This is a genomic window from Enterovirga rhinocerotis (assembly GCF_004363955.1).
Lineage (GTDB): Bacteria > Pseudomonadota > Alphaproteobacteria > Rhizobiales > Beijerinckiaceae > Enterovirga > Enterovirga rhinocerotis.
In genome coordinates, this window is sequence record NZ_SNZR01000011.1 from 621,584 (window position 1) to 848,210 (window position 226,627).

210 protein-coding genes, 2 tRNA genes and 1 riboswitch are annotated in these 226,627 nt (G+C 68.0%); of the genes, 118 read left to right on the forward strand and 94 right to left on the reverse strand.

Features of this window, described 5'->3' with window-relative positions; all coding sequences use genetic code 11:
• Positions 1-192: 192 nt before the first annotated feature.
• The 5 genes from glpX to coaA are packed head-to-tail and all read left to right on the forward strand — an operon-like array spanning position 193 to position 5,576.
• On the forward strand, positions 193-1,149 hold the full coding sequence (gene glpX / locus EV668_RS03490) for a class II fructose-bisphosphatase (protein WP_245513040.1): 957 nt from the start codon (positions 193-195) through the stop codon (positions 1,147-1,149).
• 33 nt (positions 1,150-1,182) lie between these two features.
• Positions 1,183-3,444 carry an SLC26A/SulP transporter family protein gene (locus tag EV668_RS03495; protein WP_133768447.1) on the forward strand — a complete coding sequence of 754 codons (2,262 nt, stop codon included), beginning with the start codon at positions 1,183-1,185 and terminating at the stop codon, positions 3,442-3,444.
• 13 nt (positions 3,445-3,457) lie between these two features.
• Positions 3,458-4,234 carry an imidazole glycerol phosphate synthase subunit HisF gene (gene hisF / locus EV668_RS03500; protein WP_133768448.1) on the forward strand — a complete coding sequence of 259 codons (777 nt, stop codon included), beginning with the start codon at positions 3,458-3,460 and terminating at the stop codon, positions 4,232-4,234.
• Between the two features lie 16 nt (positions 4,235-4,250).
• Positions 4,251-4,571, forward strand: coding sequence for a phosphoribosyl-ATP diphosphatase (locus tag EV668_RS03505; RefSeq protein ID WP_133768449.1), 321 nt, complete (start codon positions 4,251-4,253; stop codon positions 4,569-4,571).
• A 12-nt stretch (positions 4,572-4,583) separates the two neighbouring features.
• Positions 4,584-5,576: a type I pantothenate kinase gene (gene coaA, locus EV668_RS03510; protein ID WP_133768450.1), complete on the forward strand. Its 993-nt coding sequence runs from the start codon at positions 4,584-4,586 to the stop codon at positions 5,574-5,576.
• A 24-nt stretch (positions 5,577-5,600) separates the two neighbouring features.
• Here the strand turns inward: coaA and EV668_RS03515 are convergent, their stop codons facing one another.
• Together EV668_RS03515 and EV668_RS03520 are read right to left on the reverse strand one after the other, a co-directional pair.
• On the reverse strand, positions 5,601-6,041 hold the full coding sequence (locus EV668_RS03515) for a CsbD family protein (protein ID WP_133768451.1): 441 nt from the start codon (positions 6,039-6,041) through the stop codon (positions 5,601-5,603).
• Positions 6,042-6,095: 54 nt separating this feature from the next.
• Positions 6,096-7,067, reverse strand: coding sequence for a S1C family serine protease (locus tag EV668_RS03520; RefSeq protein ID WP_133768452.1), 972 nt, complete (start codon positions 7,065-7,067; stop codon positions 6,096-6,098).
• 274 nt (positions 7,068-7,341) lie between these two features.
• On the opposite strand from EV668_RS03520, the gene glgX reads away from it, so the two are divergent.
• Positions 7,342-9,582 (forward strand): glycogen debranching protein GlgX, encoded by a 2,241-nt coding sequence (glgX, locus tag EV668_RS03525; protein ID WP_425359610.1) that lies wholly within the window; start codon positions 7,342-7,344, stop codon positions 9,580-9,582.
• Between the two features lie 28 nt (positions 9,583-9,610).
• Here glgX and EV668_RS03530 read toward each other — a convergent pair whose 3' ends face one another.
• Positions 9,611-9,826, reverse strand: a complete 216-nt coding sequence (locus EV668_RS03530) for a hypothetical protein (RefSeq protein ID WP_133768453.1) — start codon at positions 9,824-9,826, stop codon at positions 9,611-9,613.
• Positions 9,827-10,060: 234 nt separating this feature from the next.
• On the opposite strand from EV668_RS03530, the gene EV668_RS03535 reads away from it, so the two are divergent.
• Together EV668_RS03535 and EV668_RS03540 are read left to right on the forward strand one after the other, a co-directional pair.
• The gene (locus EV668_RS03535) at positions 10,061-10,657 is read left to right on the forward strand and encodes a DUF6778 family protein (RefSeq protein ID WP_166652320.1); all 597 of its coding nucleotides are present in this window, start codon (positions 10,061-10,063) and stop codon (positions 10,655-10,657) included.
• A gap of 61 nt (positions 10,658-10,718) precedes the next feature.
• Positions 10,719-10,795: transfer RNA gene (locus EV668_RS03540), tRNA-Trp, on the forward strand.
• 304 nt (positions 10,796-11,099) lie between these two features.
• On the opposite strand, the gene EV668_RS03545 is transcribed toward EV668_RS03540, so the two are convergent.
• From EV668_RS03545 to EV668_RS03555, 3 genes are all read right to left on the reverse strand, one after another.
• Positions 11,100-11,840 (reverse strand): haloacid dehalogenase type II, encoded by a 741-nt coding sequence (locus EV668_RS03545; protein ID WP_133768455.1) that lies wholly within the window; start codon positions 11,838-11,840, stop codon positions 11,100-11,102.
• Positions 11,837-13,213: an ABC transporter substrate-binding protein gene (locus tag EV668_RS03550; RefSeq protein WP_245512815.1), complete on the reverse strand. Its 1,377-nt coding sequence runs from the start codon at positions 13,211-13,213 to the stop codon at positions 11,837-11,839. The genes EV668_RS03545 and EV668_RS03550 overlap by 4 nt, the downstream gene beginning before the upstream one ends.
• A gap of 79 nt (positions 13,214-13,292) precedes the next feature.
• A complete protein-coding gene (locus tag EV668_RS03555) occupies positions 13,293-14,336 on the reverse strand; it encodes a LysR family transcriptional regulator (RefSeq protein WP_133768457.1) in 1,044 nt (347 codons plus the stop codon).
• Between the two features lie 112 nt (positions 14,337-14,448).
• Between EV668_RS03555 and EV668_RS03560 the strand changes: the two genes are divergently transcribed.
• The 6 genes from EV668_RS03560 to EV668_RS03585 all read left to right on the forward strand — a co-directional run bounded on the left by EV668_RS03560 (position 14,449) and on the right by EV668_RS03585 (position 21,070).
• Entirely contained in the window at positions 14,449-15,486 is a 1,038-nt protein-coding gene (locus EV668_RS03560; RefSeq protein WP_133769961.1) for a carbon-nitrogen hydrolase family protein, read from the forward strand.
• Positions 15,483-16,202 (forward strand): DJ-1/PfpI family protein, encoded by a 720-nt coding sequence (locus EV668_RS03565; protein WP_133768458.1) that lies wholly within the window; start codon positions 15,483-15,485, stop codon positions 16,200-16,202. Before EV668_RS03560 ends, EV668_RS03565 begins: the two co-directional genes overlap by 4 nt.
• A 78-nt stretch (positions 16,203-16,280) precedes the next feature.
• The gene (locus EV668_RS03570) at positions 16,281-17,594 is read left to right on the forward strand and encodes an ABC transporter substrate-binding protein (RefSeq protein ID WP_133768459.1); all 1,314 of its coding nucleotides are present in this window, start codon (positions 16,281-16,283) and stop codon (positions 17,592-17,594) included.
• Between the two features lie 10 nt (positions 17,595-17,604).
• Positions 17,605-18,480, forward strand: a complete 876-nt coding sequence (locus tag EV668_RS03575) for a branched-chain amino acid ABC transporter permease (RefSeq protein ID WP_133768460.1) — start codon at positions 17,605-17,607, stop codon at positions 18,478-18,480.
• Positions 18,477-20,363 (forward strand): branched-chain amino acid ABC transporter ATP-binding protein/permease, encoded by a 1,887-nt coding sequence (locus tag EV668_RS03580; RefSeq protein WP_133768461.1) that lies wholly within the window; start codon positions 18,477-18,479, stop codon positions 20,361-20,363. Before EV668_RS03575 ends, EV668_RS03580 begins: the two co-directional genes overlap by 4 nt.
• Positions 20,360-21,070: an ABC transporter ATP-binding protein gene (locus EV668_RS03585; protein ID WP_133768462.1), complete on the forward strand. Its 711-nt coding sequence runs from the start codon at positions 20,360-20,362 to the stop codon at positions 21,068-21,070. The genes EV668_RS03580 and EV668_RS03585 overlap by 4 nt, the downstream gene beginning before the upstream one ends.
• Positions 21,071-21,183: 113 nt before the next feature.
• Here the strand turns inward: EV668_RS03585 and EV668_RS03590 are convergent, their stop codons facing one another.
• A complete protein-coding gene (locus EV668_RS03590; RefSeq protein ID WP_133768463.1) occupies positions 21,184-21,609 on the reverse strand; it encodes a low affinity iron permease family protein in 426 nt (141 codons plus the stop codon).
• A 289-nt stretch (positions 21,610-21,898) separates the two neighbouring features.
• On the opposite strand from EV668_RS03590, the gene EV668_RS03595 reads away from it, so the two are divergent.
• The 5 genes from EV668_RS03595 to rplA all read left to right on the forward strand — a co-directional run bounded on the left by EV668_RS03595 (position 21,899) and on the right by rplA (position 25,988).
• On the forward strand, positions 21,899-23,626 hold the full coding sequence (locus EV668_RS03595; protein WP_133768464.1) for a GGDEF domain-containing protein: 1,728 nt from the start codon (positions 21,899-21,901) through the stop codon (positions 23,624-23,626).
• 162 nt (positions 23,627-23,788) lie between these two features.
• A complete protein-coding gene (gene secE / locus EV668_RS03600) occupies positions 23,789-24,031 on the forward strand; it encodes a preprotein translocase subunit SecE (protein ID WP_133768465.1) in 243 nt (80 codons plus the stop codon).
• Positions 24,032-24,035: 4 nt separating this feature from the next.
• Positions 24,036-24,569 carry a transcription termination/antitermination protein NusG gene (gene nusG / locus EV668_RS03605; RefSeq protein WP_133768466.1) on the forward strand — a complete coding sequence of 178 codons (534 nt, stop codon included), beginning with the start codon at positions 24,036-24,038 and terminating at the stop codon, positions 24,567-24,569.
• Between the two features lie 263 nt (positions 24,570-24,832).
• Entirely contained in the window at positions 24,833-25,282 is a 450-nt protein-coding gene (rplK, locus tag EV668_RS03610; RefSeq protein ID WP_133768467.1) for a 50S ribosomal protein L11, read from the forward strand.
• Between the two features lie 10 nt (positions 25,283-25,292).
• Positions 25,293-25,988, forward strand: coding sequence for a 50S ribosomal protein L1 (gene rplA, locus EV668_RS03615; protein ID WP_133768468.1), 696 nt, complete (start codon positions 25,293-25,295; stop codon positions 25,986-25,988).
• Positions 25,989-26,183: 195 nt separating this feature from the next.
• Here rplA and EV668_RS03620 read toward each other — a convergent pair whose 3' ends face one another.
• From EV668_RS03620 to EV668_RS03630, 3 genes are read right to left on the reverse strand one after another with little or no spacing between them, the layout of a single operon-like run.
• Positions 26,184-26,756, reverse strand: a complete 573-nt coding sequence (locus tag EV668_RS03620; protein WP_133768469.1) for a YceI family protein — start codon at positions 26,754-26,756, stop codon at positions 26,184-26,186.
• An 18-nt stretch (positions 26,757-26,774) separates the two neighbouring features.
• Positions 26,775-27,395 (reverse strand): cytochrome b, encoded by a 621-nt coding sequence (locus EV668_RS03625; protein WP_133768470.1) that lies wholly within the window; start codon positions 27,393-27,395, stop codon positions 26,775-26,777.
• Entirely contained in the window at positions 27,392-27,991 is a 600-nt protein-coding gene (locus tag EV668_RS03630; protein ID WP_245512817.1) for a YceI family protein, read from the reverse strand. Before EV668_RS03630 ends, EV668_RS03625 begins: the two co-directional genes overlap by 4 nt.
• 589 nt (positions 27,992-28,580) lie before the next feature.
• Here EV668_RS03630 and rplJ point away from each other — a divergent pair.
• The 7 genes from rplJ (at position 28,581) to EV668_RS03665 (ending at position 40,906) form a co-directional block, all read left to right on the forward strand.
• Positions 28,581-29,099 (forward strand): 50S ribosomal protein L10, encoded by a 519-nt coding sequence (gene rplJ, locus EV668_RS03635; protein WP_133768472.1) that lies wholly within the window; start codon positions 28,581-28,583, stop codon positions 29,097-29,099.
• Positions 29,100-29,168: 69 nt separating this feature from the next.
• A complete protein-coding gene (gene rplL / locus EV668_RS03640; protein ID WP_133768473.1) occupies positions 29,169-29,546 on the forward strand; it encodes a 50S ribosomal protein L7/L12 in 378 nt (125 codons plus the stop codon).
• Between the two features lie 300 nt (positions 29,547-29,846).
• Entirely contained in the window at positions 29,847-33,968 is a 4,122-nt protein-coding gene (rpoB, locus tag EV668_RS03645; protein WP_133768474.1) for a DNA-directed RNA polymerase subunit beta, read from the forward strand.
• A 184-nt stretch (positions 33,969-34,152) separates the two neighbouring features.
• Positions 34,153-38,352 (forward strand): DNA-directed RNA polymerase subunit beta', encoded by a 4,200-nt coding sequence (gene rpoC / locus EV668_RS03650; protein WP_133768475.1) that lies wholly within the window; start codon positions 34,153-34,155, stop codon positions 38,350-38,352.
• Between the two features lie 252 nt (positions 38,353-38,604).
• The gene (locus tag EV668_RS03655) at positions 38,605-39,633 is read left to right on the forward strand and encodes a glycosyltransferase family 4 protein (protein WP_133768476.1); all 1,029 of its coding nucleotides are present in this window, start codon (positions 38,605-38,607) and stop codon (positions 39,631-39,633) included.
• A gap of 23 nt (positions 39,634-39,656) precedes the next feature.
• On the forward strand, positions 39,657-40,301 hold the full coding sequence (locus EV668_RS03660) for a class I SAM-dependent methyltransferase (RefSeq protein WP_133769962.1): 645 nt from the start codon (positions 39,657-39,659) through the stop codon (positions 40,299-40,301).
• Entirely contained in the window at positions 40,298-40,906 is a 609-nt protein-coding gene (locus tag EV668_RS03665) for a hypothetical protein (RefSeq protein WP_133768477.1), read from the forward strand. Before EV668_RS03660 ends, EV668_RS03665 begins: the two co-directional genes overlap by 4 nt.
• 256 nt (positions 40,907-41,162) lie before the next feature.
• Here the strand turns inward: EV668_RS03665 and EV668_RS03670 are convergent, their stop codons facing one another.
• Entirely contained in the window at positions 41,163-42,881 is a 1,719-nt protein-coding gene (locus tag EV668_RS03670) for an aminotransferase class III-fold pyridoxal phosphate-dependent enzyme (protein ID WP_133768478.1), read from the reverse strand.
• Between the two features lie 36 nt (positions 42,882-42,917).
• On the opposite strand from EV668_RS03670, the gene asd reads away from it, so the two are divergent.
• From asd to EV668_RS03690, 4 genes are all read left to right on the forward strand, one after another.
• A complete protein-coding gene (gene asd, locus EV668_RS03675; protein ID WP_133769963.1) occupies positions 42,918-43,820 on the forward strand; it encodes an archaetidylserine decarboxylase in 903 nt (300 codons plus the stop codon).
• A gap of 191 nt (positions 43,821-44,011) precedes the next feature.
• On the forward strand, positions 44,012-45,040 hold the full coding sequence (locus tag EV668_RS03680) for a putative FMN-dependent luciferase-like monooxygenase (RefSeq protein WP_133768479.1): 1,029 nt from the start codon (positions 44,012-44,014) through the stop codon (positions 45,038-45,040).
• 10 nt (positions 45,041-45,050) lie between these two features.
• A complete protein-coding gene (locus EV668_RS03685; RefSeq protein WP_133768480.1) occupies positions 45,051-45,662 on the forward strand; it encodes a CMD domain protein in 612 nt (203 codons plus the stop codon).
• Between the two features lie 13 nt (positions 45,663-45,675).
• Positions 45,676-46,260 (forward strand): alkylhydroperoxidase domain protein, encoded by a 585-nt coding sequence (locus EV668_RS03690; RefSeq protein WP_133768481.1) that lies wholly within the window; start codon positions 45,676-45,678, stop codon positions 46,258-46,260.
• Positions 46,261-46,273: 13 nt separating this feature from the next.
• On the opposite strand, the gene EV668_RS03695 is transcribed toward EV668_RS03690, so the two are convergent.
• The 13 genes from EV668_RS03695 to EV668_RS03755 all read right to left on the reverse strand — a co-directional run bounded on the left by EV668_RS03695 (position 46,274) and on the right by EV668_RS03755 (position 61,478).
• Positions 46,274-47,140, reverse strand: coding sequence for an alpha/beta fold hydrolase (locus EV668_RS03695; RefSeq protein WP_133768482.1), 867 nt, complete (start codon positions 47,138-47,140; stop codon positions 46,274-46,276).
• A 48-nt stretch (positions 47,141-47,188) separates the two neighbouring features.
• The gene (locus EV668_RS03700) at positions 47,189-48,049 is read right to left on the reverse strand and encodes a 3-hydroxyacyl-CoA dehydrogenase family protein (protein ID WP_133768483.1); all 861 of its coding nucleotides are present in this window, start codon (positions 48,047-48,049) and stop codon (positions 47,189-47,191) included.
• A 131-nt stretch (positions 48,050-48,180) separates the two neighbouring features.
• A complete protein-coding gene (locus tag EV668_RS03705) occupies positions 48,181-48,834 on the reverse strand; it encodes a 3-oxoacid CoA-transferase subunit B (protein WP_133768484.1) in 654 nt (217 codons plus the stop codon).
• A 10-nt stretch (positions 48,835-48,844) separates the two neighbouring features.
• Positions 48,845-49,498 carry a CoA transferase subunit A gene (locus tag EV668_RS03710; RefSeq protein ID WP_133768485.1) on the reverse strand — a complete coding sequence of 218 codons (654 nt, stop codon included), beginning with the start codon at positions 49,496-49,498 and terminating at the stop codon, positions 48,845-48,847.
• Positions 49,495-50,715, reverse strand: a complete 1,221-nt coding sequence (locus EV668_RS03715) for an acetate/propionate family kinase (RefSeq protein WP_133768486.1) — start codon at positions 50,713-50,715, stop codon at positions 49,495-49,497. The genes EV668_RS03710 and EV668_RS03715 overlap by 4 nt, the downstream gene beginning before the upstream one ends.
• Complete coding sequence (locus EV668_RS03720) at positions 50,712-52,094, reverse strand: bifunctional enoyl-CoA hydratase/phosphate acetyltransferase (protein WP_133768487.1); 1,383 nt, start codon at positions 52,092-52,094, stop codon at positions 50,712-50,714. The genes EV668_RS03715 and EV668_RS03720 overlap by 4 nt, the downstream gene beginning before the upstream one ends.
• Position 52,095: 1 nt before the next feature.
• Positions 52,096-54,597, reverse strand: coding sequence for a DUF3141 domain-containing protein (locus EV668_RS03725; protein WP_133768488.1), 2,502 nt, complete (start codon positions 54,595-54,597; stop codon positions 52,096-52,098).
• A 14-nt stretch (positions 54,598-54,611) separates the two neighbouring features.
• Positions 54,612-55,376: an enoyl-ACP reductase FabI gene (fabI, locus tag EV668_RS03730; RefSeq protein WP_133768489.1), complete on the reverse strand. Its 765-nt coding sequence runs from the start codon at positions 55,374-55,376 to the stop codon at positions 54,612-54,614.
• A 223-nt stretch (positions 55,377-55,599) separates the two neighbouring features.
• Entirely contained in the window at positions 55,600-56,355 is a 756-nt protein-coding gene (locus EV668_RS03735; protein WP_133768490.1) for a (2Fe-2S) ferredoxin domain-containing protein, read from the reverse strand.
• Positions 56,356-56,360: 5 nt separating this feature from the next.
• Positions 56,361-57,410: a FecCD family ABC transporter permease gene (locus tag EV668_RS03740; protein WP_133768491.1), complete on the reverse strand. Its 1,050-nt coding sequence runs from the start codon at positions 57,408-57,410 to the stop codon at positions 56,361-56,363.
• Positions 57,407-58,375, reverse strand: a complete 969-nt coding sequence (locus tag EV668_RS03745; RefSeq protein ID WP_133768492.1) for an ABC transporter substrate-binding protein — start codon at positions 58,373-58,375, stop codon at positions 57,407-57,409. The genes EV668_RS03740 and EV668_RS03745 overlap by 4 nt, the downstream gene beginning before the upstream one ends.
• Entirely contained in the window at positions 58,372-59,166 is a 795-nt protein-coding gene (locus EV668_RS03750; RefSeq protein WP_208111476.1) for an ABC transporter ATP-binding protein, read from the reverse strand. The genes EV668_RS03745 and EV668_RS03750 overlap by 4 nt, the downstream gene beginning before the upstream one ends.
• 8 nt (positions 59,167-59,174) lie before the next feature.
• Entirely contained in the window at positions 59,175-61,478 is a 2,304-nt protein-coding gene (locus EV668_RS03755) for a TonB-dependent receptor (protein ID WP_133768494.1), read from the reverse strand.
• Between the two features lie 331 nt (positions 61,479-61,809).
• A riboswitch (cobalamin riboswitch) is annotated at positions 61,810-62,001 on the reverse strand.
• A gap of 314 nt (positions 62,002-62,315) precedes the next feature.
• On the opposite strand from EV668_RS03755, the gene EV668_RS03760 reads away from it, so the two are divergent.
• From EV668_RS03760 to EV668_RS03780, 5 genes are read left to right on the forward strand one after another with little or no spacing between them, the layout of a single operon-like run.
• Positions 62,316-63,626, forward strand: coding sequence for an ABC transporter substrate-binding protein (locus tag EV668_RS03760; RefSeq protein ID WP_166652321.1), 1,311 nt, complete (start codon positions 62,316-62,318; stop codon positions 63,624-63,626).
• A 60-nt stretch (positions 63,627-63,686) separates the two neighbouring features.
• A complete protein-coding gene (locus EV668_RS03765; RefSeq protein ID WP_133768496.1) occupies positions 63,687-64,589 on the forward strand; it encodes a carbohydrate ABC transporter permease in 903 nt (300 codons plus the stop codon).
• Positions 64,590-64,591: 2 nt separating this feature from the next.
• Positions 64,592-65,449, forward strand: a complete 858-nt coding sequence (locus EV668_RS03770) for a carbohydrate ABC transporter permease (RefSeq protein WP_133768497.1) — start codon at positions 64,592-64,594, stop codon at positions 65,447-65,449.
• 11 nt (positions 65,450-65,460) lie between these two features.
• Entirely contained in the window at positions 65,461-66,534 is a 1,074-nt protein-coding gene (locus tag EV668_RS03775) for an ABC transporter ATP-binding protein (RefSeq protein ID WP_133768498.1), read from the forward strand.
• 11 nt (positions 66,535-66,545) lie between these two features.
• Positions 66,546-67,307, forward strand: a complete 762-nt coding sequence (locus EV668_RS03780) for a DeoR/GlpR family DNA-binding transcription regulator (protein WP_133768499.1) — start codon at positions 66,546-66,548, stop codon at positions 67,305-67,307.
• Positions 67,308-67,369: 62 nt separating this feature from the next.
• Here EV668_RS03780 and EV668_RS03785 read toward each other — a convergent pair whose 3' ends face one another.
• Positions 67,370-68,059 (reverse strand): cyclase family protein, encoded by a 690-nt coding sequence (locus EV668_RS03785; protein WP_133768500.1) that lies wholly within the window; start codon positions 68,057-68,059, stop codon positions 67,370-67,372.
• A 41-nt stretch (positions 68,060-68,100) separates the two neighbouring features.
• Positions 68,101-69,024 (reverse strand): Bug family tripartite tricarboxylate transporter substrate binding protein, encoded by a 924-nt coding sequence (locus EV668_RS03790; RefSeq protein ID WP_166652322.1) that lies wholly within the window; start codon positions 69,022-69,024, stop codon positions 68,101-68,103.
• 276 nt (positions 69,025-69,300) lie between these two features.
• Between EV668_RS03790 and EV668_RS03795 the strand changes: the two genes are divergently transcribed.
• Together EV668_RS03795 and EV668_RS03800 are read left to right on the forward strand one after the other, a co-directional pair.
• Complete coding sequence (locus EV668_RS03795) at positions 69,301-70,104, forward strand: IclR family transcriptional regulator (protein WP_166652323.1); 804 nt, start codon at positions 69,301-69,303, stop codon at positions 70,102-70,104.
• Positions 70,101-71,504, forward strand: coding sequence for an amidase (locus EV668_RS03800; RefSeq protein WP_133768503.1), 1,404 nt, complete (start codon positions 70,101-70,103; stop codon positions 71,502-71,504). Before EV668_RS03795 ends, EV668_RS03800 begins: the two co-directional genes overlap by 4 nt.
• A gap of 8 nt (positions 71,505-71,512) precedes the next feature.
• On the opposite strand, the gene EV668_RS03805 is transcribed toward EV668_RS03800, so the two are convergent.
• Both EV668_RS03805 and EV668_RS03810 read right to left on the reverse strand, forming a co-directional pair.
• Positions 71,513-72,784, reverse strand: coding sequence for an NAD(P)/FAD-dependent oxidoreductase (locus EV668_RS03805; protein WP_133768504.1), 1,272 nt, complete (start codon positions 72,782-72,784; stop codon positions 71,513-71,515).
• Positions 72,781-73,536 carry an SDR family NAD(P)-dependent oxidoreductase gene (locus EV668_RS03810; RefSeq protein WP_133769964.1) on the reverse strand — a complete coding sequence of 252 codons (756 nt, stop codon included), beginning with the start codon at positions 73,534-73,536 and terminating at the stop codon, positions 72,781-72,783. Before EV668_RS03810 ends, EV668_RS03805 begins: the two co-directional genes overlap by 4 nt.
• Before the next feature lie 71 nt (positions 73,537-73,607).
• Here EV668_RS03810 and EV668_RS24640 point away from each other — a divergent pair, with 71 nt between their 5' ends.
• Positions 73,608-73,751, forward strand: coding sequence for a hypothetical protein (locus EV668_RS24640; protein WP_166652324.1), 144 nt, complete (start codon positions 73,608-73,610; stop codon positions 73,749-73,751).
• Positions 73,752-73,817: 66 nt separating this feature from the next.
• Here the strand turns inward: EV668_RS24640 and EV668_RS03815 are convergent, their stop codons facing one another.
• A complete protein-coding gene (locus tag EV668_RS03815) occupies positions 73,818-74,174 on the reverse strand; it encodes a hypothetical protein (protein WP_133768505.1) in 357 nt (118 codons plus the stop codon).
• A gap of 339 nt (positions 74,175-74,513) precedes the next feature.
• Between EV668_RS03815 and EV668_RS03820 the strand changes: the two genes are divergently transcribed.
• The 3 genes from EV668_RS03820 (at position 74,514) to EV668_RS03830 (ending at position 77,491) form a co-directional block, all read left to right on the forward strand.
• The gene (locus tag EV668_RS03820) at positions 74,514-75,248 is read left to right on the forward strand and encodes an SOS response-associated peptidase (protein ID WP_133768506.1); all 735 of its coding nucleotides are present in this window, start codon (positions 74,514-74,516) and stop codon (positions 75,246-75,248) included.
• Positions 75,249-75,610: 362 nt separating this feature from the next.
• Positions 75,611-76,879, forward strand: a complete 1,269-nt coding sequence (locus EV668_RS03825; RefSeq protein WP_133768507.1) for a tyrosine-type recombinase/integrase — start codon at positions 75,611-75,613, stop codon at positions 76,877-76,879.
• Positions 76,880-77,029: 150 nt separating this feature from the next.
• Positions 77,030-77,491 carry a hypothetical protein gene (locus EV668_RS03830; protein ID WP_133768508.1) on the forward strand — a complete coding sequence of 154 codons (462 nt, stop codon included), beginning with the start codon at positions 77,030-77,032 and terminating at the stop codon, positions 77,489-77,491.
• A 470-nt stretch (positions 77,492-77,961) separates the two neighbouring features.
• Here EV668_RS03830 and EV668_RS03835 read toward each other — a convergent pair whose 3' ends face one another.
• Positions 77,962-78,222 (reverse strand): hypothetical protein, encoded by a 261-nt coding sequence (locus tag EV668_RS03835; RefSeq protein ID WP_133768509.1) that lies wholly within the window; start codon positions 78,220-78,222, stop codon positions 77,962-77,964.
• Between the two features lie 108 nt (positions 78,223-78,330).
• On the opposite strand from EV668_RS03835, the gene EV668_RS24645 reads away from it, so the two are divergent.
• Positions 78,331-78,498 (forward strand): hypothetical protein, encoded by a 168-nt coding sequence (locus tag EV668_RS24645; RefSeq protein ID WP_166652325.1) that lies wholly within the window; start codon positions 78,331-78,333, stop codon positions 78,496-78,498.
• Positions 78,495-78,857 carry a hypothetical protein gene (locus EV668_RS03840; RefSeq protein WP_133768510.1) on the forward strand — a complete coding sequence of 121 codons (363 nt, stop codon included), beginning with the start codon at positions 78,495-78,497 and terminating at the stop codon, positions 78,855-78,857. The genes EV668_RS24645 and EV668_RS03840 overlap by 4 nt, the downstream gene beginning before the upstream one ends.
• On the opposite strand, the gene EV668_RS03845 is transcribed toward EV668_RS03840, so the two are convergent.
• The 4 genes from EV668_RS03845 to EV668_RS03860 all read right to left on the reverse strand — a co-directional run bounded on the left by EV668_RS03845 (position 78,836) and on the right by EV668_RS03860 (position 82,035).
• A complete protein-coding gene (locus EV668_RS03845; RefSeq protein WP_133768511.1) occupies positions 78,836-80,833 on the reverse strand; it encodes an AAA family ATPase in 1,998 nt (665 codons plus the stop codon). The genes EV668_RS03840 and EV668_RS03845 overlap by 22 nt on opposite strands.
• Before the next feature lie 114 nt (positions 80,834-80,947).
• Complete coding sequence (locus tag EV668_RS03850) at positions 80,948-81,136, reverse strand: helix-turn-helix domain-containing protein (protein WP_133768512.1); 189 nt, start codon at positions 81,134-81,136, stop codon at positions 80,948-80,950.
• 61 nt (positions 81,137-81,197) lie between these two features.
• Positions 81,198-81,905, reverse strand: a complete 708-nt coding sequence (locus tag EV668_RS03855; protein WP_133768513.1) for a hypothetical protein — start codon at positions 81,903-81,905, stop codon at positions 81,198-81,200.
• Between the two features lie 54 nt (positions 81,906-81,959).
• A tRNA-Glu gene (locus tag EV668_RS03860) sits at positions 81,960-82,035 on the reverse strand.
• Positions 82,036-82,157: 122 nt separating this feature from the next.
• Between EV668_RS03860 and EV668_RS03865 the strand changes: the two genes are divergently transcribed.
• Positions 82,158-83,156: an RluA family pseudouridine synthase gene (locus EV668_RS03865; protein WP_133768514.1), complete on the forward strand. Its 999-nt coding sequence runs from the start codon at positions 82,158-82,160 to the stop codon at positions 83,154-83,156.
• A 180-nt stretch (positions 83,157-83,336) separates the two neighbouring features.
• Positions 83,337-84,221 carry an RNA polymerase sigma factor RpoH gene (gene rpoH, locus EV668_RS03870; protein ID WP_133768515.1) on the forward strand — a complete coding sequence of 295 codons (885 nt, stop codon included), beginning with the start codon at positions 83,337-83,339 and terminating at the stop codon, positions 84,219-84,221.
• A gap of 281 nt (positions 84,222-84,502) precedes the next feature.
• Here the strand turns inward: rpoH and EV668_RS03875 are convergent, their stop codons facing one another.
• Both EV668_RS03875 and EV668_RS03880 read right to left on the reverse strand, forming a co-directional pair.
• Positions 84,503-85,963 (reverse strand): UdgX family uracil-DNA binding protein, encoded by a 1,461-nt coding sequence (locus EV668_RS03875; protein WP_133768516.1) that lies wholly within the window; start codon positions 85,961-85,963, stop codon positions 84,503-84,505.
• A gap of 1 nt (position 85,964) precedes the next feature.
• Positions 85,965-87,176: a putative DNA modification/repair radical SAM protein gene (locus EV668_RS03880; protein WP_133768517.1), complete on the reverse strand. Its 1,212-nt coding sequence runs from the start codon at positions 87,174-87,176 to the stop codon at positions 85,965-85,967.
• 325 nt (positions 87,177-87,501) lie between these two features.
• Here EV668_RS03880 and EV668_RS03885 point away from each other — a divergent pair, with 325 nt between their 5' ends.
• From EV668_RS03885 to EV668_RS03905, 5 genes are read left to right on the forward strand one after another with little or no spacing between them, the layout of a single operon-like run.
• The gene (locus EV668_RS03885) at positions 87,502-87,783 is read left to right on the forward strand and encodes an acyl carrier protein (RefSeq protein WP_133768518.1); all 282 of its coding nucleotides are present in this window, start codon (positions 87,502-87,504) and stop codon (positions 87,781-87,783) included.
• 41 nt (positions 87,784-87,824) lie between these two features.
• Positions 87,825-88,277, forward strand: a complete 453-nt coding sequence (locus EV668_RS03890; RefSeq protein ID WP_133768519.1) for a 3-hydroxyacyl-ACP dehydratase FabZ family protein — start codon at positions 87,825-87,827, stop codon at positions 88,275-88,277.
• Positions 88,278-88,279: 2 nt separating this feature from the next.
• The gene (locus tag EV668_RS03895) at positions 88,280-89,419 is read left to right on the forward strand and encodes a beta-ketoacyl-ACP synthase (protein ID WP_133768520.1); all 1,140 of its coding nucleotides are present in this window, start codon (positions 88,280-88,282) and stop codon (positions 89,417-89,419) included.
• Positions 89,420-89,431: 12 nt separating this feature from the next.
• The gene (locus EV668_RS03900) at positions 89,432-90,715 is read left to right on the forward strand and encodes a beta-ketoacyl-ACP synthase (protein ID WP_133768521.1); all 1,284 of its coding nucleotides are present in this window, start codon (positions 89,432-89,434) and stop codon (positions 90,713-90,715) included.
• The gene (locus tag EV668_RS03905; protein ID WP_133768522.1) at positions 90,712-91,461 is read left to right on the forward strand and encodes an SDR family NAD(P)-dependent oxidoreductase; all 750 of its coding nucleotides are present in this window, start codon (positions 90,712-90,714) and stop codon (positions 91,459-91,461) included. Before EV668_RS03900 ends, EV668_RS03905 begins: the two co-directional genes overlap by 4 nt.
• A 54-nt stretch (positions 91,462-91,515) precedes the next feature.
• Here EV668_RS03905 and EV668_RS03910 read toward each other — a convergent pair whose 3' ends face one another.
• A complete protein-coding gene (locus EV668_RS03910) occupies positions 91,516-92,427 on the reverse strand; it encodes a Bug family tripartite tricarboxylate transporter substrate binding protein (RefSeq protein ID WP_166652326.1) in 912 nt (303 codons plus the stop codon).
• 186 nt (positions 92,428-92,613) lie between these two features.
• Here EV668_RS03910 and EV668_RS03915 point away from each other — a divergent pair, with 186 nt between their 5' ends.
• Positions 92,614-93,525 carry an MBL fold metallo-hydrolase gene (locus tag EV668_RS03915; RefSeq protein ID WP_166652327.1) on the forward strand — a complete coding sequence of 304 codons (912 nt, stop codon included), beginning with the start codon at positions 92,614-92,616 and terminating at the stop codon, positions 93,523-93,525.
• 206 nt (positions 93,526-93,731) lie between these two features.
• On the opposite strand, the gene EV668_RS03920 is transcribed toward EV668_RS03915, so the two are convergent.
• From EV668_RS03920 to EV668_RS03930, 3 genes are read right to left on the reverse strand one after another with little or no spacing between them, the layout of a single operon-like run.
• A complete protein-coding gene (locus EV668_RS03920) occupies positions 93,732-94,778 on the reverse strand; it encodes an ABC transporter substrate-binding protein (RefSeq protein WP_133768525.1) in 1,047 nt (348 codons plus the stop codon).
• Positions 94,775-95,605, reverse strand: a complete 831-nt coding sequence (locus EV668_RS03925) for an ABC transporter ATP-binding protein (RefSeq protein WP_133768526.1) — start codon at positions 95,603-95,605, stop codon at positions 94,775-94,777. Before EV668_RS03925 ends, EV668_RS03920 begins: the two co-directional genes overlap by 4 nt.
• 13 nt (positions 95,606-95,618) lie before the next feature.
• On the reverse strand, positions 95,619-96,443 hold the full coding sequence (locus EV668_RS03930) for an ABC transporter permease (RefSeq protein WP_245512821.1): 825 nt from the start codon (positions 96,441-96,443) through the stop codon (positions 95,619-95,621).
• A gap of 242 nt (positions 96,444-96,685) precedes the next feature.
• On the opposite strand from EV668_RS03930, the gene EV668_RS03935 reads away from it, so the two are divergent.
• Together EV668_RS03935 and EV668_RS03940 are read left to right on the forward strand one after the other, a co-directional pair.
• Complete coding sequence (locus tag EV668_RS03935) at positions 96,686-97,441, forward strand: TrmB family transcriptional regulator (protein ID WP_133768528.1); 756 nt, start codon at positions 96,686-96,688, stop codon at positions 97,439-97,441.
• A gap of 55 nt (positions 97,442-97,496) precedes the next feature.
• The gene (locus tag EV668_RS03940; protein WP_133768529.1) at positions 97,497-98,519 is read left to right on the forward strand and encodes a zinc-binding dehydrogenase; all 1,023 of its coding nucleotides are present in this window, start codon (positions 97,497-97,499) and stop codon (positions 98,517-98,519) included.
• A 130-nt stretch (positions 98,520-98,649) separates the two neighbouring features.
• Here the strand turns inward: EV668_RS03940 and EV668_RS03945 are convergent, their stop codons facing one another.
• Complete coding sequence (locus EV668_RS03945) at positions 98,650-99,225, reverse strand: hypothetical protein (protein ID WP_133768530.1); 576 nt, start codon at positions 99,223-99,225, stop codon at positions 98,650-98,652.
• 829 nt (positions 99,226-100,054) lie between these two features.
• On the opposite strand from EV668_RS03945, the gene EV668_RS03950 reads away from it, so the two are divergent.
• The 3 genes from EV668_RS03950 (at position 100,055) to EV668_RS03960 (ending at position 102,572) form a co-directional block, all read left to right on the forward strand.
• Positions 100,055-100,873, forward strand: a complete 819-nt coding sequence (locus EV668_RS03950) for a DNA adenine methylase (RefSeq protein WP_133768531.1) — start codon at positions 100,055-100,057, stop codon at positions 100,871-100,873.
• Positions 100,874-100,935: 62 nt separating this feature from the next.
• Positions 100,936-101,400 carry a hypothetical protein gene (locus EV668_RS03955; protein WP_133768532.1) on the forward strand — a complete coding sequence of 155 codons (465 nt, stop codon included), beginning with the start codon at positions 100,936-100,938 and terminating at the stop codon, positions 101,398-101,400.
• Entirely contained in the window at positions 101,397-102,572 is a 1,176-nt protein-coding gene (locus tag EV668_RS03960) for a DGQHR domain-containing protein (RefSeq protein WP_133768533.1), read from the forward strand. The genes EV668_RS03955 and EV668_RS03960 overlap by 4 nt, the downstream gene beginning before the upstream one ends.
• 378 nt (positions 102,573-102,950) lie before the next feature.
• Here EV668_RS03960 and EV668_RS03965 read toward each other — a convergent pair whose 3' ends face one another.
• Both EV668_RS03965 and EV668_RS03970 read right to left on the reverse strand, forming a co-directional pair.
• Positions 102,951-103,532 carry an endonuclease domain-containing protein gene (locus EV668_RS03965; protein ID WP_245512823.1) on the reverse strand — a complete coding sequence of 194 codons (582 nt, stop codon included), beginning with the start codon at positions 103,530-103,532 and terminating at the stop codon, positions 102,951-102,953.
• Between the two features lie 54 nt (positions 103,533-103,586).
• Complete coding sequence (locus tag EV668_RS03970; RefSeq protein WP_133768534.1) at positions 103,587-105,185, reverse strand: peptide chain release factor 3; 1,599 nt, start codon at positions 105,183-105,185, stop codon at positions 103,587-103,589.
• Positions 105,186-105,637: 452 nt separating this feature from the next.
• Here EV668_RS03970 and EV668_RS03975 point away from each other — a divergent pair, with 452 nt between their 5' ends.
• Both EV668_RS03975 and EV668_RS03980 read left to right on the forward strand, forming a co-directional pair.
• Positions 105,638-106,843 carry a sensor domain-containing diguanylate cyclase gene (locus EV668_RS03975; protein WP_133768535.1) on the forward strand — a complete coding sequence of 402 codons (1,206 nt, stop codon included), beginning with the start codon at positions 105,638-105,640 and terminating at the stop codon, positions 106,841-106,843.
• 48 nt (positions 106,844-106,891) lie between these two features.
• Entirely contained in the window at positions 106,892-107,836 is a 945-nt protein-coding gene (locus tag EV668_RS03980) for an acetamidase/formamidase family protein (RefSeq protein ID WP_133768536.1), read from the forward strand.
• Between the two features lie 577 nt (positions 107,837-108,413).
• Here the strand turns inward: EV668_RS03980 and EV668_RS03985 are convergent.
• Both EV668_RS03985 and EV668_RS03990 read right to left on the reverse strand, forming a co-directional pair.
• Positions 108,414-109,616 carry an ABC transporter substrate-binding protein gene (locus tag EV668_RS03985; RefSeq protein WP_133768537.1) on the reverse strand — a complete coding sequence of 401 codons (1,203 nt, stop codon included), beginning with the start codon at positions 109,614-109,616 and terminating at the stop codon, positions 108,414-108,416.
• 114 nt (positions 109,617-109,730) lie between these two features.
• The gene (locus tag EV668_RS03990) at positions 109,731-110,891 is read right to left on the reverse strand and encodes a COG3904 family protein (protein ID WP_133768538.1); all 1,161 of its coding nucleotides are present in this window, start codon (positions 110,889-110,891) and stop codon (positions 109,731-109,733) included.
• Positions 110,892-111,175: 284 nt separating this feature from the next.
• Between EV668_RS03990 and EV668_RS03995 the strand changes: the two genes are divergently transcribed.
• The 3 genes from EV668_RS03995 (at position 111,176) to EV668_RS04005 (ending at position 113,871) form a co-directional block, all read left to right on the forward strand.
• Positions 111,176-112,162: an ABC transporter substrate-binding protein gene (locus tag EV668_RS03995; RefSeq protein ID WP_133768539.1), complete on the forward strand. Its 987-nt coding sequence runs from the start codon at positions 111,176-111,178 to the stop codon at positions 112,160-112,162.
• Between the two features lie 81 nt (positions 112,163-112,243).
• Entirely contained in the window at positions 112,244-113,569 is a 1,326-nt protein-coding gene (locus EV668_RS04000) for an acyclic terpene utilization AtuA family protein (RefSeq protein ID WP_133768540.1), read from the forward strand.
• Positions 113,569-113,871, forward strand: a complete 303-nt coding sequence (locus EV668_RS04005; RefSeq protein ID WP_133768541.1) for an AtuA-related protein — start codon at positions 113,569-113,571, stop codon at positions 113,869-113,871. The genes EV668_RS04000 and EV668_RS04005 overlap by 1 nt, the downstream gene beginning before the upstream one ends.
• A gap of 69 nt (positions 113,872-113,940) precedes the next feature.
• Here EV668_RS04005 and ppa read toward each other — a convergent pair whose 3' ends face one another.
• Together ppa and EV668_RS04015 are read right to left on the reverse strand one after the other, a co-directional pair.
• Positions 113,941-114,483, reverse strand: a complete 543-nt coding sequence (gene ppa, locus EV668_RS04010) for an inorganic diphosphatase (protein WP_133768542.1) — start codon at positions 114,481-114,483, stop codon at positions 113,941-113,943.
• A 122-nt stretch (positions 114,484-114,605) separates the two neighbouring features.
• The gene (locus EV668_RS04015; RefSeq protein WP_133768543.1) at positions 114,606-115,112 is read right to left on the reverse strand and encodes a GNAT family N-acetyltransferase; all 507 of its coding nucleotides are present in this window, start codon (positions 115,110-115,112) and stop codon (positions 114,606-114,608) included.
• 219 nt (positions 115,113-115,331) lie between these two features.
• On the opposite strand from EV668_RS04015, the gene EV668_RS04020 reads away from it, so the two are divergent.
• The 3 genes from EV668_RS04020 to EV668_RS04030 all read left to right on the forward strand — a co-directional run bounded on the left by EV668_RS04020 (position 115,332) and on the right by EV668_RS04030 (position 117,456).
• Positions 115,332-116,054 carry a protein tyrosine phosphatase family protein gene (locus EV668_RS04020; protein ID WP_133768544.1) on the forward strand — a complete coding sequence of 241 codons (723 nt, stop codon included), beginning with the start codon at positions 115,332-115,334 and terminating at the stop codon, positions 116,052-116,054.
• Positions 116,055-116,065: 11 nt separating this feature from the next.
• A complete protein-coding gene (locus tag EV668_RS04025; RefSeq protein WP_133768545.1) occupies positions 116,066-116,602 on the forward strand; it encodes an isochorismatase family protein in 537 nt (178 codons plus the stop codon).
• A 533-nt stretch (positions 116,603-117,135) separates the two neighbouring features.
• Positions 117,136-117,456, forward strand: a complete 321-nt coding sequence (locus tag EV668_RS04030; RefSeq protein WP_133768546.1) for a hypothetical protein — start codon at positions 117,136-117,138, stop codon at positions 117,454-117,456.
• Between the two features lie 18 nt (positions 117,457-117,474).
• Here the strand turns inward: EV668_RS04030 and EV668_RS04035 are convergent, their stop codons facing one another.
• The 6 genes from EV668_RS04035 to EV668_RS04060 all read right to left on the reverse strand — a co-directional run bounded on the left by EV668_RS04035 (position 117,475) and on the right by EV668_RS04060 (position 122,571).
• Positions 117,475-117,657 carry a hypothetical protein gene (locus tag EV668_RS04035; RefSeq protein WP_133768547.1) on the reverse strand — a complete coding sequence of 61 codons (183 nt, stop codon included), beginning with the start codon at positions 117,655-117,657 and terminating at the stop codon, positions 117,475-117,477.
• Positions 117,658-117,720: 63 nt separating this feature from the next.
• Positions 117,721-118,365, reverse strand: a complete 645-nt coding sequence (locus EV668_RS04040) for a hypothetical protein (protein ID WP_133768548.1) — start codon at positions 118,363-118,365, stop codon at positions 117,721-117,723.
• Between the two features lie 79 nt (positions 118,366-118,444).
• Positions 118,445-119,404, reverse strand: a complete 960-nt coding sequence (locus EV668_RS04045; RefSeq protein ID WP_133768549.1) for a formylglycine-generating enzyme family protein — start codon at positions 119,402-119,404, stop codon at positions 118,445-118,447.
• 109 nt (positions 119,405-119,513) lie between these two features.
• On the reverse strand, positions 119,514-120,530 hold the full coding sequence (locus EV668_RS04050) for an HAD family hydrolase (protein WP_425359580.1): 1,017 nt from the start codon (positions 120,528-120,530) through the stop codon (positions 119,514-119,516).
• A gap of 24 nt (positions 120,531-120,554) precedes the next feature.
• A complete protein-coding gene (locus EV668_RS04055; protein WP_245512827.1) occupies positions 120,555-121,502 on the reverse strand; it encodes a SphA family protein in 948 nt (315 codons plus the stop codon).
• A 268-nt stretch (positions 121,503-121,770) separates the two neighbouring features.
• On the reverse strand, positions 121,771-122,571 hold the full coding sequence (locus EV668_RS04060) for a chorismate mutase (protein WP_133768551.1): 801 nt from the start codon (positions 122,569-122,571) through the stop codon (positions 121,771-121,773).
• 137 nt (positions 122,572-122,708) lie between these two features.
• Here EV668_RS04060 and metX point away from each other — a divergent pair, with 137 nt between their 5' ends.
• Together metX and metW are read left to right on the forward strand one after the other, a co-directional pair.
• Complete coding sequence (gene metX, locus EV668_RS04065) at positions 122,709-123,887, forward strand: homoserine O-acetyltransferase MetX (RefSeq protein ID WP_133768552.1); 1,179 nt, start codon at positions 122,709-122,711, stop codon at positions 123,885-123,887.
• A complete protein-coding gene (metW, locus tag EV668_RS04070) occupies positions 123,884-124,591 on the forward strand; it encodes a methionine biosynthesis protein MetW (RefSeq protein ID WP_133768553.1) in 708 nt (235 codons plus the stop codon). Before metX ends, metW begins: the two co-directional genes overlap by 4 nt.
• A 33-nt stretch (positions 124,592-124,624) precedes the next feature.
• Here metW and EV668_RS04075 read toward each other — a convergent pair whose 3' ends face one another.
• Entirely contained in the window at positions 124,625-125,548 is a 924-nt protein-coding gene (locus EV668_RS04075; protein ID WP_133768554.1) for a site-specific tyrosine recombinase XerD, read from the reverse strand.
• Between the two features lie 61 nt (positions 125,549-125,609).
• On the opposite strand from EV668_RS04075, the gene EV668_RS24650 reads away from it, so the two are divergent.
• The 3 genes from EV668_RS24650 to EV668_RS04085 are packed head-to-tail and all read left to right on the forward strand — an operon-like array spanning position 125,610 to position 128,606.
• On the forward strand, positions 125,610-126,224 hold the full coding sequence (locus EV668_RS24650) for a shikimate kinase (protein ID WP_166652328.1): 615 nt from the start codon (positions 125,610-125,612) through the stop codon (positions 126,222-126,224).
• Positions 126,211-127,362 carry a 3-dehydroquinate synthase gene (gene aroB, locus EV668_RS04080; protein WP_245512829.1) on the forward strand — a complete coding sequence of 384 codons (1,152 nt, stop codon included), beginning with the start codon at positions 126,211-126,213 and terminating at the stop codon, positions 127,360-127,362. The genes EV668_RS24650 and aroB overlap by 14 nt, the downstream gene beginning before the upstream one ends.
• Positions 127,362-128,606, forward strand: a complete 1,245-nt coding sequence (locus EV668_RS04085) for an HlyC/CorC family transporter (RefSeq protein ID WP_133768555.1) — start codon at positions 127,362-127,364, stop codon at positions 128,604-128,606. The genes aroB and EV668_RS04085 overlap by 1 nt, the downstream gene beginning before the upstream one ends.
• On the opposite strand, the gene EV668_RS24655 is transcribed toward EV668_RS04085, so the two are convergent.
• The 3 genes from EV668_RS24655 to EV668_RS04095 form a co-directional block, all read right to left on the reverse strand.
• Positions 128,584-128,751 carry a Thivi_2564 family membrane protein gene (locus EV668_RS24655; RefSeq protein ID WP_166652329.1) on the reverse strand — a complete coding sequence of 56 codons (168 nt, stop codon included), beginning with the start codon at positions 128,749-128,751 and terminating at the stop codon, positions 128,584-128,586. The two genes, EV668_RS04085 and EV668_RS24655, sit on opposite strands and share 23 nt — an antisense overlap.
• A 98-nt stretch (positions 128,752-128,849) precedes the next feature.
• Positions 128,850-130,061 carry an ABC transporter substrate-binding protein gene (locus EV668_RS04090; protein WP_133768556.1) on the reverse strand — a complete coding sequence of 404 codons (1,212 nt, stop codon included), beginning with the start codon at positions 130,059-130,061 and terminating at the stop codon, positions 128,850-128,852.
• Between the two features lie 221 nt (positions 130,062-130,282).
• Complete coding sequence (locus EV668_RS04095; RefSeq protein ID WP_133768557.1) at positions 130,283-132,052, reverse strand: glucan ABC transporter ATP-binding protein/ permease; 1,770 nt, start codon at positions 132,050-132,052, stop codon at positions 130,283-130,285.
• A gap of 187 nt (positions 132,053-132,239) precedes the next feature.
• On the opposite strand from EV668_RS04095, the gene EV668_RS04100 reads away from it, so the two are divergent.
• From EV668_RS04100 to EV668_RS04110, 3 genes are all read left to right on the forward strand, one after another.
• Positions 132,240-133,328 carry a phosphotransferase family protein gene (locus EV668_RS04100; protein ID WP_166652330.1) on the forward strand — a complete coding sequence of 363 codons (1,089 nt, stop codon included), beginning with the start codon at positions 132,240-132,242 and terminating at the stop codon, positions 133,326-133,328.
• A gap of 1 nt (position 133,329) precedes the next feature.
• Positions 133,330-134,532 (forward strand): acyl-CoA dehydrogenase family protein, encoded by a 1,203-nt coding sequence (locus EV668_RS04105; protein ID WP_245512831.1) that lies wholly within the window; start codon positions 133,330-133,332, stop codon positions 134,530-134,532.
• A 152-nt stretch (positions 134,533-134,684) separates the two neighbouring features.
• Complete coding sequence (locus tag EV668_RS04110) at positions 134,685-135,530, forward strand: AAA family ATPase (protein ID WP_133768559.1); 846 nt, start codon at positions 134,685-134,687, stop codon at positions 135,528-135,530.
• Positions 135,531-135,593: 63 nt separating this feature from the next.
• On the opposite strand, the gene EV668_RS04115 is transcribed toward EV668_RS04110, so the two are convergent.
• Both EV668_RS04115 and EV668_RS04120 read right to left on the reverse strand, forming a co-directional pair.
• Complete coding sequence (locus EV668_RS04115; RefSeq protein ID WP_133768560.1) at positions 135,594-135,845, reverse strand: hypothetical protein; 252 nt, start codon at positions 135,843-135,845, stop codon at positions 135,594-135,596.
• Between the two features lie 227 nt (positions 135,846-136,072).
• Complete coding sequence (locus EV668_RS04120) at positions 136,073-136,420, reverse strand: hypothetical protein (protein ID WP_133768561.1); 348 nt, start codon at positions 136,418-136,420, stop codon at positions 136,073-136,075.
• 206 nt (positions 136,421-136,626) lie between these two features.
• Between EV668_RS04120 and EV668_RS04125 the strand changes: the two genes are divergently transcribed.
• The 4 genes from EV668_RS04125 (at position 136,627) to EV668_RS04140 (ending at position 138,976) form a co-directional block, all read left to right on the forward strand.
• On the forward strand, positions 136,627-136,887 hold the full coding sequence (locus EV668_RS04125; RefSeq protein ID WP_133768562.1) for a twin-arginine translocase TatA/TatE family subunit: 261 nt from the start codon (positions 136,627-136,629) through the stop codon (positions 136,885-136,887).
• A gap of 65 nt (positions 136,888-136,952) precedes the next feature.
• Positions 136,953-137,582, forward strand: a complete 630-nt coding sequence (gene tatB, locus EV668_RS04130; protein WP_133768563.1) for a Sec-independent protein translocase protein TatB — start codon at positions 136,953-136,955, stop codon at positions 137,580-137,582.
• A complete protein-coding gene (tatC, locus tag EV668_RS04135) occupies positions 137,579-138,382 on the forward strand; it encodes a twin-arginine translocase subunit TatC (protein WP_133768564.1) in 804 nt (267 codons plus the stop codon). The genes tatB and tatC overlap by 4 nt, the downstream gene beginning before the upstream one ends.
• Before the next feature lie 72 nt (positions 138,383-138,454).
• Positions 138,455-138,976 (forward strand): CreA family protein, encoded by a 522-nt coding sequence (locus tag EV668_RS04140; protein WP_133768565.1) that lies wholly within the window; start codon positions 138,455-138,457, stop codon positions 138,974-138,976.
• 18 nt (positions 138,977-138,994) lie between these two features.
• Here the strand turns inward: EV668_RS04140 and EV668_RS04145 are convergent, their stop codons facing one another.
• Complete coding sequence (locus EV668_RS04145; RefSeq protein ID WP_133768566.1) at positions 138,995-139,306, reverse strand: hypothetical protein; 312 nt, start codon at positions 139,304-139,306, stop codon at positions 138,995-138,997.
• Positions 139,307-139,562: 256 nt separating this feature from the next.
• Between EV668_RS04145 and cysS the strand changes: the two genes are divergently transcribed.
• From cysS to lpxB, 15 genes are all read left to right on the forward strand, one after another.
• Positions 139,563-140,945 carry a cysteine--tRNA ligase gene (gene cysS, locus EV668_RS04150; protein WP_133768567.1) on the forward strand — a complete coding sequence of 461 codons (1,383 nt, stop codon included), beginning with the start codon at positions 139,563-139,565 and terminating at the stop codon, positions 140,943-140,945.
• A 161-nt stretch (positions 140,946-141,106) separates the two neighbouring features.
• Positions 141,107-142,162, forward strand: a complete 1,056-nt coding sequence (locus tag EV668_RS04155) for a 30S ribosomal protein S2 (RefSeq protein WP_133768568.1) — start codon at positions 141,107-141,109, stop codon at positions 142,160-142,162.
• Positions 142,163-142,240: 78 nt separating this feature from the next.
• A complete protein-coding gene (tsf, locus tag EV668_RS04160) occupies positions 142,241-143,182 on the forward strand; it encodes a translation elongation factor Ts (protein WP_133768569.1) in 942 nt (313 codons plus the stop codon).
• Positions 143,183-143,267: 85 nt separating this feature from the next.
• Positions 143,268-143,984, forward strand: coding sequence for a UMP kinase (gene pyrH / locus EV668_RS04165; RefSeq protein ID WP_133768570.1), 717 nt, complete (start codon positions 143,268-143,270; stop codon positions 143,982-143,984).
• Positions 143,985-144,061: 77 nt separating this feature from the next.
• Entirely contained in the window at positions 144,062-144,625 is a 564-nt protein-coding gene (gene frr / locus EV668_RS04170; protein WP_133768571.1) for a ribosome recycling factor, read from the forward strand.
• A 31-nt stretch (positions 144,626-144,656) separates the two neighbouring features.
• On the forward strand, positions 144,657-145,439 hold the full coding sequence (locus EV668_RS04175) for an isoprenyl transferase (protein ID WP_133768572.1): 783 nt from the start codon (positions 144,657-144,659) through the stop codon (positions 145,437-145,439).
• A 4-nt stretch (positions 145,440-145,443) separates the two neighbouring features.
• On the forward strand, positions 145,444-146,307 hold the full coding sequence (locus tag EV668_RS04180; protein WP_133768573.1) for a phosphatidate cytidylyltransferase: 864 nt from the start codon (positions 145,444-145,446) through the stop codon (positions 146,305-146,307).
• An 8-nt stretch (positions 146,308-146,315) separates the two neighbouring features.
• Entirely contained in the window at positions 146,316-147,527 is a 1,212-nt protein-coding gene (gene dxr, locus EV668_RS04185) for a 1-deoxy-D-xylulose-5-phosphate reductoisomerase (RefSeq protein ID WP_133768574.1), read from the forward strand.
• Positions 147,527-148,693, forward strand: coding sequence for an RIP metalloprotease RseP (rseP, locus tag EV668_RS04190; RefSeq protein ID WP_133768575.1), 1,167 nt, complete (start codon positions 147,527-147,529; stop codon positions 148,691-148,693). The genes dxr and rseP overlap by 1 nt, the downstream gene beginning before the upstream one ends.
• Positions 148,694-148,859: 166 nt before the next feature.
• Positions 148,860-151,472 (forward strand): outer membrane protein assembly factor BamA, encoded by a 2,613-nt coding sequence (bamA, locus tag EV668_RS04195; protein ID WP_425359581.1) that lies wholly within the window; start codon positions 148,860-148,862, stop codon positions 151,470-151,472.
• Between the two features lie 43 nt (positions 151,473-151,515).
• Positions 151,516-152,571 (forward strand): UDP-3-O-(3-hydroxymyristoyl)glucosamine N-acyltransferase, encoded by a 1,056-nt coding sequence (lpxD, locus tag EV668_RS04200; protein WP_133768577.1) that lies wholly within the window; start codon positions 151,516-151,518, stop codon positions 152,569-152,571.
• A gap of 87 nt (positions 152,572-152,658) precedes the next feature.
• Complete coding sequence (fabZ, locus tag EV668_RS04205) at positions 152,659-153,126, forward strand: 3-hydroxyacyl-ACP dehydratase FabZ (RefSeq protein WP_133768578.1); 468 nt, start codon at positions 152,659-152,661, stop codon at positions 153,124-153,126.
• Positions 153,123-153,956, forward strand: coding sequence for an acyl-ACP--UDP-N-acetylglucosamine O-acyltransferase (lpxA, locus tag EV668_RS04210; protein ID WP_133768579.1), 834 nt, complete (start codon positions 153,123-153,125; stop codon positions 153,954-153,956). Before fabZ ends, lpxA begins: the two co-directional genes overlap by 4 nt.
• Entirely contained in the window at positions 153,953-154,840 is an 888-nt protein-coding gene (locus EV668_RS04215; RefSeq protein ID WP_133768580.1) for an LpxI family protein, read from the forward strand. The genes lpxA and EV668_RS04215 overlap by 4 nt, the downstream gene beginning before the upstream one ends.
• Before the next feature lie 4 nt (positions 154,841-154,844).
• Positions 154,845-156,032, forward strand: coding sequence for a lipid-A-disaccharide synthase (gene lpxB, locus EV668_RS04220; RefSeq protein ID WP_245512833.1), 1,188 nt, complete (start codon positions 154,845-154,847; stop codon positions 156,030-156,032).
• A gap of 37 nt (positions 156,033-156,069) precedes the next feature.
• Here the strand turns inward: lpxB and EV668_RS04225 are convergent, their stop codons facing one another.
• Positions 156,070-156,249 carry an MFS transporter gene (locus EV668_RS04225; RefSeq protein ID WP_133768582.1) on the reverse strand — a complete coding sequence of 60 codons (180 nt, stop codon included), beginning with the start codon at positions 156,247-156,249 and terminating at the stop codon, positions 156,070-156,072.
• Between the two features lie 64 nt (positions 156,250-156,313).
• Here EV668_RS04225 and EV668_RS04230 point away from each other — a divergent pair, with 64 nt between their 5' ends.
• The gene (locus tag EV668_RS04230) at positions 156,314-158,659 is read left to right on the forward strand and encodes a penicillin acylase family protein (RefSeq protein WP_245512834.1); all 2,346 of its coding nucleotides are present in this window, start codon (positions 156,314-156,316) and stop codon (positions 158,657-158,659) included.
• A 21-nt stretch (positions 158,660-158,680) separates the two neighbouring features.
• On the opposite strand, the gene EV668_RS04235 is transcribed toward EV668_RS04230, so the two are convergent.
• Positions 158,681-159,151, reverse strand: a complete 471-nt coding sequence (locus tag EV668_RS04235; protein ID WP_133768583.1) for a hypothetical protein — start codon at positions 159,149-159,151, stop codon at positions 158,681-158,683.
• A gap of 176 nt (positions 159,152-159,327) precedes the next feature.
• Complete coding sequence (locus tag EV668_RS04240) at positions 159,328-160,488, reverse strand: hypothetical protein (protein WP_133768584.1); 1,161 nt, start codon at positions 160,486-160,488, stop codon at positions 159,328-159,330.
• 128 nt (positions 160,489-160,616) lie between these two features.
• Between EV668_RS04240 and ppdK the strand changes: the two genes are divergently transcribed.
• The 3 genes from ppdK (at position 160,617) to EV668_RS04255 (ending at position 165,866) form a co-directional block, all read left to right on the forward strand.
• The gene (gene ppdK / locus EV668_RS04245; RefSeq protein WP_133768585.1) at positions 160,617-163,292 is read left to right on the forward strand and encodes a pyruvate, phosphate dikinase; all 2,676 of its coding nucleotides are present in this window, start codon (positions 160,617-160,619) and stop codon (positions 163,290-163,292) included.
• Positions 163,293-163,421: 129 nt separating this feature from the next.
• Positions 163,422-164,033 carry a 2-hydroxychromene-2-carboxylate isomerase gene (locus EV668_RS04250; protein ID WP_245512835.1) on the forward strand — a complete coding sequence of 204 codons (612 nt, stop codon included), beginning with the start codon at positions 163,422-163,424 and terminating at the stop codon, positions 164,031-164,033.
• 225 nt (positions 164,034-164,258) lie between these two features.
• Complete coding sequence (locus EV668_RS04255) at positions 164,259-165,866, forward strand: carboxyl transferase domain-containing protein (protein ID WP_133768587.1); 1,608 nt, start codon at positions 164,259-164,261, stop codon at positions 165,864-165,866.
• A gap of 58 nt (positions 165,867-165,924) precedes the next feature.
• On the opposite strand, the gene EV668_RS04260 is transcribed toward EV668_RS04255, so the two are convergent.
• A complete protein-coding gene (locus tag EV668_RS04260) occupies positions 165,925-166,809 on the reverse strand; it encodes an alpha/beta fold hydrolase (RefSeq protein ID WP_133768588.1) in 885 nt (294 codons plus the stop codon).
• 261 nt (positions 166,810-167,070) lie between these two features.
• On the opposite strand from EV668_RS04260, the gene EV668_RS04265 reads away from it, so the two are divergent.
• Positions 167,071-167,979: a DMT family transporter gene (locus EV668_RS04265; RefSeq protein WP_133768589.1), complete on the forward strand. Its 909-nt coding sequence runs from the start codon at positions 167,071-167,073 to the stop codon at positions 167,977-167,979.
• A 4-nt stretch (positions 167,980-167,983) separates the two neighbouring features.
• On the opposite strand, the gene EV668_RS04270 is transcribed toward EV668_RS04265, so the two are convergent.
• Positions 167,984-169,192 (reverse strand): deoxyguanosinetriphosphate triphosphohydrolase, encoded by a 1,209-nt coding sequence (locus tag EV668_RS04270; RefSeq protein ID WP_133768590.1) that lies wholly within the window; start codon positions 169,190-169,192, stop codon positions 167,984-167,986.
• A gap of 115 nt (positions 169,193-169,307) precedes the next feature.
• Between EV668_RS04270 and erpA the strand changes: the two genes are divergently transcribed.
• From erpA to EV668_RS04300, 6 genes are all read left to right on the forward strand, one after another.
• The gene (gene erpA / locus EV668_RS04275; protein WP_133769969.1) at positions 169,308-169,637 is read left to right on the forward strand and encodes an iron-sulfur cluster insertion protein ErpA; all 330 of its coding nucleotides are present in this window, start codon (positions 169,308-169,310) and stop codon (positions 169,635-169,637) included.
• 47 nt (positions 169,638-169,684) lie between these two features.
• Entirely contained in the window at positions 169,685-171,505 is a 1,821-nt protein-coding gene (locus tag EV668_RS24660) for a hypothetical protein (protein WP_166652331.1), read from the forward strand.
• A gap of 100 nt (positions 171,506-171,605) precedes the next feature.
• The gene (locus EV668_RS04285) at positions 171,606-172,253 is read left to right on the forward strand and encodes an exopolysaccharide biosynthesis protein (protein WP_245512836.1); all 648 of its coding nucleotides are present in this window, start codon (positions 171,606-171,608) and stop codon (positions 172,251-172,253) included.
• 256 nt (positions 172,254-172,509) lie between these two features.
• The gene (locus tag EV668_RS04290) at positions 172,510-173,199 is read left to right on the forward strand and encodes a response regulator transcription factor (RefSeq protein WP_133769970.1); all 690 of its coding nucleotides are present in this window, start codon (positions 172,510-172,512) and stop codon (positions 173,197-173,199) included.
• A gap of 151 nt (positions 173,200-173,350) precedes the next feature.
• On the forward strand, positions 173,351-174,748 hold the full coding sequence (locus EV668_RS04295) for a sensor histidine kinase (RefSeq protein WP_245513046.1): 1,398 nt from the start codon (positions 173,351-173,353) through the stop codon (positions 174,746-174,748).
• A complete protein-coding gene (locus EV668_RS04300; protein ID WP_133768592.1) occupies positions 174,745-177,672 on the forward strand; it encodes a bifunctional [glutamine synthetase] adenylyltransferase/[glutamine synthetase]-adenylyl-L-tyrosine phosphorylase in 2,928 nt (975 codons plus the stop codon). Before EV668_RS04295 ends, EV668_RS04300 begins: the two co-directional genes overlap by 4 nt.
• On the opposite strand, the gene EV668_RS04305 is transcribed toward EV668_RS04300, so the two are convergent.
• From EV668_RS04305 to pdxR, 4 genes are all read right to left on the reverse strand, one after another.
• On the reverse strand, positions 177,644-179,824 hold the full coding sequence (locus tag EV668_RS04305; RefSeq protein WP_166652332.1) for a sensor histidine kinase: 2,181 nt from the start codon (positions 179,822-179,824) through the stop codon (positions 177,644-177,646). The genes EV668_RS04300 and EV668_RS04305 overlap by 29 nt on opposite strands.
• A gap of 287 nt (positions 179,825-180,111) precedes the next feature.
• The gene (pepN, locus tag EV668_RS04310; RefSeq protein ID WP_133768594.1) at positions 180,112-182,760 is read right to left on the reverse strand and encodes an aminopeptidase N; all 2,649 of its coding nucleotides are present in this window, start codon (positions 182,758-182,760) and stop codon (positions 180,112-180,114) included.
• Between the two features lie 151 nt (positions 182,761-182,911).
• The gene (locus EV668_RS04315; RefSeq protein ID WP_133768595.1) at positions 182,912-183,229 is read right to left on the reverse strand and encodes a hypothetical protein; all 318 of its coding nucleotides are present in this window, start codon (positions 183,227-183,229) and stop codon (positions 182,912-182,914) included.
• A gap of 77 nt (positions 183,230-183,306) precedes the next feature.
• Positions 183,307-184,758 carry a MocR-like pyridoxine biosynthesis transcription factor PdxR gene (pdxR, locus tag EV668_RS04320; RefSeq protein WP_133768596.1) on the reverse strand — a complete coding sequence of 484 codons (1,452 nt, stop codon included), beginning with the start codon at positions 184,756-184,758 and terminating at the stop codon, positions 183,307-183,309.
• A 72-nt stretch (positions 184,759-184,830) separates the two neighbouring features.
• Here pdxR and EV668_RS04325 point away from each other — a divergent pair, with 72 nt between their 5' ends.
• Positions 184,831-185,571, forward strand: coding sequence for a pyridoxamine 5'-phosphate oxidase family protein (locus EV668_RS04325; protein WP_133768597.1), 741 nt, complete (start codon positions 184,831-184,833; stop codon positions 185,569-185,571).
• Positions 185,572-185,575: 4 nt separating this feature from the next.
• Here EV668_RS04325 and EV668_RS04330 read toward each other — a convergent pair whose 3' ends face one another.
• Positions 185,576-186,103 carry a gamma-glutamylcyclotransferase gene (locus EV668_RS04330; protein WP_133768598.1) on the reverse strand — a complete coding sequence of 176 codons (528 nt, stop codon included), beginning with the start codon at positions 186,101-186,103 and terminating at the stop codon, positions 185,576-185,578.
• A 94-nt stretch (positions 186,104-186,197) separates the two neighbouring features.
• Here EV668_RS04330 and EV668_RS04335 point away from each other — a divergent pair, with 94 nt between their 5' ends.
• Positions 186,198-187,223: a DUF2125 domain-containing protein gene (locus EV668_RS04335; RefSeq protein ID WP_166652333.1), complete on the forward strand. Its 1,026-nt coding sequence runs from the start codon at positions 186,198-186,200 to the stop codon at positions 187,221-187,223.
• Here the strand turns inward: EV668_RS04335 and EV668_RS04340 are convergent.
• Positions 187,132-189,399, reverse strand: a complete 2,268-nt coding sequence (locus tag EV668_RS04340) for an anthranilate synthase component I (RefSeq protein ID WP_133768600.1) — start codon at positions 189,397-189,399, stop codon at positions 187,132-187,134. The two genes, EV668_RS04335 and EV668_RS04340, sit on opposite strands and share 92 nt — an antisense overlap.
• 478 nt (positions 189,400-189,877) lie before the next feature.
• Here EV668_RS04340 and EV668_RS04345 point away from each other — a divergent pair, with 478 nt between their 5' ends.
• Positions 189,878-191,467, forward strand: coding sequence for an ABC transporter substrate-binding protein (locus EV668_RS04345; RefSeq protein WP_133768601.1), 1,590 nt, complete (start codon positions 189,878-189,880; stop codon positions 191,465-191,467).
• A 953-nt stretch (positions 191,468-192,420) separates the two neighbouring features.
• On the opposite strand, the gene abc-f is transcribed toward EV668_RS04345, so the two are convergent.
• From abc-f to hisC, 3 genes are all read right to left on the reverse strand, one after another.
• Positions 192,421-194,043, reverse strand: coding sequence for a ribosomal protection-like ABC-F family protein (abc-f, locus tag EV668_RS04350; RefSeq protein ID WP_133768602.1), 1,623 nt, complete (start codon positions 194,041-194,043; stop codon positions 192,421-192,423).
• 86 nt (positions 194,044-194,129) lie between these two features.
• Entirely contained in the window at positions 194,130-195,128 is a 999-nt protein-coding gene (locus EV668_RS04355) for a prephenate/arogenate dehydrogenase family protein (protein WP_133768603.1), read from the reverse strand.
• A 171-nt stretch (positions 195,129-195,299) separates the two neighbouring features.
• Positions 195,300-196,409 (reverse strand): histidinol-phosphate transaminase, encoded by a 1,110-nt coding sequence (gene hisC / locus EV668_RS04360; protein WP_425359582.1) that lies wholly within the window; start codon positions 196,407-196,409, stop codon positions 195,300-195,302.
• 252 nt (positions 196,410-196,661) lie between these two features.
• Between hisC and EV668_RS04365 the strand changes: the two genes are divergently transcribed.
• The 6 genes from EV668_RS04365 (at position 196,662) to EV668_RS04390 (ending at position 202,061) form a co-directional block, all read left to right on the forward strand.
• Positions 196,662-197,879: an MFS transporter gene (locus tag EV668_RS04365; RefSeq protein ID WP_166652334.1), complete on the forward strand. Its 1,218-nt coding sequence runs from the start codon at positions 196,662-196,664 to the stop codon at positions 197,877-197,879.
• Positions 197,880-197,952: 73 nt separating this feature from the next.
• On the forward strand, positions 197,953-198,708 hold the full coding sequence (locus tag EV668_RS04370) for an alpha/beta hydrolase family protein (RefSeq protein ID WP_245512838.1): 756 nt from the start codon (positions 197,953-197,955) through the stop codon (positions 198,706-198,708).
• 161 nt (positions 198,709-198,869) lie between these two features.
• A complete protein-coding gene (locus EV668_RS04375) occupies positions 198,870-199,772 on the forward strand; it encodes an amino acid ABC transporter substrate-binding protein (protein WP_133768605.1) in 903 nt (300 codons plus the stop codon).
• A gap of 106 nt (positions 199,773-199,878) precedes the next feature.
• The gene (locus tag EV668_RS04380; protein WP_133768606.1) at positions 199,879-200,613 is read left to right on the forward strand and encodes an amino acid ABC transporter permease; all 735 of its coding nucleotides are present in this window, start codon (positions 199,879-199,881) and stop codon (positions 200,611-200,613) included.
• A gap of 11 nt (positions 200,614-200,624) precedes the next feature.
• Complete coding sequence (locus EV668_RS04385; RefSeq protein WP_133768607.1) at positions 200,625-201,317, forward strand: amino acid ABC transporter permease; 693 nt, start codon at positions 200,625-200,627, stop codon at positions 201,315-201,317.
• A gap of 15 nt (positions 201,318-201,332) precedes the next feature.
• A complete protein-coding gene (locus EV668_RS04390; RefSeq protein ID WP_133768608.1) occupies positions 201,333-202,061 on the forward strand; it encodes an amino acid ABC transporter ATP-binding protein in 729 nt (242 codons plus the stop codon).
• Between the two features lie 30 nt (positions 202,062-202,091).
• On the opposite strand, the gene fahA is transcribed toward EV668_RS04390, so the two are convergent.
• From fahA to queC, 8 genes are all read right to left on the reverse strand, one after another.
• The gene (gene fahA / locus EV668_RS04395; protein ID WP_133768609.1) at positions 202,092-203,402 is read right to left on the reverse strand and encodes a fumarylacetoacetase; all 1,311 of its coding nucleotides are present in this window, start codon (positions 203,400-203,402) and stop codon (positions 202,092-202,094) included.
• A gap of 123 nt (positions 203,403-203,525) precedes the next feature.
• Positions 203,526-203,732, reverse strand: a complete 207-nt coding sequence (locus EV668_RS24665; protein ID WP_166652335.1) for a DUF1902 domain-containing protein — start codon at positions 203,730-203,732, stop codon at positions 203,526-203,528.
• On the reverse strand, positions 203,729-204,076 hold the full coding sequence (locus EV668_RS04405) for an acyl-CoA thioesterase (RefSeq protein WP_133769974.1): 348 nt from the start codon (positions 204,074-204,076) through the stop codon (positions 203,729-203,731). The genes EV668_RS24665 and EV668_RS04405 overlap by 4 nt, the downstream gene beginning before the upstream one ends.
• 65 nt (positions 204,077-204,141) lie before the next feature.
• The gene (locus EV668_RS04410; RefSeq protein WP_133768611.1) at positions 204,142-204,387 is read right to left on the reverse strand and encodes a DUF3297 family protein; all 246 of its coding nucleotides are present in this window, start codon (positions 204,385-204,387) and stop codon (positions 204,142-204,144) included.
• 85 nt (positions 204,388-204,472) lie between these two features.
• Positions 204,473-205,096 (reverse strand): ParA family protein, encoded by a 624-nt coding sequence (locus EV668_RS04415; protein ID WP_133768612.1) that lies wholly within the window; start codon positions 205,094-205,096, stop codon positions 204,473-204,475.
• A gap of 81 nt (positions 205,097-205,177) precedes the next feature.
• Positions 205,178-205,897, reverse strand: a complete 720-nt coding sequence (locus EV668_RS04420) for a M15 family metallopeptidase (RefSeq protein WP_245512839.1) — start codon at positions 205,895-205,897, stop codon at positions 205,178-205,180.
• On the reverse strand, positions 205,894-206,454 hold the full coding sequence (locus tag EV668_RS04425) for a VUT family protein (protein WP_133768613.1): 561 nt from the start codon (positions 206,452-206,454) through the stop codon (positions 205,894-205,896). The genes EV668_RS04420 and EV668_RS04425 overlap by 4 nt, the downstream gene beginning before the upstream one ends.
• A gap of 31 nt (positions 206,455-206,485) precedes the next feature.
• Positions 206,486-207,193, reverse strand: coding sequence for a 7-cyano-7-deazaguanine synthase QueC (queC, locus tag EV668_RS04430; protein WP_133768614.1), 708 nt, complete (start codon positions 207,191-207,193; stop codon positions 206,486-206,488).
• A 62-nt stretch (positions 207,194-207,255) separates the two neighbouring features.
• On the opposite strand from queC, the gene EV668_RS04435 reads away from it, so the two are divergent.
• Both EV668_RS04435 and EV668_RS04440 read left to right on the forward strand, forming a co-directional pair.
• Positions 207,256-207,504: an AbrB/MazE/SpoVT family DNA-binding domain-containing protein gene (locus tag EV668_RS04435; RefSeq protein WP_133768615.1), complete on the forward strand. Its 249-nt coding sequence runs from the start codon at positions 207,256-207,258 to the stop codon at positions 207,502-207,504.
• Positions 207,501-207,893, forward strand: coding sequence for a type II toxin-antitoxin system VapC family toxin (locus tag EV668_RS04440; RefSeq protein ID WP_166652337.1), 393 nt, complete (start codon positions 207,501-207,503; stop codon positions 207,891-207,893). The genes EV668_RS04435 and EV668_RS04440 overlap by 4 nt, the downstream gene beginning before the upstream one ends.
• A gap of 3 nt (positions 207,894-207,896) precedes the next feature.
• Here EV668_RS04440 and EV668_RS04445 read toward each other — a convergent pair whose 3' ends face one another.
• Complete coding sequence (locus tag EV668_RS04445) at positions 207,897-208,829, reverse strand: ribose-phosphate pyrophosphokinase (protein ID WP_133768617.1); 933 nt, start codon at positions 208,827-208,829, stop codon at positions 207,897-207,899.
• A gap of 153 nt (positions 208,830-208,982) precedes the next feature.
• On the opposite strand from EV668_RS04445, the gene uvrC reads away from it, so the two are divergent.
• From uvrC to EV668_RS04465, 4 genes are all read left to right on the forward strand, one after another.
• Complete coding sequence (uvrC, locus tag EV668_RS04450; protein ID WP_133769976.1) at positions 208,983-211,151, forward strand: excinuclease ABC subunit UvrC; 2,169 nt, start codon at positions 208,983-208,985, stop codon at positions 211,149-211,151.
• Between the two features lie 40 nt (positions 211,152-211,191).
• Positions 211,192-211,794 (forward strand): CDP-diacylglycerol--glycerol-3-phosphate 3-phosphatidyltransferase, encoded by a 603-nt coding sequence (gene pgsA, locus EV668_RS04455; protein ID WP_133769977.1) that lies wholly within the window; start codon positions 211,192-211,194, stop codon positions 211,792-211,794.
• The gene (moaD, locus tag EV668_RS04460) at positions 211,794-212,045 is read left to right on the forward strand and encodes a molybdopterin converting factor subunit 1 (RefSeq protein ID WP_133768618.1); all 252 of its coding nucleotides are present in this window, start codon (positions 211,794-211,796) and stop codon (positions 212,043-212,045) included. The genes pgsA and moaD overlap by 1 nt, the downstream gene beginning before the upstream one ends.
• A 161-nt stretch (positions 212,046-212,206) precedes the next feature.
• Positions 212,207-214,957 (forward strand): HAD-IC family P-type ATPase, encoded by a 2,751-nt coding sequence (locus EV668_RS04465; protein WP_133768619.1) that lies wholly within the window; start codon positions 212,207-212,209, stop codon positions 214,955-214,957.
• A gap of 6 nt (positions 214,958-214,963) precedes the next feature.
• Here the strand turns inward: EV668_RS04465 and EV668_RS04470 are convergent, their stop codons facing one another.
• The 4 genes from EV668_RS04470 to EV668_RS04485 form a co-directional block, all read right to left on the reverse strand.
• A complete protein-coding gene (locus EV668_RS04470) occupies positions 214,964-216,268 on the reverse strand; it encodes an NAD(P)/FAD-dependent oxidoreductase (protein ID WP_133768620.1) in 1,305 nt (434 codons plus the stop codon).
• 63 nt (positions 216,269-216,331) lie between these two features.
• Positions 216,332-216,628, reverse strand: coding sequence for a chaperone modulator CbpM (locus EV668_RS04475; protein WP_342636818.1), 297 nt, complete (start codon positions 216,626-216,628; stop codon positions 216,332-216,334).
• Positions 216,625-217,530 carry a DnaJ C-terminal domain-containing protein gene (locus EV668_RS04480; protein WP_133768621.1) on the reverse strand — a complete coding sequence of 302 codons (906 nt, stop codon included), beginning with the start codon at positions 217,528-217,530 and terminating at the stop codon, positions 216,625-216,627. Before EV668_RS04480 ends, EV668_RS04475 begins: the two co-directional genes overlap by 4 nt.
• Positions 217,531-217,718: 188 nt before the next feature.
• Positions 217,719-218,951 carry an ABC transporter substrate-binding protein gene (locus EV668_RS04485; protein ID WP_133768622.1) on the reverse strand — a complete coding sequence of 411 codons (1,233 nt, stop codon included), beginning with the start codon at positions 218,949-218,951 and terminating at the stop codon, positions 217,719-217,721.
• 147 nt (positions 218,952-219,098) lie between these two features.
• Here EV668_RS04485 and EV668_RS04490 point away from each other — a divergent pair, with 147 nt between their 5' ends.
• Positions 219,099-220,736 (forward strand): GMC family oxidoreductase, encoded by a 1,638-nt coding sequence (locus EV668_RS04490; protein ID WP_133768623.1) that lies wholly within the window; start codon positions 219,099-219,101, stop codon positions 220,734-220,736.
• An 18-nt stretch (positions 220,737-220,754) separates the two neighbouring features.
• On the opposite strand, the gene EV668_RS04495 is transcribed toward EV668_RS04490, so the two are convergent.
• From EV668_RS04495 to EV668_RS04525, 7 genes are all read right to left on the reverse strand, one after another.
• Positions 220,755-221,591: an endonuclease/exonuclease/phosphatase family protein gene (locus EV668_RS04495; protein ID WP_133768624.1), complete on the reverse strand. Its 837-nt coding sequence runs from the start codon at positions 221,589-221,591 to the stop codon at positions 220,755-220,757.
• 10 nt (positions 221,592-221,601) lie between these two features.
• A complete protein-coding gene (locus tag EV668_RS04500; protein ID WP_133768625.1) occupies positions 221,602-222,510 on the reverse strand; it encodes a carbohydrate ABC transporter permease in 909 nt (302 codons plus the stop codon).
• On the reverse strand, positions 222,507-223,385 hold the full coding sequence (locus EV668_RS04505) for a carbohydrate ABC transporter permease (RefSeq protein ID WP_133768626.1): 879 nt from the start codon (positions 223,383-223,385) through the stop codon (positions 222,507-222,509). Before EV668_RS04505 ends, EV668_RS04500 begins: the two co-directional genes overlap by 4 nt.
• On the reverse strand, positions 223,382-223,783 hold the full coding sequence (locus EV668_RS04510; protein WP_133768627.1) for a type II toxin-antitoxin system VapC family toxin: 402 nt from the start codon (positions 223,781-223,783) through the stop codon (positions 223,382-223,384). Before EV668_RS04510 ends, EV668_RS04505 begins: the two co-directional genes overlap by 4 nt.
• Positions 223,784-224,032 (reverse strand): type II toxin-antitoxin system VapB family antitoxin, encoded by a 249-nt coding sequence (locus tag EV668_RS04515; protein ID WP_133768628.1) that lies wholly within the window; start codon positions 224,030-224,032, stop codon positions 223,784-223,786. It abuts the gene before it with no gap.
• A gap of 65 nt (positions 224,033-224,097) precedes the next feature.
• Entirely contained in the window at positions 224,098-225,384 is a 1,287-nt protein-coding gene (locus tag EV668_RS04520) for an ABC transporter substrate-binding protein (RefSeq protein ID WP_133768629.1), read from the reverse strand.
• Between the two features lie 99 nt (positions 225,385-225,483).
• Entirely contained in the window at positions 225,484-226,503 is a 1,020-nt protein-coding gene (locus EV668_RS04525) for an ABC transporter ATP-binding protein (protein WP_133768630.1), read from the reverse strand.
• Positions 226,504-226,627: the final 124 nt, after the last annotated feature.

The window sequence follows — 226,627 nt, forward strand, 5'->3', positions numbered from 1 at the left end:
GTGCTGCCGGCCGCCGTGCCCGCCAAGTCCAAGGACCCCGTCCAGGCTGCTCCGAAGGCTGCGTCCAAGGCTGCGGTGAAATCGGCCCTGCAGGCCGTCGCCCGCACGGTCGTGAAGCCCGCGAAGCCGAAGGACCTCGCCCAGGCCGCGAAGAGCGCGCCGAAGGCGGAGCCGAGCCAGCTTCTCGAACGCATCCTGACGCTCGAACTCGTCCGCGTGACGGAGCGGGCCGCGGTGGCCTCCTCGCTGCTGCGCGGACGCGGCCAGGAGAAGGCCGCCGACCAGGCCGCGGTCGACGCGATGCGCCGCGAGCTCAACAACCTGCCGATCGACGGCACGGTCGTGATCGGCGAGGGCGAACGCGACGAGGCGCCGATGCTGTTCATCGGCGAGCGGGTCGGCACCGGCAAGGGTCCCAAGGTCGACATCGCCGTCGATCCGCTCGAAGGAACGACGCTCTGCGCCAAGGACATGCCGGGCTCGATCGCCGTCATGGCGATGGCCGAGGGCGGCACGCTGCTCGCGGCCCCCGACGTCTATATGGAGAAGATCGCGGTCGGACCGGGCTATCCGCCGGGCATCGTCGATCTCGACCGCTCCCCCGAGGAGAACATCAAGGCCCTGGCCAAGGCCAAGGGCGTCGAGCCGAAGGACGTCACGGTCCTCATCCTCGAGCGCCCGCGCCACGAGGATCTGATCCGGCGCGTGCGCAGCCTCGGCTGCGGCATCCGCCTCATCACCGACGGCGACATCATGGGCGTGATCTTCACGAGCATGCCGGGCGAGACCGGGATCGACCTCTATATGGGCATCGGTGCGGCCCCCGAGGGCGTGATCGCGGCGGGCGCCCTTCGCTGCATCGGCGGCCAGATGCAGGGGCGGCTGATCCTCGACACGCCCGAGAAGCGCGAGCGCGCCAAGAAGATGGGCGTGACCGATCCCAATCGGAAATACGAGCTCACCGATCTCGCGCGCGGCGACGTCGTGGTCGCGGCGACGGGCGTCACGGACGGAGCGCTGCTCGACGGCGTGCGGTTCAAGGACGGCCATGTCGAGACGGACACGATCGTCTACCGCTCGAGCACCGGCACCGTGCGGCGCATCAAGGCCGAGCACCGCAACATCGAGAAGTTCCATCTCGAGCCATGACGGGTGAGCCGGCGATGGTGACTGTGAAGGACCATGGCTGACGTCTCCATCGGCGCGGCGGCGCGGCCTGTCCCGCCGCCGGTACCGACCGCGCCGGCGGACTCGGTTCTACCCGGTCCGGCGGCGCCGAGCATGCTGCGCGAGATCGGCGCCGGGGCGACCGTAGCGCTGCTGACGCTTCCCTTCGCGGTGTCGGCCGGCGTCCTCGCCTATGCGCCGCTCGGGCGGGACTACATCGCCGCCGGGGCGGCGACCGGCATCCTCTGCGCCGTCTCGGGCGGGATCGTCGGAGCGCTGACGCGCTCCTCCTCCTTCATCGGCAACGTGCCCTCCGCGCCCCTGGCGCTGATCCAGGCGAGCTTCGTCTCGGCGCTGCTCGCCGGTTTCGGAGGCGACCCCGCGATCGCGCTCGCGCTGATGCCGCTGTCGGTGATCCTGGCCGGCTTCTGGCAGGCCCTGTTCGGCTGGTCCGGCTTCGTGCGGATCGTCAAGTTCACGCCCTATCCGGTCCTCGCTGGCTTCGTGACGGGGCTGTCCGTCCGGACCTTCGTCCAGCAATTTCCCCGCCTTTTCGAATTGCCGACGCCTTCGGCCTTCTGGGACGCGGTCGTGGCCGGCACCGTGCCGCACCTGCCCATGGCCGCCTTCGGGCTCGTCGTTGTGGCCGTGATCCGGCTCTCTGATCACTTCGCGCCGCGCTTTCCGGCGATGCTGGTCGGGCTCGTGACCGGCTCGCTTGCCTGGCATGCGCTGATGGCGCTCTGGCCGAGCCTGGAGATCGGCCGGACGGTGGGCGCCATGTCGCTCGCCGAGGCGACGATCGGCTTCTCGCTGCGCTGGGACCTTTTCGCGCGGATCTTCGAGGATGCGGCGCTCGTCCAGAACGTCGTTCTGACGTCGCTGACGCTCGCGGCCGTCAGCATGCTGGACTTCACCTTCAGCGTGCGCACCGCGCAAAGCGTGTCCGACGTCCGGCTTTCGCCGCCGAGGGACCTCGCCGGGCAGGGCCTGGCCAATGTCGCCTCGGCCCTCACGGGCGGGATCGCGGTGACGTCCTCGCTCGGCACGACGCTGGCGGTCTTCGAGGCGGGCGGGCGGACGCGCATCGCGACGCTCAGCCTCGCCGTCTTCCTGCTCATCGCCGCGATCGTCGGTCCGCATCTGATCGGGGCGATGCCGATCATCGTCCTGACCGCCATGCTGATCTCGATCGCCTGGAAGATGTGGGACCGCTGGTGCTTCGCCGTCTCGCGCGACGCGCTCGTCGCCGCCAACCCGGAAGTGCGCACGCGGGCGCGGCGGAACCTCGCCATCGTCGTCGCCGTGATGGCGGCGACCGTGCTCGGCCAGCCGATCCTCGGCGCCGTCGTCGGCGTGATCCTGTCCTGCCTCGTCTTCATCATGGAGATGGGCCGCCCCATCGTGCGCCGGCAGCTCGATTGCAGCCGGATCTCGTCGAAGCGCATCCGCTCGCAGCAGGACAGGGCAGTTCTCGCCGCCCAGGGCGGGCGCACCGTGGTCTTCGACCTCCAGGGCGTGCTGTTCTTCGGCAATGCCGACGATCTCGCGACCGCGATCCAGAACCTGCACGGGCGCGTCCGCACGCTGATCCTCGATTTCCACCGCGTCACCGATCTCGACACCTCGGGCGCCACGGTGCTTCGGCAGATCGCGCGCCGCACCGCCGAGAACGGGGTGCAGCTGGTTCTGGCGGGGCCGGCGCCGAAGTACCGGCCCCTTCTCGAGGAGGCGCTGTCGGAGGCACCGGGGGTCCGCCTCTTCCCCGATCTTGATGCCGCGCTCGAGGAGGCGGAGGATCGCGTGCTGGCGGCGCATGGTCCAGGCCCCGGCTGGGCCGGCCTTGCGATCCACGAGACCGATCTCGGCGGCGGCCTCTCCGAGGCCGAACTCAAGGCCCTCGTCGGGCGGCTCGAACACGCCTCCTATGCGGCGGGCGAGGCGCTCTGCCGTGCCGGCGAGCCGGCCGACCGGCTTTGGATCATTACGCGGGGCAGCGTGAGCATCCGCGTCGCGGGGGCGCATCACGCGCGCCGCATCGCCGCGCTCGGGCCGGGGACGGCGGTCGGCGAGATGGGCCTCCTCGATCGCCGGCCGCGCTCGGCCGACGTCGTGGCGGACGAGGATGTCGAATCCTATGTACTGACGGCCGAGCATTTCGATGCGCTCTTGCGCGACGAGGCCCGTCTCGGCCAATCGCTTCTGGCGACCATCGCGCGGCTGACGGCGCAGAGGTTGCGTGACACCTCCGAGGAGCTTCGGCTCGCGGACGTGTGAGGGAAAGACGAAGATGCTGAAGGTTCGGGTGATCCCCTGTCTCGACGTGAAGGACGGGCGCGTCGTGAAAGGCGTCCAGTTCGTCGATCTGCGCGATGCCGGCGATCCGGTGGAGGCCGCGCGCGCCTACGATGCGGCGGGGGCGGACGAACTCTGCTTCCTCGACATCACGGCGAGCCACGAGGATCGCGGCATCCTCCTCGACATCGTCCGGCGGACGGCCGCGGAATGCTTCATGCCGCTGACGGTGGGGGGCGGCATCCGGACGGTCGAGGACATCCGCAATCTGCTCCTCGCCGGCGCGGACAAGGTGTCGATCAACACCGCGGCCGTGAACAATCCCGATTTCGTGCGCGAAGCCTCGCAGAAATTCGGCGACCAATGCATCGTCGTGGCGATCGACGCCAAGCGCGTCTCGCAGCCCGGCGAGCGCCTCGCCTGGGAGATCTTCACCCATGGCGGCCGGCGCGAGACGGGGATCGACGCGATCGCCTTCGCCAAGGACATGGCCCAGCGCGGGGCGGGCGAGCTGCTCGTGACCTCCATGGATCGCGACGGCACGCGCTCGGGCTACGATCTCGAGCTCATCCGCGCGATCTCGGACGCGGTGCCGATCCCGGTCGTGGCGTCCGGAGGGGTCGGGGGGCTGGACGACCTCGTCGCGGGCGTGAAACAGGGCCATGCCAGCGCCGTGCTGGCGGCGTCGATCTTCCATTTCGGCGAGCATTCGGTCGGCGAAGCGAAGACGTACATGGCCCAGGCCGGCATTCCCATGCGGCTCACGGCGTAAAGCGGGACGACGCGCGATGACCTTCACCCTCGCCGATCTCGAACGGGTGGTCGCCACGCGCGGCTCCTCGCCCACCGACACCTCCTACACCGCCAAATTGATCAAGGGCGGCCCCCCGCTCGCGGCCAAGAAGCTCGGCGAGGAGGCGGTCGAGGTCGTGATCGCAAGCGTCGCGCAGGATCGCAGGGCACTGATCGCCGAGAGCGCCGACCTCCTCTACCATCTCCTCGTGGTGCTGCGGCTCGGGGACGTGCCGCTCCGCGAGGTGGAGGAGGAACTCGGCCGCCGCACCGGCCAGTCCGGCCTCGCCGAGAAAGCCTCGCGAGATGGGCGCTGAAAGGGCCTCGCCATGAGTGATGCCGAGGGCGCTGCGGACAGGCCGGGCTCTCCCGCTCCGGCGAAGAACGGCCTGTCGCCCTATTGGCATTTCGCGCGGGACGACTGGGCGCAGTTGCGCGCCGACACGCCCCTCACGCTGACGGCCGAGGAGGTCAATCAGCTCCAATCCCTGAACGACCCCGTCTCGCTCGACGAGGTGGTCGCGATCTACCTGCCGCTGTCCCGGCTTCTGTCGATGTATGTCGAGGCGGCGCAGAACCTGTTCCGGGCGACGCAGAGCTTCCTTCATGCCGAAGAGGGGGACAAGGTCCCCTACATCATCGGCGTCGCTGGCTCGGTCGCCGTCGGCAAATCCACCACCGCCCGCATCCTCAAGGCGCTCCTGGCGCGCTGGCCCAATACGCCGAAGGTCGACCTCGTCACGACGGACGGCTTCCTGCGCCCCAATGCCGAACTCGAGCGGCTGGGGCTGATGCAGAAGAAGGGCTTTCCGGAGAGCTACGACACCCAGCGTCTCCTGCGCTTCCTGCACGACATCAAGGCGGGACGCCGCAAGGTTACGGCGCCGCTCTATTCGCACCTCGTCTACGACGTCGTGCCCGGCGAGATGACGATGGTCGACCAGCCCGACATCCTGATCGTCGAGGGGCTGAACGTGCTCCAGCCCGCGCGCCTGCCGCGCGACGGCGCCGCCATCCCCTACGTCTCAGATTATTTCGACTTCTCGGTCTATCTCGACGCCGACGAGGAGGACCTGCATCGCTGGTACCTGCACCGCTTCATGCGGCTGCGGAACACGGCCTTCCGCGATCCGCTCTCGTATTTCCGCCGGTACGCGACGCTGTCGGAGCGCGAGGCCCTCGATTTCGCCGAGGGCCTCTGGGAACGGATCAATCTCAGCAACCTGCGCGAGAACATCGTGCCGACCCGGCAGCGTGCCAGCCTCATCCTGCGCAAAGGGGCGAGCCACCGCATCGAACAGGTGTCGTTGCGGCGGCTCTGACCGGGGCCGAGGCCCGCCGGCGGCTCAGCGCCGGCTGTGGATCAGGAGCGCCAGCGCGTAGCCCACGGCGCCCGCGATCAGCATCGCGGCGAGGGGGCTCTGCTCGACCTGGCGGCTCACCGCCTCGCGGCCCTCGCGCAGGCTGCGGCCCGCCGCATCCTGGTAGCGTTCGAGACCGTCATCGACGTAGCGGCGACCCTCGTCGATGTAGCGGCGGCCTTCGTCCACCACGCGGTCGGCCACGTCCCGGGCCTGATCCGCGTAATCCCCGGCCTGATCCTTCGCGCGGTCGACGTATTCGCGCGCCGTGTCCTTCGCCTGGCCATAGGCGTTCTGCACCGCGCCCTTGGCCTGGTCGACCAGGCCTTCGGCTTCGAGCCTGCTGTTCCCGGCCAGTTCTCCGACTCGCCGCTCCACCTTACCGCCGATGTTCCGTGCCGCGCCGGCGATACGATCACTGTCCATGGAAACCTCCGTTGATCGGCTCCTCAACGATGCGAGGCACGGAAAGTTTCGCCCTCAATGCAAGACGGGCCGCTTGAGGAGGCGCATGCGGTCGGCCGAGGCGACGGCGACATCGACCGGGCGGCCGTCGCGAAGGAGGCGCAGCATCACCTCCGTGCCCGCCGGGCCGGCGTTCCAGACGCTCCTGAAGAAGGCGGCGAGGTCGCGCGGCTGCGCGTCGGCGACGCCGACCACGACGTCTCCGACCTGGAGACCCGCGGCTTCCGCGGGCCCTCCTGACACCACGCCCGCGATCGTGACCTGGCCGCCGATCTCTGCCGCGAAGAGGCCGAGCCAGGGGCGCGGCGGGCGGTCGGCCTGGCCCTGCCGCAGCATGTCCGGGAGGATCGGCTTCAGGAGGTCGATCGGCACGACCATGTTGATGCTCTGGCTCCGGTCCTGGGCCTCGTCCTGCTGGAGTTGCAGGGAGCCGATGCCGAGCAGTTCGCCGCTCTCGCCGATCACGGCCGTCCCGCCCCAATGGGGATGCGACGGCGCGACGAACAGGGCGTCGTCGAGCACGTATTCCCAGTAGCCCGCGAATTCCTGGCGCATGACGACCTGGGCCGCGACCGATCGGCGGCGCCCTCCGGCGCCGGCGATGACGACCGGGTCGCCCGGCTCGAGGTCCGCCGAGCTGCCGAGCGGCATGGCCGGAACGTCCAGCCGGCCCAGAGCCTGCACGAGGCCGAAACCCGTCTCCCCGTCGAAGCCGATGACGTGGCCCGGCACGACGCGGCCGTCATGCGTCGTCAGCCAGACGGAACTCGCCTCCGTGATGAGGTAGCCGATCGTCAGGACGATGCCGTCCTCGCGGATCAGCACGCCGTGGCCGGCCCGCTCGCGCCCGAGCGTATCGGCGGTGAAGGCATCGACGGGTATGCTCGTCGTCAGGCCGACGACGGAGGACAGTGCCCGGTCCAGATCGAAATCATAGGCCTGCGGCCGGGGCTGGACCGCAGGGGGCACTTTCCAGTCGCTCGACATCGGATCTCCTCGATCGGACCGGGAGCGGCAGTAGACCGGAAGTGCAGGGGGCCTGTCGAGAGGGGCAGGCGCGTCGCGGCGGCCGCGCGATCCGTCCCAAGCGTGACGGACCGAAATCTGTGCACTTTCGACGGGACCCGATGCCGCATGGCCGCGTTGCCGCGACGGTTCTCTCCGCGATAGGAACGACATGACTCGCATCCCGAGCGCGCCCGGTCTCGCCCCGGACGGCCCGCCCGCCGGGCCGGCGCCCGCGTCCACCAAGGCCCCCGACATGACGCCATATTCCCCCGACGGCCCGCAGGTCATGCGGCGCTCGCGCATCCGGGAGGGTTCGGCGACGCAGAACGGAGCGGTCTGGGACGGGCTCGGCGTGAACTTCGCCCTGTTCTCCGCGCATGCGACCAAAGTCGAGCTGTGCCTGTTCGACAGCGAGGGCATCACGGAGATCGAGCGGATCGAGCTGCCGGAATATACCGACGAGGTCTTCCACGGCTATTTGCCGGAAGCGCGGCCGGGGACGGTCTACGGCTACCGGGTGCACGGGCCCTACGAGCCGGAGGCGGGCCATCGCTTCAACCCGAACAAGCTGCTGCTCGACCCCTACGGCAAGCAGCATCTCGGCAGCCTGACATGGGACCCTGCCGTCTTCGGCTATGTCCAGGGCGAGGACGACCTCACCTTCGACGAGCGCGACAGCGCGCCGTTCATGCCGAAATCCCGCGTGATCGACCCGGCCTTTACCTGGGGGCGGGACCGCAAGCCGAACGTGCCGTGGGACCGGACGGTGATCTACGAGACGCATCTGCGCGGCTTCACGATGCGCCACCCGGACGTGCCGGAGGATCTGCGAGGTACCTTCGCCGGGATGCAGACGCGGGAGGTCGTGCGCTACATCAAGTCGCTCGGCGTGACCTCGGTCGAGCTCCTGCCCATCCACGCCTTCGTCGACGACGACTTCCTGCTCGACAAGGGGCTGCGCAACTACTGGGGCTACAACACGATCGGCTTCTTCGCGCCGATGGCCCGCTACAAGGCCGGCTCCTCGGTCGCCGAGTTCAAGGAGATGGTCGCCCGCTTCCACGATGCGGGGCTCGAGGTGATCCTCGACGTCGTCTACAACCACACCGCCGAAGGCAACGAGATGGGGCCGACCCTCTCGTTCAAGGGGATCGACAACGCCTCCTATTACCGGCTGCTGCCGGACGACCGGCGCCGCTACATCAACGATACCGGGACGGGCAACACGCTCAATCTCAGCCATCCCCGCGTCCTCCAGATGGTGACCGATTCTCTGCGCTACTGGGCGACGGAGATGCGGGTCGACGGCTTCCGCTTCGACCTCGCCACCATCCTCGGCCGCGAAGAGCACGGCTTCGACGAGGGGGGAGGGTTCCTCGACACCTGCCGCCAGGATCCGGTGCTGAACTCCGTCAAGCTGATCGCCGAGCCCTGGGACATCGGGCCGGGCGGCTATCAGGTCGGCCAGTTCCCGCCCGGCTGGGCGGAATGGAACGACAAGTATCGCGACACGGTCCGCGAATATTGGAAGGGCGACGAGGGCAAGTTGCCGGACCTCGCCTCCCGCGTCACCGGCTCGGCGGACCTCTTCAACCGGCGCGGGCGCAAGCCCTGGGCGAGCGTCAACTTCATCACCGCCCATGACGGCTTCACGCTGAACGACCTCGTCTCCTACAACGACAAGCACAACGAGGCGAACGGCGAGGACAACCGCGACGGCCATTCCAACAACCATTCCTGGAACCACGGCGTCGAGGGTCCGACCGACGATGCCGAGATCGTCGACCTGCGCTACCGGCAGATGCGCAACCTGCTCGGGACCCTGCTCCTCTCCCGCGGCACGCCGATGCTGCTCGCGGGCGACGAGTTCGCCCGCACCCAGGGCGGCAACAACAACGCCTATGGGCAGGATTCGGAGATCGGCTGGATCGACTGGTCGGTGCCGCCCGCCTCGCGCGACCTCGCCCGGTTCGTGCAGAAGCTGATCGCGCTGCGCCAGGCGCTGCCGATGCTCCGGCGCGGGCGCTTCCTCACCGGGGCGCTGGACGAGGAGATCGGCGCCAAGGACGTGACCTGGCTCGCGCCCGACGGGACCGAGATGACGCCCCAGCATTGGCAGGACGGGAATGCGCGCTGCGTCGGCATCCTGCTGGACGGGCGGGCCCAGGAGAGCGGCATCCGGCGGGTGGGGACGGACACGACGCTGTTCCTCGTCCTCAACGCGTATCACGACATCGTCAATTGCCGCCTGCCCGAATCGCCGGGGGGCAAGGAATGGGTGCTTCTCCTCGACACCAACCAGCCCGATCTCGAGACCCTGCCGAACTTCCCGATCGGGCACGAATACGGTGCGACGGGCCACTCGCTGCTTCTGTTTATGACGAAGCCCGACGAGAACGAGCGGGGAACGGAGGACGCGCAGCGTTCCTATCAATACGTCATCGCCGCCTTCCACCGGGCGCTCGACGAGGACCTCGTCCTGCCGGGCGACTAAGGCCGAGTCGGGCGGCGGCCGCGGCCCTTCAGCGGGTCGCGGTCGCCGCCGATTCGATGGCGCGGAGCGAGCGGAGGGTCGCGTCGCCGCAATCCTCGCGGCCAAGCTCTTGTCCCGGCACCGTTCCGGCGAGGACGCGGCCCATCCGGGCGAGATCCTTCACCGAGCGGATCAAGGCGGCGATCGGGTCCTGCTCGGCGGCGCTGAGATAGGCGCGGGCGAGGGCGATCTCGGTCTCACTCATGTCTGGCTCCCTGACGTGACGCCAGAACAAATAGAGAACATTTCTTTGATGATTCGTTAAGCGCGAAGGGTTGGCTTGCGCGCGCCATGCGCTCGACCATCAGAGGCGGTGTCTGTTGCCGGCATGTGACAGGCTGACGCATTTCCGTGGCCGCGCGGCGAAAGCTTCGCCCTGCGCGCCTCCCGTGCGGCTAAGCTTCCTCTGCCCGAGAGACGGGCGAGGAGGGCGTCGCCCGTGAGATCGATCGTGCTGTGTTTGGTGGCGCTCGCACTCGCGGGTTGCCAGACGATGGCCAACCGCCTGTCGCCGGCCGAGGTGGCGGGGTTCCGGCTCGCGCAACTCGATGTGGTCCCGCCGCCGGCCGCCGCCATCCGCTGGTACGACGGCGAGGTCGTCTATGCCGCCAGCAAGGGCGTCGGGATGCTCGAGGCGAGCAGCGCCGCCGCGACGCCCGAGGGGCAGGCCTATCTTCAGCATGCCGTCGCGGGGAAGGTGCGCGCCGCCTTCCAGCGGGAGCTGGGCGGCTCGCTCACCGGCACGCGCCCCGTCCGCGTCCAGGTGAGGATGCAGAGCGTCACCATGATCCCCGCCCTCCAGCGCGCCCTGATCGGCGGCGGCGAACACGCCATCGTGGCCGACATCACGGTGCTCGATGCGAAGACGGGGGCCGTCCTGTCGACCTATCCCTCGTTCAAGGCCGGCTCGACGGCCGGGGGAGGGGTCGTCGGCCTTGCGGTCGACGCCACGATCACCGGCGCGCCGATCGATCGCGTGGTCTCGAACCTCGCCTCCGGGTATCGGGCCTGGCTGATGAACCCCGGGGCAAGCTAAACCTCTGGCTTCCCGCGAGCCGGCATGCTAGGGGCTCCTGGCCGCCGGGAAACCGCGGCACAGGAGTGTAGCTCAGCTGGTTAGAGCACCGGTCTCCAAAACCGGGGGTCGTGGGTTCGAATCCCTCCACTCCTGCCAGCGTTTCAGCTAAGAAATTGATCTGGCAGATTTTTCAGGCCTAGCCGCAGGGCGCCCCATCCGGGGCCCCGCTTTCGGCATGAGCCCTCATGACGCCGTCTGCGCCAAAGTAGGATGCGGGCGAGCGCTGGAATCGACCCGTCTTACGCCGATGCGTCTTGCGATCGTTATCGATCGGGAATCGGCGCATTTCGATCGGTGCTGTCGTGCGACGTCGCCGGCTCCGCGAGAGGGGCGATGGAGGCCGGCCTTCGGGGCATCCTCCTCGAGGACTGCCTTGGGCCCGATCGATCAGGCGGTCGCCCTATCGCAGGCTTGCTGCGAGCTCCACGAAATCGCTCACGACGTGATCCCAAGCGCCGGTCGGCTCGAGATCTGTCGCCTGCGTCGGCCCGTGCTCCGTCGGCCGCCGCACGAACGCGGTCCGAAGACCCACGGAGGCCGCAGCGGCGAGATCGTCGTTGTGGGCGGCCACCATCATGCATTCCGACGGCGCCAGGCCCAGGACCTCGGCGGTATCGAGATAGGCTCGCGGATCGGGTTTGTAGGCTCGCACCACCTCTGCGCCCAGGATGCAGTCCCAGGGCAGCCCTGCGCGCTTCGCCATGTTGGTCAGGAGCGCGATGTTGCCGTTGGAGAGGGGAGCGACGACGAACCGCTCGCGCAGCCGCCTCAAACCCTCGATGGCGTCCGGCCAGGGATCGAGCCGATGCCAGGCCCGCGTGAGATCGTCCAACTCCCCGGCGGGCAACTCACCGGGTTCCGCGCCCCACGCGACGAGGAGATCCTCCAGATTCTCGCGATGGATCACGTCGAGCCGGACGAAGGAACGCTCGCCGGCGCGCACGCGCTGCATCGCCGGCTGGTAGCGTTCGCGCCACCCGTCGGCGAAGTCCTCCGCGCGTCCGGATATGCCGTGGCGCGAGAGGAACGGGGCGACCTCGCGCACGATGCCCGCGCGCCAGTCGACGACAGTCCCGAAGGTGTCGAAGAGGAGCGCGCGGACGGCGTGACCCGCGGCGGAGGGGTGGGTCGCAGACCTCACAGCTTGCAACCGGTGCTCCCCTCGGGAGGTGTCACCTCGGCGGCCGGGATGCGGCGAACGAGCTTGTACAGGTCCCACGGTCCCTTGGATTCTGCAGGCGCCTTGACCTCGAAGAGGTAGAAGTCGTGCACGATCCGGCCGTCCTTCCGGGCCTGGCCGTTTTGGATCATGAAATCGTTGATCGGCGTCGCCCTCATTTTCTCCGCGACCACCTCCGCGTCCTTGGTGGCCGCCGCCGCGATGGCCTTCAGGTAATGCGTCGTGCCGCTGTAGATCGCGGCGTGGGCCATGGACGGCATGGCGCCTCCGGAGCGTTCCGCGAAACGCTTCGACCAGGCCCGCGTCTCGTCCGTCAGATCCCAGTAGAAGGATTCTGTCAGCAGCAGGCCCTGCGAGCGTTCGAGGCCGAGGCTCTTGATGTCCGTGACGAAGGCCAGCATCGCCACCAGGCGCGCCTTGCCGGACGTCACGCCGAACTCGATGGCCTGCTTGATCGAGTTGGTCGTGTCGGTGCCGGAATTCGCCAGCGCGATCACGTCGGCCTGCGCGGCTTGTGCCTGCAGCAGGAACGACGAGAAGTCGGACGTCAGATAGGGATGGCGCGCTTCGCCGACGATCTTGCCACCGTTGGCCGTCACGACGGCCTTGCTCTCGTTCGCCAGCGAGTGACCGAAGGCGACGTCGGCGGTGAGGAAGTACCAGTTCTTCAGGCCGCTTTTCGCGACCGTCGCGGCCGTGCCCTTCGCCAGCACCGACGTGTCGTAGGCCCATTGGAAGGTGGTCCCGGAGCAGTGCTTCCCCGTCAGGTCGGCGAGGCCCGACGATGCGATGATCATCATCTTCTTTCGCTCGCGAACGAGCTCCTGCAGGCCGAGCGCGACGGAGGACGGCACGGGATCGAGGATCGCGTCGACCTTATCGACATCGAACCAACGCCGGGCGATGCCGCTCGCGATGTCCGGCTTGTTCTGACTGTCGGCCGAAACCAGCGTGATCGGCTTGCCGAGCACCGAGCCGCCGAAATCGTCGATGGCCATCTGGGCCGCGATGATGGACCCCTTGCCGCCGAGATCCGCGAACGCGCCGCTGAGATCATTCAACACGCCGAGTTTGAGACCGTCCTCTTGCTGCGCGTGCACAGGCAGCAACGCCGCGCATGTGAATAGAACGGCACAGGCAATCCCCGTGATCCGCGCCGACGTCGTACCCATGCGTTTCCTCACCGAACTCAGACGGGCTATGCTCCGCCGTCTTGTCAGGCCTATATTCGAAGACGGAGACGAAGACCAAGGCCCCAGCTCCGACGCATCATGGCGGTGGTCCGGAGATAGCCTTGGGCGCCTTGCTGGTTCCTGCCAGGTCGCGCTCCGCAAACTTCCCTTCGTCGTCTCGTGAGGCGAGCGTCCGGTCGGCGCTGACGGGCGGCCTGGTCGCTTCGTCCCGCTCGCCGCGTCACGGCACGCCGACGGCCCTCGGGGTAGGGATCGTCGCATGGCCGAGAGCCGTTCGCGCGCCGGCGGGGCGGCGCGCGTGGTCCTGGTGCCGCTCGTGGCGATGCAGGCTGCGCATCGGGTCCGGCATGCCGCGCTCCAACCCTGCCTGCATCTTCGGATCGGCTGCGAAGAGAGCCGCCAGATAGCGGGCGACGCTGCGGATGCGCTGAGCGTATTGCAGGTCGCAATGGACGTTGATCCAGAGATCGCGGGTCGTCGACACCGCCTCCGGCAGGACCTGGACGAGATCGGTCCGGCCCTCGACGGCGAATTCGGGCAGCAGAACGAGGCCGGCCCCGCCCGCGGCCGCGTTCATCTGCGCGATCATGCTGTTCGAGTGAAAGACGACGTCAGGTTGCTCGACGACGTCGTCGAGCCATTTCACCGCGTCGACCTGGATCAGGTCCTCGATATACGAGACGTAGACGTGGTTCGCGAGGTCGGCCTCGCAGGTGGGAACGCCCCGTTCCGCCAGGTAGCCGGGACTGCCGTAGAGGTAGAGCCGGAACCGGCCGACATGGCTCGAGATCAGGCCTCGCCCGTCGGGCCGGAAGAAGCTCAGGAAGAGATCCGCCTCGCGCCGGTTCACGTAGACCGTCTGCGGCGAGGTCACGAGCTCGAGCTGCACGCAGGGATGCTTTTGCTTCAGATCGGCCAGCCGGCGCGCGAGATAGAGCGAAGCGATGCCTTCCATCGTGGCGAGCCGAACCCGGCCGGCGATGGCCTCGTCCTCGTCCGAGATGTCCTCCTGCAGCGCGATGACCGCGCTTTCCACGCGCTCGGCATGGCGCAGGAGGCGCTCTCCGAGATCCGTCAGCCGCAACCCGTTCGTCTGGCGCGAGAACAGGGCGGAGCCGAGCGAGGATTCGAGCTGCGCCACGCGGCGGCTCACGGTCGACTGGTCGATCCGCAACCGCTTCGCGGCCGCGCTCAGATTGCCGGCCCGCGCCGTTTGGACGAAGACCTTGAGGTTATCCCAGTCGAAGCTCTCGAACGATGCCATGACGGGGCTCCAGCAAGAACCGAACCAGCCTGCGGCGGCGCCGGGGAATCCGCAAGGAGCTTTGCGAAAATGGGCATAGGAGCGCCGCCGAGCGGCCTGTTACGCCTTGTCCATGCAGACCCCCTTCAAGGCTGCGGCGATCCATGCCGCCCCCGTCTTCCTCGATCGGAAACAGACGACCGAGAAGGCCGTCTCGCTCATGCGGGAGGCGGCGCGCAACGGCGCCTCGCTCGTCGCATTTCCCGAGACCTTCATCCCCGCCTTCCCGGTCTGGGCGGCGCTCTGGGCACCGATCGACAATCACGACCTGTTCGAGCGGATGTGCGCGGAATCGGTGTTCGTGGACGGACCCGAGATCGGCAGGCTTCGGGCCGAGGCGCGCGATCTCGGCATCGTCGTCTCGATGGGGATCAGCGAGCGGTCCCGGGCGAGCGGCGGCGCGATCTGGAACTCGAACGTCATCATCGGCCATGACGGCGCGCTGCTGAACCTGCACCGCAAGCTCGTCCCGACCTTCTACGAAAAGCTGATCTGGGCGGCGGGAGACGGCGCGGGCCTGCGCGTCGTCGACACGACGGTCGGGCGGATCGGCCAGCTCATCTGCGGCGAGAACACCAACCCGCTCGCCCGCTACGCGCTGATGGCCCAGGGCGAGCAGCTCCACATCTCGACCTGGCCGCCGATCTGGCCGACGCGCCGCCCGGCCGGAGGCGGCAATTTCGACAACGTCGCCGCGAACCGCATCCGCGCGGCCGCCCATTGCTTCGAGGCCAAGGTCTTCGGCCTCGTGACGGCCGGCGTGCTCGACAAGGCCGCCCGCGACTTCCTCGTCGACCGCGATCCGTCGATCGCGGAGGTGGTCGACCGGACGCCTCCGGCCGCGTCGTTCTTCGTCGATCCCACGGGCGCGCAGATCGGGGAGGCGCTCCAGGCCGACGAGGGCATCGTCTACGCGCAGATCGACCTCGCGGCCTGCATCGAGCCGAAGCAGTTCCACGACGTCGTCGGCTACTACAACCGTTTCGACATCTTCGACGTCTCGATCGACCGTCGCCGCCTCGCGCCCGCGGCCTTCCGCGGCGAGGGGCACCGCTCCGAGCCGTTCGTCGAGGACACGGCGGACCGCCTCCTGCCTTCGGAGCTCGCATGATCCCCTCGGACAAGCATCTCACGATCGGCTCGCTCCTGTTCGACGGGATCGACCAGATCGACTTCACCGGGCCGTTCGAGGTCTTCTCGCGGCTGCCGAACTCGACCTTCCGCAGCTATGCCAAGACCCTCGATCCCGTCACGGACATGAAGGGCCTGCGCATCCTGCCCGATGCGACGCTCGACGAGGCGGGCCAGCTCGACATCGTCCACGTGCCGGGCGGGTTCGGACAGGAAGGGGTCATGGAGGACGAGGCCATCCTCGGATGGCTGCGGCGCCAGGCCGAAGGCGCCACGCTGGTCTATTCCGTGTGCACGGGTGCGCTCGTCTGCGGCGCGGCGGGCCTGCTCAAGGGGCGGCGTTCGACCACCCATTGGGCATCCTTCCATCTCCTGCCCTGGTTCGGGGCGATCCCGGTCGACGAACGGGTCGTCATCGACGGCGCCTTCGCCTCGGCCGCCGGCGTGACCGCCGGGATCGACGGGGCGCTGCGCGTCGCCGCTCTCCTGCGCGGCGATGCGGTCGCCCAGTCGATCCAGCTCTACATGCAATATGCGCCGGAGCCCCCCTTCGAGGCGGGGACCCCCGCGACGGCCCCGGCCGCGATCCTGGACGCGATGCGCGGCTCGATCGCCGGGATGACCGCCCAGCGCGCAGCGACCGCCCGTCGCGTCGCCGAGCGCCTCGGCATCGAGCCGCCCGAGCCCGCGGCCTGACCATCCCTCGTTCTGCGGCCCGCAATGTGCATAGCGGCCGCGCCTCCCATCCCCGCACCACCCCGCAGGAGTGATTTCATGGAATTCGATCGTCGCCGCCTCGTCCTCGGAAGCATCGCCGGAGCGGCCGGCTCGTCGCTGGGGCTGCCGGCCCTCGCCCAGGCGCCCGCCAAGGTCGGGAACTTCCCCGAGGGCGTCGGCGCGGATTCCGTCTTCGTCGGCCTCACCATCCCGCTGACCGGCATCTTCGCGGCGGACGGGCAGGACGAGAAGCTCGGCTACGAGCTCGCGATCGCGCAGATCAATGAGGGCGGGGATATCGCCAAGGCGTGGGGCCTCAAGGGCAAGGGCGTTCTCGGCAAGCAGATCCGCTACCGGGTCGCCGACACCGAAGGCAAGCCGAACGTCGCGGTCCAGTCCGCCACCCAGTTCTTCCAGCGCGACAAGGCCATCATGATCTCGGGCTCGGTCTCGAGCGCCGAGGCCATCGCCCTCGCCGAACTCGCGAACCGCGAGAAGATCCTCTACCTCGTCGGCGTCGCCGGAGCGAACGAGGTCACGGGCAAGAACTGCCAGCGCTACAGCTTCCGCGTCCAGCACAACGCCTTCTCGGGCTCCAAGGCCCTCGCGCCGGTGATCGCGAAGTCGCTCGGCAAGAACATCAAGACTGCCTTCCTCGTCCCCGACTACACCTACGGCCACAGCGTCTACGAGAGCTTCGCCCGCTTCTCGAAGGAGCAGGGCTGGACCCAGGTCGCGAAGGAAATGGTCCCGCTCGGCACGAGCGACTATTCCTCGGCGCTCCTCAACATCGCCAATAGCGGCGCCGACGTCTTCGTGAACGTCGCCTTCGGCGCGGATGCCGTCGCCTCGACCAAGCAGGCCGAGCAGTTCGGCGTCCTCAAGCGCATGAAGCTGGCGGTGCCGAACCTCTCCGGCTTCCAGGACAAGGAGCTCGGCGCCGAGATCATGCAGGGCGTCTACGGCACCTGCGAGTTCTGGTGGAGCCTCGCGGACAGGAACCCGCTCGCCAAGTCCTTCGTCGAGAGCTTCGTCGCCAAGAACAAGTACCATCCGCGCTGGGCGGCCCATGTCGGCTACACCCAGGCCTTCCTCTGGGCGCTGACGGTCGAGCGGGCCGGCTCGTTCAACCCGATCGAGGTCATCAAGGCCTACGAATCCTCGAAGGCGAACCCCTACGAATCCACGCTCGGCAAGATCTATTTCCGGGCCGAGGACCATCAGGCGGTGCGACCGGTCGCGGTGCTTCGCGGCAAGGCTCCGGCCGCCATGAAGGGCCCGGAGGATTTCTACGACGTGATCGATCTCGTCGCGGGCGAAGAGGTGGCGAGCCCGCCGGACGCGCTCGGCTGCAAGCTCGGCCCGGTCTGAGGAGCCTCACGTGCCGAGTTGGGCCACACTCCTCTCGCAGGCCTTCAACGGCCTCGCGCTCGGATCGCTGCTCGCCCTCGTGTCGAGCGGCCTCACGATCATTCTGGGCACGCTCGGCGTGCTCAACTTCGCCCACGGTGCCCTCTTCACCGTGGGCGCCTACGCCATCTTCGTCGCCTTCCAATACACCTCGTCGTTCTTCCTCGCGGTGGCGATGGGCTCCGTCTTCATGCTCGTGCTCGGGATCCTGCTCGAGCGCGTCATCGTCCGCCTCTTCTACGACCGCCCGCACGAGGACCAGATCCTCGTCACCTACGGGGTCGGCATCGTGCTCGTTGAGGTGCTCCGCAACGTCTTCGGCAGCCATGCCCAGCGCGTGCCCGTCCCGTCCTGGGGGACGGGCGTCACCGAGATGGGCTTCCTGATGTACCCGACCTACCGGCTCCAGCTCATCGGCATGGTCGCCGCGATCCTCCTGGCGCTCTACCTCATCCTCTACCGGACCTCGCTCGGCCTCGTCGTGCGGGCGGGGATCGAGAATCCCGGCATGGTCGGCATTCTCGGCATCGACGTGAAGCGCACTTTCCTCGTCGTCTTCGCGGTCGGCTGCGTCGCCGTCGGCCTCGCCGGCATGCTGTACGCGCCGGTGGTCGCCGTCTCGCCCGACATGGGCGCGACCTTCATGGTGCAGTCCTTCGTGGTGATCGTGCTCGGGGGGCTCGGCTCCTTTCCCGGCGCCGTCGTCGGCGGGCTGATCGCGGGCGAGATCATCAGCATCACGAGCGCGTTCAACTCCGCCTATTCGGACGTGATGCTCTACGGGCTGATGGCGCTCGTCCTCGTCCTGCGGCCGCAGGGCCTCTTCGGCTCCGAGGGGCGGGTATGACCAGGAACCTTCCCCCGGCGCTCCGCGCCGTCCTGCCCGAGACGATCCTCGTCCTCGTCCTGGTCGCGGCACCGCTTCTCCTGCCCCCGTTGGGCTTCTCCTACGACCTCCTGTCGCGGGTACTGAACTGGGGCCTCCTCGGCCTCGGCTTCGACATCCTCTTCGGCCTGACCGGTCTCCTGTCCTTCGGCCAGGCCGCCTTCTACGGCGTCGGCGGCTTCGTGACGGCCTATCTCCTCGTCTCGGGCAAGGTCGCGAGCGTCTGGCTCGCCCTCGCCATCGGGACGGCGGCGGCGGGTCTGTTCGGCCTCTTCGTCGGCTGGCTCGCCGTGCGGCGGATCGGCATCTACTTCACGATGATCACGCTCGCCTTCGCGCAGATGGCCTATTTCATCGAGAACTCGCCCCTGTCCGACTATACGGGCGGCGAGAACGGGATCGCGGGCGTGCCGCAGCCGAAGCTCGGCTTCGGCGAGAGCGCGCTCACGATCTCGGCCGGCCTGCCGATGTACGCGCTCCTCGCGGTTGCGTTCGTCATCGGCTTCGCGCTGGCGCGCCGCATCGTGATGTCGCCGGTGGGCTCGATCCTGCTCGCCATCCGCGAGAACACGCCGCGCGTCGCGATGCTCGGCCACGACGTGTCGGCCTACAAGCTCGCCGCCTTCGTGATCGCCGCGCTCTATGCCGGCCTCGCGGGGGGCATGCTGGGCTCGTTCCAGAGCTACATGCCGCCGGACGCCTTCTCGCTGGAGACCTCGGGGCAGCTCGTCGTCCAGACCATCGTCGGCGGCGTCGGCACGCTGATCGGACCGCTCGTCGGCGCCGCGATCTGGCTCTGGCTGCGCGACAACCTCCAGGTCATCCCCGGCCTCGGCGCGCTGTGGAAGCTCGTCCTCGGCATCGCCTTCATCGGGCTCGTGATCTGGCTGCGGCGGGGCATCTGCGGCGAGATCATCCACCGGATGAACAAGCGTCGCGAGGCGGCGGCCGTGAAGGCGGCCCAGGCCCGCACCGAGGCGATCGAGCTGTCGGAAGCCGGATCCGCGGCGGGGGAGCCCGCTTCCGAGCCGGCGCCCGTGACCGTGCGCGACATCGTGCTGCCGCTTGCGCCACCGTCCCGGGGCAGCGGCGACGTCGCCCTCGCGACGAGCGGTCTCTCCCGCCATTACGGGGGGCTGAAGGCGGTCGACGACGTCTCCTTCGAGATCCGGCGCGGCACCATCCACGCCGTGATCGGACCGAACGGCGCGGGCAAGAGCACGCTGTTCAAGATGCTGCTCGACGAGGTCTCGCCGAGTGCGGGCGAGGTACGCCTGTTCGGCGAGCGCATCACCGGGCTCGGCGTCACCCGCACGGCACAGCTCGGCATCGCCAAGAGCAACCAGCTGAACCAGCTCTTCCCGAACCTCACCGTCCGTCAGAGCCTGCGCGTCGCCGCGCTGGCCCGAAGCCGGGGCCGCATGAAGCTCGATCTGATCCGCCGATCCGGCAGCCTGCCGGAGGTCGAGGCCCAGGTCGAGACGGTCATCGACTCGCTCGGCCTGCGCGAGAGGGCCGAGACGCCGGCCCACATCCTCGCCTATGGCGAGAAACGGCGGCTCGAGATCGGCATGGCGCTCGCGACGAGCCCGAACGTGCTGCTGCTCGACGAGCCGCTCGCCGGGATGAGCCCCGTCGAGCGCCTCGCGACCCGGGACCTGATCCGCTCGATCGCCAAGTCCCGCACGCTGGTCATCGTCGAGCACGATCTCGACGCGATCTTCCAACTCGCCGACCGCATCACCGTTCTCTACGAGGGGCGCCTCCTCGCGGACGGGAGCGCGGAGGACGTGGCACGCAACCAGGCCGTCCAGGACGCCTATCTCGGAGGGCTGCACTCATGAGCCTGCTCGAGGTCGAGCGCATCAATGCGCTCTACGGGGACTCTCACGTCCTGTTCGATCTCTCGATCCATGTGAACGAGAAGGAGGTCGTGGCGTTGCTGGGCCGGAACGGCGCCGGCAAGACGACGACGTTGCGCACCATCATGGGCGTCCTCTCGCCGCGGAGCGGCGAGATCAGGCTCGACGGCAAGCCGATCAGCGGCCTGCCGCCTTCGGCCATCGCCCGCGTCGGGGTGCAACTCGTGCCCGAGGAGCGGGCGATCTTCGGCGGCCTCACCGTGGAGGAGAACCTTCGGCTCGCCGCGCTGACGGCTCCGAAGCCCTGGCCGCTCGACCGCGTCTACGAGGTCTTCCCGCGCCTCAAGGAGCGCAGGACCTCCCGGGGGCGCACGCTCTCGGGCGGCGAGCAGCAGATGCTGTCGATCGGCCGCGCGCTCATCCGCGACCCGCGCATCATCCTGATGGACGAGCCCTTCGAGGGGCTCGCCCCGCTGATCGTGCGCGACCTCGTCAATGTCAGCCGGGCGCTGGCGGCGGAGGGGCGCACGATGATCGTGGTGGAGCAGAACGTCGCCGCCGCGCTCAGCTTCGCCGATCGGGTCTACGGCCTCAATAACGGGCACGTCGTCTACGAGGGCAGCGCGAAGGAGCTCCAGGCCGAGCCCGAGCGGATGGCCTCGTTCATCGGCGTCGGCCTGCACGGATAGGTCCGGCCCGCCATCGGGCCGATCGGAGACCGGATGGGCCGGGTACGGCGCGATCGCGCCGCGCCCGGCTTCATGTCGCGGGGCTCCCTCGTCCGCCACCCGTTCGGTGGCGGTCAGCCCGCGCCGTCCGGGCGATCCTGATCCCGCGCGGTCCGCGCCCGCCGCTGGAAGTCCTCTCGGATCGCCTCGAGCCTGCTCTCGTCGAGCTCCTCGAGGTCCATCAGCTCCTGCCGCGCCCCCTCCACCTTCGAGAGCAATTCGTCGAGCTTGATCTGGATCGCGGCGGTGTCGCGGTTCTGGCTGTTCTGGATGATGAAGACCATCAGGAAGGTGACGATGGTGGTCGAGGTGTTGATCACCAGCTGCCAGGTATCGTTGAAGCCGAAGACGGGGCCGGACACCGCCCAGACGACGATCAGCCCCGCTGCCGCGAAGAAGGTGGCCGGTTTTCCAGCCCAGCGCGAGACGGCCTGCGAGAGCCGCGTGAAGAGGGAGGCCCGCCGGCCGAGGGCGCCCGACAGACGTTGATCGCTGGTCATGACATTCGACGCCCGTTGATTCCCCGCGATTCGTTCAGCCTCAACAGCATCGCGTGCGGCCGGTTCCCGGCCTGCGCAGGGGCGCGCTCGCGACGGGACGCGCGTCGGCTCCACGGCCTGGCGAGGCGGGCGGGGGTGCGGAGGCGTGAACGAGGGTTTAGACAATCGATGAGATGGACGAGGCCGGACGATGCGCGAAGCGGAGCGCGCGTCGCTTTCGGACGCGGGGATGCGAAGGCCGAGCGATCGATATCGGGATCTGCTAACTCTCCGGCGTCCCGAGCGAGCGTTGTCGGTCGCGACCGATCACGAGGGGGCTTTGGCGGCATTGCGTATCGAGCGTCGGTTTCGACTGGCAGCAGGCATCGCGATCGCATGCCTGTTCGTGCTGGGCGTCGCCCTGACGGCACAGTCCCATCAGCGGTTTCGACGCGCCGCCAGCTCCATCCTCGATCTCAAGGATTTCCGCGTTCTCCTGGACGTCGCCAACAGGATCGCGGCGGAAAGCAGCCCCGCGCATAATGCGATGGCCGAACCGGTCCCGACCGCGGAGGTGCGGGCGGCCCTCGATCAGGTCCGGGCCCATGTCGACAAGGGGCTCGCTCACGCTCGGGACGCGATCGACAGAGACCCGCACGAAGGCTGGCGGATCTCGCTTCGGGCGGCCGAGACCGATCTGGCCGTTGCGCGTCGGCTGGTCGACGAAATCCGCGCGGCGCCCGCCGACACGCGGACGCTCGCGTCGATCGAGGTCGGTATCCAGGGCATGTTCCGGGCCGGGGACAGCTTCCGTGACCTCGTCCGGCATCGGGCGAGCCACCTGCTCCAGGCGCATGAGGATCTCTTCCCCGCGATCTTCATGGGAATGGCGCTGCTCGAGTTCAGGGACCATGCGGGCCGATCGGCGGCGAGCCTGGTCGGGCCTCTCGCGCTTCGCCAGCCCATCCCGCTCCAGAACCTGGCTGCGTTGCGCCGCGCGGAAGGCCGGCTGGCGGGACTCTGGAACCTGACCGAGGTGCCGAACGCACTCCTGGACAGTCAGCCGGGATTGAGGCGCCTGAGGCAGGAAACGGAGCAGAAGTTCCTCGGCGAGGGATTGGCCTTCGTCGGGGCGATCGTCGACGAGGGGCGCGGGTCCGGAGAGTACTCCGTCGACGTGACCGAATACACGCGCAGGATCGTCGAGACGTTCCAGCCCATCCTGAGGCTGCAGGGCGCCACGATCGACGCCGCCGAGGCGAAGCTCGCGCGCAAGCGGGACCTCGCGCTGCTCATGGCCGGGTTGACGATGTCCGTCGTGCTCGGGCTGGTGATCGTGGCGGTGGGGGCCATCCTGTATGTGCAGCGGCGGCTTCTGAAGCCGCTGATCCAGGCCCGCGACGACGTGGTCGCCCTGGCCCACGAGCGCAGCCCGGCCGGCCGGGACGCCGCATCGTACGCCCGGGAGTTCTCCGACCTTTTCGATGCGATCGACGTGCTGGACGCTCATCTGCAGGAGCGCCGGGCCATGACGCGCGAATTGCGACGCGCCGCGCTGGTCGACGGGCTGACGGGCCTGATGAACCGCCGTGCACTGGAGGACGAGATCGCGCGGCTCGCCAAAGCCGACCTCATCGGGAAGACCTGCCTCATCCTGATCGACGTCGACAATTTCAAGACGATCAACGACCGCTTCGGCCATGCTGCGGGCGATCAGGTGGCGCGCTGGGTGGCGGTGCAGATCAGGTCCCGCGTCCGGGCCTCGGACAAGGTCGCCCGGTTCGGCGGCGACGAATTCGCGGTGCTGATCGGCGATGCCTCTCTCGCCGACGCCGCGGCGGTGGCGGAGGATCTGTGCCGTACCCTGTCGGCGGCACCGCTGGACCTGTCCGGCGGCCAGGAGGTTCGTGTGACCGCGAGTTTCGGCGTCGGCTCGGACGCCGCGACGTGGGAGGATCTGCTCGAACGGGCCGATTCCGCTCTGTACCGGTCGAAGAACGAGGGGCGGAACAGGGTTCGGGTGTGGTCGGGTTCCTGACGTCGTTTCCGCCCTCGCGGCGCGCGCCTTGCTCGACAGGGGCTTCCGATTGCTGTATGGCGGCCCATCTTCCACGCGGATGAATGTGATGTGCGCGGTCGACCTCGTGGTCGCCGCGCCCTCCCGGTTGGTCCGACGGTTCAAGAGGCACGGCCAAGGCACATGGCTAAGCTAGATGCGGCTCCGCAGGGCGCCGTCCAGAAGAAAAAGCGACGGGTCACGCCGATCGAGTTCCTGGGGCAGGTCCGCTCCGAGGGCGAGAAGGTTACGTGGCCGACGCGTAAGGAGACGATGATCACGAGCGCCATGGTGTTCGTGATGGCGATCCTCGCCTCGATCTTCTTCCTCATCGCGGATTTCGTCATGCAGAAGGCTGTCGGCCTCGTGCTCGGCATCGGGAGCTGAGGCCATGGCCAAGCGCTGGTACATCGTTCACGCCTACTCGAATTTCGAGAACAAGGTCGCCCAGTCGATCAAGGACCAGGCCGAGCAGCGCAATCTCGTCGACAAGTTCGACGAGGTGCTCGTGCCGATGGAGAAGGTCGTCGAGGTCCGCCGCGGCCGGAAGGTCGATACGGAGCGGAAGTTCTTCCCCGGCTACGTGCTGGTGAAGTGCGACCTGACCGACGAGGTCTACCACCTCATCAAGAACACCCCGAAGGTCACGGGCTTTCTCGGAGCCGACAAGGCGAAGCCGGTGCCGATCCCGGATGCCGAGGCCGAGCGCATCAAGGGCCAGGTGGCCGAGGGAATCGAGCGGCCCAAGCCCTCGATCCATTTCGAGATCGGCGAGACGGTCCGCGTCGCCGACGGCCCCTTTGCCTCGTTCAACGGCACGGTCGAGGAGGTCGACGAGGCCCGCGCCCGCGTCAAGGTCGCCGTCTCGATCTTCGGCCGCGCGACGCCGGTCGAGCTCGAATACGGGCAGGTCGAGAAGCAGTGAGGTTGCCTCTCCCGAGAGGGAGAGGTCGAGTCGGCGCATGGCGCCGACCGGGTGAGGGCAAGTCCCTTTCGGATAGGGCTCGCCCCTCACCCTAGCCCTCTCCTGCTCGGGAGAGGGAACGCGTCGTGTTTCTACGCGACGCAAACCCGCGGGAGATCCCGCCCGGTCGCCAGCCGGGCCCATGAATGGGATCGCACCGCGGCTTCTGAAACGCCGCGAGCCGGACCGGCAGTCCGGGGAGGGGCACATTCGGGAGTTTCCCAGTGGCCAAGAAGATTACCGGCTACATCAAGCTGCAGGTGCCGGCCGGCGCCGCCAACCCGTCGCCGCCCATCGGTCCGGCGCTCGGTCAGCGCGGCTTGAACATCATGGAGTTCTGCAAGGCCTTCAACGCGAAGACCCAGCAGCTCGAGAAGGGCATGCCGATCCCGGTCGTGATCACGGCCTATCAGGATCGCTCCTTCACCTTCGAGATGAAGCAGCCGCCCGTCACGTTCTTCCTCAAGCGCGCCGCCGGTCTCAAGATCGGCAAGAAGCCCGCTTCCGGCTCGAAGACGCCCGGCAAGGGTGCCTCGGCCGGCTCGATCACCGAGGCGCAGCTTCGCGAGATCGCCGAGAAGAAGATGGTCGACATGAACTGCGAGTCGGTCGATGCGGCGGTCGCCATGATCCGGGGTTCCGCCCGGTCCATGGGTCTCGAGATCACGGGCTGAGGAGGGCGATATGGCTAAGGCTGGAAAGCGCATCCGCGCCGCCCGCGAGGGTGTCGACATCAACAAGCTCTACCCGCTCGACGAGGCGGTGGCGCTGATCAAGTCGCGTGCGAGCGCGAAGTTCGACGAGACGCTCGAGATCGCGATGAATCTCGGCGTCGATCCGCGTCACGCCGACCAGATGGTCCGCGGCGTCTGCAACCTGCCGAACGGCACGGGCCGTACGGTCCGCGTCGCGGTTTTCGCGCGCGGCGCCAAGGCCGACGAGGCCAAGGCGGCCGGTGCCGACATCGTCGGTGCGGAAGACCTGCTCGAGACCGTCCAGGGCGGCACGATCGATTTCGATCGCTGCATCGCGACCCCGGACATGATGGGCCTCGTCGGCCGCCTCGGTAAGGTGCTGGGCCCGCGCGGCCTGATGCCGAACCCGCGCGTCGGCACGGTCACGATGAACGTCACCCAGGCCGTCAAGGACGCCAAGGGCGGCGCCGTCGAGTTCCGCGTCGAGAAGGCCGGCATCGTGCATGGCGGCATCGGCAAGGTCTCGTTCGGCGACGACAAGCTGGCCGAGAACCTGCGCGCCTTCGTGGACGCGGTCGTCAAGGCCAAGCCCGCCGGCGCCAAGGGCACCTACCTCAAGGGCATCGCGGTCTCCTCGACCATGGGCCCCGGGGTCAAGGTCGACGTGGCCACCGTCACGGCCTGATGCTGAGCATGCCGCGGAAAAGTGGGTTCCGGTTTTCCGATCACGGCATGCGATCACGTTAAGCGAGAGCAGGCCGTCGTGTCCGTGACATGACGGCCTTCTCTGAACGGCTTCGAATCGAAAGGGCGCCGGCAGTGATGCCGGCGCCCTTTCTGTTTCCGGCTCCGTGCCGGCGCGGACGGGAGAGTCCCGCCGTCACTGCTTCGTGGCGGAGACCTTCACCTCGACGGGAATGTCGACCGACACCCACGATCCGCCCGCATCCGACGATTGGCCGATACCGAAATCCAGCCGGCGGAGCTGCGCGCGGCCCGACATCTCCGCCTTGTCGCCGTCGATCGTGAGCGTGAAGGGGAGCGTGACGGCCGCAGCCTTGCCGCGAAGGGTGAGGCTGCCATCCGCGACGTATTGGCCGGGCGCCTCACCCCGGCGGACCGCGGAGGTGGTGAAGGTCGCCTTCGCCGATGCCGCCGTGTCGAGCCAATCCTTCTGCGGCAGGGTCCGGTCGTAGGTCGCGTCGCCCGTCTTGGCCGAGGCGAGGTCGACGACGATCTCGATCTTCGCCGTCTCCGGGATGTCCGGATCGAAATCGATCGTGCCGGTCCATTTCTGGAAGACGCCCTTGAAGGCGCGCCCGGAATGCGTGCCCGAGAACGCGATCTCGCTCCGGCCCGGATCGATCAGCCAGGTCGCGGCGAGGGAGGAGGAGGCCCAGCCGCAGACGGAGGCGAAGACCAGGGCGGCGAGCGGGCGGGCAGACAGGCGCATCGGAGGATCTCGTCTGGTTCAGGAGGAGGCGGCGCCGCCGCCGAAGGGCAGCATGCGCCCGAGAAGGCCGTCGTGATCGACGAAGTGATGCTTGAGGGCCGCCGCGACGTGCAGGACGACGAGCGCTGCGGCGGAATAGGCCAGGACCTCGTGGCCGAGCTTGAAGCCCGCCTCGACGGACGCGGGATCGTCCTGCGGTCCGAGGACGGGCAGATGGGGCCATTCGAACAGCCCGAAGGGCACGGTCGGCAGCCCGAGCGGGCTCGCCGAGACCATGGCCCAGCCGAGGAGAGGCACCGCGAGGGTCAGGGCATAGAGCGCGACATGCGCCGCATGGGCGCCGAAGCGCTCGATCGGGCGCATATGGGCGGGGAGGGGAGGCGGCCGGTGGCCGAGACGCCAGCCGAGGCGTGCGAGGGTCAGCAGCAGCACGCACAGGCCGAACGCCTTGTGGAGCTGGTAGACGTCGTAGGCGACGGCCTGGCGCTGGGGATCGCGGATCGCGCCCGTCATCCACCAGCCCGAGGCGATCAGGCCGAGGACGAGGACGGCGATCGTCCAATGGAATGCGATGGCGAGCGCCGAATAGCGCGGGCCGTGGCCCGCGCTTGTCGTTCCCGAGGCCGGAGCGGTGTTCACGGCTGCTGGAACTCGGCCTCGATCGCGATCGACACGTCGTCGCCGATGAAGGGGATCATGGCGTCGAGACCGAATTCAGACCGCTTGACGACCCCGGTCGCCGAGAAGCCGAGGGCGGCCTTCTTGGTCATCGGATGCTCCTTGAACGATCCGTTGAAGGTCACGTCGAGCGTGACGGGCTTCGTGACGCCCATGAAGGTCAGATCGCCCGCCATGCGGCCGGTCTTGTCGCCCGTCTTCTCGAGCTTCGTCGACACGAACTTGATCTCGGGGAATTTCGCGACCTTGAAAAAGCGGGGATCGTCGCGAAGCTCCTGGTCGAAATCCTTCGGCGTCGTGAGATCGGTCTTGACCGAGGCGGGATCGACGCTCGCGGTGAGCTTGCTCTTCGTCGGATCCTTCGGGTCGTAGGTCAGCGTGGCGTCGAGCTTCGAGAAGCGCGCCGTGTAGTTCGACAGGCCGAGATGCTTCACGCGCCAGGTCAGGCTGGCATGGCTCGGGTCGAGCCGGTAGGTCCCGGCGGGCACGTCCGAGGGCGATTGCGCGAAAGCCGGACCGGCGAGGCCGAGCGTCGCGGCCAGGAGGATGGCTTTCATCGAATGCTTCATGATGGACCTTTCGTGATGGATGTGCGGGAGACGTCCGCACGGTCTCGGTATTCCGCTTCCCATGCCCGTCGCGGCCATGGGTGTGCTGCAACGCACCCTCGGACCCCGGCAACCGGTTCCGGGGCGCTGTCGAGACCATGGCGCGGGGGAGACCCGCAATTCCGGACTTGGCATCGCCTATGCAAGGCTATATGAGACGATTCATGTCTCTCAATTTAAGCGGTCGGCGGTTCATTCCGAACCGGTGATCGTTTTCGCATTCCAGCCGGGTTTCCGGTTGGATGGACGGCCGGCGGACCGAGAGGTTTCCTCTTTCATCCGATCCGGCCACGTCCTGTCCGAGACTGCAGGCGCGCGAAGGGCTTCGGCCCGGAGTGCTTAATATTCGCCTGCATAGACGGGGAAGCCGAATCACCGCCGCGGAGACGCGGCGGGTTGTAGACGGTTCGAACCATCTCGCCCAGCCTGGGGGTCTTCCAGGCGGGGTGGACAGGGCTCTCATCGTCGTTCGGGCAATCGCCCGGGCGGCATTCGTAGCCGGCGGACCGATCGATGGTCCGTCTAACGGAGTGAGCCAGTGGATAGAGCAGCGAAACGCGAGCTCGTCACGACGCTCAACGGCGTGTTTAGCGATACCGCCGTCGTCGTCGTGGCCCACTACAAAGGCCTCACCGTTGCCGACATGCAGAAGCTGCGCGCGCAGATGAAGCAGGCCGGCGCCACGGTGAAGGTCGCCAAGAACAGGCTCGCCAAGATCGCCCTCGAAGGCACGGACGTCGCGTCCATCGGGACCCTGATGAAGGGTCCCACCCTGATCGCCTATTCCAGCGATCCGGTCGCGGCGCCCAAGGTCGCCGTCGACTTCGCCAAGACCAACGACAAGCTGGTCATCCTCGGCGGAGCGATGGGTACGACCGCACTGGACCCGAACGGGGTGCGCTCGCTCGCGACGCTCCCCTCGCTCGACGAACTGCGCGGCAAGCTGGTCGGCCTCATCCAGGCCCCCGCTACCAAGCTCGCTCAGCTCGCCAACGCCCCCGCAGCGAAGCTCGCTCGGGTGTTCGGAGCCTATGCCGCGAAGGACGAGGCGGCCTGATCCCACCTCAACGCGACGCCGTGCGCTCTCGCGCGGCATCTGTTCGAACCGTTCAAGGATACCTACATTATGGCTGATCTTGCGAAAATCGTTGACGATCTGTCGTCGCTGACCGTGCTCGAGGCGGCTGAGCTCGCCAAGATGCTCGAAGAGAAGTGGGGCGTGTCGGCTGCGGCCGCCGTCGCCGTCGCCGGCCCCGCCGGTGGTGGCGCTGCCGCTCCGGCCGTCGAGGAGCAGACCGAGTTCACGGTCGTTCTCGCCGCCGCCGGCGACAAGAAGATCGAGGTCATCAAGGAGGTCCGCGCGATCACCGGCCTCGGCCTCAAGGAGGCCAAGGACCTGGTCGAAGGCGCTCCGAAGCCGGTCAAGGAAGGCGTGTCGAAGGACGACGCCGCCAAGCTCAAGGCCCAGCTCGAGAAGGCTGGCGCCAAGGTGGAGCTCAAGTAAGCCGACGGCGAGCTTGAGGACCATCCTCCGGCGGAGCGGAGCAGAGATCGAAAGGTCTCGCGCCGCTGCTCCGCCGCCCTCTGGATGGCCGGATCGAATCCGGCCATGACGGCGGGATAGGGATAGATAAGAACGGCGGTCTCGGGCTTCGCGCCCGGGGCCGCTCCGTCGTTTCCAAATCGCGGGAACGAAACGAAACCGAGGCGGGATACCGCCGACGTCTGACCCGGCGCCCCGACGATGCTTCGAGCGAGCATTTTCCGGGGCGCCCGGCCAGACGTTTCTGAGGACGAGGGCCAAATGGGCAGCACGCTGGCAGGGCGCAAGCGGATCCGTAAATTCTTCGGCAAGATCGCCGAAGTGGCCGAGATGCCGAACCTGATCGAGGTTCAGAAGGCCTCCTACGACCAGTTCCTGATGGTGGACGAGCCGAAGGGCGGACGTCCGGACGAGGGCCTGCAATCGGTCTTCAAGTCGGTCTTCCCGATCTCCGACTTCGCCTCGACCGCCTTGCTCGAATTCGTCAAGTACACCTTCGAGCCGCCGAAATACGACGTGGACGAGTGCCGTCAGCGCGGCATGACCTTCTCGGCGCCCCTCAAGGTGACGCTGCGCCTCATCGTGTTCGATGTCGATCCGGATACGCAGGCGAAGTCCGTCAAGGACATCAAGGAGCAGGACGTCTACATGGGCGAGATGCCGCTCATGACGGATAACGGCACCTTCATCGTCAACGGCACCGAGCGCGTCATCGTCTCGCAGATGCACCGCTCGCCGGGCGTGTTCTTCGACCACGACAAGGGCAAGACCCATTCGTCGGGCAAGCTGCTCTTCGCCGCCCGCATCATCCCCTATCGCGGCTCCTGGCTCGACATCGAGTTCGACGCCAAGGACATCGTGCATGCGCGCATCGACCGGAAGCGGAAGATCCCGGTCACGTCGCTGATGTACGCGCTCGGCCTCGATTCCGAGGAGATCCTCGAGCGCTTCTACGAGCGGGTCATCTACAGCCTCGACAAGAACGGCTGGCGCGCGCCCTTCGATCCCGAGAAGATGCGCGGCTTCAAGGCCGTGACCGACCTCATCGACGCCGATAGCGGCGAGGTCGTCCTCGAGGCCGGCAAGAAGCTGACCGTCCGTCAGGCGCGCCAGCTCGCCGAGAAGGGCCTCAAGGCCCTTCGCGTGACCGAGGAGGACGTCTACGGCCAGTACGTCGCCGAAGACCTCGTCAACATGAAGACGGGCGAGATCTATGCCGAGGCCGGCGAGGAGATCACCGAGAAGCTTCTCGCGGCGCTGACCGAAGCGGGCGTCGGGGAGATCCCGGTCCTCGACATCGACCACGTCAATGTCGGCCCCTACATCCGCAACACGCTCGCCGTCGACAAGAACATCGGCCGCGAGGGCGCTCTGTTCGACATCTACCGCGTCATGCGCCCCGGCGAGCCGCCGACGCTCGAGACGGCGGAGAACATGTTCAACTCGCTGTTCTTCGACGGCGAGCGCTACGACCTCTCGGCCGTCGGCCGGGTGAAGATGAACATGCGCCTCGACCTCGACGCGCCGGACACTCAGCGGACCCTGCGCCGCGAGGACATGCTCGCGGTCATCAAGGCGCTGGTCGACCTCCGCGACGGCAAGGGCGAGATCGACGACATCGACCACCTCGGCAACCGCCGGGTGCGCTCGGTCGGCGAGCTCATGGAGAACCAGTACCGCGTCGGCCTCCTGCGCATGGAGCGCGCGATCAAGGAGCGCATGTCCTCGGTCGATATCGACACGGTCATGCCGCAGGACCTGATCAACGCGAAGCCGGCGGCCGCCGCCGTGCGCGAGTTCTTCGGCTCCTCGCAGCTCTCGCAGTTTATGGACCAGACGAACCCGCTCTCGGAAGTCACGCACAAGCGTCGTCTTTCGGCGCTCGGCCCGGGCGGTCTGACGCGTGAGCGCGCCGGCTTCGAGGTGCGCGACGTGCACCCGACCCATTACGGCCGCATCTGCCCGATCGAGACGCCGGAAGGCCCGAATATCGGCCTCATCAACTCGCTCGCGACCTTCGCGCGCGTCAACAAGTACGGCTTCATCGAGACGCCCTTCCGCAAGGTGAAGGACGGGCAGGTGACGAGCGAGGTGATCTACCTCTCCGCGATGGAGGAGGCGAAGTATCACGTCGCGCAGGCCGACGCGGCCATGGACGGCAGCGGCCAGCTCACCGACGATCTCGTCGTCTGCCGCAAGGCGGGCGAGGTCGTGGTCGTGCCCGGCGACCGCGTCGATCTCATGGACGTTTCGCCGAAGCAGCTCGTCTCGGTCGCGGCCGCGCTCATCCCGTTCCTCGAGAACGACGACGCGAACCGCGCCCTCATGGGCTCGAACATGCAGCGTCAGGCCGTGCCGCTCGTGAAGGCGGATGCGCCCTTCGTCGGCACCGGCATGGAAGCGGTGGTCGCGCGCGATTCCGGCGCCGCCATCGGCGCGCGGCGCGCGGGCATCGTCGACCAGGTCGACGCGACCCGTATCGTCATCCGCGCCACCGGCGAGATGGACCCGACCCGTCCGGGCGTCGACATCTACCGGCTGCAGAAGTTCCAGCGCTCGAACCAGTCGACCTGCATCACGCAGAAGCCGCTGGTGCGCGTCGGCGACGTCGTGGGCAAGGGCGACATCATCGCCGACGGCCCCTCGACGGAGTTCGGCGAGCTGGCCCTCGGCCGGAACGTGCTCGTCGCGTTCATGCCGTGGAACGGCTACAACTTCGAGGACTCGATCCTGCTCTCCGAGCGGATCGTGAAGGACGACGTCTTCACCTCGATCCATATCGAGGAGTTTGAGGTCGCGGCGCGCGACACGAAGCTCGGGCCGGAGGAGATCACGCGCGACATTCCGAACGTGTCGGAAGAGGCGCTGAAGAACCTCGACGAGGCCGGGATCGTCTATATCGGCGCCGAGGTCCATGCCGGCGACATCCTCGTCGGCAAGATCACGCCGAAGGGTGAGAGCCCGATGACGCCGGAGGAGAAGCTCCTCCGCGCCATCTTCGGCGAGAAGGCGTCCGACGTCCGCGACACCTCGCTCCGCGTCCCGCCGGGCGTGACCGGCACCATCGTCGAGGTCCGCGTCTTCAACCGGCACGGCGTCGACAAGGACGAGCGCGCCCAGGCGATCGAGCGCGAGGAGATCGAGCGCCTCGCCAAGGACCGCGACGACGAGCAGTCGATCCTCGACCGCAACACCTATGCCCGCCTCGCCGAGGTGCTGGACGGGCAGCAGGGCGTCGCGGGGCCGAAGGGCTTCCGCAAGGACACGACCCTGAGCCGCGCGGTGCTCGACGAGTATCCGCGCTCCCAGTGGTGGCAGTTCGCCGTGCTCGACGACAAGACGATGATCGAGCTCGAGGCGATGCAGAAGCAGTACGACGAGTCGAAGAAGCGCCTCGAGCAGCGCTTCCTCGACAAGGTCGAGAAGCTGCAGCGCGGCGACGAGCTGCCGGCCGGCGTCATGAAGATGGTCAAGGTCTTCGTGGCGGTGAAGCGCAAGATCCAGCCGGGCGACAAGATGGCCGGCCGTCACGGCAACAAGGGCGTCGTGTCCAAGATCGTGCCGATCGAGGACATGCCGTTCCTGGAGGACGGGACGCATGCGGATATCGTGCTGAACCCGCTCGGCGTGCCCTCGCGCATGAATGTCGGGCAGATCCTCGAGACGCATCTCGGCTGGGCTGCCGCCGGCCTCGGCCGGCAGGTGTCCCAGGCCGTCGACGCCTATCAGAGGGCGCATGACGGTGCGCGCTTCCAGGCCCGGATGCGCGAGATCGTCGGCGAGGGTGCCTCGCTCGAGGGCATGTCGGATCAGGAGCTGGCCGAGATGGGCCAGAACCTGCGCCGCGGCGTGCCGATCGCGACGCCCGTCTTCAACGGCGCGAAGGAGATCGACATCGAGAACCTCCTGGAGCAGGCGGGTCTCGATCGGTCGGGTCAGTCGACGCTGTATGACGGACGCACGGGCGAGGCCTTCGACCGCAAGGTGACCGTCGGCTACATCTACATGCTGAAGCTGCACCACCTCGTCGACGACAAGATCCACGCCCGCTCGATCGGCCCGTATTCGCTCGTCACCCAGCAGCCGCTGGGCGGCAAGGCGCAGTTCGGCGGACAGCGCTTCGGCGAGATGGAGGTCTGGGCGCTCGAAGCCTACGGCGCGGCCTACACGCTGCAGGAGATGCTGACGGTGAAGTCGGACGACGTGGCCGGCCGCACGAAGGTCTACGAGGCCATCGTGCGCGGCGACGACGCCTTCGAATCCGGCATCCCGGAGAGCTTCAACGTGCTGGTCAAGGAGATGCGCTCCCTCGGCCTCAACGTCGAGCTCAACTCGGCGAAGAAGGGTCCGGGCGAACTGCCTCCGGCCGAAGCGGCCGAGTGACGGGCGACGCTCCGGCCGTCATTCCGGCCGGAGCGTAGCGGAGCGCCGGGACCGTCCGTCGCACGCTCTCGGAGAACGGTCCCGGGTCGCGCTCGGCGCGCCCGGGATGACAGGAATTCAGGCACCACGGTGTCGCCTTTGCCGGACGGGTTTCGCCCGGCGGCGAAGGAGCGAGGAGAAGATCATGAACCAAGAAGTCATGAATCTGTTCAATCAGGCGGCCCAGCCGCAGAGCTTCGATCAGATCAAGATTTCGATCTCGTCGCCGGAGAAGATTCTCTCCTGGTCGTACGGCGAGATCAAGAAGCCCGAGACGATCAACTACCGCACCTTCAAGCCGGAGCGGGATGGGCTGTTCTGCGCCCGCATCTTCGGTCCCATCAAGGATTACGAGTGCTTGTGCGGAAAGTACAAGCGCATGAAGTACAAGGGCGTCATCTGCGAGAAGTGCGGCGTCGAGGTGACGCTGGCGCGCGTCCGGCGCGACCGCATGGGCCATATCGAGCTCGCCGCGCCCGTCGCCCATATCTGGTTCCTGAAGTCGCTGCCCTCGCGCATCGGCCTCCTGCTCGACATGACGCTGAAGGATCTCGAGCGGATCCTCTATTTCGAATCCTATTGCGTCATCGAGCCGGGCCTGACCCCGCTCAAGGACCGTCAGCTCCTCTCCGAGGACGAGTACATCCGCGCTCAGGAGGAGTACGGCCAGGATTCGTTCACGGCGCTGATCGGCGCCGAGGCGATCCGCAAGCTGCTGATCGATCTCGACCTCGAGAAGATCGCGGTCGACATCCGGCACGAGATCGAGACGACGACCTCCGAGCTGAAGCCCAAGAAGCTGCTGAAGCGCCTCAAGATCATCGAGGCCTTCCAGAATTCGGGCAACAAGCCGGAATGGATGATCCTGACGGTCGTCCCCGTCATCCCGCCGGACCTGCGCCCGCTGGTCCCGCTGGACGGCGGCCGCTTCGCCACGTCCGACCTCAACGACCTCTACCGCCGCGTCATCAACCGCAACAACCGCCTGAAGCGGCTGATCGAGCTGCGCGCGCCCGACATCATCATCCGCAACGAGAAGCGCATGCTTCAGGAAGCGGTCGATGCGCTGTTCGACAACGGCCGGCGCGGTCGCGTCATCACGGGCGCCAACAAGCGTCCGCTGAAGTCGCTCGCCGACATGCTGAAGGGCAAGCAGGGCCGCTTCCGGCAGAACCTGCTCGGCAAGCGCGTCGACTATTCGGGCCGCTCGGTCATCGTGGTCGGGCCGGAGCTGAAGCTGCACCAGTGCGGGCTGCCCAAGAAGATGGCGCTCGAGCTGTTCAAGCCCTTCATCTACGCCAAGCTCGACGCCAAGGGCTTCTCGGCCACCGTCAAGCAGGCCAAGAAGCTCGTCGAGAAGGAGAAGCCGGAGGTCTGGGACATCCTGGACGAGGTCATCCGCGAGCACCCGGTCATGCTGAACCGGGCGCCGACGCTGCACCGTCTCGGCATCCAGGCCTTCGAGCCGGTCCTGATCGAGGGCAAGGCGATCCAGCTTCACCCGCTGGTCTGCGCCGCCTTCAACGCGGACTTCGACGGCGACCAGATGGCGGTCCACGTGCCGCTGTCGCTCGAGTCGCAGCTCGAGGCGCGCGTCCTCATGATGTCGACGAACAACATCCTGCACCCGGCGAACGGTCACCCGATCATCGTGCCCTCGCAGGACATCGTGCTCGGCCTCTACTACCTCTCGATCGTCGCCGAGGGCGCGCCGGGTGAAGGCAAGGCCTTCGCCGATTTCGGCGAGCTCGAGCACGCGCTGCACGAGAAGGTCATCCACCTCCACACGAAGATCCGCTATCGCTGGGAGGGTCTCGGCGAGGACGGCAAGCCCGTGACGCGCTTCTACGACACGACGCCCGGCCGGGTGATCCTGTCGCGCGTGCTGCCGCGCCACCCGAAGGTGCCGTTCGACGTCGTCAACAAGCTGATGACGAAGCGCGAGATCTCGGGGACGATCGACGCCGTCTACCGCAATTGCGGGCAGAAGGAGACGGTGATCTTCTGCGATCGCATCATGGCGCTCGGCTTCCACCACGCGTTCAAGGCGGGCATCTCGTTCGGCAAGGACGACATGGTCGTGCCGGACAACAAGTGGTCGATCGTCGAGGAGACCCGTGCCCTCGCGAAGGATTACGAGCAGCAGTACCAGGACGGCCTGATCACCCAGGGCGAGAAGTACAACAAGGTGGTGGACGCCTGGGCGAAGTGCTCGGACCGGCTCGCCGGCGAGATGATGAACCGCATCTCCTCGGTCCAGAAGGACGATCAGGGCCGCGACAAGCCGGTCAACTCGATCTTCATGATGAGCCATTCGGGCGCCCGCGGCTCGCCGGCGCAGATGAAGCAGCTCGCCGCCATGCGCGGCCTGATGGCCAAGCCCTCGGGCGAGATCATCGAGAGCCCGATCATCTCGAACTTCAAGGAAGGCCTCGACGTGCTCGAGTACTTCAACTCCACCCACGGCGCCCGGAAGGGTCTCGCGGACACGGCGTTGAAGACCGCGAACTCGGGGTACCTCACCCGTCGTCTCGTCGACGTGGCGCAGGATGCCGTCATCCGTGAAGCCGATTGCGGCACGGAGAAGGGCATCTCGATGCGCGCGATCATCGATGCGGGCCAGATCGTGGCCTCGCTCGCCTCGCGCATCATCGGCCGCTTCGTCGCCGAGGACGTGGTCGCTCCGGACGGGACCGTCATCGTCCCGGCCCGCACGACCATGATCGAGGAGAAGCACATCGAGGCGATCACCGCCGCGGGCATCACCGAGGTGAAGATCCGCTCCGTGCTCGTCTGCGCCTCGAAGAACGGCGTCTGCGCCACCTGCTACGGGCGCGACCTCGCCCGCGGCACGCCCGTCAACATGGGCGAGGCCGTCGGCGTCATCGCGGCGCAGTCGATCGGCGAGCCGGGCACGCAGCTCACGATGCGGACCTTCCACATCGGCGGCGCGGCGACGATCGCCGACCAGTCCTTCGTGGAATCCGGCTTCGACGGCACGGTACGCATCCGCAACAAGGCCATCGCGAAGAACTCGGACGGCGATCTCGTCGCGGTCGGCCGCAACAACTCGGTCGTCATCGTCGGGGCGGACGGGCAGGAGAGGGCGGTCCACCGCATCCTCTACGGCTCCAAGCTCAAGGTCGACGACGGCGACCAGGTCAAGCGCGGCCAGCGCATCGCGGAATGGGACCCCTATACCCGTCCCATCCTGACCGAGATCGACGGCGTCGCGGGCTACGAGGACCTCGTGGACGGCATGTCCATGACGGAGACGACCGACGAGGCGACGGGCATCTCGAAGCGTCTCGTCATCGATTGGCGCGGCTCGGCCCGGACCTCGGACCTCAAGCCCGCGCTGACGATCACGGACAAGTCCGGCAAGATCGCCAAGCTCGCCCGCGGCAGCGATGCGCGCTACCTGCTGCCGGTCGACGCGGTGCTGTCGGTCGATCCGGGCTCCCAGGTCAAGGCGGGTGACGTGCTCGCCCGCGTCTCGACCGACTCGGCCAAGACCCGCGACATCACCGGCGGTCTGCCGCGCGTCGCGGAGCTGTTCGAGGCGCGGCGTCCGAAGGATGCGGCCGTCATCGCCGAGAAGTCGGGAACGATCCAGTTCGGCCGCGACTACAAGAACAAGCGCCGGCTGACGCTCACCCCGCATGACGGCTCGGACGCGGTCGAGTACCTGATCCCGAAGGGCAAGCACATCCACCTTCAGGACGGGGACCAGGTCGAGCTCGGCGACTTCATCGTCGACGGCAACCCGGCGCCGCACGACATCCTGGCGATCAAGGGCGTGGAGGAGCTTGCTGCCTACCTCGTCAACGAGATCCAGGAGGTCTACCGGCTCCAGGGCGTGAACATCAACGACAAGCACATCGAGGTGATCGTCCGGCAGATGCTGCAGAAGGTCGAGATCACCGAATCGGGCGATTCGGAGCTTCTCACCGGCGAGCAGATGGACCGGCTCGAACTCGAGGAGATCAACGAGCAGCTCGCGACCGAGAAGAAGAAGCCCGCCATCGGCGTGCCCGTCCTCCTCGGCATCACCAAGGCGTCGCTGCAGACGCGGTCCTTCATCTCCGCCGCCTCCTTCCAGGAGACGACGCGGGTGCTGACCGAGGCTGCCGTGAACGGCAAGGTCGATACGCTCGAGGGCCTGAAGGAGAACGTGATCGTCGGCTCGCTCATCCCGGCGGGCACGGGCGCCATCAACACGCAGATCCGCCAGGTGGCGACGCGTCGCGACGAGCTCATCCTCGCGCAGCGCAACGCCGAGGCCGCGGCCCGCATGGCCGAGGCTCAGGCCCAGCTCGGCGAGATTCCCTCCGCCGCAGAGTGATCCGATCCGGCTTCGGCCGGTTCGTCGAAAAGGCCGCCTCCGGGCGGCCTTTTTGTTGCTCGCGGCCGGCGTCGCGCCCGTCCGCAGCCTTTCACCCAACCTCCTTGCAGACGTCACGCCGCTGTTATCGGCCTGCCATACCCCGCGACGACAAGGTCGGCACTTGGACGACGGCGCCGCGACGGTTGCGTGGCGCCGTGGTCCCGGGGCCGTCCCGGCGGAGAGCCGCCTGACCTTGGGAGTTGCGAGCCGATGCGCATTCTCGTCGCCACCGATGCCTGGCATCCGCAGGTGAACGGCGTCGTGCGCACGCTCACCGCGCTGCAGCGGAGCGCGGCCAAGTTCGGCACCGAGATCGTCTTCCTCTCGCCGGACGGCTTCACGACCGTTCCGCTGCCGACCTATCCGGATCTCCGCGTGGCGCTCCCCAATCCGGCCGAGATCGCGCGCCGGATCGAAGCCGCCCAGCCCGATGCGATCCACATCGCGACCGAGGGGCCGATCGGCTTCAGCGTGCGCCGCTACTGCCGTCGGCGAGGCCTGCCCTTCACGACGAGCTTCATGACGAAGTTCCCCGAATACGTCTCGGCGCGGTTCCGGCTGCCGGAGGCGGCGAGCTACTGGCTGCTGCGCCGCTTCCACGCCGCCGCCCGCGTGACGATGGCCTCGACCGCCTCGCTCATGAGCGAGCTGCGCGGCCATGGCTTCCGCAAGCTGGGCCTCTGGACGCGCGGTGTCGACACCGACCTCTTCACGCCGAAGGCGCGTCTCCCGCTCGATCTGCCGCGGCCGATCTTCCTCAATGTCGGTCGCATCGCCGTCGAGAAGAACCTCGCCGCCTTCCTCTCGCTCGATCTGCCGGGCTCGAAGGTCGTGATCGGGGAGGGGCCTCAGCTTCCCGAGCTGAAGAGCCGCTTCCCCGACGCGCATTTCCTCGGCGCGATGGAGGGCGAGCGCCTCGCCGGCCACATCGCCGCGGCCGACGTCTTCGTCTTTCCGAGCCTCACGGACACCTTCGGCATCGTCCAGCTCGAGGCGCTCGCCTCCGGCGTGCCCGTCGCCGCCTTCCCCGTCACCGGGCCTCGCGACGTCGTGGGCGGGACGGGCGTCGGCGTGCTCGACGACGATCTCGCGGCGGCTTGCCGGGGGGCGCTCGCCATCCCGCGCCAGGCCTGCCGCGACTTTGCTCTGACGCGGTCCTGGGACCGCAGCGCGCACCAGTTCGTGCGCAACATGGGCCATGCGCTGATCCGCCCCGCGACCATGCGGGCGGCGGCCTGAATGGGAGCGGACCTGTCGTGAGCATGCATACCGAAGGCGTCGCCAAGGCCTATGACCGCTGGGCGCCGATCTACGATCTCGTCTTCGGGCCGGTCTTCGCCCGGGGGCGCTCCGTCTCCGTCGAGGCCGCCGCGCGCGTCGGCGGCCGGGTGCTGGAGGTCGGTGTCGGCACCGGCATCTCGCTGGAGCAATATCCCCGCACGATGCGTGTCTTCGGCATCGACCTGTCGGATCCGATGCTCGACAAGGCGCGCCAGCGCGTGAAGGAGCAGGGCCTGCGCCATGTCGAGGGGCTGGCCGTCGGCGATGCCGAGCGGCTCGATTTCGCCGATGACAGCTTCGATGTCGTCGTCGCCCAATATGTCGTCACGGCCGTGCCGAACCCCGAGGTCGCGCTCGACGAGTTCGTCCGCGTCGTGCGGCCCGAAGGCGAGATCATCCTGACGAGCCGCATCGGCGCCGAGACGGGCCTGCGCGGCACGATCGAGAAGGCGCTGATGCCGATCACCGCCCGGCTCGGCTGGCGCACCGAGTTCCCCTGGTCGCGCTACGAAAGCTGGGCGCGCTCGCGCGGCATCGAGATCGTCGAGCACCGCCCGCTGCCGCCGCTCGGCCATTTCTCCCTCATCCGTTTCCGCAAGCCGAACCAAGAAAGGACAACCGCATGACGAGCTTCCGCGAAGCCCTGCGCATCCAGCGCTGGGACGATCACCGCTACTATCACCACAGCCGGATCAACCAGGCGCTCCATCTCGTCAGTGCGATCAGCTTCATCGCGGCCTATGTGATCGCCTTCAAGGATCTGGCCCTCGCGGCGCTGATCGGCTGGCTCTTCTCGATGACGACCCGCCAGGCCGGCCACTTCTTCTTCGAGCCGCACGAATACGACCACGTGAACCACGCGAGCCACGAGCACAAGGAAGAGATCAAGGTCGGCTACAACCTGTTCCGCAAGGTCATCCTGATGTCGATCTGGGTGTTCTCGCCGCTGCCGCTGCTGTTCGACCCGACCTATTTCGGCGTCTTCACCCCGGCCGCGTCGACCTGGGAACTCGTGCGCCATGTCGGCTACATCTGGTTCGCCATCGCGCTCGGCGGTCTCGTCTTCCGCGTCGCTCAGCTCTGCGTCACCCGTGACGTGCAGACGGGCCTCGTCTGGGGCACGAAGATCCTCACCGACCCCTTCCACGACATCAAGCTGTACTGGCGCGCGCCGTTCGCCCTGATGCGCGGCGAGCTGATCGATCCGCGCGAAGGCCACAGCCACGCTTGAGGCTGAGGGGCATGGGCCCGGACCTCTCCCCTTGCGGGAGAGGTCGAGCGACGCCGAAGGCACTCGAGACTTGGCGCGTCATGCAGCCCGCCTTCACCCTCCCCTGGAGGGGGAGGGTCGGACCGAAGGTCCGGGGTGGGGTGACGCGCGGTGGCCGCCTCGCAGAGCATCGCGGATGAGGAAGGGCGGGTTCACCCCACCCCGCCGGCTCCGCCGTCGACCCTCCCCCTCCAGGGGAGGGTAAGTCGCGGCTCCTCTACGGCGTCGGTGCCGGGCGAAGCTCCTCGCCGCGCTGCGGCCGGGACCCTGCACCGGATCGTCCGCGCCAGGCCGCGATCGTTTCCCGCAGGATGCGGCGCCGGATGTCCTTGTTGGTGGCGAGGCCGCCGGCCCACCAGCCGTCCCGCTCCATCCGGAGCGCGGCGGCGACGAAGCGATCCATCACGGCCGTGTAGTCGGCCTCGCCGTAGTCGAGGCTGAAGATCAGGCGACCCGTCCCGACCCAGGAAAGGGCGAGGCCTTCGGCCCGCAGATAATATTGGAACATCCAGTTGTAGCGCGAGGGACGCTCGTAGAAGATCGTCCAGATCGAGGAGAGATGCGCGACCCTGACGGGCAGCCTCTCCTCGGCGAGGCGCTCGTTGAGCCGCGCGACCCGACCGTCCCAGCACGCATCGAGATCGCGATAGAGCGCTTGAACCTCCGGCGTCTCGAGATGGCGCAGGAAGGCATTCATCGCCGTCATCACATAGGGATGCGAGTTGAAGGTGCCGCGCGCGAAGCAGATGTCGCCGGGCCTGTCCTCGCGGAAGCGGCGCATCAGGGCCGCCTTGCCGCAGAGGACGCCGACCGGAAGCCCGCCGCCGAGCGACTTGCCGTAGGTGACGAGGTCGGCCTTCGTGCCGAAATACTCCTGCGCGCCGCCCGCCGCGAGACGGAAGCCCACGAAGACCTCGTCGAAGATCAGCACGATGCCGCGCGCGGTGCAGACCTCGCGCAGCCGCCGCAGCCAATCGGCATAGGCCGCGCGGTCGAAGCCGGCCCGGCGCGAGCTGTCGACGAGCGAGGAATCCGCCGGCGCCCCCGCATTCGGATGGAGCGCCTGAAGCGGGTTGACGAGAACGCAGGCGACGTCGCGCCGGCCCGCGAGGACGCCGAGCGTGCGGTCCGACATCTCCGCGAGGGTGAGGGTGTCGCGGGCCGGGATCGGGTTGCCGATGCCGGGCTGCACGTCGCCCCACCAGCCGTGATAGGAGCCGCAGAAGCGGACGATCCGGCGCCGGCCGGTATGGTAGCGCGCGAGGCGCACCGCCTGCATCACGGCTTCCGTGCCGGACATGTGGAACGAGACCTCGTCGAGCCCCGAGATGGCGCGAAGCCGCGCGACGTTGTCGGCGACGACGGAATGGTAGGGGCCGAGGACGGGCCCGAGCGCATGGGCCTCGCGCTCCGCCTCGGCGAGGGCGCCCTTGTAGAACTCGTAGCCGAACAGGTTCACCCCGTAGGAGCCCGAGACGTCGTAGGCGACGTTGCCGTCGAGGTCGGTCAGGCGCGGGCCTTCGGACGAGCGCACGAAGGTGCCGAGCGGCAGGGCCTCGTTGACGAGCCGGCGATAGGGGAACGGGACCCGGTAGCGGTCCGTGAACTGGAGATCCGAGATGCCGCCGGCCGCCTCGGCGGTGAGGCGCCGCGTCGCCGTCGTCCGGTCGCGGAGCTGCTCGGACAGGCGCCGGAAGGCGAGGCGTCGTCGCTCGGCCACCTCGCCCGTCGCGTCGTCCGAGCGGAAGAAATCCTCCTCGCCGAACTCGTAGGAGGGCAGCCAGCCCGCGATGCGCTTCGCCATGCGCACATGGCCGGCGAGCGAGGGGTGCTTGGCGCGCGACAGGGCGAGCCGCCGTGCCGCCTTGGGCACGAGGGCGGCGAGCGCCGTCGCGCCGAGGAGGGATGCGATGAGGGTGGAGGAGGCGATGGGCATGACCGGGTACGCCTACGGGGCATCTAACACATGACGATGACGCTGCGCCGAACCCTCCTGCGCATCGCGGCGCAGGAGGACCTCAACTTCCTCCTCACGAACCGCATCCCGCGCCGCCTCGCGACGCGGTTGATGGGCCGGTTCAGCCGGATCGAGCAGCCGCTCGTGCGGGACCTCTCGATCGCGACCTGGCGGCTCTTCTGCGATGTCGACCTGTCGGACGCCCGCAAGGAGCGCTTCCGGTCGCTGCACGACGCCTTCATCCGCGAATTGCGGGATGGTGCCCGCATCGTCGATGCGGACCCCGAGGTCCTGGCGAGTCCGTGCGACGCGATCGTCGGCGCGCATGGGCCGGTCGAGGGCGAGACGATCCATCAGATCAAGGGGATGCCCTACCGGCTCGCCGACCTCCTCGCCGATCCGGAGGAGGCGGAACGCTGCCGGGGCGGCGTCTTCGTCACCCTCCGCCTGACGGCCGGGATGTATCACCGCTTCCACGCCCCGGCCGACGGGCGGATCGAGGGCATCCGCTACATCGAGGGCGACACCTGGAACGTCAATCCGATCGCGCTGAAGCGGGTCGAGGCGCTGTTCTGCCGGAACGAGCGCGCCGTCCTGCGCTTCCGCCTCGGCGGCACGGGCGAGGTGCTGCGGCTCGTGCCGGTCGCGGCGATCCTGGTCGCGGGCCTGCGCCTCGCCTTCATGGGCGAGGATTTCGATCTGCGCGAAGGCGGCGCCCGCACCATCGCCTGCGACGCGGCCGTGACGCGGGGGCAGGAACTCGGCTGGTTCGAGCACGGCTCGACCATCGTCGTCTTCGCGCCGCCGGGCTATCGTTTCGCCGACGGTGTCGCCGAGGGGCGGCCGATCAGGATGGGCGAGGCCCTGCTGCGCCGGGACGGCGTAGGGGCTGTCCCCAAACCTCCCTCCTCATCCTGAGGTGTTCCGCGAAACCGAGCCTCGAAGAACCCACAGCCTGCGCGCGTGCTTCGAGGCTCGCCCTCTGGGCGAGCACCTCGGCATGAGGACGTGGCACGCTCCGTGCTCCCGCGCGTCCGGTGTTGCATTGCGGCAGAGCGCCGGTCAGGATCGGCCCCCGGCTCCCTCGCGGGACCTTTGGAGAGCGATCCTTGTCGGGCTCACCGCGTCTCGGCTTTTTCACCCGCCTCCTCGACGAGGGCGGCCCCGGCGAGCGCTATCGGCTGGCGACCGAGCAGATCCGGCAGGCGGAGCGCTTCGGCTACGATTCGGCCTGGATCGCGCAGCATCATTTCGACGGGGACGAAGGCGGCCTGCCGTCGCCGCTCGTGTTCCTCGCCCATGTGGCCGCCGCGACGCGCGGCATCCGGCTCGGCACGGGCATCCTGACGCTCGCGCTCGAACAGCCGCTCCGCGCGGCCGAGGATGCCGCGGTGCTCGATCTCCTCTGCGGCGGGCGGCTCGATCTCGGGCTCGGCACCGGCGGCTCGGCCGCCTCCTTCGCGGCCTTCGGCTACGAGAGCGGCGAGCGGGGCGAGATCTACGGACGTCATCTCGAGACCTTCCGGCGTGCCCTGCGCGGGGAGGCGCTGGAGGGCGGGGCGGTGCTCTATCCGCCGGCCGGAACCCTCGCCGGGCGCCTGTGGCAGGCGACCTTCTCCGTCGCGGGCGGAGAGCGGGCCGGCCGGGCCGGCGACGGGCTCATGCTCTCGCGGACGCAGCCCCGTCCGCCCGGCCAGCCGGGCCTCTCGCTGGCCGAGATCCAGGACCCCATCATCGACGCCTATCTCGCGGCGCTCCCGCACGGCGCCGAGCCCCGCATCCTCGCCTCGCGCAGCGCCTTCGTGACCGACCGGCGCGAGGAGGCGCTGCGTCTCGCCGAGCCCGGCCTCCGGCTCTGGGCCGCACGGGCGCGGGCGCGCGGGGAGGGGGAACTCGGCACGGATGCCGCCACCATCGCGGCCGCGTCCGACCTCCATATCGGCACGCCGGACGAGGTCGCCGAATCCCTCGCGCGCGACGCGACGCTGCGGCGCGCGAGCGAGGTCACGATCCAGATCCATTCGGCCGACCCGCCGCATGAGGCCGTGATGCGCTCGATCGAACTCTTCGCCACCAGGGTGGCCCCGCAACTCGGCCTCGGCCGGCGCTCGCCGACGCAGCCCGTCGCGGCCGCCTGAAAGGACCTCCATGCCCCAGTCTCCCCCGAAGGACGTCATCGATCATCTCGTCGGGATCGAGCCCGGCTCGCGGCTCGACACCATCCGCGCCGCGCGCCAGCAGGCCCGCGACAACGCCCAGGCGAGCTACGACGCCCTGTTCTCGCCGGACGACGAGAGCGGGATGAGCCTCGTCGAGCGCCGGGCCGTCGCGGCCTTCGTGGCGGGGCTGCACCGGCAGCCGGAGGCTGCGGTCGTCTATTACGCGGACGAGTTCGCGGCGTCGGCGCCGGCCGGCCTCGCGGCCGCCGTCGCGGCGGAGGTCGCGCGCGGGGCCGCCGAAGGGCCGACCGGCCGCTTCCCGCAGGCGCCTCTCGCGGGCGAGAGCACCGCGGCGCCGTCCTTCGCGATCGCGGGCGAGGGCAGGGCGGCGCTGGGCGAGCGCCTCGCGGCGGCTCTGGAACACGCGCATTTCCTCGTCTTCCACCCGCGCGAGGCCGAGCCGGCACGGCTCCAGCGGCTCGTCGCGGCGGGGTGGTCGACGCCCGGCATCGTCACGCTGTCCCAGCTCGTCTCCTTCCTGTGCTTCCAGCTGCGCGTCGTCGTGGGGCTCCGCGCCCTCGCCGCCTCGCCCGCTTCCTGACCCGAGGATCGTCATGTCCGACACAGCCGGAACGCCTCCCGAGCGCTTCACCCAGGCCGAACTCGACTGGACGCCCTGGCTCGACCCGCTGCCGCAGGAGGCGCTGACCGAGCGCCACTGGGCCGGCCTCGTCGATGCCTCGCGCTCGAAATCGCCCTATTTCATGCTGCTCGCGCACGATCCCGACATCCTCGGCGCGCGCACGAAGACCGACAAGGACATCTTCTACAACACGAAGGAGGGGTTGCCGCGGGCCGAGCGGGAGCTGTCGGCTGCCGCGGCCTCGCGCTTCAACGGCTGCATCTATTGCGCCTCGGTCCATGCCCGCTTCGCCTCGCAATTCTCGAAGCGACGGGACGACGTCCAGCGCCTCCTCGACGAGGGCGTCGGCACGGATCTCGATCCGCGCTGGGATGCGGTGGTCGCGGCGTCGGTGGCGCTGAGCCGCACGCCGCCGCAATTCGGGACAAGCGAGATCGCGGCCCTGCGGGAGGCGGGCCTCGACGACCTCGCGATCTCCGACATGATCCACGGCGCCGCCTTCTTCAACTGGGCGAACCGGCTGATGCTGTCGCTCGGCGAGCCGCTGACGAAATAGGCCCGGCGCCCCGTCAGGGAGGCGGGGCGAAGAGCGAGCGATAGGCGCCCGGGAAGCAGCGTCCGAGCCAGAGGTCGATCGCGGCGAGCGCCTCGGGTTCGTCCAGGAAGGGGATATGGCCGCGATCGGCGAGTTCGACCCGGACCATGTCCGGACGGCGGGCCTGCATCGCGTCGGCCGTCGTGACGGCGAGCACGTCGGAATTCGTCCCGTGGATCAGGGCGAGCGGGAGCCCCTTGCAGGCGTCGAAGAGCGGCCAGGCCTCGGGAAGGGGTCCCGCCATCGCGGCGTCGAAGGATTGGCGCAGGGCCGGGTCGTAGGGGAGGCCGAGGCCGTCCCCCGTCTCGACATAATGGCGCAGGGCCTCTTCCGCCCATCGCAGGTCGGGCACGGCGTCGAAGCCCGGCATGACGAGCGGCATGCGGTCGGCGATCTCGTTCAGCGTCGCGACGGCAGGCGTCTCGCCGATATAGCGGCCGATGCGCTCGAGCCCCGTCCGCTCCAGCACCGGCCCGACATCGTTGAGGCAGAGGCCGGCGATGCGGGCCGGGGCGGTCGCCGCCATCACCATCCCGAGCAGGCCGCCGCGGGACGAGCCGATCACCGCGGCACGGTCGAGATGCAGGTGGTCGAGGAGGGCGAGGGCGTCCTGCGCCTCCTGCGGCACATTGTAGGTGTCCGGACCGGTCCAGTCGGAGGCGCCGCGCCCGCGCGAATCCAGGCGGATCAGGCGGACATTCGTCAGGCGCCGCGCCAGGTAGTCGAAATCCCGGCCGTCGCGGGTGAGGCCGGCGAGCGCCAGCACCGGCGGCCCGTCGCCCTCGTCCCGAAAGGCGAGGGAGGCGCCGTCCGCAGCCTGGAATGTCTGGATCAGCGTCATGGTGCGCGCCGCCGTTCGGCGACGGCGTCCCCCTGTTCCGGTCTTCGCTCAGGCCTTGTGGTACTCGGCGAAGCCACGCCCGGTCTTGCGTCCGAGATAGCCCGCATGGACCATCTGCTTCAGCAGCGGGCTGGCGCGGTATTTCGGATCGTCGAAGCCCTCGTACAGCGTTTCCATGATGTTGAGCACCACGTCGAGCCCGATCAGGTCGCCGAGGGCGAGGGGGCCCATCGGATGGTTGGCGCCGAGCTTCATCATGCTGTCGATGTCCTCGGGCGTCGCGAGGCCTTCATAGACGCAGTTGATCGCCTCGTTGATCAGGGGCGCGAGGAGGCGGTTCACGACGAAGCCGTAGCTGTCCTTGCTGACGCGCGGCGTCTTGCCGATCGCCCGCGTGACCTCGGTCACGGCCTCGGCGACCGCATCCGTGGTCTGGAGCGCCCGGATGATCTCGACGAGCTGCATCACCGGCACGGGGTTGAAGAAGTGCATGCCGATCACCCGGCCCGGATGGGCGGAGGCGGCGGCGAGCTGGGTCAGCGAGATCGACGAGGTGTTCGAGGCAAGGATGGCGTCCGGCCGGCAGATGGCGTCGAGCTGCTTCAGCACGCCGGCCTTGACGTCGAGCCGCTCGACGATCGCCTCGATCACGAGATCGCGGTCGGCCATCGTCTCGAGCTTCGTATCGGCGCTGATCCGGGCGAGCGCGTCGCGGGCGGCCTCCTCCGAGAGCTGGCCCTTCTTCACCTGCCGGCCGAGGCTCGATTCCATCGTCTTGCGCGCCCGCTCGAGCGCGGCCTCCGAGAGGTCCTGCAGCAGGACCGGATAGCCGGCGACGGCGAAGGTCTGGGCGATGCCGTTGCCCATCGTTCCGGCGCCGATCACGCCGATCTGCTTGATCTGGGTCATGGAACACTCCGGCCCCGGCGGCTCGGGCCGGGGCGTGGTTGGGAGAGGTCTCGGATGGCGGCCGACAGCGTCCGGCCGCGGGAAGCGGCCGGTTCCGGCTCGGTCTCAGGGCCTTGTGGGGCCGGGATCGCTCAGGCGAGCTGCATCTCGGCGATCTCGGCGGGCACGATCAGCGAGGCGGCGGTCGCCGCGCGGATGTCCTCGACCGAGACGCCCGGAGCGTGCTCGCGCAGCACGAGGCCTTCCTCGGTCGGTTCGATCACCGCGAGCTCCGTCACCACGAGATCGATCCGGCGCAGCGAGGTCAGCGGCAGCGTGCAGCGGGGCACGATCTTCGAGGCCCCGCGGGCGGCGTGCTGCATGGCGACGATCACCCGCGCGGCCCCCGTGACGAGGTCCATCGCGCCGCCCATGCCCGGCACCATCTTGCCCGGCACCTTCCAGTTCGCGAGCTGGCCGGCCTCGTCGATCTCGAGGCCGCCGAGGACCGTCATGTCGAGATGCCCGCCCCGGATGAGGCCGAAGCTCATGGCGCTGTCGATCGAGGCCGCGCCCGGCACTGCCGAGACGAAGCCGCCGCCGGCATCGGTGAGGTTCTCGTCCTCCATGCCTTCCGGCGGGCGGGCGCCGAGCCCGATCACGCCGTTCTCCGCCTGGAAGAAGACCCCGAGTTCGGCCGGCACGTAATTGGCGACCATGCTCGGCAGCCCGATCCCGAGATTGACGAGCATTCCCGGCCGGATCTCGTGGGCGACCCGGCGGGCGATGAGTTCCTTCGCGTCCATTCTGTCCCCCTCAGGCCGCGCGAACGATCAGATGATCGACGAGCACGCCCGGCGTCTTGACGGCGTCCGGCGGGATCACGCCGACCGGCACGATCGACGCGGGCTCGGCGATCACCGTGCGGCCGGCGAGCGCCATGGTCGGGTTGAAGTTGTGGGCCGTCAGCGAATAGCAGAGGTTGCCCACGTAATCGGCCTGATAGGCCGCGAGGAGCGCGAAATCGGCGGTGATCGGCTCCTCGACGAGGAAAGTCCGGCCCCCGACTTCGACTTTCTGCTTGCCCTGCTCGACCTCGGTGCCGAGGCCGGTCGGCGTGAGCACGCCGCCGAGCCCGACCCCGCCGGCGCGGATGCGCTCGACGAGCGTGCCCTGCGGCACGAGCTCGACCTCGATCTCGCCCGCGATCATCAGCTTCTGCAATTCGGGGTTCAGCCCGATATGCGAGGCGACCACGCGCGAGACCGCGCGGGCCGTGACCAGCTTGCCGATGCCCCGGCCGGGCATGGCCGCATCGTTCGCGATCACGGTGAGGTCCTTCGCCCCGCGCGCCACGAGCGCGTCGATCAGGCGTTCGGGGGTGCCGACCGCCATGAAGCCGCCGATCAGGAGGCTCGCGCCGTCCGGGATCATCTCGGCCGCGGCTGCGGGTCTCAGAGCGCCTTTCATGCGGCAATCCTTTCGGGAATTCCGGCCGCCGCGCGCGCCGCGCGGGCGATCACGAGGTCTTCGCGGGTCGGCACGATCATGACGGTGGTGCGGGCGAATTCGGAGGAGATCACCGTCGCGCCCTCGGCGTTGCGGCCGTGGTCGATCTCGATGCCCATCCAGCCGAGCCGCTCGCAGATGCGGCGGCGGACGACACGGGAATTCTCGCCGATGCCGCCGCAGAAGACGAGGGCGTCGATGCCGCCCATCACCGCCGCCATGGCGCCGAGTTCGCGCTGGATGCGGAAGACGAAGTAGTCGATGGCGCGGTGGGATTCGGCGTTGTCGGCTTCCTCGAGCGCGCGCATGTCGTTCGAGAGGCCCCCCGAAAGGCCGAGAAGACCGGATTCGTTGTAGAGGATCTGGCGGATCTGCGCCGTGTTCAGCTTCTCCTGGTCGAGCATGTATAGCATGACGCCGGGATCGAGCTGGCCGCAGCGCGTACCCATCGGCAGCCCGTCGAGGGCCGAGAAGCCCATGGACGAGGCCACCGAGCGGCCGCGATAGATGGCGCACATCGAGGCGCCGTTCCCGAGATGGGCGACGACGACGCGTCCGGCCATCAGGTGCGGCGCGATCCGGCTCATCTCGCCGGTGATGTATTCGTAGCTCAGCCCGTGGAAGCCGTACCGGCGCACGCCCGTCTCGTAATAGCGGTGCGGCAGGGCGAAGGTGTCGTTGACGAAGGGCTGACCGCGATGGAAGGCGGTGTCGAAGCAGGCCACCTGCGGCACGCCCGGGAAGGCCTCCATCGCGGCGCGGATGCCGGCGATGTTGTGGGGCTGGTGCAGCGGCGCGAAGGAGGACAGCGTGGCGAGCTTCTCCAGCACCGCGTCATCGACCGTGACAGGCGCGGTGTAGTGGATGCCGCCATGCACGACGCGATGGCCAACCGCGGCGAGGTCGAGATCCGGGACGGCGCGCTTGATGGTGGCGATCACCGTCGCCAAGGCGGTCTCGTGGCTGGTGAGGGTACCCTCGGCCGGCGGGATCGGCTGGCCTTCGGCATCCTTGATCTTCAGCGTACCCTCCGAGCCGATCCGGTCGACCTGGCCGGTGACGAGGGCCTTGTCGCCTTCGGCCGGAAAGAGCGCGAATTTGAGCGAGGACGAGCCCGCGTTCAGGGCCAGGAAGCCGGCATTGTGCCAGGCCTCCGGCGAGGCGATGTCGCGGGTCATGCCGCGTCTCCCTTCGAGGCGTGATGGAGGGCCGCGACCGCGCAGGAGGCGAGGCGCGACATCGGGCTGTCGGAACGCGAGTTCAGGATCACCGGAACGCGCGCGCCGAGCACGAGGCCAGCCCCTTCGGCGTGGCTGATGAAGGCGAGCTGCTTCGCCAGCATGTTGCCCGCGTCGATCCCCGGGACGACGAGGATGTTGGCGTGGCCTGCGACGCCGCCCTTGAGCCCCTTGGTCCGCGCGGCGCCGAGATCGACCGCGTTGTCCATGGCGAGAGGCCCGTCGACGAGCCCGCCCTTGATCTGGCCGCGCTCGGCCATCTTCGAGAGAAGGGCGGCGTCGATCGAGGACTGGATCGCCGGGTTGACCGTCTCGACCGCCGAGAGCACCCCGGCCCGCGGCTCCATGCCGAGCGAGACGGCGAGATCGATCGCGTTCTGGACGATATCCGCCTTCGTGGCGAGATCGGGCGCGATGTTGATCGCCGCGTCCGTCACCATGAGGGGTTCCGGCAGCCCCGGCACGTCCATGACGAAGACGTGGGTGAAGCGGCGCCCGACGCGCAGGCCTTGGGCCTTGTCGAGCATCGGCTTCAGCAGGTCGTCGGTGTGGAGATGGCCCTTCATCACCGCGCCGGCCCGTCCTTCATGGACGAGCTTGCAGGCCGCGGCCGCGGCCGCGCCGTCGCCGGCGATCTCGATGATCTCGATGCCGGCGAGATCCGCTGACATCCCCTCGGCGACGTTGCGGATCTTGTCGCCCCGCCCGATCAGGATCGGGGTGACGATCCCCTCCTTCGCCGCGAGCAGCGCGCCGCCGAGCGAGTTCTCGTCATGCGGGCAGACGACGGCGACAGGGACGGCCTTGAGGCTCTTCGCCCGTTCGAGCAGCGCCTCGAAATGGCGGTGGCGCTGGACGAGGAGGCCGGGGACCTCGACGCCCTCGCGCTCGAACTTCTCCTGCGGGGCGATGACGTCCGCCTCGCCGCTGACGATCAGGGCTCCGTCGGAGGGGCGCGTCACCTCCGTCTCGAGCCTGACGATGCCGTCGTCGCGCTTCTCGAGCACCTTGACGCGGCAGAGCAGCTCCTCGCCGGCATGGGCACGCTCGTGGAAGTCGAGCACCTGGCGGCGATAGAGCGTGCCGGCGCCGGGCAGCATCATGCCCAGCACGGCCGAGATCTGGGAGCCGACGAACATGCCGGGGGCCATGCTCTCGGGCTCGCCGTCGCCGTCGACGTCGATCCGCGGCGAGTGCATCGGGTTGTGGTTCCCCGAGACCGCCGCGAAGACGTAGAGGTCGTCCGGCGTGATCAGGCGGCGCAGTTCCGCCGTCTCGCCGGGCTGAAGCTCGGCGAAGGTGCGATTGGTCAGACGCATGTCAGGAGGCCTTGCCGGCGCCGGCGCCGTTCCGGTGGTTCCGCGCCGTCGCCGCGGCCTTGGCGGTCTCGACATTCGCGGTGACGGTGTCGGCGAGCGTCTCGGCGTCCTGGACCTCCGCCAGCGGATCGGTCTTCACCTCGGTATCGTCGTGCGGCAGGCCCAGCGCGTCCGCGAAACGATGCAGCAGCGCGAGGGTCTGAGGCGCCATCTCCTCGGCCGCTCCGGGGATGAAGCGGACGATCTTGAGCGCCAGTTCGCGATCCTTCCGCTCGGGGAGGAGGGCGGCGAGGGTTTGGATCGCCCGCTCCGGTTCGTAGGTCGCGATCAGGGTCTGCTCGTGGATGACCAGCGCCCGTCTTTCGGCGCCGAGCGACTTGAAGGGCTCGTCCTTCGTCAGCACCTGGCTCGACCGCTCCAGACGGTCGCGGCGCACGATGCCGCGGTTGTCGGCGAGCAGGACCAGCATGCGGATCACGGCCTCGACGAAGCCGCCCCGCTCGATGTTGTAGAGGGCGTTCGCGACTTCCGGCAGGCCGCGCAGCTCATCGGTGTTCTTGAGCGTGCGGCGCGCCTCGTGGGTCTTGCCGAAGGCACGCGCCCAGGGCGTCCCCCAGAGGCTGTGGAAGGTCAGTTCGTACATCATGTCGCGGCTGTCGCGCCAGAAGTCGATCATCTGCTCGGTGGCGTCGGCCCAGAGCTCCTCGGCGGCGAGGAACGGGTTGTCCGGCGCCGCCTTGGCCCGGCTCGCGCGCACCTGTTCGGCGGCCGTGGCGATCGGCCCCGTCGCCGGGTTGCGCGAGGAGGCGAAGGCGCGGAGCAGCCTCTCCGGATGCATGGCGCGGCTCGCCTCGGCGGTCGAGGCGCTCACGCTTGCCTTGACGAGCGGGCGGACCATCGCGTCGTACATCTGCGCCTGGACCTCGGAGGCGCGGGCCACGGCGGCGAAGGGGCGCTCGTCGGCGAAGCCGTCATCGAGCGCGCGGATGTCGTCCAGCGTGCGCTCGACGAAGCCGACCGTGAAGCGCTTCTTGCCGTCCTGCTCCTTGATGTCCTCGATGCGCATCTCGTAGAGCCCCGGGGGCAGCGCCTCGATGGTCTCGAGCGTCGAGGCGACCTCGGCGTGCTCCTTCTTCGCGATCTGGGACGAGACGAAGATGCCCAGATGGCCGACCTGCTCGTGCACCATGTAGATGATCCGCTGGCCGCGGATGCGGATCTCGTCCACGTCGGCATAGGTCTCGGCGACCCAGTTCAGCGCCTGCTGCGGGGGCGTGATGTTGTCGCCGTGGCTCGCGAAGACGATGATCGGCGCGCGGATGGCCTTGAGGTCGATCGGGCGGCCGGGCTCGAGCCGCGCCTCGTTCTTCGACAGGCGGTTGCCGACGAAAAGCTGCTCGACGATCCAGCGGATCTCCGGCTCGGTCAGCAGGAAGAAGCCGCCCCACCACTTCTCGAATTCGAGGAAGGTCTGATCGCCCTTGTCGATGTCGCGGTAGAGATCGGTGTATTTCCGGAACAGCGTGCGAGCCGGGTTCAGCAGCTCGAAGTTCATGACGAGATGCGCGCCGTCGAAGACGCCGCCGCCGAGATCCGACAGGAACATCGGGATCCAGGTGCCGCCGAGCACGCCGGCATTGTAGCGCATCGGGTTCTCGCCGACGCGCCCGGCCCAGGGGGCGACCGGCGCGCCGTTGATGACGATCGGCCCGGTGATGTCGGTATTGGTGGCGGCCAGGAGCAGCGTCGCCCAGCCGCCCTGGCAATTGCCCGTGACCACCGGCTTCGGCGAGGAGGGATGGCGCCGCATCACCTCGCGGACGAAGGCGGCCTGGCTGCGCGTGACGAAGGAGAGGAACTGGCCGGGTTCGGGCCGGCTCCGGAAGGCGACGAAATAGACCGGATGATGCTCGCGCAGCGCGACGCCGACCTGGCTGTCGGCCTTGAAGCCGCCGATCCCCGGGCCGTGGCCGGCGCGCGGATCGATGATGATGTAGGGCCGGCGCGTGTCGTCGACGGTCACGCCTTCGGGCGGCAGGATGCGCAGCAGCATGTAGTTGGACGGGTAGGGCATGTCGCGCCCGTCCATCACGATCTCGTAATCGTAGATCAGCACGGGCGGGCAATCGGCCGCCTCGTGCTCGAGGAAGATGTCGCCGCGCTTGCGCAGCGTGTCGGCGGCGAGGACGAGCCGTTCGGCCGAGTCGCGCTGGTATTCGAGCCAGTCGTTCGGCAGGCGGCCTCCGGTCTGGGCGTTGCGCAGCCCGGTGATCAGCGCGCCGGCGGCCTCGTTCAGCTTGCGGGCGCGGGCCGAATGCGTGTCGAGGATGCGCCGGGAATGTTTGGCCGCCGCGGTGGTCAGGATGTCGCCCGTGGCCGAGAAGGCCTCGGTTTCGAGCTTGGCCCCGTCGAGATTGCGCTGGACGACGTCGATCGCGTCGCTCTCCGCGCGCGGGATGCCGGGCTGCTGGCGGGGGTCGAAGAGTTCGAAGATGCTGGCCATGGCTCCGTTATCCTTCAGGCGATGATCGAGTAGCCGCCATCGATGGCGTGGACGCCGCCGGTCAGGTTCCGCGCCTCGTCGGAGGCGAGGAAGGCCGCGACGGCGCCGACATCCTCGATGGTGGTGAGCTGGTGGGTGGGCGAATGGCGGGTGGCGGCGGCGAGCAACTCGTCGAAATGGTCGATGCCCGAGGCGGCCCGCGTCGCCAGGGGTCCGGGCGACAGGGCATGGACGCGGATGCCCTTCTCGCCGAGTTCGGCGGCGGCGTAGCGCACCGAGCTTTCGAGCGCGGCCTTCACCGGCCCCATGATGTTGTAGTGCCGGACGACCTGGGAGGAGCCGAAGAACGAGACGGAGAGGCAGGTGCCGCCTTCGCTCATCAGGGGCTCGGCGTGCCGCATCATCCGCAGGAACGAATGGACCGAGACGTCCATCGCCTTGGCGAAGCCTTCGACGGAGGAATCGACCACCCGTCCGTGCAGATCGGCCTTGGGCGCGAAGGCGATGGAGTGCAGCAGGATGTCGAGGCTGCCCCAGCGTTCGCGGATCTCGTCGAAGAGCGCCTCCATGGCGCCCGGCTCGGTCACGTCGAGACGTGCCATGATCGGCGCTTCGAGCTGCTCCGCGAGCGGGCGCACATGCGGCTCGGCCTTGTCGTTCAGCCAGGTGACGGCGATCTCGGCGCCCTGCCGACGGAAGGCCTGCGCGCAGCCCCAGGCGATCGAATCCTCGTTGGCGATGCCGACGACCAGGGCCTTACGGCCGCGAAGCGAAAACATTCCCATCTCCCGCTGCTGCGGTGCACCATTGCCCCGCTTCGGCGTCGAAGATGTGACAGGCCGGGATCCATCGTTGCCTTGCGAGGAGGTGCCGCAAAGATCGGCCGATCGCGGCGCAAGGTTCATGCCGGTGCGTCGTCCTCCCGCGCGCTGCAGAGGGTCGACAGTATGCGGCACCACGACGTCGGAGCACGCCGATGGTCCCGTGAACCGGCAGCCTGCTCTAGGCTCCGTCCGATTCGGTCCTGCTGGCCGTGACATGCACGACGTGCTCGGTGACGGGCCGGTCGCCGAGGAGGTGCTCGTCGACGATCCGGTCGAGCGCCGTGCGATCGAGCGCGCCGTACCAGGTCCCGTCCGGATGGACGGTCATGAGCGGGCCGAGATTGCAGGGATAGAGGCAGCTCACGCGGGCGCACATGACCCGCTTCGGGCCGGCGGCAAGAGCGCGATGGGTCTTCATGCGGGCGCGCAGATGCTGCCAGAGCGGCTCCGCCGACCGATGGAGGCATCGCGCGCCGACGCAGAAGAAGAGCTGGCGTCCGTGTTCGGGGATCTTCGACCAGCCCGGCTTGCCGAGGCTCGGCTTCGTCAGCGCGACATCGGTGGCGGGACCTGCGAGCGAGGCCGTGACGGCGGCGGCGAGGTCGAGCGAGGCCTCGACCGGCGCGGCGAGACGCACGGCGAGCGAGGCGTCGCGGTCCGCCCGCCACTGGCTCAGGGCCCCGGCGAGCCAGACCGAGAGCGACGGATCGGCCGGCACCATGCACGGCACGACGACGGCCTCGCGGGTGCCCTCGGTCTCCAGCGCGTCGAGTACGTCCGGCAGCGAGGGGCCGGTGAGATCGGCGAAGGCCCAGCGGATGGCGGGCGGCTCGGAGGTCTCCGCCGCGAGACGCCGCGCGATCGAGGCCAGGGATTGTTCGGCGGCGAAGGAGGCGCGCCCGTAGAGCACGATCGTCGGCACGGTGTCGGGCATGTCGGCTATCCGGTCTGTCGGCGGCGCATGAGCCAGAGGAAGAAGACGCCGCCGATCGACGCCGTCACGATCCCGAGCGGAATCTCGCGCGGGGCGAAGGCGACCCTCGCGAAGGCATCGACCCAGACCAGGAACAGCGCGCCGAGCAGGGCCGAGAGCGGCAGGAGACGGCGGAGGTCGCCCCCCACCACCATCCGGGCGATATGCGGCAGGATCAGTCCGACGAAGCCGATCCCGCCGCTCGCCGAGACGATCGCGCCGGTGATCAGGGCGGTGACGACGAACATCTCGATCCGCAGCCGCGGCGGATCGATGCCGAGGCTGCGGGCGGTGTCGTCGCCGAAGGCAAGCGCGTTGACGGACGGCGCGCGCAGCCGCAGCCAGACGAGGCCGATCACGGTCACGAGGAGCGGCACGGGCACCATCGCCCAGCGGGCCGCTCCGAACCCGCCCATCATCCAGAACAGGGCCGAATCCGCGCCCCGGTCGACGGCGCCGACGATGAGGAGGTTCGTCGCCGCCTGGAGGACGAAGGCGACCGCGACCCCGGTGAGGACGAGGCGCTCGCTCGTCGGTGCGCCGTCGCGCCCGCGCGCCGCGGCGAAGACGAGCGCCATGGCGAGGAGGGCGCCGAGAAAGGCCGCGCCCGGCAGCGTCACCGGCCCCGCATAGGCCGTCGCGTAGAGGATGACGAGCACCGCGCCGAAGGCGGCGCCGGACGAGACGCCGAAGAGATAGGGATCGGCGAGGGGGTTCCGGGTCAGGACCTGAAGGATCGCCCCGACCGCGGCAAGGCCCGCGCCCGCGACGGCGGCGAGCACGATCCGCGGCAGGCGCAGCTCCCAGACGATGTTGCGCTCGGCCCGGCTCCATCCGCCGGGCGCGGAGAGGCCGAGCCCTTCGCCGACGATCCCGAAGGCCGTCCGGACCGGGATCGGCACGGCGCCGAAGGCGATCACGGCGATGCCCGAGACGAGAAGCACGAGCGCGAGCGCGAGGCAGGCGAGGCGGAAGACGACGGGCCGCCGCAGCGCGGCCAGGGCCGGCCGGCTCATCGGAACCTGTCCGGATGGAGGGCGCGGGCGATCTTCTCGAGCCCGTCGATGCTGCGTGTCGAGGGCGTCTGCTCGGCATAGGTCAGCGGGATGAAGCGACGCTCGCGGATCGCCTCGACATGCGAGAGCTGGGGATCGGAGAGGAGGTGGCGGATCGTCTGCTCGATCGGCACGCGATGGTCGTTCACGATGATCCATTGCGGATCGCGCTTGGCCACCTCTTCCCAGTTCACCCGGACATAGCTGTTGGCGATGTCGTCGAAGAGGCTTTCGCCGCCGCCGAGACGGATGATGAGCGCGGTCATCCCCTCGCGCCCGACGGAGAGCGGCGGCGAGGGCGAGTAGCAATCGTCGCAATACATCACGCGCGGCCGGCTCGGCACGCCCTGCAGGCGGTCCGCGACGGCGGCGACGCGCGCCTTCTGCGCGGCGATCACCGCCTCGGCCCGCTCCCGGATGCCGAAGAGGGCGCCGAGCGCCGCGATGTCGGCATAGAGCGTTTCCATCCCGATGGGCTCGCGCTTGCCGATCCGGATGCAGCTCTCGCGCAGGACGTAGGTCTTGACGCCCATCGTCGCGAGCGAGGCCGGCGTCAGGCCGGTCGAGGCGCGGAAGCCGTAGCTCCAGCCGGCGAACATGAAATCCGGGTCGAGCCCGAGGACCGCCTCGAGCGAGGGATAGCGGTCGATGAACTGGTTGAGGCCGGCGATGACCTTCGGGTCGCCGACGAGATGGCGCTCGACGCCCCTGATCCCCGAGACGCCGACGATCCGGTCGGCGAGGCCGAGATCGAGGATGGTCTGGACCATGTTGGTGTCGTTGACGAGCGCCCGTTTCGGCGGTCCGTCGAAGCGCACGCGGTCGAAGCAGCTTTCGACCTCGACCGGGTAGGTCTGCGCGACAGCTCCGAGGGAGCCCGCGAGGAGGCCGATCGCGGCGAGGGCGAGGAGGTGCGCGCGCATCATGGCCCGTCTCCGGCGAGCGGCTGGAGGTCGATCCTGATCTGTCCCGTCGCCGGCTGGCGGTCGACACTCGCGGCGACGCCGTAGACCGCGCCGATCGTCGCCGAGGTCAGAGCCTCGTCCGGCGGGCCGTCCGCTCGCAGGCGGCCCCGGTCGAGGAGGAGGATGCGGTCGCAAAGGCGCCCGGCGAACTCGATGTCGTGCAGGGTCGCGATCACCGTGATGCCGAGGCGCCTGACGCAGGCCAAGACCTCGAAGCGGTGCCGGATGTCGAGATGGTTGGTCGGCTCGTCGAGGAGGAGGATCGAGGGCTCCTGCGCGATCGCGCGCGCGATCATCGTCCGCTGGCGCTCGCCCCCGGACAGCGTCTCGACGGGGCGGTCGGCGAGCCCGAGGAGGTCGAATTCCGACAGCCAGCTTTCGACCACCTCGCGGTCCCGGCCGGTGCCGCCCTGCAGGAGGCCGCCGCGATGGGCGAGCCGGCCCATCCCGACGACGTCGCGCACGGTGTAGCCGAGCCCGCCGGCGGCGTCCTGCGCCTGGAGCGAGAGCGTCCGCGCGAGACGGGCGGGCGGCACGGTTGCGACATCCTCGCCGTCGATCAGGACCCGGCCCCCGCTCGGCTTCTGGAGCCCCGCGATGCAGCGCAGCAGCGTCGTCTTCCCCGATCCGTTCGGGCCGAGGATGCCGACGAAGGCGCCCGCCGCGACCGAGAGGTCGATGCCGCGCACGGCCTCGACCTCGCCGAAGCGGCAGACGAGGCCGTCGACGACGACGGGGGAGCCTTCGCCCACGCGGCGGCTCAGAAGGCGACCGTGTAGGACATCTCGACCGAGCGTGGCCGCCCGAGAAGCCATGTGCTCGAGGAACCCCTCGTCGCGTAGACCTCGTCGGTCAGGTTGTAGCCGCGCAGGCTGAGCCGGGAATTGTCCGTCACTCTGTAGTCGAGGCTGGCATTCACGAGGGTGTAGCTCGGACGCTTATACTGGTTGCCGGGATCGCTGAAGGTCGCGCCGACATATTGCAGCCCGGCCCGTGCCTCCCAGCGCGGCGCGAAGGCCCAGGACACCCACAGATTGGCGATCTCGTTCGGCACGTCGGTCGGTCGGTTGCCGCGGCGGGAGACGTTGGTGGTGGCGTTCACCCGCTCGTCGAAGCGGTCGTAACGCGCGTGCAGCAGTGCGAGGCTGCCCTCGACCCGCAGCCATTCCATCACGACAAAGGAGGCGGCGGCCTCGAAGCCCCGCGCGGACTGGGTGCCGACCTGCTGCGTCACGCCGGGCGCGGTCTGGGTCAGCAGATTGTCCTTCTCGATATGGTAGCCGGCGAGCGTGATCTCGCCGCGGCCGCCCCAGAGGCTCTGCTTGATGCCGGCCTCGACCTGGCGTCCCGTCGAGAGCTGGTACTGGCTCTGCGTCAGGTTCAGCGAGACGAGCGGGCCGACCGGATCGACCGCCGTCGCGTATTGCGCGTAGATCGCCGTATCCGGGAGCGGGTTGTAGACCGCGCCGATCCGGTAGGTCGTGGCATCGAAATCCTTGGCGAAGGGCGCCGCGATGCCGCGCACGTCCTCGCGCTTCATGCGGATCGAATCGTAGCGCAGCCCGCCGATGACCGCGAATTGGTCGGTGAGCTGGAGCCGGTTCTCGGCGAAGAACGCAGCTTGGTCCGTCTTCGAGCGGAAGCCGGCCGTGCTGAGGTCCGTGCGGTTGAAGACCCCTGGATTGAAGCCGAAGAGAGGAACGGTGTCCGTGCCGCCATAGGGCGAATTGCCGAAGTTCTTGAAGGCGATGTGGTTGACGTCGAACCCGGCGACGAGCGTGTTCTTGAAGCCGAGGATGTCGGCCCGCCAGGTGGCGTCGAGGCGGTTCCCGATCTGCTCCTGGGCGTGGAAGATCTCGATGAAGCTGCTCCGGCCGACCTGACCTGTCGCGGCGTTGTATCGGTACGATTCCGCGTTCCGCCAATGGCGGTTCGAGGTGAGATAATAGGCCGTGTTGCGGATGGTCAGGTTGTCGGTCGGGCTCCACTCGGTCTTGAACTGGGTGATCTGGTCCCGGAACACATTCGAGTGGTCCGAGACATTGTAGTTGTTGAACCGGATGGAGCTCGGAACCCTGCCGTTGATCAGCGGCGTGCCGAAATACGACATCGGCTTCTGGTAGCCGTAATCGTGCGTGACCGTGAAGGCGAGGTTCGGCGCCGCCTGCCACAGGAGGGCTCCGGAGACCGCGAGATTGCTGAACTCCCCGTTCTGCTTCAGCCAGCCCTCGGCATGGTTGCCGCTGATGTTGAGCCGGTAGGCGATCTGGTCGGTGATCGCCCCGCCGCTGTCGAGCGCGAGCCGCTTCGTATTGTCCGAACCATAGCCGATGCGGATCTCGTTGACGCGCTCGAAGGTCGCCTTCTTCGGCACGACGTTGACGATGCCGCCGATGGCGCCCTCGCCGTAGAGCACCGAGGCCGGGCCGCGCAGGACCTCGATCCGGTCGATGTTCCAGGTGTCGCTCGGGAAGGTGATGGTGCCCGAACCGACATAGAGGCGCGTGCCGTCATAGAGGTTCATGACGGAGTTCACGCCCGAGAAGCCGCGCGAGGTCAGCGCCGTCATGCCGTTGCCGGGCGAGCCGATGGTGGTGATGCCGGTTCCGTTCTGCGTCACGGCCTCGGCGACCGTGTTCTGGCCGCGGTCGCGGATCTTCTGGCCGGAGATGATCTCGATCGAGGCCGGCGTCTGGAAGGGCGTGAGGCCGAGCCGGCTGCCCGAGGTGCCGGGCGTCGCGAGGTTCAGACCCTGGGCGGCGGCGGTGTTGCCGCGCGCGCCGGGGACGGGTGCGGCCGGCTGGGACGCCGCGGACGCCACCGGCTGGATCGGTTGCGCGATGCGAGGTGCCGCCTGGCGACGCGCGGCGGCGCGCGGGGCGCGGGTGCTCGGGCCGGTGCTCGCCGTGGGACGGCGCGGGGCGGGGGCGGCGCGCGGCGCCTGCACGACGATCGGCGGGAGATCGCTCGCCTGCTGGGCGCGGGCGGTCTCCGGCGCCAGCGGCACCATCAGGGTGCCGAGGGCCGTGCCGGCGAGCAGGGGCGTGAGGGAAAAGGCGCGCATGGTCCGAATCGCAATGTTATAATGTTGCATTGCGCCGATCCGGGTTTCCGATGCAAGGGCGGGCGCCTCATCGGCGCGGGGGAAAGGGGCTTCCGAGTGGATGTCCGCATCCCAGGCCGCATGCGCGGCCGTGGTGGTCCGAGGTCGGGGATGCGACGGCGCCGAGGGACGAGTGGACGCGCCGGGGGCGGCGGGCCGATGGGCCTTGAGCGGGGACTGGGACACGGGACGGACCTCGAACGGCAGTGGCACGTCACCGCGAACAAAGCCGACCCGGTCGCCGGAGCGCCGATTCGTCTGCCATCGGAACACCCCGCCCGATTGCGCTCGCGTGTGACCACGGCTGACGGCAGGTCTCCTGGCTCGCGGATCGTCGCATCCCGTCGCCTTCCCAGGCCGAGGCCCAGTGGCATGATGACGAGAGGCTGGCCGCTTACAGTTGCGGGGGCAGCCGCGGCTTCGGGCAGACCCTCACCGCATTCCCTTTGAATCCCCGAGGGGAACCGTCGCCCCGCTTAGAAGCGATCTTGGACGGCGTGGTCAATCGTGGCGCGATCGTGGCGTCGCGCATCGGTGACGATCGCCGGAGCCTGTGCCCTATCGGCGTCACCTGGCTTTCCTGCCGACGTGGGTAAAGTTGGTTTTCGAGCGCGAAAATCGCCCATATCAAAATCGAAACCCAACTTTGTCGTGGGATCGTCATGGGCAAACGGTAGAGCGCCCTCACGGGTCGACCGGGCCATGCCGAGGCAAGGCGTGCGGGGACCTGTTGCCGGCAGATCGTCCCGCTCAGCGCGGGATGCCGGCACTTGCGGTTTTGCCGACGAGGGGTTGGACATGTCGAACAAATCCACACAGGATCGAGGCGGGCTGCCCGCCACGCGGCGCGCACTCGTCGCCGGGGCCGCGGCGACCGTCGCCTCGGCAGCCTTGCTGCGGGGCGCGCGCGCCCAGGCGAGGACGAAGCTCCAGTTCATGTATCCGGTCGGCGTCTCGGGCGACATCAACAAGCTCGTCGCCGGGATGATCGCCAAGTTCAACGCCGCCCATCCGACGATCGAGGTGGAGGCGGTCTATGCCGGCAATTACGACAACACCGAGCAGAAGGTCATCACCGCGCTCGGCGTCGGCGAGCCTCCGGCGACCTGGCTGCCGATCAACTCGGCCCTCCAGGCCTTCCTCGGCCTCGACGCGCTGGCCGACGTCACCGCCAAGGCCAAGGCCGACGACGTCTATCAGGACTTCATCCCCGGCTTCCTCGAGACCTGCGTCTCGGACGGCAAGCTCTACGGCCTGCCGTTCCAGCCCTCGACGCCGGTCCTCTATCTGAACAGGACCGCGATGAAGGCGGCCGGCATCGCCAAGGCGCCCGAGACCTGGACCGAGCTCCTGGACGTCGCCAAGGCGCTGACCATCCGGGAGAAGGGCGAGCTGAAGCGCTGGGGTCTGACCATCGGCGGCGGCTGGCACGACTGGATCTTCGAATGCTACTGCCGCCAGAACGAACTGGTGCCGTGGACCAAGGACAAGGTGCTGTTCGACAACCCGGCCGCGCTCGATGCGCTCGAGTTCTGGGTGAAGATGGAGCAGGCGGGCGTGATGCCCAAGGCCTCGACCTGGGAAGGCTCGGCGAACGACTTCATGGCCGGCCGCACCGCCATGCTCTACCACTCGACAGGCTCGCTGACGAACCTGCGCAAGTCCTCGTCCTTCGAGGTCGACGTCGCCTTCATGCCGAAGAACAAGGCTTTCGGCGCCTGCCAGGGCGGCGGGCCGATCATGATCGCCAAAAAGCAGTCGGATGCGGCCATCGAGGCGAGCTGGACCTTCGCGCGCTGGATGACCTCGACCGAGGTGCAGTCCCAGTGGGGCCGCGACACCGGCTATCTCGCGGTGCGCAAGTCCTCCTGGGAGACGCCGGAGATGAAGGCCTATCTCAAGGAGGTGCCGCAGGCCAAGGTCGCTCTCGACCAATCCGCCTATGCCGGCGCCTTCCTCCAGGTGCCGGGCTACCACAAGGTCCGCGAGTATCTGAAGAGCGCGCTCGACCGCACGCTGGCCGGCGAGATCAAGCCGGACGCGGCCCTCAAGGAGGCGAATGCCGCCTCCAACCGCGAGATCCAGCGCCTGCTCCGCCGCCGCGGCTGATCGTGACCGCCGCCCGCCGCCTCGCGCGGCGGGCGGCATGCCCAACCCGGAGACGCGCGCATGCCGTTCGGCGCCCCGTTCCAGGTCCGCCTCCGCGAGGCCGGCCTCGCCTATCTGCTGCTGCTGCCGTCGCTCGTGTTCCTGGCGGCCTTCACCTATTGGCCGATCCTGCGCTCGGTCTGGTTCAGCTTCCACGACGTGGTGCTGGGCGACAGCAGGATCATCTGGCTCGGCCTCGAGAACTACCAGCGCCTCTGGGACGACCGGCTGTTCTGGAAGGCGCTCGGCAACACCGTCTTCTACACCGTCATCACCATCCCGGTTGCGATCGTCTGCGCGCTGCTGATGGCGGTCGCGCTCGATTCCAAGCTGCGCGGCATGGCGATCTATCGCTCCGCCTTCTTCTATCCGGTGATGATCCCCTCGGTCGCGGCCGGGATGGTCTGGGTGTTCCTCTATTCGGCCGGCTACGGGCCGATCAACCAGGGGCTGAGGCTGATCGGCCTGCCCGACACCGCCTGGCTCTACGACAGCAGCTGGGCCTTGCCGGCGATCATGGTCATGAGCGTCTGGAAGTATTCGGGCTATTTCATGCTGATCCTGCTGGCGGCGCTGAAGCTCGTCCCCTCCGATCTCTACGAGGCGGCGCGGCTCGACGGGGTCTCGGCCTTCGACCGGCTGATCCACATCACGCTCCCGCTGATCTCGCCGACGCTCTACTTCGTCGCCATCATCGGGTTGCTGCATTCCTATCAGATCTTCGACTACGTCTACGTCATGACGCATGGCGGCCCGGCCGACGCCACCAACGTCCTGACCTTCTACATCTATCAGAACGGCTTCCAGTATCAGGACATCGGCTACGCCTCGACGCTGGCCAACGTGCTGCTGCTCTTCGTCGGCGGGCTGATCGCGGTCATGGCCACCGTCTTCGGCCGGCGCGTGCATTACCTGGGGCGCTGAGCATGACGAGCCTCCGAACCGAGATCGCGAGCCGTCCGGCCATCGTCGCGCTGCGGCGCGGCTGGCTGCATGTCGTGCTGGTGCCGCTGGCGCTGCTGTGGCTGAGCCCGCTGGTCTGGATCCTCGTGACCTCCCTCAAGGCGCGCACCGAGGTGTTCGACCCCGCGGCGGGCTTCTGGCCGCAGGTGCTGCGCTGGGAGAACTATCCGGCCGCGCTCTCCGTCGCGCCCTTCGGCACCTATCTCGTGAACTCCATCCTCGTCACGGGCGGCATCCTCGCCGCCCAGCTCGTGACGATCACGCTGGCGGCCTACGCCTTCGCGCGGCTGACCTTTCCCGGCAAGAACCTGCTCTTCACGCTGTTCCTGCTGCAGATCATGTTCCCGATCTACGCGACCTTCCTGACGAACTTCGTCACGGTGCGCGAACTCGGCCTGCTCAATTCGCTGCCGGCGATGATCGTGCCCTTCGTCGCCTCGGGCTACGGCACCTTCATGCTGCGCCAGGCCTTCCGGCAGGTGCCGACGGAACTCGCCGACGCGGCGCGGCTCGACGGCTGCGGCCATGTCGGCATCCTCTGGCATGTCTACCTGCCGCTGGTGAAGCCGACGCTCATCGCCTTCGGCATCATCACCGTCGTGACCCACTGGAACGACTACATGTGGCCGCTGCTGGTCACGAACAGCGAGGCGGTGCGCACCTTGCCGATCGGGCTCGGGCTGCTGGCGAAGTCCGACAGCGGCGCCGATTGGACGCGGCTGATGGCGGCGACCGTCGTCGTGGTCTCGCCGCTGCTCGTCCTCTTCGTCGTCTTCCAGCGTCGCTTCGTCGACAGCTTCATGCATGCCGGGCTGAAATAGGGATCGCGACCATGGCCGACGTCGTTCTTCAGGGCGTGAGCAAGGCCTATGCCGGGCGCCCCACCGTGCATGCGGTCGACCTGACCGTCGCCGACAAGGAATTCATGGTCCTCGTCGGACCTTCGGGCTGCGGCAAGTCGACGACCTTGCGCATGATCGCGGGGCTCGAGGACATCACCTCCGGTCGTCTCCTCATCGACGGAGCGGACGTCACGCATGCCCAGCCGCAGAAGCGCGACATCGCGATGGTGTTCCAGTCCTATGCGCTCTACCCGCACATGACCGCCTATCGGAACATGGCGTTCGGGCTCCTGAAGACCACGAGGCTCGGCAAGGTCGAGGTCGACCGGCGCATCCGCGAGGCGGCCGAGATCCTGCACATCTCGCATCTGCTCGAACGCAGGCCCAACGAGCTGTCGGGCGGCGAGCGTCAGCGCGTCGCGATCGGCCGGGCGCTCGTGCGCCAGCCGAAGGTGTTCCTGTTCGACGAGCCGCTCTCGAATCTCGACGCCAAGCTGCGCAGCCGCATGCGCGGCGAACTCAAGCGGCTGCATTCGGAGCTGGGCCTCACGGTCATCTACGTCACCCACGACCAGATCGAGGCGATGACCCTCGGCAGCCGCGTGGCTATCCTCTCGGAGGGGCGCCTCCAGCAGGTCGGGGCGCCGATGGAGCTCTACATGCGCCCGGCCAACACCTTCGTCGCGACCTTCATCGGCACGCCGGAGATGAGCCTGCTGCGCTGCGCGGTGAAGCCGGAGGGCGAGGGCAGCCTGGTGCAGCACGAGCGCTTCTCGGCGACGCTGCCGATGCGCGCCGGCCACGCGGACGCCTTTCTCGGCGTGCGCCCGGAGGAGGTGCGGGTGTCGCGGCCCGGCGAGGGCCTGACGCGGGGCATCGTCGAGCGGACCGAGCTGATCGGCGCCGAGGCGCTGGCGGAAATCCTGATCGGCACCGACAGGGTCGTTGCGCGCATGCCGGTGCCCGAGGCGCCGGACAGCGGCGCGGAGGTCTCGGTCTTCTTCGACCTCGCCCGCGCGCGCCTCTTCGACGCCGCCACCGGGCGCGCCCTTCCCGCAGCCTGAAGGGGAGCGGAATGTCCCAGACCCTGCGGCAGCAGCAGATCGTCGGCCGGCTGCGCGAGACCAAGGCGAGCACCGTGCTCGACCTCGCCGCTCACTTCGAGGTCTCCGACGAGACCATCCGGCGGGACCTGAAATCGCTCGCGGAGACCGGCATCGTCGAGCGCTTCCACGGCGGTGTCCGGCTGAACGACGTCGGCTGGGAGGCGCCGTTCGAGCGCCGCCTCCAGGAGCAGGCGGCCGCGAAGCGCCGCATCGCCGTGGCGGCCGCGGACCTCATCGCGGACGAGGCGACGATCCTGCTCGACAACAGCTCGAGCGCCTGCTTCCTCGCGCGCGAGCTCGCGACGCGACGCCGGCGCCTGACCGCGATCACCGTGTCGGTCGAGGTCGCCGGCATCCTGTCTGCGGTCGGCCCGCAGCACCGCGTGATCTTGCCCGGCGGCGAATTGCGCGCCGAGGACAGGACGATCGTCGGCGCCTCGGCGATCGACTTCGCCAGTCAGTTCGCCCCCGAATTCTTCGTCATGTCGGTCGCGGCCGCCTCGCCGTCGCGGGGCTGCATGGATTTCGACATGTTCGAGACCGAGTTCAAGCGCGCCATGCTCCCGCTCGCCGAGAAGGTCATGTTGCTGCTCGACGGGTCGAAATTCGCGAAGCACGGCCTGATCCACGTCTGCGACTGGCCGTCGATCGACGTCCTCGTCAGCGACGCGGCGGCGCCGGACGGCGTCCGGCTCGCCCTCGAGCGCGCCCGGATCGTCCAGGCGGAGTGATCGCAGCCGCCCGAAGGGGGCTGCGGGTCTCCGCTGTTGCGGCCGGATGCCGCCTTCGGCGTCTACTCGAACAGCGCCACGGCGCGGATGGGGCTGGCCGTGCCGCCGCGGATCTTCAGGGGCAGGCCGATGAAGCGGAAGCGCCCGCGCCCGGCCACGGCCTCGAGATTGGCCAGGCATTCCATATGGGTGATGCCGCGTTCCGCGCAGGCCATGTGAGCCCGGAAGTTCAGGGCGCCCTCGGGCGACGGGCTGATCGCCTCGACGCCGAACATGCCGATGCCCTGGTCCGCGAGCCAGTGGATCGCCTCGATCGACAGACCGGGGAAGTCGTGGCCGTAGCCGGGTTTGCCCAAGAGCCGCTCGTTCGTTCCGAGCAGGATCAGGACGGTGTCGCCCTGGCGGACCGTCTCGCCGGTTGCCGCGACCGCCGCCTTCAGCTCGTCCACGGTCACGGCATGCTTCAGCGGCACATCGCGCAGATCCACGCAGAACGCCGAGGTGATGAACCGCTCGAGCGGCACCTGGTCGATCGAGAGGGCATCGGGCCGGGGATCGAAATGGACCGGCGCGTCGACATGGGTGCCGGCGTGGTCGCTGAAGGCGATGGAGAGCGCCTTGCTGGTGAAGACGACATCGCCCGCGACCTTCTTCTCGGAATGGTCGTTCCAGACCGTCATCACCACGGGCGGGTGCGACGGATGGGTCTGCGTGCGGTGGAAGAGTTCGCGGCTGAGGTCGATGATTTCCATGGCAATGGCGCTTTCGTGACGATCGTTCTGCGGATTCCGGGTCAGGTCGGCTTGATGCCGGCGCCGCGGATCACCTCGCCCCAGCGGCGGCGATCGCGGGCAACGTATTCGGCGAAGGCGTCGGGCGTGAGGCCGAGCGGCTCGATGCCGAGCTCGCCCAGCCTCCGGGCCATGGCTTCATCGGCCAGGACCTTCGCGACCGTGCCGCGCAGGGTGGCGAGGATGGCCGGCGGCACCGCCGTGGGAGCGAAGAGGCCGTAATAGCTGACGGCCTCGTAGCCGGGCACGCCGGCCTCGGCCATGGTCGGCACGTCCGGGAGAGCCGGGTGGCGCTGTGGCGTGGTGACGGCGAGCGCGCGCACCGAGCCCGCCCGGACGTGCGGCAGGCCGGTCGTGATCACGTCGCAGAGCATGTCGATCTGTCCGGCCAGGACGTCGGTCGTGGCCGGGGCCGTGCCGCGATACGGCACATGCACCAGCTGGATGCGCGCCATGGTCTCGAGCAGCGCCATCGCGAGATGGGACCCGCCGCCGTTGCCGGCCGAGCCGTAGGTCATCCCACCGGGCTTGCTTCGCGCGCGCTCCAGGAATTGCGGGAATGTCTGGATGTCCAGGCTGTTGCGGACGTAGAGGACGGAGCCGACGCCGCCGACCGCCGCCACGGGCGTGAGGTCCTTCGCCGGGTCGAAGGGCAGCTTGTCGTACAGCTCCGGATTGATGGAGTTGGTGGCCTGGCTGCCCATGAAAATGCTGTAGCCGTCCGGCTCGGCGCGCACAGCCGCCTCGGTGCCGATCCGCCCGCCCGCCCCGGCGCGGTTGTCGACCACGACCTGCTGGCCGAGCATCCGCGACAACGGCTCGCCGAGAATGCGCGAGATCACGTCCGCGGCCCCGGCGGGAGGAAACGGCACGATCAGCCTGATGGGGCGATTGGGGTATTCCTGGGCAAAAGCGGGGCCTGACATGGCGATACCGGCGCCGGCAGCCAGTATAAAGCGGCGCGTCGGGAAGGGACGCGAAGGAGATGGTGTTCCGCTTTGCCTCGTCATGATCGAACAGCCTGCCTTTTTATCATCTGGGGATTGCCGCCGAACGCTGTCGCGACTTGGCGGGCCAGTGATGGATCAAGCTTGCAGAAGTCGGGCCAACTCGAAAGCTATAATGCGGATTTCTTCCACATTGTGGAAGTCGTCGTGAGTTTGTGTTGTCGGGCGCATGGGTCGTCGATAGCGTCGCGAAACATGAAGAGCGGGTTGGGCGCCGGCGGTGCGCAGACGATCCAGCGGGCGGTTTCGCTGCTGCGGGAGGTCTCGGCCTCGCGCGGGCGCGGCGCCCGGCTGACGGCTTTGGCCGAAGCGGCGGAGCTGCCGGTTCCGACGGCGCACCGGCTCCTGGCCGCCCTGACGCGCGAGGGCTTGCTGGAGCGCGATGCCGCCACGCGTGGCTATCGTCTCGGCTCGCTGCTCTACGAGTTCGGGCTCGCCGCCTCGCCGGATGTCGACATCCGCCGGCTCTGTGCCTCCGCCCTTCAACGGCTTGCGTCCGAAACCGGGGATTGCGCCTACGTCAATGCGCGCAGCGGTCGCGACGCCCTTTGCCTCGATCGCCGCGAGGGGAGCTTCGCAGTGCAGGCGGCCCCCGTGCGGATCGGCAACCGGCGCCCGCTCGGGGTCGGCTCGGGGGCGCTCGCTCTGCTGGCCATCCTGCCCTCCGAGGAGGTCGATGCCGTACTCGAATCGAATGCCCGCCGCTACCGGCGGCATGGCATGTCCGTCGACCGCGTGCGGGTCGCGGTGGAGGCGACGCGCGCGCGTGGGTTCGCCGTGACCACAGGCCGGATCGTGGCTCGCTTCCGGGGTGTCGCGCTGGCGGTCGGCAACGGGGTCAACGGCGTGCCGGTCGCGCTGTCCGTGATCGCGGCCGACGAGCGCCTCGATGCGCCGCGCATCGATCGGGTCGTCGCCCTGCTCCGCCGCGAGGAGAGCGCGCTGCGTGCCGCCCTGACGTCGGAACTGTTTTCCCCTGCGAAAGGAACGCTTCCATGACGGACGCCGCCGGCGCCCCCCTGTCCGCCACCGACATGGCCGCGCGGCTGGACGCGGGCGAGACGACGCCCGAGGCGTTGCTGGCGGACGCATTCGCGCGCATCGCCCGCGCGAACGCGGCGCTCGGGGCCTTCGTCCACCTCGACCCCGAGGGAGCGGCGGCGGCGGCCAGGGCCTCGGGCGCCCGGCAGTCGGCCGGCGCCCGTCTCGGCCCGCTGGACGGCGTGCCGATCGCCGTGAAGGACAATCTCTGGGTGGCCGGGATGCCCGCTCGCTGGGGCAGTCGGATGTGGGCCGACTTCGTGCCGCCGGCGGACGACATCGCCGTCGAGCGCCTGAGGGCGGCGGGAGCCATCATCGTCGGCAAGACGAACACGCCGGAATTCGCCCTGTCGGGCCGCACCGACAGCCCGCTGCACGGCCCGGCCCGCAATCCCTGGGACGTGAAGCTGACGCCGGGAGGCTCCAGCGGAGGGTCCGTCGCCGCCGTGGCGGCCGGCTTGGTGCCGCTGTCGCTGGCCACGGATGCCGGCGGCTCGACGCGCCTCCCGGCCAGCTATACGGGGCTGTACGGGATGCGGCCGAGCAACGGCACCATCCCGCGCCGTCATGGCTTCCCGCCCATGGCCCTCGATTTCCAGGCGATCGGCGTCCTCGGCCGCAGCCTCGCCGACATGGCGCTGCTGCTCGACGCGGTCTCGGGTCCCGATCCCCGCGATCCCGCTTCGCTGCGCGGTCCGGGCAGGCCGATCGCGGGGCGCCCTCTGCGCATCGGCTGGTTCTCGGCGATCGGGGACGAGGCCGTCGATCCGGAAGTCGCCGCGGCCGTGGCGGAATGCGCGGCCCTGCTGGCGGGGGCGGCCTGCGACGTCGTCCCGCGCGAGGCGCCTTACGACATCGCGGGCGTGCGGCAGGTCTGGGGCGTGCTCAGCGCCAGCGGAGCGGCAAGGGCGGCGGAAATCCATCCGGATCGCTGGCGAGCCGAGGCGAGCCGGCCCATCGCGATGGCCGCCGAGCGCGGCCTCGGCCTCGCCGCGGTGGATTACGTTCGGGCGATGGATGGGCTTGCGGCGATCCGGACCGGCGTCGCGGAGACATGGGGGGACGTGGATGTCTTCCTCTGCCCCGCCGCGGCATCTCCCGCCTGGCCCATCGATCAGGAGCATCCGGCGATGGTAGGGGGCCGTCAGGGTCACGCGGCCGTGCAGAACACCTTCGCGACCTGGGTCAACGCCATCGGCCATCCCGCCATCTCCGTCCCGGCGCGTCCGCATGCCGATGGCCGGCCGCTGGGCGTCCAGATCGTCGGCCGCTTCGGCGAAGACGCGACGGTGATCGACGTCGCACGACGCCTCGATTCATGCAGGACGTGGTCGATGCCCGACGCCCCGGTCTGGTAGATCGCCGACTACGCGAACCGGGACGGCGCGAAGGGGGAGACCGGCGCCTCGGGCGGCTTGTCCCCCAGCAGATCGGCCACGATCCGGCCCGTCGCAGCAGCGGCGGCCAGGCCGATATGGCCATGCCCGAAGGCATGGACGATATCCGGCGCTGCGGAGGCGGGGCCGATCACGGGCAATCCGTCCGGCGTCGAGGGGCGATGGCCGATCCAGCGATCGACGGTCGGCGGGCCGGCTTCGGCCAGGGCGGGATAGGTCCGCATCGCGTGCCGGACCAGAATGTCCGCGCGGTTCCAATCCGGTGCGGTCCCGGTCCCCGCGAGTTCGACCTGCCCGGCGATGCGCAGACCTGCCGCGGTCGTCGTGTTCGCCATCTTCCCGTCGCTCGGCATGATCGGAATGGATAGCGAGACGGCCGGGTTCGCGATCACGGCGTGATAGCCGCGCTCGCTCTCGAGCGGGATGCGGTCGCCCGCCTGCGCCGCGAGCCGCTTCGCGTGGATTCCGGCGCAGATCACGGCTCGGTCGCACGCGATCTCGCCATCCGCCGTGCGCACGGCGCGAAGGCGGCCCGCCGCGATCGCGAAGCCCTGCGCCGCGGTCCGGCGGAAGGCGGCGCCGCGTGCTTCGCAATGGGCGGCGATGGCCGCCACATAGGCCCCCGGATCCACGCAATGGCCGCCCGCCCCGATCAGGGCGCCGAAGCCGTAGCGGCGGTCGAGCGCGGGTTCGAGCCGCCGCAGGTCGTCGGCGCCGAGCTCGGTCCAGGAGACGCCGTTGTCCCGGCGCAGCCGCCAGGCGAGCGCCTCCGCGTCGAAGGCGGCTCTGTCGGGATAGGCGTACAGAAGGCCCGCCCGCCGGATCAGGTCGGGGCGGCCGATCTCGGCGGCGATGCCGGCATGGCGATCGGGGCATTCGCGCAGGAGCGTCGACAGCGCGCGAGCGGTCGCCTCGACCTTGGCGAGCGTCGCGCCGGCGGACAGAAAGCGGATGAGCCAGGGCAGCAGCTGGGGCAGGGCGCTCCATCGGATGGTCAGGGGGCCCTCGCGATCGAGCAGGAAGCCGGGAAGCTTGCGCCAGAGACCCGGGAGCGACATCGGCACCACCGAGGCCGGGCTCAGCCAGGCGCCGTTGCCATAGCTCGCAGCCTGGCGTCCGCCCGGTTCGCCGGGGTCGAGCATGGTGACGCGATGGCCGTCGCGCAGCAATTCGAGCGCGGTGATGGCGCCGACGATGCCGATTCCGATGACCACGACACGCGTCGGACGGGGAGCGCTCATGCCAGACCACCATCGACCGCCCAGGCCTGTCCCGTGACGTAGGACGAGTCCGGCGAGGCGAGGAAGGCGATCACGGCGGCGACCTCGTCCGGCCGGCCTCTGCGGCGAAGCGGGATGGCCGCCTCCGTCCGCGCGATCGCGGCCGGGTCGAGCTTTCCGGCCTTGCCGGCATCCTTCTCGATCAGGCCGGGAATGACGGCATTCACCGTCACGCCGCTCTCTGCCAGTTCGCGCGCGAGGAGGCGAACGACGGCTTCGAGCGCCGCGCGGCTCGCCGCCGTCGCCGCGAACGGGGAGAAATCCGGTCGCATCACATGCGCCACGAAGGAGGAGACGGCGACGATGCGCGGATGCGCGGCGGCCTTCAGGAGAGGCTCGGCGAGCGCGGCGAGCCCGACCAGCGCCATCACCGATTCGTCGGCTGCCTGTCGCAGATCCTCGGCCGTCAGCGCTCTCGCCTCCCCCCGGCGAGCGGATCCTGCCACCAGGACCAAGGCGTCGAGCGCCCCGAAGGCCGTCGTGGCCTCCTCCGTCAGGCGCCGATGAAGCGCGGGATCGGCGATGTCCCCGAGACAGCAGCGCACCTCCGCCCCCGCGGCGCCGGCTCGCGCTGCCACATCCGCGAGCCCGTCGGCATTCGAGCGGGTGTGCAGGAGGAGGCGGGCGTGAGGCCCGGCCAGCCGCAAAGCGGTCGCGCGTCCGATCCCGCTCGCGGCGCCGGTGACGAGGAATACTCGCTTTCGAGGCTCGATCACCGTGCCGCGTCTCCGTAGCGCGAAGGCGCGCCCATGCCTCTTCTCATCCCGGAGGGAAAGCCGCGCCGATGCGCCGCTTCCTGCATCGATGGGGCGGCTATCCGCTGACCGGCGACACGGGCGAGCCGAAGCTCTGCTTCTTCGACGGCCAGGGCAAGAACGGGAAGTCGACCCTCGTCGATGCCTGGTGCGAGGGTCTCGGGCGACCATGACGAGACGGTCCCGATCGAAACGTTTCTGAATCGGGGCCGGGGCAGGAATGCCGGCCAGTTCGCCGCTCAGATGGCACCCAAGAACGCCGTACCGAACATGAGAACGAGCGCAACCGCTGATAGCCCGATCATCATCGTCGTCCGATGAATTGGAACGCCGGCCGGAGTCACGATGTCGAGGTGCTCGAAGTTCATTTCGGGCTCCAGGATGTCCTCGCGCTTCATCCCGGAAACGAGCGGTGACACAGGAGCGCCGGACGCAAATCCGAATGAGAAAAAGGCCAACATGAGCAGCAACAGACCACCGAGTGCCACAGGGACCAGGCCAGACGTCCCCTTGAGCATCGGAGCCGCTAACGACAATCCCACCAGTACGACGGCATTGGCTGCCCAAGCGGCCTTCTTGGCCTTCGCCTCGACCAACTCGACCGCCCGCAGGCGGCCTCTCTGAAGTGCCCCGTGAGTCTTCCAACTTTGCGCTGCGCCGGCCTGGGCCTCTCGAAGTGTGGCCTCATCCAGATCAGCAAAGTGCCAACCTCCCTCTTGATCGGTAAGCTTCGGCCGAGGAGGACTGTCACTAAGGCTACGTCCCAGCGCAGTCCTATTCACCGAGCGAGCCCTGTGCTGATGTTGAGCGTCATACAAACCATCCTGCATCGTGAAAACGACATGGACTGTTCAGTTACGTGATCGCGAGCGAGCGGCGCAAGTCCACTGCGGGGGCGCTGGCGGTCGTTCACGCCGGCCGCTACGCTCGCCAGGATGTGCAATCTCTACTCCGTCACGACGAACCAGGAGGCGATCCGGCGCCTGTTCCGGGTGGATCGGGACGTGACGGGAAACCTGCCGCCGCTGCCGGGCGTGTTCCCCGACTATGCGGCGCCGGTCGTGCGGGCCGATGGAGACGAGCGCGTCCTCGCGATGGCGCGTTGGGGCATGCCGTCGAGCGGAAAAGCACTGTTCGAAGCGGCGAAGAAGCGCGCTGACAAACTCCGGACGAAGGGCCGCGTGGTCGACGAGGCGGCGTTCGCCGAGCTGCTGCGCATGGAGCCCGACGGCGGGACAACCAACGTTCGCAACACGTCTTCGAAGCACTGGCAACGCTGGCTCGGCCCCGAGTCCCGCTGTCTTGTGCCCCTGACCAGCTTCGCCGAGCCGGGACCCGATAAGCGCCCCGTCTGGTTCGCGTTCGGCGAGCACCGTCCGCTCGCGGCCTTCGCCGGGATCTGGACCCCGCAGTGGACCTCGGTGCGGAAGGTCAAGACCGGGCCGGAGACGATCGACCTGTTCGCCTTCCTGACGACCGAGCCAAGCGAGCCGGTCGCGTCCATCCATCCGAAGGCCATGCCGGTCATCTTGACGAGCGAGGCGGAGCGCGACGTCTGGCTCCGGGCGCCCTGGACCGAGGCGGCCGCGCTGCAACGGCCGCTGCCGGCCGGGATGCTCGAGATCGTCGCCCGTGGGGAGACGACGGATCAGGCGCCGGGCTCGGACTGAGGCGCGGCCGCTCGCTCGGCGAGGATATCCCGTATCCGAGAAGTGCCGCTGAATAGATCGAGGACGCGGAGCTTCACCGGACGCCTCCCGGGAGGGGAGGAATCGGTGGGACGATCACGAAAATAGCTATTGGGGATCGATGAGCCTGAGCCCTGTCCCACTTTCCTGTAAGCTATCGAAATCGCGCGACCGTGGCGCTCCCAAGGGGACTCGAACCCCTGTTTTCGCCGTGAGAGGGCGACAGATGAGACCATGTGAAACTGCCTGATACAGCCTGCTACAGAGGGAAAGTCGCAGGTTGACGCAGCTCGCATCAAGCTGTTTCGTGGCGTGGAAGTCAACGAATTCGGCAACGAAAACGAATGGCCAAGCGCCGCAGTCCTCTTTCCTCCCGCACCAGCCGCGCCGAGCTGCCCGCTTCGGACGCTCCGGAATGGGAAGTCATCAGCCCCGGTGTCCGGCTCGGCTATCGGAAGGGGAGAGGCACCCGCGGCCGGGGTGGCGCGTGGTTGGCGGCGTCGCGCAGCCGCGAAGGTGCGCGCGTTCAGGTCAAGCTCGGGCAGGCCGACGATGTCCTGGCGGCCGATAACGAGAAGGTGCTTTCGGCCGAGCAAGCGCGGGAGCGGGCTCGCGCGTGGGCGAAGAGCCTTCGCACCGCGGCTGTCGCACCCCGTCCTATGCTGACCGTCGGCGAGGTCGTCGATCGGTGGCTCGAGGCCCGCGAGGCCGAGGGCATGAAATCCGTCTACGACGCGCGCTCGCGGATCCGCACGCACATCACGCCGAAGCTCGGCAGCGTGACACTGGTCGAGCTGACCGCTGATCAGGTCGTCCGCTGGCGGAACGGCATGGCGAAAGCTCCCAAGCTGCTCCGGACGGCCAAGACAGCGAAGACGCGCCGGAGCGTGACCATCGCCGCGGACGACGCCGAAGGGCAACGTCGGCGGCGCGATACCGCGAACCGGACGCTGACGGTCCTGAAAGCGGCGCTCAATTGGGCGCGCGATCACCGGATCACGGATGACGACTCCGCGTGGCGCAACGTCAAGCCGTTCCGGGCCACTACGGCGGCCCGCGTCCGATTCCTCGATGCCGCCGAGCAGAAGCGGCTGCTCGACGCGGCCGAGGGCTCGCTGCGGGATTTGTTGGCGGCCGCGCTTATGACCGGTGCACGGTTCGGCGAGCTGTCGCGTCTGCAGGTTCGCGACTTCGACCGGCAGAACGAGACGATCTTCATCGCCGAGAGCAAGAGCGGGAAGGCGCGTCACGTCGCGCTGACGAGCGGTGCGGCCGCGTTGTTCGGACGACTGGCGGACGAGCGCGCTTCCACCGATCTGTTGCTCACGCAGTCGCCGGATGGTGGAGGTTGGAAGCCCGCTTCGTATCAGCGCGGCCTGCGCGCGGCGCTTGAGGCCGCGAAGCTCCCGGCCATCACTCTGCACGAGCTGCGGCATTCATTCGCCAGCGCCATGGTGCGCGCCGGCGCGCCGCTGATGGTCGTTGCCGAAGCGCTCGGCCACTCCGACTCCCGGATGGTTGAGAAGCACTATGCGCACTTGGCGCCGTCGTATGTGGCCGACACGATCCGTCGCACGGCGCCAAATATCGATTTAGATGTTGTTGAAAGATAATGTGTGGATCAGTGTCGTTGTATGTCAAGTATCAATTGACAATTTACTTGGCTGGTCGGGCCTTGGTTTGATAATTTTTTTGACAGACATCCGTAGCATGCCTACCATGACTCAGAATTTCGCCAGTCAATGGCGGGGCAGGAGGCGAACATGTCGTCAGAGACGGATATGGTCGAGAGAGAGGGTAGAGGGCTGATCACGTCGAAGCAGGCGACGTACGAGCGCTTTTTTCTGGAGGCCTCATCGCTGAGAGGCAGACTTGCGAGAGGCGTTTGGGATGAAGATCCAGAATTCTCAATCATAATGATCGAACAATTTAGCTGCTGGCAGCCGTGGTCGCTGCTTCGGACGCGGTGCTTGCGCCTCTTAGAAGGTCTGCCGCGAGAATTGGTACACGCCGCGCTGAATCCCGACGCCGATGACGCCGAAGGGGAGGAGGGTATGTTCAAGCCCGAGCGGCGTGGAGAGAAAGCGCCGATGATCAGCATCTCGCTGGAAGACGACGGCCAATTCTACCTGTTGGTGCGCGGGCCGCTCAAGGAGCTGAGCGACGTAAGTCAGTACGCCGCCTGGGTGTTCGAGCGGCGCGGCATAGACTGCAACCCCATGTGAGGGCTCAGCGGCGTTTCGGCGTTCCGCCGATCTAGATTTTCGAGCACTTTCCGATAGCTATCGACGGAGTGTTTCCTCGGTCATCAACCCCGTCAAAATACCCAAAATCGTATACGTACAGAAATCTAAGCGTGTTTCTGTTCAGAATGAACTGCCCTACTAAGCCGCGACACCGAACTTCATCGGATGAAAAACTCGGGCAGAACATGGATGGGTACTTATCACCCAGATTTGCTACATGACCTTCGGTGCTAGAGTCGTTGCTGGTCTTTCCGTGATTAACGATCACATACGTCTTTGGTCTGAACTGCGTCGTGTCCCATGAAGTCCCGCTCCACTTGAAACCCGTAGACGCAGAGGCGACACAAACGTACTGCTCGGAAGCGCGGGCCGGGTGCACGAAGGCTGTCACCACCAACGCAACAACGGCCCAGCGCATAGCCCGATCCTCGCCTAGACGAATAGGCTGGCTAGCGCATTCTGTGTGGCGGCGAAAGCAGGCCCTCAAGATCTCGGCGGGCATATTTCCGGCGCCGGGTCAGCGGCGGCACCTGCCACGGGCACGACCGCGTGATCCGGTAGAGCAGCAGTTCGAGGTTCACGTCGGGGCCGAACCGTGCCGCCAGCCGCGCCAGCCGATACGAACCCTGCCGCCGGCAGTCCATGCAAGCGATCCGCACGGTGACATAGGGGGATTCGGCCAGGGTTCGCGGCAGTACGGGCTCATCCATCAGGTCTCCGGACTCGACTCTCCGACGCGGATGTTCTTATTTCGTTCCATGCCCGATGACAGCCCTCCGTCCGGATCGGAGCGACGATCCGCCATCACTGATGAGGACGTGGACGCCGTGCTGGAGGAATTCCAAGGCGATCCGCGCGCGGCGATTCGGGCACTGCTGCACGACGTCGATGCCTTGGCTCGGGACCATGTCGCAACCGTCAGCCTGGGGTTCGTGCGGGGTGAGGTGTTGCCGGCCGGACTGCGGCGGCGCGGGAGGCGCGCGTGAGCTACGCCCGCGGCGCCAAGCCGATCACCGTGATCGCGATGGCCTTCCCCTACCAGGTCGAGCTTCGCGATCTCTGGGGCAATCCCGATCTCCCCTTGTTCGACCTCGACAGGGCTGCCCGCTGGTATGCGGAGGACAAGGCTTGGTGCCGGACGGCAGGTCGCGCCCGTGACCACAGCGCCCCACGCTGGGCATTCGCCGAGTTCGCCGCGGCTGAAGCGTTCCATGCTCGCTTCGGAGGAAGGCTCGTCGATGCCGGGGACGGCTATCCAGAGAGCTTGCGGACCCGGAGTGCTCCTCGCATACGGGATATCCTCGCCGAGCGAGCGGCCGCGCCTCAGTCCGAGCCAGGCGCCTGATCCTTCTTCGCGCTGCGGGCCACGATCTCGAGCATCGCAGCCGGCAGGGGCCGTTGCAGCGCAGAGGCCTCCGAATCGACGCCGAGAACGCGATCACGCAGCTCGAACTTCGTCTCGAAGCCCAATTCCATGTCGCGCTGTTTCGTGACCTGAATCCGGCCGTGGCCCGGTCCGTCGGATACGACCTCAATTTCGGTGTCTATCGCCGCCCGGAGCAGCGAATGCCCACGCGCTCCTCGAGCGGCGTCTTTGCCGGTGTGATGAATGACCATCACGTGAGCTTTCGTCTCGGACTGGAGCGCCGTCATGCACGCAACCAACGCGCCCATCTCCACTGAGGAATTCTCGTCGCGGCCGGACAGCACGCGCGAGAGAGTGTCGATGACGACGAGGCCGACGGCGCTCGGAATCTCACGCACCGCCTCAACGAGAGGCCGCAAGTCCGCATCCACCCGCCCCAGATCCACTGGGCTGTTCAACACGTGCAACCGGTTCGAAGGTCGCAACAGATTCAAAGCCGCGATCCGCTTCAGGATTCCCCTGCCGCCCTCGGCCGCGATGTAGGCGACGTGAAAATGCGCGGCCGGCATTCCGGCCCATTCGCTCCCGGTCGCCACAGCACCGGCCATATCGAGCGCGATGAAGGTCTTGCCGGTGTTCGAATCGCCATACAGCACCGACATAGCGCCCTGATCCAGCAGGCCGTCGATCAGCGGCTCGGCCGATTGCGTCAGTGCGGCCGCAGCGGCTTCCTGCTGGGATAGGAAGACGAACCTCGGTGCCCGATTGGCCGATGCTGGAAACGCCGCCCGGCTCTCGTTCGCCACGGCTTCCGCCGCGGCATCTGCATCGAACCAGCGCGCAGCCAGCGCATCCCGGTCTCCGGACCATCCCGCGTGCTGCCGGGCAAGCCGATAGATCTTCTCTGCCCCGCTTCTGAACGGCGGATTCAGCGTGCCCCACTCTGCGTCCAGCCAAGCGGGATCGTTCGTCTCCCCGTCGCGCCCCTCCCATTTCGCGCCCCACAGGTGAAACAGCTCGAGAGCCTCTTCGGGATGATCCTGGAGCGCTCCCTTGAGGGCGAAGCCCACCGAGATCGCGTCCCCGCGGCTCGGGAATATCGCATCGCTGTTCGGCAGGGCCTCGATCGCGGACCTCACCAGTTCCAGGTCGCCTTTCAACGATTCCTGATCGGGGGGCATGCCCCCGTCCTCGCTCAGCGAGTTCAACTTTTTGCAACAGCCATTGGGAAGGGTTTCCGTCAGGCGCTCGATGGTAGAGAGAAGTGTCTCGGCCTCTGCGACGGGCAACTCACTGAACGGGACGGTCAAGGGTACCGGCCACTTGTAACCCTTGCCTGTAGCCGGATGGACTCCGTGCGCCACGAACTGCCGCCCATCGCTCAGCAACTCGACTTGTTCGCGACGCCCAGCGCCGTCGAATTCAAGCCGATGATACGGCAGGGTACCCCTAATGCGGAGGAGGTGGATCGCTTTAGGGAATTGTCCGATGCGCGTCGGCAGTTTGCCGAAGGCTTCGCGGACCACGTCGCAGATCGCGAGCGCACGCTCTAAATCTAGCACGTCCGCGTCGATCGCGATCAGCGAGGTGCCGTCGCCCTGGTCGCCCGTCTTGATGCCGACGCCGGCGCCCATCTCGTTCCAGCGATCCAATAGGTCCTCGGTCGTTTCGGCGCTCATCCAGTTGAAGGAGCGCCACAGACCATCCGGGAGTTTGTATCCCGGCACCTTGCCGCGCGGGTCTTTACCGCCACCAGCCTTGCCATGAGCGTCTTCGGTGCCCGTCCCGGGCCGGTCACGCCCGACCTTGGCTCGCTTGAACATCGTCGAACGCTCCGACAGCGGCGCGCCCGGCGGGATAATCGGGACCAACTTCCGGAAGCCCAGGTCCCAGAAGGTGCGGAACGGATTCGTTGCTACGGCCACGGCGACCGCCTTTGCTGAAGCTGCTGCCAAGGCGTCACCTCCGACGTCGAGGAGCGAGCGGGCGGCCGGCACGATGGCGCCGAACGTCGCGGGTTGAGTCTGCGGCGATATTCGAAGAGAGGCCGCGCTGCTCGAGACGCGCGATCATGCCGCTGCCCTCGCCAGGAGCGCATCGAGATCGACGCGGCGGATGACGGTGCGACCGCCGAGGCGAACGCGCGGCAAAGCTCCGATCTTTAAGAGGCGCCAGACGGATGCTCGGGAAATGCGAAGGTAGTCGGCGGCTTCGTTGACCGACAGAGCGCCAGGAGCGGAATGCGGCTGTCTCGACATCAATGCGTCCTCAGTTCGTTGACCGTGGACCGCATGATGCGGATCGAGACAGGATTGATGACTACCCGTTTTTCAGGGGGATGCTATCCGGTGGCGTCAATAGGAACATCTCAGCCAGTCCGGAGGAGCCGTTCGCGGCGTGTCGGCGGGTATGCCTCGCTAGGACGAACATCTTCACCAGCCGCTCCCACCCCACATCGTCGAACTCGTCGGGATCTCCGAGAAATCGAAGGAGGACCGATTCGCGCGCGCGGCGGTGGGCCTTCTTCACGCTGTCGGGCGCCATCAGGCGCTCTTGCCGTCCTGTGACAGGGATCAGATCGGTGCGAACCCCATCGGGTTTCCACAGCCAAACCCGAACCCCCTCGCGTTCCCGCAGGGAAGGGTTCGCGAGGTAGCGAGGCGCGAGCTTATACGCCTCGAACAACCCGCGAGGCCGACCTGTGCGTGGATCGAGACGTTCGGCCAAAGCCTCTACGACGCACAAAATGATGTCCAGCCGTTGAGTGTCCGGCACTGGATGGGGGGGTCGTACCTCCTCGGGCTTAAGGCCGAGAAGGTGGAGAATCATCTTCCCCGGTTCAGTCAGCTTGTCCACCGCAGCGAGGACGCGTTGCGGCTTTAAGCCAGCCTCGACGGCCCGTTGTTCGACATAGTGCCGCGCATCGACACCAGCGAGCACGTAGGCGGGTCCGCGTACTGCGTCGGTCCGTCGTAATCGTCCTCGAGGCTTTCGTCGCGCGCGCTCGCTGATCCGCTTCTCGGCCATCAACCGATGCTCCTGCGGGAAACAACGATTTCAGCAACGAATTGCCGGAAATGGTGGCGCTCCCAAGGGGACTCGAACCCCTGTTTTCGCCGTGAGAGGGCGACGTCCTAGACCGCTAGACGATGGGAGCTTCCGGCCGGTCGGCGGGGTCCGTATAGTCGGACCTCGCGTCGGCCACAAGGGCCGGGCGCGCGAATTTGACGATCATGTGTCGCTGCCCGGTCGAGCCGGGTCGCGTTCGAGGGGTTATCGGTGCAGGACGAGGTTCGGGTCGCGGTCCTTCCCGCGGGTGAGGAGCGGCTCGATCGGGCGCTCGCGCGGGCCTGGCCCGATCTGTCGCGGAGCCGCCTCCAGAAGCTGATCAAGGACGGTCATGTCCGGCTCGACGGCAGCGTGGTCGGCGATTCGTCGCTTCGCCCGGCGGAGGGGGCCGAGGCGACGCTCGTCGAGCCCGCCCCGGAGCCGGCGGCGCCCGCGGCGCAGGCGATCCCGCTCGCCGTCGTCTACGAGGACGAGGAGGTGATCGTCATCGACAAGCCGGCCGGGCTCGTCGTGCATCCCGGCGCGGGCCACGGCTCGGGCACCCTCGTCAACGCGCTCCTCGCCCACTGCGGCGCGAGCCTGTCCGGCATCGGCGGGGTCGCCCGCCCCGGCATCGTGCACCGGCTCGACAAGGATACGAGCGGCCTCCTCGTCGTCGCCAAGACAGACCGCGCCCATCGCAGCCTCGCCGCCCAGTTCGCCGATCACGGCCGGACCGGCGCGCTCGAGCGCGCCTATCTCGCCTTCGCCTGGGGCGTGCCCGAGCCGCGGCGCGGCACCGTCGACGTGCCGCTCGCGCGCTCGCCCTCGCATCGCGAGAAGATCGCCGTGACGTCGTCCGAACGCGGGCGCCACGCGATCACGCATTACGCCGTCGAGGAGGTCTTCGGCGACGGGGCCGGCGAGGCGCTGGCGAGCCTCGTCCGCTGCCGGCTCGAGACGGGGCGGACGCACCAGATCCGCGTCCATCTCGCGCATCTGCGCCATCCCGTCGTCGGCGACGCGCTGTATGGCGCAGGCTTCCGCACCAAGGTGTCGCGGCTGGGAGAGGAGGCCGCGAGCCGCGTCGCCGAGCTCGGGCGGCAGGCGCTGCATGCGGCGCTCCTCCAGTTCGAACATCCCGCGAGCGGCGAGATCCTGCGCTTCGAAAGTGGCCTGCCGCCGGACCTCGCCGCTCTCCATGCCGCGCTCCGGGCGGGCCTCGAATGAGCCGCCTCCGGATTGTGAGGAACGTGCGGGACCAAACGGCGCGATCGGCGTTGTTGGGCTAGTGAATTCTGGACCGTGCCCCTTTTCCGCCCGACTCGCCCTTCCTATCTGGGACGGTTGCGGTCGCCGGACGGGGCCGTGGCGGGCCGGCTGCCGTAGCGGGGGCCCGGAGGAGGATGAATGGCTGGGACACTACCTGCCCTCGCGAGCGAGGGTGGACTCTCGCAGTACCTGAACGAGATCCGCAAATTCCCCATGCTCGAGGCGAGGGAGGAATTCCTGTTGGCCAAAAACTGGGCCGACAAGGGCGACCGAGAGGCCGCGCACAAGCTCGTCACGTCGCATCTGCGGCTCGTCGCCAAGATCGCCATGGGCTATCGCGGCTACGGCCTGCCGATCAGCGAGGTCGTGTCCGAAGGCAATGTCGGCCTCATGCAGGCGGTCAAGCGCTTCGACCCCGACAAGGGCTTCCGCCTCGCCACCTATGCGATGTGGTGGATCAAGGCCGCGATACAAGAGTACATCCTGCGCTCGTGGTCGCTCGTGAAGATGGGCACGACCGCGAACCAGAAGAAGCTCTTCTTCAACCTGCGCAAGGCCAAGGGCCAGATCTCGGCCTTCGAGGAGGGCGACCTCAAGCCGGACCAGGTGGCCACCATCGCGACCAAGCTCGGCGTCACGCAGCAGGACGTGGTCGACATGAACCGCCGCCTCGGCGGCGACGTCTCGCTCAACGCGCCCCTGCGCGAGGAGGGCGAGGGCGAATGGCAGGACTGGCTCGTCGACGACAGCGCGAGCCAGGAGACCATCATGGCCAACGAGGAGGAGGGCAAGAATCGCCTCGCCGCCCTCAAGGACGCGCTCGGCGTGCTCAATCCGCGCGAGCGGCGCATCTTCGAGGCCCGGCGCCTCTCGGAAGATCCGATCACGCTCGAGGACCTGTCGGGCGAGTTCGGCGTCTCGCGCGAGCGCGTGCGCCAGATCGAGGTGCGGGCCTTCGAGAAGATCCAGGAGGCCGTGCGCCGCAACCTCGCCACCCGCGAGGCGGTGCCCTCGGCCGCCTGACGCGCCCCGTTTCGGACGGATCGACGGCCGGGCCTTGCCCGGCCGTTTTGCGTCGGGGATGCGGCGCTGCCGCTGCGCCCAACCCTCCCCTGGAGGGGGAGGGTCGACGGCGAAGCCGGCGGGGTGGGTGAAACCCGCTCAACTCATCTCCGGCCTCTTCGCGGCGGAGGCCGTGCGTCACCCACCCCCGGACCTGCGGTCCGACCCCGGATCAAGTCCGGGGCAGGCTCCTCCCCCTCCAGGGGAGGGTGGAGGCTGCTTCCTGTCGAACTTCGACGCCCTCAGGCCGCCTGCTTCATCGCCTCGCCGAGCGCCTTCGCCTCCCGCAGGTCGGCGACGAAGCGGTCATAGGCCTCGCGTTTCGCGGCCTCGTCCGGCAGGCGGAGGAGGTAGGAGGGGTGCACGGTCACGAAGCCGGGCCTCTCGTGCAGGAAGGTCGCGGGGCCGCGCGCCTTCGTGACCGGCACGGCCTTGCCGGCGAGGGCCAGCACGGCCGTCGCGCCGAGCGCGACAACGAGCGTCGGCGCGACGAGATCGAGCTCCCGCTCGAGCCACCAGCGATAATGCGCGACCTCGCCGGTCGTCGGCTTCTGGTGCAGGCGGCGCTTGCCGCGCTGCTCGAATTTGAAATGCTTCACCGCGTTGGTGAGATATGCGCGGGTCCGGTCGATCCCGGCCTCCGCGAAGGCGCGGTCGAGCAGGCGGCCGGCCGGGCCGACGAAGGGGCGACCCTGGAGGTCCTCCTCGTCGCCCGGCTGCTCGCCGACGAAGGCGATGCCGGGATGGTTCGGGCCTTCCCCGAACACGGCCTGGGTCGCGCCGGGAACGAGCGGCCCGGCCTTGGCGATCAGGCCGTTCAACTCGGCGAGGGAGCGCGGCGCCTGGTCGTGCATCACGGCGAGGGCGGCGGCCGGCATGCGCTTCTTCGGCATCGTCGGCTCCGTCTCGATCATGGCGAGGGCCCGCGGCTGCGCCCGGCGCACGAGATCGGGGATCGCCGCCGCTTCCGGCAGGTTGTGCCAGTACTTCTTCGCCATATGCGAGCGCATGAGCGTCGGATTGGTGCGGGCCGGATTGAAGATCGCGGCGTAGTAATCCGTCCAGCCGGTCTCGAAGGCATCCGAGGAGGGCGCGTCTTCGCGCCGTCCGGGCGGGCCGAAGGCGAGGTCGCGGCCGTTCCAGCCGGCCGTGCCGACGGGAGTCGCGATCAGCCAGTCGAAGCCGCCGAAGCGGTCGACGAAGAAGGGCGTCGCCGCTTCGAGGATGAAATGGTCGGGCTCGAACCAGGCCGCGTAGCGCTCGCGCCGGCGAGGCTCCTCTGCTCCCGGCTGCTCCTCCGGGAGCGCCTCCTCGCCGCCGACCCGGCGGAAGCGCAGATAGGCGTGCATCTTGTGGATGTCCCGCCGCACGGCGCGCGCCATCAGCCCAAGGCGGTGGACGACCGGGTCGCTCGCAATCTCGAGGAGGCCGCGCTCGCCCCGCAGGATGCGCCAGATCGCGGCATAGAGGAGCGCGTAGCGCTCGGGATCGCGATGCGGCACGACCTCCCGCGCCAGCGTTCCGAGGGCGCGCGGAAGCTGGAGCGGGGGCACCTCCGCCGGCGCTTCGCCGCCGAACAGCTCCGCCTGCGGGCCGCTCTCCCAGACGACGTCCTCGGGCAGGGCGCCCTCCGCGACGAGCGTCCGGGCGGCGAGGCGGAAGCCGTCGAGATCGGCGCCGTCGGCGAGGGCGATCCGGCGCATGTCAGAACAGGGCGAGCTGGGTCGGCGGCGGGACGAGGCGGCTGCGCAGATCGAGCCGGTCCAGCGAGCGGCCGGGATGATGATCGGCCGCGACGAGGAAGGGGAGGGCGCGCCGGAGCGCTCCGCTCAGCCGCCGGAGATCGGCGAGGCGCAGGCGCATGTGCCGCCGCGCGAGGACGATGCGGTCGACCGCCCGCTTGCCGAGGCCCGGCACGCGCAGCAGCGCCTCGCGCTCGGCGAGGTTGACGTCGACCGGGAAGCGGTGCCGGTTCTTCAAGGCCCAGGCGAGCTTCGGATCGATCTCGAGATCGAGCATCCCCGCCTCGCCGCCCGCCGCGATCTCGTCGACCTCGAAGCCGTAATGGCGCAGCAGCCAATCGGCCTGGTAGAGGCGGTTCTCGCGCTGGAGCGGCGGCGCGCGGGCGGGCAGGGCGCTGCTGGCATCGGGGATCGGGCTGAAGGCCGAATAATAGACCCGGCGCAGGTCGTAGGAGCGGTAGAGGCCCGCGCTCGTGCGCAGGACGTCATGGTCGTTCGCCTCGTCGGCGCCGACGATGAGCTGGGTCGATTGGCCGGCGGGCGAGAAGCTGCGCCGCTCCTCCTTCGCCTCCGCGATCCGCTCCTTCATCTGGCCCATGGCGGACCGGATCGTCGGCGCCTTCTTCTCGGGCGCGTAGCGCGCAAGGCCCGATTCGGTCGGGAGTTCGAGATTGATCGAGAGCCGGTCGGCCCACAGGCCCGCCTGCTCGATCAGCCACGGGCTCGCCTCGGGAATGGTCTTCAGGTGGATGTAGCCGCGGTAGAGATGCTCCTGCCGAAGCGTCTTCGCGACGAGCAGCATCTGCTCCATCGTGTAGTCCGGCGAGCGGATGATGCCGGAGGACAGAAACAGGCCCTCGATATAGTTGCGCTTGTAGAAGGCGAGGGTGAGGTCGACGACCTCCCGCACGGAGAACCGGGCGCGCTCGACGTTCGAGGAGCGCCGGTTGATGCAATAGGCGCAGTCGTAGAGGCAGGCGTTGGTGAGAAGGATCTTGAGCAGCGAAACGCAGCGGCCATCCGGCGTGTAGGAATGGCAGATGCCGATGGGCGTCGTCGATCCGATGCCTTCCTTGCCGCTCGACCGCTTGCTCGCCCCCGACGAGGCGCAGGAGGCGTCGTATTTGGCCGCATCGGCCAGGATGCGGAGCTTGCGATTGACCTTGGGATCCATCGTTGTTCTGTATATGTTCCGATGGCGCCGATTTCAACGACTCCGAGGGGACAGAGAGGTCGTCATTGCGAGCGCAGCGAAGCAACCCAGTCCTGTCCGCCGTGCGCCGGTCCTGGGTTGCCGCGTCGGCTGCGCCTCCTCGCATTGACGGGAGGGACGCTCCGCCGGCCGCCCCCGCCCTGCACAACCCTGCTGCGCGGTTGCCGATGGGGCACCCCTCGTGTAAGGCCGGGAACGATCACGGGGCGGTCTTGCCGGCCCCGGCGGACCTGTTTTGCGTGAGCGGGCGGTCCTGGTTCACGCAATGAATGGAGATTCGAGGCCCATGTCCTCAACCTTCGATACGGTCGCGGGCATCATTTCCGAGACCGCCGACATCCCGCGCGAGAAGATCACGCCGGAGAGCCACGCGATCGACGATCTCGGTATCGATTCGCTCGCCTTCCTCGACATCGCCTTCGCCGTCGACAAGGCCTTCGGCATCAAGCTGCCGCTGGAGAAGTGGACGCAGGAGGTCAACGAGGGCAAGGTTCCGGCCGAGGAATACTTCGTGCTGAAGAACCTCGTCGCTCGCATCGACGCGCTCGTCGCCGCCAAGACGGCCTGATCGCGGGCCCCGCCCGCATCCCACCAAGTTGCACGAACGAGATGCGGCTCGAATATTTCGAAATGATCGACCGCGTGGTGTCGATCGATCACGAGGCCGGGCGGATCGCGGCGCGCGCGAACGTGCCGAGCGCGAGCCCGGTCTTCGAAGGTCACTTCCCCGGCCGGCCGCTGCTGCCGGGCGTGCTGATGACCGAGACGATGGCCCAGGCATCGGGCTATCTCCTCCTGTCGAAGATGGGGTTCGCGCAGATGCCGTTCCTGATGGGCGTCGACAAGGCGCGCTTCCGTGATTTCGTCGGCCCCGACGTCGTGCTCGACGTCACGGCCGAGATCGAGCACGAGGGCTCGGGCTATGCCGTCACCAAGGCGTCGATCTCCGCCGGCGGCAAGAAGATCGCCGATGCCGGGCTGCGCTTCCGCGTCATGCCCTTCCCCGCCGAGATGGGGCCGCTGATGCGCGAGCGGGCGCGCGCCATCGGGCTCGAGGCCTAACCATGCGTCGCTCCGTTGTCGTCACCGGAATCGGCATCGTCTCCGCCCTCGGGGAGGGGATCGAGGCCCATCTCGCCGCCATCGCCGCGGGCGGGCACGGCCCGGTCAAGGCCGAGCCGCTCTCCGGCTATCCCGTCCATGCGGTCACGCCGCTCGAATGGGATCGGCAGATCCCGAAGAAGTCCGATCAGCGGCAGATGGAGGCCTGGCAGCGGCTCGGCTGCTATGCGGCCGGCCTCGCGCTCGATGCGGCGGGCGCGAAGGAGGATCCGGCGCTCAAGGGGCGGATGCAGCTCGTGGTCGCGGCGGGCGGCGGCGAGCGCGACTTCGCCGTCGACGGCCAGATCCTGACGGGCCTGCGCGAGGCGGCCGATCCCGGCGCCTATCTCAACGAACATCTCCTGTCGGATCTCCGCCCGACGCTGTTCCTGGCGCAATTGTCGAATCTCGCCGCCGGCAACATCGCCATCGTCCACGGCGTGACCGGGGCCTCGCGCACCTTCATGGGCGAGGAATCGGCGGGCGTCGAAGCGCTCCGCATCGCCGAGGCGCGGATCGCGGCCGGGCAGGTCGACATCATGCTCGCCGGCGGCTCCTACAATGCCGAGCGGCCCGACGGCCCGCTCATCTACGAACTCGGCGGCTTCGTCCGCCGCGACGGGTTCGCGCCCGTCGCCGAACGCGGCGATGCCGTGGGCGAGGCGGGCTTCATCCTCGGCTCGGCTGGCGCGTTCCTCGTTCTCGAAAGCGAGGAGCACGCGGCGGCGCGCGGCGCCAAGGCGCTCGCCCGCATCGAGCCGGTCGTCTCGGTCCGCACGCGGCGCGAGCCCGGCAGCGTCTCGCAGGCCTTCGGCGAGGCCTGGCCGAAGCTCGGCGCCGCGAGGCCCGACCGGGTGATCAGCGGCGCGACCGGAATCGCCCCGATCACGGCTGAGGAATCGGCCGCGCTCGATCTTCTCGCCCCGGGCGCGACGGTCAGCCATCTCGGCGACTTCATCGGGCATCCGATGGAGGCGAGCGCGCCCGCGGCGGCTGCCGTCGCGGCGGGTCTCGTCGCGAGCGGCGCCGCGCGCGACGTCGTCGCCACCTCCGTCGGTCACCGGCGCGGCGAGGGCTTGGTGCGGCTCACCGCGCCGGACTAGATTAGGTCCATCATGACAGCCACCACGGACAGCCAGGGCCGGCCTCTCGTCGCCGTGACGGGGATCGGGCTCGTGACCTCGCTCGGGCAGGGGCGCGACGAGAACTGGGCCGCGCTCACCGCCGGCCGTTCCGGCATCCACCGGATCCAGCGCTTCCCGATCGAGGGCCTGCGCACCTCGATCGCGGGCACGGTCGATTTCGTCGAGGCCGAGCCCTTCTGCGCGCCCGTCCTCTCCGAGCGCTTCGCCGAACTCGCCGCCGACGAGGCGGTCGCGCAGGCGGGCCTCGGCCGCAAAGGGGATTTCCCGGGCGCGCTCTTCGTCGCCGTGCCGCCGGTCGAGCTCGACTGGCCGCAGCGCCGCGAGATCGCCGAGGCCTCGGGCCAGAGCGGCGACGTCACCTATGCCGATCTCCTGGCGGGCGCGCGCACCGGCCGCTTCGCCGCCTTCCACGAGCTCTTCCTGTTCGGCACCGTCGCCGACCGCCTGGCCGACCGGTTCGGCACCGTCGGCGTGCCGATCTCGCTCTCGACCGCCTGCTCGTCGGGCGCGACCGCGATCCAGCTCGGCGTCGAGGCGATCCGACGGGGCGAGACGGAGGCCGCGCTCTGCATCGGCACCGACGGCTCGGTGAACCCCGAATCGCTGATCCGCTTCTCGCTGCTCTCGGCGCTGTCGACGAGCAGCAACGACGATCCGGAGGGCGCGGTAAAGCCCTTCGCCAAGAACCGCGACGGCTTCATCATGGGGGAGGGGGCCGGCGCCCTCGTCCTCGAAAGCGCCGAGAGCGCCCGCGCGCGCGGCGCGACGATCCTCGGCTACGTGCTCGGCGCCGGGGAGAAGGGCGACGGCTTCCACCGCACCCGCTCGAGCCCGGACGGACGGCCGATCATCGACGCCATCCGCGACGCGATCGCGGATGCGGGCCTCGCGCCGGACGACATCGACTACGTCAACGCCCACGGCACCGGCACGCCCGAGAACGACAAGATGGAGGCGCTGGGCCTCATGGCCGTGCTCGGCGAGCGGATGAAATCCGTGCCGATCTCGTCCAACAAGTCGATGATCGGGCACACGCTGACGGCGGCGGGCGCGATCGAGGCCGCCCTGTCGCTGATGACGATCCTGAACGGACGTCTCCCGCCGACGATCAACTACGCCGTGCCCGATCCCGCCATCCCGCTCGACGTCGTGCCGAACGAGGCGCGGGACGCGCAGGTCTCGACCGTTTTGTCGAACTCCTTCGGCTTCGGCGGCCAGAACACCTGCCTCGTCATCGCAGCGGAGCCGAGATGAGAAAACGCGTCCTCGTCACCGGCGGCGCGCGCGGGGTCGGCGCCGCCATCGTGACCCATCTCGCCTCGGCCGGGTTCGACGTCGATTTCACCTTCCGCAATTCCGCCGACGAGGCGGAGGCGCTGATCGCCGCCCTGAAGGCGAGCGCGCCGGATGCGCGCGTCACCGCCCATCCTCTCGACCTCTCCGAGACGGGCTCGCTCGACATCTTCGCCGAGGCGCTCGAGGACGAAGCCTATTGGGGCCTCGTCCACAATGCCGGCCAATCCTACGACGTCCTCGCCGCCATGATGGCGCAGGACAAGGCGGAGGCGGCGATGCAGGTGAATTTCTGGTCGCTGACGCGGCTCGCGAAATCGGTCCTGCGCGGGATGATCCGCGCGCGCGGCGGGCGCATCGTCGTCATCGGCTCCGTCGCCGCGCTCCAGGGCAATCCCGGCAACGCCGCCTATGCGGCCTCGAAGGGGGCGCTGCTCTCCTATTGCCGCACCCTCGCGGTCGAGAGCGCGAAGCGCGGCATCACCGTGAACTACGTCGCGCCGGGCTTCATCGACACCGAGATGATGGCGCCCTACGCCGCCTATCGCGCCAAGATGGAGACGCAGATCCCAGCCGGCCGCTTCGCCGCCCCGGGCGACGTCGCCGCCCTCGTCGGCTTCCTGGTGGGGCCGGGCGCCGGCTACGTCACCGGCGCCGTCCTGCCGGTCGACGGCGGCCTCTCGGCGATGCTCGGCGTGCATCGGTAGCGGAGGAAGGGCGGACCCGACGGAGGCCCGCCCGCACGTCGCGCGAAGCTCGCCTCAATCGGCCTTGAGCTTCGCGTCCTCGACGAGCTTCTGCCACTTCGCGCGCTCGCTCTTCAGGAAGGCTTCCGCGTCGTCCGGCGTGGTGCCGACCGGCTGGATGCCGAGCGAACGGAGGCGGTTCCCGATATCCGGGCTTTCGAGCGCCTGCTTGAGCGCGTGGTTCAGGGTCTCGATCGTCGCGGGCGGCGAGCCGGCCGGAACGAGGACCGCGTACCAGCCTTCGACGTTGAAGCCGGGAAGGCCCTGCTCGGCGACGGTCGGCACCTCGTCCCATCCCGGGCTCCGCTGCGAGGTCGTGACGGCGAGGGCTTTCAGCCGGCCGTCCTTGACGAGTTCACGGGCATTCAGAGGCGACAGGAACGCCAAGGGGACCCGGCCGGTCAGGAGGTCGGCGATCAGGTCGTTCGTGCCCTTGTAGGGGACGTGGACCATGTCGACCCCTGCCTCGCGCTTGAACATCTCGGCGGCGAGATGGAGCGACGAGCCGTTGCCGCCCGAAGCATAGCTGAGCGCGCCCGGCTTCTCCTTCGCCAGCTTGATCAGGTCCTGGACGCTCGAGACGCCGAGCGAGGGAGTCACGACGAGCACAAGAGGGCCGGAGGCGACGATCGAGACCGCCTTCAGGCTCTCGAACTTGTACGGCACGCGGGCATAGAGATACGGGTTCACCGCATAGGCCATGGCGGGGAGGACGGCGGTGTATCCGTCCGGCTCGGCACGTGCCGCCGCGTCGACCGCGATGTTGCCGCCGGCGCCCGGCCTGTTCTCGATGATGGTCTGCTTGCCGAAGCTCTGGGTCAGCTTGTCCCCGAGCATTCTCGCCAGGATGTCGTTCGGCCCCCCGGCCGGATACGGCACGAGGATGCGGATGCCTCGATCCGGATATTCCGCTGCCGCTGGAGCCACGAAACCCGTCGATAGGAGGAGTGCGAGAACGCCGTATCCGAGGCGCCTGAGACCCTGCGAAACCATGTTTGAGCCCTTGACTCCAATTGTCTGCGGCCGGATCGAAAGCAAGGCTTCGGCCAGATCTGTCAAGCCGCGCGAAGGTTGCGTCGGCCGACACGCAACACGTTCGACGGCGAGGTTGACTTGAGGGACACGAGGAACACACGCGAATTGCGGTTCACGCATTTCGGCGCGGCAGGGTGGTCGATCACCGACGGCGAGACCGTCATCCTCCTCGATCCCTATCTGTCGCGGGTGCGGTTCCAGGGGAGGCGTTACGGACCCCACGACGCGACCGACATTCCGAACGATCCGCGTCCGGTGGTCCGGCTCGACGAATCCGCGCCGAACGACACGGCCACGATCGACCGTCACGTACCGAAGGCCGATTACATCCTCCTGTCCCACTCGCATTTCAACCACGCGATGGACATGCCCTATATCGCGCGGCGCACCGGGGCGGTGGTCATCGGGACCGAGAGCACCTGCAACATCGCCGCAAATGGCGGCGTGCCGGATGAGCAGATCCATGCCGTCCGCGGCGGCGAGGATTACGAGTACAAGACCTTTTCGCTGAAGGTGATCCCGAGCCTCCATTCGGCGCTGTCCTGCAAGCTCTACAAGGATTTCGGCACCGTTCCCCAGAAGGACGGGCCGCTGCAGCTCGATGAGTTCGTGGAAGGCGGAACGCTCGCGTATCAGATCCGCATCGGCGGCCGCGAGATCCTTTTGTTCGGCTCGATGAACTACATCGAGCGTGAGGTTGAGGGCCTCCGGCCGGACGTCGTCTTCGTCGCCTCCGCGCCTCCGCGGCTCGAGATCCACGCCTATACGGAGCGGCTCCTGCGCAGCCTCGGGCGGCCGCGCCTCGTCGTGGCAACCCATTGGGACGACCAGGGATTGCCCTTCGGTGCCAGCCAGGACAAGGCGCTCGCTCAGACCGACGCCTTCATCCGCGAGGTCAAGGCCGTGTCGCCGGATTCGGAAGTGTTCGTTCCCCCGCACTTCCAGACGCTGGTCCTGGACGCGTCGGGCACCATGCGCGTCGCCTCCTGAGGCACGCCGCCCTTCACGGACTTGCCGGCGTGCTCCGACCGATGGGCGCAGCACGCTGCTTCCAGGGTTTATTCCGCCGTTCCGCAGCGTGCTCCAGCATGAGAGGCGGACCGGCGCCGGCCGGCCCGCAGTGACGGGATGCGGTCACGAGACTGAAGCAGGCTGCGCCGTCGCCGCGCGGCAGCCTGCTTCAGGGCATCGAAGGCTCAGCTCAGGATCTTGACGCTGGCCGGGTCGAAGGGCTTGCTCGCCGCTTCGGCATCGACCGCGCCGGCGATCTCGGTGTTCACCGACTTCGCGACCTGCGGCAGGCGGGGAAGGAGCTTCAGCTCGAGCCCCCACTGGCCGAGATTCTGCATGTTCGCGATCTCCGCCGGCGACAGCGCCGCCCTGACCTCCGAGAAGGACTTCGCATTCCAGACGGGGTCGAAGGCGGAAGCCGTCTCGATCACGGTCTCCGGGATGCCCTTGGCCGGATCGAGCGACCGGAACCAGCCGTTCGTCAGCTTGTGGTTCTGGCTCGCATAGAAGACCGCCTCGGAATGCGCGCGCAGGAAGCGCTTCAGAACGTCTGGCTTCTTCTGCACGAAGTCGCTGCGCGCCGAGAGGACCATGGCCGGGGTCGTGTTGTGCGACAGCACCGTGGCGTGCCCGGCATCCTCGAAGAAGGCGACCCACGGATCCCAGTGGAAGAACGCCTCGATCCGCTGCGTGCGGACGGCGTCCGTCAGTTCGGCCGTTCCGATATTGACGAAGGTGACGTCGCGGCCGGGCGTCAGGCCCGCCGCGCGGACGGCGTCCTGCGCATTCTGGAAGGCCGTGATGCCGAACAGGCCGTAGACCTGCTTGCCCTTCAGATCCGCCATCGTCTTGATGCCGGACTTCGTCGTCGCGAGGATGGCGGAGCGGAAGCGCGACTGCAGCGCGACGGTGGTGATGGGCGCGCCGACCGCCATCATGGTCACGGCCGAGAAGTCGGACACGCTTCCGATATCGGCCGCGTTGGAGGCGAGCGCCTCGTTGATGGCGGGCGAGCCGTTCATCTGGGTCATCTGGATGCGCAGGCCGTTCCGCGCCGGAATGTCCGTGCGCAGCAGCGCGTGCTGGGCCTGGGCCGACACCGTCACGGTGTTCGTCCAGCACATCCGCACGAGGTCGCCTTCCTGCGCCCGCAGGATGGTCGGCGCCGCGAGGGGCACGACGGCCGCGCCGGCGGCGAGCCGGCCGAAACCGCGCCGGGTCAGGGTGCTCATGATACCTCTTCCTCTTTCTGCCAATCGGGCTTCAGCGTCTCCCAGAGCTCGCTGACGGTGGACACGAACCAGGGATCGGAGCGCATCTCGGCCGTGCGCGGCCGGGGCAGCGGCACGAGCACCTCCTCCCGGATGCGGCCGGGGCGCGGGCTCATCACGACGACGCGATCGGCCAGGAAGACGGCTTCTTCGATCCCGTGCGTGACGAAGACCACGGTCTTGCCGGCCTCCGACGAGATGCGGGCGATCTCCTCCTGCAGGAGCACCCGCGTCTGCGCGTCGAGGGCGCCGAACGGCTCGTCCATGAGCAGGATGTCGGGATCGGGGGCGAGGGCGCGCGCGATCGCGGCGCGCTGCTTCATCCCGCCCGAGATCTCGTGCGGGTACTTGTCCTCGAATCCGGTGAGGCGGACGGTGTCGATCAGCGCGCGCGCCCGCTCGGCCCGTTCGGCCCGGCCGACGCCCTTGGCCTTGAGGCCGAATTCGACGTTCTTCTGGACGGTCATCCACCCGAACAGCGCGTAGTCCTGGAACACCACCGTCCGCGAGGGATCCGGCCCGGTGATTGGATGCCCGTCCTGGAGGATGCGCCCGGTTGTCGCCGGCTGGAACCCGGCCAAGATGTTGAGCAGGGTGGATTTTCCGCAGCCCGAGGGGCCGAGCAGGGAGACGAACTCCCCGCGCGCGATGGTGAGCGACACGCCGTCGAGGGCGATGACCGCTCCGTCGCCGGCGGTGCCGTAGACCTTCCCGACATTGCCGATCTCGATCTGGGCGGATGGCCCGGACGGCGCGGCGGCGGCGGCTTTCGTCATGGTCATGGTCATGCTCGTGGGTGCCTCAGAGCCGCTCGGACGGGGCCCAGGCATTGACCCGGCGCTCGACTTGTTCGAGCGCGGCCGACATCGCGAGGCCGACGAGCCCGATCGTCACCATGCCGGCGACGACGTTGTTGATCTGAAAGAGCGTGCGGGACTGCTGGATGAGGTAGCCGAGGCCGGTCTGGGCCGCGATCAGCTCCGCCGTGACGACGCACATCCAGCCGATCCCGAGCGCGATCCGCAGGCCGGGCAGGACGATCGGCAGGGAGGCGGGGATAAGCACGTCGAACAGCAGCATGCTGGGCTTCGCGCCGAGGCAGAGCGCCGCGTTCATCTGGTTCCGGTCGAGGCTGCGGACGGCCGTGTAGGTCGCGACGAAGGCGGGAAAGACGGCGCCGAGGAAGACGAGGAAGTAGGAGGCGGCGTCGCCGAGGCCGAACCAGAGGATCGTGATCGGGATCCAGGCGAGGGGCGGGATCGGCCGCAGCGCCTCGATGACGGGCCGCACGTAATCCGAGACCGTGCGCCACCAGCCGCAGAGAAGGCCGAGGGCGATGCCCACGACGCAGGCGATCAGATAGCCGATCGCGACGCGCTGGAGGCTCGCGCCGAGATGCACCCAGAGCGATCCGTCGATCGCCATCTGCCAGAGGGCCTCGGCGACGGCGATCGGGGAGGGCAGCATGAAGCCGTCGACGATGCCCGTGGTGGTGAGCAGCTGCCAGACGAGGAAGAACACGCCGAGCCCCACAAACGCCCGGAAGCCGCGCGTCTTGGGCAGGCGGACCAGGGGGCGCCCGGTCGTCGCGGCGGGGCGGGCCAGGGCCGCCGATGGGCTCGACATTGCCATCTCCATATGTGAGCAGCCCGAACCCTATTTCGTCGGGATTTTCCGTCAACGCGAAACTGGCCGACGAGCGTCTACAAACGATGCATCTGTTGACGAAATATGCATCAATTTGCCGTTTGACGTGACGAAGGACGGAATGGCTTGAACTGAATTCTTCGCAAGAATATTCAGTGTCGACAAACGCCGACACGCTCAATAATTGGCCTGACGGCAAGAAATTGGCTAGGGAGGCGCCTATGAAGCTCGAAGAGCAGCTCGCCCGGATCGGGATCGTCGGGACCTGCTACAAGGTCTACACGGCGGCGATGGGGTTGAAGGAGGCGCCGGTGGCGCAGGTGGCCGCCGAGGCCGGGGTCGCCCGCACCAGCGCCTATGACGCGCTCGTCAAGCTGGAACAGGACGGGCTGGTGGCCTTCGCGCAGCGCGCCGGGCGGCGCGTCGTGATCGCGCACGAGCCGAACGTCCTGCTCGAGCGGGCGGATGCGCGGCGCCAGCTCCTCAACGACCTCGTGCCGACCCTGCGCTCCATCTACAATGCGGGCAGCGGGCGGCCCCATGTGCAGCTCCACGAAGGGCGCGAGGGGATCCGGAAGGCGCTGTGGGACACGCTCTCGGGCGAGGCGCCCCTCCTACGCGCCACCTTCGCCATGAGCGAGCTGCTCGACGCGCCGGGCCTGCCGGAGATCGACGAGTACTTCGCCGAGCGCCAGCGCCGGGGCATCTGGATGCGGGTCATCCGTTCGCCTGAGCGCGACGTCCTGCCGATCTGGCCGACGAGCGAGGCGGATCTGCGCGAGCTGCGCTTCGCGCCCGAATCCGTCCTCCTCGCGATGACGACCTTCGTCTACGGCTCGCGCGTCTGCCTGATCTCCTCGGTGCGCGAGAGCTACGGCCTCATCATCGAGAGCCGCGAATTCGCCGCCTTCCAGACCGCCCTCTTCGATGCCCTCTGGGGCATCAGCGTGCCGGTGCCGCCGGCTCCGTCCGATTGACGGGGGCCGCCCATTGTCGGACATCCCCGTCAACTCCCCTATCCGGTTCGAACCCATGCTCTCCCTCCAGACCCACGGCGACCGCGACCTGCGGCTCGAAGAGATCGCGCCGCCGCCGCCGCCCGCGCCGGGCGAGGTGCAGATCCGCATCCGCGCGGTCGGGCTCAACTATCTCGACCTCTGGGGCTTCCGCGGCATGGCCTTCGCCAAGCGCAAGATGCCGCAAGCCGCCGGCGTCGAGGCGGCGGGCGAGATCGTCTGCGTCGGCGAGGGCGTCGAGGGCTTCGCCCCCGGCGACGTCGTCACGGCCTACGGCGCCGATACCTGCGGCACCTGCAAGGCCTGCCGCGAGGGCCGCGACAACCTCTGCGAGAACGTCGCCGGCATCATGGGCTTCCACATCGACGGGTTTGCGCGCGAGCTGCTGAACCGGCCGGCCCGCCTGACGATCAAAGCCCCGCCGGGCGTCTCCTTCCAGGAGGCCGCCTGCGCGCCGATCGGCTTCGGCACCGTCCAGCACATGCTGTTCGACAATGCCCGGCTCGAGCCCGGCGAATCCGTCCTCGTCCATGCCGGCGGCTCGGGCATCGGCACGGCGGCGATCCTGATGGCGAAGGCGATCGGCTGCGAGGTCTTCACCACGGTCGGCGACGACGAAAAGGGCGCGAAGGCGAAGGCGCTCGGCGCCGACCACGTCATCAACTACCGCGAGGACCGCTTCGAGGGCGCCGTGCGGAAGCTCACCGGCCGCAAGGGCGTCGACGTCGTCTTCGAGCATGTCGGCGCCGATACCTGGAACGGCTCGCTCCTCGTCTTGAAGCGCGGCGGGCGCCTCGTCACCTGCGGCGCGACCTCCGGCCCCACGGCCAGCATCAACCTGATGCAGCTCTTCCAGCAGCAATACCGGATCACCGGCTCCTTCGGCTGCCGCATCGAGAACATCCGCCAAGCCCTCGACAAGATGGCGGGCGGGATGAAGCCCGTCATCGATTCCGTCTTCCCCCTCGCCGAGTTCGAACGCGGCCTCGCCCGGATCGAGGGCCGACAGGTCTTCGGCAAGGTGATCGTGACGCTCTGAGGGCGGGCGCCCCCGCTTCTCCCCTTGCGGGAGAAGCTCGCCCTCGGGCTCGACCCGAGGGTCGAGTTGCGCGTCAGCGCAACCGGATGAGGGGCAAGGAGACACGCCGTCGACGCAAGGTGCGCACCCCTCACCCGGCCGACGCTTCGCGTCGCTCGACCTCTCCCGCAAGGGGAGAGGTATGCGCCAGCCTGCGCCGCCCCCGCCGCACGCGCCCATACGCCTCCGGCAAATCCCACGGCCGCCCCCAGCCCTTCGTGCGCATCCAATACCCGACCCGCTCCGGCGTCGCGCCGACGCGCGCGGCGATGAAGGCGAGGGAGAGGCCCGTCGTCTGGACGAGCTCGCGCGCCGCCGCCACCACCTCCGGCGGATAGCGCCCGCGGCGCCGGCGCCCTTTCGCCGCCGCCGGATTCCGCACCCAGCCGCGCCGCGCGATCCAGCGGTAGAGCGTCGCCCGGCCGATCCCGGCGCGTTCGGCCACGCGCCGCAGCGGCAGGGTCGATCCGGTGACGAGGTCCCGCGCCGTCCCGACCGCATCGCCGCCATAGGGCCGCCCGAGCCGCCGCGAGCGGTAGAAATCCGGCCTGCGCGTTCCGGACGGCGTCAGGCGCTCCGGCGGCGCCGGGCGCCGCCAGCCGCCGAGCCTCGCCCAGCGATAGAGCGTCCCGCGATAGACCCCGAGCGCCCGCCCGATCCGCTCCATCGCCTCCCGCGATCCCTCGACCCTGGCGCGCGCCGCCTCCCGCAGCTCCGCGGGGTAGGCGCAGCCGGGACGGCGCGAGGCGCGCGTCCCGTCGTCCGACCGGACACTCCCTCCCTCGTGATCCTGAGGAGCCGCCGCAGGCTGCGTCTCGAAGGACGCAGACCGGTGTTGCGGGCTGCGAGACAGCCGCTTCGCGGCGTCCTCGGCATGATGCGGTCGTGGATCGCGCGCCCCCGCTCCGGTCCCATCGCGCCCACCGTCATGGCGAGGAGGCGAAGCCGACGAAGCAACCCAGGGGCCGTCCGTGCTGCGGCCAGGCTGGATTGCTTCGGGGAGCCTGTCATCGGGCCGGCCGAAGGCCGGACCCGTTGGCTCGCAAAGACGGGACGCGTCCCCCGCCATCTCGGCGCCACCCGCCTCGCAGGCGACGCTCGCCTCGCCGGCGACGCTCGCCCGCCGCCACCCGAACCGCCGCGCCCACCGCCCGATCGTGTCGGCCGGCACCCCGCATCGCAAGGCGCCCTCGCGATAGCTCAGGCCGGACTCGACGATGAGGGCGCGGGCGGAGGCGACGACCTCGGCGGGGTAGGCGTGACCGGAGGCGGGTGGGGAGCGGACCGTATTTGGCCGAGCGGCAGTAGTCACCATTCTGCGAATATATTCTTATTGCCGTGCTAGGGAAATCCCCGGCGAGCCGAGGCCTTAAAATGTTATGCGCCGAGAAGCGGGCGAGTTCGTCTACAAGGGTAGGGCAGCCGGGGCTGCGCACATTGTGCGCAGCCGGCTTATCGGCATAATGTCGCAGCGGTTGGGGGAGTGCCGCGCTAGAATGACTATCGCGCCTTTTTTGAAGTGGGCGGGCGGAAAGCGCTGGCTGGTTCCAAAATTGCGGGGCGTAGTGCCCAGAAATTTTGGTCTGTATATCGAGCCCTTTCTGGGCAGCGGCGCGGCTTTTTTTGCTCTCAAGCCAGATCGGGCAATCTTGTCCGACGTAAATCCCTGGCTGATCGATACGTATCGTGCGGTGCGGGATAATCCAGATCAGGTGAAACAGGCGCTGAGCCGCCATCATGATCTACATAGTCGTGAATACTACTATCAAGTTCGCGATGCGTCTTTTGACGACCGCGCTCAGCGTGCAGCGCAGTTGCTTTATTTGAATCGTACTTGCTGGAACGCTCTATTCAGGGTTAATCGAGATGGAAAATTTAACGTTCCTATTGGTACGAAAACGAAAGTAATAGGCGCTGATGATGATTTTGATATCTGGGCAAATGCTCTACAGTTTGCCGAGATTGTTCGTCAGGATTTTCAGGTTACAATATCTAATGCTAATTATGGAGATTTTATATTCGCTGATCCACCTTATGTTACAACTCACTCGACAAACGGTTTCATTAAATACAATGAAAATCTTTTCTCTTGGGATGATCAGATTCGACTAGCAGATGCGTGCGCCGCAGCCGCACGGCGGGGCGCCACGGCGGTCATTAGCAACGCATCGCACGAATCCGTCGTCGCCCTTTACGAAGAGCGTGGGGCCAGCATCGAATTTGTTGATCGGCATTCAGTGATCGCATCGGCTGGGTCAAAGCGACGGGTGGTTACGGAGCTGTTGGCTATCATGAGGCCGATGCTATGCCACTAGAAAGCACACGCGCATCACGACCTTGGTCCCGAGCACTGAAAGAGGTTAGTGTCAACGCTCTGATGGGACTTGCCCCCGTATGGATGGGCCGCCTCATCAGTATTATACTATCTTCTGACACGCTATCTGCGTCGCTCGTGGCAAATTTGGCTCGTGGCGATCTGTTTCTCGGAGCCACGACGATTGTAGCGCCCGTGGCGCTCTATCTCACCGCAAAGAGCCCGGATATGAAGCCACCATTCACGGTGCATTTTCCTGGAGGAATCGCATATTTGGTTGGTTTGATAATTCTTTTTACTGTAAGTGTAATTTTGTTTGTGATTAAGCGACTAAAGGATATGTCAATTATTAGTTCGAATATCCAAGAGGAGCTGTTTCTTATAACTTCGAGTGTATTGTTTGGTTTCTCTGTTCTTCTTGCCTATTTCGTTGCGATGACCCGCTTTCGGATCGATCAGGCTGACACGAGTATGTTCCGTGATAGTCAGGACGAGTTTAACGCGCAGTGGAAGGGGCGGGATCGATGAGTGCTGATAACCTTTCCCTACCGCTTGTCGATCCCGACAAGAAGTCGTTTGAGTTCCAAGCGCTACGCGCTACCCAGCCTATTGGCGATCTTTACCTCGCATCGGTGCCGCACAATGTGCTCGGCCAGATCGCGTATTTCGACGTACGCCGAGTGCTTCAGGAAGAGCGGGACGTTGAGCGCTACCTGGGCATCCAGCGGCCGCTTAATCCGCAGCGCGTATCCGAAATCGGAAAGTATGTGAACTTCGCTGACGCGACCTTTCCGTCGACGGTCATCATCGCGATCTCTGATGAGTACGCAAGCTACGATCATACCACGAAGGTTATGACTGTCCGCAATTTTCGGGAGGACGAGGACAGGCCGTCTATTCTGATCCGCCAAGTAGCGAGAGTTTTGGATGGACAGCATCGGATCGCAGGACTCTACGATTTCAAGCGCGAGTCGTTCGACGTCCCCGTATCCATTTTTATTGGTAGCGACATTTCCGATCAAGGTTATATCTTTGCTACGGTCAACTTGGAGCAGACAAAAGTTAGTAAAAGCCTAGCCTACGATCTATTTGCCTTGGCAAAGACTCGTAGTCCGCAAAGGACATGCCATCAAATCGCGGTAACGCTGGATACTGATAAGGAGAGCCCATTCTTTAAGAAAATTAAACGACTTGGCTTTGCGACGCCGGGGCGGATTGGAGAGTCGATCACTCAGGCCACTTTTGTTGAAAGTCTGATAAGGTACATCTCGCGGGATCCAAAATCTGATCGCGATGTTTTGCTTCGCGGGGGGGTGCTTCCTCGGACTGCTCCAGACGTGGCTAAATCTCTCATTTTCAGAGAAATGTTCATCGCTGGTCGCGATGTGGATATCGCTTCGATAATCTTTAACTATTTCAAGGCTGTCGAAAATAAATGGCCAGAAGGCTGGAAAAGCACCGCGCCGGGCCTTATTTTGAACCGTGCAAGCGGTTTTCGGGCGCTAATGCGCTCTCTTGGACCTATATATCGGAGCATAGCACAACCCGGTAACGTGCCGAAGGTCGAGAAATTTTTTGCGGCGCTTAGTCCGATTACTTTCGGTCATGATCGCTTCAACGTAGAAGAATATCCTCCGGGAAGCACTGGAGAGGGTAAGCTGTATCGAGACTTTATGTCTATTCTTCGGCTTGATATTTGATGTTTAAAAATATAATAAATTAGATTATATTGACTTTATGTTGGTCAAAAAGGATTCGGCGGGACGTTTGTTCCGCCTGTTTTTGGCGTCTGTTTGCAAGATCTGGCCGACAATTAGTCAGGTAAAGACAAACGATTTGCGGGCGTTGCTCGCGTATGCCAATCGGTTTTATCTCAGTACCAATGCTGCGTATGAGATTGCGGCTATCAACGATCAGGAATTGACGCGTTTCAGGGGCGGGTTTTTGCCTTCGCGAAGCGCGGGTAGTGGACCGACATCGTTCCTCGCGTCGAATGCCGGGTCCGGATCGCCGGACACCTGTCCTCGTATCTCAGCCGCAGGCGCAGGAGAGGGACGGACGTTCGCGAGGCCCCTCCGTCAGCCGCTTTGCGGCTGCCACCTCCCCGGCCTGGCGGGGGAGGATCCCAGGGTCTCCGCGCATTCCGCGCAGGCCGCCTCGATGGTCGGGAGGACGTGTTCGGCGTCGTCGCCGCGCAGGACGTCGCGGGCGGGAAGGCGGAGGACGCGGATGGCGTGCTCCGCGGGCCAGGCTGTCCTGTGCGCGTCATGGGCGGCGCGGGTCGGGTGGTCGTCGGCGGCGCCGTCGACTTCGAGGGCGAGCCGCGCCTCCGGGCAATAGAAGTCGAGCACATAGGGCCCGATCGGGTGCTGGCGGCGGAAGCGGAAGCCGGCGAGGGCTTTGCGGCGCAGCGCGCGCTTGATCTCGGTGCTTCTCGCCTTCCTTCCCCCTTGCGGGGAAGGTGGCCCGAGCGAAGCGGAGGGTCGGATGGGGGGCGTGCCGCCCCGTCGAGGTCGACGGCAGCGGCGCGCCCCCCACCCCCGGCCCCTCCCCGCGAGGGGGAGGGGAGCAGCGCCACTGCGGTCATTGCCATATGAGATAGCCTCCCCCGCAAGCGGGGGGAGGATCCCCGACGCCCCGACGTCCCCCGGGTTCCTCACCCGCGCAGCGGGGGAGGGGGACCACCCGAAGGGTGGTGGAGGGGGCGCTGTGTCCTACGCCGCCTTGTCCCTCGCCTGGTACGTCTTGATGTCCGTGAAGCGGATCGCCGGGTGGCGGTCCTCCTCGTATTTCAGGCCGTAGGCGGAGGGGGCGAGGAAGACGGGGGCTCCGTCGAGGTCGCGGGCCATGGCGGAGGTGTTCTTGTCGACGAACTTGTCGACCTCGCCGCGCTCGTCGGACATGATCCAGCGGGCGATGTTGAAGCGGCTCTGCTCGTAGTCGATCGGGATGCCGTATTCGATCTTGAGGCGCTCCTTGAGCACGTCGAGCTGGAGGGCGCCGACGACGCCGACGATGGCGGGGGAGCCGTCATTCGGCAGGAAGAGCTGGACGACGCCCTCCTCGGCCATCTGCTGGAGCGCCTCGCGCAGCTTCTTCGCCTTCATCGGGTCGGAGAGCTTGATGCGGCGCAGGATCTCGGGGGCGAAGCTCGGCACGCCGTTGAAGGCGAGCTGCTCGCCCTCCGTCAGCGTGTCGCCGATGCGGAGCGTGCCGTGGTTCGGGATGCCGACGACGTCGCCGGCATAGGCCTCGTCGGCGATCGAGCGGTCCTGCGCGAAGAAGAATTGCGGCGCCGTCAGCGAGATCGGCTTCCCCGTTCGCACGAGCTTTGCCTTCATGCCGCGCTGGAGCCGGCCCGAACAGACGCGCATGAAGGCGATGCGGTCGCGGTGGTTCGGGTCCATGTTCGCCTGGATCTTGAAGACGAAGCCGGTCATGCCGGGCTCGGTCGGCGCGACGAGGCGCTTGTCGGCCTCCTGCCCGCGCGGGGAGGGGGCGACGGCGGCGAGGGCGTCGATGAGGTCGCGGACGCCGAAATTCTTCAGCGCCGAGCCGAAGAAGACGGGCGTGAGATGGCCCTCGCGGAAGGGGGCCTCCTCGAAGCGCTTGAGGCCCTCCTGGGCCAGCATCACCTCTTCCAGCCAGGCCTCGCGCTCGTGCTCGGGCAGGAGCCCGATGCAGGCGGGATCGTCCGGGCCGGAGACGGGGGTCGGCTCGGCATCGGCGTCGAGGCGGCGGACGAGGTTGTTGGCGAGATCGAGCGTGCCGGCGAAATGCTGGCCGCGGCCGATCGGCCAGTTCACCGGGGCGGTGTCGAGGGCGAGCGTCTTCTCGATCTCGTCGAGGAGGTCGAAGGGGTCGCGCGTCTCGCGGTCCATCTTGTTGATGAAGGTGACGATCGGGATGTCGCGCAGGCGACAGACCTCGAACAGTTTTCGCGTGCGGGCCTCGATGCCGCGGGCGGCGTCGATGACCATGACGGCGGAATCGACCGCGGTGAGGGTGCGGTAGGTGTCCTCCGAGAAGTCCTCGTGGCCCGGGGTGTCGAGGAGGTTGAAGACGCGGCCGCCATATTCGAACGTCATCACCGAGGTCACGACCGAGATGCCGCGCTCCTTCTCGATGTTCATCCAGTCCGAGCGGGTCGAGACGCGGTTGCGCTTGGCCTTGACCTCGCCGGCGAGCTGGATCGCGCCGCCGAAGAGGAGGAGCTTCTCGGTCAGCGTCGTCTTGCCGGCGTCCGGGTGCGAGATGATCGCGAAGGTGCGGCGCTTCGCGACGGCGGATTCGGGGGAGGCGGGGGCGCTCATCGGAATGCGGGGCTTGGTGGCGTCGGGGGATGGCGCAGCCGATGCCACAGAACCGCGCCCGGGGCGAGGGGCGCGCCGTCCACAGCCTGTCCACAGCCCTGCGCGGCGAGTTGTCCACAGGCTTGGGCCGGCCGGCCCGTTGTGCATCGCACCCAACCCCCCAATATTCAAACTCCCTGCAATCAACTGAAAGGAGGTGATCGAGTGATCTCATTGTCCCTGGGTGCGGTCTTCGATCCCCGTGACCCTGACCTCCGCCTCCTCGAGGCGCGGGCTTAAGGGTTTCAGGCCGCGCTGCGAAGCGCCGCCGACGGTCTTCGGGCCTCACATACGACAATGGAAGGGCCGCCCGCAGGGGCGGCCCTTCGATTTTTCAAGCTGGGCTTTGCGGTCGCTCTACCTTGAGGTGTCGGCTTAAGCCTCGCTTCACGAGCGGCTGCTATCGGGGCCGCATGACTGCGCCCGACGCTTACGCCGCGGCTCTCGATGCACTCGACATCGCGATGGCGGAATATGACGTCGATCTGCGGGTCGTGCGCTGGAACAGGACGTTCGAGCGATTCTTCCCCGAGCATGCCGGCGTCATCGAGGCTGGAGAGCCGTACGCCGATAATCTGCACCGGTTCTACCGCGCGCGGCTGGACGCGTCGGATCTTCTGCAGATCGATCGCCTCGTCGCCGAGGGTGTGCAGCGGCATCTGCAGCAATCGGCCCCGTTCGAGTTCACGCATCACGGCCGGGTTCTGCGCGTTGCCTCCGTCCCACTGCCAAGGGGAGGCCGCGTGAGGATGTGGAGGGAGGCCGCCCATCGCGAAAGGGCGTCCAAAAGCGAAGGGCCTCCGGCCTTCGATGCTCTCGACAAGATTGCGGATGGTTGCTGCATTCTCGATTCGAACGACCGGATCATCGCGGCGAATTCGCGGTTCAGGCAGCTTTACGACGTCGCGGACGAAGAGGTGATCGTCGGCGAGACGCTGGCGGGCCTCGTCGCCAGGTCCTGGGGGCCCGCATCGCTTTCGGCCGCGCTGTCCGCGGCCATCCGCAACAGCCTGAGATATGATAGCGCTCCGTTCCTCGTCGAACTTCCGGGCGATCGTTGGCGACGTGTCGTCAATCGCCATGCCGACCAGGACCACTCGTACCTCGTCCACAGCGACGTCACGGCAAGCCGGCGTCGTGAACGGGAGCTGCAGCAACTGGCTGATCGCGACAGCCTGACGGGTTTGGCCAACCGGCGTGCCTTCGACGAGGCCTTCGCACGGGAGCGGGAGGCGAGCCTGTTGTTGATCGATGCCGATCACTTCAAGAGCGTGAACGACGCGTTCGGTCATCTGGTCGGAGATGATTGCCTTCGACGGATCGCCTCCATCCTGCAGATCGAGGCTGCGGCGGAAGGCGGGCTCGCCGCACGGATCGGGGGCGAGGAATTCGCGGTTCTCCTGGGTGTCCGCCCGTTGGCGCAAGTCGTCGTGCTGGCCGAGCGCATCCGCGAAGCGATCCACGTCTCCAGCACCCTGCCGCAACTGAGCGTCAGCATCGGTGTCGCCATGGGCCCGGTGGCCATGCTTCGCGAAGATGCCGACCGCGCGCTCTATCGCGCCAAGACGATCGGTCGGAACCGCGTCGAGGTCCATGATCGGCTTGCCAAGGCCAGTTGACTGGGAAAGCCTGCTGCGTCCCGATTCCACCTCGTCGAGCAGGCCGTCATGCCCCACCATCGTTTGGAAGCTGGTCCGAAGACCGTCCACTGGGGGTATTTCGATGCGGCGCTTCCGCCCGTGCTCACCGTCCAGAGCGGCGAGCGGGTAACGATCTCGACCGTGTCGGGACCTGCCGACGTGATGCCGCCGCCTCCACTCGTCGTCCCGGAGGCGCTGAAGGCCGTGCAGCGGGAGGTGCCGAACCGGCTGCCGGGCCATATGTGCACCGGCCCTGTCGCGGTGCGCGGTGCGAAGGCGGGCCAGGTGCTCGAGGTCAGGATCGAGGCGATCGAGCTGCATTACGACTGGGGCTACACCTTCGCCGCACCTCTCAAGGGTGCGCTGCCCGAAGAGGTGAGTGAGCGCCATCTCATTCACATCCCGCTCGATCGGGAGCGTATGACCGGTCGTCTGCCCTGGGGGCTCGAACTTCCCTTGAAGCCGTTCTTCGGCGTCATGGCAGTCGCGCCGCCGCCCGGCTGGGGCATGGTTTCGACGCTTCCTCCCCGCCGCAATGGCGGAAATCTCGACAACAAGGAGCTTGTCGCCGGCACGACGCTGTATCTGCCGATCCATGTCGACGGAGCGCATTTCTCGGTCGGTGACGGACACGGCGTGCAGGGAGACGGGGAAGTCTGCGTCACGGCGATCGAGACCGGGCTCGTCGGCACCTTCACGCTCATCGTCCGCGACGACATGAAGCTTGGCTGGCCGCAGGCCGAGACGCCGGACAGCGTCATCACGATGGCGTTCGATCCCGACCTCGACGATTGCGCCCGCACGGCTCTGCGGCTCATGATCGACCTGATCGTCGAGCGCACGGGGCTGTCGCGCGCCGAGGCCTACATGCTCTGCAGCCTTGCCGCGGACCTCCGGATCACTCAGCTCGTGAACGGCAACAACGGCGTTCACTGCGTCCTGTCGAAAAGCTGTCTCGTGGGGCGCCTATAGCGGCGGTCGGCCGGGGGAGGCTCGATTCGGCGCAGGTCCAGCGGGCAGGCAAGCCCCGCGCGGTCATCGGCCTCTGCGTCCGGCGTGTGGCTCGGTCGAGCCTGTCGGCTTAGAGGCGCGGGCATGCAGGACGACACCCATCCGTCGACGCCGGTCGAAGAGAGCCGTTCCGCCGCCGCCCATGACGCGCCGGCAGGCGGGCAGGGGCGTCCCGACCAGGAGGCGGTCGAGGCGGCATTGGATCGCCTCGTCGAGGCGATACTGCCGGATATGCGCTGCGCGCCAATCGCCGCGAAGAAGCGTGCTCCCGTCCGCCGCCCTCCGGGCCATCGGGACGGGGGTTGAGCGCGCAAGGCCTCGCTGGAGACGGTCGAGGGGGCTGAATCCACGCAGGGTCGGCCTGTCGACCGGGACATGCGGAGAGGCCGGGAAGGGTCACCGAGACGGGAGACCGAACCGACGTCGGTGGAGCTCCACGTCAGGTGCGCGTCGTGCGACGCGCGATCCTGATCTGTGCGACCCCCGCCGCCTCCGCTTGTGCGGGGAGGCGGGGTGATCGGCCTTCAGTCGGCAGCTACTACAGCGAGCAGCCGCTCTCGGCGAGGGTGGCGAAGGCCTGCTCGCCTTTGATGGTCGCGAGCTGCTTGTAGTAGTCCCAGGGCTGCTTGGACTCACCCGGCGACTTGACCTGGAACAGGTACATGTCGTGCACCATGCGGCCGTTCGGGAGGACCTTGCCGCCCTTCGCAAAGAAGTCGTCGACCGGGAGCTCGCGCAGCTTCTTGGCGACGGCGTCGGCGTTATCGGTTCCGGCGGCCTGAACGGCCTTCAGGTATTGCAGCACCGAGGAATACGTCCCGGCTTGGACCATGTTCGGCATGCGGCCCGTCTTCTCGAAGAAGCGCTTCGAGAAGGCCCGCGTCTGATCGTCCATGTCCCAATAGAAACCTTCGGTCAGCACGATGCCCTGGGCGGCCTGAAGACCGAGGCCGTGGACTTCGGCGAGGGTCAGGAGGAGCGCGGCGAGACGCTGGCCGCCCTGGACGATGCCGAATTCGGCCGCGGCCTTGATCGAGTTGTTGGTGTCGAGACCGGCATTGGCGAGGCCGACGATCTTCGCCTTCGAGGCTTGGGCCTGGAGGAGGAAGGAGGAGAAGTCGTTGGTGGCGAGCGGATGGCGCACGGCGCCCAGCACCTTGCCGCCCTTCGACTTCACGTATTTGGAGACGTCGGCCTCCAACGCGTGACCAAAGGCGTAGTCGGCGGTGAGGAAGAACCAGCTGTCTCCCCCCGCCTCGACGAGCGACCCGCCCGTGCCGACGGCAAGGGCGCGGGTGTCGTAGGCCCAATGGAAGCCGTAGGGCGTGCAGGCTTTGCCCGTGAGGTCGGAGGTCGCGGCGCCCGAGACCATCGTGATCTTCTTCTTCTCCAGCGAGAGCTGCTGGATCGCGAGGGCGACCGAGGACGCCGTCAATTCGACGATCGCGTCGACGCCATCGTTGTCATACCAGGACCGGGCGATGTTCGAGGCGATGTCGGGCTTGTTCTGGTGGTCTGCCGAGACGATCTCGACGGGTACGTTCAGGACCTTGCCGCCGAAATCTGCGACCGCCATGCGCGCGGCCTCGGCCGACCACTTGCCGCCGAAATCGGCATAGATGCCCGACTGATCGTTCAGGACGCCGATCTTGACGGTGTTCCCGGAGACTTGGGCCTGCGCGGCGAAGGGAGCGAGGACCAGTGCGGTGGCGCCGGCCGCGAGGCCTAGAAGTCGTGACATAAGCGTTCCTCGGATTGTTATGCCCGGAGAAAGAGCATCGTCGGAAGGCAAGTCAAGCTGCGGCGTCTTGGCCTTTCGGTGGCCCTCGGGCGCAAACAAAGCGCGGCCGGCCTGCTATCGCCAGACGTTCACATCGGCGGCAAGCTCCACGGCCGATGGATCGCGTTCGGTCGTCACGCCCGGTGCGGACACTGCGAGCCGTGCGTCCGGTGTCGATGCCGTCTCGCCCTGCGTGTCCAGAAAGCGCGCCGTCGCTTCGGCAAAGACAGGCCCACGGGAGGTCAGCAGCAGCGTTCCGGTCAGTTCCACGCGGCATGCTTCGACCGGCTCCCCGGTGGTGCAGCGATCGCGGATGATCGCCCAACCCGGCCTTTCGGGGTCCGAGGCGGCCACGATCACGAAGCCGCGGCGCACGCCGTTCTCGCGGACCAGACAGGGCGCCCGCGCCGAGGCCGGCTGCCAGAGCGTGCAGTCTTCGATCGTCACGCGCTTGTTGATCAGATTGGCCCAGCCGCGCAGATAGGCCATGCCCGCGATCGGCTTCGTAGGCGCATCTTGGCTGCCTCCTGCCGATGTCGTGACGACCGAGGGACGCAGGTCGAGCTTCGGGACAGGGCAGGCGCCCCGGCAACGCAGTTCGAGCGGCATGAGGCCGTCATGCGGTGTCTGGGCGGCGAGGCGCGCGCCGATGCCGGAATCGGTCATTTCCGCGCGCGAAAGCAGATAGATGCTCGCGAACGGGGTTTCGAAGGTTCGTCGGCGGATCTCGGGAGAGACCCGCATATCGTCGTAATAGGACTGGAAATCTTGCCTCGTACGCTTCTCGGCCGCAGCAAGGATGCTCGCTGGCACGGGTCGCTTAGGGTTCCAACCGATGATCTTCGGCGGTCCCCAGCGGTGAACGCCGAGACGCACCGCGCCGTAGACGGAGCGATCAAGCGCTTTCGCCTTGGCGTCGTATCCGCCGAAGAAGATGACGCTGCACGCGCTCGCACAATACGAGCCGGAGAGGATCGCCGTTGCGATGCTGTTGCGTTTTACGGATCGTCCGATGGCGAAGGCCTCGGCTGCCACTCCGCCGGGCGATTCCAGCACCAGCAGCGGATGCATGTTGGACTTGATCCGCTTGGCATCGCGCAGAGCCGCCTGAAAGCGCTTGTGGTCGCCTTGCACGATCTGTCCAGTCGCGAAGATGACGGCTCGGGGAGGGCTGGAAAGCGCCTTGGTCTCGAACTCCGCTGCGCCGGCAGCGCAGCTTGCAAGGAGCACGCTCACGCCGGCGAAGCCGGCGCCCCACCATCCGCCCCGCCGACCCTGACGCATTGGGAGATTCCGTCTCGACAAGCCGGCTCGAGGAGCATCCCTCGGACCGCCATGGTCACGGTGTAACGAGACGCGACGACGCGCGGCAAGCGGAAGTTATGCAAAGGCCGGCATCGCGATCCAGGATCGAACGGCGCCCGACGGCCACAGGTTCATGGCAGGGGCCGGAGCTAGCGTCACGCGACGAGCCTGTTTAAGGGTAAGGCAAGGCCAAAAACGGTCGTTTGGGAGGATGCATGAAACGCTGGATGATGGCGGGCGCAATTGCCCTTGGTCTCGCGGCGCCTGCGCGGGCCGAGGTGTCGGAAGTGACCCTCGGGCAGCAATTCGGTCTTTCGTTCCTGCCCATGATGTACATGGAGAACGCCAAGCTCGTCGAAAAGCATGCCAAGGCTTTGGGTCTGCCGGAGCCGAAGGTCGTCTGGGCGAAGCTCGCCGGCCCCTCGAACCTCAATGAGGGACTGATCTCCGGTGCGATCCAGTTCACGGCTCTTGGAACGCCCTCGATCGGGCTGCTGTGGGATCGGACGCGCGGTGACGTGAAGGGCCTCGTCGCCATCTGCTCGTATCCGCTCTATCTCAATACCAAGACGCCGGGTGTGAAGTCGCTCAAGGATTTTGGCCCGAAGGACAAGATCGCCATTCCCTCGGTGAAGGTCTCGACGCAGGCCATCATGCTGCAGATGCAGGCCGAAAAGGAATTCGGACCCGGCGAGCACTTCAAGATCGACGGCAACACTGTTTCCCTGAGCCATCCCGACGCGATGACGGCTCTGCTGAGCAACACCGAAGTCACGGCCCATTTCGCCTCCTCGCCCTTCCATGAGGTCGAGAAGAAGGATCCGCGCATCCATACCGTGATGACCTCCTACGAGATCCTGGGCGGGATGGCGACGGCGGCGACGCTGATCACGAGCGAGCGGTTCAAGAAGGCCAATCCCAAGACCGTACAGGCCGTCGTGAACGCCACGCGGGAGGCGATCGACTATCTGAACGCCGACAAGAGGCGGGCGGCGGAGCTGTATCTCAAGCTTGCCGGGGGGAAGAACACGGTCGAGGAACTCACCGAGATCATTTCGGATCCGAATTGGGCCTACACGCTGACCCCCCAGAAGATCGGCAAGACGATCCAGTTCATGAACAGGCTCGGCACCGTGAGGACGCCGGTCAAGGACTGGAAGGACGTCTTCTTCGCCGAGGCGCACGACCTGCCTGGTGATTGAGCCACGAACGGCACAGGATCGCACCCGGTCCCTGCCTTGCAGGCAGGGACCGGGTGCGCGTTGCGAGTATAGGGAGCCTTCATGCTGAGAATTGGGTGTGGTGCCGGCTTTTCCGCCGATCGTCTTGGGCCTGCCTGCGACTTGGTCGAAAAGGGGCGGCTCGATTTCATCATCTTCGAATGCGTCGGCGAGCGGACCTTGGCCTTCGGCCATCGGGACCGGCGGGCGAACCCGAAGAAGGGTTACAATGCCCAGCTCGAAGCACGCATGAGGAAGATTCTGCCGCTCTGCCGAGCGCACGGCACGCGGCTCGTCACGAATATGGGCGTCGCCAATCCGAAGGCGGCGGCCGAGGCGACGATCGCACTCGCCCGGTCGCTTGGGCTTGCGGGACTGAGGGTCGCCTATATCGAGGGCGACGAGGTGACGGATATCCTCGGCCCCGACACCCCCCTGTGGGAGGGCGGAACGCTGGCCGAGGTCGGATTGCCCCTCGCCGGCGCGAATGCCTATCTCGGGTCCGATGCCCTGTTGCCGGCGCTGGAGGCTGGCGCAGACGTCGTGATCGCCGGCCGGGTCGCTGACCCGGCGCTGGTCGTCGCGCCGCTGCGGCACCACTATGGCTGGACGGAAGACGACTGGGAGAAGCTCGGCGCCGGCACGGTCGCCGGCCATCTCCTCGAATGCGGCATGCAGATCACGGGCGGGTATTTCGCCGATCCCGGCCGCAAGGACGTGCCCCGTCTTGCCCAGTGCGGTTTCCCGATCGCCGAGATCGGCGAAGGTGGCGACTTCGTCATCACGAAGCTGGACGAGGCCGGTGGCATGGTGACGAGCCGCACCGTCAAGGAGCAGCTGCTCTACGAGGTGCACGATCCGTCGTCCTATTTCACGCCCGATGTCGTCGCCGATTTCAGCGGCGTCGCGGTCGAAGAGGTCGGTCCGGACCGCATCCGGCTGTCAGGCGGGACGGGCCGGGAGCGGCCGCGCGACCTCAAGGTGACGGTCGGGTTCGACGGCGGCTACCTCGCAGAGGCGGGGATCAGCTATGCCGGGCCGAACGCGGTCGCGCGAGCGGGCCTCGCCCGCGATGTGCTGGACGAGCGGCTGAGCGACATCCTCGGCAATGACGCGAAACTCAGGCTCGACCTGATCGGCGTGTCGTCCCTGCACGGGACCGCCACCGAGTACCCATCCGATTCGCAGGACATCCGCGTTCGGGCGGCGATGCGTTCGACAGACCGTGAGAAGGCCGAGCAGGTGCTTTGGGAGGTCGAATCTCTGCTCTGCTGCGGCCCCGCCGGAGGCGGAGGATATCGCGGCGCGATCACCCCCTCCGTCGTCACCTATTCCGCCTCGATCGGGCGGGATCGGGTGTCGCCCCGCTTCGAGATCCTGGAGGCCTGATGCCCCGCCTGTATGACATCGCGCACGCACGGGCGGGCGACAAAGGCGACACCTCGAGCGTCGCCGTCTTTGCCTATGATCCGAAGGACTACCCGGCCATCAAGTCCGCTCTCACGCCTGAGCGGGTGAAGGCGGCCTTTCCCGAACTCATCCGCGGGGAGGTCGTGCGCTACGACCTGGACCATCTGCATGCGGTGAACCTCGTCATGCGCTCATCGCTCGAGGGTGGCGTGAACACCTCCCTCAACCTGGATTCGCACGGCAAGTCCTGGAGCTTTCTCATCCTCGGTCTCGAGGTGTGAGACGTTCGTCCTGAACGGGCGGCGCGCTGTCGACCACGAGGCGACAGCGCGCTCAACGGGCCTCGAGCGTCACGCTTTGGCGCTTTGTTCCTTGGCCCGGTTGATACCCTCGACGATGAGGGAGGCTGCCTCTTCGGCATCGCCCCAGCGCAGGATCTTCACCCATTTCCCCGTTTCGAGGTCCTTGTAGTGGGCGAAGAAGTGCTCGATCTGGTGGAGCGTGATCTCCGGCAGATCCTTGTATGAGACGACCTTCTCGTAGCGCCGCGTGAGCTTCGTGCTTGGCACCGCGATGATCTTCTCGTCCTGGCCGCCATCATCCTCCATCAGCAGTACGCCGACGGGCCTGACGTTGATGATCGCGCCGGGAACGATCGCGCGGGTGTTCGCCACGAGGACGTCGCAGGGGTCACCGTCGCCGGACAGCGTATGCGGGATGAAGCCGTAATTTCCAGGGTAGCGCATGGACGTGTAGAGGAAGCGGTCGACGACCAGCGTGCCGGCCTCCTTGTCCATCTCGTACTTGATGGGTTCGCCGCCGATCGGCACCTCGACGACGACGTTGATGTCGTGAGGCGGGTTCTTGCCGATCGGGATCGCGTCGAGACGCATGCTTTTGCTCCGGTTCCGATCGCCCGCTGTAGCGATGCGCCGCGCTTCGAACAAGGCGAGCGAGCTGCATCCTGGGAACCGTTTTCGACCCGACCGCGATCCGACAGCGCTGTGGAAGTGCCTCAGCGGTACAGAAAACAGCTTTTGGACAGCGTCGTGCCGCCGAAGCGCTCGTTGCTCTCGGCGATCAGCCGGCCCCCCATGCTCCGGTAGAATCCGCAGGCCCGATCGTTATCGGACAGGCACCACACGGCAACGCGCTTCGCTCCACGATCGGAGAGATCGTTACGGACGGCATTGAAGAGACGCTTGCCGAAGCCCAGTCCCTGGTATTCCGGCGCGAGGTAGAGTTCGTCGATCTCCCCATCCGCGGGCAGGGACCTGTCGCGGCAGCGACCGTAGGCGACATATCCCGCCACGCGGTCGCCCACGTCGAGGACGACGAGGGGCCGGCCGCGCCCGATGGTCTGGAGCCACCAGCGGGGTCCCCGGCGGCTGATCATGCGCTCGAGCGTGATCGCGGGCAGGATGCCCTGATAGGTCTCCCGCCAGGTGTTGTCGAAGACACCGGAGAGATCGTTCGCGTCCTCCGACCGGGCGCGACGGATGCTGATCGTGATCGCAGTCATGGGCCTGTCCGCACCCTCTCCGACGTGAGACCGTGAACTCGACAATGTCCTCCTGCCCCGAGCAAGTCCAAGGCCAGCCAGGGCGGCTTCCCCAACGAAACACCCAACCCTGTCGCCATTGCGGCACAGCCGCGCCTTGTTGCCCGGTCTGGACGCGGCTGGTAAAGCCGGAGGCCCAGGCGCGAGACTACGACGCCTCACCGTCATCGTCCGGTCAGCGTGCTTAACAGACTCTTAAAGCCAGAAGTGAGATATGCGCGTCGGATGGCGCGCATCGCCCGTTGGGACCGCGAGCTCGGCGGCCCGCTCGATCGCGTGCGGGCGTGGACGAACATGCTGTTCGTCGATCACGGCATCCTGCGGCTGATCTATCCCAATCGAGGGCGGGTCTCGAAGGAGCTGTGGCGCTCCTCCCAGCCCAGCCCCGGCCAGGTCGCCTGGTTCGCGAAGGCCGGCGGCAAGACGATCGTCAACCTGCGCGGCGGGCGCGAGCATGGCTCCTGGCCGCTCGAGCGGGACGCCTGCCGCCGTCACGGCATCGTGCTCAAGGATCTCGTCCTGCGGTCGCGGGAGGCGCCGGATCGCGAGACGCTGCTCGGTCTGAGACGCTTCTTCGAGGACCTCGAATACCCCGCGCTCGTCCACTGCAAGTCGGGCGCCGATCGGGCCGGATTGTTCGCGGCCCTGTTCCGGATCGTCCGAGAGGGAGCCAGCGTCGCGGAGGCCCGGCGCGAGCTCGGCCCGCGCTACGGGCATTTCCGCCACGCCAAGACCGGCATCCTCGACGCGTTCCTCGATACCTATGAGCGGGAGGGAGAGAGCCAGGGGCTCTCCTTCGAGGCCTGGGTCAGGGACGTCTATGATCCCGAGGCGCTGACGCGATCCTTCAGGCCGAGCCTGTGGTCGACCTTGATGGCCGATCGCCTGCTGCGGCGGGAATAGCGGAGCGCGCCATGAGCCTCGCCGATCGCAGCGCCTCGCTTCTTCTTCTGGTGGATTTCCAGGAGCGGCTGATGCCGGCGATCGCGGCGGGAGGGGAGCGGGTCGCGCAGGCTGCTAAGCTCGTCGCCGCCGCCGGATTGCTCGACGTCCCGATCGTGTACACCGAGCACAATCCCACCCGGATCGGGCCGACGGTGCCTGCGCTTGCGCCGCCTGAAGGCGCGCGCGTTGTCGCCAAGATGACCTTCGACGCTTGGGCGACCGATGCGGTCCGGGCGGTCGTTCCGGCGGACCGCGAGATCATCGTCGCAGGTTGCGAGGCGCATGTGTGCGTGCTCCAGACCGTGCTCGGGCTCCTCGCCGACGGGCGTTCGGTGAAGGTCGTCCGGGACGCGGTCGGATCGCGCCGCGAGGACAGTCGCGACGCCGCCATCGCGCGCATGGCCGCGCATGGCGCAGACGTCGTCACCGCCGAGATGGTCGTGTTTGAGTGGCTCCGCAGTGCCGAGCACCCGCGCTTCCGCGAGGCTCTTGCTCTGATCAAGTAGAGCCTCGGGCCAACAGATTATAATTTCTATCGATCACGCCGTCTTTTGGCCACATGCTTGGGGACAAAGGAGCTTCGCCTTGATCCTGTGATCCCAGGACGGACCCGGTTGTCGGGCCGTGCTTCTTGCGTTGGAGGACCGGCATGCCGCGCACGGCATTGCTCATCGGAGCCGCAATCGTCGGGACCCTGACGACATTCTCGGCCTGGACGGGCGGCACGGGTCTCGGAATTGGCCCGGCAGATGCCGCCCAGCACGAGACGCGCAAGAAGACGGGCAGCCGTTGGGCAGCCCGTAAGGCCGTTCGAGGCGCCGCCAGGCGCGGGGGAGGGCATGCGCGGCGCGGCCGGGCCGCCCAGCGGCGATCGCCTTCCGTCGCGTCTCCGCCCTCGGAGCGGAACGTCGCTGCGACCACCGCAGGGGCCACCCTCGCAATCGAGACGGGCACCGTGGCTCCGCCGCCACCGCTCCCGCCGTCCCTCTCCGGACCCGATACCACGACGGGGTCGATCACTAGGTCGGCCGAGACGATCGTGCGGCACGCGTCGGATCTTCCTCCGCCGGATCGGGTGATCGCGACGGCCTCGATCGGTCTCCTCCATCCGACGCCCGGTCTCGACAAGATGCGGACCGGCCTCGAGGAGCGCGCCCGCGCGATCCGCGCCGCGACCCATCCTCTCGCGCTTCCGCTTCCCGAGCCTGCGCCGGCGGCCCGCATGGTAGCGCGGTCGATCACCTTCGATCTCGCCAGGGGAGAGCGCACGATCGTCTTCGAGAATGGCGAGACGATCACGGCACCTTTCGACCGCACGATGGCGTCGGATCTCACGGGCTTCAACGCCGCGCCTCGCTGAGGCCCGTCCCGGGAGGCCTCAGATCGGACGGCCGCCCGCCGCTCGGCGCATCGCGGCGCAGATATCCGTGCTGATCCTGTCCAGATGGCCGCAGGCGTGGGTCAGATACCAGTCGCGCACGACCGGTTGAGACGGGGCGACGACCATCGCGACAAGAACGAAGATGCCAAGAAGCCCGATGAGGGCAAGGATCATGCGCATGGGGCCTGCCGAGTGGCTTCGCTACGTCGGCAATACGAATGCCGAGATCCCATTCCGGTTCCGTCAGCGGCGGGGGAGCGACAGGCCGTCGAGGGCGCCTTGCGGAAGGTGGCTGCCGGACGACGGCCCGCCCGGCGCCGGACCGGCTTCGTTTCGACCCGGCCGGGTGCGCGCGGGGCGCTCCTTCTTCGGGGTCGGCATGGCGACCGGTTTCGCGTCCGGCGCGTCCTCGCAACCTCCGAAGGCGAGGGGGCCGAGGAGAGGACGGCCGTCCTCTGCCACGACGCGGATCGCGGCGGGAGGCTCCCCCGCATCCGCCCATCGAATGGGACCCGACGCCTCGCGTTCGAGCGCCTGGAGCGCTCCACCCTGGCGCAGGTGATGGCTGTCGGGACCCCAGGCACTGGCCCGGCGCCCGTTCACGACGACCTCGAAGACGACGGCCTCGTCGCGCGATAGGGGGCGCAGCGGATTCTCGGGAAGCACCATCGTGCCCTGCCGAAGCACCCAGAGCTTGACCCCCTTGGGGGCAGGATCCGCATAGACGGCGGCCTGGGGAGTGCAGTCCTTCGGGCGAGCCGGGGAGGCAGCCTCGCCCTGGACGGCGGCCGGCGCTCGGCTTGGCTGCGCGGAGGCACTCTGAAGCGGCAGAAGACCGGCGAAAGCGATGGCGAGAAGCCGTGCGTGGCGAAAGCGAAGCATCGTCATGATGCCGATTGAGCGCGCGAGCGTGACGGTTTCGCGGCGAAGCCCTCGCGGGGCGCCCGGTTCCGGGTGGCCGCCTTGATCAACCGGCCCGCACCACGCAGCGAAAACCGACATGGCTCGTCGAGGTGTCGATCGGCTCGGCATGACGGGCTGCCGGCCTGTAGCGTCGGCAGTAATTCGGCGCGCAGAGATGCGATCCGCCCTTGAGCACCTTGCGCGGGATCCGGATGGCCGGCTGGCGCGGATCGTAGCTGTCGCTTTCCGGCCCGCCGCGCGGGTTCTGTGGCACGCAGCACGCCTTCGGCGCGTCGCCAGGATGGCCGGTCGACCAGAAATCCGCGGTCCATTCCCACACGTTGCCGATCATGTCGTGGAGACCGTAGCCGTTCGGCGGGAAGGCTTCGACCGGCGATGTTCGCGCATAGCCGTCGGCCTTCGTGTTCTCGCTCGGGAAATTCCCCTGCCAGGTATTGGCCATGTGGCGCCCGTCCGGGGTGAGTTCGTCGCCCCAGGCGAATTCGGTGTCTTCAAGCCCGCCGCACGCCGCGAATTCCCACTCGGCCTCGGTCGGCAGGCTCTTGCCGGCCCAGGTCGCATAGGCCTCCGCGTCGCGATAGGCCACGTGGACGACGGGATGATCGTCCAGGCCCTTGATCGAAGTTCCGGCGCCGTATGGCTTGCGCCAGTTCGCGCCGAATTTGAACGTCCACCACTGGGACCAGTCGCGCAGATCGACAGGCCGGTTGGGGGGATCGAAGATGAGCGAGCCCGCGCGCAGCATGTGAGGCAGAGCGCCGGGATAATCCTTCGGGTCGGGAGCGATCTCGGCGAAGGTGACATGGCCCGTCGCTTCGACGAAGGCGCGGAACTGGGCGTTGGTGACGGGCGTCCGGTCGATCCAGAAACCGCCGACACTCACCTGATGGCGCGGAGCCTCCTCGGGATAATGGTCGTCCGAGCCCATGCGAAACGTGCCGCCGGGGACGCGGACCATGCCCCGAAGATCCTCGCTTCGTTCGAGGACGGTACCGTCGGCCATCTCGCTTGTCCCTCCTACGCGATCGTTCGCGCGCCGGCCGTGAGCGAGCGGTCGGCCATATCGGCGTCGGGCATGACGAAGGCTGCGGGCCGGCCGGCTCGAACCGGTCTCATCGTTCCGGCGGGAAAACGCTCGTCCAGTCGGACTTCATGTCGACGATGATCCATCCCTTCGCGCGTCCCTCGTCGAGAGCCTTGTCGAGCTTACCGATATGGGACTTGCGATCATAGGCCCATTCCCGCTCGCCATCCGTGTGGTGGAGGATGAGCGCGAGGCGCGGTCCCGTTCCGGCCGCAGTGTATTGCAGCATCTGCAGGTCCCCGTCCGAGTTGCCGAAGGCGAGGATGGGGCGGCGGCCGATGAAGCGGTTGATCCCGACCGGCTTGCCCGGCCCGTCATCGACGAATTCGACCTCCGCCTCCTTGTAGAGCTGCGGCCGGCCATCGGGACTGGTCCGAAGCGTCACCCGTCCGGATGACCCGACGACCTGCTCGGGCGGGATGCCGTAGCGGGATTCGGCGAAGACGCGCATGAACTCGATGCCGCCGCCCGACACGATGAAGGTCTTGAACCCGTTCGCGCGCAGATAGGCCAGAAGTTCGAGCTGGGGCTGGTAGACGAGTTCCGCGTAGGGCCGGTTCTTCTCCGGGTGGCGGGCACTGGCCAGCCAGTCGGAGACGGCCCGGGCGAAATCCTCTGTCGTCATCCCGGCATGGGTGGCGGCGAGGATGTCGAGGAGCCCCTTCTCGCCCGATGCCACCAAGCCGTCGATGCTGCCGGCGACGACGGAGCGGTACGGCTCCTTGTCGGCCCAGTCCGGCCGGGAGGGCGCGAGCCGCTTGATCTCGTCGAGCGCGAAAGCGAGCTGGAAATAGATCGGGCGCTCGGCCCAGAGCGTGCCGTCGTTGTCGAAGGTCGCGATACGCTCCGGCGGTGGCACGAAATCCGGGCCGCCTTCCTGCGTGACGCGCCGGACGAAATCGAGGATGGCGGACTTCGCCCGACCGTCGGTCCACGAGGGCAGCGGGTCGGTCGGTTGCTGGGCCTGCGCGGCGGCGCAGACGCACAGCAAGAGAGCGAGCACCATCCCGGCGAAGCGCGCGTGGATCGATCTCATCGACATCATTTCATCCGCAACAGCACCGTGCGCTCAGTAGCGAGCGCTGACGACCTGCGGCGCCTTCGGAGCCTGCGGCACCCAGAGCGGCAGCGAGATCTGCAGCCAGCCGATCGTTCCCCGAGCCCGGTTCACGACATCGACCTCCCGCAGAACCTTCACGCGCGTCGTCACCGGCACCTGGCCGAGAGGGAACGTATAGGAGATGGTCCCGCCGACGGCCGTCGTGCGTCCCTTGAAGGAGCCGACCCGCGCGCCGGATCCGCTATCGCCGGTGAGCTGCTGGTAATGCGAGACGATCGCTCCGACCGAGAGTTCCTTCGTCAGGTTCTTCGTAATGGCCCCGTCGATGTGGAACTCGTTGCCCGTCCGGTAATCCGTCGCCGGATTCATGCCGTTGACGGTGAAGCCCGCGACCGTCGAGAGATCCCAACCCGTGGACGGGTCGAAATAAGTCAGGCCGGCGCTGAAGTCGCCGACCCAGCGATTGAGCGCGAGGTTCGACAACTGGCCCGGCTGATAGGCGCCCGCGGGAATGCTGACGGCTGCCGCGACCTTCCAGTGCCAATTGCCTGAATGCCAGCCGATCATGCTCGTGAAGACCGGGTCGCCGATGTTCAGGATCGAGTCCCGTGCGCTCACGGCGATCGGACGTCCCACCACCTGATTGATCAGAGGACCGTTGAGGATCCCACCGGCACTGACGGTCGGCTGTCCGAAGGGGAGGGTGGCCGATACGGCGAAGTTGCCGCCCAAGACCTCAAGAGGTGTCACCCAGATGCCGGTCGCGAAGTTCGCCCAGATATCGGCCTTGACGTCGATCGCGACGTTGCCGCCGATCAAGGTCTGCCGTCCGCCCCTTAGGCTCCCGTCATAGAAGTAGGTCGAGTTGTCGAAATAGACGCCTTCCGGCGGCAGGAAGCCGGCCATCGGGCCATTGATCCCCGGCAGATAGAAACTCGCGCCACCCTCCGCGGCCATAGCGGCCGTCGACAGCCCGACTGACACGCCAGCGGCCAAGGCGACATGGCGCAAAACGCTGTTGCGCCGCTTCTGCGTCGACATCTTCTCACCCCCTCGTGCTCTTCGGCACGCCCGTCCGGCTGAGGAGTCGCATCTGTCCTGTACGAATGGAAACGAAAAAGGCGCCGCGGCCGATCGATCTTCGCGATCGTTCCCTTTTTGCATCGCTCGACGCGGCCGCTTCTCGACGTCCGCCAGCCGGACGGATGCTCCACGTTCTGTGCGTCTACGATCCGGCCGGTGTCGTGGCAGGGTGGCTGCCGATGATCCTGGCGGATGCCGCGCCGAGGCGTGACGCGACCTCCGAGGGGGCGATGTCGCGAGGCAGGGCGACCAGACCATTATCGGCTTGCCGCGAGAGGACGGTGCCGCCGAGCTCGGCGAGTGCGCTCGAATCGTTCGCGAGTCCCCGGACGGAATAGAGTGCGACGGAACTCAGTCCCTCCCCGGAGAACGATGTCGCGATTACCAGCACCGGGTGGGCGGCAGGATGGTTCGGGCGGTCGACGAAGGGCAGATGGGCGATCGCCTTCGGCGCGTTCTCCTCCTCGAGGCGCTGCCACCAGGGCTTCACGGACACGCCGGAGATCGGAACGAGCCCGAGATCGCCTCGCGACGAGGCAACCGCATCGATCACGGCATCCGGCCCATGATGCGTCGAAAGGGGGACGAGGAAGCCGAAATGGAAGCGGGCGCTGTCACGGATCGCGGTCGCGTCGCCCGAGACGTCGGCATGGACGGCGAACGGGGCCTGCAGATGGGTGAAAGTCGAGATGATGATGCGCCAGATGCCTTCGACGGCGTCGAATGGCAGACCTCCGCCGTGGCGCTCGGCCAGGATCCGCATCATCGACGCCTCTCGTTCGGGACGAAAGGCGGAACCCGTCGAGGTTGTCCCGCCCTTGACGGCGATCAGCCGATCGATGATGCGACCGCGCTCCATCAGGAGCTGGTGCATGGATGCGTCGATCCGGTCGATGTCCCGGCGCAGCTCTCCCAAAGCCGCTTCCTGGTCCAGACCTGCCATCCACCCGCTCCCCTTAACGCTCATCGGCCTTTATGGGTGTGGCAAGGCGATGCCAAGCCGGCCGCGGCGATTGAGCCGATCGGTTCATCGAACGATTCGTTGACTTTTCCGAACGATTGGCGGCAAACAGGGCGATCATGAGCGAGCATGCGTTGCGGAGCGTCGTGTCGATCCATCGCTCCGAAGCAGACGATCCGACCAGTCCCGTCCAGCGTTTCGGCCCGGATGAGCCGCTGATGCTGGATGCGGGGGTTGCGCTCGCGCCCTGGCAGATCGCCTATCAGACCTACGGGACGCTCAACGAGGATCGGTCGAATGCGATCCTGGTGTGTCACGCCCTGACGGGCGATCAGCACGTGGCCAACCGCCATCCCGTGACCGGCAAGCCCGGCTGGTGGGAGACCCTGATCGGTCCCGGCCGGCCGATCGATACGGGCCGCTACTTCGTCATCTGTGCCAACGTGATCGGCGGCTGCCTCGGCACGACGGGGCCGGCCTCGACGCGGCAGGATACGGGCGGTCCCTGGGCGCTCGACTTTCCGCTCGTCACCATCCGCGACATGGTCCGCGCGCAGGCGATGCTGGTCGACCGGCTCGGCATCCCGAACCTGTTCTGTGTCGTCGGCGGCTCGATGGGCGGCATGCAGGTGCTGCAGTGGGCGGTCAGCTACCCCGAGAGGGTCTTCGCGGCGCTTCCCATCGCGACCGGCGCTCGTCACTCCGCGCAGAACATCGCGTTTCACGAGGTCGGCCGCCAGGCGATCATGGCCGACCCCGACTGGCGGCGCGGGCGCTATCTCGACGAGGGGGTGAGGCCGGGCAAGGGCCTCGCCGTCGCCCGGATGGGCGCGCATATCACCTATCTTTCCGAGAGCGCGCTGCACCGGAAGTTCGGCCGCTCGCTCCAGAACCGCGCGGCCCCGACCTTCAGCTTCGACGCCGATTTCCAGATCGAGAGCTACCTGCGCCACCAGGGATCGAGTTTCGTCGAGCGCTTCGATCCGAACTCGTATCTCTACGTGACGCGGGCGATGGATTATTTCGACATCGCTGCCGATTACGACGGCCAGCTCGCGCGGGCCTTCCGTGGCTCGCCGACCCGCTTCCTCGTCATGTCGTTCACGTCGGACTGGCTGTTTCCGACGCGGGATTCGCGCGCGATCGTGCATGCGCTCAATGCCGGCGGCGCGCAGGTCGGGTTCGTCGAGATCGAGACCGACAAGGGCCACGACGCGTTCCTGCTGGACGAGCCGGAGATGTTCGCGGCGGCGCGGGGCTTCCTCGACGCGGCTGCTGTTGCGCGGGGAATCGCATGAGCCCGGCGCGGAAAACCGACGTCGCCCGCGCCGCCACGCTGGCCGGCGACCGCGCCCGGGCGCAAAGCGTCTTCTCGCCGCCGCCGCTCGAGGACGCGCGCAAGGACCACCTGCTCGTCGCGGGCATGGTCGAGCCCGGCTCGCGCGTGCTGGACGTCGGCTGCGGGGACGGATTGCTGCTCGCTCTCCTGCGTGAGCACCGAGGGGTGGACGGGCGCGGCATCGAGTTGTCGCGCGAGGGCGTGAGCCACGCGCTGGCACGCGGCCTCGCCGTGATCCAGGGCGATGCCGACACCGATCTCGCCGACTATCCCGACGATTCCTTCGACTACGTCATCCTGTCCCAGACCATCCAGGCGACCCGCCAGCCCCGCGTCGTCCTAGAGCACATGCTTCGGATCGGGCGCCGCGCGATCGTGTCGTTCCCGAATTTCGGTCATTGGCGCGTGCGCTGGGAGATCGGGGTTCGCGGCCGCATGCCTGTGACCGACAACCTGCCCCAATCCTGGTACGACACGCCGAATATCCACTTCTGCACGATGCGGGACTTCGTCCAGCTGTGCCGGGAACTCGGCGCGACCATCGAGCAGGCGCATGCCCTGGACGCCTGGGGGCGGCCCGTCCGGTTCAACCTCCCCTGGTGGTTCTGGAACATGTTCGGCCAGCAGGGCGTGTTCCTGCTGCGCAGGCGGGACGTCGGGTAGGTCAGGCCCGCCTGAGGGGCGTGTGACGCCCGTTCAGGCCTCCGACATCGGGTGAAGGTCGCGCACGATCCCCTTCAGACGCTCGTCGAGGACGTGGGTGTAGATCTGGGTCGTCGCGATGTCGGCATGGCCGAGCAGTTCCTGGACGACGCGCAGATCGGCTCCGTTCTGAAGCAGGTGGCTGGCGAAGGCGTGGCGGAGCACGTGCGGGCTGACGCGGTCCGCCCGGAGGCCGGCCATGGCGGCGATTGTCTTCAGGTCGCGGGCGAAGGCCTGGCGGGTCAGGTGGCCGGCCTCGGATTCGGCCGGAAACAGCCAGGGGCCGGGCGCCGCGCCGAGATGCTCCAGCCAGAGCCGGCAGCTCTCCATCGCGGCCGCTCCGAGCGGCACGAGCCTCTCCTTTCGGCCCTTGCCACGCACGATCATGAACGCCTCGCGCGATCGGGCGGCCGAGCGCGGCAGCGAGACCAGTTCGGAGACGCGAAGCCCCGTCGCGTAGAGGAGTTCGAGCAGGCAGTGCATCCGCACCGCCCGGCTCCTCTCGGCGGGCGAGGCGTCCTCGCGTTCCGCCGCTTCGCGTGCGACCCGCAGAAGGCGGTCGACCTCGTCGGTCGACATCACCTTCGGCAGACCCTGCTCCCGCTTCGGGCCCTTGCTGGACGCGGTCGGCTCGCTCGCCGCGTGGCCTTCAGTATAGAGGAACTTGTGGAATTGACGGACGGCCGAGAGGCGCCGCGCGGCGGACGATGCCTTCAGGCCCCGCTCGTCGAGGCTCGCGAGAAAGCCCCTGATCGTGGCCGGAGTAGCCGTCGCAGCCCGCTCTCCCCTCTCCGCGAGATAGCTCAGATAGTCGGCGAGATCGCGCGCATAGGCGTCGAGCGTGTTGCGTGCGGCGCCGCGTTCGGCCGCCTGCATGTCGAGGAACAGGTCGGCGAGACGGGCATCCGAGACGGTCATCGAGACCTCGATCCTCCTGGCAGCGTCTTTCGCGGCCGACGCGGCATGATAGAGGAGGAGGATGGATAACAATCCCCCAACGGTGCCGGCCCGTCCGGGCGACGATGACGGCCGGGCGGCGCTGCTCGACCGGCTCGGCTCGCGCTCGATCGTGCTCGTCGGGCTGATGGGGGCCGGCAAGACGACGATCGGAAAGCGGCTCGCCTCCCGTCTCGGCCTGCCGTTCCGGGACGCCGATCACGAGATCGAGCGATCCGCGGGAATGCCGATCGCCGACATCTTCACCATCTACGGCGAGGCCGCCTTCCGCGATGGCGAGCGGCGCGTGATCGCGCGGATGCTCGAGGACGAGCGCATGGTTCTCGCGACGGGCGGCGGCGCCTACATGAACGAGGATACGCGCGGGCGCATTCGCGATCGGGGCGTGTCCGTCTGGCTGCGGGCGGATCACGACACCCTGATGCGCCGCGTCCGCCGCCGCGGGAACCGCCCCCTCCTGCGCAATCCCGACCCGGACGGGACGATGCGGCGGCTCATGGCCGAGCGCTATCCCGTCTATGGGCTCGCCGACGTGACCGTGCAGTCGATCGACGCCTCGCACGACCAGGTCACGCAGGATGTCCTCGACACCCTCACCCTTCACCTGACTTCGGAGCCGTTGCGTGATCCCGGTTGATGTCCACAGTCCGGCAAGTTCGCCGACCGTCGTGCATGTCCCGCTCGGAGAGCGGGCCTACGACATCCTGATCGGACGGGGCGCTCTTGCGGCGAGCACGGAACGGATCGCGGCTCTCGGCGCCCGTTCGGCCATGATCGTCAGCGACGGCCATGTTCTTCCGCGTCACGGCGAAGCTCTCGAGGCCGTCCTCGCGCAGGCGGGGCTTCGGGTCGCGACCATCACCGTGCCGCCGGGCGAGGGCTCGAAGAACTATGCCGAACTCGAGCGCGTCTCGAACGCGCTGCTCGATGCGAAGATCGAGCGCCGCGACCTCGTCGTCGCGCTCGGCGGGGGAGTAGTCGGCGATCTCGCCGGCTTCGCGGCGGCGATCCTGCGCCGCGGCGTGCGGTTCGTTCAGGTGCCGACCTCGCTCCTGGCGCAGGTGGATTCCTCCGTCGGGGGCAAGACGGGGATCAACGCGCCTGCGGGCAAGAACCTCATCGGCGCCTTCCATCAGCCGGCCCTCGTCGTCGCGGACACGGCCCTGCTCGACACCCTGCCGGAGCGGGAGTTGCGGGCGGGCTATGCCGAGATCGTGAAATACGGACTCATCGACGACCGCGCCTTCTTCGAATGGTGCGAGGCGAACGCGGCCCGTGTCTTCGCGGGCGGCCCCGAGCGGGATCACGCGGTCGCCGTAAGCTGCCGCGCCAAGGCCGCGGTCGTCGTCGAGGACGAGCGCGAGGAGGGCCGGCGCCAGTTGCTCAATCTCGGCCATACCTTCGCCCATGCGCTGGAGCGGATCGTCGCCTATGACGGCGCGCGTCTCGTCCACGGCGAGGCGGTCGCGATCGGGCTCGTGCTCGCGTATCGCTTCTCGGCGCAGCTCGGGCTCTGCCCCGGTCAGGATGCGGAGCGCGTCCGGCGGCATGTCGCGGGGCTCGGGCTGCCGTCGAGCCTCGCCGAGGTTCCCGGCGGCTTCGGCTCGCCCGAGGCGATCCTCGATGCCATGGCGCAGGACAAGAAGGTCAAGGCCGGCCGGCTTACCTTCATCCTCGCGCGGGGGATCGGGGAGAGTTTCGTGCAGGACGATGTCGCGGCCGACGACGTTCTCGCATTCCTGCGCCAGGCCGCGGCCGAAGCCGTCCCAGCCTGATGCCGCCGGATATCTGGCAGACGGCCTGGCAGACCTGGGCGCCCTGGCAGATCGCGGCTCTCGTCTGCGGCCTGCTCGCCGCTGCGGCTCTTCTATCCGCGATCCGTCTCACCCTCGCTCGTGCCTCTCGCCCGGATCCTGAGTCTTCCGAGGGGCAGACGGGTGTCCGCCGCGCGCTTCCTCTGCGCGCGCGTGTGCTGGGGGCGCTCTTCGTCGGCAACATCCTGCTCAATACAGCTGCGGCGGTGATTGCCGCGACGGCGCTCATCGCGATCCTGAGCGAGCAGGGATTCGCGAGCGCGGCCGGCGTCGCGATCGGCGTCGTCAGCCTCGCCGCGGTCCTGGCCGAAGCACTCGCGCGCCTCGCCGCGCGGGCCGGATGCGTCGAGAGGGTCTTCGGCCTCGTCGGCCTGCGGCTCGAGAACTATGCCCAGAAGCTGTCCTTCCGGGAGGAGATCCGCGGGCGGCTCGACCTCCTCGATCAGGACGGCGATGTCCCCAACACCGAGCGCCAGATGCTCGGCGGGCTGCTCGATCTCGGCGAGATGACGGTCTTCGACGTCATGATCCACCGCACCAAGATGCGGACCATCGATGCGGAACTCCCCGTGCAGGAAGTGGTGCGAGAGGTCCTGGCCTCGCCCTATACGCGGCTTCCGGTCTTCAGGGGGACGCCGGACAACATCATCGGCGTCCTGCACGCCAAGGACCTGTTTCGCGCCATCGAGGGCAGGCGCGAGCGGGCGCGGATCGACATCGAGGCCGTCGCGAGCCCACCGTGGTTCGTGCCCGACACGACAAGCCTGCGCGACCAGCTCTCGGCCTTCCTCGCCAAGAAGCAGCATTTCGCGCTCGTCGTCGACGAATACGGGGACCTGATGGGCCTCGTGACGCTCGAGGACATCCTCGAGGAGATCGTCGGCGAGATCGGCGACGAGCATGACGTGGCTGCCCGCGGCGTGCGTCCCCAGGCCGACGGCTCCCTGCTCGTCGACGGCTCGGTCCCGGTTCGCGATCTCAATCGGATGATGGGGTGGGCGCTGCCGGACGAGGAGGCGACGACGGTCGCCGGCCTCGTCATCCACGAGGCTCAGGCCATTCCCGAGGCGGGGCAGGCCTTCACCTTCCACGGCTTCCGATTCGAAGTGCTTCGCCGGATGCGGAACCGCATCGTCGCCTTGAGGGTGTCCCGGCTTCCGGCGTCCGATCCGGTAGAGCCCGTCACACGACCCCGAGCAGCCTGATCAGGGACAGGATGCCCAGGATGACGACGATCAGCCGGGCGATCTGCTTGAGGCGTCCTTCAACCGGCAGGCGATCGATCAGATAGAGGATCAGGACGACGATCAGCACCGTGACGAGGGCGCTGATCAAGATGCTGCTGGTCATGAAACTCTCCTGGACGGACGTGTCCAACGCGGGAGAGGGCTTCGAGTTCGGGCCACACGCTCGCGCATGTGGCCCTCAGTCGCTACGACGCGTCGGTGCTACTTCTTCACCAGCGGGCATTCGCTCTCGGAGAGGGGGCGTGCGGATTCCTCGGCGGGGATGGTGGCGACCACCTTCATCAGGTCCCACTCGCCCTTCGATTCCTCAGGCTTCTTGGCTTCGAGGAGATACATCTCGCGCATCACGCGCCCGTCATCGCGGATCCAGCCGTTCTTGGTCATGAAGTCGTTGATCGGCAGCTTCTTCATCGCCGCGACGACCGCGGTCGCCTCGTCCGTCCCGGCCTCCTTGACCGCCTTCAGATAGTGCGTCGCGGCGCTGTAGACGCCGGCCTGCATCATCGTCGGCGGCTTGCCGTGCCGGGCCTGAAAGCGCTTGGAGAAGGCGCGGGTTTCGTCGTTCTGATCCCAGTAGAAGGCCTCCGTGAAGATGAGGCCCTGCGCGTCCTTCAGCGTCAGCGAGTGAATGTTGTTGAGGAGCACGAGCAGCCCCGCCACCTTCTGGCCGCCCTGGACGATCCCGAACTCGGCCGCCTGCTTCATGGTGTTGACCATGTCGGTGCCGGCATTGGCGAGGCCGATGACTTTCGCCTTCGAGGACTGGGCCTGGAGCAGGAAGGAGGAGAAGTCGGGTGTGTTGAGCGGCGCCCTGACCGCACCGACGACCTTGCCGCCCATCTGCTTCACGATGCCGGCGGCGTCCCTCTCGAGCGAATGGCCGAAGGCGTAGTCGGAGGTGATGAAGTACCAGCTGTCGTAGCCCGCCTTGGTCAGCGCACTGCCGGTCGCCTTGGCGAGCGCGTAGGTGTCGTAGACCCAGTGGAAGCCATGGGTCGTGCAGGCCTTGCCGGTCAGCTCGGTGGTGCCGGCGGAGGTGCCGATCGAGATCTTGTTCTTGTCCTTGGCGATCCCGTGGATGGCGATGCCGACGGCCGAGTTGCCGGGGCCGATGATCACGTCGACGGCCTCGGTGTCGTACCAGCGCCGGGCGAGCGTGAGCCCGACATCGGTCTTGTTCTGCGGATCGCCGTCGACCATCTGGATCGGCTTGCCGAGGACCGTGCCGCCGAAGTCTTCGATGGCGAGCTTCGCGGCGACGACGTCGCCGGGTCCGTTCTGGTCGGCGAACGGCCCCGACATGTCGGCCATGATGCCGAGTTTGACGACGTTGTCGGAGACCTGAGCGGCTGCGGGGGCTGCGGCGAAGGCAGCTCCCACGGTCAGTGCCGCGGCAATGCGCTTGAGATTCATTCGTTCCCTCCGGATCGCGCTCGTTGGCGGCGCGATTCAGTTCGATAGACGCGTTCTCTCGCGCTGGCGAGAGCGTGTCGGCGTCACAGACAGTCTGACAATTCGGGTCTGTTTGGCAAGAGGGGTTGTCGGAAGTCGGTCATCGGAAATCGCGCCGTCAGGCGCCGAGGTGGTCGACGCCGTTGCGGTGCGGCCCGTTCACGCCTGCGACGGCATCGGCCTTACGACGCAGGTCCGTTCGTTCCGACCATGAACTGAGCTCTCGCGAGTTCCGCGAAGCGTCCGCCGCGAGCGACCAGCTCGTCGAACGAGCCGTTCTCGATCACCCGTCCTGCATCGAAGACGAGGATGCGGTCGGCGTTGCGGATCGTCGCGAGGCGGTGAGCGATGACGAAGGTCGTGCGACCGCGCATCACCTCGTCGAGGGCGAGCTGGAGTTTGCGCTCGGTCGCCGCATCGAGGGCACTCGTCGCTTCGTCCAGGACGAGGATCGGCGGGTTCTTCAGAAGTGCGCGGGCGATCGAGAGCCGCTGGCGTTCGCCGCCGGACAGAGAGCGTCCACGCTCGCCGATGACCGAATCGAGGCCGTCGGCCTGGCGCAGGATGAACTCGGATGCCTGAGCGCGCTCCAGCGCCTCGCGCATCTCGGCCTCCGTTGCCTCGGGGCGGCCGACGAGCAGATTCTCGCGGATCGAGCGCGCGAAGAGCATCGGCTCCTGGAACACGACGCCGATATTTCGGCGGAGCGAGGAAAGGCTGATGTCCCGGATGTCGATCCCGTCGATCCGGATGACCCCCGATTGCGGATCGAAGGCGCGGTGGAGAAGGCCGAGCGTCGTCGATTTGCCCGAACCGGTCGAGCCGACGAGGGCGATGTTCTGGCCTGGCTCGACCGCGAAGGAGACGTCCGCGACGGCCGTGCGCTTGCCGTCATAGGAGAAGGAGACGTCCTCGAACGCGACGGCTCCGCCGAAGCGGTCGACGATCCGCGCGCCGGGCTTGTCCCGGACGGTCGGAGCGGTGTCCAGCACCTCGAAGAACTCGGCCATCTTCGGGGCCTGCATGAACAGCTGATTGACGAAGCCGACGACCTGTTCGAGCCGCCCGATCAGCATGGTCGCGATCGACATGAACATGACGACGTCGCCGATCGTGGCCCGGCCGGTGAGGTTCAGATAGGTGCCGAGGAGGAAGATCGAGGTGACGGTCAGGGTCGCGGAGGCTCGCGTCGCGATCGAGGCGAGCGCCCACCAGGACAGGACCGGCGTCTGCGCGGCGAGGAGCTGGCTGATGGTCGTGCGAAGCTCCCGCGATTCCGCCGCGGCCCGCGTGAAGGACTGGATCACGGGAACATTGCCGAGGGCGTCGGACGCCTGTTCGGCGAGGCGCGAATGGTAGTTCTCGACCCGGCCCTGCAGCGTCTCTGTCTTGCGCAGGACGTAGGCCGTCAGCGCCGTGAACAGCAGCACGAGGATGACCAGCAGGAGGCCCAGGCGCCAGTTCAGGAACAGCGTCAGCGGCAGCAGGACGCCCAGCGAGACGAGAGCGGCGAAATGATCGCGGAAGAAGCCGAGCCAAAGCCAGGCCATCCCGTTCGAGCCCTCCAGCATCACCTTGAGCACGCGGCCCGAATGGGTGGAGGTGTGGAAGGCCAGGGGCAGTTCGAGCACGTGCTCGAAATAGCTCGCCATGACGGCGAGGCGGCGTCGGTGGGAGAGCCGGTCCGCGTGGAGTGCGACGAGGACGCCCGCTCCGATGGTGAACAGGCCGAAAGCGACCCAGGCCAGGATGAAGGGCAGGATCGCTCCGAACTTGATCGGAGCCGGGGCGCTCGCGGATTGCGTGAGGAGGTCGATGATCCGGCCGAACAGGATCGGCTCGGCGAAGGCCGCGACCGCGAGCGCGATATTGGCCAGGGCCAGGACGGCCCCGATCCTGAGGTCCGATCCGAGCTGCTTCAGCACCCGGCCGTAGAGACGGATCAACGACATCGGCGCAAGCGACTCCTTGACGCGACCATGCCGGGCGGGAGGCGCGCGTTCAAGCGGGCAATCGGAACGCGCTGTGCGTGTCGCCGAGAGGCCCCGCACCTCCCGTTGGGCTGCCGCGACGGCGGGCGCTTCTTGACTTCGCGGCGCCTGTCGGGCGTTGGTCCCGGCCAAGAAGCGGAGGAGCGAAGTGCGAGGCGAGACAGAGGAAGGCGCGTTCGGTCCCGTTTTCGCGCCGGCCGAGACGACCGTCCCGTTCGACCGGGTCCGGTTCTCGGAATATCTGGCCCGCCAGGGCCTCGCCTATGATCCGAATGAGGCTCTGCGGCAATTCGCAGGCGGCCTCGCCAACCGGAACTACCTCGTCACCATCGACGGCGCGCCGGCGGTGCTGCGCCGTCCGCCGGAGGGGGACCTGCCGCCCGGCGCGCACGACATGCGGCGCGAGAACCATATCCTGTCCCGCTTGAGCAAGGCGCTCCCCTTCGTGCCGGAGGGGCTGCATTACTGTGCCGACCCCGGCGTGATCGGGGCGCCGTTCCAGCTTATCGCCTATCGCCGCGGCCTCGTGATCCGGGGCGATGACATGTCGCCGCTCGCGCACCGGCCGGACGCGCCCGGGCGCCTCTCCGCCATGCTGGTCGAGACGCTGGCTCGGCTGCATGCCGTCGATCCCGCCTCGGTCGGGCTCGACGATCTCGGCCGTCCCGCGGGCTTCATCGAGAGGGGCATCGCGGGCTGGGCCAAGCGCGGCGGGCTCGTGACCGAGGGAACGCCGGCGGCCCGGATGGTCGAGGAGGTCGCGTCCCGGCTCGCCGCACAACGCTTCGCCGAGCGCGCTCCGACCCTGCTCCATTGCGACTTCAAGCTCGACAACGTGATCCTCGATCCGGTTTCGCTCGGACCGAACGCCGTGGTCGACTGGGACATGGGCACGCGCGGCGATCCTCTCTTCGACCTTGCGACGATGCTGAGCTACTGGGCGCAGCCGGGCGACCCGGACTGCATGCTGCGGCTGCATCAGATGCCGACGACGCAGCCGGGCTTCCTCAGCCGCCGTGAGGCGGCCGAGCTCTATGCCTCCGCAACGGGGCGCGACATCTCCGATCTTCCCGCCATGCTGGTCCTGTGCCGGCTGAAGCTCGGAATCATCTTCCTGCAATTGCATCGCCAATGGGTCACGGGCGCCGTGACCGATCCGCGTTACGAGGCGTTCGGCCGGCTCGGCGCGGATCTCGTTGCGCATGCGGCCGATCTCAGCCTCAAACCGGAACTTTGACATGTCATCGCCATCCGCCTCGACCATGAGCTTCGCTGTGCCGCCGGAGGATGCGGCCCTGGCCGAGCGCGTCCTCGCCTTCGTCCGCGAAAAGGTGGTCCCCTACGAGAACGATCCGCGCTGGGGAGCCCACGGCCCGTCGGACGAACTCCGCATCGAACTCAACGACCTCGCGCGGGAGGCTGGCGTGTTCGCGCCGCATGCGCCGAAGGATTGCGGCGGGCGCGCGCTCTCGCATGTCGGTCAGGCGGCGGTCTTCACCGCGGCCGGCTATTCCATGCTCGGGCCGATCGCGATCCATTGCGCCGCGCCGGACGAGGGGAACATCAGCCTCCTCGACAAGGTGACGACGCCCGAGCAGCGCGAACGCTTCCTGAAGCCGCTCGCGACGGGCGCCATGCGCTCCTGCTTCTGCATGACCGAGCCCGCGCCCGGCGCCGGCTCCGATCCCAGCCAGCTCAAGACGACGGCCCGGCGCGAGGGCAATTCCTGGGTCATCGACGGCCTGAAATGGCTCATCACCGGCGCGCATGGCGCGGGCTTCGCCATCATCATGGCGAAGATCCAGGGCGGGGAGGGCGACGGGCGCGCCACCATGTTCCTCGCCGATATGAGCGAGCCCGGCATCCGCATCGAGCGCACGCTGGACAGCCTCGATTGCTCCTTCACCGGTGCCCACGCCGTGGTGCGGTTCGACAATCTGCGCCTGCCGGCCGATGCCGTGCTCGGCGAGGTCGGGGAGGGCTATCGCTACGCCCAGGTGCGCCTCGCACCCGCGCGCCTGACCCATTGCATGCGCTGGCTCGGCTCGGCGATCCGGGCGCAGGAGATCGCCTCGCGCTACGCCGCGACCCGCACCGCCTTCGGCAAGCCGCTCGGCGAGCATGAGGGCGTCTCGTTCATGCTGGCCGACAACGCCATGGACATCCACGCGGCCCAGCTTGCGATCTGGCATACGGCCTGGACCCTGGACCAGGGCCACCATGCCGGCACCGAAAGCTCGATGGCGAAGGTCATGTGCTCGGAGGCCGTGTTCCGTGTGGCCGACCGCTCGATGCAGATCCTCGGGGGGCTCGGCACGACGCGCGACACCATCGTCGAGCGCATCTTCCGCGACGTGCGCTCGTTCCGGATCTATGACGGCCCGTCCGAGGTGCACCGCTGGGCGATCGGCCGCCGGATCGTGAAGGCGGCGTCGAAGTAGGATTTCGACGGCGCGGACACATCTCGGAGGGAGGCGCGTCGGGGCCGCGCCTCCCTCGCCGAAAGAGGAAAGCCGGGCCTGCGGGCGAAAGCCGGGCCTGCTTGTCCATATTTTCCCCGGTCCCTACAAAACCCTGCAATCGGGAAAACGCCATGCGCTTCAACGGGACCGAGTCCTATGTCGCGACCGACGACCTCAAGGTCGCGGTCAATGCCGCCATCGTGCTGGAGCGGCCGCTCCTCGTGAAGGGAGAGCCGGGGACGGGCAAGACGGTGCTCGCCGAGGAGATCGCCAGCGCGGTGGGTGCGCCGCTGCTCACATGGCATGTGAAGTCGACGACCAAGGCGGCCCAGGGCCTCTACGAGTATGATGCGGTCTCGCGCCTGCGCGATTCTCAGCTCGGCGACCCGCGCGTCTCGGAAATCGGCAACTACATCCGGCGCGGCAAGCTATGGGAGGCCTTCGCCGCCGAGAAGCGGCCGGTTCTGCTGATCGACGAGATCGACAAGGCCGATATCGAGTTCCCGAACGACCTCCTGCTCGAGCTCGATCGCATGGAGTTCTACGTCTACGAGACGGGTGAGACCATCAAGGCCGCGCAGCGTCCGATCGTCGTGATCACCTCGAACAACGAGAAGGACCTGCCGGACGCGTTCCTGCGGCGGTGCTTCTTCCACTACATCCGCTTCCCGGATTCCGAGACGATGAGCAGGATCGTCGAGGTGCATTATCCCGGGATCAAGCGGCGGCTGGTCGAAGAGGCCCTGCGCCTGTTCTTCGAGGTCCGCGACGTTCCCGGGCTGAAGAAGAAGCCGTCCACGTCGGAATTGCTGGATTGGCTGAAGCTGCTGATGGCGGAGGATATCGGCCCCGAGCAATTGCGGGAACGCGACCCGCGCAAGCTGATCCCACCGCTGCACGGCGCGCTTCTGAAGAACGAGCAGGACGTCACGCTCTTCGAGAAGCTGGCCTTCATGAACCGGCGCGAGGCTCGCTAGAGCCGCGCCTGTCGTGATGGCCCGGCGGGAAGCCGGGCCATCCGGTCGTGATTCCCGCTGAGGTCAGCAGCGGGTGGTGGTCTTCGACGTGGTGTCGCCGTCCTCGTTCGTGCGGGTCGTCGAGCGTGTCTCGCACCCCGTCACGCTGCCGGTCGTCTCGGTCGAGCGGCGGGTGATCTCGCCGTCTTCCGTCTCCCGCGTCACCGTCGTCTTGTCGCCGAACGGCGTTTCCGTGCGCTTGATCGTCGTCGTGTCCTGCGCCACGGCGCCACCGGCAAAAGCCAGAGCGGCAAAGGTCAAGGCGATCCTCTTCATCGTCGTCTCCCCGATCTTCAAAGATGCGGGGCAACGTCGAGCTGGTAGCTCCGTTCCCTGCTCGGGTCGTGAGCTCTGCCACTCAAGACGAATCGTCGAACGGTATGCCGGATCGCCGCTCCGATCGAGGCGAGGACGCGTCTCTCGTCCTCATCTGCTTGCGCCGGTCGGATTAAGCTTCGCCGTTACTCCCGGCGGATCGTTTCATCCTGTACGGAACGTGACGATCAGAAGCGCATGCCCATGCCGGGCCGACCGCTGGGGCTCATCATCGGTGCCGCCCCGCCGGTGGGACCACTGCGGCCTTCCCGGTCGAATTCCTCGGGCACGTAGCGGTTGGGGCGGTCGAACGACGCGGAGGAGCCCGAGGCCGCCGGGGCGCCCTGGTTTTCCGAGCGCTTGCGCGCAGGCTTCCTCGCCTTGCTCTTGGTGGCTTTCGGTGCCGGATCGCTCGCCGAGGGCGGCATCGGCATGGACGACAGCGGAGCCGTGTTCTGAGCCGCAGCGGTGCCGATCCAGCCACCGAGAAGGAGTGCGGAGAAGGCGGCGAGGCCGCCCGCGGGAATTCGAACCATGGTCATCTCCGGCCGCCGGCCGCGGCACTTGCCTGAGGGATAGCACGCGAAGGGCGGCGCGAAGATGGCGGCGTCTTCAGCATGGTGTCGATTTGGCGGGACATAGCGGCGCGGATTGCACCGGCGTCCTTGTTTTCGGGTTGTCACGCCCCTAGTTTGCCACCAACACCGAAACGAGCGCGGTTGCACGCGCGCAGGAGGTCGCCATGGGTGGCGTGAGCATTTGGCATTGGGTCGTGGTCGGCGTCGTCGTGATGCTGCTCTTCGGGCGCGGTAAGATTTCCGAGCTGATGGGCGACATGGCCAAGGGCATCAAGGAGTTCAAGAAGGGGATGGCCGACGAGCCGGCCGCCTCGCAGCAGCCTCCGGCGGCGCCCGAGGCATCGCGCCCGCTGGAGCATCGGCAGGACGGCACTGCGGATGTCGCCACGCCTGCTTCGAGCTTGGCAGACCGCAAGCTCGGCTGATATCGCGGCCCGATCCAACCTGAAGGCGCCGCGCGGAGAAGCTCGGGCCCGCGTGAGACCCTGCCATGTTCGACATGAGCTGGGGCGAGATCATGGTGATCGGCGGTGTCGCGCTGATCGTGATCGGCCCCAAGGACCTGCCCAAGGCGCTACGCACCGTCGGCCAGATGACGGCGAAGGTGCGGCGCATGGCTGGCGAATTCCAGAGCCAGTTCTCCGAAGCGATGCGCGAGGCTGAGCTCGAGGACGTCAAGAAGGAGATGGAAGGGCTGAACCGCGATGTCTCTTCGGCGGCGTCGGGAGTCAGCACCTTCAACCCGATCCAGACCATCCGTGACGAGCTGAAGGGCGCCGTCGAGTCGAACCCGACGAAATCCGCGGGGACGGGCGATTGGTCGGCAGTGCCGCCTCCGGCCGATCCGCCACAGGATGTCTCGATCGATTCGGACCCGGCGAAGGCCGCAGGCACGGGGGAATGGACGCCGTTGCCGGAGCCTCCGGCCGCGCCCCTCGTGGATCAGGCCACGCTCAATCCGGACACCGCCGCGCCCGACATGATCGATCCCGAGGTTCAGCCGCTCGTGCCGCTTCCCGCGGATGAAGCGCCGCTGCCGACGCCGGAGCCTGTCGCGTCCGGCGATGTCGAACACAAGGCCGAGCCGGACACCGCCGAGCCCCGGGAGAAGCGGGCATGAGAACCGAGGCGGACGAGGCCGATATCGAAGCGTCGCGCGCGCCGCTCATCGATCACCTGATCGAGCTGCGCTCACGGCTGATCAAGGCGATGATCGCCTTCATCGTGATGTTCTTCCTGTGCTTCGCGGTCGCCAAGCACATCTACAACATCCTCGTGCAGCCCTATGTCTGGGCCGTGGGCAAGGATCACGCGCCGCTGATCTACACGCACGCGCTCGAGTTCCTGTTCACCCAGATCCAGGTCGCCGTCTTCGGCGCAGGGTTCCTCGCCTTTCCCGTCATCGCGACGCAGATCTACAAATTCGTCGCGCCGGGGCTCTATAAGAACGAGCGGCAGGCGTTCATGCCGTTCCTCGTCGCGACGCCGGTCCTTTTCGTCGTCGGCGCCATGGTGGTCTATTTCATCGCCATGCCGCTCGTGATGCGCTTTGCCGTCGGCATGCAGCAGCTGGGCCTGGACGAGGGCGCCGCGCAGATCCAGTTCCTGCCGAAGGTCAACGAGTACCTCTCGCTGATCATGACGCTCATCTTCGCCTTCGGCATCTGCTTCCAGTTGCCCGTGATCCTCACGCTTCTGGCGCGAGCGGGCATCATCGATTCGGCCTTCCTGAGGGAGAAGCGGCGCTACGCGATCGTGATCGTGTTCGTGATCGCAGCGATCCTCACGCCTCCGGACGTGATCAGCCAGCTCGCGCTCGCGATCCCGACCCTCCTTCTCTACGAGGCCTCGATCCTTGCGGTCGTGATGTCGGAGAAGAAGCGCGCGACCGAGCGGGCCGCCGAAAGCGCCGCCGAGTAGCGGCGCGCCATCGCCCCTGCCGATGGGCGGGGGCGATCCCCATATGGGCGGGGGTCATTCACAGGAACGACGATGCCGCTTCGCCACGTGTTTCGTTTTGCCTTGGCGTTGGCTGCCACGGCAGCCGTCACGGTTCCCGCTGCGGGGCAGGAGCCGGATCCGATCTTCAAGAAGTCGACGGTCTGGCGCCCACTCACGCCGAACGACAAGCTCGCCGTGTACGGGATCGACGATCCGCTCGTGGACGGCGTCGCCTGTCACTACACCGTGCCGGAGAAGGGCGGAATCAAAGGCGGCCTCGGGTTTGCCGAGGAGGTCTCCGACATCTCGCTCGCCTGCCGCCAGATCGGGCCGGTGAAGTTCAAGGCGAAGTTCGACCAGGGCGAGGTCGTCATCAAGGAGCGACGGTCGCTGATCTTCAAGACGATGCAGATCGTGCGCGGCTGCGATGCCAAGCGCAACGTCCTCGTCTATCTCGTCTATTCGGATCGCGTGATCGAAGGCTCGCCGAAGAACTCGACCTCGAGCGTGCCGATCATGCCCTGGGCGCCCGAAGGCACGGCGCCCCGCTGTGCGGACTGGGTGAAGGGGTAGGGCGAGCCGAGCGCGCTCTTACGGCGCGCAGGTCACGGAGATGGGACGGCGGCTCGGCTCGATCGATCCCGTGGTCTCGACATCGACAGGGCCGAAGGACGCGGAGCGGCGGAAGCCCTGGGCCTCGCACCACGCATCGGCCATCACCTGGCCGCAGGCCGAGCCGGAATTCAGGCATTCGGCGACGCCATAGCCGTCATTGGCCGGAATGACGAAGGTCGGCCCCCTCGAGGAGGCGGCTTCCGTGGGGGAGGGCAATACGCTGAAAGCGACGGCCCCGCCGATGACGGCGAGTCCGAAACCCATGATCGCGAGCGACCGTCGCTTCATGAACAAGTCCTCAATCCCACCCGCGAGTTCCGGCCATGTGTGGCGGACATCGCCTCAATAAAGACTTAAGTGATGCGGGCTTTCCGACGCCCGCTTCGCTTGTCGCGACCTCGCCGCCCCCCGCCGAAGCGCGGGCTCGTCTTGACGCATGGATGTGGGAGGGGCAATCGCCGCGGGACCTTGCGGGGTGGTTTGGCGCGTGGGTGTTGCCCGTTTGCACCCTCCCGCCGCCCCTATCTCAGGAGACCGGTCCGCCATGCTGCGGCTTACGAACACGCTGACGAGGACGAAGGACGTCTTCACGCCGATCGATCCGGCCAATGTGCGGATGTATGTGTGCGGACCGACCGTCTACGACTTCGCGCATATCGGCAACGCGCGCCCGGTCATCGTCTTCGACCTGCTGTTCCGCGTGCTGCGCCAGCTCTACGGCGCCGAGGCCGTCACCTATGTCCGCAACATCACGGACGTCGAGGACAAGATCAGCGCCCGCGCCGCGCGCGACTTCCCGGACCTGCCGCTGAACGAGGCCATCGGCCGCGTCACCCAGACGACCGAGCGGCAGTTCCATGAGGACGTCTCGGCCCTGGGCGTGCTCACGCCCGAGCGGGTGAACCGTCCGGGCGCGCGCGTCGCCATGATCGAGCCGCGCGCGACCGAGCATATCGACGAGATGCGCGCGCTGATCGACAGGCTCGTCTCGTCCGGCCATGCCTATGTCGCCGAAGATCACGTCCTCTTCCACGTCCCCTCGATGCCCGATTACGGCTCGTTGTCGAACCGGCCGCTCGACGAGATGGAGGCCGGCGCGCGGGTGGACGTCGCCCCCTACAAGCGTTCGCCGCTCGACTTCGTGCTGTGGAAGCCCTCCTCGGCGGACCAGCCGGGCTGGCTGTCGCCGGCCGGGATCGAGCGTCCGGGGCGGCCCGGATGGCATATCGAGTGCTCGGCCATGTCCTGGAAGCACCTCGGCGAGACGTTCGACATCCATGCCGGGGGGCTCGATCTCATCTTTCCCCATCACGAGAACGAACTCGCTCAGTCCCGCTGCTGCTTCGGGACGTCGGTTATGGCGAATGTCTGGCTCCACAACGGCTTCCTCCAGGTCGAGGGGGAGAAGATGTCGAAATCGCTCGGCAACTTCGTCACGATCCGCGAGGTCCTGAAGGACTGGCCGGGGCCGGTCGCCCGCTTCAACATGCTGCGCACGCATTACCGCCAGCCCATCGACTGGACGCTTCGCGGCCTCGAGGAGAGCGACCGCATCCTGTCGGGCTGGCTCGACCGGGACGATCTCGACGTCGGCGGGCAGGATTTCGCGCCGAACGTGCTGGACGCGCTCTGCGACGATCTCAACACGCCGAAGGCCATCGCCGCGTTGCACGCGCTGGACCGGGCGGACGACCGGCATGGGCTCGGTGCGAGCCTGCGTGCGTTCGGCTTCGCCCGCTACGAGCGCTCCTGCGCAACTCCCCCGATCGACGAATCCCTCATCGCCGACCTGATCGATCGCCGTCTCGTGGCGCGCGCCGCGAAGGATTGGGCCGAATCCGATCGCATCCGGGACGAGCTCAAGGCGCTGGGGATCGTGCTCAAGGACAATAAGAACGGCACGACCACCTGGGAGGTCGCCCGATAGGGCAGGGAGCGCTGCCCGCCTCTCTTGCCCTATCGCGTCATCCGCTCTATAGGCGCGCGCATTCCACACGCGGTGCTGGCCTCATGATTCAATGAGGCGTCCCGGTGTCCGGCATCCGCCGGACCATCGCTCCGCGGCGGCATAACCGGAGAATATTGAACGTGGCTCTTCCCGATTTCACCATGCGCCAGCTCCTCGAGGCCGGCTCCCATTTCGGCCACCAGGCTCATCGCTGGAACCCGAAGATGTCGACCTACATCTTCGGCACCCGCAACAACATCCACATCATCGACCTCGCCCAGACGGTGCCGATGCTGCACCGCGCGCTCCAGGCCGTGTCCGACACGGTCGCCAATGGCGGTCGCGTGCTCCTCGTCGGCACGAAGCGGCAGGCGTCCGAGGCGGTGGCCGAGGCGGCGAAGCGCTCGGCCCAGTATTATGTGAACTCCCGCTGGCTCGGCGGCATGCTCACCAACTGGAAGACGATCTCGGGCTCGATCAACCGTCTGCGGTCGGTCGACGAGACGCTGGAATCCGGCGGCCAGGGCCTGACCAAGAAGGAGCGTCTGATGCTCTCCCGTGAGAAGGAGAAGCTCGAGAAGGCGCTCGGCGGCATCAAGGACATGGGCGGCCTGCCGAACCTGATCTTCATCATCGACACCAATAAGGAGTCGCTGGCCATCAAGGAGGCGCAGCGCCTCGGCATTCCGGTCGCGGCGGTCGTCGACACCAATTGCGACCCCGAGGGGATCGCGTTCCCGGTTCCGGCGAACGACGATGCGGGCCGGGCCATCGCGCTCTATTGCGACCTCGTCGCTCGTGCCGCGATCGACGGCATCGGCCGCAGCCAGGGCCATTCCGGCATCGACCTCGGGGCATCCGAGGAGCCGATGATGGAGGTGCTCCCGGAGGCTCCCGCCGCCGCGGCCGTTGCGAACGATCCGGCTCCCGCCGGCGAAGAGGTTCCCGAGGCTCCCGCCGAGGAATTCGAGCTGCTCACCGCTCCCCGCGGCGCGCCCGACGACCTGACCAAGCTGACGGGCGTCGGCCCCCAGGTCGACAAGAAGCTTAACGATGCCGGCATCTTCCACTACTGGCAGATCGGCGCGATGAAGCCCGAGGACGTCACCAAGCTCGATGCCGAGCTGAAGCTCAATGGCCGCATCGAGCGGGACGGTTGGGTCGCCCAGGCACGCAGGCTCATCGAAGCCGCCTGAGGCCGCTTCGACCACCGCGAATTCCAGAAGCCGGCGCATCCCGCCGGCTTTCGACCATTTGATGAAAGGACAAGAACGATGGCGACGATCACCGCCGCGCTCGTGAAGGAGCTTCGCGAGAAGACCGGCGCGGGCATGATGGACTGCAAGAACGCTCTGGCCGAGGTCGACGGCGACATCGAGGCCGCGATCGACTGGCTGCGCAAGAAGGGCCTCGCCAAGGCGGCGAAGAAGGCCGGCCGCACGGCGGCCGAAGGCCTCGTCGCGGTCGAGAGCCCCGGCCATTCCGCGACCGTCGTCGAGGTGAATTCCGAGACCGACTTCGTCGCGCGCAACCAGGACTTCCAGGCGTTCGCCCGCGAGGCCGCGAAGATCGCGCTCAACACCGACGGCACGATCGAGGCGTTGGAAGCGGCCCATTTCCCGGGCTCCACCACCACGGTGAAGGACAAGCTCCAGGAGCTCATCGCCACGATCGGCGAGAACATGACGCTCCGCCGCGTGACGAAGCTGACTGTCGGCAAGGGCTACGTCGCGAGCTACGTCCATGCGCCCGTGGCCGAAGGGCTCGGCAAGCTCGGCGTTCTCGTCGCGCTGGAATCGGAAGGCGACGTGGATGCGCTCGCCACGCTCGGCAGCCAGATCGCCAAGCATGTCGCGGCGATGAACCCCGCGGCCGTCGATGCGGCCGGTGTCGACGCCTCGACGCTCGAGCGCGAGAGCGCCATCCTGCGGGAGAAGAACGCCGGCAAGCCGGATCACGTTCTCGCCAAGATCGTCGAGAGCGGGCTGAAGTCCTTCTATAAGGAGAACACGCTCCTCGATCAGCCGTCGGTCATCCCGGATCACGACGGCAAGACCTTCTCTCAGCTTCTGAAGGAGGCCGAGTCGAAGCTCGGCAAGCCGGTCGCCATCAAGGGCTTCGTGCGCTACGCCCTCGGCGAGGGAATCGAGAAGGAAGAGACCGATTTCGCGGCCGAGGTGGCGGCGCAGTCGGGAGTTGGCAAGAAGCCCGAGTAGGGCAGGCGCCAAGCGATACGACATCGAATGGGAGGGCGGCCGTTGGCCGCCCTTTCCGTATATGCGGCGGGCGGAGGGGTGATCCGTGGCGGACAATATCAAGCGCGTTCTGGTGAAGCTGTCCGGCGAGGCGCTGGCGGCTCCGGATGGCTACTGGCTCTATGCGCAGACGCTCGCACATCTCGCGACCGATCTCGCGGAGACGACCGGCCAGGGCTTCGAACTGGCGATCGTCATCGGTGGCGGAAACATCGTGCGGGGCGCACGCATGAGCCAGGCGGGCTGGATCGACCGGCCGACGGCCGATTCGATGGGCATGCTCGCGACGGTCATGAACTCGCTAGCGCTCGAGACCGCGCTCAATGCCGCCGGCGTGCCGGCCCGCACCATGTCGGCGGTCTCGATGCCGACGATCTGCGAGACCTATGCACGCCAGCCGGCGCTGCATCATCTCGACCGCGGCCAGGTGGTCCTGATCGCGGGCGGAACGGGAAATCCGTTCTTCACGACCGACACCGCGGCCGTGTTGCGCGCCGCGGAGCTGCGCTGCGACGCGGTCCTCAAGGCCACGCAGGTCGACGGGGTCTATTCGGCCGATCCGAAATCGGATCCGACGGCGACCCGCTATGACCGTCTGACGCACGACGAGGCGATCGCCCGTGACCTGAAGGTGATGGACATGGCCGCCTTCGCCCTCGCGCGTGAGAATCGGCTGAAGGTGATCGTCGGATCGGTCCATGCGCCGAGTTCGGTCGCCGCGATCCTGTCCGGAGCCAGTCCCTCGACCATGGTCGCGCCCTGAGGTGCGGCCCGACGGCCCTTGATGACCGCACGGCTCGCGCGTAATCGGGGCCGACACTTCGACGAGAATAAAAAGCCATGGCTGTACCGACTTTCGATTTGTCCGATCTCAAGCGGCGCATGCAGGGCGCGATCGCCTCGCTGAAGCACGATCTCGGCAGCCTGCGGACGGGGCGCGCATCGCCGTCTCTCGTCGAGCCGATCCATATCGATGCCTACGGCCAGTCGCTTCCGATGAACCAGGTTGCGACGGTCTCGGTGCCCGAGCCCCGGTTGCTGTCGGTCCAGGTGTGGGATCGCGGCATGGTCTCGGCCGTCGAGAAGGCGATCCGCGAATCCGACCTCGGTCTCAACCCGCAGACCGAGGGCCAGGTGATCCGCCTGCGCATTCCGGAAATGAACGAGCAGCGCCGCAAGGAAATGGTGAAGGTCGCCCACAAATACGCCGAGGAGGCGCGCGTCGCCGTGCGCCACGTCCGTCGGGACGGGCTCGACGTCCTGAAGAAGCTTCAGAAGGACGGCCATATCGGCGAGGACGACGAGAAGCGTCAGTCGGCCGATGTGCAGAAGGCGACCGACGAGGCCGTCTCCGAGGTGGACAGCGTGGTGTCCGCAAAGGAAAAGGAAATCATGCAGGTCTAGGATCGGCCTTGACCGAGGGTCTGATCAACTGATGTCCCTTCCATCACAGCGCGTCGAGCTCCCGGCCGGGGAGCGCGATCGCAACCCGACCGACGCCTCCGCGCCGATCCCCGCGCATGTTGCCATCATCATGGATGGGAACGGCCGCTGGGCCGCGCAGCGCGGATTGCCGCGCGCAGAAGGACATCGCCGCGGTGTCGCGGCGGTCCGACGCGCCGTGCGCGCGGCGACGGAGATGGGCGTCCGCTACCTCACCGTCTACGGTTTCTCGACCGAAAACTGGCGGCGCCCGCCTGACGAGGTCGCGGATCTGTTCGGCCTCCTCAAGCGCTTCATCCGGCACGACCTCGCGGAGCTTCACGATGCGAATGTCCGCGTGCGCGTGATCGGCGACCGCGCCGGGCTGAGCTCCGACCTGGTCAGCCTGCTCGACGAAGCGCAGGATCTCACGCGGCGGAATACCGGCCTGACGCTCGTCGTTGCTTTCAATTACGGCGGCCGCCAGGAGATCGCCCGCGCGGCCCGTGCCCTGGCGCGCCTCGTCCGCGCGGGGCAACTCGATCCCGAGGCGATCGATGCGGAGATGCTGGGTGCCGCGCTCGACACGCGTGACATCCCGGATCCGGACCTCGTCATCCGCACCTCCGGCGAAATGCGGGTTTCGAACTTCCTGCCGTGGCAGACGGCCTATTCGGAGTTCGTCTTCCTGCCGGATTTCTGGCCCGACTTCGACGAGCGCACCTTCCGGGGGGCCGTCGACCAGTTCCGCGGGCGTGACCGCCGCTTCGGCGGTCGGGGCGCGCAGGCTGTCTGACTCGATGACCGTGCTGGATTCGGGCGGGACGCGGCCTCCGGGGGCGTCCGAACTCGCGTTGCGTATCGGGTCCGCGATCGTGCTGGGGGCCGTCGCGTTGATCTCGGCCTGGATCGGAGGGGCGGTGCTGGCGCTCGTCTGGCTCGGTGCCGCGATCGCCGTCGCAGCCGAGTGGGTGACGATCACCTCGATCGCCCGGCGGCGCCTCGTCATCGCGCTGCTCGCGGCGATCCTGGCCTGCCTTCAAATATCCTACCTGACGCGCGGGGGTGCGGAGGACAGCCTGTTGCCCGTGCTGTCGGGCGTCGGGGTGCTCCTGGCGGTCGTCGCGCTGGTCGTCGTGGCGCGCAGCCGGCGCGACCGGCTCTGGATCTGGGGCGGCCTGATCTACGCCGCCCCCCTCGCCATCGTGCCGGTGCTTTTGCGGCTTCATCCGACGGCGGGGCTCTGGCTGCTGCTGTGGATGTTCGCGGTGGTTTGGACGACGGATGTCGCTGCCTATTTCGTGGGCCGCGCGCTTGGCGGCCCGAAATTGTTGCCGGCGGTCAGCCCGAAGAAGACGTGGTCGGGCTTCGTCGGCGGGTTGTTCGGCGGCAGCTTTGCCGGCCTCGGGCTTGCGGCCTTCGCCTTGTCCGACAGGGGGATCCACGCCGGCGAGGTCGCGGCGGTCGTGGCGCTCTCGGGGCTCGCGTCGCTCGTGAGCCAGGCGGGCGATCTCGCGGAATCGGCGATGAAGCGCCATTTCGGGGTCAAGGATTCGGGCCACCTCATCCCGGGCCATGGCGGCTTCATGGATCGGCTGGACGGCTTCGCCGCCGTCGCTATCCTCGTCGCGATCGTGATGCCTTTCGTCGGCGGCTTCTGGTAAGGCGCTTCATGGCTGACCGCATCACCATCCTCGGCGCGACGGGTTCCATCGGACAATCGACGGCCGACGTCCTGCGCGGGCATCGCGAGCGCTTTTCCGTCGCGGCGGTCGTCGGGGGGCGCGACGCGCAGGCCCTGGCCGCGATGGCGATCGACCTCCGGGCCGAGTTCGCGGCCCTGTCGGATTCATCGAAGCTCCCCGCTCTGCGCGAAGCCCTCGCCGGGACGGGAATCGCCTCGGGCGCCGGGGCGGCGGCCGTGCGGGAGGCCGTCGATCGCGAGGCCGATCTCGTCGTCGGGGCCATTTCCGGTGTCGCCGGCCTCGCGCCCACGCGCGATGCCTTGAAGCCCGGCCGCAAGCTCGCCCTCGCCAACAAGGAAAGCCTCGTCTCGGCGGGAAGCGCCTTCATGCGCGAGGCGGCCCGGCAGGGTACGACGATCCTGCCGATGGATTCGGAGCATAACGCGCTCGCGCAGGCGCTGACGGCCGGCCATCCGGACGATGTCGACTCGCTGACCCTCACCGCGTCGGGCGGCCCGTTCCGCACGTGGACGGCCGAGGCGATGCGCGATGCGACGCCGGCCCATACGGCCAAGCATCCGACCTACTCGATGGGTGCCAAGATCAACGTCGACTCGGCGAGCCTGATGAACAAGGGGCTCGAACTGATCGAGGCCCACCATCTGTTCGGCATGTCGCCCGAGCGGCTCGAGGTGGTCGTGCATCCGCAATCCATCATCCACGGCCTCGTCCATTGGCGGGACGGTGCGGTGACGGCGGGCATGGCCCATCCGGACATGCGGGTCCCGATCGCCCACTGCCTGGGCGTCGATCGCAGGCTTGCGACAAAAGTGCCGCGTCTCGATCTCGCCGCGATCGGCGGCTTCACCTTCGAGGTGCCCGACTCCGATCGCTTCCCCTGCCTGCGGCTTGCCCGCCAAGCGCTCGCCGCCGGAGGCGCCTTGCCGACCGTGCTGAACGGCGCCAACGAGATCGCCGTCGAGGCCTTCCTGGCCGGGCGCGTCGGGTTCATGGACATTCCGCGGATCGTCGAAGCCGCCTGTGACTGGGCGGCCGGGACGTCATACGCGGCGCCCGCGACCGTCGAGGAGGCCTTGGCCCTCGACGGGGAGGCGAGGGCGGTGGCATCGAGGGCTCTCGACGGGGCAGGGGGGCATCCTCCGGCACCTGAGCGGCCAGCGGATATCAGGAGTATATAATGGACGCGCTGGTGCCGGTGCTGGGAAAGCTCGGCGGGATGCTGGTGTATCCGGCCGCGTTCCTGTTCGTGCTGACGATCGTCGTGTTCGTGCACGAATGGGGGCATTTCTGGATCGGCCGCCTGTGCGGGGTCGGGGTCGAGGTGTTCTCGATCGGCTTCGGGCCGGAACTCTGGGGCCGGAACGACCGGCACGGGACCCGCTGGAAGATCTCGGCGATCCCGCTCGGCGGCTACGTCAAGTTCGTCGGCGACATGAATGCCGCGAGCGTTCCGGACGAGACGAGCTTCTCCGGGATGAGCGAGGCGGAGAGGCGGATCAGCTTCCATCATCAGGCCCTCTGGAAGCGAGCCGCGATCGTCGCGGCGGGGCCGCTCGCGAATTTCCTGCTCGCCATCGCGATCTTCGCCGTCGTCACCTTCGTGAACGGCCGGCAGGTGCTGCTGCCCCGCGTTGAATCGGTGCAGGAGGGTTCCGCTGCCGCTGCCGCCGGGTTCCAGCGCGGCGACCTGATCATCTCGATCGACGGCCGCCCGATGCCGAGCTTCGCCGAGGTGCAGCGCATCGTCTCGACGAGCGCAGGCGACAGCCTGACCTTCCTCGTCGAGCGCGCCGAGCGCCGCATCACGCTCGTCGCCACGCCTGCCCGTCACGAGGTGGACGTCCCCGGCTTCCCGAAGCAGCGGATCGGCCTCCTGGGCCTGCGGGGGTCGAGCGATCCTGCCGACCGCAGCTACGTGCGCTACGGGCCGATCGATTCCGTCGGCATCGGCGTCAAGGAGACGTGGAACATCATCGACCGGACGGTCCATGTCATATCCCGACTTGTCCGCGGCAAGGAATCGCCCGATCAGTTGTCGGGGCCGATCGGCATCATGAGGGTGTCGGGAGAGGTCGCCTCGAGCGGCGGCCTCGGCCCCCTGATGGGACTGATGGCCATACTGTCCGTCTCCATCGGGCTCCTGAATCTCTTCCCCGTCCCTCTGCTGGATGGGGGGCATCTGATGTTCTATGCGATCGAGGCGGTGCGCGGCCGGCCCCTCAGCGATCGCGCTCAGGAAATCGGGTTCCGTATCGGGCTGGCGCTGGTGGTGATGCTGATGCTGTTCTCCACTTGGAATGATATTGTTCACCTTGGCGCATCATTTACGGGCCGCGGGACGTGACTTGAAGGCAACGCCGCCGGAAGAAAGACGGGTTGTTAAGGCTAACCCCGTTGCATGGTCCGGCAGATTGATGGAACGGTGCCCGAGCTTGGTGGCGTACGCCTCCGGATCGGGCACTGACTTCCATGAGAAGCAAGAATCGAGACGGGCAACTTTGATGGGACGCATGAAGACGAAGCGCCTGAAGCGCCTGGCGGCGGTCTCCGTTGCCACTCTGGGGGCGATCAGCCTCGTCACGCCTGTCCTTGCGCAGGAGATCGTCGTTCGCGGTTCGAGCCGCGTCGATCCTGAAACCATCCGCTCCTACATCACGAGCGCGGGCTCCCTCGAAGGGGCCCGGCGCAACATGATCCAGGCGGGGCTGTTCTCGTCCGTGAGCCTGTCGCAGCAGGGCGGTCGGATCATCGTCAACGGCACGAGCCCCCGTCAGGCCGGCCGGACCGGCACCACGATCAACCGCGTGGTCGTCGAGGGGAACAAGAAGTTCAAGAAGGAAGCGGTCGAGTCGGAACTCGAGTCGCGTGCCCGCCAGCCGCTCGACATGCGCGCCGTCCAGGCCGATGCCGAGCGCATCCGCGAATATTACCGCCGCATCGGTCGCGGCAATGCGACCGTGACGTATCGCACCGTCCAGCTTCCGAACGGCCGCGCCGACGTCGTCTTCACGGTCGAGGAAGGCTCGAAGACGGGCGTCGTCGCCATCAATTTCGTCGGCAACAACGCCGTGTCGTCCACGCGTCTGCGCAATCTGATGCAGACCGGCGAGATGAACTGGCTGAGCTTCCTCAAGACGAACGACGTCTACGATCCCGACCGGGTCGCGGCCGATCAGGAGCTCATCCGCCGCTACTATCTGAAGAACGGCTATGCCGACTTCCAGATCACGAGCACCGATGTCCGCTTCGACCGTGAGGCCGGCGGCTACATCATCACGATGACCCTGAACGAGGGCAATCAGTACCGTGTCGGCCAGGTCGGCTTCGACTCGCGCGTGCCGGGCCTCGATCCGTCGCTGCTCCAGGGCGAGATCCAGACCGATCCGGGCGACGTCTACAACGCCGAGGCGGTCGAGAAGACCCTGACGAAGATGACGACGGAAGCGGTCCGCCGCGGCCATCCCTTCGTCTCCGTCCGCCCGACCGGTTCGCGCGATCCTGCGTCGCAGACCGTCAATCTCGGCTTCGTGGTCGAGGACGGCCCGCGCGTCTATGTCGAGCGCATCGTCGTGCGCGGCAACACCCGCACCCGCGATTACGTCGTCCGGCGCGAGCTCGACCTCGGCGAGGGCGATCCCCTCAACAAGGTCCTGCTGGATCGCGGCGAGCGCCGCCTGAACAATCTCGGCTTCTTCAAGAAGGTCCGCGTCACGACCGAGCCCGGCAGTTCGGCAGACCGCGTGATCGTCAATATCGACGTCGAGGATCAGGCGACCGGCGCCTTCTCGATCGCCGGCGGCTATTCGACCGCCGACGGTGCGATCGGCGAGGTCTCGATCACGGAATCGAACTTCCTCGGCCGTGGCCAGTTCGTCCGGCTCGCCGGCCAGCTCGGACAGCGCTCGCGCGGCGTCGATTTCAGCTTCACCGAGCCCTATTTCCTCGGCTACCGCATGGCGGCGGGCTTCGACCTCTTCTCGAAGTATTCCGACCAGACCCTCTATGCGCGTTACGAAAACCAGACGACGGGCGGTCAGCTCCGCCTCGGCCTTCCGCTGACGGAAGAGCTCGGCGTGACCCTCCGCTACTCGCTTTACGAGCAGAAGCTGAAGGTGCCGAACACCTGGTCGCGTCCCTATAACGACTGCTCGGTCCCGATCCCCGGCCTGACGCCGATGAATCCTGATACGTACCAGGACGGGAACCAAACGATCGTCAACCCGCAGCGGGGCACCGCTCAGTATCCGTACTGCGCCTATAACGGCGAGGCCGGTATCGCGGTGAAGGAATCGCAGGGCCGGACCTTGACCTCGCTGGTGGGTCTGACCCTGGCCTACAACACCGTCGACAACCTCCGCGATCCGCGCAGCGGCATCTATGCCGAGATCAAGCCTGATTATGCGGGTGTCGGTGGCGACTCGAACTTCGTCCGCGTGACGGGCGAGGCGCGGGCCTACAAGGAGCTGTTCTTCGACGACGTCGTCGGCGTCCTCAAGCTCCAGGGCGGTCACATCGAAGGGACGGGCAAGAACGGCAGCTCGAACGGCCTGACCTCCTTCGGCGGCAATCTGCGCCTGGTCGATCACTTCTTCATGGGTCCGTCGCTGGTTCGCGGCTTCGCCCCGTCGGGTATCGGGCCGCGCGATATCTCCTCGCCCGATTCCGGCATGAACGCCCTCGGCGGCACCACCTATTTCGGTGCCTCGGTCGAGGCGCAGTTCCCGATCCCGTTCCTGCCGCGCGATCTCGGCCTGAAGGGCGCGATCTTCGCCGATGCCGGCACGCTGTTCGGGTATAGCGGTCCCCGCGGTCTCGACCTCAGCGGCGACGGCATCTTCCAGGGCACCGCGCCGGGCTGCTACGCGCCGTCGTCGATCACTGTCGGAGGCAAGGTCGTCAGCGCGGTCCAGCCCGAATGCGTGGCCGTCCACGACAAGAAGATCATCCGGTCGTCGATCGGTGCCTCGATCCTGTGGAACTCGCCGCTCGGCCCGATCCGCTTCGACTACGCCTATGCCCTAACGAAGGACAACGGCACGATGGTCGATTACGGCTACGGCCCTGTCCGGGTCGGCAAGGACCAGACGCAGGCCTTCCGGTTCTCCGGCGGCACGCGGTTCTGATCAAGAAGGCGGCCGGCTCGTCCGGCCGCCGCCTATCGCCCCCATGGCAGATCCGGTTTTCCACGCGCGCAGCGGATCGATTCCGCTCGCGGAGATCGCAGCCCTGTCCGGGGTCGAACTCCCCCCAGGCTCCGACACGATCCTCATCGAGAACGTTGCCCCGCTGGAGGATGCCAGCCCGCGCGATCTCGCCTATATGGACAATCCCCGCTACGCCGAGGCGCTCGCAGCGACCCGCGCCGGGGCTTGCTTCGTTTCCAAGCGATATGCCGGGAAGGTTCCGGCCGGTACTGTCGCGCTCGTCGTGGCGGAGCCCTACGTCGCCTATTCGGCGGTCCTGTCGCGCCTCTATCCGGATGCGCTGCGGCCCGGCTCCGCGTTCGGATCGAGCGGCGTCAGCCCCGGCAGCTTCGTCCACCCCACGGCGCGGCTGGAGGATGGTGTCACGGTTGATCCCGGCGCGGTGATCGGCCCCGGGGCCGAGATCGGCCGCGGTACCGTGGTTGCCGCTGGAGCGGTCGTCGGGCCGGGAACGCGGATCGGTCGCGACTGCTCCGTCGGGCCGCTGGCGAGCGTGCTCCATGCGCTGGTCGGTAACCGCGTCATCATCCATCCCGGGGTGCGGATCGGGCAGGACGGCTTCGGCTACGCGTTCGCGAAAGGCCGGCACGTCAAGGTGCCCCAGATCGGCCGCGTCATCATCCAGGACGACGTCGAGATCGGAGCCAACACGACGATCGACCGCGGGGGAACCCGTGACACGATCATCGGTGAGGGAACCAAGATCGACAACCTCGTCCAGATCGCCCACAACGTCGTGATCGGGCGCCATTGCATCATCGTCAGCCAGGTCGGCATCTCGGGCTCGACGACGCTCGAGGACTACGTCGTCCTTGCCGGGCAGGTCGGGGTCATCGGCCATGTGCGGATCGGAGCCGGCTCCCAGATCGCGGGCGACAGCAACGTGAACAGCGACGTACCGCCCGGATCGCGCTGGGGCGGAACGCCCGCGAAACCCGTCCGCGAATGGTTCCGCGAGATCACGGTGCTGAAAAAGCTTGCGGCGGAGCGCGGTCGGCGCGACGACAGCAGCGACTGACATCGATCAGCCCCGCGGCTTCGCCTCCCGGCCGGCCGCGAGACCGGGATTCCCGGCGGGCGACCCAGCCTCAGAGGAGAAGGGCGGATGCCCGATGAGCCGCAGCCGAAGCTCGAATCGGCGGATATCGTCAAACTGCTGGAACTGTTGCCGCACCGCTATCCGTTCCTGCTCGTCGACAGGATCGTCGATATCGACAGCGACAATTCCTGCGTTGGCATCAAGAACGTGACCTATAACGAGCAGGTCTTCATGGGCCATTTCCCGCAGGCGCCGATCTTTCCCGGCGTGCTCCTGATCGAGGGGATGGCGCAGACGGCCGGCGCCATCTGCATCCTCTCGAAGGCGGCCGAGAACAAGCCGCCGAGCAAGGTGTTCTTCATGACGGTCGACAAGGCGAAGTTCCGCAAGCCTGTCGTGCCGGGCGACGTGGTCCGGTTTCATATGACCAAGCTGAACTCGCGTCGGAACATGTGGTGGTATCGCGGCGAGGCGAAAGTCGACGGTGCGCTTGTCGCCGAAGCCGAGATCAGCGCCATGCTGGTGATGTCATGAGCGCCGCGCTCGAACAGGCCGCTGCGCCGGCCGATATCCATTCGTCGGCGATCGTCGATCCGAGGGCGCGGATCGGCGCCGGCGTCAAGATCGGCCCCTTCTGCACGGTCGGGCCGGACGTCGAGGTCGGGGACGGCTGCGAGTTGCTCAGCCATGTGGTCCTCGCCGGCCACACGACCATCGGCCCCCGCTGCCGCATCTTCCCCTTCGCCTCGATCGGGCAGGCGCCGCAGGATCTGCGCTACAAGGGGGAGCCGACGACGCTCTCCATCGGCGCGGATTGCATCATCCGCGAGGGCGTGACGGTCAATACCGGCACGGCGAACGGCAAGGGCAAGACCACGGTCGGCGACCGCTGCTTCCTGCTCTCGCATTCGCACGTGGCTCACGATTGCGTGGTCGGCTCGAACGTCATCCTGACCAACAACACGATGCTGGCCGGCCATTGCCAGATCGGGGATTACGCGATCCTCGGCGGCGGCGTCGGCATCCATCAGTTCGTGCGCATCGGCCCGCACGCCTTCATCGGCGGCCTGTCGGCGGTCGAGAACGACGTCATCCCCTATGGCATGGTGATCGGCAACCGGGCCTATCTCCATGGTCTCAACATCATCGGCCTTCGGCGCCGCGGCTTCTCGCGCGAGCAGATCCACGATCTTCGCCGCGCCTACCGCCTGCTCTTCGCGGCGGAAGGCACGCTGACCGAGCGCGTCGAGGACGTCGCCGAGGAATTCGCGAGCCATCCGACGGTGCAGGAAATCCTCGACTTCATCCGCCTCGGCGGGGAGCGGTCGATCTGCGTGCCGCGCGAGACACCTGCCGGCGCATGAGCGAGAGCAGGAGCGGCGTCCCGCTCGGGCCGATCGCGATCCTGGCCGGATCGGGCGAATTGCCTGTCCGGCTCGCGGACCGGCTCGTCGAAACCGGGCGGACGGTCCGGATTCTTGCCTTCCGCGGCTTCTGCGAGCGCCGCGTCAAGGCGCGCGCCGACGCCGTCGTCAACCTCCTCGACCTGTCCCGCATCATCGCGCTGCTCGAGACATGGCGACCGGCGGCGGTGACGCTGGCGGGCGGGCTGACTCGCCCATCGGCTGCCGCGCTGATGGGCGCCTATTCCGCCTATCGCGACCGCGAGCACGTGGCGGCGGTGATCGCGCGCGGGGACGACAATCTGTTGCGCGGCGCGGTCGAACTGCTCGAGAGCCGTGGCTTCGCGCTGGCCGGCGTGCGCGATCTTGCCCCCGAACTCCTCGCCGAAGGCGGCTTATACGGAGCTGTCGTTCCCGATCCTGCCGCGCGTCTGTCGATCGAGCGCGGCTTCCGCATGCTCGAGGCTCTATCGCCCTATGATGTCGGCCAGGCCGCGGTCGTCTCCGGTGAGCGCGTCGTCGCGATCGAGGGGCCGGAAGGCACGGACCGCATGCTGGCGCGGGTCCGTTCGCTGACGCGCGGCGGCCTCCTCCGTCGCCGGAAAAGCCGCGGCGGCGTGCTCGTGAAAGGGCCGAAGGCCGGCCAGGACCTGCGCGTCGACCTGCCGGCGATCGGACCGCGCACGATCGTGAACGCCTCCAGGGCCGGGCTCGACGGGATCGCGATCGCTCAGGGTCTGACGCTCGTGCTGGACCGCGAGGCGACGGTCGCGGCCGCCGACCGCGCGGGCCTGTTCCTCGTCGGTGTCGAGCGCGCCGGGCTCACTGACGCCGCGGATGACTGATCGGATGCGAATCTATCTCGTCGCGGGCGAGCCGTCCGGCGACCAATTGGGCGCGAGCCTGATGCGTGCCCTCCGGGCGCGCCTGGGGGACGGCGTCGAGTTGATCGGCGTTGGCGGCGAGGCGATGACGCGGGAGGGAATGCAGTCCCTCTTCCCGCTCTCGGATATCGGCGTCGTCGGCCTCCGTAACGTGCTCGGCCGCCTGCCGACCATCCTGCGCCGCGCCTATTCGATCGTCGATGACGTCGCTGCAAAGCAGCCGGATGTCGTCGTCATCATCGATGCGCCCGATTTCACGCATCCGGTCGCCAAGCGCATCCACCGGCGGCTGCCGGACCTGCCGATCGTCAACTATGTCAGCCCGACCGTCTGGGCCTGGAGGCCGGGCCGGGCGAAGACGATGCGGGGCTACATCGCGCATGTCATGGCGCTGATGCCCTTCGAGCCGGAGGCGCATCTGCGTCTCGGCGGCCCTCCCTGCACCTACGTCGGCCATCCGCTGATCGAGCGCATCGGCGACCTCCGCCCCGGTCCGGAAGAGCGCAGGCCGCTCGGCGAGAACCCGCTCGAACTCCTCGTTCTTCCCGGCAGCCGGCCGAGCGAGGTCCGGCGGCTCATGGACACGTTCGGCAAGACGCTGGAGCGCCTTTGGACCGAGATCGACAGGCCGTTCGCGGTCACGATCCCGGCGGTCTCCCATCTCGCGGACGACATCCGGAGGCGGGCCGAATCCTGGCCGTTCCGCCCGCGGATCGTCGAGGGCGAGTCCGCGAAGCTCGAGGCGTTCCGGCGTGCCCATCTCGCGCTCGCGGCGTCCGGCACCGTGACGCTGGAACTCGCGCTGTCGGGCGTTCCGATGGTCGTCGCCTATCGCGTGTCGGGCCTTGAGGGGCAGCTCCGATTCCTCGTCAAGGTGCCGTCCGTCGTTCTCGCCAATCTCGTGATCGGCGAGAACGTGGTGCCGGAATTCATCCAGGAGGATTGCACGCCGGAGAAGCTGGCTCCCGCCCTCCTCGCTCTCGCGAAGGATAGTCCCGACCGGCAGCGCCAGATCGAGGCCTTCGGACGTCTCGACGCGATCATGGAAGCCAGCGCGTCCACGACCCCGAGCGAGCGGGCTGCGGCGCTGGTCGTGGCCGAGGTGGAGCGGGCGCTGAGCACGGCCGGGGCGCACAAGCCGACCGCCGGTTGATCCCTGTACGCCGAGCGGCTGTGGCTGTGGGCTCCGATCAATCCTTGATCAGCTCACGGCATTTCGGATCCTTGGTGAAGGCGCAGTTCAGGAGCGAGGCCGAGTCCCGCATCTGCTGCACGAGCCAGACCGCGAGGCCGGTGAGGGCGATCGCGAAGACGACGCCGATGAGAGCGCCGTGGCCTGACGGCTCGTCTTGATGGTGGTCTTCGCTCATAGAGAAGACGTTTGCAGCCCCGGCCGACTCTCGCAAGGCGTCCGGCCGCGTGGAGGATCTTGGCGTGACGACATCGACGATCGACACCACGACCCATTCCGTCAGCGGCCTCGAAGCCGAGGCCGAGATCGTGATCGACCGTTGGGGCGTGCCGCATATCCGGACAGGCGGACGGCGCGACCTGTTCTTCGTCCAGGGGTTCAATGCCGCTCGTGACCGGCTCTGGCAGATCGACATCTGGCGCAAGCGCGGGCTGGGTCTGCTCTCGGCCGATTTCGGGCCGGGCTATCTCGCTCAGGACCGTGCGGCCCGCCTGTTCCTGTATCGCGGCGACATGGAGGCGGAATGGGCCGCCTATGGCGTGCCCGACCTGAAGATGGTCGTCTCTGCCTTCGTCGAGGGTGTGAATGCCTTCATCGACCTGGTCGATGCCGAAACCGAGCTTCTGCCGACGGAATTCGCGGCGACCGGAACGCGTCCTGCCCGTTGGCAGCCGGAGGATGTGGTGCGCATCCGCAGCCATGCCCTTGTCGCGAATGCGCTGTCGGAGGGCTGGCGCTCCCAGGTGCTGGCCAAGGCGGATCTTGCGACCGACCTCGCGCGCCGCTCCATGGACCCGCCCCACGACATCCGCCTGCCGGAGGGGTTCGATCCTTCCGACCTTCCGGCCGGGACGCTGGATGTCCTGCAGCTTGCGACCGCCCCGGTCTCGTTCCAGCCCGAGCGTCTTCGCGCGACGCTGGCCGAGGCGCCTGTCTGGAGCCGGGTCAACGCGCTCGGTGAGGTCGACAAGGCGGTGGTGACGGACGGCTCCAACAACTGGGCCGTCGCGCCGAGCCGCACCGGGACGGGGCGGGCGCTCCTCGCCAGCGATCCGCACCGAGCCTACGCCCTGCCGTCGCTGCGCTACGTCGTGCATCTGAGCGCGCCGGGCTTCGACGCGATCGGCACCGGGGAGCCTGCGCTGCCCGGCATCTCCTTCGGCCATAACGGCCATGCCGCCTTCGCCATGACGATCTTCCCGGCAGACCAGGAGGATCTCTACGTCTACGAGACCGACCCGGCCGATCCGAGCCGGTATCGCTACGGCGAGGGTTGGGAGGACATGCGGATCGTCACCGAGACGATCCCGGTCAAGGGCTCGCCGGACCAGGAGGTGTCGCTGGCCTTCACCCGGCACGGCCCGGTCATCGCTGCGGATGCGACGCGGGGCCGTGCGGTCGCCGTCCGGACGGTGTGGATGGAGCCCGGCACGGCCGCCTATCTCGCCAGCGTCGGCGGCATGGAGGCGAAGACGCCCGAAGCCTATGCCGAGGCGTTGAGGCATTGGGGCGCGCCCGGCGCGAACCACGTCTATGCCGATGCCGATGGGCGGATCGGCTGGTTCGTCGCCTGCAAGGTGCCGAAGCGCCCGAATTTCGACGGCCTCCTGCCGGTGCCGGGGGACGGCCGCTACGAATGGGACGGCTTCACCGATCCGTCCGATCTCCCGCGCTCGGTCGATCCGGATCGCGGCTGGGTCGCGACCGCCAACGAGAACAACATCCCCGCCGGCTATCCGAACGAGGAGACGAAGCTCGGCTTCGAGTTCATGGAGCCGTCGAGGGCGCAGCGGATCGCCGAGGCGATGGCGAAGGGGGCGCCGCATGATCGCGAAGCCGCCATGGCGCTCCAGACGGACGACCTCTCGCTCCCGGCCCGGCGGCTTCTCGCCCTGCTGCCCGAGGGCATCGGCCCGGCGGCGGAGATCTTCTCCGGATGGGATGGTTCGCTGCACGAGGACAGCGCCGCCGCGGCCTTGTTCGAGGTCTGGTGGACGCATCACCTGAAGCCCGCCCTGCTGCTCAAGGCGGCGAAGGGGGATAAGGCGCTCGCCGCGCTCCTCGCGCCGGGCGATCACGAGACCCTGCTTGCCGCTTTGGAGGCTCCGGGATCGGTGCCGTGGCTCGCGGACGCATCGGAGCGCAATGCCAGCCTTGCCGAGACGCTGTCCGCGGCCGTTGCCGATTGTGCGAAGCGCCTGGGCGAGGATCCCGCAGGCTGGGCCTGGGGCCGGCTGCATCACGGCCTGTTCGAGCATCCGCTCGGCCGTGCCTTTCCGGATGCGGGACTGCGCGATGTCGGCCCGCTGCCGAAGGGCGGGTCGGGCTCGACGGTGATGAACACCCGCTACCGGCCGTCCGATTTCCGGGCCGTGGTCGGGGCCTCGTTCCGCACGGTGATCGATGTCGGGAACTGGGACGAGAGCCGGTTCATCAACACGCCCGGCCAGTCGGGCGATCCGCGCTCGCCGCATTACGACGACCTCGCGGCGACCTGGGCCGGGCGGGGCTACCATCCGCTCGTCTATTCGCGCGAGGCGATCGAGGCTGCGGCGGAGCGGCGGATTGTGTTGACGCCCGCCCGATAGGTCGGCCGCTGCGAGCCGGGGTCAACGGCCCCGATAGCCGCTCCAGCCGTAGCCGTGACCGGCCGGCGGCGCGGACGGGACCCAGGCCTTGTAGCCTCGCGAGGTCATGACCTTGTGCGTCCGGTACCCGTATTGCGCCGGAGCCGCATAGGGGATGACCTGCGGGGCACGGACCATGACCGTGCGCGGCACAGTCGCGTATCTGGCGGGCTTGGTGATCCAGCAGCCGACGAGGCGGCCCGTCGCCGGATCGCGGGTCACCGACCAGACCCGCCCGCCGCCGACGAGGACCTTGTCGTAGACGGTGGTGTATTGAGCGGGCGTCGTGATCGCGTAGGTTTCGGGCGCACGCGTGACCACCTTCTCCGTCACGAGACCATAGGTCGGCGGGACGTAGGCAGGCGTGTAGCACTGGCCGCTCGCGCAGCCGCCGGCGAGGGCCGGCAGGCCGGATAGCGACAGCGCTCCGATCGCGAGGAGCAGACGTGCCATGTCGAGGAACTCCGGTTGCTCCCCCTCCGACCGCAACGGGTCAAGAGGGAGTGGCCAGAACAAGCATTCCGGCCGAGTTCTCGCAAACAAAACGGCGCAACACGGTAAAATTAACCGAGTTGGTCCGGATTCCATACTTGCTCATTTCGCGAGGTGGTTGGGATCACCCCTAGGCGTCACAGCTCGGATTCGATCCAGGTCAAGAGGAGCTTGGCGGCCGAGCGCTTCTTGCCGCACGAGATTCGGCCCTTCGAGAAATCGAAGACGAGACCATGCTCGTCGCGGACCCGTCGCAACCATGCCGGGAAAGCCGCAAGATTGCCTTTGCCGAGCGGTTCGAGGCCACCGTCATTCTGCGTGACGTGGCCGCTCCATTCGGAGAACCGATGGGTGCCGGCCACCAGTTGCAGCTGCCAGTCGTGATCGGGATCGGGGCGGAAGGTCAGGGTGACGTGGGGCGGATTGTACCAGGCCGTGTGGCCGGGAGCAGGCGCCTTGATGTCGACGACCCAGTCCTCGCCTTCGGCGAAGGGCAGGTTGAGCGTCGCGGCTAGCGCCGCCGATTCCGTGCGCCCGGAACGGGCGGCTTCCTGCTTCGCCAGATGCGCGGCGAGTTCCCGGAAAGCCGTCTCGTCCGGATTGCATCGGGGCAGAACGGCTTGAACGAACTCGTTCAGAATGGCGAGCATCTCCGGCCTGCGGGGCAGATCGAGGCTGGCGTCGAGCATCTCGTCCAGCAGGGTCGTCCTGTGATCCTTGGAGAGCAGGACCACGAAGACGAAACCCCAGTAGCGGACATTCGTATAGTCGTAGCTGTCGTTCTCGCCGGCCCCATAATCGAGGCGATAGCCGAGCAGGCGCAGCACATCGAGGATATGGCCGGCTTGGCCGGTGAAGGCCTCCAACCCCTTCGCCTTGGCCCGCATCCCGGGCAGGTGAGAGAATTTCAACAGGTGCGCGACGAGCTTCTGGCGATCCTTGAGCGTCGCGGCATCGTTGAGGACACCGGGCGTGGCGCCGTCCTGAACGAAGCCGAACAGGAAGGTGAGGACATGCCAATGATCCGCGTAGCCGCCCCGGCGCCGTCCGGGCAGGAGCCGGCGGTAGGCGGCCAGGAGAGGCGGGATCGCGGCTTGAGCGACCGTCGACGGGGCGCCTCCGCGGCGCAGGTAGTGCAGGAAGAAGGGTTCGACCTCGTCCGGCGGGAGAAGTGCAGGGGCCTTGCCGGCGAGCGGCGCGATGCGGTGCCAGTTCATGGTCCAGAACCTGCCTTCGCCGCTCTCCTCGTCGGCCACGAAGGCTCGCAGCAGGTCCGCTGATGCACTTTTATCGGCCATGTAACATCCCGTTCAGGCTTCGCTCAGGGGGGCGAGCTTAGCTGCCGGTCAAATTGCAATCACCTGCCGATTGGTTCATTCCCCGGGCAGCCGGGCGTGACCCGTGCGGCGCCCTGACGGATCGAGACATGACGAAGTGGGTCTATTCCTTCGGCGACGGCAAGGCCGAAGGTGAGGCAGGAATGCGCAACCTCCTCGGCGGCAAGGGGGCGAACCTCGCCGAGATGTCGAACCTTGGGTTGCCGGTCCCTCCCGGCTTCACCGTGACGACCGAGGTCTGCACCCACTTCTACGCGCACGAGCGGACCTACCCGGACGATCTCAAGGATCAGGTTCGCGGCGCGCTGGCCGAAGTCGGCCGCATCACCGGCAAGCGGTTCGGCGACGCGCAGAACCCGCTTCTCGTCTCCGTACGCTCGGGCGCCCGCGCGTCGATGCCGGGCATGATGGACACCGTCCTCAATCTCGGCCTCAACGACGAGACCGTCGAGGCCGTGGCGAAGGCCTCGGGCGACCGTCGTTTCGCCTATGACAGCTATCGCCGCTTCATCACGATGTACTCGAACGTCGTGCTCGGGCTCGAGCATCACGAGTTCGAGGAGGCGCTGGACCTCTACAAGGACCGCAAGGGCTATTCGCTCGACACCGATCTCGATGCCGACGACTGGGTCAAGCTCGTCGGGACCTACAAGACGATCGTCGAGACTGGCCTCGGCCGCGCCTTTCCGCAGGATCCCGAGGAGCAACTCTGGGGCGCCGTCGGAGCGGTCTTCGAATCCTGGATGAACGACCGCGCTATCACCTATCGCGAGTTGCACGACATCCCGGCCTCGTGGGGCACGGCGGTGAACGTCCAGTCGATGGTCTTCGGCAACCGGGGCGACACCTCCGCGACCGGCGTCGCCTTCACCCGCAATCCCTCGACCGGCGAGCGCGCGCTCTACGGCGAGTTCCTCATCAACGCCCAGGGCGAGGATGTCGTCGCCGGCATCCGCACGCCGCAGGACATCACCGAAGCCGCCGCCCGCGCCTCCGGATCCGACAAGCCTTCCATGGAGAAGGCCATGCCGGATTCCTATGCCGAGCTCGTGCGCATCTACGGCCTCCTCGAGAAGCATTACCGTGACATGCAGGACATGGAATTCACGGTCGAGGAGGGCAAGCTCTGGATGCTCCAGACCCGGAGCGGCAAGCGCACCGTGAAGGCGGCGCTCCGGATCGCGGTCGAGATGGTCGCCGAAGGGCTCATCAGCGAGGACGAGGCGGTGAGCCGCGTCGATCCCGCGGCGCTCGATCAGTTGCTTCATCCGACGATCGATCCCGACGCCGAGCGCACGCTCCTCACCAAGGGCCTGCCGGCTTCACCCGGTGCTGCCGCCGGCGAGGTCGTCTTCTCGTCCGAGGAAGCCGAGAAGGCGAAGAAGGACGGCCGGCCCTGCATCCTCGTCCGGGTCGAGACGAGCCCCGAGGACATCAAGGGCATGCTCGCGGCGGAGGGCATCCTGACGGCTCGCGGCGGCATGACCTCGCATGCGGCGGTCGTCGCGCGCGGCTGGGGCAAGCCCTGCGTCTCGGGAGCCGGCACGCTCCGTGTCGACTACGCGAAGCGCGTCGCCGTCGCCGGCGGCAAGACCGTGAAGGCGGGCGACTTCATCACCATCGACGGCGGCACGGGGCAGGTCCTGCTCGGCGCGGTCGGGATGAGGCCGCCTGAGCTGTCGGGCGAGTTCTCGACGCTGATGACCTGGGCGGACCGCGTCCGCCGCCTCAAGGTCCGCACCAACGCAGACACGGCAACCGACGCCAAGGCGGCGCGTGACTTCGGGGCCGAGGGCATCGGCCTCTGCCGGACGGAGCACATGTTTTTCGAGCCGGCCCGGCTCGTCGCGATGCGCGAGATGATCCTGGCCGAGGACGAGAAGGGCCGCCGCGCCGCGCTCGCCAAGCTCCTGCCGTTCCAGCGGCAGGATTTCGTCGAGCTCTTCACGGTCATGAAGGGCCTGCCGGTCACGATCCGCCTGCTCGATCCGCCGCTGCACGAGTTCCTGCCGCAGGGCGACAAGGACATCGCGGAGGTTGCCGCCCAGACCGGCCTGTCGCCCGAGAACCTGCGTCGGCGAGCGGCCGAACTGCACGAGCACAACCCGATGCTCGGCTTCCGCGGCTGCCGTCTCGCGGTCGCCTATCCCGAGATCGCCGAGATGCAGGCGCGCGCCATCTTCGAGGCGGCCGTCGAGGCCGGCAAGGCGACGGGGGAGGCGGTCCAGCCCGAGATCATGGTGCCGCTCGTCATGACGAAGCGCGAGCTCGACATCGTCAAGGGCCGGATCGACGCCATGGCGAAGGCGGTGACGGAGGAGACCGCGGCGACGATCGACTATCAGGTCGGCACCATGATCGAGTTGCCGCGCGCCGCGCTGCGGGCGGGCGAGATCGCCGAATCGGCCGAGTTCTTCTCCTTCGGCACGAACGATCTGACCCAGACCGCCCTCGGCATCTCGCGCGACGATGCCGGCACCTTCCTCGATATCTACCGGAAGAAGGGCGTCTTCGAGACGGATCCCTTCATGTCGCTCGACCGCGAGGGCGTCGGCGAACTCGTTTCGATCGGCATCGAGCGGGGCCGCAAGACGCGCGCCGGTCTCAAGGTCGGCATCTGCGGCGAACACGGGGGCGACCCCGCCTCCGTCGTCTTCTGCCACGGCGCGGGCCTCGACTACGTCTCCTGCTCGCCCTTCCGCGTGCCGATCGCGCGGCTGGCGGCGGCCCAGGCCGCCTTGGGCAAATCCTCCGGACAGGCCTGACCGCCAGTCCGCTCACCCCGACGAAAGTCGGGGTCCAGGATGCGGCCTGAGCTGGTTCCCGGCTTTCGCCGGGATGAGCGGGGAAGGCGCGCTGGCATGCCGGTAGGGCAAGCCGAAGGGAGAGGGGCTTTGATCGAGTATTTCCTGACCACGTCCTCTCCCTGGGCCTATCTCGGCCATGCGGAATTCGGGCGTATCGCGAAGACGCACGGCGTCGCGATACGCTGCCGGCCGATGCCGGTTCGGCGCGTCTTCGACGAGACCGGCGGTCTGCCTCTGCCGAAGCGCCATCCGGTGCGGCAGGCCTATCGCCTGGTCGAGTTGCAGCGCTGGCGCGAGCGTCGCGGTCTCGCGCTCGATCTCAAGCCGGCCATTCCCCTCGGCGATCCGTCGCTGGCCGACCGCACGGCGATCGCGATCGGGCTCGCCGGCGGTGATCCGATGCCGTTCCTCGGCGCCGCGATGGCGGGACTCTGGGCGGGGCGTCTCGACCTCTCCGCCGCCGAGACGGTCGCGCATCTCGCCGATGGAGTCGGGCTCGACGGCACCGCGCTCGTCGCGGCGGCTCAGGGCGAGGAAGCCGGCGCGGTCTACGAGGAGAATTTCTCCGCCGCGCTGACGGCGGGCGTCTTCGGCGCGCCGAGCTATGTCCGCGACGGCGAGGTCTTCTGGGGGCAGGACCGGCTGGATCTTCTTGAGCGCGCCGTCGTCAGCGGGCGACCGGCCTATCGGCCCGGCTGAGCGCCTCCGCTCGTCTGAACCAAGCCTGATCGCTCCCTTCCAGGGGAGGGCGAGTCGGCGCCAGCCGACCGGGGTGGGGTGACGCCCCGGCCGAGGTTGTCCCGACCACGGCTCGACGCTCCGCGTCGACTCGGCTCCCCCTGCGGGGAGGGAACGGAAGCGGCCCCGTTTGCCGGCTCCTTGCGCCCGCGCTACGTCCTTTGCAGGGAAACGCGAGGAGTTTTCATGCCGGTCATCCAGTCTTCGGCCGATCTCGTCTCGGACGATGCCAGGGCCAATCGCGCCGCCTGGGCCGGGTTGACGGAGGAGTTGCTCCAGGCGCGGGCGAAGGTCGCCGAGGGCGGCCCTCAGCGTGCGCGGGACCGTCACATCGCGCGCGGCAAGCTGCTCCCGCGCGACCGCGTCCAGCGCCTGCTCGATCCCGGCTCGCCTTTCCTCGAGATCGCGCCTCTCGCGGCGCACGGCATGTATGGCGGCGACATCGCGGCGGCCGGCATGATCGCCGGGATCGGCCGCGTCTCGGGCCGCGAGGTCATGATCGTCTGCAACGATTCGACCATCAAGGGCGGCACCTACTACCCGATGACGGTCAAGAAGCACCTGCGGGCCCAGGAGATCGCGCGGGAGAACCGGCTCCCCTGCCTCTATCTCGTCGATTCCGGCGGGGCGAACCTGCCGCAGCAGACCGAGGTGTTTCCCGACCGCGAGCATTTCGGCCGCATCTTCTACAATCAGGCGACGCTCTCCGCGCAGGGCATCCCCCAGATCGCCTGCGTGATGGGCTCGTGCACGGCCGGCGGGGCCTATGTGCCTGCGATGTCGGACGAATCGATCATCGTGCGCAAGCAGGGCACGATCTTCCTCGGCGGGCCGCCCCTCGTGAAGGCGGCGACGGGGGAGATCGTCAGCGCCGAGGATCTGGGCGGGGCCGACGTGCATGCGCGCCTCTCGGGCGTCGCCGATCATTACGCGACCGACGACACGCACGCCCTCGCGATCCTGCGGCGGATCACCGGCACGCTCAACACGACGAAGAGCCCCGATATCGACCTCGCCGAGGCCGTCGCGCCGCGCTTCGACGCGGGCGAGATCGAGGCGATCGTCTCACCCGATTTCCGCAAGCAATACGATATCCGCGAGGTCATCGCGCGTCTCGTCGACGGCTCCGAGTTCGACGAGTTCAAGCGCCTCTACGGCACGACGCTGGTCACGGGCTTCGCCCGCATCTGGGGCATTCCCGTCGGCATCCTCGGCAATAACGGGATCCTCTATTCGGAGAGCGCGCTGAAGGGCGCGCACTTCATCGAGCTCTGCTGCCAGCGCCGCATCCCGCTCCTCTTCCTGCAGAACATCACGGGCTTCATGGTCGGGCGTGACTACGAGGCCTCGGGCATCGCGCGGAACGGAGCGAAGCTCGTCACGGCCGTCGCGAGCGCGGCGGTGCCGAAGATCACGCTGCTTGTCGGCGGCTCCTTCGGTGCGGGCAATTACGGCATGTGCGGGCGGGCCTATTCGCCGCGCTTCCTGTTCACCTGGCCGAATTCGCGCATCTCGGTGATGGGGCCGGAACAGGCGGCCTCGGTCCTCGCGACCGTACGGCGCGACAATATCGAGGCGGACGGCAAGTCCTGGTCGGCTGACGAGGAAGAGGCCTTCAAGGCCCCGATCCGGAACCAGATGGAGGAGGAGGGCTCGCCGTACTACGCGACCGCGCGCCTCTGGGACGACGGCATCATCCTGCCTTCCGAGACGCGCCGTGTCCTCGGCCTCGCCTTCTCGGCGACGCTGAACGCGCCGATCCCCGAGACGCGCTTCGGCGTCTTCAGGATGTAGGGGCCGCCCCGCCGCGCGTCCGTCATCGCGCAGGGCGCGACGACGGACGCGGAGGCCTTCAGCTCTTCATGCCCGTGATGGACTGGCTGACCGCGCGGGGATCGCGCATCGGCCAGCGCCCGCTATCGACCTGCACCAGGAAGTCCGAGACGATCCGGTTGAACTCGTCGGGCGCTTCCAGATTGATCGTGTGGCCGGCATTCGGCATCACGGCGAGGGCGGCGGACGGGATGTTCTGCTTCATCAGGATGCCGGGCGCCAGGCAGGGCCAATCCTCGTCGCCCGTGAGGACGAGGGTCGGGACGGTCAGCGCCTTCATCTGATCGACGAGCGTGTAGAGCGAGGGGCGCTCCTTCTGGACGCCGAGCTGCGTATTGGCGGAGCCGAGATCGGAGTGCTCGCCGAGCTGCGTCTTGAACTCCTCGAAGCCGCGCGGATCCTTGTTCTCGAATTGCACGCGCGTCGGCCCGTAGGCGTATTTCAGCGAGAAGGCGCCCATTCCCTCCTTCAGGATGCCGGCCGAAATCACGTCGGCCTCGCCCTTGAAGCGGGTCTGCTGATCGGGCTCCGCGCCGTAGCCGCAGCCTGCGACGCAGAGCGACAGGGCGCGATCGGGATGCCGGAAGCCGAAATGGAGGGTCGCGAAGCCGCCCATCGACAGGCCGACGACATGCGCCTTCTCGATGCCGAGATGGTCGAGCACGCTCGCGATATCGTCCGCCGCGCGCGCCTGGGAATAGGAGCTGGGATTGTCCGGCACATCGGACGGCGGATAGCCCCGCGCGCCGTAGGTGATCGCTCGGTAGCGGCGGCCAAAATGCCGAAGCTGAGGCTCCCAGCTCCGGTGATCCCCCGCGAACTCGTGCACGAAGATCAACGGCGTGCCGGAACCCGTTTCTTCGTAATGAAGCTTCACGCCATCGTCGGTGACTGCAAAGGGCATCAGTTCATAATCCTTCGTTGCCGATAAGGCGGGTCCGGGGCGCCCACGAGAGAGCGGCGACGAACCTAAAGGCATTCCTCGCGGCGTAAATCTCTGCGGCCCTCCGAGCTGCATCATTTTGCTCGTCGACCTGCTCTGTTTTCATCCATCGGCGCGGGTGGTTCGTCGAACCATGTTCCACATGGACGAGGCGCATGCGTCGCATGCAGGGCATGGGTCGCGATCTCATGTAAGACGCCATGAATCGCAGATGGGAAGGGCGTGGGCGGAGCGGGCTTCGGAGAGGACGGGACCGGATCGGCGCGCCTACGCTGGATCGGAATCGCGTGTCTGCTCGTCACCACGGTGGGATGGGGGCTCAACTGGCCCGCCATCAAGTTTCTCCTGCGCGAATGGCCTCCACTCTTCTCGCGCGGAGTCTCGGGCCTGGCTGCGGCCGCCATCCTCGCCGTGATCGCGAGCCGGGCGGGCGAGCGTCTCGCCGTTGCGCCTCAGCTCCTGCCGAAGCTGTCGTTCCTCGCCTTCACGAACGTGTTCGTGTGGATGGGGCTCGGCACGGTGATGATGCAATGGGTGACGGTGGCCGAGGGCGCGCTGCTCATCTACTCGATGCCCATCTGGTCCGTGCTGCTGGCTTGGCCGCTGCTCGGCACTCGGCCGACGATCCGGACGGCGGTCGCGCTCGGCCTCGGCATCGCGGGAACCTCGGTCCTATTGGGGGCACAAGGGTTCGATTTCGGCTCTGACAAGGCCTGGGGAGTCGCGGTCGGGATCTCGGCCGCCATCCTGTTCGCGCTCGGCGGCATCCTGAACCGAACGCCGCTTCCGATCCCGCCGCTGACGCTGGTCGCGTGGCAGCTCGGGCTCGGTTGCCTGCCGATGCTCCTCATCGGCCTCGTGTTGGAACACGACCGGATCGGCCCGCTCAGCATGCAGGGCTGGTTGCTGATGGCCTACATGACCCTTGTCCCGATGGCCCTCTGCTACACGACCTGGTTCGCTTCCCTGCGCTATCTCCCGCCCACCCATGCCGCCACGGGAACGCTGCTCGTGCCGGTCGTCGGGACGATCGGGGCGGCGCTGGCGCTTGGCGAGCCGCTCGGCCTGCGCGAGGCCTTGGCCTTGGCCCTCACGCTGAGCGGCGTCACGCTCGCCCTGCGACAGGCTTGAGCTTTCAGCCGATCCGCAGATCGGGCGTGTGCTGGCACAGCCGGCGATGTTCGAGCAGCGCATAGCGGTCGGTCATGCCGGCAATGTAGTCTCCGACGCGCCGTGCGATGCGCGCCTCGTCCGCGTCTTCGAGGCCTTGGCGCCAATCCGCGGGAAGCCGCGAGGGAGATGCCGTGAAGACCGCGAAGAGGTCGCGCACGACCCGGTCCGCATCGCGCCGCACGGCCATGACCTTCTCGTGCCGGTAGAGCTTAGGCAGGAGGTGGCGCTTCAGCGAGCGGTCGGCCTCGGCGAGCGGCTGGGAGAACACGACCACGGCCTCGCCGGCTGCCCTGATGTCGTCCGCCGATCCGGGCCGGAGCGCGCTGATCCGGCGGCCGGCTTCGGTCACGACGTCCTCGACGAAGCGCGTGATCACGCGCCGCGTCAGTTCGTGGACCGTGCGCGTCGCGTCGAGGTCGGGGTGAAGGCGCTCGATCTCGGCCAGGAGACCCGCCAGGAAGGGAACCGATCCGAGTTCCTCGAGCTGAAGGATGCCGGCGCGCAGCCCGTCGTCGAGATCGTGGGCGTTGTAGGCGATGTCGTCGGCGATCGCGGCGGCCTGCGCTTCGGCCGAGGCGTGGAGAGCAAGGCCGAGCGGCTGCAGCGCATCGTATTCGAGGATGGCGCCCGGCACCCCGCGGGCGCGATAGCGCTCCGTCGGCCGGCCGGCCTCGTCGAGAAGCGGGCCGTTGTGCTTGACGAGGCCTTCGAGCGTCTCCCAGGCGAGGTTCAGGCCGTCGAAGGCGGCGTAGCGGTGCTCGAGCCGCGTGACGATGCGCAGGGCCTGGGCGTTGTGATCGAACCCGCCAAAGGCGGCGAGGCACGTGTCGAGGGCATCTTCGCCCGTGTGGCCGAACGGCGGGTGGCCGAGGTCGTGCGACAGCGCGATCGCCTCGGCGAGATCTTCGTCGAGACCGAGCGAACGCGCGATGGCGCGGGCGATCTGGCTGACCTCCAGCGTGTGCGTCAGGCGCGTCCGGAAGTGGTCTCCCTCGTGGTAGACGAAGACCTGGGTCTTGTGGGTCAGGCGCCGGAAGGCCGCCGAATGGACGATGCGGTCACGATCGCGCTGGAAGTCGGTCCGGGTCGGGGAGGGGGCTTCGGCGTGGAGGCGTCCCCGTCCTGCCGCCGGATCGCAGGCATAGTCCGCGCGCCATCGTTCTCCTGCCATTCCGACCCCGGCGGGCACCGCGACGCCGTGGCGGGATCGCCAGGGTTGCGGGGCAACACCGGCGGGCTTACCTTTAGGGCGTGCGCAACGGCAAGCTTCCGACGGCATGACCTCCGTGACCAACGACATCATCATCACCGACCGTGCGGCCCGCCGGATCGGCGAGATCCTCGCAGACGAGCCTCAGGGGGCGAAGCTGCGCATCAGCGTCAATGGCGGCGGCTGTTCCGGCTTCCAGTACGGATTCGACATCGATTCGGGCCGCGCCGAGGATGACCTCCTGATCGAGAACGGCTCGGCCAGCGTGCTGATCGACGAAATCTCCCTGCAATATCTCAAGGGTTCTATCGTCGACTTCGTGGACGACCTCATCGGCCAGTCCTTCAAGATCGAGAATCCGCAGGCGACGGCGTCCTGCGGCTGCGGGACATCGTTCTCGCTCTGATCATCACGCGGCTGCGTCACGCAGCCATGCTTCTTCGGAGGGCTTCCTTGCTCGCTCGCGTTTCGGTCCGGCTGCGGCCCTTCGGGTTCGCCGCAGCCTTGTTCGTCGTGCCTGCCGCGGCGGTGCCGTGGCTGCTACCGACAGCCGCCCACGCGCAAGCGACGGAGGTCGTGCTTCAGAATGTCAGGCTCGGTTCCGGCCTGATGGTGTTCGAGGCGCCGCGGGTGATCGTCCGCGGAACCCGACTGTCGCAGGCGGATCTGACGCGCCTCCTCGACCCTGCATCGCCCGAGCCTCTGATCGATCGCGTGATGAAGCTCGAAGCCGACGAGATCCTCGTCCCCGAGCTGATCAACGTCGTCGAGTCGCCGCAGGTCAAGCAGCGCACCGTCTATCGGGACGTGTCGTTCAAGAGCATCGCGGGCGGGCGGGTCGCCTCCGTGACCTCGCCCAGCAGCACCTTCGAAGGGAGCCAGGCCGGCGAGGCGGTCAAGGGTTCGATGGGGCGCATGGCGCTGGCCGATCTCGACGTCGGCGGAACGGTCCGCGCCTTCACGGCCAAGGCCGCTCCGGGAGAGACGCTGCGTCGCCTGCACGGAGCGTTCTCGATCGACGACGTCGTCATCGACGATTCCAAGGGCATCAAGACCCGCGTCGGTCGCATGACCGGCTCCGGGCTCTCGGCCAAGCCGACCCGCGTCGGCTGGCTGGGGACGATGGAGATCTTCGCCGCTGCGGAGGCGAGCAAGGCAAAGCCGAAATCGGACGCGGCGCGAGCCGCGCTTGAGGCGACCGGGGACCTGTTCGAGAGCTTCTCGATGGGTGACGCCGAGGCGACCGACATCTCGATCGAGGCGCGCATTCCCGACGACGACATGGAATTCGAAGGCCGCATCCGGCGCTTCGCCTATGCGGCGCCGAAGGACGGGCGCGGCGGCGAGTTCTCGGCCGAGGGGCTCGATTTCGGCAACAAGGACGGGCGCGTCAAATACGATCGCATCGCCTTCGGCGGGCTCGACATGAGGCCGGCCATCGAGGCGTTCAAGGAAATCGGGACGCGGCCCGACCAGACGCCCAGCGTCGCGACCCTGCGCAACCTCATGACGATGATGTCCTCCGTCCGGCTCGAGGGGCTGGATGTGGACATCCCCGCGCAGGAGCCGTCGCCGAATCTGCGCGCCGAGAACGCCGAGCGCATCCGGGTCGGTCTCGGCCGGTTCGAGATCACGGCGGAGAAGCCGGTCAACGGCATTCCGACCGACATCAAGTTCGCGATCCGCGACCTCAGCTCGCCCATCCCGCCGAATCCGACGAATGACGGCATCGCGACCGTCGCGCAGCTCGGTTACGACCGCGTGGACGGCTCGTTCGGCCTGAGCCTCGCCTGGGACGAGGCGAAGCAGGAGATCGCGATCCGCGAACTCACCGTCGACGGCAAGGACATGGGCAGCGCCTCCATCCGGGCCATGCTCGGAAACGTCGTGCGGGACGTCTTCGATCCGGACACGGCTGTCGCCCAGGTCGCGCTGATGAGCGCCACGGCGAAGTCGGTCGAGATCGCGGTCGACAATCGCGGCCTCTTCGAGCGCTTCCTCGCCATGCAGGCCAAGCGGCAGAAGCGCTCGGTGGAGGACATCCGGCGGGAATACGGCACCACCGCCGCCATCGGCATCCCCGTCATTCTCGGCAGCAGCCCCGGCGCCAAGGCTCTCGCCCAGTCCATCTCGAAGTTCATCGCCAAGCCCGGAAAGCTGAGAATCACCGCCAAGGCGCGCGGAGATGCGGGCTTCGGCATCGCCGATTTCGCCTCCAATCCGTCGCCGGCAGGCGTTCTCGAGGCGATCGACATCACGGCGAGCGCGGAATGACGACGTCGAGCGGCGATGCGATGCGTTTCAGGGGACGGACTTGGCCGACGATTTGAGCTGGTCTACAGAGCGCTCGAGTGTTCCAGCGCGGTCCGGCCGATTGTACCCTGAAGCCCGTATTTCGGCCGTCCTGCTGTCACTGGCACGGAACGCGAGCGACCGCCTGACGGTCGCGGACATCGTCTCGGTTCTGCGGGACCGGGCCTTCGCGATCTTGGTCGTGCTTCTCGGCCTGCCGAATTGTCTGCCGATGCCGCCGGGCATCCCGCTGGTCTGCGGCCTTTTGCTCGCGCTGGTCGCTGCGCAGATCGCCGCGGGGCAGGCATCGCCTTGGCTGCCCCGGATCCTGCTGAAGCGGTCGATTCCGCAGGAGGCGGTGGAACGGGCGGTCGGCCGCGCGTTGCCCGTGCTCCAGAAGCTGGAGCGCTGGTCGAGGCCGCGCATCACCTTCCTCGAAAATCCGCTGGCCCTGCGCCTGATCGGCTTCCTGCTCTTCGCATTGGCGCTGGGACTTCTCGTCGCGGCCCCGATCGTGGGGCAGATCCCCCTGGGCATTGCCGTCTGCCTGATCGGGCTCGGTCTCGTCGAGCGCGACGGTCTCCTCGTGATGGTCGGCCTCGGGGTCGGCATGATCGGGCTCGCCGTGAATTTCGGCTTCGCCTATGCGATCTTCTCGGTCATCGGGGCGCTGTTTTTCGGCGGTCACGCAACCTTACAGATTGTTCATCCCTGGGTGATGGCCGGGTAATCCGGCAGGGCCCATATGTCTTGTCATCGGATCGGGACATGCCGGCCCGGTTCCGTCGCCCACCAAGCCCCCCAGGGCGGCAGGACCTCCGGCGCAACGTTCCGACAGAACGAGACGCGGGCTGCACTCGTCGCCCCCCGCCAGTCGGCGTTTCGTGACGGCAGGTCGGATCCCCATCCGGCCTGCCGTTCCGCTTTTGGGAGCATGCTGCGATGGCCCCTGGATTCGAAAGGCGCGGCGGCTTCTAATGTCCCTTATGCGAATCCTGGTCATCGAGGACGATCGTGAGGCACTCGCCTATCTGGTGAAGGCCTTTCGGGAATCGGGTCACGTCGCCGATCAGGCTGCCGACGGGCTGGACGGCTATGCGCTCGCCCGCGACGGCGATTACGACGTGCTGGTCGTCGACCGCATGCTGCCGAAGCTCGACGGCCTCTCCCTGGTCCGCTCGCTCCGCGAGCAGAAGGTCGAGACGCCGATCCTGATCCTGTCGGCGCTCTCCCAGGTCGACGATCGCGTGAAGGGGCTGCGCGCGGGAGGGGACGATTACCTGCCCAAGCCCTACGCGTTCTCGGAACTGCTGGCCCGCGTCGAGGTTCTCGCCCGCCGCGGCAACGGCAAGGCGTCCTCCGCGGAGGCGACCACCTACCGGGTGGGCGATCTCGAGGTCGACCGCCTGTCTCACCGCGTCACGCGCGGCGGGCAGGAGATCCCGATCCAGCCGCGGGAGTTCCGGCTGCTGGAGTACCTGATGCGCCATGCCGGGCAGGTGGTCACGCGTACCATGCTGCTCGAGAACGTCTGGGACTATCATTTCGACCCGCAGACCAACGTCATCGACGTCCATGTCTCGCGGCTCCGCTCGAAGATCGACAAGGGGTTCGACCGCCCTCTGATCCATACGGTCCGGGGCGCGGGATACATGATCCGTGACGGCGCCCGCTAGCGCCCCGGGGGGAGCGTCCGGCGAGAGGCCCGAAGGGCCGATCCCGGAGGCCGATTCCGGCGCGGCTCGCGGCGCAGGCGCCATCCCGCCGTCTGACGGAGGCTCGGCAAACGGCGCACTCTCCCCTCCTGCTTCCGAGGAGCGGCCGCCGATCGCGAGCCTGCTGCCGAAGCTGTTCCGGACGACCGCCTTCCGGCTGCTGCTGGTCTATCTGGCGGTGTTCGCCGTCTCCGTCTTCCTGATCCTGGCCTATATCGCCTGGAACACGACGCGCATCGTCAACAGCCAGATCGTGGAGACGATCGGAGCCGAGATCGGCGGCCTCGCGGAACAATATCGGTTGGGCGGCATCCGGCGCCTCGTCTCGATCGTCGAGCGGCGAAGCCGTCAGCCCGGCGCGTCGCTGTACCTCGTGACGACATTCCAGGGCGAGCGCATCGCGGGCAATATCGGCTCGCTCTCGCCGGGTGCGCTCGACACCGAGGGGCAGCGCGAGGTGCAATATGCGCGGGCCGAGGACGAGGCGCGCAACCACACCGCGATCGTCCGCGTCTTCCTGCTGCCGAGCGGGTTCCGGCTCGTGGTCGGGCGCGACGTGGAGGACCGTACGCGCATCAAGAAGACGCTCGGCCAGGCCCTCGGCGTCTCGCTCCTGCTCGTCATCGTGCTCGGCTGCGCGGGAGGCTGGTTCGTCAGCCGCCGCGTCCTTCGCCGCGTGGACGGCATGACGGGAACCACCGCGACGATCATGGCCGGCGATCTCGCCGGGCGCCTGAAGGTCGCGGGGACGGGCGACGAGTTCGACCGTCTCGCGCTGAACATCAACGCGATGCTCGATCGCATCGGCGAATTGATGGGCGGCATGACCGAGGTCTCCAACAACATCGCGCACGACCTGAAGACGCCCTTGACCCGCCTTCGCAACCGGGCGGACGAAGCCCTGCGCGGCGCCGGCGGCCCCGAGGAGTTGCGCGAGGCGCTCGAGGGCATCATCGAGGAGAGCGACAACCTCATCCGCATCTTCAACGCTCTCCTGATGATCGCGCGGATGGAGGCCGGGCATGCGAGCGAGGCGATGGCGGATTTCGACGCGGCGTTGATCACGGAGGATCTCGCCGAACTCTACGAGCCTCTGGCGGAGGAGGCCGGCCTTGCGATGACGACCGCCATCCAGCCCTCCCTGCCGGTCCATGGCAGCCGCGAGCTCGTCGGCCAGGCCGTCGCGAACCTTCTCGACAACGCCATCAAGTATGGCAGCGCGGCCGAGGGGGAGAAGGGCCCCGTGACGGTTCGGGCCGAGCGGGATGCGGAGCAGGTGCGGATCACGGTGGCCGATCGCGGCCCCGGCATCCCCGAGGCCGATCGCGAGCGCGTGCTCGGCCGCTTCGTCCGTCTCGAATCCGCGCGGACGCGGCCCGGCTTCGGCCTCGGTCTCAGTCTCGCGGCCGCCGTGGCTCGCCTTCACGGCGGCAGCCTCTCGCTCCGCGATCACGCGCCGGGCCTCGAGGCGGTCCTGACCCTTCCGCTGCGCGACGGGGCGGCCGCATGACGGCGAAGACGGGCGCCGGCGGCAAGGCGCAGGAGAAGGCGGCCTCGCTCGCCGAGCGGGCGGCCTGGGGCAAGGCTCGTGGGAAGAAGGCCTTCGCCGCCATCACGAAGGCGATCCGCGACGGCTCGCCCTTCCTGCGCGAGGCGATCGAGACAGACCGCGAGCGCTTCCAGACCTTCGCCGGCTCCGTTCCGGAGGAGGCGCTCGCCGCCTTGATCGAGGCGCAGGCGTCGCTTCACAGGCGCCATGCCGCGGGCGACATCGACCGGAACGAGGCCGCGGCGCTGCTGCGCCGGAACCGCACGGCGCATGCGCTCCTCGTCGCGCTCGCCGATCTCGGCTCGGTGTGGGACGTCGACACGGTGGTTCGGGCGCTGAGCGATTTCGCCGATGCCTCCGTGCGCAGCGCGGTCGGCATCGCTTCGCATGAGCTCGGCCAGGCCGGGCAGCTCGATCTCGGCGCGATCGGCCCGGACGGTCAGGGATGCGGCGTCACCTTCCTTGCCCTCGGCAAGCACGGGGCGGGCGAGCTGAACTATTCGAGCGATATCGATCTCGTCGTCTTCTACGATCCGAAGGCCCCCGCCGCGATCGATGAGAAGGGGCCGTCGCGGCTCTATAATCGGGTCGCCCAATCGGTGGTGAAGCTGCTCTCCGAGCGGACGGCGGATGGCTACGTGCACCGGGTCGATTATCGGCTCCGGCCCGATCCGGGCTCGACCACGGCGGCCGTCTCGCTCCCCGCGGCCTACACCTATTACGAGACCGTCGGTCAGAACTGGGAACGCGCCGCCATGATCAAGGCGCGTGCGGTGGCCGGCGACGTCGCGCTCGGCGAGAGCTTCATCGCGGAGATGAAGCCCTTCATCTGGCGCAAGTATTTCGATTTCCACGCCATCGCCGACATCCACGCGATGAAGCGGCAGATCCATGCGGTGCGCGGGCACGGCTCCATCGCGGTCGCGGGGCACGACATCAAGCTCGGCCGGGGCGGGATCCGCGAGATCGAGTTCTTCGTCCAGACCCAGCAGCTCGTCTTCGGCGGGCGCCGCCCGGCGCTGCGCGGACGGCGCACGCTCGACATGCTCGCCGAGCTTCATCGGGAGGGCTGGGTCACGGAGACGGCGCGGGACGAGTTGTCGGAGGCCTATCGCTTCCTGCGCCGCATCGAGCATCGGCTGCAGATGGTGGCTGACGAGCAGACCCAGCGCCTGCCGGCGGACGAGGCCGAACTCGTCCGCTTCGCCCGCTTCGCCGGCTATCCCGACCTCGAATCCTTCTCCGCCGACCTCACCGCCTACGCCAAGCGCGTCGAGCACCATTACGGGCTCCTCTTCGAGGACGCGCCGGAACTCGCCTCCGATCTCGGCGACCTCGTCTTCACGGGGACGGAGGACGATCCCGCGACCCTCCAGACGCTGGGGCGGCTCGGTTTCCGCGATCCGCCGAAGGTCGCCGAGACCGTGCGCGGCTGGCATTTCGGCCGCCGGGCGGCGATCACCTCGGCGCGGGCGCGGGAGGTCCTGACGGAACTCGTCCCGGCGTTGCTGAAGGCCCTCGGCGGGACGGCCGATCCGGATGGTGGCCTCGCCCGGCTCGACGCCGCCTTTGCGCGCATGCCGGCGGCGGTCGAACTCCTCGGCATCCTGCGCCAGCACGAGCGGCTGCGGCTTCTCTTCGCCGATCTCCTCGGAACGGCGCCGCGGCTCGCGGAAGAGGTCGCGGCGCGGCCCCATGTGCTCGATCCCCTGCTGGATCCCGGCTTTACCGCGCCGCCGCGCGACGAGGCCGCGATCGAGGCGGAGTTCCTCTCGCTGGTCGGCACGGCGGATGGGATGGAGGAGTTCCTCGACCGCATCCGCGACGCCGCCCATCAGCTCCAATTCACGACCGGGGCGCGGATGCTGTCCGGCATCCTCACGCCGCGCGAGGCCGGCTTCGCGCATGCCGCCATCGCACGCGCGGCGATCCGCGCGTCGCTCGAGCGCGTCTCGGGCGCGTTCGAGGCGGACCACGGCAGGGTGCCCGGAGGCCATCTCGCGGTGGTCGGGCTCGGCCGTCTGGGCGGAGCCGATCTCACGGCGACCTCCGATCTCGACCTGATCGTCCTGTACGATTTCGATGCCGAGAAGCGCACGAGCGACGGCGATCGCCCGCTCGACGCGGTCGTCTATCACCTGCGGCTGACGCAGCGCCTCGTCGCCGCGCTGACCGTGCCGACGCGGCGTGGCCGGCTGTTCGAGGTCGACCTGCGGCTACGGCCCTCGGGCAGCAAGGGGCCGATCGGCACCCAGTTCTCCGGGTTCGTCTCCTACCACGAGGCCGAGGCCGAGCTGTGGGAGCACATGGCGCTCACCCGCGCCCGGGTCCTCGCCGGCGATCCGTCCTTCGCGACGCGCGTCGATGAGGCGATCACGGCGATCGTGCGCCGCCGCCGCGATCCGGCCGAGGTCTTCAAGGCGGTCCGCGACATGCGCCGTCTCGTCGAGACCGAGAAGGGCGATGCCGGCGAACTCGATCTGAAGATGGCGCCCGGGGGCCTGCTGGACCTCGATTTCATCGCGCAGGCACTCGTCCTCGCCCATGCGAGCGACCACGGCTCGCTGGTCGGTCTGCCGACGAGCGAGGTCCTCACCGAGGCTGGACAGCTCGGACTTCTGCCGCGAAGCGACGCGGCCGACCTCGTCGAGGCCTATCGCGTCCTCGACGAGGTGAACCACTGGCAGCGCCTGACGGTCGGCGGAGCGTCCGAGGAGAGCGCGGGCATGCCGGCCTTGCGGAGCCGGCTGGCCGCTCTCGTCGGCGCCCCCGATCCGAAGGTTCTCGGCGCGCATCTGGCCGAGGTGAGGAAGCCGGTCCGGGCGATCTTCGAGCGCGTGCTCGGCCAGGGCCGGGCTACTCGGCGGCGATCAGCGAAAGGTTGAGCTGCGCGCTCGGCGCATCCCGGTCGTTGGCGGCCGGCTGCAGCTTGGGCAGGTGCACCATGGCGATGGTGCCGATCCCGGGCTCCGAGCGCAGCTTCAGCGTGCCGTCGTGCATGTCGACCAGGGCCTGGGCGATGGACAGACCGAGCCCCGCGCCGCCGCCGTTGCGGCAATATTCCGATTCGACCTGTTCGAAGGGACGGCCGAGGCGGGGCAGGATGTCCGACGGGATGCCGATCCCCCGATCCTCGACGAAGATGTTGATTCGCTCGCCGGCGGTCCGGAGGCGGATGCGGACGCAGGCATCGATCCCGGAGAACGTCACGGCGTTGCGGAGCAGCTGAACGAGGACCTCGCGCAGGCCCTGGGCGTCGGCCTGGATGAGGATCGGGCCGAGCGTGTCGATCTCGATCGTGATCCGGCGCGCGGCGGCGTCCTCGCGGATGGCTTCGATGGCGTCGCCGACCACGTCGTCGAGCAGCATCACCTCCGGCGAGAGCGCGAACTGGCCCTTCTCGATGCGGGTCATCTGGAGGATGCCGTCGATCACCTGGAGCAGCTTCAGCCCGCTCGCGTGGATGTCGTTCGTGTAGCTGACATAGCGCGTGTCGATGGGCCCGAGCAGTTGCTGGCGCATGACGTCGGAGAACCCGATGATCGCCGTGAGCGGCGTCCGCAATTCGTGGCTCATGCGGGAGAGGAACTGCGTCTTTGCGAGGTTCGCCTCGTAGTTCCGCTCGGCTGCGGCCGCGTAGCATTGCGCCGCCGTTTCCGCCCGCCGCACCGAGCCTTGGAGGTGCCGTTCCCGCTCTCGCAGCCGGGCTTCCTTGCGCTTGTGCTCGCTGACGTCGATCCCGACCGAGACGACGCCGCCGTCGCGGGTGCGCTGCTCGCTGACATGGACCCAGCGGCCGTCGGGAAGCTGACGCTCCACCGTGCGCCCGCCCGTGCTTCCGGACAGGTCGAGCGGGAGGAGATCGCCGGCCATCGCCGGCCGGCCGGCCGTCATGATCTGACGCGCCGGGGTGCCGGGCAGCGCCAGATGCGCCGGAATGCCGTGAAGCTTGAGGAACCGCGTGTTGCACAGGATGAGGCGTTCCTCCGCATCCCAGAGCACGAAGGCCTCCGAGATCGCCTCGACCGCGTCGCGCAGCCGGCGATCGTCCTTGGCGCGCCGCTCGGCGGCCTGCCGATCCGCGCTCACATCGGCGGCGAGCCCGACGATGTGGCGGGAGCCGTCGATCGGGTCGATCACGACCTCGCCCTTGATGCGAAGCCAGAGCCAGTCGCCTCCGGCGGTGCGCACCCGGAGCTCCCGGTCGAGCGCCGCGGCCGTGGAGAGCGCGTCGGCGAGCATCCGCATCCCGCCGTCTTCGGGATGCAGCAGGGCCGTGATCTCGCCGACCGACAGATGGTCGCCGCGCGGCTCGTAGCCGAGCAGCTCATACATCGAACTCGACCAGAACACGCGGTTGCGGGTGGTGTCCCAATCCCACAGGCCGCAGCGGCCATGCGCGAGGGAGGTGTCGAATTGCCGTGCGATGCGCCGCCGGTCGCGCTTGGCGTTCAGCGCGCGGCGGCGATAGCGCAGGCATCCGGCGGTGAGGCCGGCGAGCGCCGTCGCGCAGGCGAAGGCGAAGGCCTCGCTTGCATAGGGCGGATAGGAGCGCTCGGCGGAGACAGCGGAGCGCGGCTGGACGACCGCGACATATCCCGAGGTCAGGCTTCGGAATGCCGCGAGGACGGGCGTGCCGTCCCGAAGGGTGGTGCGGATGACCGAGCCGCTGGTGCCGGTGGGCTCGGTGTCCTCCGAGCCGAGCAGGTCGGCGAGACGGGTTGGGCTATCCGCCGAGACGGCCGTCGACGCGGTGATGAACCCGCTTCGGTCCGAGAGGTAGACGACCCGACGATCCGCGAAGGCGAGTGCCGGCAGCCGGCTGCGGATCGCAGCCAGGTGCTCGGTCGTCGGCTGCCCGCTACCGGCCGCCAGCTGGGCCTCGTAGGCGACCGCGATGGCGACGAAGTCCAGCCGATCGGCGGAGCGGACCGATGCGGCCTCTCCCATCCGTTGCGGCCAGTGCTGCAAGGCCATGGCTGTGATGATGCCGAGGGCCATCGCGATCGAAAGGCCGCAGGCCGTCCGGGAGCGCATGACCCGCGTAAGACGTGGGTACTTTGAAGACAATATTCCTAGGCGCGCGGCGGCGCCGAAGGCGGCCACTCCCATGCGCGAGCCCCCTCGCAAGATCCAGATCGTCCGTCGAAGATGTGCCGCATCTCGCCGAATCGGGACCAATAGAATCGCGGCTCGCTGATTTGTCCAGCCGTTGATTTTCGGTGTGCCGGCCGCGCGCGGACAGAACAGCGCGCGTTCTGTCCGGCGCTCCGAAGAGGGAATGCTCCGCTTTTGTTCTCGTTATGACCTGTTTTGTTTCAGGCTCAGGCTTCGCTCAGCGAACGCGCGACGATGTCGGACACATCGGGCGAGAGGTTCTGTTCGCGGGCGATGCGCTTCAACTGGCTTTCGGCGTTCGCCCGCCGCCCCGGCTCTACGGTCCGCCAGGTCGAGAAGGCCGTCAGCAGCCGCGCGGCCACCTGCGGATTGGATCCGTTCAGCATCAGCACGATGTCGGCCAGGAAGGCGTAGCCGGCGCCGTCTGCGCGGTGAAACTGCGTCGGATTGGCGAGGGCGAGGCTGCCGACGAGGGCGCGAACCCGGTTCGGGTTCGTGAAGGAGAAGGCCGGATGGGAGGTGAGCCCATGGATGCGATCGAGCGTGCCAGGCTCCGGGATCGCAGCCTGGATGCCGAACCACTTGTCGAGCACCAATGGCTCGCCGGCGAAGTCCTCGGCAAAGCGGGCGAGTGCCCGCTCTCGCGTGTCGCCCGGGATCCGCGAGAGCACCGCGAGCGCAGCCAGCCGGTCCGTCATGTTGCCCGCCGCCGCCAATTGCCTGTCGGCCTCGCGCTCCCCGAAGGCCGGATCGGCCGATGCGAGGAGGTCCAGCGCGACGTTGCGGAGGGCGCGCCGTCCGGCGCTCGCGGCGTCGGGCGAATAGGCGCCGTCCGGCTCGGTCGCGGCGCGGATGGCCGCGAGGTCGGCGGCAAGGACAGTGCCGATCGTGCCTCGCGCGGCGAGCCAGGCTCGGTGCACGGCATCCGGGTCGACGTCGCTGCCGATCTCCTGCGCGATCTCGGTCTCGCTCGGAAGGCTGAGGAGGAGCGCGGCGAAGGCCGGATCGCGCTCGCTCTCGACCACGAGGACCCGGCCGAGCGCCAAAGCAAGCCGGAGCAAGGACGCCTCAACGGGCGTCCCGCTCTCGCTCGTCGCCTGCCCGACGAGGAGGCGCATCGCCACCATCTGGGCGGCCTGCCAGCGATTGAAGGGATCGCTGTCGTGTTCGAGAAGGGCGAGCAGGTCGTCGTCGCCGAGATCGAGGCGCAGCTTCACGGGAGCGGAGAAGCCGCGGAACAGGGACGGAACCGGGCGTTCCCGCACGTTCTCGAAGATGAGGCTCGCCCGTGAGCCGGCCATGACGTGAACGCCGTCCGGCCGCAGATCGGCGCAGTCGGCCGCGATTGCGGCCCCGGTCGGCGAGACGAGGCCGAGCGCGACGGGGAGGACGAGCGGGCCTTTCTCCGCCTGTCCGGGCGTCGGAGGCGTCTCCTGCGTCAGGTCGATGCGATAGCGCGCCTGCGCGGGATCGTATTCCGTCCGCACCGTGACCACGGGCGTGCCCGACTGGACGTACCAGCGCGCGAAGTCGGAGAGGTCGCGCCCCGACACAGCTGCGAAGGCATCGAGGAAATCCTCCACCGTTGCCGCCGTGCCGTCGCAGGTCTCGAAGAAGCGCGTCATGCCGGCTGCGAAATCGGCCTCGCCGAGCAGCGTCTTCAGCATGCGCACGATCTCGGCGCCCTTCTCATAGACGGTCGCCGTGTAGAAGTTGTTGATCTCCCGAAACTGATTGGGACGGACGGGATGGGCGAGCGGGCCGGCATCCTCCGTGAACTGGCGCGCCCGGAGCGTGCGCACCTCGCCGATGCGATGCACGGCACGCGAGCGCTGGTCGGAGGAGAATTCCTGGTCGCGGAAGACGGTCAGCCCTTCCTTGAGACAGAGCTGGAACCAGTCCCGGCAGGTGATGCGGTTGCCGGTCCAGTTGTGAAAATATTCGTGCGCGATCACCGCCTCGATATTGGCGTAGTCGCTATCGGTCGCGGTCTCGGGGCTCGCGAGAACGTATTTGTCGTTGAAGATGTTGAGGCCCTTGTTCTCCATCGCCCCCATGTTGAAGTCGGACACGGCGACGACGTTGAACACGTCGAGATCGTATTCCCGAGCGAAGACCTCCTCGTCCCAGCGCATCGAGCGTTCGAGCGCATCGAGCGCATATTCGGCGCGCGGCTCCTTGCCGGGCTCGACATGGACCGCGATCTCGACCGGCCGCCCGCTCATGGTGGTGAAGGGTTTCGAGACCTTTCCGAGCCGGCCGCCGACCACGGCGAAGAGATAGCCGGGCTTCGGGAAGGGGTCGTGCCAGATCGCGAAATGGCGGCCGGTTCCCGGGATGGCTCCCGCCTCGCCGGGGTTGCCGTTGCCGAGCAATGTCGGCGCCTCGCTCTCGTCGGCTTCGATCCGCGTCGTGTAGACCGACAGGACGTCCGGCCGGTCGAGCGCGTAGGTGATGCGGCGGAAGCCGTCGGCCTCGCATTGCGTGCAATAGATGCCGCCTGAGCGGTAGAGCCCCATCAGCTTGGTGTTGGCGGTCGGGTCTACCTCCGTGACGACGCGGAGGCGAAACGGCCGCTGGGGCGGCGCGAGGACCGTCAGCCCCTGCGGCGAGGCTTCGAAGGCCTCCGCAGGCAGGGGCTGGCCGTCGAGTTCGATGCCGCAGAGCCGCAATTCGTCGCCGTCGAGGACGAGGGGCGCGCCCGGCCGTCCGGCGGGATTGGGCCGGAACGCGGTCTCGGCGACGATCCGGGTCGCCGTCGGGTGGAGGAGGATGTCGAGATGGATCGTATCGGCGAGATGGTCGCTCGGGCGGTAATCGTCGAGCCCGATCACGGTCGGGGTATCGGTGCGCATGGTGTGGCTGTCCTTCGGCGCCGATCCTAGGGGAGGGGGCTCCTCGGGGCCATAGCGCCCGGGTTCCATCCGCCCGGCGCCGGGCCATCCGGACAACGCGAAGCCTCCGGGATCGCTCCCGGAGGCCCGTCAATTCGGCGCGTGGGTCTCGTCAGCGGCAGACGCGGCGATAGACGAGGTCGCCGTAATAGTTCACCCGGCGCACCGTGTAGCAGCGCGGTCCGTAATAGGCCGGCCGGTAATAGACGGGCCGGTAGGCGGGGTAATAGCCGTAGGGCCGATAGCCGTAGGCCGGCCGGGAGGAGGCGATCATGCCACCGACCAGCGCGCCGCCCAGCACGCCCGCGGCGACCCAGCCGCCACCGTGCCGGAAGCCTCGCGCCTCGGCACTTCCGGTCGAGACGGCCATGGTGGTCGCGACGGCGAGAGCACCGATGGCAGCGACAGCGGTCTTCTTGAAGCGGGTCATCGTCTGATCCTCGAAGCTGGTCGGCGGCGAGGAGTTCGCCGTCCTTGCACGTGGGTCGCGCAGGATGCGTGGGAGGTTCACGCGGTTCGCAATTTTTTTCGGATCTCCTCTGCGGGCTCCGGCGGATGCCGATCGAGATCGCGGACGAAGCGGAGGGCTGCGTCCCGCAGAACCTCCGGCGGATAGCCCGAGAAACCGATGACCAGCCCGCGCTGCGGTGGCGGGGACAGATGCATGGCGGACAGCGCCCTGCTGCCGAGCCCGCAGGCGGCGGCTCGCGCGACGAGAGCCGTGTCGGATCGTCCGTCCGCGAGCCCGGCGATCAGGTGCAGGCCCTGATCGGGAGGGGTGACAGACAGGTGGGGCGATCTCGACAGGCCGTCGACCAGCGCGTCGCGGGCGCTTTCGGCGAGACGCCGCGCGCGCCGCAGATGGGCGGCGAAATGCCCCTCGCGGACGAGGTCGGCGAGCGCGGCTTCGGCGAAGGCCGGCGGCTGGCGGTCCGATCTCGCGCGCAGCCGGAGGACGGGTTCGATCAAGGCTTCGGGCAGGACCGCGTAGCCGAGCCGGATGCCCGGAAACAGCACCTTGGAGAAGGTGCCGAGGTAAATGACGCGTCCGGAGCCGTCGATGCCCTGGAGCGAGGTCAGGGGCGAGCCGGCGTAGCGGAACTCGCTGTCGTAATCGTCCTCCATGATCCACGAGCCGTGCCGCCTCGCCCAGTCGATCAGGGCGAGGCGACGCCGCATCGTCATCGTCACGCCGAGCGGGAACTGGTGCGAGGGCGTGACGTAGACGGCTCGGGCGTCCGGCATCGCCGCTTCGCCCAGGGCCGCGTCGAGCCCCTCCTTGTCCACCGGCACGCCGACCAGCCGCATTCCGGCGCCCTCGAAGGCGGCGCGCGCCATCGGGTAGCCGGGATCCTCGACCCAGACCGGGTCTCCCGGGGCGAGGGCGGTCCGGATGACGAGGTCGAGCCCGTGCTGGGTGCCCGTCGTGATCAGGATTTCGTCCGCGTCGCAGCGCACGCCCCGCGCCGATCGCAGATAGGAGGCGACGGCTTCGCGAAGCCCCACGCCGCCGCGAGGATCGCCGTAGCCGAAGAGGTCGGGCGCAGGCCTCGCTAGGTGGCGGGAGAGGAGGAGGCGGAAGGTCCTGAGCGTGCGCGTGTCGGCCGTCGCGATCCCGAGCGTGCCGGGCGGCGGCGGATCGGCGCTGGGTGAGGACCCCGTCTTGCGCGGGCGCGGGGTCAGATGCGGGACCGCTCCGGCCACGAACGTGCCGGCTCCGATCCGCGCTTCGGCGAAGCCGTCGGCGATCAGCATCTCGAAGGCCGCGACGGCGGCCGCGCGCGAGAGGCCGAGGCGCGCGGCGAGATCGCGCGTCGTCGGCAACTTGGCACCCGGCGGCAGCGTTCCGGCCTCGATCAGCCGTCGGACCGCTTCGTAGAGAGCCGCCGCGCGCGGGCCGCTCTGTGGAAGGACGGGGATCAGGGCCGACCAATCGGCTGGATTGGTCTTCGATTTCATCGGCTGATTGGACCTATTCCAAGCCAATGTAGTCGCCGATCCTCAGCTCGTCACTTTCCGAAAGGCTATGCGATGTCAGACGGCGTCGTCGGTTCCGACAGTTTCCCGGTCACGGCGCGCAATCGCGTCAAGCGGATGCACGAGCGCGGTCGCTACGACCGGCGCGACGTCTATGCGATCGTCGATGCCGGCTTCCTGTGCCATGTCGCCTATACGATCGAGGGCCAGCCCTATTGCACGCCGACGATCCATTGGCGGGACGGGGACATGCTGTACTGGCACGGCTCATCGGCCAGCCGCATGCTCCGCCATCTGAAGGCGGGGACGCCTGCCTGCCTGACGGTGTCGCATCTCGACGGGCTCGTCCTGGCGCGATCCGGCTTCAATCATTCGGCCAGTTACCGGGCCGCCATGTGCTTCGGCACCGCTCGACTCGTCGACGATCCGGCGGAGAAGGCCGCCGCTGTCGACGCTCTGATCGACCGCTACTATCCGGGTCGTTCGAAGGACCTGCGCGCGATCTCGGCGCAGGAGACGAAGGCGACCACGGTGATCGGCATGCGGATCGACGACGCCTCGGCGAAGGTGCGCGCGAAGGGCGTCGCCGACGACGAGGAGGATTATGACCATCCGGTCTGGGCCGGCGTCATCCCCGTCCGGACCGTCATCGGCGAGGAGGAGCCTTGCCCGCGCCTGCTGCCCGACATGGCAGCGCCGGAGGGCATCGCCGCCTATCGGGCAGGCCGGCGCCTCGACGAAGCGCTGCTCGAGACGCAGGCGCGATACGAGGGCACCGAGCCGCTCGCCTTCTGACGCCTCAGCTCAGCTTTTCCGCGATCCCGGCGAGGATCGGGTCGCTGACGCCGAGCTCGATCAGCCGTGCATGGGTCGAGCGCACATAGTCCGGATTGGCGCCGGACATGCCGACGCCCTGGTGGACGAGGCGGATGAGGTCTTCGAAGGGCAGCCGCCCCGCATATTGGGCGTGGCGGCGGTCGGCCACATAGGTGACGGCGCGCACGTCGCGGCCGTCGTCGAGGCGGATGCGGACCAGCCGCTCCAGATACACGGCCGTGGCCTGCTCGCGCTCGCGCAGATAGGCGAGCGTCGCCTCGCGGTGCCCGGCCTCGACGCGGAAGGCGAGGCCGCGGCAGCGCCCGCCGCGGTCGAGACCGAGGACGAGGCCCGGCGCCTCGGGCGTGCCGCGATGGACATGCGAGAAGATGCAGAGCGAGCGGTGATAGCCGTGCAGGCTCGCGCGATGCTGCTCGACATGGTCGAAGCCCGGCCGCCACATCAGCGATCCGTAGCCGAAGACCCAAAGATCGCCGCACTCTGCGGTCATCGCGTTCGCCTTGTGCGGCAGGCCGAACCCGGCCTCGCCATCTCGGGGCCGCGGCGCTACCAGCTTGCGCGACCGAACTCAACAGGAACATGCCGTGCCGGCAGATGCCTCGACACCGTCCCGCCGCCGCTGGGGCCTTTATCTCCCGGTGGTGCTTCTCGGCCTGCTGGTCGTCGCCTGGAGCGGGGGCTGGTTCTTCGTGCGGGAGCGCGTGAAGAGCGGTCTCGACGAATGGATCGGCAAGGAGGCGACGGCGGGGCGACGCTGGACCTGCGCCGATCGCAGCATCACAGGCTATCCCTTCCGGATCGAGATCCGATGCGCCGATTTCACGGTCGAGCGCCCCGATGTCCGCGCCTCGATCGGCCCGCTCCTCGTCGTCGCGCAGGTCTACCGGCCGCGCCACGTGATCGCCGAGGCGAAAGGGCCGCTGAACCTCACGGCGGGGCCGAACCGGGTCGAGGGCGGCTGGAAACTCCTCCAGGCCAGCGTCCTGACGGCGCCGGGCGGCTTCGACCTCCTGTCCATCGTCGCCGACGAGCCTGCGGTTTCCGTCAGCCAGCCGGGCAGGGCGAGCGTCGATCTCTCCTCGAAGCGCTTCGAGGGCCATCTGCGGCCCCATCCGGGCGAGCGGACGACGATGGACCTCGCCTGGACGTCGAAGGCTGCCGTCATTCCGGGCCTCAACGAGATCCTCGGCGGCGCCGAGCCGGTCGACACCGAGGTCCAGCTCTCGATCACGCAGACCGACGATCTGCCGGCTCGCCCGCTCCTCGCCGAGCTCGAGCGCTGGCGGGCGGCGGGCGGCCGCGCCACGCTGAGCAAGCTCGTCGTGGTCAAGGGCCGCCAACGGATCGAGGGCGTCGGCCTCTTCGGCATCGATGCCGAGCATCGGCCGGAGGGCGTGCTCGACCTCCAGGCCGCCGGGCTCGGCGGCCTCCTGGGGCAGCTCGCCGGCGGTGGCGGCAGCCTTCTCGGCGCCATCCTCGGCGGCGGCAGGCCGCCGGAGGAGAAGGCGGATGGCCGGCTCAGGCGGCTGCCACAGGTCCGGCTTTCGGGCGGGCGGGTGATGCTGGGTCCGCTTCCGATCCCCGGCCTCCGGGTTCCTCCGCTCTATTGAGCGGGGCCCGGCCCGCGAGGAGCCTCTCGACCACCCGCGCCAGGAGCAGCATGCCGCCGTCGCCCCGCGCCGAGAGGATCGATTCGGGGTGGAACTGGACGGCGGCGATCGGCAGGCTCTCGTGCTCGATCGCCATGACGACGCCGTCATCGGTGCGCGCCACGACGCGGATGTCCTTCGGCACGGTGCCGTCCCGCGCGTGGAGCGAGTGGTAGCGCCCGACGAGAAGCCGCTCCGGCAGGCCCCCGAAGATGCGCGAGTCCGGATCGAGCGTGATCTCGGAGGCCTTGCCGTGGACCGGCACGGCGAGCTGGTCGAGGGCACCGCCGAAATGCTCGACGAGGCCCTGGAGCCCGAGGCAGACGCCGAAGATCGGCAGGTTCCGTTCGCGCACGGCCGAGACGACTCGGCTGATGTCGAAATCGGCCGGGCAGCCCGGGCCGGGCGACAGCACGACGAGATCGGGCCGCATCCGGTCCAGCGCCGGGATCGCGTCGGTGTGGCGGAAGGTATGCACCTGCGCGCCCGTCTGGCGCAGGTAATCGGCGAGGTTGTGGACGAAGCTGTCCTCGAAATCGATGAGCAGCACGCGCCGTCCCTCGCCCGCGTGGCGGACGTCGATGGCGCCGTGGCCGGGCCTCGCATGGGCGCGGCCGGTGATGCTGGCGAGAAGAGCCGAGGCCTTCAGCGCGCATTCCTGGTTCTCGGCCTCGGGATCGGAATCGTGCAGCAGGGTCGCGCCGGCCCGCACCTCCGCGACGCCGTCCTTGAGGCGCGCCGTGCGGATGGTGATGCCGGTATCGAGATTGCCGTCGAAGGTCAGGCGCCCGATCGCGCCCGCATACCAGCGGCGCGAGGAGCGCTCGTTCCGCTCGATGAAATCCATCGCCCAGGATTTCGGCGCCCCGGTGACGGTGACGGCCCAGGCATGGGTGAGGAAGGCGTCGAGCGCGTCCATCTCGGGACGCAGCAGCCCTTCGACATGGTCGACCGTGTGGAACAGGCGCGAATAGGTCTCGATCTGCCTTCGCGCCAGCACCTTCACCGAGCCCGGCTCGCAGATGCGCGCCTTGTCGTTCCGGTCGACGTCGGTGCACATCGTCAGCTCAGCCTCGTCCTTGGCAGAGGCGAGAAGGGTGCGGATCTGGTCCGCATCCTCGAAGGCGTCGCGGCCGCGGGCGATGGTGCCGGAGATCGGGCAGGTCTCGACCCGCGAGCCGCGCACCCGCACATACATCTCAGGCGAGGCGCCGACGAGGAACTCGCCCTCGCCGAGATTGATCAGGCAGCCATAGGGCGCCGGGTTCGCCGCCGTCAGCCGCTCGAAGACCTCGGAGGGCTGGTCGGGGCAGGAGGCGCGGAAGACCTGGCCGGGCACGACCTCGAACAGGTCGCCGCGCTCGAAGGATTCCTTCGCGTGCCGCACAGTGGCGGCATATTCACCCGGCCCGTGGTCGCAATCGGCCGCGATCGGCGCGCCGACGACATAGGGCGCCTCGGGATTATCGCGCGGCAGGCCCTCCGTCGAGGCCCCGCCCACGGCGAAAACGTAGGTGCGCCGTTCGGCGGTGCGGCGGGCATGGTCGACGATCAGAAGCTCGTCGGGCAGGTACAGCACGAGTTCGCGGGCGTCGGCGGGCCGCGGGATGCGGCGTTCGACCGGCTCGAACTGGAAGGCGAGATCGTAGGCGAAGGCGCCGTAGAGGCCGAGCTGGTCGTCCTCGCGGCTGCCGAAGAGTTCGCGCAAGGCCCGCACCACAGAGAAGATCGAGGGCTGCCGGCTCCGCTCCTCCTCGCTGAAGCCGCCGGGCGAGGGGACGACCTCGCCGGAGACGGCCAGCGCTGTCGACTCGAGCCCCGTGATGTCCAGATGGCGCGAGAGTGCCTCTGCGACGGCCGGGACCAGCACCGCGCCGCGCGCGTTCAGGGCCTCGATCGAAAAGCGCCTTTCGGTCGCCGTGAAGACGAGCGGCGGGTCGGAAAAGCCCATGTCCCAGCGGGTGTAGCGGCCCGGTGCCTCCATGCCCGAGGAGAACAGGACGCCGCGCCGCGTATCGAGCCGGCGGGTCAGCGCCTCGCAGGTATGGCCGTAGGGGAGCGCCGTCGCCGTGACGGCGATCTCGACGCCGCCGGTCGTGCGGTAGCGATGGTGCTGGGGATCGGGAAGAGGAGCCATGGAAGCCTCGTGAACGTGCTGCGCTCAGGAGGCGGTCCGGGCTGTCTGCGCATAGGACCTCGACCGCCTCCACGAGGGGCAGCCGGGTTGCAATATCCGGCACGCCCCTAGACGGGGCGCCACCACCTCGATGCGAGAGTCAGCTCGTTGCGCATGTCAGGACAGATGGCAGGGACGCGCGCCGCCGTCAATCGGGTCGGCCCTTCGCCCTCATGGCGAGCGGCACGACGCGTCGGTGCGGCTCCTAGATTGCTTCGCTGCGCTCGCAAAGACGGATTGGCGCTTTCGCTCTCCAGAGGCGCTCGGCAGATCGAGCGGCGGCGTTCCGGCGTCCGCCCTCCCGTCTTTGCGAGCGCAGCGAAGCAATCCAGCCTGTCCGGTGTTTCGGCGGCGCTGCTTCTCCTCCTCGCAACGACGACGCGGCCGCGGTTCAGGCACGAGCATTGCTACGGCCGAGCCCGATATCACCGGAGGCTCCATGCGCCGTTCGATCTTCCTTGCCGCCGCTCTCGCCATCTCCGTCGGCACCGCCCAGGCCGAGAGCGTCATCCGATACGGGATCTCTCTCGCCGACATCCCGCTAACCGCAGGCCAGCCCGACCGCGGGGCGGGCGCCTACCAGTTCACCGGATACACGATCTACGATCCGCTGGTCGCATGGGAGATGAACGTGGCCGACCGGCCCGGCAAGCTGGTGCCCGGCCTCGCGACCTCATGGGTGGTGGACGAGGCCGACAAGACACGTTGGCGCTTCACGCTGCGTCCCGGGGTCAAGTTCCACGACGGCTCCGCCTTCGATGCGGATGCCGTGATCTGGAACCTCGACAAGGTGCTCAAGGACGACGCGCCTCATTTCGACAAGAGGCAGGCGGCGCAGGTGCGCCCGCGCCTGCCCTCCGTGAAGAGCTACGCCAAGCTCGACGCGATGACCGTCGAGATCACGACGAAGGAGGTCGATTCCTTCTTCCCGTACCAGATGCTCTGGTTCCTGGTCTCGAGCCCGACCCAGTACGAGAAGGTCGGGCGCGATTGGGACAAGTTCGCGTACCAGCCTTCCGGCACCGGGCCGTTCCGGCTGACGCGCCTCGTGCCTCGCGAACTCGCAGAACTGACGAAGAACGCCGAATACTGGGACAAATCTCGCCTCGCCAAGGTCGATAAACTGCTCCTGGTGCCCCTTCCGGAAGCATTGCAGCGCTCGAATGCGCTCCTCGCCGGCCAGGTCGACCTCATCGAGGCGCCCGCGCCCGATACCCTGCCGCGGCTCAAGGAGCGCGGGATGCGGATCGTCCAGAACGTCACGCCGCATGTCTGGAACTACCATCTGTCGACGATCGAGGGCTCGCCCTGGACCGACATCCGGCTTCGCAAGGCCCTCAATCTCGCCATCGACCGCCAGGGGATCGCGGACCACCTCCTCAACGGCCTCGCGCAGCCGGCCAAGGGGCAGGTCGACTCGGCGAGCCCGTGGTTCGGCAAGCCGTCGTTCGAGCTGAGGTTCGACCTCGACGAAGCGAAGAGGCTCGTCGCCGAGGCCGGCTACTCCCCCGCCAAGCCGCTCAAGACCACATTCGCCATCGCGCAAGGCGGCACGGGGCAGATGCAATCCATTCCGATGAACGAGGCGATCCAGCAGAACCTGCGGGATATCGGGATCGAGGTCGACTTCCGTATCGTCGAGCTCGAGACCCTGTACAATTACTGGCGCCAGGGCGCGAAGAACCCGGCCCTGACGGGCGTGACCGCGAACAACGTCGCCTACGTCACCTCGGACCCGCTCTATGCGATCGTGCGCTTCTTCCATTCCGGCCAGATCAACCCGGTCGGCGTGAACTGGGGCTACTACAAGAACGAGAAGGTCGATGCCTGGATCGACGAGGCCAAGCGCAGCTTCGACGTCGCGAAGCAGGACGAACTCCTCGCCAAGGCGCATGCCCAGGTCGTGGACGACGCGGTGCTCGTCTGGGTCGTGCACGACACCAACCCGCACGCCCTGTCGCCGAAGGTGAAGTCCTTCATCCAGGCCCAGCACTGGTTCCAGGACCTCACGACGATCGGTCTCGACTGAGCGAGCCGCCGGCGTCCGGGAGCTGCCGTCGCGCAAACGGCCGTCATTGCGAGCGCAGCGAAGCAACCCGGCCCACCGGCGCGCAGGCGAGCCCTGGATTGCTTCGTCGGCTCCGCCTCCTCGCAAGGACAGCGCCACATCGAACCCTCTCCCGTGGGAGAGGGCGGACTCGAGCGGCAGCCCGAGCCGGGTGAGGGAAGAAGCTAGTCGCTGGCTGCACCAACGGAATTGCAGGTAGGCGCTGTCGCGAGCGATGGTCCCATCCGACAATGGCAGATCAATGAACGTTCTGATGGCCAACTTTCACATGGCGAGCTAATTTGACTGTAAGGTGTCTATTCGGCGAAGCGCGATGAATCGGACTGTCATTCATGAAATGCCACAGCCCCTTGGCCTGTTTGCAGGTGAGCTGTTCCTCCGAGGCAAGGAGTATCTTGACGCATTCGACGCGCTCACAGATGGAGTGACATTGAAGCATTATTATGCCGGATCATATCTTTTTTCGCACTCCTTAGAACTTCTGTTAAAGTCATTTCTTGCCGCGAACGAAGTAAGTAAAAAATCAATACGTAATTGCTTTGGGCATAATCTCGAGAAAATACTCAAGGGTTGTCAAGAAAGAAATCTCCCGAAAATAATCAATTTGGGTCAGTTTGTTAAGCACTATGATGAGATGAATCGGGATCACGATTTCCGTTATCCAACCGGCTACAACCTCACTGTACCTCGGCCGGCGGACTCTATTCGAGTGGCGCGGGCGCTTGAATCAGCTATCTTTGGCTTCGTCGCGTCGAAGAGAATGTCAGCAGAGCTGCAATTCTCCAGTGATACGCGGCACCTCAGGGGCGTGAAGGTGAGGTGGTCAGATTAACTGAGGCCGCCCGCCAAATGGCCCTTTTTTGACGGGCGGACGTCGGCTTGGGAGCCCGGTCGCCAAAACGCCCCGTTCCGCCTCAGCTCCGCAAGCCCGGCGCCTCCTGGCCGGTGCTGGCGACGTATTCGGTGTAGCCGCCGCCGTAATGGCGGACGCCCTCGGGGGTCAGTTCGAGGACTCGGTTCGAGAGGGCGGCGAGGAAGTGCCTGTCGTGGGAGACGAACAGCATCGTGCCCTCGTAGGAGGCGAGCGCGCGGATGAGCATCTGCTTCGTCGCCATGTCGAGGTGGTTCGTCGGCTCGTCGAGGACGAGGAAGTTCGGCGGATCGTAGAGCATCAGCGCCATGACGAGCCGCGCCTTCTCGCCGCCCGAGAGCACCCGCACCGGCTTCTCGACGTCGTCGCCCGAGAAGCCGAAGGCGCCGGCGAGCGCGCGGAGCGAGCCCTGGCCGGCCTGCGGGAAGGTATTGTCCAGCGTCTCGAAGACGCTGAGCTCGGCATCGAGCAGCTCCATCGCGTGCTGGGCGAAATAGCCGAGCTTGACGCTTCCGCCGAGCGTCACCTTGCCTGAATCGGGCGCGGCCGAGCCGGTGACGAGGCGCAGCAGGGTCGACTTGCCGGCGCCGTTCACGCCCATCACGCACCAGCGCTCGCGCCGCGCGATGCGCAGGTCGAGCCCGTCATAGATGACCCGGTCGCCATAGGCCTTGGCGACGCTGCGGAGCGTCACCACCTCGTCGCCCGAGCGCGGGGCGGGCGGGAAGTCGAACTCGATCGTCTGGCGCCGGCGAGGCGGCTCGACGCGCTCGATCTTCTCGAGCTTCTTGACGCGGCTCTGCACCTGGGAGGCATGCGAGGCGCGGGCCTTGAAGCGCTCGATGAACTTGATCTCCTTGGCCAGCATCGCCTGCTGGCGCTCGTATTGCGCCTGCATCTGCTTCTCCGCGAGGGCGCGCTGGTCCTCGTAGAAGCCGTAATCGCCGCCATAGGTGGTGAGGGTGCCGGCATCGATCTCGACGATCTTCGTCACGATGCGGTTCATGAACTCGCGGTCGTGCGAGGTCATCATCAGCGCGCCGTCGTAGCCCTTGAGGAAATCCTCGAGCCAGATCAGGCTTTCGAGATCGAGATGGTTCGAGGGCTCGTCGAGCAGCATCACGTCGGGCCGCATGAGGAGGATGCGGGCGAGCGCGACGCGCATCTTCCAGCCGCCGGAGAGCGCGCCGACATCCCCGTCCATCATGGCGGGCGAGAAGGAGAGGCCGGACAGCACCTCCCGCGCCCGGCCCTCCAGCGCATAGCCGCCGAGTTCCTCGAACCGGCCCTGGACCTCGCCGAAGCGCTCGATCAGCGCCTCCATCTCGTCGGCCCGGTCGGGATCGGCGAGGGCGCCTTCGAGCTCGGCGAGTTCGGCCGCGACCTCGCTGACGGGACCCGCGCCGTCCATCACCTCGGCGACGGCGCTGCGCCCGGCCATCTCGCCGACATTCTGGTCGAAATACCCGATCGTGATGCCGCGATCGGTCGAGACCTGCCCCTCGTCGGGGACGTCCTCGCCCGCGATCATGCGGAAGAGGGTCGATTTTCCGGCCCCGTTCGGCCCGACGAGCCCCACCTTCTCGCCCTTGAAGAGGGCGGCGGAGGCCTCGATGAAGAGGATCTGGTGGCCGTTCTGCTTGGAGATGCTGTCGAGGCGGATCATGGGATCATCGGGTTCGGGCCGCGGCGGGCCGCGATGGAACGGGGAGGGCGAGACGCCCTGATGACGCGCGCCCGCGGATGCGGCTGTCAGGCGCCGGCTGGCTTGTCGGAGGTCGGGTTGCCGGCGGCGCCCTCGGCGCCTTCCGCATGCCGCCGTCCGAAATCGGCCTCGGCAGCGTCCTGGCCCTGGCTGATGATTCCGCGGCGGATGGCGCGGGTGCGGGTGAAGAGGTCGAAGAGCGTGTCGCCGTCGCCCCAGCGGATGGCACGGGAGAGGATGGCGACGTCCTCGTTCAGCCGCCCGAGCATCTCCAGCACCGCTTCCTTGTTGTGGAGGAAGATGTCCCGCCACATGGTCGGGTCTGAGGCGGCGATGCGGGTGAAGTCGCGGAAGCCGCCGGCCGAGAACTTGATCACCTCGGATTCGGTGACGGTCTCGAGGTCGGCGGCCGTGCCGACGATGTTGTAGGCGATGAGGTGCGGCACGTGGCTCGTGATGGCAAGCACGCGGTCGTGATGCTCCGCGCTCATGATCTCGACATTCGCGCCCATCGCCTGCCAGAACCCCTCGACGAGCGCGGTCGCGGCGGGCTCGGTGCCCTCGGGCGGGGTCAGGATGCACCAGCGCCGCTGGAACAGCGTCGCGAAGCCGGCATCGGGGCCGGAATACTCGGTTCCGGCCACGGGATGGGCCGGGACGAGATGCGTGCCGGCCGGCAGGTGCGGGCGCGTCTGCGCGATGATCGAGCCCTTGACCGAGCCGACATCGGAGACGATCGCGCCCGGCTTCAGATGCGGCCCCATGGCCTCGGCGACAGCGGCGAAGGCTCCGACCGGGATGCAGAGCACGACGAGATCGGCCCCCGCGACGCCCGCGAGGTCGCCCGTGCGCTCGTCTCCGAGCCCGAGCGCGGCGCAGCGCTCCAGCACCGCCGGATCGCGGTCGATGGCGACGATGGTGCCCGCGATCCCGCGCGCCTTGCAGGCATGGATGATCGAGGAGCCGATCAGCCCGATCCCGACGATCGCAAGGCGTCCGACGAGCGGGGCCGCGAGGGAGGGGCCGAGGGGGCCAGTCGATGTCACGGCACTATCCAACCATCGTCTCCGCTCAAGCGCCCAGCGTTGTCGCCGCCGGATCCCTCCCCTCCAGGGGAGGGCGAGTCGGCGCCAGCCGACCAGGGTGGGGGTGACGCCGCGGCCGGGTTGTCCCCACCCCGCCTCGACGCTTCGCGTCGAGGGATCAGGGGCCGGGGTCTACCCCCGCATGAAGTCCCGCAGGGCCTCGATCACGCGCTCGTTGGCCTCGGCCGAGCCGATCGTCATCCGCAGGCAATGCGGCAGCTCGTAGGCCTTGACCGCCCGCATGACGAGGCCGCGCTTCAGCAGGAACGCGTCGGCGTCCTGCGCCGTCCGGCCGGCCGTCTCGGGGAAGTGGATCAGGATGAAGTTGCCGACGCTCGGCGTGACCTTGAGCCCGACCGCCTCGATCTCCCGCGTCAGCTTCGGCAGCCATTCGTCGTTATGGGCGAGGGCGGCGGCGAGGTGGACGTCGTCCGCGATGGCCGCCGCGCCTGCCGCGATGGCCGGAGCGTTGACGTTGAAGGGACCGCGGATGCGGTTCAGCGCATCGATGACGGCGGCGGGGCCGACCATCCAGCCGAGACGCAGCGCCGCGAGCCCGTACACCTTCGAGAAGGTGCGCGTCATGACGACGTTCGGCGCCGTCAGCGCGAGTTCGAGGCCCGAGGCGTAGTCGTTCGCGCGGACATATTCGGCATAGGCCGCGTCGAGCACGAGAAGGACGTTCGAGGGCAGCGCCGCGTGCAGGCGCTTGACCTCGTCGAAGGGCAGGTAGGTGCCGGTCGGGTTGTTGGGGTTGGCGAGATAGACGATCTTCGTCTTCGGCGTGACCTTGGCGAGGAGCTTGTCGACGTCGGCCGTGAGGTCCGTCTCGTCGGCGACGACCGGCACGCCGCCTGCGCCCTGGATGTTGATCTTGTAGACGAGAAAGCCGTGGCGGCTGAAGACGCCCTCGTCGCCGGGACCGATATAGGCGTTGGTGATGAGAGCGAGGAGCTCGTCCGAGCCCGTGCCGCAGATGATGCGGGCCGGGTCGATGCCGTAGCGCTTGCCGATCGCCTCGCGCAGCAGGCTCGCGCCGCCGTCGGGATAGATTTCGAGCGAGGCGGCGGACGCCTTGACCGCCTCGATCGCCTTCGGGCTCGGCCCGAGCGGCGTCTCGTTCGAGGACAGCTTGAAGACCCGCTCGACGCCCTCGGCATGGTCGCGGCCCGGCACATAGGCGGCGATGTCGAGGATGCCGGCGCGCGGCGTCGGAACGGCGGGGCTGGTCAGGGTCGTCATGGGGGACCGAAGGCTCGTGCTCCTGGACCGTCGCGGGCGCTTGTACCCGGTGCGCCGAGGCGCGAGGCATCCAGGCCAGGAAGGCGGGGGATTCCGCCGAAGGCGCGGGCGCTCTAGCGCAAAACGGCCGCTCTGCCCATGGGAAATCCGGTGCTGCAGGGCTGCCGGCCGTCGCCTTGACCCCATCTGCCCGTCATGCGAGCCGCGAGACGAGGCGGCAAGCCGACCGCCCGCAGGGAGAGCCTCGAGACCATGGCAGCGCCCAGAAGGGCGGCAGGCCCGCGCGCCCTGCCGCTGGCGGTGGCAGCCCTGACTTTCACGCAGCTTGCCGGCTGGGGCATGAGCTTCCACGTGCCCGCCGCGCTGTACAACCAGCTTTCGGCCGGCATCGGCCTTTCGAAGGCGGTCGTCTTCGGCGGCGTGACGCTGATGCTGATCGTCGCCGCTCTGATCGCTCCCCTGGCCGGCCGTCTGATGGATCGCGACGGCGCGCGGCGCTGGATGACGATCGGCTCTCTCCTGATCGCGGGCGGCCTCATCGTCCTGAGCCGCGCCGACGGATTGGCGCTCTACGGCCTCGCCTGGATCCTGTTCGGCCTCGCGATGCCGTTCGCGCTGAACCAGGGCGCCTCGACCGCCATCGTCCAGATCGCCCCGGATCGGGCGCGCCGTGCGATCGCGATGCTGCTCGTCCTGATCGGGTTTTCGCCGGCCATCGCCTGGCCGACCCTGCTCTGGCTCGAAAGCCTGTTCGGCTGGCGCGACGCGCTTCTCGTCTGCGCGACGGTCCATGGCCTCGTCTGCGCATCGCTGCACTTCTTCTGCCTGCCGAAGGGGAGGGTCCTCGCCGACCATCCGCTCGTCCCGTCCGATGCGGTCGCACCGCGCCAGGCTCCCGTGGTCGCCCGCGGGACCTTCGCGCTCGCCGCGACCTGCTTCTCGGCGGCGGGGATTCTCAGCTTCGGGCTTCCGCTCCACATGATCGGCCTCCTCCAGGGCTACGGCCATGGCGCGGCCGAGGCGGTGGCGATCGGCGCGCTGATCGGGCCGGGCCAGGTTCTCGCACGCGCCTTCGACATGTTCGGCGGTTCGCGCTTTCCGATCCTGCGTGTCGGGCTCGCCGCCACCCTGCTCATGCCGGCGGCGCTGGTCGTGCTGCTGATCTGGGGGCAGGGCGGTTGGGGCGCGATGCTGTTCGTGTTCGGCTACGGCGTCTCGGCCGGGCTCATGTCGGTCGTGCGGGCCGTCGCGCCGATCAAGCTGTTCGGCTCGGCGGCCTATGCGGTGATCACCGGCAAGCTCGGCCTGCCGCAGAACATGGCCTTCGCGGCCGCTCCGCTCGGCTTCGCCCTTCTCCTCGACCATGTCGGCGCTCCGTCGGTCGCGCTGGCTTCGCTCGCGGTGGCGGCGATCTGCCTCGCCAGCATGGTCTGGCTCAGGCGTCTCGCCCCGTCCGACGGCGAGGCCTGAGCGCGGGTTTGACTGCGGGCCCCATCGCTCCCATCTCGTTCGACGGTCGACCCGTGCGGCCGCGAGGGGACCGATGACGCGCAGAACCGTGATGCTGGGCGGGCTCGCGGCCGCATGCGGCCTGAATGCGGGCTTGTCCGGTGCCCGGGCCGACGAGACCGGCTTCCGCAGCGGCGGCCGGCCGATCCGCGTCGAATGGTTCGCGCCGCAGGACGTGCCCGAAGGCGAGAGCGCGCCGGCCGTCCTGCTGCTCCATGGCGCCGAAGGCCTGATGCTCGCGACCGCCTACCGGGCGGCGGCCCGGGTCATCGCCAGGGCCGGGATCGGCGTCGCCTTCGTCCATTATTTCGACCGGACGGGCGACAAGATCTGCGATCTCGACCGGATGCGCGAGACGATCCCGCCCTGGGCCGAGACCGTCCGCGACGCTCTCACCTGGCTCGCGGGGAGGCCGGGGATCGATCCCGACCGCCTCGGCATCGTCGGCATCTCCCTCGGGGCCGGGCTCGCGCTCCACGTCGCGGCCCAGGGCGAGCGCCGCATCAAGGCCATCGTCGATTTCTACGGTCCGATCTCGGCCGGTCTCCTGCCTCCGCGCCCGAAACTGCCCCCGGTGCTGATTCTGCACGGGGAGGCCGACCCGGTCGTGCCGATCATCCACGCGCGGACGCTCGAAGCGCACCTGAAGGCCGCCGGCACCCCCTACGAGATCAAGATCTATCCCGGGCAGGTCCACGGCTTCAGAGGCGCCGCCCAGATGGATGCCAGCCGGCGCAGCACGGCCTTCCTCGTGCGTCATCTGCGTGCGCGCCGCGCGGAGCGGAGATAGGGCAGCTCGACTTTTGCCGGAGTTGCCAGAGTGCCCGCATCATGTGCACGATGCGGCCTCGCTCTTGCATGGGCCGTCATGTGCGGTCACGCAGGGCCGATAAGCCGTTCAGGACGTCGCCGGCAACGGCGCCGCAGAAGAATCTCCAGAGGAGAGACAGAATGAAGACATGGACCCTGGTCGCTGCGATCGCGATCGGCGCGGTGGCCGCGACGGGCGCCTCCGCGCAGGAAGGCGTGCTGAAGAAGATCAAGGATTCAGGCGCGATCACGCTCGGCTATCGTGATTCGTCGATCCCCTTCTCCTATCTCGACGAGAACCAGAAGCCCGTCGGCTACGCGATGGACATCTGCCTCAAGATCGTCGACGCGGTGAAGAAGGAGCTGAAGCTCGACAAGCTCGAGGTGAAGTACAACCCCGTCACCTCGGCCACCCGCATCCCGCTGATCGCGAACGGCACCGTCGATCTCGAATGCGGCTCGACCACCAACAACGTCGACCGCCAGAAGCAGGTCGCCTTCACCAACACGCACTTCCTGACGGCGAGCCGCTTCGTCACCAAGAAGTCGTCCGGCATCACCAATATCGAGGGCCTGAAGGGCAAGACGGTCGTCTCGACGGCCGGCACGACCAACATCAAGCAGGTCAACGAGGTCAACAACCAGAAGAAGCTCGGCATCACCGTGCTGCCGGCGAAGGATCACGCCGAGGCCTTCCTCATGGTCGAGACCGACCGCGCGGTCGCCTTCGTGATGGACGACATCCTGCTGGCGAGCCTCGTCGCGAGCTCGAAGACGCCCGACGCCTATGTCATCCCGGAAGACGCCTTCTCGCTGCCCGAGCCCTACGGCATCATGCTGCGCAAGGGCGACGACGCCTTCAAGAAGGTCGTCGATCAGGCCACGGCCGATCTCTACAAGAGCCCGGAGATGAAGACGCTCTACACGAAGTGGTTCCAGTCGGCGATCCCGCCGCGCGGCCTCAACCTCAACGTCGCGCTCGGCAAGTCGATGGAGAAGCAGTTCGCCAAGCCGAGCGACAGCCCGGACCCGTCCGTCTACTGAGGCGCGATCCGCGACGCGGCTCTGCCCCTCCGGGTGGCAGGCCGCACAGCACTCAAGCGGGGAGGCGAAGCCTCCTCGCACGATGGCGACGAGGTGGGGGCCACGCGTGAGCTATAACTGGAACTGGGGCATCCTCCTCGAGCAATCGCCGGAGGGGATCGGCAGCTACCTCTATACCCTCTGGCTCGGTCTCCAGTGGACGATGCTGGTCGCCGCGGGGGCATGGATCCTGGCCCTGGCGGTCGGCTCGGTCCTCGGCGTGGCGCGCTCCCTGCCGGGGCGCTGGTTCTCGCCGCTCGCGACCGCCTATGTCGAGATCTTCCGCAACATCCCGCTCCTGGTGCAGCTCTTCCTCTGGTACTTCGTGATGCCGGAGCTCCTGCCGCGATCCTGGGGCCTGTGGGTCAAGCAGCTTCCGAATGCGCCGCTCTACACGGCGATCCTCGGCATCGGCCTCTATATGGGCTCGCGCGTGGGCGAGCAGCTCCGGGCCGGCATCCAGGCCCTGCCGCGGGGCCAGATGATGGCCGCGACCGCGATCGGGCTCACCGTCCCGCAGGCTTTCCGCTTCGTGATCCTGCCGCAGGCCTACCGCATCATCCTGCCGCCGCTGACCTCCGAGTTCCTGAACACCATCAAGAACACCTCGGTCGCCCTGACGATCGGTCTCCTCGAACTGACGGCTCGGGCCCGGGCGATGCAGGAATATTCCTTCCAGGTCTTCGAGGCCTTCACGGCGGCGACCGTGCTCTATCTCCTGCTGAACATCGCCGTGACCTTTGCGATGCGCCTGATCGAGAGCCGGGTGGCCGTGCCCGGCCTCGGCGTGCTGAAGAAGTAGGGGGCGCGCCGATGTTCTCGGATTTCGATTTCGGCGTCATCCAGCGCTCGCTGCCCTACCTGATCAAGGAGGGGCTGACCTTCACGCTGACGCTCACGGCGCTGTCGACCATCGGCGGCGTCATTCTCGGCACGCTGATCGCGATGGCGCGGCTGTCGAGTTATCGCGTGCTGCAGGTCGCCGGCGCGGGCTACGTCAATTTCCTGCGCTCGCTGCCGCTCGTCCTCGTCATCTTCTGGTTCTACTTCCTCATGCCCTACATCCTGCAATGGGTGACGGGCGCATCGAGCCCGGTGCCGGTGGGCGCCTTCGCCTCGGCCCTGATCACCTTCACGATCTTCGAGGCGGCGTACTTCTCCGAGATCATGCGGGCGGGGATCCAGTCCATCCCGCGCGGCCAGCCGGCGGCGGCCGCTGCCCTCGGCATGAATTACTGGCAGTCGATGTGGTACATCATCCTGCCTCAGGCTTTCCGCAACATGCTGCCGGTGATCCTGACGCAGACGATCATCCTGTTCCAGGATACTTCGCTCGTCTACGTGGTCTCGCTTCCTGATTTCCTTGGAGCGGCCTCGAAAGTGGCGCAGCGCGATGGGCGGCTCGTGGAGATGTATATCTTCGCCGCCATCGTCTACTTCATCATCTCCTTCTTCGCGTCCTGGCTGGTCAAACGACTGCAGGCCAGGATCGCCATCATCCGCTAACCGATCGAGGCGCCCGTGATCGAGATCGACAACGTCTCCAAATGGTACGGAGACTTCAACGTCCTGAAGCACTGCACCACCAGCGTCACCAAGGGCGAGGTGGTCGTCGTGTGCGGCCCGTCCGGATCGGGCAAGTCGACCCTCATCAAGACGGTCAACGGGCTCGAGGAGTTCCAGGAGGGCGATATCCGCGTCGACGGAACAGCGCTCAAGGACAAGTCCACCAACCTGCCGAAGCTGCGGTCGCGCGTCGGCATGGTGTTCCAGCATTTCGAGCTCTTCCCGCACCTCAAGATCACCGAGAACCTCTGTCTCGGCCAGATGAAGGTGCTCGGGCGCGACCGCGAGACCGCGATGAAGAAGGCGACCGCGCTCCTGGAGCGTGTCGGCCTCGAAGCCCATGCGCACAAGTTCCCGGGCCAGCTCTCGGGCGGCCAGCAGCAGCGCGTCGCCATTGCCCGCGCGCTCTGCATGGATCCGATCGTGATGCTGTTCGACGAGCCGACCTCCGCGCTCGACCCGGAGATGGTCAACGAGGTGCTCGACGTCATGGTCGAACTCGCCCGCGAAGGCATGACCATGATGGTCGTCACCCACGAGATGGGTTTCGCCCGCAAGGTCGCGAACCGCGTCATCTTCATGGATCGCGGCGAGATCGTCGAGGATGCGACGAAGGACGACTTCTTCGGCAAGCCGCGCAGCGAGCGGGCGCAGCAATTCCTGTCGAAGATCCTCACGCATTGAGCTTGCGCCGAGGATGACGACCGCCCGGCCCTACAAGGCCGGCAGGATCGCTCCCCGGCATTCGCCGAAGCCGATCGGGGCCGCGCCGTCGCGGGCGCAGCGGGCGGTGAGGACGACCTCGTCGCCGTCCTGCAGGAAACTCCGCTCCTCGCCGCTTTCGAGCCGGATCGGCTGATTTCCGCCGAGGCTCGCCTCGAGCAGGCTGCCCGTCGAGGTCCCATCAGGCCCCGAGATGGTGCCGGTGCCGAGGAAATCGCCGGGATTGAGGTTGCAGCCGCCGCTCGCATGATGCGCGACGATCTGCGCTGCGGTCCAATACATATGCCGCGCATCCGAGCGCGAGAGCCGCTGCGGGGCGAGGCCTTTCTCCTTCAGGCCGGGCGTGAGGAGGTGCACCTCGAGCGCGATGGCGAGCGCGCCGCCTGCCTGATCCGCCGTGTCGGCGAGATAGGGCAGCGGAGACGGATCACCCTCCGGCCGGGCGGGCTGCGGTCCGCGGAACGGGGCGAGCGCCTCGGGCGTCACGATCCAGGGCGAGACGGTCGAGGCGAAGCTCTTGGCGAGGAACGGGCCGAGGGGCTGGTACTCCCAGGCCTGGATGTCGCGGGCCGACCAGTCGTTGAGGAGGCTGTAGCCGGCGATGTGCTCATCCGCCTCGCCGATGGGGATGGGCGCGCCGAGATCGTTGCCGGGTCCGATCCAGATGCCGAGTTCGAGCTCGTAATCGAGGCGACGGCTCGCCGTGAAGACCGGCTCGGCGAAGTCCGGTCCCTTGATCTGGCCCCGGGGCCGCCGGATCGGCGTGCCGGACGGCACGATCGAGGAGGCGCGGCCGTGATAGCCGATCGGCACCCATTTGTAGTTCGGCAGGAGCGGGTTGTCGGGTCGGAACTGCCGCCCGACATTCGTCGCGTGATGGATGCCGACATAGAAGTCGGTGTAGTCGCCGATCCGCGCGGGCAGATGCAGCCGGCATGACTCGAGGTCGACGAGAAGCGGCTCGGCCTTGCCGCGCTCGGGCGCCCCCTCGCGCAGGATCTCCGACAGGCGCGCGCGCAGCGCACGGCGGGGGCCGGCGCCGAGCGCGAGGAAGCCGTTCAGCGCTCCGCCCGCCATCGCCTCGACGGCGCGGGCCTCGTCGCCCGTGAAGAGGCCGGCGGCGAGGGCGGCGTCGAGATCGAGCGCCTTCTCTCCGATCGCGACCGCGGCACGCCTCGCGCCGCCTCCGGCCGAAACGATCCCGAAGGGAAGGTTCTGGATGGGGAAGTCGGGATGCCCGTTCGCCGAGGCGACCCAACTCGCCAGCCTCGGATCGTGCGTCGCATCGAGTTGAGGGAGCATCGGGGCCTCTCCGGTCGCGCTTCGGATACGTGCCGAAGAGCGCGTCGCCCTGTTTACGGCGTCCGCCGGAGATGGGGGAGTCAGCCCTCGCGATGGACCGGCTGCGAGAGGAAGCGATACCCCTCAGGGCAGCTCCGCCTGGCGGATCAGGTGCGGCAGCTCGTCCACGAGGTCGTCGAGGGTCGGGGCTTCGGCGCGCAGGCCCGGAACGCTGCTCGTGCGGACGAACCAGACCTCGCCGTCAGGATCGTAGGCGGCGACCACGGCGTGGTCGCCGATGCGGATGATCTCTTCGCCGCGTTCGGCGCGGAGCGGGCTCTTGTGGCTCACGCGCCGTCCGGCTGCGGCGGGACGGGGACCGGGCGGCCGTCCTCGTCGATCGCGACGAAGGTGAAGGTCGCATCCGTCACCTTCTCGGTGATGTCGGTGCGGAAGCGCGTCGCCCAGGCCTCGATCGCGATCTTCATCGAGGTGCGCCCGACATGGATCACGCGCGTATAGACGGACAGCACGTCGCCGACCTTCATCGGCTGGATGAAGGTCATCGCGTCGACCGCGACCGTGACGACGCGGCCCTGGGCCCGCTCGACCCCGGCGATGCCGCCGGCCTGGTCCATGCGCGACATGACCCAGCCGCCGAAGATGTCGCCGTTGGCGTTGGTGTCGGCGGGCATCGCGATCGTGCGGATGGTGAGCTTGCCGCTCGGCTGGTCCGCGGTGGGCGTCCGGGCGTGCGGGCTCACGGCGCGTCGTCCTTGAAATAGACCTCGACCGGTCCCTTCAGCTTCAGCGTGATCGGATTGCCGTTCCGGTCCTTCGCCTTGCCCGCCGTGAGCCGGACCCAGCCTTCGGAAATGCAATATTCCTCGACATTGGTCTTCTCGGCGCCCTTGAAGCGCACGCCGACGCCGCGGCTTAGCAGGGTCTCGTCGAAATACGGGCTCGACGGGTCGACGGAGAGACGGTCGGGAGGGGTATCGGTCATCGCGATCTCGTTGCGGCGGTCCGTGCCGCAAGATCGTCATAGGAGATGGCTGGCGGCCCTTCCAGCCCCGATCAGGCGGCAGACATCAGCCGTATCGGGCGAATTCCAGCAGCGGCCACCAATCCTCTTTCAGCGTGGCGTAGCGGCTCCCCGGCCTGTCGAAGATGCCGAGGCCGGCCTCGACGACGTCGAGATAGGCCTGGGCGTCGCGGATCCGGGCGATGGGGCGATGGCCGGTCTTGGTCATGAACTCGGCGAGGCGGTCGGAGGATCGCGTCCCGGCCCGCATGCGATTGCCGACGAGGCCGACCGCCTTGCGGCCCTTCGAGACCGATCCGATGTCGTCGAGCTTGGCGAGGAACCGCAGCGTCGCGGCTTCGTCGATGATGGAGGGGACGACCGGCACGATGATGTGATCGGCCATGGCGACCACGTCCTCGATCTGCTTGGTCTTCAGCGCGGCTGGTGCATCGATGATGGTGAAGGCGACGTCGGCGGGCGGGCGGCCGAGTTCCTTCATCCACTCGGCTCCCTGGATGGGCGCGGCGTCGGCCGGGCGACGCCCCAGCCATTCCGTCGAGGAGCGTTGCCGGTCGAGATCCGCAAGCAGCACGGATTCGCCGGAACTCGCGAGGGCAGCCGCGAGGTTGGTGGAAATGGTGGTCTTGCCACTGCCGCCTTTGACGGTCGCAACCAGAATCGTTGTCATGGCGCTCTACTGGGCGTTCGATCATGACGCCCATGCGACAGAACGGTAGGCACAGAATACGCACGGGGCAATGGGCAGGGCTCAGCGGCCTGTGATCGGCCGATCGTGGGCCGCCGATGCGCCGGTGCGAAAGCCGAAGTGCCACCATTCGCGGGCATATCCCGCAAAGCCCCTCGCGGCGAAAGCAGCGGCGAGGCGGCGCCGATTGGCCTGCGCGAGGGCGCCGACATCCGGATGGCCGGCTCCGGATCGCGGATCGAAATGGTCGAAGGCCGTGCCGAAATCGACGGGAGAGCCGCCCGCCGTTTCGGCGCCGGCATCGACCGCGATGCCACGCGAATGGCTCGACGCGCTGGCGATGTAGCCCAGCGCGAAGAGGCGTGCCTTGTCGATCCGCGGATAATACTCGGCCTTCGTCGCCTGGTCGGCCGGGTCGCGCGCCCAGGCGACGAAGGCCGCCGTGGCGCGCTGCGGACGATAGCAATCGTAGACGACGAGCCGCCATCCGCTCGCCGCGAGGTCGCGCGCGACCAGGGCGAGCGCGAGAGCCGCCTCGCGCCGGAGCCAGCATTCGGGCGCGCCGTAGCCCGGCACGGGCCGCCCGGTGAAGTTGCTGCGGCCGGCATAGCGGATGTCCTGCCGGATCGCCGGCGCCACGTCCGACAGGCGCACGAAGCCCGGCGGAACTGCCGGATCGGCGGCGATGGTCGGGGCGGGCAGCGCGGCGATCAGCAGGGAGACGGCGAGGGCAGCGGGCCCCCGCCGGGATCGCTCGCGGCGGGGCAGGGCGCGCGCCGTCACGCCGGCTGGAGACCGAGGCGCTCGTCCCGGCGCCGCAGCCAGAGCAGGAACGGGATCGCGAGCAGCACCATCCACAGCTTTCCGATCACCTGGCCCGGCAGATAGCCGAGCGAGCCGAAGGCGAGCTGCAGGAAGACCGCCGAATCGACGATCAGCCCGACGACGCTCGACAGCATGACCGCGAGGACGAAGCGACGGCGCTGGAGCGGCGTATAGACGAAGAGGTCGGCGAGTTCCGCGAGAAGGAAAGCCGCCGTCGAGGCGATGACCAGGGCCGGCGGCGCGAGCAGCGCCGAGAGGGCGGCCCCGGCGACGATCGCAGCGAAGCTGGTCATGAAGCCGAGGCGGCGCTGGACGAGATCGCGCAGCACGAGCGCGAGCCCTGCCATCAGCACGCCGGACGGCGCCATCAGCGAAGGCGCGACCGGGATCAGGCAGGGCCCGTCCGGCACGCAGGTCGTGCCGACATGGCCGATCATCCAGTTCGCGAGCGGGATCGTCAGGATGAAGGCCGCCAGCGCGGCGAGCCCCTCTCTGACGGCACGGTTCGCATTCATCGCAGGGCTTTCGGACGAGAGGGCCCGGCCGTCAAGCGGCGGCGGCGCACCAGCGGCGCCAGCCGGCGGCGCGCAACTCGCAGGCCGGGCAGGTGCCGCAGCCGAAGCCCCATTCGTGACGATGCGTGCGATCGCCGAGATAGCAGCTATGCGTCTCCTCGACGACGAGGCGAAGCAGGTCGGGGCCGCCGATCTCCTCCGCCATGGCGAAGGTCGCGGCCTTGTCGCGCCACATCAGCGGCGTGTGCAGGACGAGCCGTGCCTCGAGGCCGAGATTGAGCGCGACCTGCATCGCCTTGATCGTGTCGTCCCGGCAATCGGGATAGCCGGAATAATCGGTCTCGCAGACCCCTAGCACGATATGCCGGCAGCCGCGCCGATAGGCGAGGGCGGCGGCGAAGGTCAGGAACAGAAGGTTGCGGCCAGGCACGAAGGTCGTCGGCAGGCCGGTCTCGGCCATGCCGATCTCGACATCGCGCGTCAGGGCCGTCTCGGAGATCTGCCCGAGCCCCTCGATCGGCACGAGATGGTCCGGCCCCAGCGCGCCGCCGAGCGCGAGTGCCGCAAGCCCGTCCCGCAGGCCGGGGCGCACGGCAAGCTCGACGCTGTGCCGCTGGCCGTAATCGAAGCCGATCGTCTCGACCTCGGCGAAGCGCCTCAGCGCCCAGGCGAGACAGGTCGTCGAATCCTGCCCGCCGGAGAACAGGACGAGCGCGCGGGTGTCGGAGAGGGTGATCATGCGGTCGCTTGCCGATGGCAGAGCCAAGTATTACTTTTGGCGAGAGGTAATACGAGGCTTCGATGGCTAGCCGGCTGACCCGGAAGGGTCAAGTGACCGTTCCCAAGGCTGTGCGCCGACATCTTGGGGTCCAGGCCGGCGATGGTGTGGACTTCGCGATCGTCGGCGGACGCGTCGAACTCCGCAAGCAGACCGATCCGGACGACCGGGATCGGCTCCTCGCCGCACTCGCGGATATCAGACGTCGGCGTCCCGTCGATCTGGGCATGTCGACGGACGAATACATGGCGCTGATCCGCGACGAGCAGTGACGTTCTTCGACACCAACGTCGTCCTCGACGTCCTCACGGACGATCCCGCATGGGCGGATTGGTCGACGCGCGCCATTGCCGGCGCAGAGAAGCCGCGCCGCGTCTCTCCGGTCGTCTTCGCGGAACTCGCCGCCAGTTTCGCCTCGCTTGCGGCGCTGGAGCGAGAGCTCGCCTGGATGGATATGGTGGTCGAAGGACCGTCGCCCCAGGCGTTGTTCGCGGCGGGGCAGGCTCATGCCGCCTATCGTCGGCGTGGCGGCCCGAGGGATCGGGTGCTCGCGGATTTCCTGATCGGCGCTCAGGCTGCCGAGCAGGGCGCCGCTCTCGTGACACGCGATGCGAAGCGCTACCGGACGGCCTTTCCCGACTTGATGCTCACGGCGCCATAGCGCTCAATCGAACAGGCTGGAGACGCTCGATTCCGTCGCCGTACGGCCGATCGCCTCGCCCATGAGGGGGGCGATGGTGATGACGCGGATGTTCTTGGCGACCTTCACGGCCTCGGTCGGCTTGATCGAGTCCGTGATCACGAGTTCCTTCAGCTTGGAATTCGAGATGCGCGAGACGGCGCCGCCCGACAGAACGCCGTGGGTGATGTAGGCGTAGACCTCCGTCGCGCCCTGGGCGAGGAGGGCCTCGGCGGCGTTGCAGAGCGTGCCGCCCGAATCCACGATGTCGTCGACGAGGATGCAGGAGAGGCCGGCGACGTCGCCGATGATGTTCATCACCTCCGACTCGCCCGCGCGCTCGCGGCGCTTGTCGACGATGGCCAGGGGGGCGTCGACCCGTTTCGCCAGGGCACGGGCGCGGACGACGCCGCCCACGTCGGGCGAGACGACGACCTTGGGCTTGTCCGACAGCCTCTCCTTCACGTCCCGCACCATGACGGGGGCGCCGAAGAGATTGTCGGTCGGGATGTCGAAGAAGCCCTGGATCTGGCCCGCATGGAGGTCGAGCGTCAGGACGCGGTCGACGCCGGAATGCGCGATGAGGTTCGCGACGAGCTTCGCCGAGATGGGCGTGCGCGCGGCCGATTTCCGATCCTGCCGGGCATAGCCGAAATAGGGGATGACCGCCGTGATGCGGCGCGCGGAGGCGCGGCGCAGGGCATCGGAGATGATCAGGAGTTCCATCAGATGGTCGTTCGTTGGGAACGACGTCGACTGGATGATGAAGGTGTCCTCGCCGCGCACGTTCTCGCCGATCTCGACGAAAATCTCCATGTCGGCGAACCGGCGGACCTGGGCGCGCGCCAGCGGAACCTTGAGATAATCCGAGATCGCTTCGGCGAGCGGCCGGTTGGAATTCCCCGCAACAAGCTTCATCGAGACCCACGCAACCGGCGAAAAGACGGCGGGCTCTTAGCAGCCGCAGCAAACCGTCACAACATGGACATGTTCCAATCCGGAGCAGTGCAGGCGACCCATGCGTCCAGCGCCCAGCTTTCGCCGGGACGGCGGCGGCCCTACATCAGCGCCATGAAACGCAACGCCTCCGGGGACGTGCCGCCCGAGATCCTGGACGACCGGGAGGATGAGCGGCGCGAGGACGAGACCGATCTCGTCGCCGAGCACGGCTCGGGGATCGAGCTCGACTTCCAGGCGACGCCCTCCTCGATTGAGGCCGGGACGGCGGTCATCCGGCGCTTCTGGGAGACGCTGCCGGCCTCGCCCGGCGTCTATCGGATGATCGATGCGAAGGGCGACGTCCTCTATGTCGGCAAGGCGCGTTCGCTGAAGGCGCGCGTCGGCTCCTATGTGCGCGGCCACGGCCACTCGAACCGCATCGCGCGCATGATCGCCGAGACGTGCCAGATGGTCTTCGTCACGACGGCGACGGAGACCGAGGCCCTGCTGCTCGAGGCGAACCTCATCAAGCAGCTCCGGCCGCGCTACAATGTGGTCATGCGGGACGACAAGTCGCTCCCGTACATCCTGCTGACGGCGGATTCCGAGGCGCCGCAGGTCGTCAAGCATCGTGGGGCGCGGAACCGGAAGGGCTCCTATTTCGGGCCCTTCGCGAGCGTCTGGGCCGTCAACCGCACCATCAATGCGCTCCAGCGCGCCTTCCTCCTGCGCTCCTGTTCGGACAGCTATTACGAGAATCGCACGCGGCCCTGCCTCCTGTTCCAGATCAAGCGCTGCTCCGGCCCCTGCACCGGGGAGATCTCGCTCGAGGATTACGCCGTGCTCGCCCGGGAGGCGGAAGCCTTCCTGACCGGGCGCTCCTCGGCCGTGAAGGAGCGCCTCGCCGCCGAGATGGCGCGGGCGTCGGACGAGCTCGAATTCGAGCGCGCGGCGCGCTACCGCGACCGCATCGCCGCGCTCTCGGCGGTGCAATCGACCCAGGGCGTCAACACGCAGAGCACCGAGGAGGCGGACGTCTTCGCCATCGACGAGCAGGCGGGGCAATTCTGCGTCGAGGTCTTCTTCTTCCGCAACCACCAGAACTGGGGCAACCGCTCCTATTTCCCGCGCGCCGACAAGTCGCTCGGCAAGGCGGAGGTCCTGGCCTCCTTCCTGGCCCAGTTCTACGACGACAAGCCGCCCCCGCGCGTGGTGCTGATGTCGGACGAGATCGAGGAGCGTGCCCTCCTCGCCGATGCGCTCGCCGTGAAGGCGGGGCGCAAGGTGGAGGTGGCCGCGCCGAAGCGGGGCGAGCGCCGCCTCCTGCTCGAAGCGGCCCTGCGCAATGCCCGCGAGGCGCTCGGCCGGAGGCTCGCCGAGACGAGTTCGCAGGCCCGCTTGATGGCGGGGCTCGGGCAGGCCTTCGGGCTGCCCGCACCGCCGCGCCGGATCGAGGTCTACGACAATTCGCACATCATGGGGCAGCAGGCCGTCGGCGCGATGATCGTCGCCGGCCCCACGGGTTTCATGAAGACGCATTATCGCACCTTCAACATGAAGTCCGAGGATCTCGCTCCCGGAGACGATTACGGCATGATGCGCGAAATGCTCCGCCGCCGCTTCGCGCGGCTGGTGAAGGAGGCGCCGCGATCACCCTCGCCTGGAGCGGGAGGGTCGCCGGCGGGGCCGGGTGAAGCCGGCCTTGCCGAGTCTCCTGTTCTTGCCGAGTCTCCTGCACTCGCCGAAGCGCAGACCGCGCATCACCTCACCCCGGACCTTCTGTCCGATCCTCTCCTTCCGGGGGAGGGTGGGGCGGAGGCGACCGAGCTTCCGGATCCCGACACCTTCCCCGCCTGGCCCGACCTCGTCCTGATCGACGGCGGGGCGGGACAACTCGAGGCGGCGCGCGCGGCCCTGGCGGAGGTCGGGGCCGAGGGCGTCGCGCTCGTCGGCGTTGCCAAGGGGCGCGACCGCGATGCGGGCCGGGAGACCTTCTTCATCCCCGGCCGGACTGCGATCCGCCTGCCGCCACGCGACCCCGCGCTCTATTTCGTGCAGCGCCTGCGCGACGAGGCGCATCGCTTCGCGATCGGCAGCCACCGCGCCAAGCGCAAGCGCGAATTGACGCGCAGCCCCCTCGACGAGATCCCCGGCATCGGACCCGCCCGCAAGCGCGCGCTCCTGCACCATTTCGGAACCGTCAAGGCGATCCAGCGTGCCGCCCTCGACGACCTGATGCGGACGCCGGGCGTGAACGCGGCGACGGCGCGAACGGTCTATGAGCACTTTCATGTCCGCTGATCAGGTTGACGCCGTCACGGGCCGCGTGCTCTCTCCTGCCATGCTTTCGGCTCCGACCTCGGGGAGGTCCCAGCTCTTCTCGCTCCCCAACATCCTCACCTATTGCCGGGTCGCGGCCGTGCCCGTCGTCGTGGCGCTGCTGTTCTGGCCCGACGATCATTGGTCGCGCTGGGCGGCCCTCGCGGTTTTCGTCGCCGCCGCCGTGACCGATTATTTCGACGGCTATTTCGCCCGTGCCTATGCGCAGCATTCGCAGCTCGGGCGGATGCTCGATCCGATCGCCGACAAGCTTCTCGTGGCGGCCTGCCTCCTCATGCTCGCCGCAGACGAGACCATCTCGGGGCTCTCGCTCTGGGCCGCGATCGTGATTCTGTGCCGCGAGGTGCTGGTGTCGGGCCTGCGCGAGTACCTCGCCGAACTGAAGGTCGGCGTGCCGGTGTCGCGCGTCGCCAAATGGAAGACGACGGCGCAACTCGTCGCGCTCGGCTTTCTCATCGCCGGGCCGGCCGGCGAGACGCTCCTTCCCGGCACGATCATGACCGGCATCGTCCTGCTTTGGACGGCCGCCGCGCTCACCATCTATACCGGCTGGGACTATCTGAAGATCGGCATCGCGACGATGGTCGATCAGGAGCGTCCCTGATGAAGCTCGTCTACTTCGCCTGGGTGCGCGAGCGAATCGGCCGGGCCGAGGAGGAGATCGACCCTCCGGCGGAGGTCGAGACCGTGGCCGATCTCGTCACCTGGCTGAGCGGACGCGGCGAGAACTACGCCCATGCCTTCGACAATCCGGGCGTCGTCCGCGCGGCGCTCGACCGGATGCACGCCAAGCCGGAAACCTCTGTCCGGGGCGCCCGCGAGGCGGCCTTCTTCCCCCCGATGACGGGCGGCTGAGGAGGCTCTCCCGTCCGTGACCTTCGTCGGCCGGTATTGATCTCGATCAATGCGCCGGCCGGCCGCGACGGGCAGGTTTCGTCCGCCGGGTTCGACCATCTTCGCGCCGGCCGGAGAGCTTGGCGGCGAGCGAGATCGCGGTCGACACGGAGAGTTGTTGAATGAGGGATGGGCCTCACGGTTCCGCGTCCGGAGCCGTCCCCGACGAATCCGCCTGGCATGCCACCGATATCGAGGCGGCCCTGTCGCGTCTCCGGAGCGAGGCGGAGGGGCTGACATCGGCAGACGCGGCGGATCGGCTGGCACGGTACGGCCGGAACAGCCTGCCGGAGCCGCCGCGGCCCAGCCCCCTCCTGCGCTTCCTGCGCCAGTTCCACAGCGCTCTGATCTACTTCCTTCTGGCTGCCGCGCTCGCTGCGGCGGTGCTCGGGCATGTCGTCGATGCGGCGGTGATCGTCGTCGTCGTGATCGCGAACGCCGCCATCGGCTTCGTCCAGGAGGGCAAGGCGGAGCAGGCGCTCGACGCGATCCGGCAGATGATCGCGCCGAAAGCCCCGGTCCTGCGCGATGGCCATCGGACCTCGGTCCCGGCCGATGAGATCGTGCCCGGCGACGTCGTCCTGCTCGAGCCGGGCGACAGGGTCCCGGCGGACCTGAGGCTCCTGCGGACGCGGAGCCTCCTGATCGACGAGGCGATCCTCACCGGCGAATCGGTGGCGGCCGAAAAGCGCGAGGAAGCCGTCGCGCCCGATGCGGCGCTGGGGGACCGCGCCTCCATGGCCTTCTCCGGCAGCCTCGTCGCGGCCGGGCAGGGGGCGGGGCTCGTCGTCGCCACCGGGCAGGACAGCGAACTCGGCCGGATCAGCCGGCTGATCGAGACCGCCCAGGTTCTCGAGACGCCGCTGCTGCGGCAGGTGGACGAGTTCGGGCGTCGCTTCACCTGGGTCGCGGTGCTCGGTGCGGTGGTGGTGTTCGCGCTCGCGACCCTGCTGCGCTCCTATCCCTGGGACGAGGCGCTGATCGTGGTGGTGGCGCTCGCCGTCGGCGTCGTCCCCGAGGGGCTGCCGGCCGTCATCACCATCACCCTCGCGATCGGCGTCAGGCGGATGGCGGCCCGCCACGCCATCATCCGGCGCCTGCCCGCCGTCGAGACGCTGGGCGCGACCTCGATCATCTGCTCCGACAAGACCGGCACGCTGACCCGGAACGAGATGACCGCCGGCCGGATCGTCACCGCGGAGAGGCAGCTTCGGGCCGAGGGCGTCGGCTATGCGCCGGAGGGCGAGTTGCGCGACCGGGACGGAACACCCTGGCGGCGCGGCGAAGGCAGGACCGATGCCGCCGGCACGCTCGCGACCTGCGGTCTCCTCTGCAACGACGCGGTGCTGCACGATCATTCCGGCGATTGGCGCGTCGAGGGCGATCCGATGGAGGGCGCCCTGCTGACGCTCGCCGCCAAGGCCGGCCTCGATGCCGCCCGCGAGCGGACGGCCTGGCCGCGCCTCGACGAAATCCCCTTCGATGCGGAATACCGCTTCATGGCGACGCTGCATCGCCACGGCGACGGCCTCGGCATGATCTTCGTCAAGGGCGCGCCCGAGCGCCTGCTCGCCATGTGCGAGGTACAGGAGGCCCCGGGCGGGGCGACCGGGCTCGACGCGGATTATTGGACCGCGGCGATCGCCGAGGCCGCGGCCGGCGGCGAGCGCGTCCTCGGCTTCGCCTGCAAGGCCGTCGATGCCTCGGTCGGGACGATCGACCGGGCGCACCTGTCCGACGGGCTCGTCTTCCTCGGCCTCGTCGGCTTCATCGATCCGCCGCGCGAGGAAGCCGTGGCCGCCGTGCGCGAATGCCGCTCGGCCGGGATCGGGGTGAAAATGATCACCGGCGATCACGGCGCCACCGCCGCAGCCATCGCCCGGCAGCTCGCGCTCGCGGACGAGCCGAAGGTCGTGACCGGCGCGGAGCTCGACGCCGTGTCCGACGCCGATCTGCCCGCTCTGGCGCTCTCGACGCAGGTGTTCGCGCGGGCCGCGCCCGAACATAAGCTGCGGATCGTGCGCGCCCTGCAATCGACCGGCGCCGTGGTCGCGATGACCGGCGACGGCGTCAACGACGCGCCCTCGCTGAAACAGGCCGATGTCGGCATCGCGATGGGCCGGAAGGGCACCGAAGCTGCCAAGCAGGCGGCGCAGATGGTGCTGACGGACGACAATTTCGCCACCATCGTCAGCGCGGTGCACGAGGGGCGGACCGTCTACGACAACATCCGCAAGGTGATCGCCTGGACCATCCCGACCAATGGCGGCGAGGCGCTGATGATCATCGCCGCCATTCTCTTCGGGCTGACCCTGCCGATGACGGCGGTGCAGATCCTCTGGCTCAATCTGGTCCTCACGGTGACGCTGGGGCTCGTCCTCGCCTTCGAGCCCTCGGAGCCGGATGCGATGAGGCGCAAGCCCCGCGCCCCGGACAGCTCGCTCCTGACGCCGTTCCTCGTCTGGCGCATCGTGTTCGTATCGGCGCTCTTCATGATCGGCGGTTTCGGCATCTTCTCCTGGGCGAAGGCGAAGGGGCTGTCCGACGAGACGGCGCGGACGATGGTCGTCAACGTGCTCGTCGTGATGGAGATCGTCTACCTGTTCAACGTCCGCTACCTGCACGGACGCTCCTTCACCTGGCGAGGCGCGCTCGGAACCCCGATGGTGCTGGCGGCCATCGTGGCGGTGGTGCTGGCGCAGCTCGCCTTCACCTACGCGCCCTGGATGCATGCGCTGTTCGACAGTCGTCCGGTCGCCCTTGCGGACGGGATCGTCATTCTCCTCGTCGGCGTCGCGGCCTTCGCGATCCTCGAGGCGGAGAAGGCGATCTTCCTGCGGACCGGGCTGATGGACAGGATGGGGGGCGCCTGAGGGGTTCTAACCGGGCTTCCCGCCTCTCGTCGCGTCCGCTTTCGTGATCAGCCGGGCGCTGCGCTGGCCGGTGAAATAGATCCAGAGCCAGCTCAGGATCACCTTCAGCCGGTGGCGCAGGCCGATCAGGAAGTAGATGTGCACGATGCCCCACAGCCACCAGGCGAACCAGCCGGTGAAGCTGAACCGGCGGAAATCCACGACGGCGGCGCGCTTGCCGATCGTCGCGAGGCTGCCGGAATCCTTGTAGCGGAACGGACCCGGGGCGGGCTGTCCCCTGAGCCGGGCCTCGATGACCTCGGCGACGTAGCGCCCCTCCTGCTTGGCAGCCGGGGCGATGCCGGGAACGGGCGTGCCGTCGGGCATCGCGAGGGTCGCGGTGTCGCCGATGACGAAGATGTTCGGACGGTCCGGGACCGTGAGGTCGGGCTGCACCTGAACGCGTCCGGCGCGATCGGCCGGAGCGTCGAGCCATTGTGCGGCCGGCGAGGCGGAGACGCCGGCCGCCCAGACGATGGTCCTCGCCGGGATGAAGCGGTCGCCGACCTGGACGCCGTCCGCCGTGCAGTTCGAGACGGGTTCGCCCAGCATCACCTCGACGGACCGGTTCACCAGGGCGGTCCGCGCATAGGTCGAGAGGTCCTCGCGGAAGCCGGACAGGATGCGCGGGCCGGCCTCGATGAGGATCACGCGGGCCTTGCGCGTGTCGAAGTCGCGGAAATCGGGCCGGAGCGTCTCGTGCGCGAGCTCGGCGATCATCCCGGCGACCTCGACGCCGGTGGGGCCGCCGCCGATGACCGCGAAGGTGAGAAGCGCCTCGCGCTCCGCTTCGTCTGCCGTTCGCTCCGCCTTTTCGAAGGCGGTGAGGATCTTGCCCCGTATGCCGGTGGCATCGTCGAGCGTCTTCAGTCCGGGCGCGTAGGCCTCCCATTCGTCATGCCCGAAATAGGCGTGCCCCGCTCCGGTGGCGAGGATCAGCGTGTCGAAGGGAATCGCGTCTCCATCGGCCAGCAGGACCGCGTTCCGCTCGCGGTCCACCCCGACGACGTCGCCGAGCAGCGTCGTGACGTTGCCGTAGTCGCGGAGCAGCGACCGGATGGGCCAGGCGATCTCCGACGGCGCCAGGGACGCGGTCGCGGCCTGGTAGAGCAGCGGCTGGAAGAGGTGGTGGTTGCTCCGGTCGATCGCCGTGATGCGAAGGCCGCCATTGGCATCCGCGCGTCCGAGGCGATGCGTCACCTCGAGGCCGCCGAAGCCGATTCCGACCACGACGACGTGATGCGAGGGATCGCGTCCTGAACGACGGCTCATTCATGTCTCCGAACTGTGGCGCCCGGAGAAGAAACGCTCCCGGGCCGGAAGGTGCCGCACCGGCTAGAGGGGTTGCGGTGCCGGCTTCCGCCCGAGGTTCTCGCTGCGGAGTTCGGACAGCGCCTGCCGCAGGCCGTGCAACTGGTCCGTCAGGTGAAGGATCACGTCGACGCCCTCATGATTGACGCCGAAATCGCGGATCAGCTCCTGGATGAGGCGCGCCCTCGCGACATCGCGGTCGGAGAAGGCGGCTCCCTCGCCCGACGGTTCCGGGATGATCCAGCGCTGTTCGAGCCAGATTTCGAGCGTCTGCCCCTCGAGGCCCGAACATGCCAGGAAGTCCTGCCTGCTCATGATCATGGCGTGTCGCCCTCGCGCGGGTTGTAGTCTCCGGCCTTGCTCCAAGTGCTCACGAAGGCCTCGAGTTCCGGATCCGGAGGCTTCGGCAGAACGACCTTGAGCCTCACGTACTCATCGCCGAAGCCGCCGTCCCGGCGCGGCGCGCCCTTGCCGCGCAGGCGCAGGACCGTGCCGGTATTCGACCCTTTCGGGACGGCCATCGAGACCTCGCCGGTCGGCGTCGGCACGACGATGCGGGCGCCGAGCACGGCCTCCGCAAGGGAGATCGGCAGCTCGAGCGAGATGTCGTCCCCCTCCCGGGCGAAGCGCGGATCGGGCAGGACCTCGATCTCGATGAGCGCGTCTCCGGGGGCGCCCGCTCCCATGCCGGGCATGCCCTTGCCCTTGAGGCGCAGGGTCTGGCCGTCGACGAGGCCGGGTGGGATCTTCACGTCGAGCGTGCCGCCCTCCGGCAGCGTGATCCGCCGGGTCGCTCCCGAGATCGAATCGACGAAATCGACCGCGAGCCGGTAATGCAGGTCCTCGCCCCGCCGGTTCGCGCGGGCGCGCTGGTTCCGCCGCAGGAGTTCGGCGAAGGCGTCGTCCCCATCCATGAAATCGGCGAAGCCGGCGCTGCTGCTGTAGCCGTGGCCGTCGCCGGTCGTCGCGTAATCCCGGTAGAAGGGCTGCTGCGGACGCTCCGCGCCGGAGGCGTCGATCTCGCCGTCGTCGAAGCGCTTGCGCTTGTCGGCATCCCCGAGGAGGTCGTAGGCCGAGGCCACCTCCTTGAACTTGTCCTCGGCCGTCTTGTCTCCGGGGTTCAGGTCCGGGTGCAGCTTCTTGGCGAGGGCCCGATAGGCCTTCTGGATCTCGGCGGCGGATGCCGTCGTGGCGACGCCGAGCACGTCATAGGGATTTCTCACGGCCTGTTTCCGCCTCGCCTTGATCGACGGCAAGCACCCCCCGGGAAGACGCCATCGCCCGGGCGGCGGACATGCCTGATCGAGGAGGACATCAGAGCCTCATGGCGGGCGCGCCGCAAGAGGGCGCCCGCCTGCCGGCGTCGTTCGGAAGAACGGAGCCGGGGCCGAGGCCAACGGTCGTCCGCCGGCTACTTCGTCGGCCAGACCGGCTTGGCCAGGGCGTCCTGCGGCGGATAGACGGTGATCGCCTTCCCGCCCTGCCATTGAACGATGTAGATGCCGGCATCGGTGCGGCGTCCCTTGTCGTCGAACTTGATACGCGTGCCTGGGAAGAAGCGTGCCGGGCCGTCCGTGAGATCGAGGCCGCGCAATGCCTCCGCGACGGCTTCCCGGTCGGCTTTCCCGGACCGTTCCAGCGCCTCCTTCATGATCCACATCTCGCCGTAGGCGCTCATCGCGCTCTGGGTCATCCAGAGCTCGCCCGATTTCTGGACGTATTCGGCGGCGAGTTCCTGCGTCCCCTTCGTGTTCCAGTTCGCGACCACCGACATCAGGCCTTCGAGAAGCTCGGTCGGCACGTTCTGCACCATGTCGGGCTCCGCGATCGCAGTGCCGCTCGAGATGGTCGGGATACGGCCGCGGCCGATGCCGAACTCGTTCATCTTCTCGAGCAGCAGCTTGCAATCGGAGATGACCGTCGGCAGCAGGAGGACGAGATCGGGCCGCGCCGAGCGGATCCGCTGGACGAGGGGCGTCGCATCGGCGAGCGGCGGCGTGAAGGTTTCATCGACGACGAGGTTGAGATTGAGCTGCTTGAGGAAGGTCTCCTTGATCGGCTTGATGAAGGAGACGGAGGCGGCCGTGTTGTCCATCACGATGGCGACGGTCTTTGGCTTCTTGCCCGTGGTCTGCTCGGCCAGCTTGATGAGTTCGGGCAGCGAATCCTGCGCCTGCTGGATCGCCGTCGGCGAGGTCTGGAAGACGTAGCGGAAGCCGCGATCCGTCAGCAGGTCGGAATAGGCGACCGTGAGGACCGGGATCTTGGCCCGTTCCGTCACTTCGGTGGCGGCGAGCGTGAAAGAGCTGAGATAGGCGGCGCTCATCGCGACGATGTCGCCTTCCTGAGCCACCATGCGCTGCGCGGCGTTCTTGGCCTTCTCGGTCGAATCGCCTGCATCGTGAACGATCAGCTTGAGCTTGGCCCCACCGATCGCCTTCACGCCGCCTGCGTCGTTGATGTGCTCGATGGCGAGCTTGGCGCCCTTCAGCATGACTTCGCCGCCGCGCGACCACGGGCCGGACAGAGGGACCAGGAGGCCGACCTTGATCTCGGAGGGTTGGGCCTGCGTGGTCCGCGGCAGCAGGCCTGCAAGCCCGGTGGCAGAAATGAGCGCGGTCGCGCGCCTTCTGGACAACGTCATGATTTCCTCCCGGCGCGTCTGTCGGACGCCGCTGCCATGTGACTATCCAATGGATTATAGCCTGACAATCTGCTGGTCTGACAATATAATCGGCCAAGTCTCCGGCCGTTGTCGGGGCGTTCGAAAAATCGGGTCGGGAGGTTCAGGGTGGAGCAGGCGGAAGAGGGCGACCATTTCGACTACGTGGTGGTCGGCTCCGGAGCGGCGGGTTCCATCGTGGCGGCTCGTCTGGCGGAGGCCGGGGGCTGCACGGTCTGCGTTCTCGAAGCGGGTCCGATGGACCACACCCCCTTCGTCCACATCCCGGCGGGCTTCATCAAGACGCTCTTCAATCCGGCCTATACGTGGCAGTTCAAGACGGCCCCGGCCGCCTATACGGCGGGTCGGCAGGTGAACGTGACGCAGGGGCGCGTCCTTGGCGGCTCCGGCTCCGTCAACGGCATGATCTACAATCGCGGTCAGCCGGCCGATTTCGACGAATGGGCCCAGCGCGGCAATCGCGGCTGGGGCTATGCGGACCTGTTGCCGTATTTCCGCAAGTCCGAGCGGCGCGTCGGCTTCGGCAGCGAGGAGACGCGGGGCCGGGACGGGGCCGTCCCGGTGACGGATATGGATTGGATCCACCCGGTCTCCGAGGCCTTTATCGCGGGTGCCGAGGCACTCGGGATCCCGCGCAATCCCGACTACAACAGCGGCGATCAGGCGGGGGTCGGATATTACCAGCGCGCCATCCATCGCGGCTGGCGGCTGAGTTCGGGCCGCGCCTACCTGATGCCGGCGGTCCGCCGGGGGCGCGTCGACCTGCGCACGAATGCCCGCGCCTGCGGGATCGTGCTGGCGGATGGGCGGGCGACAGGGGTCCGGTACCTCACGGCGCGCGGCGGGACGCCGCGACTGGTCCATGCGCGGCGGGAGGTCATCGTGTCTGCGGGGACCGCCAATACGGCCCGTCTCCTGCAATTGTCCGGGATCGGGCCGGAGGATGTGCTGAGACCGCTCGGCATCGAGATCCGGCACGGCCTGCCCGGAGTCGGACAGAACCTGCGCGACCATTACTCGATCCGGGCGGTCGCGCGGGCGAAGGCCGGCACCGTCACGCTGAACGAACTCGCCCGCGGCCCCCGCCTGCTCGGTCAGATCGCTCGCTGGGCCCTCGGCCGGCCGAGCATCCTGGCGACCGTCCCGTCCCATGTCTACGGGTTCTGGATGTCCCGGCCGGGGCTCGAACAGCCCGACCTCCAGATCATGTTCTCCCCCGGTAGCTACAAGCAGGGCCGGAATTACGTCTTCGACGACTATCCCGGCATGACGGTCGGGGTCTCCCAGCACCGCCCGCACAGCTCGGGCTGGGTCAGGGCGGTCTCGAGCGATCTCTGGGTCGATCCGGAGATCCAGCCCAACTATCTCAAGGATACCTACGACCAGGACACGCTTCTCGGCGGGCTCAAGCTCGTCCGGAGGCTGCTCGCGGCGCCCGAGCTGTCGCCCTTCGTCGAAGCCGAGACCCTGCCCGGGCGGGACGTGACGAGCGACGAGGATCTCCTGGCTTTCGCGCGCGAGAACGGCGCCTCCGGCTTCCACCTGATCGGCACCGCGCGGATGGGGCCATCGTCGGACCCGACGAGCGTCGTCGACGATCGCCTGCGCGTCCACGGTCTCCGCGGCCTGCGCGTGATCGACGCCTCCATCATGCCGAACATGCCCTCGGCCAATACGTATGCCTCATCGCTCATGATCGGCGAGAAGGGCGCCGACCTCGTCAAGGAAGACGCGAGGGCCGCCTGACGATCGGCCGGCGTCTCGTCAATCGATCGTCAGGAGGACGGGCTGGTGATCGGACAGGCGCGTCTCGGTATCGTACGCGATTGCGGCGACGCGGCGCGCGAGATCGCCCGTCACGAGGACATGGTCGGCGCAATGGGGCTCGCCGTAGCGCCGGTCGGCGATGCAGAACGAGGGCGGGTGCGGGACGTCGCCGTGGCGAAGGACCCAGGCGTCGCGGAAGGCGGGAGTCCCATCGGGGAAGGGGGCGAGGAGCCGCATCCGGGTCGGATCGTCGGGCCGCATGTTGAAATCGCCGGTGAGGATGGCCGAGCCGGAGGCGGGCGTCGGCGCATAGGGTCCCGCCCCGGTCTCGCGCAGCGTCACGGCCCGGCTCGCGCCATCCTCATGCGCCGCTCGGATCGCATCCACCGCCAGCGCGCGCAGATCGCCCGAGAAATATTCGAGATGGGTCGTCATCACCCGAACGGGGCCGAACGGCGCCTCGATCATGGTTTCGATCAGCGTCCGGGGCATGTTGAGGCCGGGTGTTCCCGGCCAGGGGAGGGCGTGGCGGATGACCTGCCTGACGGGAAGCCGGGAGAGGATGAGGTTGCCGAAGCGGCGACGGCGCCCGTCTTCGTCGTAGGTTTCGACCCCCGCACCGATCACCGGCCGGTGATCCGGCAGCAAGGCGGCGAGTTCTGCGAACTGGTCCGCGCCGCCCTGGCCTTCGAGGTCGGGCATGTTGTCGGCGACCTCCTGCAGGCAGAGGATGTCGGGATCGCCGAGATCGCGGGCATGGCGGACGATCCGCGCCAGATCGACCCTGCCGTCGAGGCCGAGGCCCCACTGGATGTTCCAGGTGAGGAGCTTCATGCCGGCCGCCTCAGCGGATGCCCGCCCGGATGAAGCTCTGCACGAATTGGCGCTGGAACAGCAGGAAGGCGACGAGCAGCGGCGCGGAGGTCATCAGCGTCGCCGCGCAGATGATCGACCAGTCGACGCCCTGGTCGCCGGAGGAGAAGATCTGCAGCCCGACCGTCAGGGGCCGCGCCTCGACGGAATTCGTCACGATCAGCGGCCACAGGAAGTTGTTCCAGTGGAACGAGACCGAGACGAGGCCGTAGGCGATGTAGATTGGTTTCGCGAGCGGGACGTAGACGCGAAGCAGGATCTGCACGGCGGACGCGCCCTCGACCCGCGCCGCGTCGTCGAGCTCGCGCGGGATGGTGCGGAAGGTCTGGCGCAGGAGGAAGATGCCGAAGGCCGAGGCGATATAGGGGAGGGCGATGCCGGGGATCGTGTCGATCAGCCCGAGCCGGCTCATCGTGCGGTAGTTCTCCACCAGCAGCACGTCCGGCATGATCATGAGCTGCGCGAGGACCAGTGCGAAGGCGATCTCGCGTCCGACGAAGGCGAAGCGCGCGAAGGCATAGGCGGCGAGCGTGCAAAGGACCAACTGACCCGCGAGGATCATCGTCACCAGCACGAAGGTGTTCAGGAAATAGCGCGCGAAGGGCGCAGCCTCCCAGGCCCGGCGGAAGTTCTCGAGCGTCCAGGGCGCCGCGAGCGAGAACCGCGTCGTGTCCTCGATCGCGTGGAAGGCCGCCCAGACGCAGAAGAGCAGCGGCAGGATCCAGAGGATCGCCAGCAGGATCGCGCCGACAGATTGCAGCGCGGCGGAGAAACCGGCCGGCTCGTAGGGGTTCGAGGGGCCTGCCGCCTGGCTCCTTCTCCCCTTGCGGGAGAAGGTGGCATCGCGGAGCGGATGAGGGGGCGACGCCGTCCCGCTCATCGGTAATGCACCCGCCGCTCGAGCACGCCGTACTGGATGGCGGCTGCGAGGCCGAGGATGGCGAGGAGCACGACCGTCAGCGCGGCCGCGTACGACGTGTCCCAGAAGGAGAAGCCCGTCTGGTAGATGTAGTAGAGGACGAGCGTCGTCGCGTTGTCCGGCCCGCCCCGCGTCATGACGAAGATCTGGTCGATCATCCGGAAGGCGTTGATGACGGCGTTGATCAGCACGAACAGGGTCGTCGGCATGAGCAGCGGGAACTGGACGCGCCGGAAGAACGTCCAGCGGGAGGCGCCCTCGAGATTGGCCGCCTCGGCGAGCACCGGCGGGATCGCCTGGAGCGCCGCGAGGTAGAAGATCATGAAGAAGCCGGCTTCCTTCCAGATCGCGACGATCGTGACGGCCGCCAGCGCCGTGTCGGGCGAGCCGAGCCAGTTATGCGAGGGCAGGCCGAAGGCTCCCGTCACCTGCTCCAGCAGCCCGTATTGGGGGGTGAAGAAGAACAGCCAGATATTGGCGACCGCGATCATCGGCAGCACGGTCGGCGTGAAATAGGCCACGCGCGCGAAGGTGCGGCCCGGGATGCGGTCGTTGATCCACAGCGCCATCAGCATGGCGATCCCGATCGAGAGCGGGATCGTGCCGGCCGCATAGATCAGGTTGTTGCCGAGCGCGCGCCAGAAGACCGGATCGGCGAGGATCTGCTCGTAATTGTCGAGGCCGACGAAGCGCGACGGACGGCGCGGTCGCGCGGTCGAGGTGAAGCTCTCGATCAGGCTCGCGAGGGCCGGCCAATGCGTGAAGGCGACGAGCAGGATCATCGCCGGGGCGAGAAGGCCCCAGCCGATCAGCGTCTCGCGGTAGCGGGTCGTCATGAGGCGGCAGGGATGTCCGTATGGCTGACGTCACGGCCTTTGAAGAGGATCGGGACGTTGTGCTGGCGTGCGCAGGCGTAGGAGAGGCAATCGGCGAGGTTCAGGCGGGCCGGCGAGCCGCGTCCTTTGCCATAACGCCTGAAAGCTGCGACCGCGAGCCGTCCTGTCTCGTCATCGATCGGCACGACGGAAATCCCGGTTTCGAGGAAGAACTCGTCGAGTTCCGGCTCGACGTCCGCTGGATCCATCCTGAGCTTCGTCGCCAGGACCATGCAGGCTTCGAGGCGCACCAGCGGCGATGTCAGGCGCGTCTGCGCGGCTTCAAGCTTCGCCGAGAGGTCGTCGGCGTCAGTCTCGCGAGACAGGATGGCGACGATGGCCGACGTGTCGACGAACATTCAAAAGCGCGTCCACATCTCGTCGCGCTCGTCCTCCGAGATATCCCGACCGCCGGGTTTCGCCTTGGCTTGAAGACGCTCTGCGATCCGCGCGAGCCGCTCCGCCAGCGGGATGGCTTCCCGCTCCCGCCGCAACTCGCTCTCCAGCGCGCCGACGACCGCTTCCTCGAGACCCGTCTGGCGGAGGGTCGCGAGCTGCCGCGCGAGGTCGTGGGCGCGCGGGTCACGGATGTTCAGAGGCTTACCCATCGGGTGGCTCCGTCTTGACGCGACGCTAGCCGCGTCAAGACGGACGCGTCAACGGGACTGATACCTCAGCGATAGGCCTTCAGGATGCGCTCGGCCTCGGCCTGGGCATCCGCCAGCGCCTTCTCCGGCGCCTTCGTGCCGTTGACGGCCGCCTGGATGTTGTCCTCGAGGGCCTTCGTCACGCGCTGGTTCTCGTGCGTCGAGAGTTCGGCGAGCGCGAATTCGAGCTGGTCGCGTGCGACGGCAGCCGGCGGGAAGGTCTTCAGGTGCTCCTTCATGACCGGCGTCTCGTAGGCCCCAGGGCTCACGGCGACGTAGCCCGTGTCGATGCTCCACTTGGCCGCGCGTTCGGGCTGGGTGATCCAGCGGACGAACTTGACCGCCGCTTCCTGCTGGGCCGGGGTCGCCTTCTTCGACAGGTAGAAATTGCCGCCGCCCGTCGGCGAGCCGCGCCGCTTGTTGGCGGGGAGCATGGCGACGCCGAAGGGGAATTTGGCGTTGTTGCGGACGTTGGTCAGGTTGCCCGTCGTCGTCCACATCATGGCGGTCTTCCGCTCGAAGAAGTCGCGCGGCGTCGTCCCCCAGTCGATCGTGCCCGGCGCCATCACCTTGTGCTTGCGCGCGAGGTCGACGAGGTAGGTCAGGGCTTCGAGCGTCGCGGGCGCGTCGAAGGCGGTCTTGTTGCCCTCCTGGTTGGCGAGGACCGAGCCGGACTGGATCGCGAGCGATTGCAGCAGCCAATAGGCGAAGCCGGTCGTCGGGATCTGCGTGCCCCATTGCTGGGTGTTGCCGCCGTCGCGCTTGGTCAGCTTCTCGGCGAAGGCGACGTGCTCGGCCCAGTTCGCGGGCGCCTTGTCGGGATCGAGGCCGGCCTCCTTGAAGGCCTCCTTGTTCCAGTAGAGCACGATCGTCGAACGCTGGAACGGGATGCCCCAGGTCTTTCCCTCGGACTGGCTGTTCAGCATGAAGGCCGGGTAGAAGCCCTGCAGCCAGGCCTTGTCCTCGGCGCTCTTCAGGAAGCCGTCGAAGGGAGTGACGGCCTCCTCGTCGATCATCGTGAACATGTCGGTCGACAGCAGCACGGAGAGCGTCGGCGGGATGCCGCTCTTATGGGCGGTGAGAACCTTGACGATCGTCTCCTGGTAGGTGCCGGCATAGGTCGGCGTCACCTTGATCGAGGGGTTCTCCTTCCCGAATTCGGCGGCATAGGCGTCGATCAGCTTCGTGATCGGTCCTCCCACGGCCACGGGGAAGAAGAACGAGACGTCCGTCGTGCCCTGGGCGATGGCTGGCGATGCGACGCCGGCCCCCAGAGCTGCGGCTGTCCCGACGATGAATTCGCGCCTGTCCATGGTCCCTCTCTCGATCCGAGCGTTTGCGCTTTCTCAGGTCTTCTTATCGGTTCCGTGACGGTTGGGCGATCCGAACCGTCACTTTCGTCTCGCACGGCGTCACAGGCGCCGTCCGCCCTCCTGCTCGAACCAGTGGGCAGCCTCGGGTGACCAGGCGAGGCCGAGCCTCTCCCCGGGTTTCGCGTCACGGCGTCCGGCCACCCGCACGACGACGGGATCCTGCCCGATCCGGGTCTCGATCAGCGTGTCGGCGCCGAGATACTCGGCCGCGATGACCTCCGCCGGGACGCCCTCCGCGTCGATCCGCACGGCTTCGGCCCGGATGCCGCAGGCGAGGCCGTCCGCCTCGCCCGGCAGGCGGATCCACGAGACGTCAGCGAGGCTGCCGGCGGCGATCACGTTCATCGGCGGGCTGCCGATGAACCGCGCCGCGAAGGATGTCGCGGGGGTCTCGTAGAGCTCGGCCGGCGTGCCGTTCTGCTCGATCTGGCCGCTCCGCATGAGGATGATGCGGTCGGCCATCGTCATCGCTTCCGACTGGTCGTGCGTGACGTAGACCATGGTCATGCCGAGCCGCTGCTGCAGCGCCCGGATCTCGCGCCGCATCTCGAGGCGGAGCTGGGCGTCGAGGTTCGAGAGCGGCTCGTCCATCAGGCAGACGCCCGCTTCCGCGACGATCGCGCGGGCGAGGGCGACGCGCTGCTGCTGGCCGCCCGAGAGCTGCGAGGGCTTGCGGTCAAGCAGGGCTCCGAGGCCGAGCATGTCGGCCGCCCGCGCGAGGCGCGCCTCGCGGTCGGCGGTGCCGACCTTGCGGACGCGCAGGCCGAAGATGATGTTCTCGGCGACGCTCAGATGCGGGAACAGGGCGTAGCTCTGGAACACCATCGCGATGCCCCGCTTCGAGGGCGCCAGGTCGGTGACGTCGCGTCCGCCGATGAGGATGCGGCCGGCGCTCGGATGGTCGAGCCCCGCGATCAGTCGGAGCGTCGTCGACTTTCCGCAGCCGGACGGACCGAGCAGAGCGACGAACTCGCCGGCACCGACCGCGAAATCGATGCCGTGGAGGGCGACGGCCTCGTCCCACTCCTTCTTGACGTCGACGAGCCGGATGTCGGTCAACGATACCCCCCTCGGGTGCCGGAATCCGGCCCTTGGGCCGGTCTTCTGGCACATCCGGCGGGCCAGCCAAAGACCGCGATCTCGAAGAGCTCTCGCTGAGCCGGACAGCGCGTCGTCCTCGCCG

Bases quoted from the DNA above. Each gene is read 5' to 3' on its own strand.
- EV668_RS04225 (WP_133768582.1), bottom strand. From the start codon at position 156,249: ATGAGCGAAGACCACCATCAAGACGAGCCGTCAGGCCACGGCGCTCTC.
- EV668_RS04445 (WP_133768617.1), bottom strand. From the start codon at position 208,829: ATGAAGCTTGTTGCGGGGAATTCCAACCGGCCGCTCGCCGAAGCGATC.
- EV668_RS24640 (WP_166652324.1), top strand. From the start codon at position 73,608: ATGCGCCGCTTCCTGCATCGATGGGGCGGCTATCCGCTGACCGGCGAC.
- EV668_RS04045 (WP_133768549.1), bottom strand. From the start codon at position 119,404: ATGGCCGACGGTACCGTCCTCGAACGAAGCGAGGATCTTCGGGGCATG.
- EV668_RS03955 (WP_133768532.1), top strand. From the start codon at position 100,936: ATGGGACTTGCCCCCGTATGGATGGGCCGCCTCATCAGTATTATACTA.
- EV668_RS03685 (WP_133768480.1), top strand. From the start codon at position 45,051: ATGCCCCAGTCTCCCCCGAAGGACGTCATCGATCATCTCGTCGGGATC.
- EV668_RS04305 (WP_166652332.1), bottom strand. From the start codon at position 179,824: ATGCGCTCCCGGACGGCCTGCGGCCTTTCGATCGCGATGGCCCTCGGC.
- EV668_RS03935 (WP_133768528.1), top strand. From the start codon at position 96,686: ATGAAGCTCGAAGAGCAGCTCGCCCGGATCGGGATCGTCGGGACCTGC.
- EV668_RS04180 (WP_133768573.1), top strand. From the start codon at position 145,444: ATGACCGTGCTGGATTCGGGCGGGACGCGGCCTCCGGGGGCGTCCGAA.
- EV668_RS04005 (WP_133768541.1), top strand. From the start codon at position 113,569: ATGCCCCGCCTGTATGACATCGCGCACGCACGGGCGGGCGACAAAGGC.
- EV668_RS04520 (WP_133768629.1), bottom strand. From the start codon at position 225,384: ATGGACAGGCGCGAATTCATCGTCGGGACAGCCGCAGCTCTGGGGGCC.
- EV668_RS04260 (WP_133768588.1), bottom strand. From the start codon at position 166,809: ATGCCCTTTGCAGTCACCGACGATGGCGTGAAGCTTCATTACGAAGAA.
- EV668_RS03885 (WP_133768518.1), top strand. From the start codon at position 87,502: ATGTCCTCAACCTTCGATACGGTCGCGGGCATCATTTCCGAGACCGCC.
- rseP (WP_133768575.1), top strand. From the start codon at position 147,527: ATGGACGCGCTGGTGCCGGTGCTGGGAAAGCTCGGCGGGATGCTGGTG.
- EV668_RS03995 (WP_133768539.1), top strand. From the start codon at position 111,176: ATGAAACGCTGGATGATGGCGGGCGCAATTGCCCTTGGTCTCGCGGCG.
- EV668_RS04365 (WP_166652334.1), top strand. From the start codon at position 196,662: ATGGCAGCGCCCAGAAGGGCGGCAGGCCCGCGCGCCCTGCCGCTGGCG.
- rplL (WP_133768473.1), top strand. From the start codon at position 29,169: ATGGCTGATCTTGCGAAAATCGTTGACGATCTGTCGTCGCTGACCGTG.
- EV668_RS03920 (WP_133768525.1), bottom strand. From the start codon at position 94,778: ATGAGCACCCTGACCCGGCGCGGTTTCGGCCGGCTCGCCGCCGGCGCG.
- coaA (WP_133768450.1), top strand. From the start codon at position 4,584: ATGAGTGATGCCGAGGGCGCTGCGGACAGGCCGGGCTCTCCCGCTCCG.
- ppa (WP_133768542.1), bottom strand. From the start codon at position 114,483: ATGCGTCTCGACGCGATCCCGATCGGCAAGAACCCGCCTCACGACATC.
- metW (WP_133768553.1), top strand. From the start codon at position 123,884: ATGAGCCCGGCGCGGAAAACCGACGTCGCCCGCGCCGCCACGCTGGCC.
- glgX (WP_425359610.1), top strand. From the start codon at position 7,342: ATGACGCCATATTCCCCCGACGGCCCGCAGGTCATGCGGCGCTCGCGC.
- EV668_RS04075 (WP_133768554.1), bottom strand. From the start codon at position 125,548: ATGACCGTCTCGGATGCCCGTCTCGCCGACCTGTTCCTCGACATGCAG.
- EV668_RS03665 (WP_133768477.1), top strand. From the start codon at position 40,298: ATGACGAGCTTCCGCGAAGCCCTGCGCATCCAGCGCTGGGACGATCAC.
- metX (WP_133768552.1), top strand. From the start codon at position 122,709: ATGAGCGAGCATGCGTTGCGGAGCGTCGTGTCGATCCATCGCTCCGAA.
- uvrC (WP_133769976.1), top strand. From the start codon at position 208,983: ATGAAACGCAACGCCTCCGGGGACGTGCCGCCCGAGATCCTGGACGAC.
- EV668_RS04510 (WP_133768627.1), bottom strand. From the start codon at position 223,783: ATGTTCGTCGACACGTCGGCCATCGTCGCCATCCTGTCTCGCGAGACT.
- EV668_RS03695 (WP_133768482.1), bottom strand. From the start codon at position 47,140: ATGACGCTGATCCAGACATTCCAGGCTGCGGACGGCGCCTCCCTCGCC.
- lpxB (WP_245512833.1), top strand. From the start codon at position 154,845: ATGCGAATCTATCTCGTCGCGGGCGAGCCGTCCGGCGACCAATTGGGC.
- EV668_RS03705 (WP_133768484.1), bottom strand. From the start codon at position 48,834: ATGGACGCGAAGGAACTCATCGCCCGCCGGGTCGCCCACGAGATCCGG.
- EV668_RS04000 (WP_133768540.1), top strand. From the start codon at position 112,244: ATGCTGAGAATTGGGTGTGGTGCCGGCTTTTCCGCCGATCGTCTTGGG.
- EV668_RS04330 (WP_133768598.1), bottom strand. From the start codon at position 186,103: ATGACCGCAGAGTGCGGCGATCTTTGGGTCTTCGGCTACGGATCGCTG.
- EV668_RS03630 (WP_245512817.1), bottom strand. From the start codon at position 27,991: ATGAAAGCCATCCTCCTGGCCGCGACGCTCGGCCTCGCCGGTCCGGCT.
- EV668_RS03515 (WP_133768451.1), bottom strand. From the start codon at position 6,041: ATGGACAGTGATCGTATCGCCGGCGCGGCACGGAACATCGGCGGTAAG.
- EV668_RS03895 (WP_133768520.1), top strand. From the start codon at position 88,280: ATGCGTCGCTCCGTTGTCGTCACCGGAATCGGCATCGTCTCCGCCCTC.
- EV668_RS03800 (WP_133768503.1), top strand. From the start codon at position 70,101: ATGACGGACGCCGCCGGCGCCCCCCTGTCCGCCACCGACATGGCCGCG.
- EV668_RS03945 (WP_133768530.1), bottom strand. From the start codon at position 99,225: ATGGAGCGGATCGGGCGGGCGCTCGGGGTCTATCGCGGGACGCTCTAT.
- EV668_RS03590 (WP_133768463.1), bottom strand. From the start codon at position 21,609: ATGACCAGCGATCAACGTCTGTCGGGCGCCCTCGGCCGGCGGGCCTCC.
- EV668_RS03850 (WP_133768512.1), bottom strand. From the start codon at position 81,136: ATGTCGAGACAGCCGCATTCCGCTCCTGGCGCTCTGTCGGTCAACGAA.
- EV668_RS04015 (WP_133768543.1), bottom strand. From the start codon at position 115,112: ATGACTGCGATCACGATCAGCATCCGTCGCGCCCGGTCGGAGGACGCG.
- nusG (WP_133768466.1), top strand. From the start codon at position 24,036: ATGGCCAAGCGCTGGTACATCGTTCACGCCTACTCGAATTTCGAGAAC.
- EV668_RS03970 (WP_133768534.1), bottom strand. From the start codon at position 105,185: ATGAGCGCCCCCGCCTCCCCCGAATCCGCCGTCGCGAAGCGCCGCACC.
- EV668_RS03770 (WP_133768497.1), top strand. From the start codon at position 64,592: ATGACGAGCCTCCGAACCGAGATCGCGAGCCGTCCGGCCATCGTCGCG.
- EV668_RS04500 (WP_133768625.1), bottom strand. From the start codon at position 222,510: ATGAGCGGGACGGCGTCGCCCCCTCATCCGCTCCGCGATGCCACCTTC.
- EV668_RS03985 (WP_133768537.1), bottom strand. From the start codon at position 109,616: ATGTCACGACTTCTAGGCCTCGCGGCCGGCGCCACCGCACTGGTCCTC.
- EV668_RS03780 (WP_133768499.1), top strand. From the start codon at position 66,546: ATGTCCCAGACCCTGCGGCAGCAGCAGATCGTCGGCCGGCTGCGCGAG.
- EV668_RS03805 (WP_133768504.1), bottom strand. From the start codon at position 72,784: ATGAGCGCTCCCCGTCCGACGCGTGTCGTGGTCATCGGAATCGGCATC.
- rpoH (WP_133768515.1), top strand. From the start codon at position 83,337: ATGGCTGGGACACTACCTGCCCTCGCGAGCGAGGGTGGACTCTCGCAG.
- EV668_RS04410 (WP_133768611.1), bottom strand. From the start codon at position 204,387: ATGACCGATACCCCTCCCGACCGTCTCTCCGTCGACCCGTCGAGCCCG.
- EV668_RS03565 (WP_133768458.1), top strand. From the start codon at position 15,483: ATGATCCCCTCGGACAAGCATCTCACGATCGGCTCGCTCCTGTTCGAC.
- EV668_RS04425 (WP_133768613.1), bottom strand. From the start codon at position 206,454: ATGAATGCGAACCGTGCCGTCAGAGAGGGGCTCGCCGCGCTGGCGGCC.
- EV668_RS04475 (WP_342636818.1), bottom strand. From the start codon at position 216,628: ATGATCATGAGCAGGCAGGACTTCCTGGCATGTTCGGGCCTCGAGGGG.
- EV668_RS03755 (WP_133768494.1), bottom strand. From the start codon at position 61,478: ATGCGCGCCTTTTCCCTCACGCCCCTGCTCGCCGGCACGGCCCTCGGC.
- tsf (WP_133768569.1), top strand. From the start codon at position 142,241: ATGGCGACGATCACCGCCGCGCTCGTGAAGGAGCTTCGCGAGAAGACC.
- queC (WP_133768614.1), bottom strand. From the start codon at position 207,193: ATGATCACCCTCTCCGACACCCGCGCGCTCGTCCTGTTCTCCGGCGGG.
- EV668_RS03725 (WP_133768488.1), bottom strand. From the start codon at position 54,597: ATGGCCAGCATCTTCGAACTCTTCGACCCCCGCCAGCAGCCCGGCATC.
- pgsA (WP_133769977.1), top strand. From the start codon at position 211,192: ATGCTTTCGGCTCCGACCTCGGGGAGGTCCCAGCTCTTCTCGCTCCCC.
- EV668_RS04345 (WP_133768601.1), top strand. From the start codon at position 189,878: ATGCGCCGTTCGATCTTCCTTGCCGCCGCTCTCGCCATCTCCGTCGGC.
- EV668_RS03670 (WP_133768478.1), bottom strand. From the start codon at position 42,881: ATGCCCATCGCCTCCTCCACCCTCATCGCATCCCTCCTCGGCGCGACG.
- EV668_RS03855 (WP_133768513.1), bottom strand. From the start codon at position 81,905: ATGGCCGAGAAGCGGATCAGCGAGCGCGCGCGACGAAAGCCTCGAGGA.
- EV668_RS03620 (WP_133768469.1), bottom strand. From the start codon at position 26,756: ATGCGCCTGTCTGCCCGCCCGCTCGCCGCCCTGGTCTTCGCCTCCGTC.
- EV668_RS04110 (WP_133768559.1), top strand. From the start codon at position 134,685: ATGCGCTTCAACGGGACCGAGTCCTATGTCGCGACCGACGACCTCAAG.
- EV668_RS04340 (WP_133768600.1), bottom strand. From the start codon at position 189,399: ATGGCTCCTCTTCCCGATCCCCAGCACCATCGCTACCGCACGACCGGC.
- cysS (WP_133768567.1), top strand. From the start codon at position 139,563: ATGCTGCGGCTTACGAACACGCTGACGAGGACGAAGGACGTCTTCACG.
- EV668_RS04215 (WP_133768580.1), top strand. From the start codon at position 153,953: ATGAGCGAGAGCAGGAGCGGCGTCCCGCTCGGGCCGATCGCGATCCTG.
- EV668_RS04055 (WP_245512827.1), bottom strand. From the start codon at position 121,502: ATGGCCGCGGAGGGTGGCGCGAGTTTCTATCTGCCGGGGATCAATGGC.
- tatB (WP_133768563.1), top strand. From the start codon at position 136,953: ATGTTCGACATGAGCTGGGGCGAGATCATGGTGATCGGCGGTGTCGCG.
- EV668_RS24650 (WP_166652328.1), top strand. From the start codon at position 125,610: ATGGATAACAATCCCCCAACGGTGCCGGCCCGTCCGGGCGACGATGAC.
- fabZ (WP_133768578.1), top strand. From the start codon at position 152,659: ATGCCCGATGAGCCGCAGCCGAAGCTCGAATCGGCGGATATCGTCAAA.
- EV668_RS03700 (WP_133768483.1), bottom strand. From the start codon at position 48,049: ATGACCCAGATCAAGCAGATCGGCGTGATCGGCGCCGGAACGATGGGC.
- EV668_RS03875 (WP_133768516.1), bottom strand. From the start codon at position 85,963: ATGCGCCGGATCGCCCTCGCCGACGGCGCCGATCTCGACGGCTTCCGC.
- ppdK (WP_133768585.1), top strand. From the start codon at position 160,617: ATGACGAAGTGGGTCTATTCCTTCGGCGACGGCAAGGCCGAAGGTGAG.
- EV668_RS04405 (WP_133769974.1), bottom strand. From the start codon at position 204,076: ATGCCCGCCGACACCAACGCCAACGGCGACATCTTCGGCGGCTGGGTC.
- EV668_RS04175 (WP_133768572.1), top strand. From the start codon at position 144,657: ATGTCCCTTCCATCACAGCGCGTCGAGCTCCCGGCCGGGGAGCGCGAT.
- EV668_RS03555 (WP_133768457.1), bottom strand. From the start codon at position 14,336: ATGGCATCGTTCGAGAGCTTCGACTGGGATAACCTCAAGGTCTTCGTC.
- EV668_RS03530 (WP_133768453.1), bottom strand. From the start codon at position 9,826: ATGAGTGAGACCGAGATCGCCCTCGCCCGCGCCTATCTCAGCGCCGCC.
- EV668_RS04025 (WP_133768545.1), top strand. From the start codon at position 116,066: ATGAGCCTCGCCGATCGCAGCGCCTCGCTTCTTCTTCTGGTGGATTTC.
- pdxR (WP_133768596.1), bottom strand. From the start codon at position 184,758: ATGAAATCGAAGACCAATCCAGCCGATTGGTCGGCCCTGATCCCCGTC.
- EV668_RS03745 (WP_133768492.1), bottom strand. From the start codon at position 58,375: ATGATGCGCGCGCACCTCCTCGCCCTCGCCGCGATCGGCCTCCTCGCG.
- EV668_RS03505 (WP_133768449.1), top strand. From the start codon at position 4,251: ATGACCTTCACCCTCGCCGATCTCGAACGGGTGGTCGCCACGCGCGGC.
- abc-f (WP_133768602.1), bottom strand. From the start codon at position 194,043: ATGATCCGCCTCGACAGCATCTCCAAGCAGAACGGCCACCAGATCCTC.
- EV668_RS03720 (WP_133768487.1), bottom strand. From the start codon at position 52,094: ATGCGTCTGACCAATCGCACCTTCGCCGAGCTTCAGCCCGGCGAGACG.
- EV668_RS04120 (WP_133768561.1), bottom strand. From the start codon at position 136,420: ATGGTTCGAATTCCCGCGGGCGGCCTCGCCGCCTTCTCCGCACTCCTT.
- EV668_RS03830 (WP_133768508.1), top strand. From the start codon at position 77,030: ATGTCGTCAGAGACGGATATGGTCGAGAGAGAGGGTAGAGGGCTGATC.
- EV668_RS03940 (WP_133768529.1), top strand. From the start codon at position 97,497: ATGCTCTCCCTCCAGACCCACGGCGACCGCGACCTGCGGCTCGAAGAG.
- rpoC (WP_133768475.1), top strand. From the start codon at position 34,153: ATGAACCAAGAAGTCATGAATCTGTTCAATCAGGCGGCCCAGCCGCAG.
- EV668_RS04470 (WP_133768620.1), bottom strand. From the start codon at position 216,268: ATGAGCCGTCGTTCAGGACGCGATCCCTCGCATCACGTCGTCGTGGTC.
- EV668_RS04290 (WP_133769970.1), top strand. From the start codon at position 172,510: ATGCGAATCCTGGTCATCGAGGACGATCGTGAGGCACTCGCCTATCTG.
- EV668_RS03735 (WP_133768490.1), bottom strand. From the start codon at position 56,355: ATGCCCGACACCGTGCCGACGATCGTGCTCTACGGGCGCGCCTCCTTC.
- EV668_RS04270 (WP_133768590.1), bottom strand. From the start codon at position 169,192: ATGGCAGGAGAACGATGGCGCGCGGACTATGCCTGCGATCCGGCGGCA.
- EV668_RS04415 (WP_133768612.1), bottom strand. From the start codon at position 205,096: ATGACAACGATTCTGGTTGCGACCGTCAAAGGCGGCAGTGGCAAGACC.
- EV668_RS03715 (WP_133768486.1), bottom strand. From the start codon at position 50,715: ATGACCCGCGACATCGCCTCGCCGGAGGCCTGGCACAATGCCGGCTTC.
- fahA (WP_133768609.1), bottom strand. From the start codon at position 203,402: ATGCTCCCTCAACTCGATGCGACGCACGATCCGAGGCTGGCGAGTTGG.
- EV668_RS03825 (WP_133768507.1), top strand. From the start codon at position 75,611: ATGGCCAAGCGCCGCAGTCCTCTTTCCTCCCGCACCAGCCGCGCCGAG.
- EV668_RS04035 (WP_133768547.1), bottom strand. From the start codon at position 117,657: ATGCGCATGATCCTTGCCCTCATCGGGCTTCTTGGCATCTTCGTTCTT.
- EV668_RS03950 (WP_133768531.1), top strand. From the start codon at position 100,055: ATGACTATCGCGCCTTTTTTGAAGTGGGCGGGCGGAAAGCGCTGGCTG.
- EV668_RS04235 (WP_133768583.1), bottom strand. From the start codon at position 159,151: ATGGCACGTCTGCTCCTCGCGATCGGAGCGCTGTCGCTATCCGGCCTG.
- rpoB (WP_133768474.1), top strand. From the start codon at position 29,847: ATGGGCAGCACGCTGGCAGGGCGCAAGCGGATCCGTAAATTCTTCGGC.
- secE (WP_133768465.1), top strand. From the start codon at position 23,789: ATGGCTAAGCTAGATGCGGCTCCGCAGGGCGCCGTCCAGAAGAAAAAG.
- EV668_RS04325 (WP_133768597.1), top strand. From the start codon at position 184,831: ATGTCAGACGGCGTCGTCGGTTCCGACAGTTTCCCGGTCACGGCGCGC.
- fabI (WP_133768489.1), bottom strand. From the start codon at position 55,376: ATGTTTTCGCTTCGCGGCCGTAAGGCCCTGGTCGTCGGCATCGCCAAC.
- EV668_RS04385 (WP_133768607.1), top strand. From the start codon at position 200,625: ATGTTCTCGGATTTCGATTTCGGCGTCATCCAGCGCTCGCTGCCCTAC.
- dxr (WP_133768574.1), top strand. From the start codon at position 146,316: ATGGCTGACCGCATCACCATCCTCGGCGCGACGGGTTCCATCGGACAA.
- EV668_RS03960 (WP_133768533.1), top strand. From the start codon at position 101,397: ATGAGTGCTGATAACCTTTCCCTACCGCTTGTCGATCCCGACAAGAAG.
- lpxA (WP_133768579.1), top strand. From the start codon at position 153,123: ATGAGCGCCGCGCTCGAACAGGCCGCTGCGCCGGCCGATATCCATTCG.
- EV668_RS03765 (WP_133768496.1), top strand. From the start codon at position 63,687: ATGCCGTTCGGCGCCCCGTTCCAGGTCCGCCTCCGCGAGGCCGGCCTC.
- EV668_RS03560 (WP_133769961.1), top strand. From the start codon at position 14,449: ATGCAGACCCCCTTCAAGGCTGCGGCGATCCATGCCGCCCCCGTCTTC.
- EV668_RS03900 (WP_133768521.1), top strand. From the start codon at position 89,432: ATGACAGCCACCACGGACAGCCAGGGCCGGCCTCTCGTCGCCGTGACG.
- hisF (WP_133768448.1), top strand. From the start codon at position 3,458: ATGCTGAAGGTTCGGGTGATCCCCTGTCTCGACGTGAAGGACGGGCGC.
- EV668_RS04090 (WP_133768556.1), bottom strand. From the start codon at position 130,061: ATGAATCTCAAGCGCATTGCCGCGGCACTGACCGTGGGAGCTGCCTTC.
- EV668_RS04085 (WP_133768555.1), top strand. From the start codon at position 127,362: ATGCCGCCGGATATCTGGCAGACGGCCTGGCAGACCTGGGCGCCCTGG.
- lpxD (WP_133768577.1), top strand. From the start codon at position 151,516: ATGGCAGATCCGGTTTTCCACGCGCGCAGCGGATCGATTCCGCTCGCG.
- EV668_RS03495 (WP_133768447.1), top strand. From the start codon at position 1,183: ATGGCTGACGTCTCCATCGGCGCGGCGGCGCGGCCTGTCCCGCCGCCG.
- EV668_RS04095 (WP_133768557.1), bottom strand. From the start codon at position 132,052: ATGTCGTTGATCCGTCTCTACGGCCGGGTGCTGAAGCAGCTCGGATCG.
- EV668_RS03795 (WP_166652323.1), top strand. From the start codon at position 69,301: ATGAAGAGCGGGTTGGGCGCCGGCGGTGCGCAGACGATCCAGCGGGCG.
- EV668_RS04125 (WP_133768562.1), top strand. From the start codon at position 136,627: ATGGGTGGCGTGAGCATTTGGCATTGGGTCGTGGTCGGCGTCGTCGTG.
- EV668_RS04505 (WP_133768626.1), bottom strand. From the start codon at position 223,385: ATGACGACCCGCTACCGCGAGACGCTGATCGGCTGGGGCCTTCTCGCC.
- EV668_RS03690 (WP_133768481.1), top strand. From the start codon at position 45,676: ATGTCCGACACAGCCGGAACGCCTCCCGAGCGCTTCACCCAGGCCGAA.
- EV668_RS03975 (WP_133768535.1), top strand. From the start codon at position 105,638: ATGACTGCGCCCGACGCTTACGCCGCGGCTCTCGATGCACTCGACATC.
- EV668_RS03740 (WP_133768491.1), bottom strand. From the start codon at position 57,410: ATGAGCCGGCCGGCCCTGGCCGCGCTGCGGCGGCCCGTCGTCTTCCGC.
- EV668_RS03775 (WP_133768498.1), top strand. From the start codon at position 65,461: ATGGCCGACGTCGTTCTTCAGGGCGTGAGCAAGGCCTATGCCGGGCGC.
- EV668_RS04300 (WP_133768592.1), top strand. From the start codon at position 174,745: ATGACGGCGAAGACGGGCGCCGGCGGCAAGGCGCAGGAGAAGGCGGCC.
- EV668_RS04515 (WP_133768628.1), bottom strand. From the start codon at position 224,032: ATGGGTAAGCCTCTGAACATCCGTGACCCGCGCGCCCACGACCTCGCG.
- EV668_RS03580 (WP_133768461.1), top strand. From the start codon at position 18,477: ATGACCAGGAACCTTCCCCCGGCGCTCCGCGCCGTCCTGCCCGAGACG.
- EV668_RS04485 (WP_133768622.1), bottom strand. From the start codon at position 218,951: ATGACGTTGTCCAGAAGGCGCGCGACCGCGCTCATTTCTGCCACCGGG.
- EV668_RS03570 (WP_133768459.1), top strand. From the start codon at position 16,281: ATGGAATTCGATCGTCGCCGCCTCGTCCTCGGAAGCATCGCCGGAGCG.
- EV668_RS04240 (WP_133768584.1), bottom strand. From the start codon at position 160,488: ATGGCCGATAAAAGTGCATCAGCGGACCTGCTGCGAGCCTTCGTGGCC.
- EV668_RS03980 (WP_133768536.1), top strand. From the start codon at position 106,892: ATGCCCCACCATCGTTTGGAAGCTGGTCCGAAGACCGTCCACTGGGGG.
- EV668_RS03655 (WP_133768476.1), top strand. From the start codon at position 38,605: ATGCGCATTCTCGTCGCCACCGATGCCTGGCATCCGCAGGTGAACGGC.
- frr (WP_133768571.1), top strand. From the start codon at position 144,062: ATGGCTGTACCGACTTTCGATTTGTCCGATCTCAAGCGGCGCATGCAG.
- EV668_RS03905 (WP_133768522.1), top strand. From the start codon at position 90,712: ATGAGAAAACGCGTCCTCGTCACCGGCGGCGCGCGCGGGGTCGGCGCC.
- EV668_RS04465 (WP_133768619.1), top strand. From the start codon at position 212,207: ATGAGGGATGGGCCTCACGGTTCCGCGTCCGGAGCCGTCCCCGACGAA.
- EV668_RS04040 (WP_133768548.1), bottom strand. From the start codon at position 118,365: ATGACGATGCTTCGCTTTCGCCACGCACGGCTTCTCGCCATCGCTTTC.
- EV668_RS03930 (WP_245512821.1), bottom strand. From the start codon at position 96,443: ATGTCGAGCCCATCGGCGGCCCTGGCCCGCCCCGCCGCGACGACCGGG.
- EV668_RS04375 (WP_133768605.1), top strand. From the start codon at position 198,870: ATGAAGACATGGACCCTGGTCGCTGCGATCGCGATCGGCGCGGTGGCC.
- EV668_RS03585 (WP_133768462.1), top strand. From the start codon at position 20,360: ATGAGCCTGCTCGAGGTCGAGCGCATCAATGCGCTCTACGGGGACTCT.
- EV668_RS03785 (WP_133768500.1), bottom strand. From the start codon at position 68,059: ATGGAAATCATCGACCTCAGCCGCGAACTCTTCCACCGCACGCAGACC.
- EV668_RS04370 (WP_245512838.1), top strand. From the start codon at position 197,953: ATGACGCGCAGAACCGTGATGCTGGGCGGGCTCGCGGCCGCATGCGGC.
- EV668_RS04145 (WP_133768566.1), bottom strand. From the start codon at position 139,306: ATGAAGCGACGGTCGCTCGCGATCATGGGTTTCGGACTCGCCGTCATC.
- EV668_RS04105 (WP_245512831.1), top strand. From the start codon at position 133,330: ATGTCATCGCCATCCGCCTCGACCATGAGCTTCGCTGTGCCGCCGGAG.
- tatC (WP_133768564.1), top strand. From the start codon at position 137,579: ATGAGAACCGAGGCGGACGAGGCCGATATCGAAGCGTCGCGCGCGCCG.
- pepN (WP_133768594.1), bottom strand. From the start codon at position 182,760: ATGCGCACCGATACCCCGACCGTGATCGGGCTCGACGATTACCGCCCG.
- EV668_RS04495 (WP_133768624.1), bottom strand. From the start codon at position 221,591: ATGAAGCTCCTCACCTGGAACATCCAGTGGGGCCTCGGCCTCGACGGC.
- EV668_RS04315 (WP_133768595.1), bottom strand. From the start codon at position 183,229: ATGACCCGCTTCAAGAAGACCGCTGTCGCTGCCATCGGTGCTCTCGCC.
- rplA (WP_133768468.1), top strand. From the start codon at position 25,293: ATGGCTAAGGCTGGAAAGCGCATCCGCGCCGCCCGCGAGGGTGTCGAC.
- EV668_RS03820 (WP_133768506.1), top strand. From the start codon at position 74,514: ATGTGCAATCTCTACTCCGTCACGACGAACCAGGAGGCGATCCGGCGC.
- hisC (WP_425359582.1), bottom strand. From the start codon at position 196,409: ATGACGACCCTGACCAGCCCCGCCGTTCCGACGCCGCGCGCCGGCATC.
- EV668_RS04140 (WP_133768565.1), top strand. From the start codon at position 138,455: ATGCCGCTTCGCCACGTGTTTCGTTTTGCCTTGGCGTTGGCTGCCACG.
- EV668_RS03710 (WP_133768485.1), bottom strand. From the start codon at position 49,498: ATGAAAGGCGCTCTGAGACCCGCAGCCGCGGCCGAGATGATCCCGGAC.
- EV668_RS04115 (WP_133768560.1), bottom strand. From the start codon at position 135,845: ATGAAGAGGATCGCCTTGACCTTTGCCGCTCTGGCTTTTGCCGGTGGC.
- EV668_RS04060 (WP_133768551.1), bottom strand. From the start codon at position 122,571: ATGGCAGGTCTGGACCAGGAAGCGGCTTTGGGAGAGCTGCGCCGGGAC.
- EV668_RS04050 (WP_425359580.1), bottom strand. From the start codon at position 120,530: ATGATGTCGATGAGATCGATCCACGCGCGCTTCGCCGGGATGGTGCTC.
- EV668_RS03880 (WP_133768517.1), bottom strand. From the start codon at position 87,176: ATGGATCCCAAGGTCAATCGCAAGCTCCGCATCCTGGCCGATGCGGCC.
- EV668_RS24655 (WP_166652329.1), bottom strand. From the start codon at position 128,751: ATGACCAGCAGCATCTTGATCAGCGCCCTCGTCACGGTGCTGATCGTC.
- EV668_RS03835 (WP_133768509.1), bottom strand. From the start codon at position 78,222: ATGGATGAGCCCGTACTGCCGCGAACCCTGGCCGAATCCCCCTATGTC.
- EV668_RS03520 (WP_133768452.1), bottom strand. From the start codon at position 7,067: ATGTCGAGCGACTGGAAAGTGCCCCCTGCGGTCCAGCCCCGGCCGCAG.
- EV668_RS03925 (WP_133768526.1), bottom strand. From the start codon at position 95,605: ATGACCATGACCATGACGAAAGCCGCCGCCGCCGCGCCGTCCGGGCCA.
- moaD (WP_133768618.1), top strand. From the start codon at position 211,794: ATGAAGCTCGTCTACTTCGCCTGGGTGCGCGAGCGAATCGGCCGGGCC.
- EV668_RS03660 (WP_133769962.1), top strand. From the start codon at position 39,657: ATGCATACCGAAGGCGTCGCCAAGGCCTATGACCGCTGGGCGCCGATC.
- EV668_RS03790 (WP_166652322.1), bottom strand. From the start codon at position 69,024: ATGTCAGGCCCCGCTTTTGCCCAGGAATACCCCAATCGCCCCATCAGG.
- EV668_RS04255 (WP_133768587.1), top strand. From the start codon at position 164,259: ATGCCGGTCATCCAGTCTTCGGCCGATCTCGTCTCGGACGATGCCAGG.
- EV668_RS04435 (WP_133768615.1), top strand. From the start codon at position 207,256: ATGGCTAGCCGGCTGACCCGGAAGGGTCAAGTGACCGTTCCCAAGGCT.
- EV668_RS03760 (WP_166652321.1), top strand. From the start codon at position 62,316: ATGTCGAACAAATCCACACAGGATCGAGGCGGGCTGCCCGCCACGCGG.
- bamA (WP_425359581.1), top strand. From the start codon at position 148,860: ATGAAGACGAAGCGCCTGAAGCGCCTGGCGGCGGTCTCCGTTGCCACT.
- EV668_RS03890 (WP_133768519.1), top strand. From the start codon at position 87,825: ATGCGGCTCGAATATTTCGAAATGATCGACCGCGTGGTGTCGATCGAT.
- asd (WP_133769963.1), top strand. From the start codon at position 42,918: ATGACGCTGCGCCGAACCCTCCTGCGCATCGCGGCGCAGGAGGACCTC.